Here is a 230686-nt window from a genome sequence, read left to right as displayed (position 1 = left end):
TACCGATGTCATCCAAAATGGCATAGGCATCGAGGCGGCTACCCCCTGAAGCTTTGAAAAACGCGGCGAAGCAAAAATCCAGAATCAACAACTTGCGGTGATCCTTGCAGTAACGCGCCACTTCGACAAAGGTGTCGGTGCCGTCGGCAAACATGCTGGTACCGGTCGGGTTGTTGGGATCCACCAGGAAAATCGCATCGACGTTTGCCGCCGCGGCTTGAAGCTTTGCATAGACACTCGTAGACGACTGCAAAAGGGCTTCGTCCAGTGGAGTCAACGGCACTTCCATGTGCTTGAGCAGGTCATGCAAGTTGTCGAAACAAGGTTCGATCAACCCCACGCTCATGTTGCGTTTGCGCAGATAGGTCGCGGTGATGTGCATCGCAATGGAGGCCGCGTAGACCAGATAGATTTCATCATGTCGCTTGAGCGCATGCTCTTGACCATGGAACGTGAAGAACGCCTGGATAAATTCCTGCTCGCTCTGATATTGGCTCTGGCCTTGGGCGCGATACCAGAGTTCGGGCAGACGGCTGACAATCTCTCGCTGGGTGACGCTTTGGTCCTGATGCGTATGGGCGTCGGCGAGATTGAAGCGTGTTTTCAAGGCAGAAATTTCATGTTGGGTGATATCTTCTTTATCATCCAGGCGGGTCAAGACGCTCATATTATTATTCCTATAGGTACTGAGTATGTTCATCTCGCTGGCCGGCTCACGGCGCCGTAGATAAACCCTGATCTATAGTTAGCATTGTTTCATTGTCGAACAACTGTACTTGGGTGCAGCTTGGCATTTGCATTCCTGTATCTAGGTACAGTTGCTTTTCCTGGTTCATGCCGCCATGCTCGGCGCGCACGATAATTCAGCATAAATACCCAAGGACATTGCAGGACATGGACAACGTCAGCTTTCATGCCATCAATTATTCCGATGCCTCAGAAGAGCTATTGAGTGACCTGTACGGTTTGAGAAAAGAAGTTTTTGCGGACCGGCTTGACTGGCGCGTCACGATTCAGCACGGAAGGGAAATTGACGAATATGACAATGCCAATGCAACCTATCTCGTCGGTCTGTGTGCGGGGCAAGCGCTGGCTAGTTTGCGCCTGATCAATACGCTGAACCCTTACATGGTCGAAGGTCCATTCCGAAACTTCTTCAAGTGCGAAGTTCCAAAACACAATTCGATGGCCGAATCCAGTCGTTTCTTTGTGGATAAAACCCGTTCTCGTGCCATGGGTTTGAACCAACTACCGCTTACCGAAATGTTGCTGTTGGCCATGCACGAACATGCCGCCCGGCAGGGCCTGGGTTCGATCATAACGGTGGTCAGCCAAGCCATGTCTCGCATCGTTCTGCGGGCGGGTTGGCACTACGAAGTTCTGGATACTGGCGAAGCTTCACCCGGCGAAAAGGTGTTGCTGCTCAACATGCCAGTGCGCCCCGAAAACGACCGGAGCCTCAGGCAAACCATCGAGTCGAAGCAGCGCCGCGGCGTGGCGCAGGCTTGCAAACAAGGGTTGCCCTGCTAGGGCACCTGCTGTCGGTTCAGACCAGCCCCATGCTGACAGCCTTGTAGACCGCTTGCTTGGCGTTGCAGACGCAGAGCTTGTCCACGATGTTCGCCATATGGAATTTAACGGTGCGCACGGAGATGGCATGGATAGCGGCGATTTCGCTGTAAGCCTTACCCATGACGACCCATTTCAGGACCCCAAGCTCCCTGTCCGACAGCCCGGCTTCGGTCAACTCCGGGAATAATTCGCTCAACGAAAAACAATCAGTCAACCTGCTTTGAAACTGAACGAGCGTCATCTGGATTTCTGCCGCCCTGCGCGTCATGGTCTGCTCGAAATCCTGACGACGCTCGGTATTGCTGATACTCAGTGCAGCAAACAAGCCATTGGCATCGTGCAGGTTGAAAGTGAAGCCGTCCGATATCCGGTATTTTTCCGACGATGCAAAAACCGCCTGCCCTTGACCTGACGTCTTGGATTCAAGCGCTTCATGCCAAAAGAACGGCGCTATGCATTTCATGCCATGTTTAATGACCGGATCGATAAGGTGGAAATTCTCAGCCCTATACACGTCGAGCCAGCGTTTCGGATAATTTGAGAAAATCCTCGGTTTTACTTCACGCCCCTTGTACATGACAAAGTAAGCATAATGACAACCTTCCAACGGCCGCAGGCACTTCTCGAATGTATTCTTGAGTCTTTCATCCAATTCAGACCCGGTATTGATGAAGCGCCGCCCTCTCAAAGCTTGATTGCTCATAAAAACTCCCTTTTTTATGGTTTCGTTGCTTGAGTAGATCCTTGCTGCAGAATGATGAAAAAAGCATTCAATCCAAGTCTCAATTTGTAGTAAAGCCAAATGACCACTACATACTCGACGACCGAATTGAAGCAAGACTCGCCTCCGTTGGGGTAAGCCGTCCTTCTCTTGCGGATCAGGCGGCTCGCTCCAGTTTAGAGTCTGTATGGAACGTGTATCAACTTACCGGCATATCCCGGGATTCGGCGAGCCCGGCTTGCACGGCAGGACGGGACTCAATCGTTTTCAACCAGCGCAGCACATGGGGGAACGCCGTGATATTCAGGTCCAACTCTTCGTAGGTGCGCAACCAGGGAAACGCCGCGATATCGGCAATGGAATATTGCTCGCACGCCAGGTAACTGCGCTCGGCCAACTGCTTATCCACCACCCCATAAAGGCGCAGGGCCTCTCTGCGATAACGTGTTATAGCTTCCTCGTTGCGTGTAGTGCTGCCATGCAGGAACCACCACAGTTGGCCCAACATTGGACCAATGGCCCCGACCTGGAAGAACAGCCATTGTTGGACCGCGAGCCGTTCGGTAGACGCATCGGGTTGCAAAAAACCATGCTTGTGCGACAGGTAATCCAGGATGGCGGCGGATTCAAAAACCGAAACGCCCGCTTGGTGATCAACGATGGCGGGGATTTTCCCGTTCGGATTGATGGCCAGGAATTCCGGCGAGTGTTGTCGGCCTTCCGAGAGGTTGAGTTTCACAATTTCGCAAGCAATCCCTGCCTCCTTCAGGAAAATACTGATTTTTTGTCCGTTAGGCGTATCGGCCGTATACAGCGTGATCGGAACAGCAGCGCTCATGAGGAACTCCATTTCGTATCAATTTAATTGCATTTGCAATCATATTAATCCGTGCAGTAAGGTGCAAGCACGACGGAACGCACGGAGATTGTGGAATGATCGGCTTTTCCAGCTTCAGTAAAACGCCTGAGACCCGCCTCGCCGCACAGGCCTGTATCGATAAGATTCGAACGCTTGCCGATCAGCACGCAGGTGGGTTTTGCTCGCCGCTCTACACCATGATCGATATTGCCAACCGCCTCGAAAGAGATCCGGGAACAGCTCGGAACATCTGGGTGATTCGAGCCAACAAACAGCCTCAAGCCGAAAGCCATCACACCCGCATTAGTGCTTGGCCGTTGCGCATGAGCCCTGCCGCCCGCGCGAGCGAGAAACCGCTGTTGTACCTGACCAGTTCAGCGACATCGGCCGAACTTTGCGCGCTGTCAAACGAATCGGCAAACCGCGGAATACTGTGCAACGACATAGAAACCCTGCCCTCGCGCTGGCCCAAGGGGGCTCATCCCTGGGTGCCGCTCTGGCTGGTGGCCAATCCGCAATGCCTGCCATTCGACCCAGCCAGCGGCGCCGAAGCGCATGCCATTGCCCTGGCCGCTCTGGAGAGCCTTTACGTGGAGGGCAACGATGGTTTTTATTACATGGCGCTTCACGATGAGCCCAATGATTTCCTGGCCCCAATCGGCAATGCCAGCGCGAGCCAGGCGCTCAAGGGAATGTACAAGCTGACCGAAATCGAGACCAATGTTGGCGCCCCTCGGGTTCGCTTGTTGGGCGCGGGGTTGGCGTTGCAATCGGTGGTGAGCGCGGGGCAAATGTTGAGCGACCACTGGGGCATCGCGAGCGAATTGTGGAGCTGCCCCAGCTATACCCGCTTGGCCCGTGACGCGGACAAGGCACAGCGTTGGAATCGCATGCACCCCGGGATGCCAAGACGATCGTCGCATCTGCTCGACTGCCTGGGCCCCTCGGACAGTCCGGTCGTCGCGGTGACGGGTTACGCGCAGCACGTCGCCGAGCAGATCGGCGGCCACATCGGCTCACGGTTCGTGGCCCTCGGCGCCGACTCTACCGGTGCCGCTTGCGCAGCGGTGGATAAACACTGGATCGTGGTGTCGTCGTTGCAGGCCCTGGCTCAGGATGGGCTTATCGACCGAGCGTTGGTCGAGCAGGCGATGAGCCAATACCTGTTGCAATGACCACACATCGCTCATCCCGCTCGCCCACTGGAGCGCGCCGCTTTGGCCGCACGTTCCAATGCTTCGCTGAAGACTCGTTGCTGGTCGTCATCGAACTGCGACAGGAACAATTCGTCCACCGCGCCTTCATAGACCTTCCACATCTTCTTGCGCAGCGCTTTCCCGCTCTCGGTGATGGCCGCGTACGCGCCTCGACCGTCGTCGCTGGCGCGGCTGCGGGTGACTAGGCCCTCAGCCTCCAGGCGGTCGACCAGGCGGGTGAGATTGTAGCGTTCGATGGCCATGACATCGGCCAATTCGCTCATCCGCCGCGCGCCGTCAGGGCCACTTTCCAAGCCCCATAACGCGTCGTACCAAGCATAGGCAGGCAGCCCCTCAGCCGCCAGTCGACGCTCTATTTCGCGGATCAGGCAGCGGTGGGCCCGGACGAATCTGAACCAGGTGTCCGGCTCGTTTGAAGACATGCAGCACCTTTTTGATGAGATCGATTTAGTTGCAATTGTAGCGCGTGGCAGGATAAGTTCTCGCTCGTAGTTGCAAATGCAACTACAAAATTCCAGAAGGTTGGCGTCCACCCACGCCCCTTAGTCAGGCACCAAACGACTCGGTGCTGCAGCACTGTCCAGGAGACGACAACGATGGCACAACAATCCATGTTTCTCGACGAGGATCCACAAGAGACTCGCGAATGGCTCGAATCCATTGAATCGGTGGCAAGCGTCGAAGGGCGCCCTCGCGCTCACTACCTGATCGACCAGATGCTTGATTTCGACGCCAACCGCCACGGCGATTTCTACGGCCGAGTGACGACCCCCTACGTCAATACGATCCCGGTCGACCGCCAGCAGCCCTACCCTGGCGACCTGGCCGTCGAACGCCGGATCAACGCCTATATCCGTTGGAACGCACTGGCCATGGTGCTGCGCGCCGGCAAACATTCAAACGTGGGCGGGCACATCGCGTCCTATGCATCCGCGGCCGTCTTGTACGACGTCGGCTTCGAGCATTTTTTCCGTGGCCGCACCGAGCAATTCGCTGGCGACATGGTGTACATCCAAGGCCATTCTTCGCCCGGCATCTATGGACGCGCCTATCTGGAAGGTCGCCTGAGCGAAGAGCAGCTGGACAACTTCCGCCGCGAGACTGACCGCGACGGTGTTTCGTCCTATCCGCATCCACGGCTGATGCCAGACTTCTGGCAGTTTCCAACGGTCTCCATGGGGCTCGGACCGATCACCGCCGCGTATCAGGCCCGGTTCATGCGCTACCTTGAAGATCGTGGCCTGAAAGAACACCAAGGCCGCAAAGTCTGGGCGTTTCTCGGTGACGGTGAAATGGATCAGCCGGAATCGCTGGCGGCCATTTCCCTGGCGGGCCGGGAGAAGCTCGACAACATCATTTTTGTCGTCAACTGCAACCTGCAACGCCTGGACGGTCCGGTGCGTGGCAACAGCAAGGTGATCCAGGAGTTCGAAAGCCTGTACCGGGCGGCCGGCTGGAATGTCATCAAGGTGATCTGGGGCAGTGGCTGGGATGCCCTGCTGGAAAAGGACAAGAGCGGCCTGCTGCGCCAACGGATGATGGAATGCGTTGACGGCGACTACCAGAACTACAAATCCCAGAACGGCGCCTATGTGCGTGAACACTTCTTCGGCAAGTATCCCCAGTTGCTGGAGCTGGTCAGCGACCTGAGCGACGACGACATCTGGAAGTTGTCTCGCGGTGGCCACGATCCGGAAAAAGTCTACAACGCCTATGCCGCTGCCATGCGCCACACTGGCGGGCCGACAGTCATTCTGGCCAAGACCGTGAAAGGCTTCGGCATGGGCGAAGCGGGTGAAGGCCAGAACATCAATCATCAACTCAAGAAAATGGGCGACGAGGCGGTCAAGGCGTTCCGTGACCGGTTCGCATTGGCGCTCACCGACGACCAGTTGGGTGACATGCCTTATCTCAAACCCGCCGCGGACAGCGTCGAAGCCCTCTACCTGCAAGCCAGGCGGACCCAGTTGGGCGGCTATATCCCGGCGCGTTTCAACGCCGTGGCGCCATTGCAGGTGCCACCCTTATCAGCGCTGGATACACAGCTCAAAGGCACGGGCGAACGGGCGATTTCCACCACCATGGCGTTCGTGCGCATCCTCGGCACGCTGCTCAAGGACCCGAACATCGGCAAGCTGATCGTGCCCATTGTGCCGGACGAATCTCGCACCTTTGGCATGGAAAGCCTGTTCCGCCAGATCGGCATTCACTCCCATGTCGGCCAGTTGTATACCCCACAAGACGCCGGCCAGTTGAGCTACTACAAAGAAGCCCGGGACGGCCAGATCATGCAGGAGGGGCTGAACGAGTCCGGCGGGATATCTTCGTGGATCGCCGCAAGCACGTCCTACAGCACCCATGGCGTGATGACGGTGCCGTTCTACATCTTTTACTCCATGTTCGGCTTCCAGCGCGTTGGCGACCTGGCCTGGGCGGCGGGCGACGCACGCGCTCGCGGCTTCCTGCTCGGGGCGACTTCCGGCAGGACGACGCTCATGGGTGAAGGCCTGCAACACGACGACGGCCATAGCCACGTGCTGTCCTCGACCATCCCGTGTTGCGTATCCTACGACCCGACCTACGCCTACGAACTGGCGGTGATCATCCAGGACGGTATGCGGCGGATGTACGCTGAAAACGAAGACATCTTCTATTACATCACCGTACTGAACGAAAACTACGCCCACCCACCGATGCCCGAAGGTGTCGAGGAAGGCATTCTCAAGGGCATGTACCGCCTCTCGGCGCCGGAAAAACCTGTCGAAGGCAAGCATGTGCAGCTGATGGGTTGCGGTTCGATCCTTCAGGAAGTCGTTGCGGCGGCCCAATTGCTGGAACAGGACTTTGCTGTCAGCAGCGAAGTCTGGAGCGTGACCAGCCTGACCGAACTGCGCCGTGACGGCCAGGAAGCCGAACGCTGGAACCTGCTGCATCCCGAGCACGCGCCGCGCGTCGGTTATGTGGAAAGTTGCCTGCACGACAAGCAGGGCCCGGTGGTGGTCGCGACGGACTACATGAAGATTTTCGCCGACCAGATCCGCCCGTTCGTACCCAAGCGCCGCTTCGTGGCCCTGGGCACGGATGGTTTCGGTCAATCGGACACTCGCGAGTCGCTGCGCAGATTCTTTGAGGTGGACCGTCACTTCATCGCCCTCGCGGCGTTGAAGGCCCTGGCCGACGACGGGCAAATCCCAAGGGGAAAAGTCGCTGAGGCGATCACACTTTATGGGATCGATCCGCAAAAGCAGAACCCTGCGAAAGTTTGACCCCACGATCAACCTGTGGGAGCGAGCTCGCTCCCACAGTGGATGGTGATGCAGGTCATTGCGCCTTCAGTTCGACCACACCCCGGACTCGCTGCAACATATTGATCAAATGCAACCGCATCGAAGCCCGTGCTGCTTGCGCATCGTGCCGCGCCAACGCCGCGTAGATCTGCTCCCGCTCGCGCACCACCAGTGCCCGGTTCTGGCCTGTCACCGACGGCCCGGCCTGTTGCACTACCTCGATCAACGTGTTGCCCACATGGGCCATGGCATCGATGAAAAAGCTGTTGCCGGTGCACTGGGCGACCTGCCGATGAAACTCGAAATCGACCCGGGCGCTTTCCTCATCCGTTGGATCAAGCGCATTCGCCGCATCGAGCGCCTCACGCATCGTTAGCAACTGATCCGGCGTGGCGCGTTGCGCAGCGATACCCGCAGCTTCCACTTCCAGGCTCAGGCGCAGTTCGATCACGGCCAGCGCGTCATAAGCGCCACCCTTGACATGTTTGCCGCCCTGGAAATCTCCCGGGCGCGCGGTGTCCACCACGAACGTGCCGATGCCATGTCGGGTTTCCACCAAGCCTTCAGCCTGGAGCCGGGACATGGCTTCACGGACAACGGTCCGACTGACGCCACGCTCCTTGATGATCACCTGTTCCGTTGGCAACTTGCTGCCCGCAGGCAGGTCGCCCGCGAGTATCTGCTGCGTCAGGTCGACCACCAGTTGCTGAGTCATGCTCAGGCGTCGATCGGTTGTGACACGCTCCATTGCACCTATCCATCAAGCCAGACGATCGCGGCATTATAGCCGCGACCTTGCCTCAAAACTCACTATAATGCCCGCTGATCTCACTAGAGCACGCCGATGACGGACCAAGCGTTATCTCCATTGAACAAGCCGCGCCGCCTGGCCGAAACACTGGTCGACCGTTTTGCCCAGCGCATGCGCGACGGCATCCTGAAATGTGGCGAAAAGCTGCCTACCGAAGTGCACATCATGGAAGCCGAAGGCGTCAGCCGTTCGGTGGTGCGCGAGGCATTGTCGCGTTTGCAGGCGGCGGGGTTGGTAGAGACGCGCCATGGCGTCGGCACGTTTGTTCTGGATATGCCGGCACCGGAAGGGTTTACCCTCGGGCCGGCGACGATTGCCACATTGTCCGACGTGCTCAACTTGCTGGAGTTTCGCCTGAGCCTCGAAGTGCAGGCCGCCGGCATGGCCGCCGAACGCGCCACGCCCGAAACCCTGGCCGAACTGGCCCAGGCGTTGGATGCGTTGTTGCAAGGGCCGGAAAAATCCGGCACCACCATCAACGCCGACTTTCAGTTCCACTTGAAAATCGCCAAGGCGGCCGGCAATTACTACCTGATCGACATCATGAAGCACCTGGGTACGAAGCTGATCCCGCGCACCCGGATGAACTCCGCCTACTCAGGGCAAAGTGATCGCAGCGCCTACCTGCAGGGGATCAATGCCGAGCACCAGCAAATATTCGATGCCATCGCCAGTCGCAATGTCGATGCGGCGCGAGCGGCCATGTACCTGCATTTGAGCAACAGCCGCATGCGCCTGTGTGAAACCCAACAACGCCAGGCGTTCTACAACGACTAAATGCTTGTAGGCCCCTGTGGCAAGGAAGCTTGCTCCCGCTTGGGCGCGAAGTGCCCACAAAGAAGGACTGCTGCGCAGCCCAGCGGGAGCAAGCTCCCTCGCCACGCAATTCAACTATTTCTCGAATGAGCAGTGCCGCCTCACAACTTAGAAGAAGCTGTATTTAACGCCGACCCGCAACCGCAGTTGTCGATCACTGTCCACCGAGTTGACCTTGATATCACCCACTTCAAAGAACGGCGCCCAGCGTTTATCCCACTGGTATTTAACCACGGCATTCTGCTCATAGTCGTCAGTACCGCCGTTATAGCGAATGTAGTCGGCATCGAAGTAAGTCAATTGATATTCATAGGCCCACGGTCCTTGAGGACCGTAGTTGACATAAACATCGTAACGGTTGACCTTCTGGTCGTCTTGCCCATTGTGCGGAACGTCACGGTCAATCTTGTCGCGGTCCAGCTTGGCTGAATCATAGCGATAGCGACCGGCGATACTCAGCTCTTTGGTTACTCGGTAACCCAGGCGCAGGCCCAACTTGTAGGTGGTGGACTCCTCATCGCTGTCCAGGGCCAACGAAGGCGTCAGCGTCCAGCGATCATTGATCTTATGCTGGTAGTTGACGGTAAATTCATGGCCGCTGCCGACGGTATTGTCGAAGGCGACGTCTTTCCGGTCACCGGCCGTCTTGTATTTGAGTTCACCTTCCAGGCCCACGCCGTTATCCAGCCTGATGCCGAACTTGGCGCGGTCGGCATGCATTCGAGTCTTTTCAGCATATTGATGCCGGACATTGATATAACCGGTATCCGCCTGAGCGACAACCGAGGTGAACAACGAAGCGATCGACAAAACTACGAGGGTCTTTTTCATGTTTTTTATTCTTGTAAGTTGAAATCATTAGTTGGGTTGAACGCCAAATCGCAGGCGAGCGCGTACGCGCATTGAAACGTGCGGTTCAACGTGTTCTGCGGTTTAAAACAGGTACAGCGGGTCAGTTACTTCAAACGGCAATAGGTACGCGTTGAATATCGCGACTGGCTTGCACCAACAGGCGCGTGTATTCATGGTCGGCGCCATTGTTCGCGAGCAAGTGACTGTCGAGTGTCTCCACTACCCTGCCCTGCTGCATCACAGCCAGCCGATCGCACAAATGCGAAACGACCGCCAAGTCGTGGGTGACCATCAAATAGGTCAGCCCTTCCTGGCGACGCAGATCGGCCAACAGATTGAGGATTTCCGCTTGCACCGAGACATCCAGCGCCGAGGTCGGCTCGTCCAGCAGCAACACCCGAGGGCGCAGGATCAGCGCACGGGCAATCGCCACGCGTTGGCGCTGGCCGCCGGATAATTGATGCGGGTAACGAAAGCGAAAGCTGTCGTTCAAACCAACCTTGCGCAGGATCTCGCTGACCTTCGGCCCACGCCCGTCGATACCGTGGATACGCAGTGGCTCCTGCAGCGCGGCGTCGATGGTGTAGCGCGGATGCAGCGAGGCGTACGGGTCCTGGAAAACCATCTGCACGGTACGGTAGTGGTCCAGCGGCAGCTTGCGCGTCACCGCCCTGCCGGCGATTTGCAGTTGACCAGTCCAGTGCTGGTATTGTCCCGCCAGGCAACGCAGCACGGTGGTCTTGCCCGAACCGGACTCCCCCACCAGGCCAAACGCCTCACCTTCGCCAACGCTCAGGCCCACGTCGTGCAGTACCGCGTTCAGTGCCGCGCCGGTGCCGAAACTGAGGTTCAGGCCGGTGATTTCGATCATGCTCATGACAGGCTCCTCAAGGATTCAACCAGTGTGGGTCGCGCTGCAACACCGGCAGCGTGGCGCGCGGATGGTCCAGGCTGGGCAATGCGGCCAACAGGCCTTGGGTGTAGGGATGGGTGGCGTTATCCAGGTCGGCGGCGGCAATCGACTCGACCACACGGCCGGCGTACATCACCAGCACGCGGTCGCAGAAATGCCGTACCAGGTTCAAATCGTGGCTGATGAAAATCAGTCCAAGGTCACGCTCGCTGACCAGCTCTTCCAGCACGTTGAGCACCTGCCGGCGCACCGATACGTCCAAGGCCGAGGTGGGTTCGTCGGCGATGATCACCTGGGGATCGGTGATGACCATCATGGCGATCATGATCCGCTGGCCCATGCCGCCAGAGACTTCGTGGGGGTGCAGGTCATAGACCCGACGAGGGTCACGAATGTGCACCTTTGCGAGCATGTCCAAGGCCCGTTCCCGCGCTTGGCGATGGGGCACTTTGTGATGGGCAAGATAGGCTTCGGCGATTTGCTCGCCAACGCGCACCACCGGGTTCAGTGAATATTTCGGGTCTTGCATGATCATCGACATGCGCGCGCCGCGAATCGCCTGGATCTGCTTTTCGCTCGCGCTCAGCAAGTCGATATCGGCGAAGCGCAGGGTCTTGGCGGTGACCCGCGCCGTCGGCGGATGCAGACGCAAAAGGCTGCGGCCGACGGTGGATTTGCCCGAGCCGGATTCGCCGACAATGGCGAGTTTTTCCCGGCCCAGGTTGAACGACACATCACGCACCGCCAGCGAGGTTTTGCCCGCGTTGCGAAACTCCACGCACAAATCCTGTACCGCAAGTTTTATCTCAGTCATGACTTGTTCCTCAGGATTGGCTGCGGGGATCAAGGACGTCGCGCAAGCCGTCGCCCAACAGGTTGAAGGCCAGGCTGACCAGCATGATCGCCGCACCGGGCGCCGCCACCAGCCACCAGCTTTCGAGCATGTAGCGCCGCCCGGTGGAGATCATCGCCCCCCACTCCGGCAAGGGTGCCTGAGCGCCGAGGCCGAGAAAGCCCAGGGCGGCGGCGGTGAGGATGATGCTCGCCATGTTCATGGTCAGGCGGATGATCACCGACGACAGGCACATCGGGATGATGTGGCGAAGGATGATCCGGGTACTCGACGCACCTTGAAGTTGAACAGCGACGACAAAATCAGCGTTGCGCAGCGGCAGCGTTTCGGCACGAGCGAGCCGGGCTATCGGCGGCCACGCCGTCAGCGCGATGGCGATCACCGCGTGCTCCAGGCCCGGGCCGAGGGCAGCGATGAAAGCCAGCGCCAACACCAGGCTGGGGAACGAGATGAAGATGTCAGTGATGCGCATGAACAGGCTGTCGACCCAACCGCCGAAGTAACCGGAAACCGTGCCGACCAACAGGCCGATAGGGCCGACGATCACCGTCACCAGCAAGACGATGTACAGCGTGATGCGCGAGCCATACACCAGCCGGGCGAACACATCGCGACCGTACTCGTCAGTGCCGAACCAGTGCTCGCTGCTGGGCGCATGCAACGCGCCAGCAAGGTTCTGCGCCAAGGGATCGTGACCGGCGATCCAGGGCGCGAAGGCCGCGACCAGGATCAGGGTCGAGACGACGACCAGGCCGGCGAACGTCATCGGGTTGCGCAGCAGAAATCGCAGCAGCCGGGTGGCGCTGGCGACCAGCGCAGCCGTACTCGAAGCAGGCAGCGCGGCACTGCCGGCTGCGCTGGAAGCAAGGGGCAGGTTCATTAGCGAGTCCTCGGGTCGAAGATCTTGTAGAGCGCATCGCTGATCAGGTTCAGCGTCACGAAGATGAGGCCGATCAACAGAACGCAAGCCATCACCGCGTTCATGTCACCGAGCAACAGACTGCTCGTCAGGTACTGCCCGAAGCCCGGCCAGGCAAACACGGTTTCGATCAGCACCGCGCCTTCGAGCAACCCGCCGTAGGCCAGCGCGACAATGGTCAACAGCTGCACACGTATGTTGCCGAAGGCATGGCCCCAGACGATCTTGCGCTGGGACAGCCCCTTGACCCGGGCCGTGATGATGTACTCCTGGGACAGCTGTTCGAGCATGAAGCTGCGGGTCATGCGGCTGATGTAGGCGACCGAGTTGAAGCTGAGGATCACCGCCGGCAGCAGGATGTGCCGCAGTGCGCTGCGAAAGGCCTCCCAATCGCCGGACCAAGCCGTGTCGATCAACAACAATCCGGTGTGACTGGGGATCAGCCCGTCATAGGCCAGGCCGATCCGCCCGACGCCGCCGGCCCAACCCAGCCAGGCGTAGAACACCAAAAAAGCCATCATGCCGATCCAGAAAATCGGCGTGGAATAACCGAACAGTGTGATCAGCCGTGCGATATGGTCACCGGCACGGCCCTGATGGGTCGCCGCGTAGACACCCAGCGGCAGGCCCGCCAGCACGCCGAACAGAATGGCCAGGGTCGCCAGTTCCAATGTCGCCGGGAATACTCGGGCGATGTCAGTGATGACTGGGTTGCCCGTCAGCAACGCCATGCCGAAATCACCGTGAACCAGATCGCCGAGATAGATAGCGAACTGGGTCCACAATGGCTTGTCCAGGCCGAGCTCTTTATATACCTGGGCATACGCTGAAGCGTCGGCGTCCGGGCCGACGATGGCCAGCACCGGGTCCAGGGGCATCACGCGCCCGATAAAGAAAGTCAGCAGCAGCAACCCCAGCAGCGTCACCGCCACCGAGCCGCCGCGCCGGGTCGCCGAAACGGCCCGGGTGGTCCAGATTGAAAAGGATGCAGTCGACATATTCATTCCTGCCTTGGCCTGCGGCCGTCGATTTCAGCGCTGCTTGTAGACGTCCCGAAGGCGCGTGGTAGCGGCGGTGTGTCCGATGTAGTTGCGCACGTCAGCGTGGATCACCACCTCATCGACCATCTGCGAGACCGGCATGATTGCCCCGGCCTGTTGGTCATAGAGGGTCTGGACCTGGGCGTACATTTGCCGCTGGCGCTCGGGGTCGCGCTCGCTCTCGGCCTGTTCGATCAACTGGTTGAGCTGCGGGTTGAAGAACGAGGTGCGCCAGCCCTGGAAGTTGCTCAACTTGGCTTCGGTGCGGTTGTCCGGGTTGTACACCAGAGCGCGCAGGCTCGAATGCGGATGGCGCTCAGCCCCGCCACCACCACGCCCCACGAGGATGTCGAACTGTCGGTCGCGCATCGCCCCGTAAATCTGGTTGCCGGTGCCGGTGATGATCGTGGCCTGGATGCCCGCCTGGGCCAGCGTCGCTTGCAGGCTGGTGGCGATGTTGATGAACGGCGGGTCGGTCAGCGAGCGAATGCTCACCTTGAAGCCTTCGGCATGTCCGGCCTCCGCCAGCAGCCGCTTGGCCTTGGCCACGTCCAGGCGATAACCCGGATCGTCCAGGCGCGCCGGCAAGCCCAACTGCATCGGCCGCTGGTTGATCACGCCGTAATGCGGCATCACCACATCGTTGATGCCCTGGTAGTCGATCAACAGACGGATCGCCTGGCGCACGCGGATGTCCTGGAACAGCGGTTGCTGCATGCTCATCGCCACGTAGTACAGCGTTCCGCGGGCGATGCTCTGAATGCGCACCTCGTCGACCTTGCCCAGCGCCTTGATGTCGGTGGCGGCCATGCCGCGCGCTACGTCCAGGTCACCCCGCTCGACCATCAGGCGCAACGCCTGTGACTCGGTCATGTTGCGCATGATCACCCGGCGCAACTTCGGCGCGCCGCGCCAATAGTCGTCATTGCGACTCATCAGGATCACATCGTTGGCCCGCCATATGTCGAGCTTGAATGCGCCTGACCCGGCCGTATGCGTAGCCAGCCAGGCCGCGCCCTGATCGTCACCGACCTGATGCTGCAAGGCCACCGAGCGGTCGACGATGAAGGCACTGGGCGAAGTTGCCAAGGTATTGAGCACCAGCAGCGTATCGGTGCTGCGCGCCAGCTCCATGACAAAGGTGTGCGGCCCTTCTGCCCGCATCAGTTTGACGACATTTTCGGCTGTGAAACCGTAAGCTTTCCAAGTCGAAGCCAAGGCGCGGTTGAGGATGACAACGCGTTGCAAGGACCAGGCGACATCCTGCGCAGTGAGCGGAGCGCCGGAGTGAAAGCGTACGTCGTCGCGCAATTGAAACGTCAGGCGCATCCGGTCCGGGCTGATTTCCCAGCTTTTGGCCAAGGCCGGAACCAGCGTGTCCGGCTGCGCCGCGTCTTGCTCCAGGAGCATGTCGTAGACGTTGGCGTTGACCTCGGCAACCTCCAGGCCCGTCGCGGCGGCCGGGTCCAGGGACAACAGGTTGATCATGCTCATGCCCACCACCAATTGGTCGGCGGGCGTTTCGCCTTTGGCCAGGCTGACGGGCACCTGCACTGTGCACAGCGCCACGATGACACACAGCAGCCTGGACAGGCGCTTGGGCCAGAGTTTCATGGTTCAGTCCTTTTTTATATTTATATAGACTTGCCGTCCGGGCCATTCAGCCCCGGACGCAGTGCGCCATCAATGTCGGGATAATGTGTTGGCTTCGATATAGGCGAAGTTGATGTCCTCGCCCAACCCCGGCCGATCAGACAGGTGCACATAACCGTCGGCGTCCATCGGATCGACGATGCTGTTGAGATGCGCCGGCACTTGCTCGTAATCGAGGAACGGGTGCAGCAGGCCACGCTCGTACCAACGACAATTGCTGATCGCCCCCACCACGGCGAGGTTCGCCGCGCCGTTGCCGTGGACTTCGCAATCCATGCCGAACGACTCGGCCAGGTGCGCCACTTTCAGGCAGGGCCCGATGCCGCCGACGCCGGCCACGCCGGCGCGCAGGATGTCACAGGATTTGTGCGTGACCCAACTGGCGCGGCTGTGGAATTTGCCGGCGATGCTTTCGGGGCCCAGCACCGGAATATCCAGGTTGGCCGCCAGCCAGGCGTAGGACTCGGCGGAGTCTTCCATCATCGGCTCTTCGAACCAGGCGAAATTCAACTTTTCCAGGGCCTTGCCGATGGTCAGCGCGTCCATGCGGCTGTACCAGTGGTAGCCGTCGAGCATCAGCGCGATATCCGGGCCAACCGCTTCGCGCACGGCGGCGCAGGCCTGGATATCCATTTGCGGATTTGGCGCGAAGGAAATCGGCGGCATCCAGGTGTGCAGCTTGATTGCCTTGTAGCCGCGCTCGACGAGCTTTTCGGCAAACTGGCCGTACTCATCCGGCGTCGATAGACCGCCCGGCAGATCATCGCCGCACATCGTCGAGCCGTAGGCCAGGACTTTGTCGCGGTAACCGCCGATGAGCTTGTGCACCGGCAGGTTCAGCTTGCGCCCGGCCAGATCCCACAAGGCTTGTTCCACCAGGGCCAGCGCCCGGTCGGTGAACTGCCCTGCGCTACCGCGTTGCCAATGCGCCAGGTCCTGCCAGATGCGCTCACGATCCATCGGGTCGCGACCGATCAGCACCTTGCGCACGAAGGATTCGATGATGTGAGGTCGAATCAATTCAGGCGTACCGAACGCATAACCCTCCGATCCATCGTCGCAGCTGATCCGCAGCAGGGCCATCTTGATCATGACTTCGTCGCCGGGATGAGCGTGGCCGGCGCTGTCCTGGGCGCGACGCGACGGAGTGGAAAATATTTCGACGTGAACGCCTGTGATTCTCATAGGGAGGGCACCGTGTTGTTATTTATATTTGTATGTCGTCATACAACGCGTCCGATTATTTGGGCACCTTAGCCGGCATGTCAACCCATCAAATCAACGAAAGAAGAGATTTATCTTGTCCGGACAGCTTTTTACAACCATGACAATCTTAAGAAGTCGTCATACCACAAACCACTTCCTCGCCACGAATCAGCCCGTGCCCGTTGCGGGAATCATTGGCTACAGTGACTGGACTCATTGGCGCCAGAACTCATGCGGAGGCCGACATGAAGAACTTCAGCATCGAGCGCATCGACCACATCGTCTTGCGCGTGAAAGACATCGAACGCAGCCTCGCCTTCTACACATCGGTATTGGGTTGCGAGCTCAGGAAACGTCGGGACGAGCTGGGACTGATCCACCTCGGCGCCGGTGCATCGATGATCGATCTGGTGGACGTCGACGGGCCACTTGGCCGTCAGGGTGGCGAAGCAGCGGGCCAACAGGGCCATAACGTCGACCATTTCTGCCTGCGCATCGAACCGTTCGACGAACCAGCGCTGCTCGCTCATCTACACGCAGCCGGCCTGGAGGTCGAGAAAGCGCAAATGCGCTTCGGGGCGGAGGGTAAGGGCTTATCGATCTACTGCTGCGATCCGGATGGCAACCAGATCGAGTTGAAGGGGCCGTCGCTGGAGCCCTGAGCTCCAGCCGGCCTGCTGGGATCAGGCCAAGAGGTGCCTGGAGATGACCTTGGAGATTTCAACGATACCGGTCTTGCCGGTGAATTCGAACTTCACCTTGCCTAGGGACGAAAAGTAAATCTCCAGTTCAGAATCCAGGTCGAAGGTGCCGGAGGTTTCCACCGAGTACGCGACGATGTTTTTATAGGGCAGCGAAGTGAAGTCCTTTTTGCTGCCGGTGATGCCCTGCACGTTCACGGCAATGATGCGTTTGTTGGTAAAGACCACCCCATCGCGCATGGACTTGTAGGCGTCGATGACTTGTTCGCCGTCCAGCAAGAGGGCTGTGACGCGTTCGGCGTACTCATCGTTTTGCTTGAGCTTGAAGAAACCTTTGTTGTTGAAATCGATCATGGAGCGAAGTCCTTGCTGGTATTTGAGAACATCCTGCTTGCTTGATTCTGAAGGCCAGTCCCGGCAGGTGCCAAGCGATTTTACCCACCACGCCAAAACAGCCCGGCGGCCCGCATTTTATCTCCTAGACTTGCCATTGTTTGCTGTTCGCAGGGGCATCGAAGGTGTCCGTACGATAAACATAATTCCAAGAGATCCGCCATGCTCAAATCCTTGTGGAAAGCGCTCGCCTGTACATTGGTCATTACCGCATCGGGCGCCGCCATGGCAGCCGATCCCATCGTCATCAAGTTCTCCCACGTAGTCGCCGAGCAGACGCCGAAGGGCCAAGGCGCGCTGATGTTCAAGAAACTGGCGGAAGAACGCTTGGCGGGCAAGGTGAAGGTCGAGGTTTACCCCAACTCCACGCTGTTGGGCGATGACAAGGAGATGGAAGGCTTGCTGCTGGGAGACGTGCAGATCATTGCCAGGTCACTGGCGAAGTTCGAGCAGTACACCCGCAAAGTCCAACTGTTCGACCTGCCGTTCCTGTTCGATGACATCGCGGCGGTAGATCGCTTCCAACAAAGCCCCCAGGGCCAGCAATTGCTCAAGTCCATGGAGAGCAAGAACATCACTGGCCTGGCCTATTGGCACAACGGCATGAAACAGCTCTCGGCGAACAAACCGCTGCGCATGCCCAGCGATGCGCAGGGCCTGGTGTTTCGTGTGCAGACCTCCGCCGTGCTGGAGGAGCAGTTCAAGGCGGTAGGCGCCAAAGGGCAACCGATGATTTTTTCGGTGGTGTATCAGGCCCTGCGCGCGGGTGTGGTCAATGGCGCGGAGAACCCCTATTCGAACTTTTACAACCAGAAACTGAACGAGGTGCAGAAGTACGTCACCGAGACGGACCACGGCATTCTCGACTACATGCTCATTACCACGTCCGATTTCTGGAACGGTTTGCCAGCGGACATTCGCGTCGAACTGGACAAGATCGTGGTCGAGGCAACCGCCCATGCCAACAAAGAGGCGCAGCGACTGAACCAGCACGACAAGGAACGGGTTCTGGCCGCCAAGACCACCGAAATCACCACCCTCACGGCGGACGAGCGCAACGCGTGGCGCGACAAGATGAAGCCCGTTTGGGCGAAGTTTGAAGCAGATATCGGTCCGGACCTGATCAAGGCTGCCGAAGCGTCCAACAAGACGCAGTAAAGCCGTGCACTTGATGTCACAATGCCCCGGCAAGCTAATTTCTGCCTAGACTTGCAACTGTCCCACCGTGCGTTGTGTTTTGAATGAGCCCGCACGGGCGAAACTAAAAATAAAAGGAAACCCCAATGTTTAAACCTATGTGGAAAGCACTCGTCTGCACGCTGGCTCTCAGCGCGCTGAGCACCGCCATGGCGGCTGATCCGGTGGTCATCAAGTTCTCGCACGTGGTGGCTGAACAAACGCCAAAGGGCCAGGGCGCGCTGCTGTTCAAGAAGTTGGTGGAAGAACGCCTGCCGGGCAAAGTCAAAGTCGAGGTGTACCCTAACTCCTCGCTGTTCGGCGACGGCAAGGAAATGGAAGCCCTGCTGTTGGGCGACGTGCAGATGATCGCCCCGTCCCTGGCCAAGTTCGAGCAGTACACCAAGACGGTGCAGTTGTTTGACCTGCCCTTTCTGTTCGATGACATCTCCGCCGTGGACCGCTTCCAGCTGAGCCCAGAGGGCCAGAAACTGCTCAAGTCCATGGAAAGCAAGAACATCACCGGCCTGGCCTATTGGCACAACGGCATGAAGCAACTGTCCGCCAACAAGCCACTGCGCGAACCCAAGGACGCCCGTGGCCTGAAGTTCCGCGTTCAGGCGTCGGCTGTACTGGAAGAACAGTTCAAGGCGGTGAACGCCAACCCGCGCAAGATGAGCTTCGCCGAGGTGTACCAAGGCCTGCAGACTGGCGTGGTCAACGGTGCGGAAAACCCGTACTCGAACATCTACAGCCAGAAAATGCATGAAGTTCAGAAGTACATCACCGAGTCCAACCACGGCTTGCTCGACTACATGCTGATCACCAACACCAAGTTCTGGAACGGCCTGGACCCAGACGTTCGTACCGAACTGGACAAGATCGTGGTGGAAGTTACCAAGCACGTGAACAAAGAAGCCGAGCAACTGAACCAGAAAGACAAGCAGAACATTATCAACGCCAAGACCACCGAGATCATTACGCTCACCCCTGAACAGCGCAACGAATGGCGCGAGAAGATGAAACCGGTGTGGAAGAAGTTCGAAGGTGACATCGGTGCCGACCTGATCAAGGCCGCCGAAGCCTCCAACAAGGCTCAGTAATGGGTTGGCCGGCGCTGCCGTCATGGCAGCGCCGACCTGTCGTCCTCCCTGCAGGAGATGCCATCCATGAACGCCCTTCGGCGCACTTGGGAACATTTCGAGGAAGCTTTCATTGCCTTCCTTTTGGCCGCCATGACGTTGGTCACCTTCGTCTACGTGGTCCTCAACAACCTTTATGCGGTGTTCTACAGCCTTGGCGACAACTGGCCGGCCGCCAGCGAGCCCATGTTCGCCATCGGCGACGGCATCATGGGCATGGCCCAGGCCATGACCTGGAGCAGCTCCTTGACCAAGGCGCTGTTCGGCTGGTTGATTTTCTTCGGCTTGTCCTACGGCGTGCGCACCGCCGGGCACATCGGTGTCGATGCGCTGGTGAAACTGGCGAGCAAACCGGTGCAACGCTACATCGGCGTGATCGCCTGCCTGTGCTGCCTGGGTTATGCCGGGTTGCTCGCGGTGGCGAGTTTCGAGTGGATCAACACCTTGATGATTGCCGAGATCGGCGCCGAAGACCTCGGCCACTTCGGCATCATGCAATGGCATATCGGGCTGATCGTGCCCGTAGGATTCGCGTTGGTATTCATCCGCTTTGCGGAAATTCTCGTACGCATCCTGATGAATCGTCAGACCGGCCTGGGCCTGGCTGATGAAGCGGCGGAAGCGATCAAACTGACCGATATCGAGGAAGACAAGCCATGACCATTGCCTTCCTGTTCCTCGCGTTGTTCGTGCTGATGTTTATCGGCGTGCCGATCGCGATTTCCCTGGGCCTGGCCGGATCGCTGACGATCATTTTCTTCAGCCCCGACTCGGTACGTTCCCTGGCGATCAAGCTGTTCGAAACCAGCGAACACTACACCCTGCTGGCGATTCCGTTCTTCCTGCTGGCCGGTGCGTTCATGACCACGGGCGGCGTGGCGCGACGGCTGATCGACTTTGCCAACGCCTGCGTCGGCCACATCCGTGGCGGCCTGGCGATTGCGGCGGTGCTGGCGTGCATGCTGTTTGCCGCCTTGTCCGGCTCCAGCCCCGCGACGGTAGCGGCGGTGGGTTCCATTGCCATCGCCGGCATGGTGCGCTCGGGTTATCCGCAGGCATTTGGCGCGGGTATTGTCTGTAACGCGGGCACCCTGGGCATCTTGATCCCGCCGTCGATCGTCATGGTGGTGTACGCCGCCGCGACCGAAACCTCGGTGGGCAAGTTGTTCATGGCCGGTGTGATACCGGGCCTGCTGCTTGGGACCGCCTTGATGGTGGTGATCTACATTGTCGCGGTGAAGAAAAACCTGCCGGCCATGCCCAGGGCAACCTTGCGTGAATGGCTGACGGCAGCGCGTAAGGCAGGCTGGGGCCTGCTGCTCATGGTGATCATCCTCGGCGGGATTTATTCGGGGATGTTCACACCCACCGAAGCAGCAGCCGTGGCGGCGGTCTACTCAGCGTTTATCGCACTGTTCGTCTACAAGGACCTGACGTTCCGCGAAACGCCCAAGGTGCTGTTGGAGTCGGCCAAGTTGAGCATCATGCTGATGTTCATCATCGCCAACGCCATGCTCTTCGCCCACGTGCTGACCACCGAGCAACTGCCGCAGCAGATCACTGCGTGGGTGATCGAAGCCGGGCTGACGCCAGTGACCTTCCTGCTGGTGGTGAACATCGTGCTGCTGATTGCCGGTGCGTTCATGGAGCCGTCGGCGATCATCCTGATCCTGGCGCCGATCCTGTTCCCCATCGCCATGAAACTGGGCATCGACCCGATCCACCTGGGCATCATCATGGTGGTGAACCTGGAGATCGGCCTGATCACACCGCCGGTGGGGCTGAACCTGTTCGTCACCTCGGCGGTGACAGGCATGTCGTTGACAGCGACCATCCGCGCGGCCATGCCGTGGCTGATGATCCTGCTGGCGTTCCTGGTGCTGATTACTTATGTGCCATGGATCTCGTTGGCATTGCCGAACTGGCTGGGCATGAGCTAAGTCTTGTGGCGAGGGAGCTTGCTCCCTCGCCACACCAGTGCAGCCTCCACAGCCCTCGGGCACATTGCGTTATGATCCTCGCTTTCTTTTGAAAGCAGAGCTTTTCCACGCATGTTGCCGTCCTCTTCCGACACCTCTTGCACCCTGCCCTCCGTCCTTGTAGGCCCGCTGCTTCGGCGGCTGGAGCCCCGGCGGCTGGTGATGTGGCTGGTGGGCTCGCGGCCGTTGGCGTTGACCTTGCGGCTGGACGGCGCAGCCGATCTGCAACTCGACGCCCTGCATTGCACGGTGGTGCCGGTGGGCCGCCACGCGTTTGTGCATTTGATCGATGTGCAACTCGATACCGCCCTGCCGCTGGACGCGGCGATTGACTATGACCTGCTGGTGGACGGTGCCGGCATCGCCGAATGGGCGCCGCATCTGGTGTATGACGATGCACGGTGTCCAAGTTTCATGGTGCATTCGCGCATCGACCAACTGGTCCACGGCTCCTGCCGCAAACCCCATTTCCCCGCCAACGACGGATTGCTCTGCGTCGACCGGTTGTTGGCGCAATCCCCCGAACAACGGCCGGCGCTGCTGATGATGAGCGGCGACCAGGTGTATGCCGATGATGTGGCGGGCCCGATGCTGCGGGCGATCCATGCCTTGATCGAGCGCCTTGGGCTGTTTGAAGAGTGCCTTGAAGGCGCGGTGGTGCAAGACAGCGCCAAGCTTTACCAACACCCGGCCAGTTACTACCACCGCGCCGATCTGCTGCCGGCACTGGAAAGCAACGAAACCCTGCGGGAACGATTTTTCGGCGGGGCGCGCAAGCCGATCTTTACCAGCAGCAGCGCCGATAATCACTTGGTGACCTTCGCTGAAGTCATGGCGATGTATTTGCTGGTGTGGTCACCCGTGCCGTGGACGCTGATCGATCCGCAACCGCCGGAACTGACCGTCGAACGGCGCCAGCGCTACGAGCTGGAACACCAACGGATCGAGGCCTTCAAGACCGGGCTGGACGGCGTGGCGCGGGTATTTGCTCACCTGTCCTGCCTGATGATCTTCGATGATCACGACATCACGGACGACTGGAACCTGTCCGCCCAATGGGAAGAAACCGCCTACGGTCATCCCTTCTCCAAGCGCATCATCGGCAATGCATTGATCGCCTACATGCTCTGCCAGGGCTGGGGCAACAACCCGGATGCCTTTGGTGAGGTCATCCAGCAAACCGTGGCCTTGAGCGGAACCGCCCAGGACCGCTACATCGACAGCGCCCCCCAGGATGCGTTGATCGATAGATTGCTCAGTTTCCAACAATGGCATTACGTGTTGCCGACGACCCCGGCGTTGGTGGTCCTCGACACCCGTACTCGCCGTTGGCGCAGCGAGAGCAGTCTCAAGCAGCCGTCGGGCCTGCTGGATTGGGAGGCCCTGAGCGAACTGCAACAAGAATTGCTCGACCACCCTTCGGCGATCATCGTCTCGCCGGCGCCGATTTTTGGCGTCAAGCTGATCGAGACCGTACAACGGGTGTTCAGCTGGTGCGGCTACCCGCTGCTGGTGGACGCGGAAAACTGGATGGCCCACCGTGGCGCGGCCCAGGTGATCCTGAATATCTTCCGACACTCGCGCACACCGGGCAGCTACGTGGTGCTGTCCGGCGACGTGCATTATTCGTTCGTCTACGAGGTATTGATCCCACATCGCAAGGGTGGCCCGCGCGTCTGGCAGATCACCAGCAGCGGCATCAAGAATGAATTTCCGCCGGCGTTGCTGGAGTGGTTCGACCGCCTGAACCGCTGGCTCTATTCACCCCGTTCGCCGTTGAACTGGTTCACCAAGCGCCGCAGCATGCGCATCGTTCCCCATGTCCCGGAACACGCCGAGGCCGGGGAACGGTTATGGAACTCGGCCGGGATCGGCCAGGTATTTTTCAACGAACAGGGGCAACCGGCGCGAATCTATCAACACAATGCCGATGGCAGGCCGCCAACGCGCATGCTGTCGCCAAAAAACCCCATGAGCTGATCACTTGCTGTCAGAGGTCATCAACGCCTATGCAACTGAACGACCGCTTTCGCGAGCAAGCTCGCTCCCACAGGGGGTTGGGCCAGGTCAGAATGCCAGTTGCAGGCTCTGCTGGCCTTCAAGGCTGAGCAAATACTGTTTGGCGGCGAGGCCGCCGGCGAAACCGGTGAGGCTGCCGGATGTACCGATGACCCGATGACACGGGGCGATGATCGAGATCGGATTGCGGCCGTTGGCCGCCCCTACCGCCCGGGTCGCGGTCGGTTGGCCGATCTGGATGGCGATGTCGCGATAACTGCGGGTTTCGCCGAACGGGATGGTCAGCAACGCCTGCCAGACCCGCACCTGGAAGTCAGTGCCGGCGAAGTCCAGTGCCAGCTCGAACTGGCGGCGCTGACCGGCGAAATATTCAAGCAACTGGCGCTCGGCCTCCTTGAGGGTCGGGTGATTGCTGTCGAGCTCCAGCGGTCCGAGGCGCACCCGGTTGAGCCGTTCGTTTTCCCACAGGATGGCTGCCAGCTTGGCGTCGCGAGCAACGAGGATCAGCTCGCCGACCGGGGATGGGATGGTTTTGTACAACGGCAACATTCGAGTGATTCCTTGGCTCAAACCCAATAGGTGCTTGTGGCGAGGGAGCTTGCTCCCGCTGGCATAAAGCAGCCCCATGCAAAGCCTGATACACCGCGGCGCTTGATGTTGGGGTCCGCTTCGCAACCCAGCGGGAGCAAGCTCCCTCGCCACAGGTTTCTCACAGCATCGTCATCCCAACAATCCCAACGCTTTGGCACGAGCCACGGCCTGGGTGCGGCGCTCGACGCCGAGCTTGCTATTGATATGGCTGGCGTGGGTCTTCACCGTGTGCAGCGAGATGAACAGTTGCTCGCTGATCTCCTGATTGGAACATCCCTGGGCGATCAGTTGCAGCACCGCTCGCTCCCGGCTGCTGAGGGTCTCCACCGATGGCGCGGCCTCGACAGGCAGTACCGTCGACGGTAAACGATCGAGCAACTGTTGACGCAACTCGCTGTGCGGCGCTTGCAGCAGTTGCTCACGCAACCATTCGGGACGCTCCTTGAACAACCATTCAAATGGCTGCAGCGCCCCCCCGATGGCGGCTTCGAAAGCCTCGGCCAATGTGCCGCGCGCATCGGGTTCGCGGCCCACGCTCAGCAGCAAGGCGACTTTCTGGTTGAGCACCATCACGGCGAGCATCTGCCGTCCGGTTTGCTGGGCGTGCTGGAGCAACGCATCGAGCCGCCCTTCAGCCTGCATCGGCTGGCCGCGGATGGACTCCAGCAGGGCTTGCTGCAGCTCGACATGCAGCGGCAGTTGCGGATGGAATTCCGGTGGCGCGGCGGCGCGTTCGCCGGTATAGGTCTGCCCCAGCCGCGCCAGCCAGGCTTCGGCCAGTTCAGTGCGACCCTGGGCCAACCAGAGCTCGCATTTCACAAGGGTGATCATCGCCAGGTAGTACACCGGCGGAACATCCCAGATATGCATCAGGCGCTCGGCTTCGGCCAGTTCGGCAAAGGCTCGGGCAAATTCGCCCGCGTGGCCTTCGACGCGGGCGATCACGCAATGGCCGATCAACACGCTGATATCCCGGCAGGTACGGGCTTCAGTGAGGCCTGCCTGCAACCGCGCCAACCCGGCCGTGGATTGCATGCGCAGCGTCAACAGGAAACCTTCGTACAGGACCAGTCGCGCGCGCACCGCATACAACCGTTGAGGCGAGAGCGCGTGCAAGCGCTGCAAGCCCTGTTTCACCTCATCGAGCGCCCTCAGGATTTCCCCTCGGGCCTGCAACACCCGGGCGCGATCGTAATGGGCCAAAGCCTCGAAGAGGGGGTTGCCGACCCGCTGCGCCAGTTCCAGGGAATCGCGGTTCAGCGCCCGGGCGCGCCACAGGTCGCCGTCGGCAATCGCCAGGTTCGACAAGGTGGACAAGCACATCAGGCGTTGGCCGTAACGTTTTTGCGGCAGGCTTTCCAGGGCTTCGGTGCAATAGCGAAGGGTGGCCTGGCGATCGCCACGGCCACGGGCGACGATGCCGCTCAGGGCCAGCCACTGGGCGAGCATGGATTTATGCGCGGTGGCCGACGGGGCCGGCAGGAAGCGGCTCAAATGAGCGGCCAGCTCCTGCGCGGCATCGAGTTGGCAGGCCAGGCCCAAGGCCCAGCTGTAGAGCACGATCAAGCGCGGCGTGCTGATGAGCAGGCTGTCGGGCAGGTCCATTTTCCAGCGCAGCAACATACCGACATTCTGTTCGGCCAGCAGTTGTTCCTCCGAAAGGTTTTGCACCAGGTTTGCCGCCACGTCCAGATGCCCGGCGCGTAGCGCCTGCTCCACGGCTTCATCGATCAGGCCTTGTACGTTGAACCAGCGACAGGCGCGCAGGTGCAACGTTGCGCCCGGCACCATGGCTTGCGCGCTGGGCCGACTGCGCAACAGATCGGAAAACAGGTGATGGAAGCGATACCAGCGCCCGTGCTCGTCCAGCGGCACGAGGAAAACCTGATGGGCCGCCAGGTATTGGAGAATTTCCTGGCTGTCGTGGGCGTCGCGCACCGCATCGCACAGCTCGCTGCAAAAGCGTTCCTGCGGGGCGATGTCGTAGAGAAACGCTTGCACCTCGGCGGGCAGGCAATCGATGACTTCCTCCAGCAGATAGTCACGGATCAGCCCTTCCCCGCCGTGCAGGGCCTGGGGCAATCGCCCCTCGCTGCCGGCCTCGGAAGCAGCCAGCAGCCAGAAACGCAGCCCGGCGACCCAGCCTTCGCTGCGCTGGATCAGGTTTTCCAAGGCTTCCCCACGCAGTGAACTGCTGTGGTGCTGGAGCAGCGTCAGCGCTTCGTCGTGGGTCAGGCGCAGGTCCTGCTCGTTGAGCTCGAGCAACTGGCGCGACAGGCGCAAACGCGCCAGATGCCAGTCCGGCCGCTGGCGACTGGTCACCAGCACCAGCAACCCATCGGGCAAGTGGTTGAGGAAAAACTGCAAGCAGCGATCCAGCACCGGGCTCTGGGCAAGATGGTAGTCATCGAGCACCAGCAGCAAGGGCGCCCGTGGCGATAGATGCCCGGACAGCTCGTCCAGCAGGCCGTCCAGCCATTCCTCGAAAGCAAAGGGCTGGTGGCGCTGGCGCATCTTCAACAGGCCCAACGCCTGGCCGCCCAACTGGGGGAAAAACGCCTGGAGCCCTTCAAGCAACCGCTCCAGGAAACGCCCCGGATCGTTGTCCCTGGCACTGAGCCCCAACCAGAGGCTGTGCCAATGCGTCGGCAAACCCTGGCAAAACTCCACCGCCAACGAGCTCTTGCCGAACCCCGCCGGGGCGCTCACCAACAGCAACCGGCCACCGAGCCCAGCGCTCAGGCGCTCGCACAACCGCGGCCGCACGACGTGGCCATCGGGCAAAGGGGGGCGATAAAAGCGCCCTTCCTGTACCGCGAAGGCTGCGCGGGAAGAATCCGGGAGTGAAGACAGATCAGTCATGGCCGGCTCTTGTTGGAATGCGGGTGGCGGCGTTGCAGATGTCCGCAGACTAGCCGTAAACGAGGACGTATTGAAGGGAGTGCTACAAATGGCTACAAAAAGACTACACATTGTTTATCGCCGTCGAGGCGAGGGAGCTTGCTCCCGCTGGGTTGCGAAGCGCCCCCCAAAGCGGACCGCCCTGGCTTATCGGATACCGTGGGAGGGTTTGATCTGGGACTGCTTCGCAGTCCAGCGGGAGCAAGCTCCCTCGCCACAAAAGATATGCGTTGGCAAAAAAAAAGCCCCGAACCAGTCGGGGCGTTTTTTCGAGGATGCGGCCTCGGGCAAAGCGGTTAGCGAACGCCTTCCTGGCGCAGCGCCGCTGGGGTGAAGTCGCTGGTGGACGCGGTGAAGCCGAAGTCGTAGGCCGATTTCTCTTCGTTCTTCATGCCCAGGGCCAGGTAACGACCGGACTGCAGGTCGTAGAGGGTTTCCAGGGCGTACCACGGCACTTGCTTGTCGTAGTAGTTCTCGGCATGGGCCTCGGCCACGCGCCACAGTTGGCCACGACCGTCGTAGTGGTCGATGACCGCCGCTTGCCAGGTGTCTTCGTCGATATAGAAGTCACGCTTGGCGTAGATATGGCGCTGGCCTTCCTTCAGGGTCGCGGTCACGTGCCAGACACGACGCAGTTCATAGCGCGCCAAGTCCTGGTTGATGTGGCCGGCCTTGAGGATGTCGGCGTACTTGAGTTGCGGCGAATCGATCTTGTGGCTGTTGGAGGCGATGTACAGCTCTTTCTTGCCTTCAAGCTTCCAGTCGTAACGATCCGGCGCGCCGTTGTACATGTCCAGGTTGTCGGAGGTGCGCAGGCCGTCGGCGGCGGTACCCGGGCCGTCATAGGCGACTTGCGGGGCCTGACGCACACGGCGTTGGCCGGCGTTGTAGATCCAGGCCTTGCGTGGTTCCTTCACCTGGTCGAGGGTTTCGTGAACCAGCAGCACGGTACCCGCCAGGCGTGCCGGCGCGGTCACTTGCTGCTTGAAGTAGAACAGCACGTTGCCCGGGTTGGCCGGATCGAAGCCCTTGATCTTGTCGCGGAAGACGAACTGATCCTGGAAGTACACCAGGTTGTACGAACCGTTTGGCTGCGGCGTGGCCTGGGTCACCAGGCGGGTCACGCTGCCGCCGCGATAGCGGGTGATGTGGTTCCAGATCACTTCGAGTCCGCTCTGGGGAATCGGGAACGGCACGGCCGTCTCGAAATTCTCCAGGCCGTTGCCGCCGCCCACCAGTTTGGTGTTCACGGCGTTTTTCTTGATGGAGGCCAACACGTCATCGGGCACGGTTGCGCCGCGATGGGTCGTGTAGACCGGCATCTTGAAGGTTTCCGGGTAGCGCTTGAACATCGCGTACTGGCCGGGGGCGAGTTTGTCCTTGTACTGGTCGACGTTTTGCGCGGTGATCGTGAACAACGGTTTTTCACTGGCGTACGGATCGGCGAGGAAACCCTTGCCGTCCACGCTACCGGCGTTCTTGGTCATGGGTTTCCAGGCCGAAATCGAACCATCGGCGTTACCCGCCATCTCGGCGCCCATCGGCGTCAGGCTCTTGCCCAGCTTATCGGCCTCGGCCGCAGGCACGGCGGCCATGACGCTGGCCGCCAGCAGGGACAACCCCAGCGCTCCGACTTGCAACAGACTCTTTGTTATTTTCATAGTGTGTCGTCCTGAAATACGGTGCTTAGAAGTTCACGCCGACGCTGAGCGCCACGAAATCCCGGTCGTCCACGGTACTGAAGTCACCACCAAAGAAGTTGGTGTAGGCCAGGCTCGCGTTATAGGTGTTCTGGTACTCGGCATCCAGCCCGAGGCTGACGGCCTTGCGGCCTTCCTCGAAGTTGGCGCCAGGGCCTGGCGAGTAGCCTTTAACGTCATGGGACCAGGCCACGTTGGGCTTGAGGTTCACACCGGCGAAAACGTCCGGGTAGTCCCAGATGGCACGAGCGCGGTAACCCCAGGAAGTGGCGGTGGTGAAGCCGTCGTTGTTGCAGTTGGTATTCAAACCGGTGCTGCCAGGCAAGCCCGCGCCATTTCCGGTAGAGGTATTGAGCAGGTCGCATGCGCCGCCAGGAAGCTGTCCTGGGCCGAACACTGGATCACGGCCGTAACGAAGGTCGGACTTGCTTTCCAGGCCGCCCACGTGGGTCACGCCAACTTCACCCACCAGGGTGAGACGGCTGGCGCCCATGACTTGGTCAAGGAAGTGAGTGAACGTGGTCTGGAATTGAGTGATTTCCTTACGGCGATAACCGTGCAGATCCTGGCCCGGTACCCCGGTGAGCAGCGAAGCGTTGCCCAGCACGGGACCGCCCAGCGGACGAACCCCGGCAAACAGGATATCTGTGGTGCTCAGTTGAACTGGTGCATTCGGCCGATAACTCAGTTCACCGCTCCATGCCGTGCCGGTGGGCAGAGTAGTGGAGAAGCTCAAGCCGTAAAGGCGTATGTCTTCCGGGTACTCGACAAAGTATTGAGAGTTGCCGGCAATGACCAGCGGAGCCAGAGGGCCGAGAAATGGCGCACCGTTGTAGACGGACTGTGGCGCACCGGTCGCACTAAAGATAGGTGCGCGGCTGTGGTAGTTCATGAAGTAGGCACCGAACTCAGTGTCCAGCGGCTCGAACATGTACTTCAGGGAAGCCCCCCATTGGCCAGTGTCCCTGGCATCACGGTCAGGTCCACGGCGCACCAACACACCTTCTTCGTTGATGTCTACGCCGTTTGCGGACAGCAACGGCAAGAACGCACCAGGAATGGTGGATCGTTTGTTCAACACCCGCAGATTGTCAGAGCACCCATCGGCAATCACATCCGGCTGGGAGAAGAACGTCCCGCAGTTATCCACGACGGTCTGATCCCACTCAATTTGGTAGAAGGCTTCAGCCGACAGGTTATCGGTCAAGCTCTGGGATACATAGAACATGTTGACCGGGATCAGGCCTTCCTTGACCTCGGCGCCTGGACGACGGAACGCGGACACGTCGACCGGGTTGATGGCGTTGATACCGCCCTGGATGAAGGTGCTCTCACCCCAGCTGACGACCTGCTTGCCCAGGCGGACCGACCCCGGTTGATCGGCAATCGCGTAATTGTGGTAGACGAATGCATCAAGGATCTGACCGCCGGAAGACTTGGCGCCTTCCTTGCGGTTGCTGTCGCTGATGTCTTTGAAAAGACGATTTTCGTCCTTGAGCTCAAAGTCGTACCAGTATTTGCCACGCACAAACACACCGGTGTCGCCGTACTTCAGTTCAAGATCGTGGATGCCCTTGAAGATCTTCGAAAACGTTTCCCCACGTTTAAAGTTCAGGTGTCCGTCATCGGACGTCTGGGACAGGCCCTTGCCGCCGTTGTTAGCACCAATCAGGTCGCGGTTGGCCTTGGCCGTGGACCAGCTCGCGCCGACCGACAGGGACGAATCGAACTGGCCTTCGATTTCACCAATGTTGAAGCTGACGCCGAATGCCGGGCCGGCGAGCGAGGAGGCAAGACTGACGGCCAGAGGCAGTTTTGCCCGGCGCCAGAAAGTGTTTGCTGAGGTCATCGACGCAACTCCATGTGTTTTATTGTTATGGCAGTGGACGTTTCCGGAAACCCTTCGCCGTGCTGGCACGCGCGTCCCATTCCGAAAAGCCTTGAGCGGACTATAGCCAGCAGGTAGTACGGCTTGATCCCTCTAAAGTGTGATTTGCAGCCCCCGACCACTCTGGAACAGTCCTTCGCCAGGCCGACGTTTGTCGGCACGGCAAGGATGGCTGAAATTTCCGATTTAACAAGACAAGCGCTTGCTTGGTGGGGCTGCCGTGCCCTTTTCGGGCACGGCGAGGACGCTCAAAGCGTCGAAAGGAAGGTGCTGTTGTTGCTCTGCCATTCGGTGATGTCAACGCGGATACGTTTCTTGTCGAGCTTGCCGACGCTGGTCTTGGGAATTTCCGTAACAAGGGCAATCTGGCTAGGGATCGCCCATTTGCTCAGGTGCCCCAGCTCGACAAACGGCTTGAGGTGCTCCTTGAGCTCGCGAGCCCCGATCTGGTGCCCCTCACGAACGACCAGCAAGGCAAACGGCCGCTCGCCCCACTGCGGGTCGGGAATGCCGACCACTGCTACTTCGCGTACCGCCACATGCCGACTGATAAGGTCTTCCAGGTCCAGGGACGAGATCCATTCGCCGCCGGTCTTGATCACATCCTTGATGCGGTCGCGAATGTCGATGAAGCCCATGCCGTCGAGCGTGGCGACGTCGCCAGTGTGCAACCAGCCGCCACTCCAGAGTTCGGCGCCCTTCTGCGGTTCGTTGAAATAACCTTCGGTGAGCCATGGCGCGCGCAATACCAATTCGCCCTGGGTTTCGCCATCGGCGGGAAGGAAGCGGCCCTCGCCGTCGACGATCGCTGCCTCCACCAGTGGCCCTGGCACGCCGGCCTTGATCCGATAAGTGATGCGCTCGTCTTCGCCGCCGGCCATCAACTCATCGTTGAGGTGGGCGCAGGACACCAACGGGCCGGTTTCGGACATGCCGTAGGCGGCGGTGAGCTGGATGCCCTTGGCCTTAGCAGCCTCGTACAGGCTGCGGTTCAGGGCGCTGCCGCCGATGACGATTTTCCAGCCGCCGAAATCGGTGTCCTGGGCGCCCTTGGCGTTGAGGACCATTTGCAGGATGGTCGGCACGCAGTGGGAAAAAGTGACCTTTTCCTTGCGCCACAGCTCCACCAGGAACTCCGGGTCGTAGCGACCTGGGTAGACCTGCTTGAGGCCGAGCATGGTTGCCACGTACGGCAAGCCCCAGGCGTGAACGTGGAACATGGGTGTGATGGGCATGTACACGTCGTTGGTGCCCAGCAGGCGCACGCTGTCGATGGCGCCCATGATGGTCGACACACCCAGGGTGTGCAGCACCAACTGCCGATGGGTGAAATACACGCCCTTGGGGTTGCCCGTGGTGCCGGTGGTATAGAACGTGGTGGCGACGGAGTTTTCGTCGAAATCCTGGAAATCGTAGGTCGGACTGGCGCCGGCCAGCAGTTGCTCGTACTCGCCCACGAGGTCGGGCAGGTCGGCGGTCTTGTCCGGCTGGTCGGTCAGCAGTAGCGTCTTTTTTACCGTTGTCAGCTGGCCGGCGATCGCCTGGTACAAGCCGACGAACTCGCTGTTGACCAGCACGAAGCGATCCTCGGCGTGGTTCATGGTGTAGAGGATCTGTTCCGGCGACAGTCGCACGTTGATGGTATGGATCACCGCGCCGATCATCGGGATAGCGAACATGCATTCCAGGTACCGATGGCTGTCCCAGTCCATGACCGCCACGGTATCCCCGGCTTTCACCCCGGCCTCGGTCAGCACGTTGGCCAGCCGTGCGACGCGCTCGATCAGGGTGGGGTAGCTGTAGCGCAACTGGTCCCGGTAGATGATCTCGCGGGTTTTCTCATAGCGTGCGCCGGACATCAGCAGCCGCTTGATCAGCAACGGGTATTGATAAACGCCCTCGGCTGGAGGAATAACGCGAGTCTGCAACATAGGAATCCCTTTTCTGACTGCACGGTCTTGGCTGGAAAAGTAAGCACTTTAAAGCGCTTGTCCGCGGATCAAATCAGCCGAAGGAATGATTTGATCCGCCCGCAAACACTAGCCTTGAGCCATCATCAGGATTCGCTCAACTCGTTCAATGGGCCTCGGTAAACGCCAGTTTCACGCCGATGGCGATCAGCACGGCGCCCATGGTCCGGTCGAACCAATGGCCCATGCGGGCAAAACCGGCACGCACCCGCGCCTGGCTGAACAACATTGCAACCATGCAGAACCAGGCCGCCGTGGCAACCGCCAGGTACACACCGTAGCCGGCCTGGATCGCCAGGGGCGTATGGGGATTGATGACCACGGTAAACAGGGAGAGGAAGAACAGCGTCGCCTTGGGGTTCAGGCCATTGGTAACGAAGCCGGCGGTAAACGCGCCCCGAGCGGTGCGCTCACCTGCCTCCTTGTGCAGGTTTTCCTGGCTCGCCTTGGCCGGCTGGGCGCGCAGGGCCTTGAAGCCGATGTACAGCAGGTAAGCGGCGGCGGCCCACTTCAAGGCGTTGAACAGCACGATCGACTGGGACACGATCAGGCCGATGCCCAGCAACGAATACCCCACGTGCAGGAAAATCGCCGTGCCGACCCCCAACGCCGTCCAGGTCCCGGCACGGCGGCCGTGGGTCACGCTTTCGCGGACCACCACGGCGAAGTCCGGGCCAGGGCTGGCCACGGCCAACAGGTGGATCAGGGCGACAGTGAGAAATTCGGCGAGGTACATGGTGGTGCTCCTGGCGACAATCTTTGTTGAATGAAATCCGTGGCGAGGAGCTTGCTCCCGCTCGGCTACGCAGCAGTCGCTCGTCGCGTATCGGGGCCTTGCCTTGCAGGCCAGCGGGAGCAAGCTCCCTCGCCACGGCAACTCTTCTGATAGGCTCGCCACATTACGCCTTCAGTCTTCTACATGACAGGTACAGCTGATGACCAATACCGCACGCGCAGTTTTCCTCGATCACGCTTCACTGGACCTCGGCGACCTGGAGCTGGCTCCATTGCGCGATTGCTTCACCGAACTGCAGCTGTTTCCCGGCACCCGCCCGGATGAGGTGGCAGGCCGGATCGAGGGCGCCACGGTGGCGATCACCAACAAGGTCGTGATCGACGCAGCCGCCATGGCCGCCAACCCTGAACTGAAGCTGATCCTGATCAGCGCCACCGGCACCAATAACGTCGACCTCGCCGCTGCCCGCAGCCATGGCATCGTCGTCAGCAACTGCCAGGGCTATGGCACACCGTCGGTGGCCCAGCACACGATCATGCTGCTACTGAACCTGGCGACGCGCCTGGGCGACTATCAAAAAGCCGTGGGCGAAGGTCGCTGGCAACAGGCTTCGCAGTTCTGCCTGCTGGACTACCCGATCGTCGAACTGCAGGGCAAGACCCTCGGGCTGCTCGGCCATGGCGAACTGGGTGGCGCCGTCGCACGGCTGGCCGAAGCCTTCGGCATGCGCGTGCTGCTGGGGCAGATTCCAGGAAGGCCCGCCCGTGCGGACCGCGTGGCGCTGGACCAACTGCTACCCGCGGTGGACGCCTTGACCCTGCATTGCCCGCTCAACGAGCACACCCGCCACTTCATTGGTGCGCGTGAACTGGCGTCGCTCAAACCCGGCGCGTTCGTAGTCAACACCGCACGCGGTGGCCTCATCGACGAACAGGCACTGGCCGATGCGCTGCGCAGCGGTCACCTGGGCGGGGCGGCCACCGACGTGTTGAGCGTGGAGCCGCCGACCCAGGGCAATCCGCTGTTGGCAGGTGATATCCCCCGGCTGATCGTCACGCCGCACAACGCCTGGGGCAGCCGCGAGGCCAGGCAACGGATCGTCGGCCAACTGGCGGAAAACGCCCGGGGCTTTTTCAGCGGTACAGCGCAACGAGTCGTCAATTGATAGACTGCCGCACTTTTTAACAAGGAGCAGACCATGGATCCGCGCAGTGAAGTACTGCTTCGTCAGGCCGAGTTATTCCAGGGTCCGGTCCTGCTGGCCGGGCTCCCAGCCGACGACCTGCTTGGCCGCTTGCCCGAGGCCCATGGCTGGTGCTGGCATGCCGGCGACCAGGCGGCCCTGGATGCCCGCTTCCCAGGGCGCAGCCATTTTGGCGTGAATGTACCCGAACTTTCGTTCGACGCTGCCGTGGTCTTCCTGCCCAAGGCCAAGGACCTGACCGACTACATCCTCAACGCCGTTGCCGCGCGCCTGGCTGGGCGCGAGGTGTATCTGGTGGGGGAAAAGCGCAGCGGCATCGAAGGCGCTTCCAAGCAGCTCAACCCCTTTGGCAAGCCGCGCAAGCTCGACAGCGCACGGCATTGCCAACTGTGGCAGGTCACCGTCGCCAACGTCCCTGAAGCCAAGCCGCTGGAAAGCCTCGCGCAAACCTATGAATTGCCACTGGTCGAGGGCCCGCTCAAGGTCATCAGTTTGCCGGGAGTCTTCAGTCACGGCCGCCTTGATCGCGGCAGCGCGCTGTTGCTGGAGCATCTTGACAAGCTGCCCAGCGGCCACCTGCTGGACTTCGGCTGCGGCGCCGGCGTGCTGGGGGCGGCGGTCAAGCGGCGCTATCCCCATAACACCGTGACGCTGCTGGACGTGGATGCCTTCGCCGCCGCCAGCAGTCGATTGACGCTGGCCGCCAATGGCCTGGAAGCCGAAGTGCTGACGGGTGACGGGATCGACGCCGCGCCCATGGGCCTGAACGCGATTCTGAGCAACCCGCCGTTCCACGTCGGCGTACACACCGACTACCACGCGACCGAAAACCTGTTGCGAAAAGCGGCCAAACATCTGAAAAACGGCGGCGAACTGCGCCTGGTTGCGAACAGTTTCCTCAAGTATCAGCCGCTGATCGAAGAGCACCTGGGCCCCTGCGCGATCAAGGCCGAGGGCCAAGGCTTTCGCATCTACCGGGCCAAGCGCGGCTGAAGCGTTTTGAGAAACAGCGCTTGCCCAATCGGATTTGCCTAGGCAGAATCCGCACCGTCCTAGGGGAGTAGTCTCCCGCGAGCGCCCTGCTCGCCCGGCATACGTCAACATACTTGGTCAGCAGACCATGGCGTATGCGGCCCAAGCGTCCACGCAGATGGTCGCTGGGTTTGACAAGACCTATGACACGCACACCTTACCCGGGGCGGGAAGGCTGTACGTGTCATAGCCGTGTCGACCCGCCCCTCTTAGGAATTACCTGATGCTGGACTCTTTCCTTGTTCCCACCGCCATCGTTGCACTGGCCGAAATCGGCGACAAGACGCAACTGCTTGCGCTTATCCTCGCTGCTCGCTTTCGCAAGCCGTGGCCGATCATCGCTGGCATCGTCGCCGCGACCCTGGCCAACCATGCGGCCGCGGGCGCGGTAGGAGCCTGGGTCAGCGGGTTCTTTTCCGATGCGGTGTTGCACTGGATATTGGCGGCAAGCTTCGCGGCCACGGCCCTTTGGACCCTGGTGCCGGACAAGCTCGACGATGAAGAGGCGAATACGGCCCGCAAGTTCGGCCCCTTCCTGACCACGCTGATCGCGTTTTTCCTGGCGGAAATCGGTGACAAGACCCAGATCGCGACGGTGATGCTCGCCGCGCAATACCCGGAACTGTGGCTGGTGATCATTGGCACCACCCTGGGCATGTTGATTGCCAACGTGCCGGTGGTACTGGCTGGCAACTTTGCCGCCGAGAAACTGCCCCTGGCCCTCATCCGCCGCCTGGCCGCCTCGGCGTTTTTCATCCTGGCGATCGTTGCGGTGTACAAGGCGATGCAGAGCAGTGGGTGGGTTTGAGGCTGTTGTGGCGAGGGAGCTTGCTCCCTCGCCACAAAAAAAAACTTCACCACATGACGGTGGTTACTTCTTGGCTTGCTGATAAAGCGGCATCACCTTCGGAATCGCCGCCTGCAACGAGGCGATCCGGCTGCTCGAGGACGGGTGGGTGCTCATGAATTCCGGTGGTGCCCCTTCCGAAGCCTTGGCCATCTTGTTCCACAAGGTGATCGCGGCGTTCGGGTCGTAGCCTGCGCGGGCGGCCAGCTCCAGGCCGATCAGGTCGGCTTCGTTCTCGTTGCCACGGCTGTTAGGCAGGGTCATGCCATAGTTGGCAACCGTGTCGGCCAACGCCAGGCTATCCTGGCCCAGGCCGAATATCGCACCGGCACCCTGCTTGGCCATTTCGATGCCATAAGCCTTGGACATGGCTTCACGGCCGTGCTCGCGCAAAGCGTGAGCGATTTCATGGCCCATGATCGCGGCGATTTCAGCGTCGGTCAGCTTCAGTTTGTCGATCAGGCCGGTGTAGAACATGATCTTGCCGCCGGGACCACAGTTGGCGTTGAGTTCATCGCTCTTGATCAGGTTCACTTCCCAGTTCCACTGCGCCGAATCCGGACGGAACACAGGCGCCTGGGCGATCAAACGATCAGCAATGACCTGAAGGCGCTTGGCGTCGCTACTGGTCTTGTCCAGGGCACCTTGCGCACTCGCCTCACCCAACGTCTTCTGATAGGACTGGGCATACATCTGGTTGACCTCGGCGGTCGACAGCATGCTGAACATGTACTGCTTGCGCTCCACGCCCACGGCTCCGCCGCTGGTGGTGTTGACTGACTGGCAACCGGCGAGCAGCAGAGCCGCGCCCAGAGCGCTCACCATCAAAGTCTTGTTCATACAAAAGAAGCTCCATGGAATCGTGGGCGTATCCTAGGCTTTGATTTGTATCGGCGCCAGATACACAGCGAGCGATTACAGTTTTTTCGGACAGGTCCCACTCATCCTTTTACGACTCCCACCTAACCAATACAGTCACCCGACGAACAGCGCCTCATGCCCGCCCACGGAAATGCCGATACAGATACCAGACGTCATTTCCGGGTCCGGAGCCATTATGAAATTCAAATCGATCCAGTTTTCCGTTGCCGCCCTGGCCGGTGCCATCGTCCTCAGCGTTGTTGGTGCCCTGGTGCTGTACGCATTGTTCGCCGGCGCCCGTACCCAGGAAATGGTGCAACAACGGACCAAGGCGCAATTCGAGCAACTCATCGAACAACGCCTCAGTGCGCTCGCCCGCACCCAGGCCAGCCTGATCCAACGCGAGCTTGAAGCACCGCTGTTGCTTGCCCGAGGACTGGCGACGACTAACGCCCTGATGGGCATGAACGGCACGGACGGCAACCCGTTATTGAAGATGCCCCGTGAGCAGATGATCAGCCTGTTGCGCGAGTCCGTGGTGCGCAACCCGAAGGTCCTGGGTGCCTACATCGCCTGGGAACCGAACGCTATCGACCACGACGACGCCAACTATGTGAACAGCCAGGTGCTCGGCATGGAAACCAATGGGCGCTTCCTGCCGTGGTGGTTTCGCAACCAGGACGGCACCTTGGGCCTGGAAAAGCTCGCCGACGTGACTGACCAGAAACTGCTGTCCACCGGCATTCGTGCCAGCGAATACTACCTGTGCTCCCAGGACAGCAGGAAAGCCTGCGTGATCGACCCGGCGCCCTACCGCGTCGGCAGCACCATGACCATGCTGGCCTCCTTCATCGAACCGATCCTCATCGATGGTAAATTCCAGGGCATCGTCGGCGCCGACCTGTCGGTGAACTTCATCCAGGACATGCTCGTTGCCGCTGACGCCAAGCTGTACGACGGCGCCGGGGAAATGGCCTTGCTCGCCAGCAACAATCGCCTGGTGGCCTTCACCAAGGACCCAAGCAAGCTCGGGGAAAAAGCCAGCGACCTGCTGGACGCCAACGAGCTGGACAACCTGGCCAAGCTCGGCGCTGGCGAAGTGCGTTACGACGTCGACGAAGCCCACGGTCACATCGAGGTGTACATGCCGTTCGGCATCGGCGAGACCAGCGCTCGCTGGACGCTGATGATGCAACTGCCGTTGAACGCGGTGATGGCAGATCTGCAAGCCTTGCAGAAGGACCTCGACGATCAGCGCGAGACCGACATTTTCGGCATGGCCATGGTCGGCCTGGCGATTGCCGCCATCGGCCTGCTGGTGATCTGGCTGGTGGGCCACGGCATCGCCCGGCCGCTCAAGCAAATGGTGGCGATGCTCGATGACATCGCCCAGGGCGAGGGCGACCTGACTCGCCGATTGACCAGCGACCGCGCCGATGAACTGGGCGCCATCGCCAAGGGCTTCAACACGTTCCTCGGCAAATTGCAGGGGATGATTACCCAAGTGGTGACCTCGGTGCAGAGTGTCAGCGATTCGTCGGAGCACACCGCCGACATCGCGATCCGCACCAACCAGGGCGTGCACAAGCAGATGTCGGAGATCGATCAGGTCGCCACCGCCGTGCATGAAATGACTGCCACCGCCCAGGACGTGGCCCGCAATGCTACCCAGGCCGCCCAAGCCGCCAGTCACGCCGACCAGGCCGCCAGCCAGGGCATGCAGATCGTACGCGACACCTCCACCTCCATTGGCGCGCTGGCCGTGGAAATCGGCAAGGCCGTGGGCGTGGTGCAAACCCTGGCCAAGGACAGCGAGAACATCAACGCGATCCTCACGGCCATCCGCGGGATCGCCGAGCAGACCAACCTGCTGGCCCTCAACGCGGCCATCGAAGCGGCTCGGGCCGGTGAACAAGGTCGAGGTTTTGCGGTGGTCGCCGATGAGGTGCGCAACCTCGCGCAGAAAACACAGCAGGCCACGGAAGAAATCCAGTCGATGATCCAGCAATTGCAACAGGGCACCCGCGATGTGGTGCGCGTCATGGAAGACAGCCAGCACCGCACCGATGAAAGCGTGCAGCACGCAGCCAAGGCAGCCCAGGCGCTGGAGACAATTACCCAGGCGGTGTCGGTCATCAACGACATGAACACCCAGATCGCCAGCGCCGCCGAGGAGCAAAGCGCCGTAGCGGATGACATCAACCGCAACGTGATCAACATCGGCCAAGTGGCGAACGAGGTGGCCAGCGGCGCCGACGAGTCGAGCGCGGCCAGTGCCGGGCTGACCAAGTTGGCGGAGCAGCAGCGGCGGTTGATCAATCAGTTCAGGGTCTGACCCAAGCACCTCATTGCGAGCAAGCTCGCAATGAGGCCTGTACAGCCATCACAAAACCTCAAGCCGGCGTCAGGCATTCCGGCCCATTGAGTTTCGGGTCGTTGACCATGTTGGCCAGCACCCGCTCGCGCAGTTGCGCAGGCTCGCTCGCCAGCAGCCCTTGCAAGGCATGCAAGGGTGTCTCGGGGTCGAGCCACAACCGTTGGCCTTCTTCATCCAGAATCAATGGACGCCGCTGACCGGCCGCCGGCTGGGTGATGACGGCGGTGCTCAACCACACCTGTTCCTGCACCGGATACGCTTCCCAGATCGCCGCAAAAAACAGCGACGAACCTTCCCCCGGCGTCAGCCAATAGGGGCGTTTACGCGAACCACCGCGCCATTCGTAGAACCCGTTGGCCGGCAGCAGACACCGACGCAACCGCAGGGCCTCGCGGAACATCGGCTGTTCGGCGACGGTTTCGGCCCGAGCATGGGCCGGGGTCCGGGACAGGTCCGTCAGCCACGGCGGCGTCAGCCCCCAACGGACGCGGGCCAATTCGCGCTGGCCATCGGCGCCAGCCCGCAGCATCAGAACCGAATCATTGGGCGATATGTTCCATTGGGCCTTCTGGTCGGCAGGGAAGCCAGGCAAGGCCGCAAAGGCGGGGTTCCAGCGAAACAGGGCATAACGTCTACACATGGGGTAACACGACTCTCCTATCAAACGGCGGCCAGCCTAGGGTCTGTACGAAATGTATTCGCGCGAAGGCCAGACAAGGCGAAACGGGGCGAGGAAGCGCAGTGTACTGGAGTACATGAGCATTCCGAGCCCCGTTTCAACGCAGTATGGGTGAGTGCGGATACATTTCGTACAGAGCCTAACAGACCAGCGTTCCGGGGTAACTGTCCGGCTCATCGCCGGGCACCGGCAGCGCGGCATTGTAGGCGGCGATCAGTTCCTGGGCGTATTGCGCCTGTTCATCGTCCACCGCCAGCCCCAGCAAGCCATGCATCGGCAATTCCCCTGCGCCCCCCACCAGGTCACGTCCCACCAGATGCGCGGTGATGCCTTCGCTGGCGAGCATGCCTTGCAGCAATTCGCCTTCCATCAGGTTTTCCAATTCGTAGATTCGCTGCATGGCCGCCCCTCATTCGTTTTCGCTGAAGACCTCGAGGTGCCATTCTTCATCGTGTACCTGTAGTACGAAAATGATCGGCCGGCAACAGACCTGGCAATCCTCGATATAGGTCTGGTCGCCACCGGAAAGATCCAATGAAGTCTCGACCTCTTCTCCACAATACGGACATTCATATTCAGCAGCTTCCAGCATCGCGGTCTCCCGAGTGACTTGTGCGTATAATCGCCGGTCTATTTGCAGGGCTATTGTTGCCTGGACTGTCTTCCTGGCCGTGCTCTGGCGCTATTTATCGAACCTTTACTTACCCTAGCCGTTTCCAACAAGAGAGCATGATGGGCGAATTCGATGCCATCCGACCTTACGACGACAGTGAAGTCCCAGCGGTGCTGGCACGGCTGCTCAGCGATAAGGCGTTTCTAGATATCCTCACCCACTTCCGCTTCCCGCGCCTGGCCGGTGCTTTCGGCTGGATGCTCAAACCCCTTATAGCGCAGAAGCTGCGTCGAGAGTTCGCCGGTGTGACATCGGTCGCCACGTTGCAGGACAAAGTGGAGTTCTATGTCGACCACACCATCGAACGCGCCACCGATGGCGTGACCTACACGGGGGTGGAGCAGTTCAAGTCCGGCAACGCGTACCTGTTCATCGCCAACCACCGCGATATCGTGATGGACCCGGCATTCGTCAATTACGCCGTCTACCACGCGGGCCTGCCGACGCCGCGCATCGCCATCGGCGACAACCTGCTGCAAAAGCCGTTTGTCAGCGACCTGATGCGCTTGAACAAGAGTTTTATCGTTCACCGTTCCATCACCGGTCGCCGGGAAAAAATGGCGGCGTACCAGTTGCTGTCGGCGTACATCAATCACTCGATCCGCAACGATTGCGCCTCGATCTGGATCGCCCAGGCCGAGGGCCGAGCCAAGGACGGCGATGACCGGACCGAATCGGCGATCCTCAAGATGTTCCACATGAGCCGCAAGGACGAGCCGTTCGGCGAGGTCATCCGCTCGCTGAACCTCACGCCGGTGTCGATCAGCTACGAATATGATCCGTGCGACCAGGCCAAGGCCCGGGAGCTTTACATCCGCGCCACCACCGGGACCTACACCAAGGCACCAGGCGAGGACGACGTCAGCATCGCCAAGGGCATCACCGGCTACAAAGGCCGGGTCCACGTGAACTTCTCCGCGCCGATTACAGAGCTGTTCGAGGACACCAAGCAGTTGGCAGCGGAGATGGACCGGCAGATTCTCGGCGGTTATCGCCTGTTCCCCGTGCACTACCTGGCCTACGCCCAATGGACCGATGCCGACCCGCAGCTGCAGGTGCCGACGGCGGCTGAAGTGTTCGGTGCCGAAGAACTGGCGAAAGCTCAGGAAGAATGGCAGCGTCGGTTGGATGCGTGCCCGGCGGAACAGCGGCCATTCCTGGTGCTGCAATATGCAACGCCGGTGCGTAATCAGTATCGGGTCAAGGCGGGGTTGCCGCTCTAAAGCAGTGTTTGCTTAGCGGCTTTAATGGCGAGGGGGCTTGCTCCCTCGACACTGAAGCTGCTGCGCTCAGAGCTGCGTGCTGATCCAGGACATCAGCAGCGCGACGCCCAGGCAGGCAAAGCCGAACCGGTAGAAAAACCGGTTCATGCGCTGGGTGGCCAGGTCCAGCAGGGCTTCGAATCGTTCATTGCTTTCGCCACTGCGCGCTTGGAGGCAGGCGCGTGCTCGCTGTTCGCGGCGGCGCGTTGCATGCAATACCCAGCCACCCGGGCAGGCAAACAGCAGCGCGAGCAGGTTGATCAGTTTGGCCGGGTGGGCAGCGAACAGCGAAAACAATTGCAACGACATCACAGACCTCAAGCGAATAACGGACGCCTTGCGCCCGGGACCTACGAACAGGGCGCGGATTCTACCGAAAGCCTGGCGTGCTGCGTCGGTTTTTCCGACCGGTAACGATGCCTCGCAAGGTTGGGTGCTTTTGGGCGAGCGTGTTTGCGGATTAATTTCATCGGTAACGGTTTCGTCATATGGATAGGCCACCCTGTCGCCCTCCAAACCCGCACGGAACCCGTCATGCTGCACGCCGAAAACCAGGATCGCCTCTATCTCATCAGCCCGAGCGACGAACAACAGAACCTCGTCGACAGCCTGTCCTTCAACGTGCAGGACCGGCACTGGCTGGTGTATTGCGCCCTCGGCGGCCATTCACATGCCGATCTGCCGGAGACGGACCTGCTGACCGGGATCAGCGTGCTGGAGCTCTATTCCCAGGCGGCGTGAATTTATCGCCCATAAAAAACCCCTGTGGGAGCTAGGTTGCTCGCGATGACGATGGATCAGCCAACATCGAAGTGGCTGAACCATCGCTATCGCGAGCAAGCTCGCTCCCACAGGGGATACGGGTCTTCAGTCGTTACTCTGCCAACACCTGACCGATGGTCGGGTCCTTGAACAGACGGGTCAGGGCATCACTCAATACATCGCTGACCAGCTTGGTATTGGTGTCCTGGTTGGGCGCCATGCCGAAGCGTTGGTCCAGCGAAGCGCCGTAACGACCGCTGTAGCGACGATTGGCGTTCTGCACGTCAGAGCGGAAGGTCGCGCCGATCGTCGCCTCGGTCACGTACATGCCTTCCTTGGGCGACTGGTATTTCAGTTCCGCCAGGGTCACGGTCAGTTGCGGGGCATTCATTGCATTGGCGGTGGGGGTGAAGCCCAGCAAACGCACGGCCGCCTCGGCCTGGGCCTGCAATTTAGGCAGGATTTGCGCACCCTGCACCGTGATCACGCTGGTTTCCGGGTACAAGCCACCACGGGTGCCGAGGGTCGGCGACGGACGACCGTCCACGACACGGACCACCACCGGCTGGCCGCGACCCACCGGCGCCAGTTGGGCGTTGAGCTTGGGCTCCGGATTAAGTTGTTGCGGGCTGTGGGCACAGCCGACGAGGGTCAGACTGGTCACTGCGATCAAACCGAACAACAGGCGTTGCAACATGCTCTTCTCTCCAGAATCGGGCACAGACAGGCCGGCAGTATAGCGGTGCGCCATCGCGGCGAACCAGCGCCTTCGATGAATACTGAAATGTCTGACACGGGCCCGGATAGGCGGTTCCTGTCACCCCTTTGTCACGGTCCTTACACCAGGGTGTCATGGCTGGCTGTCAGGCTGTCCCCAAGCTCCCCGGACACGGTACCTGACCATGCGTTTTCTCATCTCCCTGTTTACCCCGCGCCCGCATCATCGTTGCTTCGCCCTGCTGGACCGTACCGGCCGCTGCCAGGCATTCAAGCAGTGCAGCCTGCAGCCCATGGGCGATGGCTGGGTGGAAATCGAAGAGATCCGCCTCAACTGGCTGCACCAGCCCTTGCCTGCCAGTGCCCTGGTACAACCGCCTCGCACTCGCGTACGTAACCGCCAGCTGTTGGCCTTCTGACCGCAAGGCTAATAAAAGTCATAAAACACGACCATTTCTACGCGTTTCTTCGTTACAATCTCCCCCCGATTATAAGGACGTCTCCTGATCGGGCCTCGCAACGCCGCTGATGCGCTTGTATTGGCACCCCGCACCGCCCACAGAGAGCCGCCCACACAGATCGAGTGAAGCTGGCGCGCTTGCTGTTTCCCTGGCAAATCACCGCTTTTCGCGAATCTGCAGAGCTGTCATTACGCTCGGTCACTGAGCTGTCTGCCCGTTTTGCCTGTCATGTATTGCATGGGGGCAACCAAACCGGGCCCGGTGCCAGGCTGGGACAGCCCTTTTTTGAGGTTCACGTCTTCAAAAGAGCGTGAAAAAACGGGTTTTCACAACTTCACAAGAGTGTGGCGAGCAAATGAAGAGTTTTGCGTCTGAACAAGCACCATCAGCGTCTGGAACAGCCCAACGACACAGGACCGGATATCGCTCAAGAACCGCCGCCTGAAGCCTGTCCGCTACGGATTTGGTTGCACGAACGGATGTCTCGGCCATAAGTCGAATTGCTTGCCCTGCGCTTAAATGAGTTCATGGGACTCTAGAGGCCAGGCTGCATGCATCCGCAAGAGTGCGAAAAATTGCGAAGATTCGGACATGGCGATTCCTGGCCATGGATACCTGGGGCGCAACTGACCTGCCCCGCTTCCTGGCCGCTATGCCGACAATTTGGTGCTGCAGATTTTGGAGACGCGTTAAATGGCGCATAACGAAGCAGTTGATGTAGTTCTGGTAGGGGCCGGCATCATGAGTGCCACCCTGGCCGTACTGCTCAAAGAGCTCGACCCGGCGATTTCCCTGGAAGTCGTCGAGCTGATGGACTCGGGTGCCGCGGAGAGTTCCAACCCCTGGAACAACGCCGGTACCGGTCATGCCGGGCTGTGTGAGCTGAACTACACGCCCCAGGCCGCCGATGGCACTGTCGACATCAAGAAAGCCGTGCACATCAACACCCAGTTCGAGGTGTCGAAGCAGTTCTGGACGTACCTGACTAAAAAGGGCACGTTCGGCTCGTCGAAATCCTTCATTGCCCCGGTGCCGCACCTGAGTTTCGTACAGGGTGAGAAAGGCGTGGAGTTCTTGAAGAAGCGCTTCGAACTGATGAGCCAGCATCACACCTTCGCCGACATGGAATACACCGAAGATCGCGACCAGATGGCCGAGTGGATGCCCCTGATGATGCCAGGCCGGCCGGCCGATGAAGTCATCGCCGCCACCCGCGTCATGAACGGGACCGACGTCAACTTCGGCGCCTTGACCAACCAGTTGCTCAAGCACCTGGGCAGCGCGCCGGACACTCAGATCAAATACTGCAAGCGCGTCACCGGCCTCAAGCGCAAAGGTGACGGCTGGACCGTGAGCATCAAGGACGTCAATTCCGGCAGCACCCGCGAAGTCGACGCCAAGTTCGTCTTCCTCGGTGCCGGTGGCGCCGCGTTGCCGCTGTTGCAAGCGTCGGGTATCGAAGAAAGCAAGGGCTTCGGTGGTTTCCCGGTCAGCGGCCAGTGGCTGCGTTGTGACAACCCGGAAGTGGTCAAGCACCACCAGGCCAAGGTCTACAGCCAGGCCGCCGTGGGCTCGCCACCGATGTCGGTGCCGCACCTGGACACCCGCGTGGTCGACGGCAAGAAGTCCCTGCTGTTCGGGCCTTACGCCGGTTTCACCACCAAGTTCCTCAAGCACGGCTCGCTGATGGATCTGCCGATGTCGGTACGCGCCGGCAACATCGGCCCGATGCTGGCCGTGGCCCGGGACAACATGGACCTGACCAAGTACCTGATCAGCGAAGTGATGCAGTCCATGGAGCAGCGCCTGGAATCGCTGCGCCGCTTCTACCCCGAGGCGAAAGCCGAGGACTGGCGCCTGGAAGTGGCCGGCCAGCGGGTGCAGATCATCAAGAAAGACCCGAAGAAAGGCGGCGTACTGCAATTCGGCACCGAACTGGTGGCGGCCAAGGACGGAACCCTCGCCGCCCTGCTCGGCGCTTCGCCAGGCGCCTCGGTCACCGTTTCGATCATGCTGGAACTGATCGAGCGTTGCTTCCCGGAAAAAGCCAAGGGCGAGTGGGCCACCAAGCTCGCGGAAATCTTCCCAGCCCGGGAAAAAGTACTGGAAACCGATGCCGCGCTGTATCGCAAGATCAATGCGCAAAACAACATTGCGTTGGAACTGGTTGAAGAAAGCAGCGAGACCCAAAGCTACGCTTGATTCGGTCGGCTAAAAAAAGCCCCGCTCTCAATGAGGGCGGGGCTTTTTTTTTGAAGCTTTTCGTGGCGAGGGAGCTTGCTCCCGCTGACCTGCCAGGCAGGCCCTCGGCCTATCAGCCACGCGCCTTGTTGATCAACTCGATGTATTCCTCGGCGTTGCGCTGGTCCTTGTTCAGCGCAACGAAATCATTGCCATGTTCGTCCTTGCCATCGAGGTCGTAGCCCGCCTCGACGAAAAACACCAGGAAACGCTCGAAGTCGTCGACACGCAGCCCACGGTAGGCCTTGATCAGTTTGTGCAGCGACGGCGACGTAGCATCGACCGGTTCAAAATTGAGGAACAGCTTGATCTGTTCGTCGCCAATCTCGTCACCAATCACTTGTTTCTTGTCTTTACGCATTGCCGGCTCCAACTCGCACAATTCACGGGGCGGGCAGTTTACCCCCGGCGGGCGTTGCGGCTCAACGCGGGCGTGCGGTGCCGGTGTGCAGATCGGCCCAGATATGGCCGTTGGCGTAGCTGAGGAATTGCACGTACACCGTGTCATTGCGCAACAGGTCAATGACCACCCGGTACTGGGCCTGTGGATAAGACAAGGTCAAGGTCTTGCTCGCCTCGTCGTACGCCGGTTTCTTCAGGCTTTTGCTTTCCCCGTCGAAATTGAGAATCACCTGGCTGATGGTCGCGCCCTTGTTCAACGGTTTGCCTTTGAGGCGCACCATCAATGGTGAGGTGACCGGGATCGGCTGCTGGTTGGAAGGGCGCTGGTTGCCCAGTACCACCGAGTATTCGGTGACTTGCAGCAACTGCTGCTGTTCAGGCTGCTCCTGGCGCGCCACGAGGTCATCCGGCGGCAAGAACTGACTGTGCATCGGCGCGGCCACGGCCATCAAGGGCAAGCTAGTTAGCAACAGCAAAGTGGCGCAGCGGCGGATCGATACACTCATGACAGGCTCCGGAGGCTTGGCCGGGCACGCTAGCATTCATCGAAAAAATAAGCGACCCGGACAATTCATTCGCGGCACAGGCTATCAGCGCGGGCCTCATAAAAGCGCGATCGCCATCGATATTAGTCGAATTGAGCGCGCATCCAGGCCTGGTATTGCGCAACGCCGGGCTCGCCTTCGCGGGGCGCCCAAGGGGCCAGTTCGCCGTCGCCCACCGGCCGGTAGGGGCCGGCTTTGCATTCGAACATCAGGCTGTCAGCCTCCAGTACCACCAGGCCATGGTAGACACCGGCCGGCAGATCGACACCGAGGCAATCGCCACCGGCCTGCAGGATGCGCTTGCCGGTCACGGTTCCGGTTTCATCGAAGATCAACACACCGAGGCGGCCTTTGAGCACCAGTAAGGTTTCAGCCTTGTCGGCGCTCAGGTGGCGATGCGGCGGGATGTAGGTCGAGGGCTGCAAACCCACCGCCATGCGGTGGCAAGGCTCATCCATCTGGTGGAAATTGTGGTGTTGGCGCCCACGCGCACTGGCCCCGGCCTTCTCGGCCAGCTCATCGAACAAGGCTTGATCCAGGAAGGCAGGGCCAGTCATCCGATTACATCCCCTTGACGGCGAAAATGCCATTGGCGTTGCGCCAGTAGCCTTTATAGTCCATGCCGTAGCCGAAGATGTAGCGGTCGATGCACGGCAGGCCGACAAAATCGGCCTTCAGGTCAGGACGGGCCTTGCGGTCGTGGTCCTTGTCGATCAGCACGGCGGTGTGCACCGCGCGGGCGCCAGCGTGTTTGCAGAAATCGATGATCGCGCCCAGGGTATGCCCTTCATCCAGGATGTCGTCGATGATCAGCACGTCACGGTCTATGAACGAGACTTCCGGCTTGGCTTTCCAGAACAGGTCGCCGCCGCTGGTCTCGTTGCGATAACGGGTGGCGTGCAGGTAGGAAGCTTCCAGCGGGAAGTTCAGATAGGTCAGCAGCTTGCCGGAGAAAATCAGCCCGCCGTTCATCACGCAGAACACGACCGGATTGCTTTCAGCCAATTGATCGTTGATTTGCGCACCGACACGGGCGATGGCCGCTTCGACTTCAGCTTCGGTGTACAGGCAGTCAGCCTCTCGCATGACTTGACGGATATGCTCGAGATCAGCGGACATGTGCGCTCTCCAGGGGTGGCAGTTCGGAAAAGCGGGCAAAGGTACGCATCCCGCCCGGCCAGATCAAGCATTTGTGGACTAACGTTCTGTATTGTCTATAGGACAACACCCTCGGATAGATTAATCTAGGCCGGTTTTTTTGCCCGCCGCCGGAGCCTTCCCCATGCCCATCCTCGAGATCCGCCATCCGCTGATCAGACATAAACTCGGCCTGATGCGCCGCGCAGACATCAGCACCAAGAACTTCCGCGAACTCGCCCAGGAAGTCGGCGCCCTGCTCACCTACGAAGCCACCAAAGACCTGCCGCTCGAATCCTACGAGATCGCCGGCTGGGCCGGTGCGGTGCAAGTGGAAAAAATCGCCGGCAAGAAGATTACCGTTGTGCCGATCCTGCGCGCCGGTATCGGCATGCTCGAAGGCGTGCTCAGCTTGATCCCGGGCGCCAAGGTCAGTGCCGTGGGCGTGGCCCGCAACGAGCAGACCCTGCAAGCCCACACCTACCTGGAAAAACTGGTGCCGGAAATCGACGAACGCCTGGCAATGATCATCGACCCGATGCTCGCCACCGGCAGCTCGATGGTCGCCACCATCGATCTGTTGAAAAAGGCCGGTTGCCGCGATATCCGCGCCATGGTGCTGGTCGCCGCGCCCGAAGGCATCAAGGCCGTGGAAGATGCCCACCCCGACGTGACCATCTACACCGCCTCCATCGACCAGAAACTCAACGAACACGGCTACATCATTCCGGGCCTGGGCGATGCCGGCGACAAAATCTTCGGCACCAAGCAGAAGGACGCCTGAGCATGCAGGACGAATTCAACGATCCGCTCTGGCGTCAGGTGCTGTCCGGCGCGCAGATGCTGTTCGTCGCCTTCGGCGCGCTGGTGCTGATGCCGCTGATCACGGGCCTGGACCCGAACGTGGCACTGTTCACGGCGGGCCTGGGGACGATTCTGTTCCAGATCGTCACTGGGCGCCAGGTGCCGGTGTTCCTGGCGTCGAGCTTTGCCTTCATCACACCGATCATCCTCGCCAAGGGCCAGTTCGGCCTGGCGGCGACCATGGGCGGCGTGATGGCGGCCGGTTTCGTCTACACGTTTCTGGGCCTGGCGGTGAAGATCAAGGGCACCGGGTTCATTGACCGCCTGCTGCCGCCGGTGGTGATCGGTCCGGTGATCATTTCCATCGGCCTGGCGATGGCGCCGATTGCCGCGAACATGGCCATGGGCAAGGCCGGCGACGGTACCGAGCTGATTCATTATCAGACCGCGATGATGATTTCGATGCCGGCGTTGCTCACCACGTTGATTGTCGCCGTGTTCGGCAAGGGCATTTTCCGCCTGGTGCCGATCATCTCCGGCGTGCTGGTGGGCTTCGCCATGGCGTTTTTCTTTGGCGTCGTCGACACCGCGAAGATCGCCGCGGCCCCCTGGTTCGCCCTGCCCGCCTTCACTGCACCGGAGTTCAACTGGCAGGCGATCCTGTTCATCGTGCCCGTCGCGCTGGCACCGGCCATCGAGCACATCGGCGGCGTCATTGCCGTGGGCAGCGTGACCGGTCGCGATTACCTCAAAAAGCCAGGCCTGCATCGCACGTTGTTCGGCGACGGCGTCGCCACCACCGCAGCCGGCCTCTTCGGCGGCCCGCCCAACACCACTTACGCCGAAGTCACCGGCGCGGTGATGCTGACCAAGAACTACAACCCGAAGATCATGACCTGGGCCTCGATCTTTGCCATCAGCCTGGCGTTCATCGGCAAGTTCGGCGCGCTGCTGCAAAGCATTCCGGTGCCTGTGATGGGTGGGATCCTGTGCCTGTTGTTCGGCTCGATTGCCGCAGTGGGCATGAACACGCTGATTCGTCACAAGATCGATCTGGGCGAGGCGCGCAATTTGGTGATCGTTTCGGTGACGCTGGTGTTCGGCATCGGCGGCGTGCTGGTCGGCACCGGCACGGGCCCGGACGACTTCGGCCTCAAGGGCATCGCGCTGTGCGCCGTGGTGGCGATCGCGTTGAACCTGATCTTGCCAGGCAATGACGGATGGAAGCAGAAGAAGGCGGATGAGCCGCTGGTCTGACTCAGCTTGAGGTTATTGCTGTCAGTCAGATTGCTTTCGCGAGCAGGCTCGCTCCCACAGGAGATCTGTTGTGAACACAAATTTTGTGACCACTCGAGATCTACTGTGGGAGCGAGCCAGCTCGCGAAGGAGCCGCAGAATTTTTATAGCGCTAGAGGCGCCCGTTCGCAGAGGGTACTCAAGGCCTGCGCCCAGCGCGGATCGTCATTGAGACATGGCACCAGTACCAACTCCTCGCCTCCCGCCTCGCGGAACTGCTCTCGGCCGCGATCACCGATTTCCTCGAGCGTCTCGATGCAATCGGCCACGAACGCCGGGCACATCACCAGGACTTTTTTCACGCCGCTCTTGGCCAGTTCCTCCAGACGCGCTTCGGTGTAGGGTTCGATCCACTTGGCACGGCCCAATCGCGACTGGAACGACACCGACCATTTACCCTGCGTCAGGCCCATGCGCTGGGCGAACAATTCGGCGGTACGAATGCACTGGGCGCGGTAACAGGTCGCCATGACTTCAGGCGGCGCGTTCTTGCAGCAGTCGGCATCCCTGAAGCAGTGGTAACCCGTGGGGTCGAGCTTGGTCAGGTGCCGCTCGGGCAAGCCATGGAAACTCAACAACAGATGATCATGGTCCTGCATCAGGTACGGCTTGGCGGTGGCAACCAGCGCATCGAGGTATTCCGGTTGATCGTAGAAAGGCTGGAGAATCGAGAATTTCACGTCGAGCTTCTTCTCGCGCACAACCCGCTTGGCTTCTTCGATGACTGTGGTGACAGTGCTGTCGGCAAATTGCGGATACAACGGGGCGAGGGTGATGCTCTTGTGGCCCTGGCTCGCCAGGCGCACCAAGGTGGACTCCAGCGACGGCTCGCCGTAACGCATCGCCAACTCTACGGGCCCCTGCGTCCATTGGGCGGTCATCGCCTGTTGCAAGCGGCGGCTGAGCACTACCAGAGGTGAGCCCTCTTCCCACCAGATCGACGCGTAGGCGTGGGCAGACTGTTCGGGGCGCTTGATCAGGATCAGCGACACCAGCAACCGCCGGACCGGCCATGGCAGGTCGATCACGTACGGGTCCATCAGGAATTGATTGAGGTAGCGGCGCACATCGGCCACCGAGGTGGAGGCAGGCGAACCCAGATTCACCAGAAGCAACGCGTGATCGGTCATGCAACGTCCTATTTCAAAGGCGACCCGATAAATCTTCCAGGGCCGCGGGCAAATCAGTGAACTGGAATGAAAAACCCGCCGCCTGCAATCGGGCCGGCGTGGCGCGCTGGCCGCCCAGCAACAGCAATGACAATTCCCCCAACGCGACTTTCAGCGCAAGCTCCGGCATCGGCACCACGGCCGGGCGATGCAACACGTGCCCCAGGGCCTTGGCAAAATCGCGGTTGCGCACCGGGTTCGGCGCGCAGGCATTATAAGGACCGCTGGCATCACTGCGGTGCAGAAGAAAATCAATCAGAGCGATTTGATCGTCGATATGTATCCATGGCATCCACTGTCTCCCGTTGCCGATACGCCCGCCCAGCGCCAGTTTGAAGGGCAGCAGCAACCGCGACAAAAAGCCGCCCTCGGCGGACAGGACCAGGCCGGTTCGAACCAGGACCACGCGCAGGCCCAAGGCCTCGGCCCGCTGCGCCGTTTCCTCCCAAGCGATGCACAGCTGGCTGGCGAAGTCCTCGCTGACCGGCCCTGATTCTTCGGTCAGCTCCCGCTCGCCACCGTCGCCATACCAGCCCACGGCGGATCCGGAAATCAGCACCTGCGGTTTCTGCTCGCACCGTTCCAGCCATGCAAGCAAAGCCTCGGTCAACGTGATGCGGCTGCTCCACAGCAAGATCTTGCGCTTGTGGCTCCAGGGCCGATCAGCGATGGGCGCGCCGGCGAGGTTGACCACCGCGTCCACCGGCTCGCCAATTTCATCGAGCGCGGCGATGCCGCGCACCTGCGCCCCGCAGATTTTCGCCACCTGCTCGGGTCGACGACTCCATACCGTCAAGCGATGGCCTTGCTCCAACCAGTGCTGGCAGAGCTGACGTCCGATCAAACCAGTACCGCCGGTCAGCAATATGTGCATGAGGTGTTCCTCGCATCGCGTTTTACCCGGCCCATTAGTCTATTTTTATAGGTAGAGATTTTTCACATCGGCCAAGGTCTGTTTCTAACAATAGGACAACCTGCCAAAACGCGAACGGTAAAACTTATACCAAAAACCAAAATTGTACAGGATTAAACGACGGCGTAGTCTGTACAGAAAGTAAACGAGGCCCTCATGACTGTACCTATCGCAATCATCGGCACCGGCATCGCCGGACTCTCCGCCGCCCAGGCCCTGACGGAGGCCGGGCATGTCATCCAACTTTTCGATAAAAGCCACGGTAGCGGCGGACGCATGTCGAGCAAGCGCAGCGACGCTGGCGCGCTGGACATGGGCGCCCAGTATTTCACTGCCCGGGACCGGCGCTTCGTCACGGAGGTGCAGCGCTGGCAAGCCAACGGCTGGGCAGCGGAATGGAACCCGCAGCTCTATCACTTCCAGGACGGGCAGATGAGCCCTTCACCGGACGAACAGACCCGTTGGGTCGGCACCCCGCGCATGAGCGCGATTACCCGTGCCCTGCTCGGCGACCTGCCCGTGCAGTTCTCCTGCCGCATCACCGAAGTGTTTCGCGGCCAGGAGCACTGGCATCTGCAGGACGCTGAAGGGTTCACCCATGGCCCGTTCGGCCAGGTGGTCATCGCCACGCCCGCGCCCCAGGCGACCGCATTACTGGCCGCGGTGCCGAAACTGGCTGGCGTGGCCGCCGGGGTAAAAATGGACCCGACCTGGGCGGTGGCGCTGGCCTTCGAACAGCCTTTGGATACGCCCATGGAAGGCTGCTTCGTACAGGATAGCCCTCTCGACTGGCTGGCACGCAACCGCAGCAAGCCAGGCCGCGATAGCAAGCTCGACACCTGGGTGCTGCACGCCACCAGCGACTGGAGCCGCCAGCACATCGACATGTCCAAGGAAGCGGTCATCGAACACCTGCACGGTGCCTTCGCCGAACTGCTGCACAGCGCGATGCCCGCCCCGAGCTTCAGCGTGGCCCACCGCTGGCTGTACGCCCGCCCCGCCAGCAGTCACGAATGGGGCGCGCTGGCCGATGCCGACCTGGGGTTGTACGTATGCGGAGATTGGTGCCTGTCCGGCCGGGTCGAAGGGGCTTGGCTCAGCGGCCAGGACGCCGCGCGCCGGTTGCACGCCAGCCTCCAATAAATCGCCCTTGCCTCCCTCGCTGCTGTCGCAACAGACAGCAGCCCATCTGCGCCATCCGTGGCATCGCCCGTTCATTCCATTGCCGGTTGACTTGTGTCCATTCAGACCTATGATTAAAAATATTGTACAGCGAAGTAAATATGTACAAGATTTTATCCCAGAGGTAGCTCATGCCCAGCGAAGCGAACGCCAAACCCAAGATTGCTATCAGCGCATGCCTGATGGGCGCCGAAGTTCGCTTCAATGGCGGGCACAAGCAATCCCAGCTATGCAGCCGCACGCTTAATGACTTTTTCGATTTCGTCCCGGTTTGCCCTGAGGTCGCCATAGGCTTGGGCATTCCCCGGGAACCGATTCGGCTGGTGGGCAAACTCGAGCAACCCCACGCGGTCGGCACCGTGAACCGCGATCTCGACGTCACCCAACCACTGGACGATTACGGTCGGCAAATGGCCGAGGAACTAAACGACATTTGCGGCTACATCTTCATGCAGAAGTCGCCGTCGTGCGGGCTGGAACGGGTCAAGGTCTACGATCACAACAGCGTGCCCCAGGACGGCGGCGGGCGTGGTATCTACGCGCAGGCCTTTTGTGCGCGCCATCCGGACCTGCCGGTGGAAGAAGACGGTCGCCTCAACGACCCGGTATTGCGTGAGAACTTCCTCACGCGTGTGTTCGTCTACGCCGCTTGGCAACCGCTGCGCCGTCGCGACCTGACCCGGCGTGATCTCATCGAATTCCACTCGCGCTACAAATACTTGCTGATGGCTCACGATCCGGTGCAATACAAGGCCCTCGGCAACCTGTTGGGCAACATGGGCACGTCGGATCCCAATGAGTTGGGCCCGCGTTATTTCAGTGCCCTGATGACGGCCTTGAAGAAATGCGCCACCCGCCGAACCCACGCCAACGTACTTCAACATTTGAGCGGCTATCTCAAACGCGCCATCGGCGCCGATGACAAGCGGGAAGTGCAGCACCTCATCCAGCAATATCGCCTCGGCATCGTGCCCTTGGTGGTGCCGCTGACGTTACTCAAGCATCACCTGCGCCAGCATCCCGATCCATATCTCGCGCAACAGGCGTACCTGCAACCCCACCCGGAAAATCTCAGCCTGCGAAACGCCATCTGATGAACGACGAACCCGACTCCAGCGCCAGCGAAGACCTCGGCGCTGATTTTGCCACAGCGCTGGCGCAGGGCTGGCTGCCCATACGCGAAGTGTCCCGGCGGACCGGCGTCAACGCCGTCACGCTGCGTGCCTGGGAGCGCCGCTATGGCTTGATCGTGCCGCACCGCACCCCCAAGGGCCATCGCTTGTTCAGCGCTGAACATGTGCAACGGATCCAGAGCATCCTCACTTGGATCAATCGCGGCGTGGCCGTGAGCAAGGTCAAGCCGTTGCTCGACACTCCGCAGCCGCCCGACGAGCCATTGGAAGATGATTGGCAGTGCCAGCGCCACGCCCTTGCCCTGGCGGTGATGCAACTGGCCGAGCGGCAAGTCGATCATCTGGTCAACCAGGCGATGGCGCTTTACCCGCCCAGTACTGTTTGCGAACAGTTGCTGCTGCCCTTGCTCGACGAATTGCAGACACGTTGGCAAGGGCAATTCGGCGCGCAGTTGGAGCAGGTGTTCTTTTATTCCTGGCTGCGCAGCAAGTTCGGCAGCCGGGTCTATCACAACAACCGTCAGGTGCATGGCGCGCCGTTGCTGATGGTCAGTCATTCTCTATCGTCCCAGGAACCGCACCTGTGGTTAACGGCCTGGCTCGCCAGCAGCGCCGATTGCCCCGTGGAGGTCTTCGATGCGCCTTTGCCGGCGGGAGAGTTGGCGCTGGCGGTCGAACGGCTCAAGGCCCGCGCCGTGTTGCTGTATTCAAGCAATGCCTTGAACCTTTCCCAATTGCCTAGGCAACTGAATGCCGTCGACTGCCCGATCATCATCGCCGGCCCGGCCGTGTCCATTCATCTCGCCAGGCTATCCACCGACGTCTCGATGCCCCACGTCAGTTGGGCCGAAAACCCGCTCTGCGCTCACGCCGAACTGAATCGTCGGGCGCTTCTTTAAAGAGTATGTCCATGCAATTGATCTGGCTGCGCAGCGATTTGCGCGTGCACGACAACACCGCGCTTGCCACCGCTGCCGCCCGAGGCCCCTGCGTGGCGGTATATCTGCCAAGCCCGGGGCAATGGCGCGCCCACGATGATGCGCCTTGCAAAGTCGACTTCTGGTTGCGCAACCTGGCGTCGCTGAGCACGGCGTTGGAACGACTGAACATCCCGCTGCTGATCCGCCAAACGCCCCAATGGGACCAGGCGCCAGAAGTATTGGCGACACTGTGCCGGGAGCTGAACATCGACGCCGTGCACGTCAACGAAGAATACGGCCTGAACGAAACCCGACGCGACACCGAAGTCGCTCGTGCGCTGGCTGGAGAGGGTGTCGAGTTTCATAGCCACCTCGACCAGCTTTTGTTCAAGCCCGGCAGCGTGCTGACCAAGACCGGCAACTATTTCCAGGTATTCAGCCAGTTTCGCAAGGTGTGCTACCAACGCTTGCATTTCTCACTACCGAGCGTGGTGCCCACGCCTGCCCGGCAAGCGTCCACCGCCATAGCCAGTGATCCCGTGCCGACGTGCGTCGAAGGTTTCGAGCCACCCAGCGAAACGCTGCGAACCCTGTGGCCGGCCGGTGAGAGCGAAGCCCGGCGGCGGCTGGATGGGTTTGTCGAGCAGCACATCGACGACTACCTGACTGAGCGGGACTTCCCGGCCAGGCCTGGCACCAGCCAGCTTTCGGCCTACCTGGTGGCCGGCGTGGTATCCCCGCGCCAATGCCTGCACGCGGCACTGCACGCCAACCAGGGTGAATTCGAAAGTGGAAATGCAGGAACAGTGACCTGGATCAATGAATTGCTCTGGCGGGAGTTTTACAAACACATATTGGTGGGCTATCCACGCGTGTCCCGACACCGCGCGTTTCGCCCGGAGACCGAGGCCTTGGCCTGGCGCCAAGCGCCGGATGAACTGGCGGCGTGGCAACAGGCGCGCACCGGCTTGCCGATCATCGATGCGGCCATGCGCCAGCTGCTGGAGACGGGCTGGATGCACAACCGGTTGCGGATGGTGGTGGCCATGTTCCTGACCAAGAATCTGCTGATCGACTGGCGCGAAGGCGAACGTTTTTTCATGCGCCATCTGATCGACGGCGACCTGGCGGCCAACAATGGCGGCTGGCAATGGAGCGCTTCCACCGGGACGGACTCGGCGCCCTGGTTCCGCATCTTCAATCCACTGAGCCAATCGGAGAAATTTGATCGCGAGGGACTATTTATCAAGCGTTGGCTGCCTGAATTGAACAATTTGGATAACCAACGTGTCCACCGTCCTGATGCCCAGCGCGAACTGTTTGACGCAACGGATTATCCGTCACCGATCGTTGATCTGGCGCAATCAAGAATGCGGGCTTTGGCGGCCTTCAAGCGGTTGCCGTCTCGCCAGGACATGAAATCAAGCTGAAGCGCGATTATCAGACATGAAATTGGGCAGATCGGGAATTCACATCGCGCTGGACCTTATATAGTCTTACTAACTTAGGGTTTCTGCATAGGACGCAGGCCTCGATATGACACCCAGGATAGGAGAACAGGATTGGGACGGAGGTATTGGCTAACCGGTGCGGCTGATGGCGTGGGTGCCTCGCTGGCTGAAGCATTGCTTCAGACCGGGGCGCAGTTGGCTATCGGCTCGTCTAAAATGTCCAACCTCCTTTCCCAGCGCTTTCCCGACCAAGTCTTGGCGGTCCCGGCCAAATTGACCAACAGCCAGATCGCTCGAGAGGTCGGCCAATTGATTTCCCAGCAATGGGGCGCGTTGGACACGGTGATCATCAATGCCGGAACGGCCGAATACGTTGAAGGCCAACCGGCTGACCATACGCTGGTCGAACGCATCATCCGCAGCAATCTGTTGGTTGCAAGTTTTTGCATTGACGTGGCGCTGCCGTTATTGCGCCTGGGGGGCACGCCTCACCTGGTAGGCATTACCAGCCCCGTCACGTACCTGGCGCCCTCCCACGCGCCAGGCGACGGCACTACGCTGCGCCAGGTGTTTGAATCGGTTCGTGGCGCCCCGTCCAGCAAAGGCATCGACGTAACGCTGGTTATCCCAGGATTCGACGACCCGGCGATGGGTTTCGACGGTAGCCTTCCCATCCCGACCCGATGGTCGGCCCCAGCGACGGCGAACTACATCTTGGCGCAGTTGAACGAACGCCCCCACGAAACGCCCCTACCCGCCGCCTCCATGAAGACCCTCTGGCCGTTACCCTCCCCGGCCAACAATTTTCCCGCGGACACCCAGCCCGCTGGCGAATCCCCGATCAAGGGACAACCCTGATCGACCCGGTTGCCTTACACTGCGCGCCATGAAAACCATCCCCCTCGTTGAACTGCCTGCGCCGGTCGTCACGTGCTCGACATGCGCGGCGTGCTGCTGCCAGCTGGAAGTGATGTTGATCACCGATACTGGCGTTCCGGAACGTTTCATCGACACCGACGATTGGGGTGGGGAGGTCATGCTGAGGCTCGATGACGGCTGGTGCGCGGCGCTGGATCGAGACAGCATGATGTGCACGATCTACGAAAAGCGCCCGCTGATCTGCAGAGAATTCGAGATGGGCGCGCCGGAGTGCCTGGAAGAACGCCAGGGCATTGCGACGGCGTATCGATAAAGAATGGTCTGACGCACTGGATCCCTGTGGAGCGAGCTTGCTCGCGATAGCGGTGGACCAGGCGAGTGCAGGCGCTGGTCACCGCTATCGCGAGCAAGCTCGCTGACACGGTTTTTGCTGTTACAGCGGCATCGTGTAGTGCAGCGCGTAACTTTCTACCCCGTCGTTGTCCGACGAGATGCCGGCGTTGGAATAGTGAGTGGCACGAATGCCCACTTCGTGTCCGCCATTGAAGCGCAGGCCGAAACCGACACGGTCTTCGAACTGGAACGACGTACCGAGCTTGTTGGTTTCGATCTCGGTATTGTCAAAAAACGCGACGCCGATCCCCGCCTCGATGTAGGGCTTCACGTTCTGACCCGCAAATTCGTACACAAACACCGGCGAGAACGACAGGCTATGGTTATTGGAGGTCTTGTCCCCTTCCCAGTAAGTGTAGGCACCGCTCCAATAACCGGTCAGCCGACCCACGTCACTCTGCAGCCAGCTCTTGTCCCAATCGAACTGCATGCCCAGGCGATAGGTCATGGTCGAGTCGCCGGTCTGGCCGACCCCGAACTCCACGCCTGCCGCCTGTGCGGTGTAAGTGTGCCCCAGCAACGCAGCCGCAAGCGCGGCAAAGCAGAATAAACGCTTCATTAGAAACATCCTTTTCCGACAGCTTTAGTTAGTTTTTTCTTACAAACAGACAGAGCTATAGAAATCCGCGCCAAAACAGAAGTTCAGCACGATTTACATAATTTTCACGTTTTTTTTACAGGACGAAGCTTCGCACAATGCCGGAAGAATTCCATAGCATCGGTAGGATTTTTCTTAAATGTGACGGATCGGCACTGCTCCAGAATTGCGTTTCGCCAGCAGGCCCCTCGGCAGCTATTGCCCGCTCGCTCAGTAAGCGCTGGAGTTGGCGAGCGACGGCAGCGCCAGTGTCGATCAGGCTGACATCCTCCGGAACCATCTCTTTGAGCAGTGGTTTGAGGAATGGATAGTGCGTGCAACCCAGGATCACCGTGTCGCAACCAGCCGCCAGCAACGGGGCAACGTACCCCTGCAGCAACTGGCGCAAGGCCGGGCTGTGCAAGTCGCCAGCCTCGATCAGTTCGACCAATCCGGGACAGGGCTGCGTGACCACTCGCACGTCCGTGGCGAAGCGGTCGAGCAATGCGGCAAATTTGGCGCTCTGCAACGTGCCTGTGGTGGCGAGCACACCGACGATGCCGCTTCGAGTCGCCGCAGCGGCCGGCTTGACCGCCGGTTCCATGCCGACAATGGGCCAGTCCGGATAATCACGACGCAGGTCAGCCACTCCGGCGACGGTTGCCGTATTGCAGGCCACCACCAGCGCCTTGGCTCCCTGGCGTTGAAAAAAATCGGCAATGATCGCGCACCGCCGACGGATGAATTCCGGGCTTTTTTCTCCGTAGGGAATATGCCCGCAATCGGCTACGTACAGCAGCGACTCATGGGGCAGCAATCGGCGAATTTCCCCCAGCACCGACAGCCCGCCGACCCCTGAATCGAACACCCCGACCGGCGCCTCACTCATGTCGGGTACCGCAAACGCCGCACTCCGGATCACGCTTGACCCGCAATTCGCGAAATCGCGTGCCCAGCGCATCGATCAACAGCAGGCGCCCCATTAGCGGCTCACCAAAGCCGGCCAACAGTTTCAGGGCCTCAAGCGCCTGGAGACTGCCCACCAACCCCACGAGCGGCCCAAGAACGCCGGCCTCGCTGCAGGTCAGCTCGGCTTCGCTGCCGTGCCCGTAGAGGCAGTGGTAACAAGGGCTTTCGGGGCGGCGCGGGTCGAATACCGACAGTTGGCCCTCCAGGCGGATGGCCGCGCCGCTGATCAAGGGCTTGCCCGCGGCGACGCAGGCTGCGTTCACCGCTTCGCGGGTGGAAAAGTTGTCGGAGCAGTCCAGCACGACGTCGACCGCCGCCACCGCGTCAGCCAGGCTGCCGTCGTCCATGGCCGTTGGATGGGGGACCAGTCGGACTTCAGGGTTGATGGCGGTGAGGCGGCGCATCGCCGAATCGACCTTGGTCAACCCGACGCTATCAGTGTCGTGGATGATCTGTCGCTGCAGGTTGGTCAGGTCGACCGTGTCGAAGTCGGCCAGGTGCAACTCGCCGACACCGGCTGCGGCCAGGTACAACGCCACTGGCGCGCCCAGGCCACCGAGACCGACAATCAATGCGCGGCTCTGCTTGAGGCGCAGTTGCCCATCGATGTCGACGTGTTGCAACAGGATCTGTCGACTGTAGCGCAGCAGCTCTTGATCGTTCAGCACGGCAGGCGTCCCAGACTGATGCGTTCGTGATCACCGAGGTCCTTGCGGCTATGGACCTGGGCAAAACCTTGTTCTTGCAGCAGCCCCCGCACCGCGTCGGCCTGGTCATAACCATGCTCGAGCATCAGCCAGCCGCCTGCCTCGAGGTGATCGGGGGCCTGCTGGACAATCACGCGCAAATCGTCGAGCCCGTCCGGCCCCGCCACCAGCGCACTGGCCGGCTCGAAACGCACGTCGCCCTCGGCCAGATGCGGATCGCTGGCGGCTATATAGGGCGGGTTACTGATGATCAGCCCGAAACGTTCGCCTTCCAGCGCACTGAACCAGTGGCTGCTCAGGATTGCGACGTTACGCAGGCCCAGGCGCTGGCGATTGCGTTCGGCCAACGCCACAGCCTCCAGCACACGATCGACCGCCGTCACGCTCCAGGCCGGACGCTCGCTGGCCAATGCCAAGGCAATCGCGCCGCTGCCGGTGCCCAGGTCGAGGACCCGGGCCGGCGTGGCTGTCAGCAGCTCCAACGCAGCTTCAACCAGCAACTCGGTGTCGGGACGCGGGATCAATGTGTGGGGCGCGACTTCCAGGTCCAGTTTCCAGAAACCCTGCTGCCCGAGGATATAGGCCACCGGCTCGCCGGAGCGACGACGGCGTAGATATTCGGAAAACACCAGCGCGGCCTCGCTCGGCACGATCCGCTCGGGCCAGGTGTGCAGGAAGCTGCGGGACTTGCCCAGGGCAGCGGCCAGCAACAACTCCGCATCCAAGCGTGACGTGGGGGAATCCGGCAATTCGGCGGCGCGAAGCAAACTGGCGATGATGGTCATTGGGTCACCCGTGCTTACTCGCCAATCGCGGCCAGTTGGTCGGCCTGGTATTCGGCGAGCAAAGGCTCGATGACGGCGTCGACACCACCGGCCAGGATCTCGTCGAGGGAGTACAAGGTCAGGTTGACCCGGTGATCGGTCACCCGGCCCTGGGCAAAGTTGTAGGTACGGATGCGCTCGGAACGGTCGCCCGACCCCACCAGCAGTTTGCGCTCGCTGGCGATGGCGTTGGCGGCGGCGCTGGTCTGCTGGTCGTTGAGCTTGGCCGAAAGCCAGGCCATCGCCCGTGCCCGGTTCTTGTGCTGGGAGCGTTCTTCCTGGCACTCGACGACAATGCCCGAGGGCAAGTGAGTGATGCGGATCGCCGAATCGGTCTTGTTGACGTGCTGGCCACCAGCCCCCGAAGAACGGTAGGTGTCGATCCGCAGGTCCGCCGGGTTGATCTCGATGGCTTCCTGCTCGTCCGGCTCGGGCAACACCGCGACGGTGCAGGCCGATGTATGGATGCGGCCCTGGGATTCGGTGGCCGGCACCCGTTGTACGCGGTGGGCGCCGGATTCGAACTTCAACTTCCCGTAGACGTTGTCGCCCTCGACCCGGGCGATGACTTCTTTATAGCCACCGTGTTCGCCTTCGTTCTCCGACAGGATCTCCACCCGCCAGCCGCGACGCTCGGCATAACGCGAATACATGCGAAACAGGTCGCCGGAAAAGATCGCGGCTTCGTCGCCGCCCGTGCCGGCGCGGATTTCGAGAAAGACGTTTCGTCCGTCATTCGGGTCCTTTGGCAGCAACATGCGTTGTAGATTGCTTTCCAGCTCGACCAATTGCTCCTTGGCTTCGCGCACTTCCTCCACGGCCATTTCGCGCATGTCCGGGTCGCTGTCCTTGAGCAGCGCCTGGGCGCCCTCAAGGTCGCCCTGCACTTTGAGCAGTTGCTTATAGGTGGCGACAATCGGCTCGACTTCCGCGTACTCCTTGGAATAGGTGCGGAATTTATTCTGGTCGGAAATGACTTCGCCGTCGCCCAGCAAGGCGGTCAGTTCCTCGAAACGGTCCTGGAGAATGTCCAGCTTATTGAGCAGTGACGCTTTCATTGCGATTTTTTATCCGAAAAGCTATCCGGTGAAGCCTCACCGAGGGCGAAAAGTTCCTGGGCCATGGCCAGCGCATCGAGGCGGCCCTCGGCCGTCAGCTTCTTGAGCTGGACGCTTGGGGCATGGAGCAATTTGTTGGTCAGGCCGCGCGCCAGTTGCACCAACACCTCTTCGGCGCTGCCGCCGTTGGCCAGCAGGCGCTGGGCCTTTTGCAATTCTTCGTCGCGCAGGCGCTCGCTTTGCTGACGATACGCCTTGAGCACGTCCACCGCCGCCAGCTCGCGCAGGCGCACCATGAAATCCTCGGCGCCAACGGTGATCATTTCCTCGGCGGCCTGCGCCGCGCCTTGCCGGCTCTTCAGGTTCTCGGCTACGACTTCGTGCAGGTCATCGACACTGTAGAGGTATACGTCATCCAGTTCGCCGACTTCGGGCTCGATGTCGCGGGGCACGGCAATGTCGACCATGAAGATCGGCTTGTGCTTGCGCAGTTTCAAGGCGCTTTCCACCGCGCCCTTGCCCAGAATCGGCAACTGGCTGGCGGTGGAACTGATGACAATGTCGCTGTGCACCAGTTCGGCGGGAATATCCGACAGCAGCACCGCATGCGCACCGAATTGCTCGGCCAGGGTACTGGCGCGCTCAAGGGTGCGGTTGGCGACCACGATGCGCTTCACCCCCAGGTCATGCAGATGGCGGGCGACCAGGGTGATGGTCTCGCCAGCACCGATCAGCAGCGCCTGGCTGCGTTGCAAATCGCTGAATATCTGCTTCGCCAGGCTGACAGCGGCAAACGCCACGGACACAGGGTTTTCGCCAATGGCGGTGTCGGTGCGCACTTGCTTGGCGGCGTTGAAAGTGGCCTGGAACAGACGCCCCAGCAGCGGCCCGACGGTGCCGGCCTCGCGCGCCACGGCATAGGCCGACTTCATCTGGCCGAGAATCTGCGGTTCGCCGAGCACCAGCGAATCGAGCCCCGAAGCGACACGCATCATGTGACGAACGGCCGCATCGTCCTCATGTACATAGGCACTGGCGCGCAGCTCTTCCAGACTCAGGTCATGGTATTCGGCCAGCCAGCGCAGCACCGAATCGGCCGAGACGTGATCCTGTTCTATATAAAGCTCACTGCGATTACAGGTGGAGAGGATCGCAGCTTCGCGGCTGTCGGTGAGTCGGCAGAGCTGCTGCAGGGCCTCAACCAGCTGCTCAGGCGTAAAGGCCACGCGCTCGCGGACATCTACTGAAGCAGTCTTGTGGTTAATACCAAGTGCAAGGAAGGCCATTCAAGGTCGCTGATGGTGACGTGAAGCCGGCAATTGTCCTACTTCGCCAGATTGAGAACAACCACCACCGACTATTGTCACAATTACCTGTGCCTATAAGGCATCCGCCGAGACTCGGTTATGTTTGACCGATGGCTTGTGTCATGATGATCCGACCGCAGGTAAGTCGTCCTCTTCCTATATGAATAGATCTTTTGCGTTGCTCCTCGCTTTTGCCTTTCTCGGCGGCTGCCAGTCCATGGCCCCCGTTTCGACGGACGGTACGCCACCGGTCGAAGGCAGCACTCCGGCTCCCGAAAAGCCCAAGGTGTACGGCTCGTTCAGCGAAGAAACTGTCTTCAGCCTGCTGAGTGCCGAGCTGGCAGGCCAGCGCAATCGTTTCGACATTGCCCTGGATAACTACGTCACCCAGGCCATCAACACTCAGGATCCGGGCATTTCCGAGCGGGCGTTCCGCATTGCCGAATACCTGGGGGCCGACCAGGCCGCGCTGGATACGGCGCTGATCTGGGCCAAAAACGCCCCGGACGACCTCGAAGCGCAACGCGCCGCCGCCGTGCAACTGGCGCGCGCCGGGCGTTACGACGATTCCATGGTGTACATGGAAAAAGTCTTGCTGGGCAAGGGCGATACCCATTTCGATTTCCTTGCGCTGTCCGCCGCCGATACCGACCAAGAGACCCGCGACGGCTTGAAGAAGAGTTTCGATCGCCTGCTGGAACGCCACCCGAACAACGGCCAGTTGATTTTCGGCAAGGCCTTGCTGCTGCAGCAGGACGGCGACTCCCAAGGCGCCCTCACCTTATTGGAAGACAACCCGCCGGAAGCGGGCGAAGTGGCGCCTATCCTGTTGCGTGCACGCTTGCTGCAAGGCATGAATCGCGGCGACGAAGCGCTGCCGCTGATGGAAAAAAGCATCAAGAAGTACCCGGACGACAAACGCCTTCGCCTCACCTACGCCCGCATGCTGGTGGAAAACAACCGCATGGACGACGCCAAGGTCGAGTTTTCCAGCCTGGTGCAGCAATACCCCGAAGACGACGATTTGCGTTATTCCCTGGCGCTGGTCTGCCTGGAGGCCAAGGCGTGGGAAGAAGCCAAGGGTTACCTGGAAGACCTGATAGCCCGGGAAAGCCACGTCGACTCGGCCCACCTGAACCTGGGCCGCATCGCCGAGGAGCGCAACGATCCCGAGAGCGCGCTGATCGAGTACGCCCAGGTCGGCCCGGGCAATGACTACCTCCCAGCGCAGCTGCGCCAGGCTGACATCCTGATCGGCAACGGCCGGACGGCCGAGGCCCAGAGTCGCCTGGCCGTTCAGCGCGACACCCAGCCGGACTATGGCATCCAGCTCTACCTGATCGAGGCCGAAACCCTGTCGGCCAACAAGCAGGGCGATAAAGCCTGGGCTGTTCTGCAACAAGCGTTGAAGCAATACCCGGACGATCTGAACCTGCTGTACACCCGCGCCATGCTCGCGGAAAAACGCAACGATCTGGCCCAAATGGAAAAAGACCTGCGGCTGATCATCCAGCGCGACCCCGACAACGCGATGGCCCTCAACGCCCTCGGCTACACGCTATCGGATCGGACCACCCGCTACGATGAAGCCAAGGTGCTGATCGAGCAGGCCCACCGGATCAATCCGGAAGACCCGGCCGTACTCGACAGCCTCGGTTGGGTGAATTTCCGCCTGGGCAACCTCGACGAAGCCGAACGCCTGTTGCGCCAGGCCCTGGAGCGCTTCCCCGACCAGGAAGTCGCCGCGCACCTGGGTGAAGTACTGTGGGCCAACGGCAAACAACGCGAAGCCAGGCAGATCTGGGACAAGTTCCTCAAGGAACAACCGGACAGCCCGATTCTGCGCGGCACCATCAAACGCCTGACCGGATCAGAGACCCTCTAAGATTATGTTTGTGCGCCACTTCATTATTTTCAGTTTCATCGCCCTGCTCGCCGGTTGCGCGGGCTTCGGCGCCCGAGAATCCGTCCAGGGCCATGGCGACCCGGCCCAGTGGCGCGAGCATAAAGAACAGCTCAGCGGCCTCGACGGCTGGCAGATCGACGGCAAGATCGGCATTCGTGCGCCCAAGGACTCTGGCAGCGGTACCTTGTTCTGGTTGCAGCGCCAGGATTACTACGACATTCGACTTTCGGGCCCCCTGGGGCGCGGTGCGGCGCGGCTGACCGGCCGGCCGGGGCAGGTTTCGCTGGAAGTCGCCAACCAGGGACGCTACGAGGCTCCGAGCCCCGAAGCACTGCTGGAAGAACAGCTGGGCTGGAAACTGCCGGTTTCCCACCTCACCTGGTGGGTTCGCGGCCTCCCGGCACCGGACAGCAAGAGCCGTCTGACCCTGGACGCCGACAGCCGCCTGTCGAACCTGGAGCAGGATGACTGGCAGATCGAATACCTGAGCTATGCCGAGCAGAACGGCTACTGGTTGCCGGAGCGCATCAAGCTGCACGGCAGCAACCTGGACGTCACGCTGGTCATCAAGCAATGGCAGCCGCGCAAGCTGGGGCAATGACATGACCGCTGCACGCCTGACGCTGCCCTCCCCGGCCAAGCTCAACCTGATGCTGCACATCCTCGGTCGTCGCCCGGATGGCTATCACGAGCTGCAAACGATTTTCCAGTTCCTGGATTATGGCGACGAGATCACTTTTGCCGTGCGCGATGACGGCGTGATCCGTTTGCACGCCGAATTCAACGGTGTTCCCCACGACAGCAACCTGATCGTCAAGGCGGCGAAGAAGCTTCAGGAGCAATCCGGCTGTTCGCTGGGCATCGACATCTGGATCGAAAAAATCCTGCCCATGGGCGGAGGAATCGGTGGCGGCAGTTCGAATGCGGCCACGACGCTGCTAGGCCTCAATCATCTCTGGCAGTTGGGCTGGGACATGGATCGCCTCGCGGCGCTGGGCCTTTCGCTGGGTGCCGACGTACCGGTTTTCGTGCGTGGCCACGCGGCTTTCGCCGAGGGCGTCGGGGAAAAACTCACACCGGTAGAGCCCGAGGAACCTTGGTACTTGGTGCTGGTGCCGCAAGTCTCTGTAAGTACAGCAGAAATTTTTTCAGATCCACTGTTGACACGTAACTCTCCTCCCATTAAAGTGCGCCCCGTTCCCAAGGGAAACAGTCGAAATGACTGCTTACCGGTGGTAGCAAGGCGTTATCCAGATGTTCGTAACGCATTGAATTTGTTAGGTAAATTTACCGAAGCAAAACTCACCGGAACTGGAAGTTGTGTGTTTGGGGGCTTCCCAAGCAAAGCTGAAGCTGATAAAGTCTCGGCCCTTCTTACAGAGACCCTTACAGGGTTTGTAGCAAAAGGAAGCAACGTTTCGATGTTGCATCGCAAGCTGCAAAGTCTGCTCTAAAAGGAATCGAGTGCTGGGCACTCGCAGCAACAGATACAGGGGCGTCGCCAAGCGGTAAGGCAGCAGGTTTTGATCCTGCCATGCGTTGGTTCGAATCCAGCCGCCCCTGCCATTTTCCTATACTCATCCAGGTATACCCTCAGCCTTCAGGTACTGCGCGTGTCCAAGATGATGGTCTTTACGGGGAACGCTAACCCCGATCTGGCTCGGCGTGTCGTACGTCAGCTGCATATCCCTCTCGGTGACATCTCTGTCGGTAAGTTCTCCGACGGCGAAATCACTGCCGAGATCAATGAAAACGTTCGCGGTAAAGACGTCTTCATTATTCAGCCGACTTGCGCTCCGACCAACGATAACCTGATGGAACTCGTCGTGATGGCTGATGCCTTCCGCCGTTCCTCGGCTACTCGTATTACTGCTGTTATTCCTTACTTTGGTTATGCCCGCCAGGATCGCCGTCCGCGTTCCGCACGCGTGGCCATCAGCGCGAAAGTCGTTGCCGATATGCTGACCGTGGTCGGCATCGATCGTGTACTGACGGTCGATCTGCATGCTGACCAGATCCAGGGCTTCTTCGATATTCCCGTGGACAACATCTACGGCTCCCCCGTCCTGGTGGATGACATCGAGGATCAGCGCTTCGAAAACCTCATGATCGTGTCCCCGGACATTGGCGGCGTCGTGCGTGCACGGGCCGTAGCCAAATCCTTGGGCGTTGATCTGGGTATCATCGACAAACGCCGCGAGAAGGCCAATCACTCCGAAGTGATGCACATCATCGGCGATGTCGAAGGGCGCACCTGTATCCTGGTCGACGACATGGTCGATACCGCCGGCACCCTGTGCCACGCGGCCAAGGCCTTGAAGGAGCATGGCGCTGCCAAGGTCTTCGCCTACTGCACGCACCCTGTGCTGTCGGGTCGGGCGATCGAAAACATTGAAAATTCCGTGCTGGACGAGTTGGTGGTGACAAACACCATCCCGCTGTCCGCTGCAGCACAAGCCTGTGCGCGTATCCGTCAGTTGGATATCGCACCGGTGGTTGCCGAGGCGGTTCGCCGCATCAGCAATGAAGAATCGATCAGTGCGATGTTCCGCTAAGGGCCCTGCCCTTTCCCGGATATCTCGTTGACGAAAAGCGCCCCGCCCCAACACTCATGTTGGGGCGGGGCTTTTTTGCCCATACCGCTTTGGCGTCGGTCGCAGACGTCATTCGGATATGGCTATTTTGGAGAAACAACATGACCGATTTCATTCTGAACGCCCAAGCGCGTACCGACCTGGGGAAAGGTGCGAGCCGCCGCCTGCGTCGTCTCGCCAGCCAGGTTCCTGCCGTTGTATACGGTGGTGACAAGGCCCCTGAATCCATCACCATGCTGGCCAAAGAAGTGGCCAAGCTGTTCGAAGACGAGGCTGCTTTCAGCCACGTGATCGAACTGAACGTTGATGGCAAGAAGCAAAACGTCATCGTTAAAGCGATGCAGCGTCACCCGGCCAAGCAGTTCATCATGCACGCTGACTTCATCCGCGTCGTGGCTGGCCAGAAACTGACCGCTACCGTTCCAGTGCACTTCATCAACGAAGCTGCTCCGATCAAGAAAGGCGGCGAAATCTCGCACGTGACTTCCGAGCTGGAAGTTTCCTGCCTGCCGAAGGACCTGCCTGAATTCATCGAAGTCGACCTGGCTGACGCCGAGATTGGCACGATCGTTCACCTGTCCGACCTCAAGGCTCCTAAAGGCGTTGAGTTTGTTGCCCTGGCACACGGTGATGACAAGGCTGTTGCCAACGTCCACGCTCCACGTGTTGCTCCAGAAGCGACTGAAGAAGGCGCAGCAGAGTAATTACACTCTGTCGCCGGAGTGACCGGAAACATCGCGGACTGGAACGTAGCGAGACAACGGGCAAGAACGCGAAGTTTACTTAACGGTAGATCCGCAATTTTCGTTCGTTGTCGCCACACCGTCTGACCGCGACATGTTAACCACCACTCCAGGAAGGGCCCCTATCGTGACTGCCATCAAACTGATCGTTGGCCTGGGAAATCCAGGCGCCGAATACGAACAGACCCGGCATAACGCAGGGGCCCTTTTTGTTGAGCGCATCGCGCACGCCCAAGGCGTCAGCCTGGCCGCCGATCGCAAATATTTTGGCCTGACCGGGCGTTTTTCACACCAGGGTCAGGATGTTCGCCTGTTGATTCCCACCACCTATATGAACCGCAGCGGCCAGGCCGTGGCGGCGTTGGCCGGTTTCTTTCGCATCAAGCCTGAAGAAATCCTGGTGGCCCACGACGAACTCGACCTGCCTCCGGGCGTTGCCAAGCTCAAGCAGGGCGGCGGCCATGGCGGTCACAACGGGTTGCGCGACATCATTGCGCAACTGGGCAATCAAAATACCTTTCACCGCCTGCGGCTCGGCATCGGCCACCCGGGCGTTGCCAGTATGGTTTCAAATTTTGTCCTGGGTCGCGCGCCTCGCGCCGAACAGGAAAAACTCGATGCCAGCATCGACTTTGCCCTCGGCGTGCTGCCGGATATCCTCGCCGGTGAATGGAACCGCGCGATGAAAAACCTGCACAGCCAGAAGGCCTGACACTTATCCGAGGGGAAACACCATGGGATTCAATTGCGGCATCGTCGGCCTGCCTAACGTCGGCAAGTCCACCCTGTTCAACGCCCTGACCAAATCCGGTATCGCGGCCGAGAACTTCCCCTTCTGCACCATCGAGCCGAACAGCGGCATCGTGCCGATGCCCGATCCGCGCCTGGACGCACTGGCGGCCATCGTCAATCCCAAGCGCATCCTGCCGACCACCATGGAGTTCGTCGACATCGCAGGCCTGGTGGCCGGTGCTTCGAAGGGTGAAGGCCTGGGCAACAAGTTCCTGGCCAACATCCGCGAAACCGATGCCATCGCCCACGTGGTGCGCTGCTTCGAAGACGAGAACGTGATCCACGTTTCCAACAGCGTCGACCCGAAACGCGACATCGAGATCATCGACCTGGAACTGATCTTCGCCGACCTCGACAGTTGCGAGAAACAACTTCAGAAGGTTGCCCGCAACGCCAAGGGTGGCGACAAGGATGCAGTCGTCCAGAAAGGCCTGTTGGAGCGATTGATCGCTCACTTCACCGAGGGCAAGCCCGCGCGTAGCCTGATGAAGGACATGAGCACCGACGAGAAGCTGGTGATCAAGGGCTTCCACCTGCTGACCACCAAGCCGGTCATGTATATCGCCAACGTCGCCGAAGACGGTTTCGAGAACAACCCGCATCTGGACGTGGTCCGTGCCATCGCCGAGGAAGAAGGTGCCATGGTCGTTCCGGTCTGCAACAAGATCGAAGCGGAAATCGCCGAACTGGACGATGGCGAAGAGAAGGACATGTTCCTCGAGGCCCTGGGCCTGGAAGAGCCTGGCCTGAACCGGGTGATCCGCGCTGGCTACGAAATGCTCAACCTGCAGACCTACTTCACCGCCGGTGTCGAAGAAGTCCGCGCCTGGACCGTTCGCGTGGGCGCCACCGCCCCGCAAGCCGCTGGCGTCATCCATACCGACTTCGAAAAGGGCTTCATCCGCGCCGAAGTCATCGCCTACGCCGACTTCATCCAGTACAAGGGCGAAGCTGGCGCGAAGGAAGCCGGTAAGTGGCGTCTGGAAGGCAAGGAATACATCGTCAAGGACGGCGACGTGATGCACTTCCGCTTCAACGTCTGAAATGAAAAAAACACCGCGTGGCAGTGACTGTCACGCGGTGTTTTTTTATGGGCGTCAACTTAACAAATGCCATTGATCGACGTCTGGCGCCACCCCGATCAGGCCTAGTTGGGCGTCGGGAGCCGCTGTGGGAGCAAAGACCATGTTGTCTTCGCCGAGGCTTTCCCGCCAGTCCCCGGCCAGCGCAACCTGGAACGAATGGCCTTGCGCGTCCGCTTGCGCATCCTTCAGGTAAGTGCGGTCCAATGCCTCGTTGTAGACCAACTTCAGCGTAGTGCCCGTACCCTCTCCGAAGCCGGTATAGCCCAGTGCCGACACATCGATCTTGTCGTCAACCGTAAAGCCTTCGATAAGGTCGGCAAAGCTTTGGTTGTCGGTACGGTAGCTGTCCTCGATGGAGAGATAGCGGAACACGTCGGCGTTTTCCCGATTGTCCGTCCACAACGAAATGTCGGCTCTGTCCCCACCGTTGAGACGATCGGCGCCCGCGCCGCCGATGATGACATCCGCTCCGGCGCCGCCGTTGATACGGTCATTGCCGTTCAGGCCATGGATGATTTCCGACAAGGCAGAACCGGTAATCGTATCGTTGGTAGATTCCCCTTCAAGAGTGGGCGCTGTGAACACAAGATTCGTGTTGTTCAATTGCCCGACCAGATTGCCATCCAAGGTCAGTTCAAAACGTTGCCCGGTAGCATCGGCGTCGAAGCTCTTGAGGTAGGTGCGGGTGCCGTCCGCGCTGGCCTGGATGGCCAAGGTACCGTCATGACCATCGCCAATACCGGTGAAGCCCAGGCCGATCAGGTCAATGCGGTCCTCGGAGACATCGAAGTCCTGGATTCGGTCGCTGCTGTTCAGCGTGGCGGTGCGGAAGCTGTCGCCCAGTTCGGTAAAACGGAAGATGTCCGAGCCTGAGCCACCTTGCAACACATCACGCCCGCCGTCGCCGTGGAGCACATCATCGCCCGCCAGGCCGTGGATGATTTCGGCGGCATCGGTGCCCCGCAAGATTTCCTCGCCGGCGTACCCCTCCATATGGAGCTTGCCGTCCTGGCTGCCAAAGCTTGAGTCCAGGCTACCGTCGGCGTTCAAGCGGATGACATTGAAATCTCCGTTGTTCGTGCCGGCAGCCAAAATCCTGCCATCGGCTTGCACCGTCAAAGCCACCGGCGTGTCGGCCTCGAAGGTCACCGAGCCATTGCTGCCGAAACTACTGTCGAACGACCCGTCAGCGTTGAGCCGCGCCACGGTAGCCAGGCGATCGCCCTCGCCATGCCCCATCACGATGATCTTTCCATCAGCCTGCACGGTGACCACCGAGTCTTCGCCAAACCCCATGGCAGCGCTCAAATGCAGGACGCCGTCGTCACCGAAACGGGTATCCAACTGACCGTCGGCGTTGAAACGCTGCAAGGCGAACGTCGGATCGCCCATGCCGGCGGCATTGTAGGCAGCCCCGACCACGACACTTCCATCTGCCAACACCGCAGTGGAGATCCCTCCGTTGAAAAACGGGTCTTCGTAAATGTCGACGGTGAGCACGCCGTTGTGACCAAAGCCGTCGAACAAGCTGCCGTCATTGCCAGCCTTGGTCACGGTAGCCTGGTCAAACCCGCGGGCACTGACCTGAAAGGTGCCGTCCATATTGGCCGTCAGGTCGATATCCTTGAAATCATGGTTGATGTCGACCGTCATGACACCGTTCTGACCAAAGCCGACATCACGCGTCCCGTCACTGTTGTAGCGCTCCACCTGTATGCCGGTGTTCAGCGCCACAGCGACGAGCACCTTGCCATCGGCCTGCACCGCCGTTAACTCATAGCGGGACGCTGGGGCTGTCGTGGTCGGTATCGTATCGACGCCACCTTCATGAAAGCGGGTGTCCAGGCTGCCATCCGCATTCAGGCGGATAACGGAATGGTTCTGCTCGTAGCCGTAGCTTTCCTCACCTGGCGCCCCGGGGTAGCCCCATGCCAGGTACTCGGTATAGCCGCCAATCAGTATCTTGCCGTCCGGCTGGATAATGATGCTCTGGGCATCATCTAGCTGGCCGGTGAGGTCGACCTGGACAGTGCCGGGGCCGGTTCTTACGGTATGGGAATTCAGGTTCGGGTTATCGACGGTTGCCATGGTTTAGTCCCTTAAAAGAAATGCCAGTTTCGTCACCTGGTAGAGCGACAACGCTTTGCACGCTGCCTCGGTCATAACCATGACCGGTGGCTTCTTGTTGGAGCCAATTGACTGGAACAGGCTCTTTGCGTCGGAAACACCAAAGAGCGGCAAGTTCATTCATGGCTCAGGGACAACGATAAACGGTACATCGACCCCATCCGGGGTCGAGAGCAAAAATGCCTGATGGATTGACCGAGGCTCTGTACGAAAGGTATCCGCACTGGCCCATACTGCGTTGAAACGGGGCTCGGAATGTTCGATTCAGGCCCTTTTGGTCCTTGGCAGGAAAATCGCCAACACGCCGAACAACGGCAGGAACGAGCACAGCCAATACACGTATTCGATACCCCGGATGTCCGCCAGATGCCCCAGCAGCGCGGCGCCGATCCCACCGAAGCCGAACATCAACCCGAAGAACACGCCGGCGATCATCCCAACGTTGCCCGGCACCAGCTCCTGGGCATACACCACGATGGCGGAGAAAGCCGAAGCCAAGATGAAGCCGATCACTACGCTGAGGATGCTGGTCCACAGCAGGTCCACGTGAGGCAAGATCAGCGTAAATGGCGCCACACCCAGAATCGAGAACCAGATCACCGCCTTGCGTCCGATCTTGTCGCCGATCGGGCCGCCAAAGAAGGTCCCCGCCGCCACTGCGCCAAGGAACAGGAACAGGTGCAGTTGGGAAGATGCCACCGACAGGTCGAACTTTTCGATCAGGTAGAAGGTGAAATAGCTGGTGAAACTGGCCATGTAGAAATACTTCGAGAACACCAACAGGCCAAGCACCACCAACGCACTCAGGACCCGCCCCTTGGATAAGCCATGCGTCGCCGCCTGGCCTTGCTTGAGCTTGAACAGGTTCAGGTGATTGGCGTACCAACGGCTGATGCGGTACAGCACGAACAAGGCAAACAGCGCGAACAAGCCGAACCAGGCCACATTGCCTTGACCGTAGGGAATGATGATCGCTGCGGCCAGCAGCGGGCCGAATGCGGAGCCGGCGTTTCCGCCCACCTGGAAAGTCGATTGCGCCAGGCCGTAACGACCGCCGGAAGCCAGTCGCGCCACTCGCGATGCCTCGGGGTGAAAAGTCGACGAGCCGATACCGATCAAGGCCGCCGCCAGCAGGATCATGGCAAAGCTGCCGACCATGGACATCATCACGATGCCGATCAGCGTGCACACCGTTCCGGCCGGCAACAGCCAGGGCTTCGGGTGCCGATCGGTGTGATAGCCGACCCAAGGCTGCAACAAAGATGCGGTCAACTGGAACGTAAGGGTGATCAGGCCGACCTGGGTAAACGTCAGGCCATAGCTGTCCTTGAGCATCGGATAGATGGACGGCAGCACAGCCTGGATCAGATCGTTGATCAGATGAGCCAACGCCACCGCACCAATGATGCGCATGACCAAAGGACTGCTTTGGGGCGTGGCGCCAATGGGCGTCGCGTCAGCCGGGGTATTGCTGATAGCCATGGGAAGTTTCCAGACGGCAGGTGGGAGCACATGGGCAAGGTTCGCCAATGTGCCATTTTTCAGTGCGACAAGGCTATCCCATTAGCTTGCTATCGACCGATAAAAAATAGTCGGCAAACAAGGTGATAGCGCAACGCCATGGTCTGAATCTTGCCTTGTAAAAGTCTTACGACGCGGCCCCTTACAAAGGGGACCGAGAATGGGAAGTTTCGCTACAGAGCAGGCCTACAGAGCCGGCCTGGACAAGCTTTCGAGGCCTTTTGAAAGAGCACCCGTTTCGGCACTTGTGTAAAAACGCACAAAAAAAGTGCAAGGGTGTTCAGGGGAGTATGGGCATGCAGGCTTTTCTATCACCGGGCATCCGGTTGCTGGGGCATTTTGGTTTCGCCCGTAAATTCCAGTTGTTGTTCCTTTTGTTCATCCTGCCGCTCATGGGCAGCCTGTGGCTCATCGGCCAGGACTACCGGGACAAACTCAACCTGATTTCCGGAGAGCGCGCCGGCGTACGCCAGTTGCTCGCCCTGGATAACCTGGACAACCTGCTCGCCGCCCAGCGCAATCGCGCGGCGCGCTGGCGGGCCACGGAGACCAATCGACAACCCACCCCTGCGACGATCGCCGCCATGGCCGCGTTCGATGCGGTGCAACCGGAGCTCAACCAGGTCGCCAACGATCTTGGCGCGACCTTGCAGGCCGAGGGCGTCGAAGCCGACACCCTCGCCCGCTACCAGGCCTTGCAGACCAGCCTCAACGGCCTGGATTCCAAGAGCCTGGGCGCCGTGGGTTGGTGGCCGGATGGCTATGATCGTTTCACCGCTGCCCTCAGCGCATTGCAAGCGTTGCGCGAACAGATGGTCATGGACAATCGCCTGACGCTCGCCTCCTGGCTGGAAACCTACCTGCTCACCCAGATTTCGACCCAGCAGACACCCGAGCTGATCGAACGTGTCGGCCGCCTGGCCAGCGTTGGCCAGGCCTCGGTGGTGTCAGGCCAATTCACTTTGCAGAGCCGCCTGCAACTGCGTGACTTGCGCAGCCGCATCGGCGACGCCCGGGATCAGTTGGTCAAGACCGGTGCGTTGCTGGAAACACGCTTGCCCAGCGAACTGCAATCCTGGGCTGGACAATTCCAGGGCAGCCTCAAGCACTTGGACGCCGGCTTGAAAATCTTGGATGAAGGCGTGTTCGGCGGCTCCATCAATCTCAAGCCGGAAGCGTTCGAGAAACACATGGACGCCCTTCTCCGAGACCTGGCGACCCTGCGACAACAATCGCTGGTCGCACTGGACACGCGGCTGGACCATTACCACGGCTCGGCGATCCGCCAGTTCACCTTGGTGGCCACGGTGCTGGGATGCCTGCTGTTGGCGGCGCTGTACCTGTTCGTCTGTCTGCAAGCTTCCATCCGCCGCAGCGCCAGTGGCATTACCCTGCTGGCTGAAGCGCTGCGTGACGGAAACTTGAGCCTGCAAGTTCCGGTACAAGGGCGTGATGAGCTGGCAGCTATCAGCACCGCGCTCAATGTCGCCGTGGTGCAGTTGCGCACCAGCCTGCTGGGCGTGGATCACGAAACGCTGCAACTGAGCGACGCCGTGCGCACCCTCAATACACATTCCAGCGGCGCCTTGGGCGAAGTCGAGGCTCAGCAGATGCAAATCAGCCAGATCGCCGCCGCCGCGACGCAACTGGCCGCAACTTCCCAAGGCGTTGCGAAAAGTTGCGAACAGGCGTCAGACAGCGCCCAACAGACCCGCCGCATCGCCGCCGACAGCAGCCGCGACAGCCTGCGCACCACGGCGAGCATTCAGCAGCTCAACCAGCGGCTCAACGAAACCGCCGCCGCCTTGGGCCGGGTCAGCGAGCAGGGCCAACAGATCCAGCTGGTGGTCGATACCATTCGCGGCGTGGCCGAGCAGACCAATCTCCTGGCGCTCAACGCCGCCATCGAAGCCGCCCGCGCCGGTGAACAAGGCCGGGGCTTTGCGGTGGTGGCCGATGAAGTGCGCAGCCTGTCGCAACGTACCCAGTCCTCCACCCAACAGATCGCCGGCACCGTCGACAGCCTGCGCGCCACGGTCAACGAAGCCGTCAGCCTGATGGAAGCGGCCTGCGGCCAGGCCCAGACCGACGCGCAAGCCGTGACCGGCCTTGGCGAGCGTCTGGGGGAAATTGCCAGCGCCGTACAGAGCGTCACCGATACCCTGGCGCAAATCGCCACCGCGGTGGATGAGCAGGCCAGCACAGCCGACGAGGTCAGCGGCAATATCCAGCAGGTCGATCAAGCGGCCATGCGCCTGCTGGAAGGCGCCCGCGCGGTGAACGTGGCGGCGGACACCTTGAGCCAAGGCAGCCAGGCCTTGAGCGCGAACACAGGGAGATTTCAGCTCAGTTGACGCACATTGGCGACGAGGATGGTTAAGCAGTTGAAAGTGCAGAGAAATATTTTGGATTTACGCTTGACACATCTTCGTTACCAGCGAATAATGCGCGCCACTTGGCTACATAGCTCAGTTGGTTAGAGCATAGCATTCATAATGCTGGGGTCCGGGGTTCAAGTCCCTGTGTAGCCACCAAGTACCGATCCATAGATGTCTACAGCAGTCTATGAATCACCTCAAGAAGCCCGCCTAGTGCGGGCTTTCTTGTTTCTGGCTGTCCACCTCTATCTACCCCTATCCTTCCCCACCGTGTATGCCCACGTGTATGCTTCAGAACTAATTGAACTGGAGGCATACACGGATGAAGCGCGCCGATATCAAGCGACGTCCTCTCGCTGATACAACACTTTCCAGCTTGGAGCCTGAGGCCGGGGCATACCGCGAACTAGACAGTCCTGGGCTGTATTTTAGAGTCAAACCAAACGGCCAGAAATCTTGGGAATTACGCTACAAGAAACCGGACGGCAAATGGTCTTGGCTAGGTCTCGGCGGCTATCCAGAAGTAAGCGGCGCCTTCGCTCGACAGAAAGCGGCAGAGCTGAGAGCTGACGCCTCAGAGGGCAAGAACCCAATCATCTCCAAGAAGGCTCGTCAGGCGGCTGACATTGACGCAGCCAATGACACCTTCGAATCACTAGCCAGGGAATGGCATACGTCTCGTCTCAGCGGCTGGGATGCTGGAACTGCCAAAAGGATACTCGGCGCACTCGAACGCCACGTGTTCCCCTCGCTCGGTAAACGTCCCTATACCTCGATCATGTCTATGGAGTGGATGGAGCTATTGAGAGGGCTTGAGCGCCAGGGGATTTTGGAACAGATGAGCCGCGTGAGGGCTTACTGCAAAGATATCTATGACCTGGCTCGCGTAACCGGCAGAGCCGTCAACAACCCCTTGGAGGGCGTGCATAAGTTTCTGTCATCGGGAAAGGCAGAGAACTACGCTCATGTCTCACCTGACGAGCTTCCTCAGTTACTCAGAGCGATACGTTCCTATCCGCATGCCAAAGATGTTCAGCTTGGCCTGCGGCTGTTGACCCTGATGGCAGTCCGTCCCAGCGAACTTCGCGAAGCTCATTGGTTGGAGTTCGACTTCGACAAAAAACTGTGGACAGTGCCTGTCGAACGCAAGGGACGTAAAAAAGGCCGCGAACATCTGGTGCCGCTATGCACTCAGGCCGTAGATGCCCTTTTGGAGCTTCGGCAACTTACCGGGGCATACCCTCTTCTGTTTCCAGGAAGAAGTGATCGTACTAAACCCCGAAGCGACACCGTATTTCTCATGGCGCTCAGGCGCCTTGGTTACGAAGGCCGCCAGACCGGTCATGGCTTCCGCCACATCGCCAGCACCATCCTCAATGAGCATGGTTACCCCGCTGACCATATCGAGGCCCAACTCAGTCACAAGGCACAAGGTGTCCGAGGGATTTACAACAAAGCCCAGTACCTTGAACAGCGCACAAAGATGATGCAGTGGTATGCCGATCATCTTGATGCACTTGAAGCCGGAAATGTTATTCAAGGTCAGTTCGGTAAGGCTGTATGAGCACCCACTACCATCCCCCCCTCAAAATCCATGTTACGGGTGTTACTCGTGTAACTAACCTCGCCAGACGCCCGTTTTCATTGGCTTTCACGCCTGTTACACGCCCGCGCAAACATCTGTACACCGCGTGTGACACTGCCTCAATGTGTAACGCGTCTATCCCTCCTAACTCACTGTGGGCTGACGTTAGACGTGTCTGGTCATCGAGCCACTCACGCTGGCTTCACTTGCGACACACAGGGCGTGGGATAAAGCGCGACACAACGCCTGAGACGCTCGGCCATGGCTGATCATCAATCCCTAGTAGATTCCGCGTTTACCGCCGGGCTGATGAGTTTTCTCTCGGCGCAGCCGCTATACGAGCTCTGCCGTGAACAGATTCATGACGTGTGCTATTTGATCGAACAATGCTGTCTTCGCGTTCGCGACGATAGCAACGACCTCGATCCCAGCAGCCTCTGCATCAAGACGACAACGCATGAAGAGACAATTTTTCAGTATGCCTCCACCGACACCAGGGCACGTCTCGCCCACTGGGTTCGTCAGTACAGCAAATGTGAGACGGTTTCGGATCGCGATGCCCACGCAGCCTACATCATGGCTTGCGCTGTTAAGGCTTTGGGGGAGCTAAACGACTGGATGCGGACAACCGATCAAAAGGCCTGGTCTCATCTCTTAGCGCCTCCAACCGACTGGCCGTGGGAACTCTATTGTCAATTTGTAGAAATGCAGGCCAATCCGGATGAGCGCATTGACGCGCTCGATCAATACGTCCTTCACCTAGATCCCATCATATCCCTACCCTGCTTGATTGATGATGAACTGACGCCCGTCGCTGATCGTGCGATCCAGAACGCGACCCGCAAAAAAGGCGGCATCATCAGCGGTATGGAGCGTAGAAAGGACATCAGTGTTCGAGACGCAGCCATCGTTGTGCAGGCGAAACTTCTACAGGCGAAAGGCATGGAGAATCAAAATATCCCTAGCGCCGTGCATGCTTGGCTGGTGCGGGAAGTGGCGAAGCCGTCGAAACAGCGCCCCGAGTGGATCGCTGTTGAAACCGAAAAAGCACTCACGCGCAAAAGCGTAGAGGCCATCCTCAAACGCAATTTTGTCCTGTAACTGAAATTTCAATCGAATTTCAATTGGAAGTGAACTGCTCACCGCATTTCATCGCCTAGATCATTGCTCTCGTCAGTCCAAACCAATCGAGAGCAATACCTATGAATACCTCAATTACCGGCCTTTCCCGCAAGGCTCCTGCAAATTCCCCCTCGCTGTTTGATGCCACCTCGACGTTGATCCGCATGCGCGAAGTCGAAGGCATCGTGGGGATGAAGCGGTCCACCATCTACAAGCTGATGCAGCGTCCTGACTGTGGCTTTCCTCAGCCCGTCAAACTGAGCAACAGCAATGCTCGCGGTGCACCGGTCGCCTGGGTTCTGTCTGAAGTCCAAGCATGGGCACGTAGCCGCATTGAGGCTCGTGATCAGGTGGCCGCATGAGCCGCAAGATCGCCAACAAAGCCCTGATGCACCCTTTCTCCATTCTTCGCCAGATCGGCTTTTCGCCTCGCCTCATGCAACGCCTGGAGCGCTACCGCAGCCTGCAGGACAAACAGGGCCGCGTGGTCAGCATCCTCAGCTGGGCCGATGGCACCTGGTGCGCGCTCTCCCTCCACTGTGAAAAGACCGGGGCGGTGATCGTCGACGAGGGCCAGCAAGCGGAAGCCTATGAAGATGCCCGCTCAATGCTCCAAGGCGGCTTCTTGCCCCTGCTTTCCCTGCGCTTCGAATTTCATGCCTGAAACGAAAACGCCTCCGGGGGCGATCCGGAGGCGTTGAGGTAAATCTACATGCCCGAACAATTTATGCCACACCCGAAAAATCCGCAAGCCACCCCCGTAGTTGCACTTTCGAAAAACGAGCGGTACTCTCTGGCCGTCGCTGCAAATTCAGCGAATGGGCTTGGCGGCCCAAACAGTACAAGGCGCAACAGCGCCCCCATTACGATTGCAGGCGCTTTTTTTGTGTCTGCATTCCCGTGTTATGGCGGGTTGCGTAGGAGCACCCTCGGGTGCGCCGGTCTCCTTGTACGCCGGTCCGCCAATCCTGCGCAATCCGTCACCCTAATCTGCTTGGCGGCAGACGGTGGCGGTTCCTCAGTACAAGGAGCCTTCACAAATGCAACACGCCCTCAATCCGTCCAAAATTCGCGCCGCTGCACACCGTGCAATGGCTCTCGCCGCTCTACACGCCAATTCCAGCCTCGCTACTCGTCTTGCCCGTTACAACGCCCATATGGTCAAAGCTCGCGCTCTCGAAGCCGCAGGCGGTGCCCAATGAATTCCTCCCTCAGTTTCGCCTTGCCCGAAGACCTGCTCTGCGTCAGCAAAGACATCGAGAAGGGTGTCCCGGTTGATGCAATCACCTGTGCTATCAACCGCGCAGAGTCAGTGCTGATGTTGCTTGAGGACCATTTCGAAAGCGAAAGCGACAGACCACGCCTAGCCAATCACGTCCTCGCCGCTGTTATTTGGGATGTCCGGGGCACCCTGGGACTAATCAAAACCCTGACTCTTCACGGTGACACCACGTCTGTTCCAATGGATCAGAAAGGCGGTGCCGTATGAGCGCTCCCACCACATTAGGCCGAGCGTCGTTTTTCAATAAAACCTCCGGCCAGGGCGTGTTTCGTGTGAATGCAGGCATTCCTATTGAGGACGCGCTCGAAACGGTTTCACTCCTCCAGCATTACGCCAATCAACTCTCGCTCGATGCCGCCATGAGTGACAAAGGCGAGCGCTACAGCTGGTGCGCGCTTTACCTCGGCGAAATGGCAAAAGCCCTGATCGATGACGTGAACGATGCCATGTTTATGCCGGGGGCCGATACATGACCCAGCGCACAAACAAATCGACAAGACGCCCCAGCTTTGCCGACGTGAAAAGTGCCGCACTCAAGGAGATTGATCGCGTACTTGCGCACTGGCTACCCAACGGCAAACGGGTCGATGGCGGCAAGGAATACACCGCTCCCAATCCGACCCGCACGGACAAACGAGCCGGGTCGCTTAAGGTCAACTTGAGCAAGGGCACCTGGGCGGACTTTGCTACCGGTGACAAGGGCGGCGACCTGATCGACCTGGTGCGCTACCTCGACGGCGGCACAGACGTCGAGGCCTGCAACAAGCTGGCGGATCTGTTGCACGTATCGGCAGGCGCCGCGCAATCAAAGCCCACACTGAGCAAAAGTAAAGCGCCGGAATGGATTGCCATCCAACCGATCCCGGTCGGAGCCATGGACAAGTGCCCGGCCAAGCATCGGCAACACGGCGTGCCCTCCAAGGTCTGGATCTATCGCGATGCCCAAGGCCAGCCCCTCATGGCGCTTTATCGGTTCGACCTGGGGCCGGACGAAGAAGGCAAGCCAAGGAAAGTCTTTGCACCGTTGACCTGGTGCCAACGCGCCGACGGTCAAACCACTCAATGGCGTTGGCAAGGTCTGCCCGATCCGCGCCCTCTTCTGCACCTGAACGAATTGTCGCAACGGCTCGATGCGCCGGTCGTACTGTGCGAGGGCGAGAAAGCCGTCGATGCCGCTGCCGAGCTGATGCCGGGCTACGTGGCGACCTGCTGGCCGAATGGTTCCAACTCTTGGCACAAAGCCGACCTGACACCGCTGAAAGGGCGGTCGGTCTTGTTGTGGCCGGACAATGACTCCAGCGGTCAGAGCTGCATGGAGGCCGTCGCGGAAAAGCTGCGTGAAATCGGCGCCGCCTCAGTGCAAGCAATCGCCCTGGACATCTTCAAACGCAAGCCCACGCTCAAGAATGGCAAACCGACCTTTGCCAAAGGTGATCAATGGGACGATGGCGATGATGCAGCCGACGCACTCGCCAAGGGCTGGACATCGGCCCACCTCGCCGAGCTGGAGCGCACTGGCGAGCTGCTTGGCTCGGCACCCGCCCCCGCTCCGGCCGGAGAAATCGAAACAAAGGTACAGCCCAAAACCAAGCGACCCGCCAAATCAAAAAATGACCTGTTGCCCGGCGGTTTTCGTCTGACCCCAGAAGGCGTGTTTTATTCTGGCGACGACGGCGAAGCGCGGCCTGTGTGCTCGCCTCTGGAGATCCTCGCTCGCACCCGTGACGACAAGGGCCATAACTGGGGCTTGCTGGTCGAGTTCGACGACCCGGACGGTCAGAAGAAACGCTGGAACATTCCCGCCCGGACCATGACCGGTGACTTTGGCAAGGACGTACTTGGCCCTCTGGTGGACATGGGTCTACGTCTGGCTGGAAGCCGCTCAGGACGTAACGCACGCAACGACCTGCAAAGCTATTTGCAGGGCTTTGACAGTGCGCAACGGGCTCGTCTGGTCACTCGACTGGGTTGGCACGGCAATGCCTTCCTATTGCCCGAACGGCAGATCGGTTCGCATGACGAACACCTGCACTTCTATGAGGCTGGGGCACAACTCCCACCGATCAGCGAGTCCGGCACGCTGGAACAATGGCAGGAGCAAATCGGCGCACTGTGCATTGGTAACCATCGTCTAGCGTTCGTCGTCAGCGTGGCCTTTGCGGGACCGCTGTTAAATATGCTCGGTCACGAATCAGGCGGGTTTCACCTCTACGGTGACAGCTCCGGTGGCAAGACCACCCACCTGCAAGTGGCCGCCTCGATCTATGGCGGGCCGCGTGTGGTGCGCTCCTGGCGCTCGACAGACAACGCCCTGGAATCCATCGCCGCCGCGCATTCGGACGGGCTCCTGGTGCTGGATGAAATCGGCATGTGCGACCCGCGCATCATCGGTGAAACGGTCTACATGCTCGGCAATGGCACCGGCAAGGCTCGCGCCAATGATCGAGGACAAGCGGGCCGACAGGTACAGGAGTGGCGCTTGCTGTTTCTTTCGACGGGCGAGAAGACGTTGGCACAGCACATGGCCGAGGCAAACAAGGAGCTGAAAGCCGGTATGGAGGTGCGCATGCTCGCCGTGCCAGCGGACGCCAGTAAAGGTCTCGGGATGTTCGACGTGTTGAGTGGCTTCGACGACGCAGCGGCCCTCTCTGACGCGCTCAAGGCGCGGGTAGCCAAATACTACGGCACGCCACTCACCGCCTTTCTGGCGGCCCTATGCGAGCCCGGGAAAATGCACGGATGGTCAGCCATCCTGCGCCGTACTCTGGAAGGCTTTGTTTCCAAAGCGCTCCCCGCGTCGGCCAGTGGGCAGGCACACCGAGCCGCCGCACGCTTTGGCTTGGCCGCAGCCGCCGGAGAGCTGGCTACCGCTCTCGGCATCACTGGCTGGCCCGACGGCACCGCGACCACAGCGGCACGTGTGTGCCTGAGCGCGTGGCTGAATGAGCGTGGCGGCGCCGGAAACCTTGAAGGTGATGCGATCTTGGCCCGCCTTCGCCAGATCATTGAGCGCTTTGGTGAAAGCCGCTTCACCCGATGGGAAACCGCTGCCGCGAAGATCGATGAGCACGGGCCACGCACTATCGACCGCCTGGGCTTTCGCAAAACCCTGGAGCACGGCATGGGCGACACCATGCACACCACCCATACCTACTACGTGCTGCCCGAGGCGTGGCGATCCGAAATTTTTCGGGGGATGAACATCAACGCCGTGAACAAGGAACTGCTGCACCGGGGTGTGTTGGAACCTGGTAGCGATGGCAAGGCATCGAATTTGGTCCGGTTTCCCGGTTTAGGCCCGCAACGCTGTTACATCGTGAAGACGATTCCGGGCACGGATGAGAGCGAGGCTCGGGCTGCCTGAAGGCATCCCTACTGATCGAGGTAGCGCCGGCTGATTCCCGGCCTCGCCAGCCGCTCATCCCAACCCAATCAAATTGCACAGAGACAAAACAATGAACGACATCCAAGAACTGAAAGACCGCCGTGAGCAGCTGACCTCCGAAGTACATCGCTTGCGAGCCGAACTCTCGCACTATGAGACCGCTCTAGCGGCCCCCGAGTCTATCGAGCCAGGCCGGGAGCGGGACACCCAGGATCAGTATGCTGAGCGGAAAAGAAAATGTGATTCGCTGGACTTTGAAATTGATCGGTTGAATCAAAAAATCATTCGACGGGAAAACGTCGTCAATCACGAAACCCTGATGGCGGGCTACCGCGAAGCCATGGCGACGTGGAAAGCCGACGAGCACGAGCTCAACGAAAAGCGGCAGAGTGTCAGCACCCGCCTGAATGAAATTCGTCAGCAAGCCACAGACGAAATGGCAAAAGCGCGTCAGGCTGAGACCGAAGCGGCAACTGCCTACGCTCAGGCTGTAGCGTGGGGCGACACCGAAGGCGAGAAGACGGCTAATGCTGACGCCCAAAAAGCCGCGAAAAACCTCGCGACGGTAGCCGAGCACAACCGTCGTCAGCAGTTGATCATCAGCGCTCTCGAACAAGAGCTGGCCACCATCGATCAGCACATCGCTGAAGCACAGCAAGAACATCAGAAAATCGAGAACAAGGCGCTGCACCTCGCCAACGCGGTGCTCGAAGAGAAGTGGAATGAGGCGGCTCAGGCATTACTTGATGTTGGCGGGCAACTTTGCGCGGCGCGTCGGATGATTGATCGGGATCCTGTTGCGCTGCTCAAGCTCAACGTTCCAGAGCAAGGTGAGAACTTCAGCAATTGGGCCTGGAATGACCTTTCCGAGCGTTCAGTACGGTACACCGTACAAGACGTGCTGGCTTTGTAACGCCCCGCCCCCCCTGAAACGGCCCACTCCGGTGGGCTGTTTAAACAATGCCCAAGGATCAGCACTATGAACACCGCCACGCAGAACAGCCCCAGTCGTACCGAAACACTGAAGGCAAGGAAAACCCATCTGAGCGGTCTGCTCAAGCTCATGGGCTCTCGCTGGGGGAAAAGCACAGCAATACAAAGCCTCACCGCCAATGCGATCAAAGCGGAACTGAGCCTCATCGATCAGCAATTGAAGCGCCGAAGCTAGAGTTCAGCGGAGGGCCTAGCCAGCTACCCGCTGCCTCCTCTATCTAGTAGTTGGTTAAGCATACAGGTTATCTGTTCAGTCCCACCTCTTACTGATTTGAAAAGGTAGCTTTCGGCCGATTCTGTTGAAAAAATCGACCCTGGCTTCCACAGTAGAAAAGCGCGCGCTTGAGATTGAAATCCTTAAATTGATAGAGGGTTCCAGGCTCAGATTTCGCGTAGCAGTATGCGAAAACGGCGTCTTCAGCGGTCATTATGCGGTTAGTCAGGAAGAACCTGACTTTTTCAACAGAGTCGGCCAAAAGCGCACACTCACCCATGACGACTTTCAGCAAGGAGCAGACTTCGACCAGCGATCATTGCGAGCCATTATCGACTACCAGGCTTGCCAGGACCGACTCATGAATTGTGTACAGTCGCGAAATCTATACTATCAACCTACTAGGCGTGTTTTGTTGCTGAAAGGGGCGCTCGATATCGTATCGGAGATGTGATGGTTTGGAGCCTACTATGAAAGAAAAAATCATGACCGCATGGATATTTGGCAGCCTATACTGGAGTTCACAAACTACAACTGAGATTGTGTTCGATAGGGAACCATCCAATTTAGGTAGAGTTATCGGCTTTTTATCCATGCCTGAGCGGGTCTCTAAACATCTGCTGAAAGGCATTAACATCACACTGAGTAATTATACATTAAGGGATATAGTGATGACGCGCAATAAACGCCCACGGCCTTTGCAGATTAGAAAGCATGGGCAAGATTGCACCGCTAGCGAGCGCTCGAAGACATGATAAAACTAAAACAAATACTCAGCCAGCCAGACACTATTATATTTGTAGGATCCGGAATATCGCTATGGGCCGGTCTTCCAACATGGTCCGGAATGATCGAAGAACTCGCAAAGTTTGTCGAGCAGGGAGTTGGAAGTGCAGATTTAATACGAGCTGAAGCTAAAAAAGGCGACTTACTGCAAGCCGCAAGCTATGGCTTTGACAAGCTTACAAAACAGCAGATTGGCGAATTTGTACGTGCGGCTTGTCGATATGGAAAAGCAAGGCCACATGAAATTCACCGAAAGATTGTTTCGTTAGGGCCGAGATGCTTTGTAACCACAAATTATGATGACTTGATTGAGCAGAGTCTCAGAGAATGGCAACCAGATAGATTTTATCGCCCCCCTGTTACAAATCGGCAACTGACTGAGACGGCAGAAATTGTGCACGCAAGGGCGACAGATTTTATATTTAAGCCACACGGCGATGCCGCCGACAGTGAAAGTATAATTCTAACTAGAGAACAATATAGGCGCTTGTTGCCACAGGGCGAAAATCAAGCAGCATTAGAATCGGTAAAAATGTTATTGGCGAGCAGGCCTGTTTTGTACCTTGGATTCGGACTCCGAGATCCGGACTTTATCTATGTCCGGGATTTATTAGCAAACACCTACAAAGGAGGCGTTCGCGACCACTATGCAATAATGGCGGATATACAGGAGCAAGAGATTGATTACTGGAGAAGAAATTATGGGATTCACATTGTAGGTTATAATACAATTGAGCTGCCCAACAAATCTAGAGATCATACTCCGTTACTTTCGCTGCTAGACTCTCTTCTAGAAGGCACTAAAATACAAAAAGAATCTACGTTTGATCCGGAATCTTCTGATGTGCTTCTGGCATTGGCTAGGCATGCAGCTGTTTTAGGTAGGCATCCTAAGCAAAGCCCTGAGTTTCCTATCCGAGTGGGTCCTGACGGGGGAAGGAAAAAATTGGCGGGGTTTGATGCGCAACGATTCAACTACGGACTGGTTGAAAAATTGCAGGACCCGACCGCCTATTACTGATAGGCCTGCCAGGCGCGGGAAAAACATACTCCCTGCACCGAGCAGCGGCTAAATTAGCAGACAAACTAAACAACATTTGTCTTTCAGGAGAATTTATTAAAGAGCTGATCATTATACCAATAATTGTAGATTTAAAACTATACCGTGGTGACTTGCTCAACCTTGTGAAACAATCTTTACCAGAAAGCCTGCCGCTTGAGGAGTTAATTAAACATTACAAAGTTAAAATATTTGTAGATTCTTTCAATGAGATGCCGCGAGAATTTTTAGAGAGTGGTTCATATGAACCTGATTTTTTGGATTTTGTGGGTAAGATAGGCGAGACCTCCCTAATAGTAGGTTCAAGAACCACAGATGGTTTGTCGCGCTTAGAATTCCCAACATTTCGTCTTGAATATATTGAGGCTGAAGCTGTCACAGCGGAACTTGCGCGTCTGGGCGTTAATTTTGAGGGCAGATTTAGCAAGGAAATATTTCACTTAATACAAAGGCCATTTTATTTCCAATATATAATTTCCAGAAAAATTGATTTGACTCATGACGCACACCCCAAAGACTTCTATAAATGCTTGTTTGATAACATTAGTCTCGCATTTCACAAGCGCTTTGGTTTCAAGCTAGACATTCAGCAGGCCCTTTCCAATGCGGCGTACGCGGCACTAGATAATGGGGCCGAGGCTTTCCAAGTTGCGAACTTAATAAGCGAGCTAAATAGCACGCTGATCGAGGATTGCAAGGCAACCTCTCTGGAAATAGTAAACTGGCTTATCTCCGAATCAATTCTCATTACATATACTAAAGGCCGAATCGCCTTTATTCATCAGTCAGTAACAGAATATCTAGCGGCTACCGAGCTAGCCCGACGGTACACTTCTGATCCGAGAGAACTAAAAGAGAAGCTGTCTCTTAGACGGTGGGATCAGGGTCTATTTCTCACCCTGAGCTTTTTGTCGAGTATTCAGGCGAAAAGCTTTTTGAGTGATGTTGTTAAAGCTGATATGGCGCTAGCAATAAACGCCTCTAAATACATTGAGATCGGACGTGATGAAATTGTTTCAGAACTGCTAAATGCTCTGTACGATTTAAGAAATCGCGAGGGTGAGCTTTCGACAAGAATTGAGCACGCCATTGAGTACGGCCTACAAGTTTCAGAAGCTCACGAAGATATAGTTCGTGAATTTATAAAGTTTGGAGATTCATTGGGAGGGATTGCTGTTTGCCTCCTAAACTCAATAAAAGGGTCTTCTGTGGTGCAGGAGGTTATTGAGTTGCTATTTCTCAATAGACATGATTTTAATTTTTGCTTGAGGGCCGTTGACGGTTTAGCTCACTTTATCACTAAGGAGTCCGTTCTTACAGTAGCCGGTTTTGCTGATGAAATTCAAGCTCAGATAAACTCAAACCCGGATATCGACGAGGAGCACTATGGCGGATTTAGTATGGCGGTTAGTATGCTATTTCAAGAACTAGAGCTGCCCGCCATACTTCAATTGCTTCCTGCAGTGAGCGGTGAGCCTGTAGCTAATCAATACAGGGCTAAAATCTTATGCGAAGCTCTCGGAGAACATAATACGCCAGAGGCCCTAGATGTGGCAGGAGACCTATTACTAAAAGGCGTAAAATATGCTGTCGAACCCATAGCACGTATTGCTTTATCCTCTGGGCAAGAGGATAAAGCCGTCTTGGACGGACTTACTTATTCTCATGCAGTTCGCTTACAAGAATTTATAGAAACCCCATGGGCGAGCGAGGCATTAAAACAGCTATGTCGTGCGCGACCAGATATAGCGGCGCAAGTAAAAATAGATGCACTATCAAAAAGTGGACTTTTAGCGGCACTTTTGTTGCATTGCGCAGACCCGCAAGATATGGAGCCGGTTTTTTCCGAGCTCGCGAGGGTAGCTGATCTTTCAGTTGAAGAACGTCGGCTTCTACCACTTAAACTTCTTGAGGATATTGATATAGATTGGAAGGGACGTGAGTTGTTTTTCCTTAAGCTGCTCAGATTGCGCGACATGAATTTTGCTAATGCTATTATAGGCAATTCCTTTCCCGTCACTCTAAAGAATTTAGGCACTCTTGATATAGGCGATATAAGTTGGTGGTTGGAATGGATGCAGGCTGAACTTACTACCAAAGATGGAAACTGGTTTTTATTTCGACTTGGTGACATATTTGGTACCCACACCCTTAGCCAGACCAGAAAATCTTTTATTGAAGAGTTCAACCGCGACTCAGAGTACCGTAACTTAATTTTAGATTATGTACTGGAAAGGCTAGATGTTACAACAGACGACATTAGCAGTGAGGCCATTTCATTTATATTGGCTGAGCTGGCTCGTGAGAAAAGTGAACGTAGACTAGGGAGCAACTTTCTTGGAGCTGCAGCTACTGAAAGCTTTATCACCGATAGTTTGTTACCCTTGTTAGTGGGCGCACAAAATCCTCTCAGAAAAAATCTCTTGAGAGTTTTGGAGCGAGCAGGTGCGAGGCATGGGCGTCGTTATTCATTATAATATTATGTCATAAAAAAACGAAATCTAGTCACCGAAAACCATGGACCGGCGCTCTGAACTGAATCCTTCGAAAATCTCAGGGAACGGTGACTACGATATGGCTAGTTGATAATGATCGAAGCAGACTTGATTAAGTCTGCTTTTGTCCGTTTTAATCCCTGGCAAACGTCGGATACAGATCGGTTTCAGGCCTTCGCGCTGAGCAGTCATTGGTCAAAAAAGTCAGTCGGCGACCAGAGGCTGCCAAACTCGCCACCGTGGTGCTCTTCGGACTCATCAACAGGTCTGTTCAGATTAATACCCCTCAGCTCCGAACCGCTGCAGAAGTGCTAGAGTGACTCGGCCATAGCCCAGACGCGCTTCGAGCAACCTTCATAGAGCTTTCAAAATGGATAAAGTGATCGAGGGACCAGTGTTGAGGTGGGAAAAGTGAATGGAGCCCTAGCACCCTTGACGACAATATCGGTGTCGTGCGATCACGGATCAGAGCTGGCCGCCGCAAGCATGAAGCCGTAGTCAGTCCCATCCCGTAGGTTGAGAAATGATCTGTAGTGATTAGGGGGCAAGATGATATCTGGTAAAGTGCAGTTGCAAGCGATATCTGATCGCATACCGAACAAGCAGTGTTGGATGCTGTTCAAGGTGGCTAATCTGGATCGACTACAGGCGCTGCAGCGTGGTCTGCTGTACATGAACAGCGTCGACTATTTCGCGAGGCTTGAAGGTGAAGCCGGCGCTGCGCTTCGAAGGGATGAGCTTGAGAATGTGTATCTTAAACTCAGCTCTCGTGTAAGGGATGGGGTTGTCACCGAGCTCGCACTTCAAGTTGAAGGTTACGACGAAATCGTATTGAGCCCAGAGACAATCATGACCCTGAACCTGCCTCGCCCTGAAACCGTTATGGTGTATTGCCTGGGTTCTGTGTCAGCCGGAAATGACGGTCAGATTTGGGGACTCAATAACGGAATGCTGCAATTCAGTGATCGTTTCCAAGAGTTTGGTACCCATGTCCTTCGTATTACGAACCACGTTGAGTTTTCTAGAAGGCTCTCACAAGCTATTGCAAGCCACCCTCACCTTTATAATTCTCCCTTCTTTGAAGGTGGCTACGGCCAAGTCGATTACGTAGATTTCAGCGACTACAGCGGCCCGATAGGATTGTTTCGCAAACCGATTGAGTATGCTTGGCAACGAGAGTACAGACTATGCGTTGGCGCTGAATCTGAGGCACTGAACGATAGAGGGGCGTTAGAGCTAAATATCGGAGACCTATCGGACATCACTCAGATTACAACGGTAGAAAGTTTCACCTCGAACCCGATGACACTCGTTCAAAGGAGCTATAGGATAATCGAAGGCGAGCCTGTGCAAGTTCCTACTTAAACGTGCTTCCCGATCAGTTCCGTGCAGAGCGTAAATAGGCCACATAAACGATATAAAGCGGAGCCAAATCAATGGCTTCGTTTTTTTGTGTATGGTCCCGAAAAGCCACAGTTCAAAACGGTATGTCATCGTCGAAGGGGACTATAACTTTCGGGAGAGGCAAAGCGCTCTTTGGCAACGGCAGATTCGTAACAATGAAAAGATTAAGGATGTCTTGTCTGTCCATAAACATGATCTGAGAACGCTTCGTGGCGTCCAGCTTGTTGCCCAACCAGTTTCTTGCCTGCTTTGTTATCTCACCGCCCGCGATGATGAATGCGTGGTCAACCAGCACTCGTCGACTCAGTTCCGAGTCGAAAATCTCGTGACCAAGCATCATGTTTACCTGATTGTGAATCTCGGCGACATTCGCCGAACCAGGCTTACCGACGCCTGCTGAGTCTAGCTTGCCCTTTTTAGCTTGAATACCGAAGTAGAGGACATGGAGCGTCGGCAGAGTGTATTTCATCCATAAGTCCTTGCCGTACTCCAACGCCTTGTCTTTGTGACCCGCTGCCGTTATGCGATGAAATCCAAGCTGACGGAACAGCGGCAGCAGCACCTCCTCAATCAGCTCATCTTCGGAGCACTTGTCGAGGTACGTGGTGAGTATCTCCCGGCGCTCCAGCTCCGCTGGAGTCAGCGGACGATGAGGGTTCGCCATCTGCGCAATGGTGTTCGTGGCATTGTGGCGCAACTGGCCGAGGCCGTGCTCGTCGTAGAACGCTTCCCAACCTTCGCGCACCAGCACTGCATTAAGCGCGGCAAGTGCTTTGTTCCTGTCCGGATCGCCCTCCTGCGCGTCTCCCTTGTCGAGAGTCGCACGGATGATCCGGATGAAAGCATCAGGCGGAACCGAAGGGCTGGGATGCGGGAGAGCGAACACCTCCTCCAGTCTGCTTGCAACCCATGCCCAGCGGGTTGAACCGTCGTGGGCGTAATCTAAGTCACAATCTTGAAAGAACTCAGTGATGTAGCTGCTTGAACGATACCGAAAGTGCTCAGAGTCGCCACAAATAATGTGGGCGAGTTCTCTAAGATTCCTGCTCTTCCATTTCATTTGCGTTCCTAGATCAGGCGGAGTGAGGCTGAAGCACAGCCGATGTACCACACTAAGCCGATAATGATCGCCAGCTGTGGGTAGGTAACTGCAGCAGACAATCTAGAGTCGTCAGCTTTTCAGTGACGGATAGAGCATAGCTTCCCGCCGGCCCCTCGCTTTGCTGGCCCGAAGGCCTCCCAAGCCTGGCCCTTTTCGCAATTTCTAAGCAGCCGCCACGCTGTGTAGTGTAGCGCCCCTACCAACCTTCTCCATGTGGACTCAGAAACGGCTCAGTTCAAGATTCAGGCCCACGCGCAGATCCGGCAGGCATCCTATCCCATTCACTGAAGTCGCCAGGTATGCTCCGGATCGCCGACATTTGGCTGTTTGTTGGTAGATGGTTTCCTTAGTGGACGCAGTTGCCGACAGCTGGCAATCGTAAAAATGCCTATCAAGGCGTAACACATAAAATTTGCGTAACACTCGAAACTGATTCGCTGCCAACGTGATGTAACGAAGAAAAAGCCGCATGAAATCATATGGTTATGGATACCCGTTACACTTGTAACTTCTGTAACACTGCTTTAACGGTTCCCCCGCCCCCCTAGAGTGGGAATGCCGTCAGCGAGCGAACATCTTCATGACTCCTTGGGTAGGTGATTGTTCATCGCATCGGAAAAAGACAACAACTGCTAGGGTCTCTGACGATATTGGTGAGACATGGGGGACCCTGGGAGGTTTCACTGCACACGGGGTCGGAAACCCGCAGCATCTTGTTAGCGATTAAGTTTTCTACGTCGGTTGACAGGTTGACGTGGTTGACACCACCTCGAAGGTTGACCGGGCTCAACCGTTCGCTATCAACAACACAATGGCTCACCTTTACCGTTGCGGTAACGATGCCCTTTTTTCTTCAATATCCTTTCGATTTCAACGTCGAAATTTCAGTAAGCTCGGGGAACTGTCGCTACCAAGATCTCGCGGGTTTCCTACCCCGTACAAAGGAAAAACCCTCAGGGGCCCTGCACCGATTTAGACTGGCACAAGCTATGCTCCAGAAGCTAACCGATGTGGCATAACGGTTACTCTTTCCACCCACCTTGTTTCATCGGGGCATGACCTATTTTGAATAAACCTCAGTTTCCCATTGACATCACGGGTGCCGTCTCAGCTCTGGAAGCCCATCCAATCCTCACCGCCATGTCGGATGAGGGGTGCTACCATGAGCAGGAAGGGTTACGGCTCCCTCTTGGGATCTACAACATTTCGATTTCCCGAGTATCTGACAAATTGATTCGCCTGTGTCAGAGGGTAGAAACGTATTTCAATACGCCGAACACTGGGGATCCTCAAGGTGATACTCGTGATGTGCTGCTGGAAATCATCGATTACGTCGAGCTTTCCCTGTACGCAGCAGCAGAGCATGTTGATGATGTGAAATCGATCTGCACTGGATTTTTCAAGCACACCAGCATTCGTGATAAAAATCAGGCATATAGGGCACTCGATAAGGCAGTGAAGCAACACAAACATTTTGTAGCCTCCGCGGCTAACGCCATCAAGCATCAACAATCACGGATTCGTCTAGCAACGCTTGAGTTCAAGGACGAAGCGCATGTAGGTGCATTGCATGGCTTCTTCATCGAAGGTGTCGCCGACGGCGTTGTCGGCCCAAGCTCGACTTTTCACAGATCAAAAAAGCTATTTTCTCTGACGAGCCTGGCTTGGGAGATTTTATTGTTCGTTTTACTAGTCTCACGAGATCTGGCGACTTTTCTGCGATCCGTCTGCGTACAGCGTGAGGGCCCGGTAAGAGTCGCTTCTGAACAATTCGCGAAGGCAGTGGTGGCTGCAGCTCGTTTGCCAATTTACGATTTCGGTGAAGCTCATCCTTTCTCGAGAGTCACCATACAACTGAATTCCCCGGAACCGGCCCTGGATTTGCTGGCGTCTTCGCTATACGGTTCCATTCGGTCTGGCTGGTCCATGTCATCAATACCCACTTTTGGGCAGCTCAAGTCCCAATATGAAGGCGATGGAAAGACAAAGCAGTTTCAACTTTTTCAACCAGAATCCGTTTCCTTTCAGCGTTGGAAGTAGTATCGAGCGCGCTAAGCAAATGCTGCTGTCGCATCGTATAACACTCGCCACACCCAAAACCCTCGACAAATAAACAAAAGTGGGCCGTCTCTTACGAAGCAATTTCTATGACCCTGGCCCTTGGAGAACGCTCATGGACGATGTCTCGCTACTCGCATCATTGCTAAAGCGCATGAATGAAAACCAGCTGGCATTGGCGGCGGCTGTTGAGGAGCTGTCAAACTGGGTTGAGCAACGAGGATCTTCAGAGGTGGCCCAAAACATCAGAGGGACACTGGACACCCTGGATGAGAATTCAGGATTTATTACCCTCGCCCTGGCCTCACTGGCGGCAGAAGGTCGAACAAAAAGGTAAATATCGGCCTTCATCAGAGCCTACCGCCGACCATCTGGTGACGCCTTACCTAGCGGGATCCCACGATATCAGCATGCAGAGACAGGCAGCTTGTATGCCTATATGTATGCCTAACTGAACAAGACGATACGAAGCCCTATAAATACAAGACATTAAAGGACCAGTTCAAATGACTGTGTACCACCAAGTCCTGTTCAAAGATGTTCCTGAATGTCTTTGAACAACAAGAAGCCCGCCTAGTGCGGGCTTTCTTGTTTCTGGGTATATCTCCCTGAATGCCCCCGCAAGATTCAGCTATTCCCACGGGGCGTAGTGATTTATGTGGCTTCCTGGAAATCCATCTCCGGTGGCTGGCGACGAAAACCTCCCGTCAGCACCGCCAGATACACCAAGCCAATCGCCAGCCAGCTCAGGCCAAGGTAGATCGCCAAGTGATCGAGGCTGACCATCAGCCATACATCAGCCGCCAGACCAACGAACGGGAACAGCAGGAACAACACGAATTCACGCAGCCCTTTCTTCTGCGCGCCGATCCAGTAGTGAAAAATCACCGACAGGTTCACCAGGCTGAATGCCAGGAACGCGCCGAAATTGATGAACGAGGTTGAGGTGGTGACGTCCAGTTTCAGCGCCAGCAACGCGACCACAGCGCACAAGAGAATGCTGTTGACCGGCGTACCGAAGCGTTCATGCAAGGCGCCAAAGAACGATTTCGGCAGTACGCCATCTCGGCCCATGGCGAACAACAGCCGGGAGCCGCTGGCCTGAGCCGACAGCCCCGACGCGAATTGGCCAACGATCAGGCCGATCAGGAAGATCGATACGAACAGGTCGCCACCGATATTGCGGGCAATTTCATAGGCCGCCGCGTCGACACTGTCGAACTGGGACGACGGATGGGCGATCTGCACGAAGTACGACACGCTGACGAAGATCAATCCGCCGACCAGGGTAATCAGCATGATCGCTCGTGGAATGGTACGGCGCGGATCGCGGGTTTCTTCGGTCAGGGTACTGACCGCGTCGAACCCCAGGAATGAATAACAGGCGATGGCTGCGCCGCTCATGATCAATGGCATCTGCATGTCACCGTTAAAAAAGGGCTCGACCGACCATAACGGTGTGCTCGCATCCCCGCCGACATAATGAACGCACAACGCAACGAAGGCGATCAGCACCAGGAATTGCACTAGCATCAACAGCGCGTTGATGCCGTTGGCCAGTTTCAGACCGACGATGTTGATCGCACTTGTGATGCCAATGAAGACCAGCACCCAGAGCCACTGCGGCACGGTCGGGAATGCGGAATGAAGGTAGGCCGCGCCGATCAGCCAGATGGCCATGGGCAAGAAAAGGTAATCGAGCAATACCGCCCAACCGGCGATGAAACCGAGTTTCGGGCTGATCGCCTTGCGGACATAGCTGTAGGCCGAACCGGCGACAGGGAACGCCGCGGCCATTCGGCCGTAGCTCATCGCGGTGAAGAACATCGCCACCAGTGCTGCCAGGTAAGCGGCGGGGACCATGCCGGAGGTGGATTGAGCGAGAATACCGAAAGTGCCAAGGACAATGATCGGTGTCATATAGGCGATGCCGAACAGCACCACCGACCCCAATGACAGGGTGCGTTGCAAATGAGCCATGAGTGACTACTCCGAATTATTAGATTTATGGCAGAGCCGAGTTCGGCGCAATTTCGGGTGTTAGGTTCTTGTTCTGTTTTTTTTCAACACAAACGTGTTGCTTGTCAGGGCCTCTTCGCGGGCAAGCCCTGACGACACAGATTCAGGATCAACGCGAAGGAATCAACAGCTCTCGCAATCCATAGGGATGCTCGACAATCTCTCCCGGCATCTTCAGCCGCTGATCATCGAGGTAGCGATAATCACGCCGCGCCGCCGTCAGTTGGTTCAGGTCCAATTCCACCGCAAACTGCCCTTCTTCGCGCCCGGCCTCGAACAACAGCGTGCCCAGCGGGTCCACCAACGCACTACCGCCTGCGAACACCAACCCGCCATCCCCTTCTTCCACCCGATTGACCATCAGCGCATACGCTTGGTTTTCCTGGGCGCGAGCCATGATCGCGGTGCGGTGAGTCGGCCCGTAGGGGTCCATGTTGCCGTTGGTGACGATCAGCAGTTCGGCCCCCAGTTGCGCCAGGGCTCGGGCGGTTTCCGGGAACTCGATGTCGTAGCAGATCAGCAGACCGACGCGCACACCGTTCCACTCACACGTGGCGTAACGGTCGCCGGCCTCGAACATACCGCGGTCCGACGCCCAGAGGTGAGTCTTGCGATACTTCAGCGCGATGCCCTGCGGGGTGATCAGCAGCGTGGTGTTGTAGAAGCGGCCACGGTCGTTTTCGGCCACGCCTATGACCACGGCAATGTTGTGCTCCCGGGCCGCAGCAAGCACCGCGCTGACAGTCGGGCCATCCAATGGCTCAGCGGTTTCTGCCACTGTCTCAAGCGATGGGAAGCCCATCAGGTGCGTTTCGGGAAATACGATCAACTGCGTATCGGCCGCACAGGCGGCAATCGCCTGAAGGGCGCGTTCGAGGTTATAGGCCGTGTCGTTATCACGGCCCGCCAACTGGGCGAGTTCGACTTTCATGGGTATTCCTTGTTCTAACCAGGCGGGCTGAAAGATTGCCCGGTCGGTGTCTGTGAGCCAGTATGCGCAGCAGGCCCACGGCGGGAAATCACGCCGCTGGGGTAACCCGATAGGGGTAGAGGCATGACACTTTCGTTAGACGACATTGCGTGGCACCGCTCGGTCGGGCAACTGATCGACGCCTTGGACAAGCCTAATTTCTGGACGCAGCTGGTCCGTTTGCTCGATCAATACGTACCTTTCGACAGTTGGGTGGCACTGCTTTTCAGCGCCGACCAGCGCCCGCAGGTATTCGCAGAGTGCCCGGGTGCTGACGGCAGTCCGGATCAATTGTTCCAGGATTATCTGCGCGGCCTGTATCTGCTCGATCCGTTCTACATCGCCTGTCGCGAGCAGTCGCGCACCGGTCTGTATCGCCTGTCGGAAGTCGCACCGGAACATTTCGAGTTGACCGAGTACTACCAGCGTTACTTCCGCCTGAATGTGGTGTCCGATGAGGTCCAATTCAATTGCCAGCTCGAAGGCGACCGCACGCTTTGCCTGTCGCTGGGCAGCAAGCAGCGGTTCAGTGGCGAGCAGACTGCCTTGCTGTCACTCATCCAGCCCTGGGTGCTCGGCCTGTTGCGCCAGCGCCTGCCTTACGAAATCAACGAAGTGGTGGCCCTTGCACCAGCACCGCCGCAAGCCGATTGGCGCGTGCAGCTGGAAGCGTCAGTCCAGCAGCTCAAAGGCGCGCAATTGACCGCACGGGAGCTGGATGTCGGGCGCTTGATGCTCAGCGGTTGCTCCAGCAAGGAAATCGCCCGCAAGCTGGAAATTTCCGCCGAAACCGTGAAAGTCCATAAAAAACATATGTACAGCAAACTGGGGATCAAGTCCCAGTCCGAGCTGTTTTCTATTTTTCTCCAGGCGCAGAACGCCTGACGTCTTGTGGGGGCGAAGCCGAATCGCCGCACCCCGGCGATTTGCGCCCCACGCCTCGTATCGCTACAGTCGATCTCAATATCCTTGGCCCATGGACGGAGCGACACGTGCTTTCAGATCTCAAATCGAATCTTCATCGCCTGTCAGCCGTTTCGCTGCTGGCTGTCGCCTTGGCACTTGTCGCCTGCAAGGCTCCGCCCTCCTCCACGTCCGCTTCTGCCTTGCCCACGGCTCCGGAAATCGCTTCCGGCTACCGCACCGATCTACAGACACGTCATGCCGACAAACACATGGCCGCCGCGGCAAACCCGCTTGCCGCGCAAGCCGGCCGGGAAATGCTCCGGCGCGGCGGGTCGGCCATCGACGCGGCAATTGCCATGCAGGCAGTGCTGACGTTGGTGGAGCCGCAGTCTTCCGGCATCGGCGGAGGTGCGTTCATTGTGCTATGGGACGGCAAGGCGGTGCGTACCTACGACGGCCGCGAAACGGCGCCGGCGGGTGCTACCGAGAAACTCTTCATCCAGGCCGACGGCAAACCGATGCCGTTTACCGCCGCGCAGATCGGCGGCCGCTCCGTGGGTACACCGGGCGTGTTGCGTGCCCTGGAGCTGGCCCATCGCAAACATGGCCGCCTGAAGTGGGCGACACTGTTCGAGCCGGCGATTGTATTGGCGGAACAGGGGTTCAGGATTTCGCCTCGACTTCACTCGATGATTGCCGCCGATGCCTCTTTACCCGGCTCCCCCGACATGGCCGCCTATTTCCTGAATGCCGACGGCAGCCCCAAGGCAGTGGGCACCCTGCTTAAAAATCCGGCACTGGCGGGCGTCCTCAAGCGTATTGCCAACGAAGGCCCCAATGCTTTGTACGAAGGGCCCGTTGCTGAAGAAATTGTCGCCAAGGTCCAAAGCCACGCCAATCCGGGCAGTCTGTCGTTGAGCGACCTCAAAGGTTACGCCGCCCGCGAGCGCGCGCCGTTGTGCACCGACTACAAACGCTGGCAAGTCTGTGGCATGGCGCCGCCCTCCTCCGGCGGGATTGCCGTGGCGCAGATCCTCGGAACATTGGAGAACCTGGAACAGCGCGACGGCCTAACCGCCCTCGCGGCATTGAAACCGATCAAATCCACGAACCCCGCTGGTATCGAGCCTTTGCCCGAAGCCGTGCACATGATTTCCGAGGCTGAGCGCCTGGCCTACGCTGACCGCGCCCTCTACGTTGCCGATCAGGATTTTGTCCCCGTGCCGGTCAAAGGTCTGGTCGACCCCACGTATCTGGCGAGCCGCGCAAGCCTCATCGGCCCTCGCAGCATGGGCGTTGCCAAGCCGGGAACACCACCGGGCATCCAGATGGCCTTCGCGCCGGATCGCTCGCCCCTGCGAATCTCCACCTCGCAAGTAGTGGCCGTGGATGACCAGGGCGGCGCCGTGTCGATGACGACCACGGTGGAGTCAGCGTTTGGTTCGCACTTGATGGTGCAGGGATTCATGCTCAACAACCAGATGACTGACTTTTCCTTCATACCCGAAGAGAACGGGCGCAAAGTCGCCAACCGCGTCGAGCCCGGCAAACGCCCGCGATCGTCCATGGCTCCGACCCTGATCTTTGATCGCCAGAGCGGCGAATGGCTGGCCGCGGTTGGTTCCCCAGGTGGATCACAGATCATTGAATACGTCGCCAAGTCCGTCATCGGCCTGCTGGATTGGGACCTGGACCCGCAAGCCGCCATCAATCTTCCCAACTTCGGCAGCCGCAATGGCCCCACCGAACTGGAACAAGGGCAATTCAGCCCGGCGTTGGTCCAGGCGTTGAAAGACAAAGGCCACACAGTGGGCGAAATCGACATGACCAGCGGCACCCAGGCGATCATCCGGGTGCGTGATGGCCAAGGGAAATCCTCGCTGGCTGGCGGGGCAGATCCAAGGCGCGAAGGTCAAGCGCTGGGCGACTGATCGGATTCGCTTCGCGGCTGGTAAACCAGCAGGTCGGCCGGCTGACAGTGCAGATAGTCACAGATGGCTTCCAGGGTCGCCAAACGTATGCCCTTGACCTTTCCCTGCTTCAACAGGGAAAGGTTGGCCTCGGTGATGCCAATGGCGGCGGCAAGATCCTTGGACTTGACCTTGCGCATCGCCAGCATCACATCAAGTTGAATCACGATAGGCATGGGTATCTCAAACGAAAGTTCGGTTTTCTGAATCGACTTCAGCGGCTTGGGACAATATCCGGGCAATGATCGCAATGCACGCCGCCAGAAACAACGCGACAAAGGACGGCGCGGTGATGCTCAAGCTCAGCAATCGCTGGCCAACGGGCGCATTGATGGTGAGCAGCAGGCTCAACAAAGGTTCGCACAGGAAATCCAGCAGCACCCACAATGCCACCGCGCGGCCGGCCTTGCCCAGTGCAATGGCGGCTTCGCCGGAGAAATACTGCCCCTGCGCATAGCGCTTGAAGAGCTGTCGCAGATTGACCAGCCCGACTGTCAGCGCCAGCAGAGGGATACTCGATAAGAAGATCGCGCCGAGGCTCTGCCAACCAGTCAACAAGGTCGCCTCCCCTGACAGGCTGGACAACTGACGCTGAGTCAATGCAAAGCCCAGGCCGTACTGCGACTCGATATCAGGAAACACCCAGACCAGGGCATTGATGGCCATCATGGCCGCAATGAATATCAGCGTGATGGCAGCCATCCGTTGACTATAAACAGCTAGGCGATTCGAACCCATGTGAGGCTCCAACAGAACGAAAGGAGCCCAGAACATAGCCTTAAAATTATCGAAATACGATAATTAATTTGTAAAAAACAACAATAAACCGCCCTTATGTTGATAACTGATTGGCAAACTGGCTCACCGCGTCCACGACTTTCTTCGCGCCGTCCTGGATCTCGACGATTACCGTTCCCGCCTCGGCCGCCAAGGCCAGGCCCTGTTCAGCCTGGTGTTGGCCGTCGGTCATCAGCGCCACGGCATTGCGAGCCATGTCCTGGTTCTGGCGAACGACGCCGACGATCTCATCGGTTGCCTGGCTGGTACGCGACGCCAGTTGCCGGACCTCATCGGCCACCACCGCAAATCCGCGCCCTTGTTCACCGGCCCGGGCAGCCTCGATTGCGGCGTTGAGCGCCAGCAGGTTGGTCTGTTCGGCGATGCCGCTGATGGTCTTGACGATGGTTCCGATGACCAGCGACTGTTCGTTCAGTGCCTCGATACCCTGGCCAGCGGTCTGCATATGCCGGGCCAGGTCGCGCATCACGTCCACGGCCTGGGTCACGACGGTGGTGCCGCGCTGGGCGCTGTTATCGGTTTGCAGGGAAGTGCTGTAGGCGATGTTGGCGGCCGCGGCAACGGCTTTTTCCTGCTTGACCTGGTCGGTGATGTTGGTGGCGAACTTGACGATCTTGTACAGGCGATCGTTGGCATCGACCACCGGATTATAGGAAGCTTCCAGCCACACCTCGCGACCGCTGCTGTCGATACGCTTGAAGCGCCCGGCAACGAACTCGCCGCTGTTCAAACGCTTCCAGAACTGCTGGTAGGTCGCGCTGTTGTATTGCTCAGGCTCGCAAAACGTACGGTGATGCTTGCCCTTGATCTGCGCGAGGCTGTAACCCATCGCATTGAGGAAACGGTCATTGGCCGTCAATACATGGCCACCCAGGTCGAACTCGATTACCGCCGTCGAATGCACCAGGGCACTTATCAGGTTCTCATGCTCGCGGGAGTTTTCGATGGTGCGAGTGAGGTCGTTGGAGTACATCGAAAAAGAACGAATTCGCCCCTCGGCATTGCGTATGGGCTGGAGGATCGAGCGCAGCCAGGCCTCTTTGCCGTCGCCCCGCATCAGGCGCACGGCGCCGGAAAAATGCTCGCCACGGGTCAGCGCGGTCTTGAAGCGCGCCTGGAATTCATTGGACTTCAGGTAAGCCGGTACCAGTTCCTCGACAGAACGGCCAATCAGGTCTTGGCTCTTGTAACGCATGTCATCGAGAAAGTTCTGGTTGACCGACTGTATCCTCCCCTCAGCATCGAGGGTCAAACCGAGCATTTCGCGATCAAGGCTCTCTTTTATCTGCATGAGACTGGAGAGTTCTTGGCGAAGAGCGAGCAGCTCCTGCTTCAAGCGATTGTTGAACATGGCAAGCTCCGGCAGGCAGGAGAATTACTGCTGTTCCTTGCCATCGGCCCAAGGATTTTTTTCTGAAGAGCGCCGGTGTTCGGTCTGAAAAAAATCACGTCGGACTCCGAACGCCGGTCCGTCTCCCACGGTCATTGGAATGTTCCAATATTGGCGCCCGACCGCCGATGCTTCGTCGCTCCAGATACCGATAATCATAAAAACCCGAGGTGATTGCCGTGACCACTGACATTGAAGACAGCCGTTCCGCCCGCTTCGCGCTGCGCTGTTCCAGTTTTGCCGAGCGCTGGTTCCCCGACTCCTGGGTCTTTGCCGCGCTGGCGGTGCTGGTGGTCGCGCTGGCGACGCAGCTCATTGGCGCCACGCCCACTGCCGCAGCCATGGCTTTCGGCGATGGGTTCTGGAGCCTGATTCCCTTCACCATGCAAATGGCGTTCGTGGTGATTGGCGGTTATGTAGTGGCCAGCTCGCCTCCAGCCGTCAAGCTGATCGACCGCCTGGCGCGCATTCCCAGCAATGGCCGCTCCGCGGTGGCGTGGGTGGCCGTGATCTCCATGGTCGCATCGCTGCTCAACTGGGGGCTGTCGCTGGTGTTCGGCGGCCTGCTGGTGCGTGCCCTCGCCCGGCGCGCGGACTTGAAGATGGATTATCGCGCCGCTGGCGCTGCCGCTTACCTGGGCCTGGGCGCGGTGTGGGCGCTGGGGTTGTCTTCTTCGGCCGCGCAATTGCAAGCCAACCCGGCCAGCCTGCCGCCATCGATCCTGTCGATTACCGGCGTCATCCCTTTTACCCAGACGATTTTCCTCTGGCAGTCCGGTGTGATGCTGCTGGCGCTGATCGTGATCTCGGTGATCATCGCATATGCCACCGCGCCGGGCCCCAACAGCGCCCGTGACGCCGCCGCCTGCGGGATCGACCCCAGTTTCAGCATGCCGGCGCTGCAACCGCGCACCCGCCCCGGGGAATGGCTGGAGCACAGCCCGCTGTTGACCATTGCATTGGTGCTGCTCGCCGCTGGTTGGCTGTTCCATGAATTTTCGACCAAGCCGGCCATCAGCGCCATTTCCGGGCTCAACACCTATAACTTTCTGTTCATTATGTTGGGCGCCTTGCTCCACTGGCGGCCACGCAGTTTTCTCGATGCCGTGGCCCGCGCCGTGCCAACCACCACCGGCGTGCTGATCCAGTTCCCGTTGTACGGATCGATTGCCGCACTGTTGACCACCGTCAAGGGCAGCGATGCGCAGACGCTGGCACACCATATCTCGACCTTTTTCGTACAGATCGCTTCCCATGACACCTACGCCCTGTTGATGGGCGTCTACTCGGCGGTGCTGGGCTTTTTCATTCCTTCCGGCGGCGGTAAGTGGATCATCGAAGCGCCCTATGTCATGCAGGTGGCCAACGACCTGAACTACCACTTGGGCTGGGCCGTGCAGATCTATAACGCCGCCGAAGCACTGCCGAACCTGATCAACCCGTTCTACATGCTGCCGTTGCTGGGCGTTCTGGGGTTGAAAGCGCGGGACTTGATCGGATTCTCTTTCGTGCAGTTGCTGGTTCACACGCCGCTGGTATTGGTGCTGCTGTGGGCCCTGGGGACCACGCTGACCTACCTGCCGCCAGTAATGCCATAAAGCCATAAAAAAGGGCCGATTTTTCCATCGGCCCACTTCTTCTTCGGCTCCGTCTGTTTCAGTATGGATACACCCTGTTTCCAAGGGCCCACGCTGAAAAGGATCTGAGCATGTTCAAACTCGCCGTACTTCCTCTCGCCGCCTTGGCCTTGAGCGCCACCGCCCAAGCCGCCGACATCGGTGTCAACCTTGGCAGCACCGAACGCGTCACCCGCCTCTTCGCTTACCCCAACAACTGCAATGTCATCTGTTTTCGCAACTGGACACTCGAGCAGACCGTCGAGCATTATTTGACGCAAAGCGTCCAGCGCGACGGCTACGACGCGGCCAAAGTCGAGGTCAAAAGCGACAACGGCACCGTCTACGCCAACATCAGTGGCGTGCCGAAGAGTTATGGCCAACCGTTGGCCGCCTTGCTCAACGCCGGCGACCTCGCCTATAACGGCGCCACGAAACTCAACAACGATAAAAAATGGGCCTACAACTGGTACCTGTTCCTGCCCCTGGGCATGGCGCTGGAGAACCGCAAGAGCGTCGAGCTGCTGCACTTCCCGCCGGATTATTCGCTGACCCAGGCCCAGGATTATCTGGAGTCGGCCACCACCGACCGCTGGGCCACGCTGCTGACCGCCAACGGCATCGCCGCCGGGGACACGCCTGCTTACCAGACCATCATCGACATCGCGCCCATTGCGGCGCCGTCCAATGCGGGCAGTACACTCGCCGGCCTGTATAGCTATTTCAACGATTACCAGACCACCATGGTCAAGGAAGTCACTCGGAACGCCAGCGGGGCGTCGCTGCCGATGGTGGCTTTCGGAGCGCCCGTCCGGGACTGGATCAAGACCCAATACGGCCAGACCGTGGCGGTACTCGGCCTGGCGACCATCGAGCCTGCGCCGGGGGCCAAGGTTCCGGTGCTGGGCTCCAACCACCCCAGCTACATCTGGTACGCAGCCGATCCGGACAGTTATGACGGCGACCAGGCCAAGGCCGATGCCGCGGGCTTGAAAATCATGGGCCAGGACCTGAGCGCTGCATGCTGGCAGGCCGGAATGGGCAGCAAGCCAGGTACCGACCCGAGCGCATTGCTGAGCCAATGCACCCAGACGTGGCAGGTCACGCAAAAAGAGCAGACTTGCGAGCTGTTCTATACCTCGGTTCGCAAGCTGAGCGAGGTGGACGCAGACAAGAAGTGCGAAACACCACCGGTCAAATCGCAACTGCAGCAGTTGAAAGTGCCCATGCCATTACCCGCCGAAGCCGTATAAACCCTGACGAGCCTTTCCTGTGTAAGCCTGCGCTCACACGGGAAAGCGCTTATGGCACCTGTCAGAGTCGACAGTAGATACGCATCACGGCTTGGAGGAAGCTATTGGAGTTTTTAACCGCCGCCGGCTGGAGGCCAGCGCTGAAAAGTCGAGTGTCCAGCACCGACAAGGACGGTCATGATCGAATTCATCGACAATTGCGTCGATTCAAAGACCCGGGACTGCATCTATCCGGGAAAACAATTCAGCCCTCGCCAGGGCTATCCCTCGGTGCGCGATTTTGAAGTGCGCCAGACCAACGCCGGTCGCGGCAATGGGATCATCGCCCGCAAGCCATTCGCCCCCATGACGCGGATGTGCAGGGTATCGGGGCTGCTGATCAGCCGCCGACGCCTGCACACATTGCAGCTTCTGCCGGATGTCCACATGTACGACCCACACTTCGCCGGATTGCTGCTGCACTCCTGCAATCCCAATGTCTTCCTGGACATGAGCGAATTGTGGCTGTGGTCCCTGACGGATATCCGTGAAGGCGACCGCCTGACGATGGACTACGCCAGTACTGAACGCAAGCTGTATCGGCAATTCGCCTGCCGGTGCGGTTCATCCAACTGCCACGGCTGGATCACTGGCTATGACGAATCGCCGAATGAGCGAGGAATGGAATTTTTGCGGCACTGGCGGCGCCGTTGTCATCGCGACTAGAGGTTGCCCTCAGGGCGCGTCGACCGGACGTAGCCGATACTGCGGCGGCAGTTGCTCGAAGCCGCTGATCGTGGTGTCCAGGCTTTTCCAGCGGCCGTCCTTGATGCCGTAGATGCAGCCATGAATCGACAACTTCTGCCCACGGTGCCAGGCGTTCTGCACGATGCTGGTGTGGCCCACGTTCGCCACTTGCTGGATCACGTTGAGCTCGCACAAACGGTCCACGCGTTCTTCTTCGGTGGGGAGCTTGGCCAAGGCATCGCGATGCTCGTAATACAGATCGCGAATCGAGCGCAGCCAGCCGTCGATCAGGCCCAGTTGGCGGTCTTGCATCGAAGCACGCACGCCGCCGCAGCCGTAGTGACCCGTCACCAGGATGTGCTTGACCTTAAGCACGTCGACTGCGTATTGGATGACCGAAAGGCAATTGAGGTCAGTGTGCAGTACGACGTTGGCGACATTGCGGTGCACGAACAGATCACCCGGCAACATGCCAACGATTTCGTTGGCCGGTACCCGCGCATCGGAGCAGCCGATCCACAGGTATTCAGGGGTCTGCTGACGAGCCAGCTTGGCGAAGAAGTCAGGATCCTCCTGCTTGATCGCATCGGCCCAGCGCGCGTTGTTATCAATCAGATCTTGTAATTCATTCATGCTGTCCAGCCTCGATAGAGAGTGCCCAACTGTGACAGACGACCGCCGGTCGAGGTCACGTCGGCGATGCATTGGAATTCCTGGCCCCACAGTCGGTCGACTCTTAGTAAGGCCCACAGTATGAGGAATTGCCATGAATGATTCACGACGTCCCTACGATGCGGTGCAACCGGAACCCATCGACGACAACGAAGACCGCATGGGCTCGATGCGTGAGCTGGAATTCGATGACGATGAATACGACGCCAGGATCGGCGATGAATTGCCGGAGGAAGAACGCGAGCAACTGATGCCGGATGAACGCGTGCGTGAAGCGGGCATGACAGGGGCCTCGATGGAAGACCGCCAGCCGACCGATGATGACATGAGCCCCGAAACCTTGATCCACGAAGACGGTGCCCGGGATGCCCACGAGGCCGGCGAGGATGAACAGGCCGATTGGGACCTGAGCGTCGTTGGAGAAGACGATATAGGTGGAGGCGACGGGTTGGACGAAGCGGAAATGGCCGATATCGATCCGCTCGACGGCAAGCGCTGACCGGTAACGCCACCGCTCCCACAGTGGTTTTGTGCTCTCAGGTTTTGGGAACGCCATTGACCCTGTGGGAGCGGGCCTGCTCGCGATGACCGCAGACCAGTCGATTCAATCCACCAGCGTACACACCATGACCACCGCATCCTCGCGCCCACCCACGGCAGGGTAATAGTCGCGGCGCCGCCCAACCTCGTTGAAGCCATAGCGCTCATACAGTCGGAACGCCGTGCGATTGCTGTCGCGCACTTCCAGGAAGCACTCACGCGCCTCGGCCTTGTAGGCAATCGACATGAGGTGTTCCAACAGCCGCAGGCCCAAGCCCCGCCCTTGGTTTTCCGGTTTGACGGTGATGTTAAGCAGGTGCGCCTCATCCAGGATGATCTGCACCACCCCATGGCCGACTTGCTGCTGGCCTTCGAACATCAGCCAGATCTGGTATTTGCCCAGCCCATCAAGAAATATCCCGCGGGTCCACGGGTGGCTATAGGCCGCGTATTCAATCTTCAGCACAGCGTCGAGGTCCGCCTCGGTCATCGGGCGGAACGATACAGCGTCACTCATTCGATTCTTTCCAGCGCGCCATCAGCCGGCGCATGGCTTGCCAGACTTCAGCCTTGCGCTGTGGCGTTTCCATTAACGATTCAAGCCCCGGCAACGCCCAGGAAGAGCCCAGGCCTTCGACCTGCAATTCACGGTAGAACGCGTCGAAGTCCGCCTCGCCAGCGAATTTCACCGCGGGCAGGCCAACCAGCCACAAGCACACACACGGTTCGTCTTCGAGCCGCGCCGAGACGAATCCCTGGACGAAATCCCGAGCCGCCTCGGGCCCCTGGTCCATCGTGCCCCGCGACAACAACGGCCAGCGCACCGGTTCGCCAATGATCTGCGGGCTGTCCGGCAGGCCAGCGGCGCGCAGCATGTCCTTGAGCAACAGGTAAGCGGGATCGCGGCTTTGGAACGGCTCGCCTGTGGGTAACTCCACCAGCAACAGGCAACGGCCGGCCCGCAGCAATTGCAGGGCGAAGCGCGGCGGCGGCACATGGGCGACCTTGATCGGGGCCGGCGCTACGTCGGCCTCTTCTACCGGTTTGGCATTCGTACGGGTCGAGGCCAGGCTCGGACGCGGGACTTCGATTTTCGGCCGTTCAGCGGCAGGCGCAACCGGTTCGGCGGCAGCCTTGGCTACGGGCGCTGCGTGAGGCGGCGCGATTTCCACCGGCTCCGGCGTTTCCAACAGCTCAGGCCGCGATGGCGCGGCAAAGGGCAATTCGGTACGCGGCAGCCAATTGACCACCTGCATGGCGGTCAGATAAGCGCGGCGACGGGACTCGATAAGCAAAGGTCGGCCACTTGGGGATAACTGAAAGTGGCAGCGATTCTACCGCCCTTCGGCGCGGACCGCTTCCCTGTCGGTGGATTAGTTGATCAATACGCGACGACAGTCCGTCTCGGGGGTGAATCGCAACCGGCCCGATGCAGTACAATCGCCGCTTTTAATTGCCAACCCGACGGCCATTGCGATGATCGAACCCAAGCGCGTCTTGCGCGCCCTCGCTGAACACTGGGCATTGCTGGAACCTTTGTGTGAGCATTTCGACCAGGGCACCCTGAGCCTCAACGAATTGCGTTCACAGCTGGCCGCCCAACAATTGGACAGCACGCCCCAGGACATCACCCATCTGCTGGACGTGTGGATCCGCCTGGACATCCTCGTACCGGTAGCGAAAAGCCCGAACCGCTTCGAGCTCAACGCCCAGATCCACGATTTCCTCGCCTACCTGCGCCGCGAACACCGCTTGGGCCTGTGCCTGGAAATCGAAGCCTACCTGCGCCACCTCGAGCGTCTGGCCGGCTATATCCAGGACGCCTTCGATGTGCGCGACGGCAACGACCTCGCCCGCCAGTTGCGCCTACTGGACATGCGCGTGCGCGACGTTCTCAAGAAGCTCGCCAACGACGAACAGGCGCTGGTCGCCGTCGCCGAACGGGCCAAGACCAGCGACCGGCAGATCCCGCTGCGCCAGCGCTACGCCGAAGTGCTGGCGACCTGGGACGAATACGTCGAGCCGATGATCCAGTTGGTGAACGCCGACGGCGCGTTCGAGCAAGGTGTGCGCAAGGTCGAGAATGTATTGCTGCGCATGCTCACCGAACAGCAGCGCCTCGGTCACCTGGTGGACGACGACATGCTGCTGCGCACTCACGCGCGAATCCTGGAGATGCAGACCAGCGCCCAGCTGACCCTGCGCCATGCGCGTGAGCTGCTGCTGCCGCTGCGCGAAGAGGCCCGCCGCCACAACGCCGTGACTCGTGGCGCAGCCCTGGCCCTGGCCGCCATTCGCCGTAAAGGTCTCGATGCCGTGCCGCAAGCGGCGATGCCGCTGTTCACCCGACCGCAAAGCACCTTCCTGGGCAGCGCCAGCCAGGTCGAAGCCTACGTGTATGCACTGGCCCGCTTCGAACCAAAACCGGCGCGGTTCCCCAAGTCTCACAAGACCCACAAGGGCGGCGATGCGCCGCGTGCGCCACGCACCGTGCGCGAGATGGTCGAGCGTTGCGAAGACGCCCTGCCGATGCCGGACCTGATGACGTGGCTGCTGGAGCAGGAACCGGACGGCGCCACTGACGAATTGCTGTACTGGTTCTCGCGTCTGTCGCGGGAAAAACGCTTCAAGCGCGAGCGTCTGGAACGCCGCGACTACCATACTCACGAGCATCAGGTCAGCCTGCGCTCCTTCGCCCTGCTCTCGGCCGGCGACACCGCCGCCGAGGATTCTGCGAGCATCCCCCATGCATCTTGATCTATCCGAACTGTCCCAGCTGGCGCCGATCTTCCGCGAGCTGTTCAAGGGTTATCACGTCAGCCGCCGCGACCCGGAGCTGTACGCCCAATTATCGAACTTCCAGGATCAATACCGCACGCTGTTCAAGGCCCTGGGCTTCGAGCTGGTGTGCGATACCCGCGGGTTCTATTACTTCGTGCCGGACCTGGCCGCCGCGGCAGTGAACAAGACCGCCCAGCGCCTGGCCCTGTTTACCTTCATCCTCGTCGAGCACCTGGCCGACCAGGGCCGCGACCCGATCGCCGTGCTCGACGGTGGCAGCCTGGGCCGTGATGAGCTGCCTTCGCTGCTGGAGAAATACCGCGACCTGTTCATCCAGGCCGAAGTGCAGACCCAGGAAGAGTTGGAAGAAAAAATCATGCGCCGCATGACCCAACTGGGTTTCGCCAGCGAAGAGAACGGCGTGTACCGCTTCCTGCCGCCAATGCATCGCTTCCTCGACGTCTGCCTGTCGGTCCAGCAGGACCGCGACCTGGCCGCCAGCCTGCACAGCGTGTTGCCGCTGCCAGCGCCGGTGCTGATCGACGAAGACAGCGACGAAAAACTGCTTCAGACCGATGACCCGCTGGACCTCAGTGAATTCGACGGTGAAGAAGAAAGCGAAGAAGACGCACTGGCCCGCGCCATTGCCGAAGAACAGGAGACCGACGCATGAGCAAGGAACGCTACGGCATCCGCCGCTTTGCCCTTTTGAACACCGCCGGCTACAGCCTCGGCCTGTTCCCCCTGGAGGAACCGCTGTCGGTGTACGGCGCGAACAACCTGGGTAAATCCGCCTCGATCAACGCCCTTCAGTTTCCGATCCTGGCGCGCATGTCGGACATGAGTTTCGGCAAGTACAGCCTGGAACAATCCCGGCGCTTCTACTTTGCCTCCGACACCAGCTACATTCTGGTGGAAGTCGCCCTGCCCCACGGCCCACACGTGATTGGCGTGGTAGGTCGCGGCCCTGGCGGCGGTTTCGGCCACCAGTTCTTTGCCTATGCCGGCAGACTGGACCTGGCTCATTACCAGAAAAACGACACCTGCCTGCGGCAGAAAGAACTGTTCACCAACCTGGAGCGCGAGGGCCTGAAAGCCTACGAACTCAAGCCGGATGAACTGCGTCGCCTGCTGGTGGGCGGCCACACTTCGATTCCGCTGGACCTGACGCTGATTCCGCTTCGCTCCACCAGCGAGCAAAGCCTCAAGACCTTCCGCGCGTTGTTCATCAACCTGCTGCACATGCGTGAAATCACCGCGGCCAAGCTCAAACAACTTTTCCTCGATGCGTTCGAGCACAGCCTGCGCTCCGGCAGCGTGGACTACATCGCGGCGTGCGAAGAAGCCTTCCGCGACGTACGACGCATGGAGCAGGACTACAACTCACTCGTGGCGGCCGGTCCGCTGGTGGAAGCCTTGGCCAATGGCGTGAAGCAGCGCGATGTCCTGCGGGGCAAACTGCATCGCCTCTCGCCGCTGCTCGACTCGCTTCTGGGCACCTGGTCGGATTACGCCAGTGCACGCAAGGAGGAGCTGACCATCCAAGCCGAGCATTACCGCAACGAGCAGGATTCGCTGCAGAACGACCAACGCGGCGGCACTCAGGAGCTGATGCGCCTGGAGCGGGAAATCAGCGGCATCCAGCGTTGGCTAGGCGAGCTGTCGGTGCTCAAGCATCGCTTTGCCCTGGTGGATGACGCCAAGGTCCTGGAGCAGCAACTGCTCGCCGCCAAGGACGCTCACGACGAACTGGCCGGCGCCCTGGCCCAGTCCCGTCAATTCAGCGCCGAAGACCTGGAAGAGCGCCTGCGGGACCTGGAAAAACGCCTCAAGTCGGTCAAGCAGCAACTCGACCACGCCGATAACAACAGCTACGCCCGCCTGCGCGAAGAGTTCTCCCAGCAGGACGTGGAACGCCTGATGCGCTTGTTCAACAGCGCCCTGTTCAGCCTGCCGTTGGGCGAACATGGCATCGCGCTGGATGAGAACGGCGAGTGGGTCAAGTCCATGGAGCTGATCCTCGACGGGTTCAAGGGCGAGCGGTTCGAAGTGCCGGGCCTGTCCATCGACCTGTCCCACATCGAGCCGCCGGCCCTGCAAGCCCTGGCCGACCGTGCCGCGCTGCGGGATCAGAAAGAGCGTCTGGAAAAAGAACTCAAGCAGCTCAAGACCCAGCAAGCCGTGGCCGCCGACCGCGCCGCAAGCAAGACCCAGACCGAGGCGCTGTACCAACAAGTGCTGGATGCACAGAAAGCCCTGGAAGACTTCCGTCGCACCCAGACCTTGAGTGCCGAAGAGGGCGAGAAGCTCGAGCAACTGGCGCAGATGGAAGCCGCCCAGGATGAGCTCAAGCGCTCCAGCGATGCCTTCACCGAGCGCGTCCAGCAGTTGTCCGCCAAGTTGCAACTGGTGGGCCGGCAGATCGCCGACATGGAAGCCAAGCAGCGCACCCTCGACGACGCCCTGCGCCGTCGCCAGTTGCTGCCGGCGGACCTGCCGTTCGGTACGCCATTCATGGACCCGGTCGACGATTCCATGGACAACCTGCTGCCACTGCTCAACGACTACCAGGACAGCTGGCAAGGGCTGCTGCGGGTTGACGGTCAGATCGAGGCCTTGTATGCCCAGGTACGCCTCAAGGGCGTGGCCAAGTTCGACAGCGAAGACGACATGGAGCGGCGCCTGCAACTGCTGATCAACGCCTATGCCCACCGCACCGACGAGGCCCTGACCCTTGGCAAGGCGCGCCGCGCGGCCGTCACAGACATTGCCCGAACCCTGCGCAACATCCGCAGCGACTACGACAGCCTCGAGCATCAACTGGCGCTGTTCAACCGCGAGATCAACAAGCGTCAGGTGTCCAACCTGCAGAGCTTCCGTATCGTCCTGGCGCCGAACAAGGAAGCGCTCAAGCACATCGACCAGATCATCCACAGCGCCGGCCAGTACGAGGAAGGCGAGACGCTGTCGGTGTTCGACCTCAGCCAGAGCGCCGAGCAGGACAACAAGAACGAAGAAGCCAAGGAGTACCTGGCACGACTGGTGGCGGCGAACCACAACCAGCTCGGCCTCAAGGACCTGTTCGAACTGGCATTCGAGATCACCAAGGTCAATGGCCAGCCGGTGATCCACACCGACATCGACGGCGCGGCGTCCAACGGCACTACCATGACCATCAAGGCGCTGACCAACATGTACTTGTTGCTGCACCTGATGGACCGTGAACAGGCCGGCCGCGTGCGCCTGCCGTACTACCTGGACGAAGCGGCGGACATCGACGAGAAGAACCAGGCCGCACTGCTGGAAACCAGTCTGCAACTGGGCTTCGTGCCGATCCTGGCGAGCGTGAAGCCACAGGTCTGCGCCAGTGTCGCCATCGACCTGGAGGGCGGCAGCGGCCCGAACGGCATCTACATCGATGAGGCGGACTGGAAATACATTCGTCGCCATGATGCCGTGAAGGCCACGATGAACGTCCAAGCCGATGAACCGGAGCTGGATTCGGTTTGAGGTGATCATCTGGATGTGAAAAAGGCCGCGATCCAATGGATCGCGGCCTTTTTTGTTATCGCATACTCAGCGGTGAGGGAATTTGCTCCCTCGCCACGGGTGTTGCATCCGATAAGCTTACTTGGCGAGACTGAGCTTCGGCGCCCAGGTCAGCCATTCATCTTCAAACTTGTCGAACAGCGGGAAGGTTTGCTCCGGGCGTGCCGGGTTGCCCATCCGCTCGCCGTCTGGCGTTGCGAATGCGATACCGCCCTGGATCAAGGTTTCAAGCGACTCGGTTCGCACCGTCGCGCCCTTGAACAGGCCGAAGTCCAGGCCGAAGCCGCTGCTGTTCCAGAAACGTGTACCGCTGCGCACCAGTGGCGCGTATTTAGGCTCGATCAGGATGTGAATCAGCACCCGGTCCGCCGTCTGGCCCAACTCGTAGCCTGTGACTTTACCCACAGTCACTTCGCGGTAGGTCACCGGCACGCCAATCTTCAACGAACCACGTCGGGCGGCACTCAACACCAGGCTCAAGCCAGCTTCGGGAACAACACTTTCGGGTGGTTCGGCCAAGGCCACGAAGTTTTTCTGCGGCCCCAGGTTCTTCGTCGCGGGCTGCACTTCGATGTACTGGCCGGTCACCAGGGTTTCCAGATTCGATGTCTTCATCAGTCCCAATTCAGGCTTGACCACCCAGAACTGAGTCCCTGTGCGGGCGATACGCTCGGGCACTTCGGTGATACGTGCGGTGACCAGCACCGACTGCATATCGGCGCTCAGGTCGACGTCCTCGATCTTGCCCACATCCAACCCCTTGAACCGGATCGGCGTGCCGCTGCGCAAACCGTCGGCACGATCGACCTTGATCGTCACGACAGTGCCTCGTTGCTGCGCGGTTTCACGATCTTCGTGCAAACGGAACCGGGGGATGCGCCGTTTCAGCGGCACGTTCGGCTCAGGAGTTTCGAAAGCGATCCCCCCGGCCATCAAGCTTTGCAGGGACTCGCTCTTGACCTGTATCCCGCCGGTCAAGCCGCCCGTGAGGGTAACGCCGCTAGCGTTCCAGAACCGCGTGGAGCCGTTGACCAACCCTTCGTATTCCTTCTCGATATGCACTCCGATGATCAGTTGCTTCTTCTTGCGGGAAAACTGGTAGCTCTGCACCGATCCGACCTTGACCTGTTTGTAGAGGATCGGGCTACCGACCTCCAGCGACCCGAGATTTTCGGTCAGCAAGACCAGATGCAGCCCGGGTGAACGAAGGTCCAACGGCGGCGCCTTCGCCCTGGCCTCGAACTCGCGCTGCGGCGCTCCGCCTTTGTCGCCAGGGCGCACGGCGATGTAGTTACCCTTCACCAACGCCTCCAGGCCCGTGATGCCCGCCAGGGAAATCGATGGTTTGACGACCCAGAACTGAGCGCCGGCGACCAGGTAATCTTCCGCCAACGGATCGAGCGTCAACTCGGCGCTGGCGCTGGACAGGTCCGGATCGACTTTCAACGTCTTCAGGCTGCCGACCTGGATGCCCTTGTACATCACTGGCGTACGGCCAGCCTGCAATCCCTCGAAATCACTGAGCTTGACCTTGACGCGAATCCCGGCGGCGGCTGCCTCGAAATCTTCATACAGGCGAAATGGCAGGCTTGGATCCGTCGGAGGGCTGTCCTTGCGGTTTTCCGGAGTGGCAAACGCGATGCCGCCTGCCACGATACTGGCCAGCGACTCGCTGCGTACTTTGACGCCTGACAAATTGGCATCGATGCTGATGCCGCTGGCATTCCAGAAGCGCGTGTGCTTGCGGACCAGGCTGGCATAAGTCGGCTCGATAAAGACCTTGATCTCTACTGCGCGTTGATCTTCGGACAGTGAGTAACTTTTCACCTGGCCAACTTGGATCTGTTTGTAGAAAACCGGACTGCCACGGTCTAGCGACCCCAGTCGATCGGCCTTGATCGTCAAGTGCAGGCCAGGCTTGGCGTCAGACAGCGGGGGCTCTTCGGCCAAGGCCTTGAACTTGCGAGTCGACTCGCCTTCCCCCGGGCTGATGGCGACGTAATTACCGGAAACCAACGTCTCCAACCCGGTAATCCCTGCCAGGCTCACACTTGGTTTGACCAGCCAGAAACGTGTGCCGGTCTTGAGATATTGCTCGACTTCCTTGTTCATCTCGATGGTCGCAATGACCCCCTTCGAATTCCCTTCATCATCAAGCGTGAGGTCCTTCACCTTACCGACCGTCATGCCTTTGTAGACGACCTCTGTCTTGTTGACCTGGATGCCCTCACCGCTTTCAAAACGCACGTTGATCTCAATACCGGTCTCGTTATAAGCACGCCAGCCAAGCCAGCCGCCAATAATCAAGGCAATCAACGGCAGGACCCAGATGGCCGACCAATTTGAAGCCGGTCGGGTTTTAGCAGTAGGCAAATCAGTCATGGTCGTCATCCGACTCCGTGTTATCCCAAATCAGTCGGGGATCGAAGGTTACTGCGGCAATCATTGTCAGGATCACCACGCTGGCAAACGCGATGGCGCCAAGACCGGCTTCGACACTGGCAAGCCGGCCGAAATTCACCACCGCCACCAGAATGGCGATTACAAAAATATCCAGCATCGACCAGCGGCCGATAAACTCAATGAAGCGATACATCAGGATGCGCTGGCGCGCCGACATGGGTTGGTGACGTTGCACGGAAAACAGCAGCAATGCGATACCGACCAACTTGAAGGTGGGGACTACGATACTGGCAATGAATACCACCGCTGCAATGGGAATCATGCCGTGTTGAACCAGCTCGATAACACCCGCCATGATGGTGCTGGGCGCGCCCTGGCCGAGCGAGTTGATGGTCATGATTGGCAGTACGTTGGCAGGGATATAGATAATCGCTGCCGTGATCAGCAATGCCCAGGTCCGCATCAAGCTGTTGGGACGCCGAGGGTGAATACGAGCGCCACAACGAGTGCAGACTTGCTTCTGGGTGGCGTCGTCCTGCCGATTCAATTCATGACATTCAGTGCAAACCAAAATGCCCGCATCAATTGCTCGCATGGACGTCTTCCCCTGACAACGCGTGCCAGATCTGGTGCGGTGACATCACCACTTCCAGCCAGACCTGAACCAGTAACAAGCTGATAAAGCACACCAGGCCCAACCCCACGGTAATCGCCGCCATGTCCGCAAGTTTGACGATGGCAACCAGTACGCCCATGAGATAAACCTCGAGCATCCCCCAATCCCTTAGATGATGATAAATGCGATACCACAACAAGCCGTAACTTCTTCCAACGTTCCAGCGGATGGTCAGCAGTACAGCCAATTGGCAAAGCAACTTGAGCAACGGAATGCCCATGCTGCATAGAAATACCACCACCGATACACCTTGCATTCCGGTGCCGAACAGACCGACCACGCCACTCCAGACGGTGTCTTGGGCGGATTGTCCGAGCAGATTGAGCTGCATGATGGGTAAAAAGTTCGCGGGTACATACAACAGCAGAGCGGCGACAACCAGGGCAAGGCTGCGATCAATCACATTGTGCCGGTGGGCGTAGAGCTCGTATCCACAGCGCGGGCATTCGGCTTTCTCGCCATCGGCCAACTGAGGCTTGCGCATCAACAGGTCACACTCATGACACGCTACCAGATCGTCCAGGGGTAGATCTGACAACCTATCAATGTCTGACGGATCGGGCATAAACAGCTCTGGGCTCAACTAAGGTGCGGCTATTCTAGTGCTGCGGCTCAAAAATAACTGTGCAAATTTAACATGAGCCGTCGCGGATTTTTATGACGAGCAAAAACAAAACCCCTACCTGCGTCAGCAGATAGGGGTTTCGGAATTTAATCTTGACGATGACCTACTCTCACATGGGGAAACCCCACACTACCATCGGCGATGCATCGTTTCACTTCTGAGTTCGGGATGGGATCAGGTGGTTCCAATGCTCTATGGTCGTCAAGAAATTCGGTAGCCAGCGCGTGCCTTACGGTCACGTTCCAGCAAATGGGTATGTGATAGCGTGTTGCTTGTGAGTATCTCGAACTTTCGGTTCGTTTCGTCTTCACAACACCGCAATCTGGCCTCTTTCGAGTCTACAAATTGCTTGGGTGTTATATGGTCAAGCCTCACGGGCAATTAGTACAGGTTAGCTCAACGCCTCACAGCGCTTACACACCCTGCCTATCAACGTCGTAGTCTTCGACGGCCCTTCAGGGAGCTCAAGGCTCCAGTGAGATCTCATCTTGAGGCAAGTTTCCCGCTTAGATGCTTTCAGCGGTTATCTTTTCCGAACATAGCTACCCGGCAATGCCACTGGCGTGACAACCGGAACACCAGAGGTTCGTCCACTCCGGTCCTCTCGTACTAGGAGCAGCCCCTCTCAAATCTCAAACGTCCACGGCAGATAGGGACCGAACTGTCTCACGACGTTCTAAACCCAGCTCGCGTACCACTTTAAATGGCGAACAGCCATACCCTTGGGACCGGCTTCAGCCCCAGGATGTGATGAGCCGACATCGAGGTGCCAAACACCGCCGTCGATATGAACTCTTGGGCGGTATCAGCCTGTTATCCCCGGAGTACCTTTTATCCGTTGAGCGATGGCCCTTCCATACAGAACCACCGGATCACTAAGACCTACTTTCGTACCTGCTCGACGTGTCTGTCTCGCAGTCAAGCGCGCTTTTGCCTTTATACTCTACGACCGATTTCCGACCGGTCTGAGCGCACCTTCGTACTCCTCCGTTACTCTTTAGGAGGAGACCGCCCCAGTCAAACTACCCACCATACACTGTCCTCGATCCGGATAACGGACCTGAGTTAGAACCTCAAAGTTGCCAGGGTGGTATTTCAAGGATGGCTCCACGCAGACTGGCGTCCACGCTTCAAAGCCTCCCACCTATCCTACACAAGCAAATTCAAAGTCCAGTGCAAAGCTATAGTAAAGGTTCACGGGGTCTTTCCGTCTAGCCGCGGATACACTGCATCTTCACAGCGATTTCAATTTCACTGAGTCTCGGGTGGAGACAGCGCCGCCATCGTTACGCCATTCGTGCAGGTCGGAACTTACCCGACAAGGAATTTCGCTACCTTAGGACCGTTATAGTTACGGCCGCCGTTTACCGGGGCTTCGATCAAGAGCTTCGCGTTAGCTAACCCCATCAATTAACCTTCCGGCACCGGGCAGGCGTCACACCCTATACGTCCACTTTCGTGTTTGCAGAGTGCTGTGTTTTTAATAAACAGTCGCAGCGGCCTGGTATCTTCGACCGGCGTGGGCTTACGCAGCAAGTGCTTCACCCTCACCGGCGCACCTTCTCCCGAAGTTACGGTGCCATTTTGCCTAGTTCCTTCACCCGAGTTCTCTCAAGCGCCTTGGTATTCTCTACCCAACCACCTGTGTCGGTTTGGGGTACGGTTCCTGGTTACCTGAAGCTTAGAAGCTTTTCTTGGAAGCATGGCATCAACCACTTCGTCACCCAAAGGGTAACTCGTCATCAGCTCTCGGCCTTGAGATCCCGGATTTACCTAAGATCTCAGCCTACCACCTTAAACTTGGACAACCAACGCCAAGCTGGCCTAGCCTTCTCCGTCCCTCCATCGCAATAACCAGAAGTACAGGAATATTAACCTGTTTTCCATCGACTACGCTTTTCAGCCTCGCCTTAGGGACCGACTAACCCTGCGTCGATTAACGTTGCGCAGGAAACCTTGGTCTTTCGGCGTGGGTGTTTTTCACACCCATTGTCGTTACTCATGTCAGCATTCGCACTTCTGATACCTCCAGCAAGCTTCTCAACTCACCTTCACAGGCTTACAGAACGCTCCTCTACCGCATCACTTACGTGATACCCGTAGCTTCGGTGTATGGTTTGAGCCCCGTTACATCTTCCGCGCAGGCCGACTCGACTAGTGAGCTATTACGCTTTCTTTAAAGGGTGGCTGCTTCTAAGCCAACCTCCTAGCTGTCTAAGCCTTCCCACATCGTTTCCCACTTAACCATAACTTTGGGACCTTAGCTGACGGTCTGGGTTGTTTCCCTTTTCACGACGGACGTTAGCACCCGCCGTGTGTCTCCCATGCTCGGCACTTGTAGGTATTCGGAGTTTGCATCGGTTTGGTAAGTCGGGATGACCCCCTAGCCGAAACAGTGCTCTACCCCCTACAGTGATACATGAGGCGCTACCTAAATAGCTTTCGAGGAGAACCAGCTATCTCCGAGCTTGATTAGCCTTTCACTCCGATCCACAGGTCATCCGCTAACTTTTCAACGGTAGTCGGTTCGGTCCTCCAGTCAGTGTTACCTAACCTTCAACCTGCCCATGGATAGATCGCCCGGTTTCGGGTCTATTCCCAGCGACTAGACGCCCTATTAAGACTCGCTTTCGCTACGCCTCCCCTATTCGGTTAAGCTCGCCACTGAAAATAAGTCGCTGACCCATTATACAAAAGGTACGCAGTCACCCAACAAAGTGGGCTCCCACTGCTTGTACGCATACGGTTTCAGGATCTATTTCACTCCCCTCTCCGGGGTTCTTTTCGCCTTTCCCTCACGGTACTAGTTCACTATCGGTCAGTCAGTAGTATTTAGCCTTGGAGGATGGTCCCCCCATATTCAGACAAAGTTTCTCGTGCTCCGTCCTACTCGATTTCACTTCTAAGATCCTTTCGCGTACAGGGCTATCACCCACTATGGCCGCACTTTCCAGAGCGTTCCGCTAAAATCAAAGAAGCTTAAGGGCTAGTCCCCGTTCGCTCGCCACTACTAAGGGAATCTCGGTTGATTTCTTTTCCTCAGGGTACTTAGATGTTTCAGTTCCCCTGGTTCGCTTCTTGCACCTATGTATTCAGTACAAGATAACCATCTTATGATGGCTGGGTTCCCCCATTCAGACATCTCCGGATCACAGTCTGTTTGCCGACTCCCCGAAGCTTTTCGCAGGCTACCACGTCTTTCATCGCCTCTGACTGCCAAGGCATCCACCGTATGCGCTTCTTCACTTGACCATATAACCCCAAGCAATCTGGTTATACTGTGAAGACGACATTCGCCGAAAATTCGATCTGGCTCTAAGAGCCACTCACAAATTTTACCTTAGCCTGATCCGTTACCAGTGAAAGTAACGTTCAGTCTATCTTTCTATCACATACCCAAATTTTTAAAGAACGATCTAATCAAAAGACTAGAAATCAACATTCATCATCCCGCGGATGGAATGCTCATTTCTAAGCTTTAAACGTTGGAACCAATCTGTAATGGTGGAGCCAAGCGGGATCGAACCGCTGACCTCCTGCGTGCAAGGCAGGCGCTCTCCCAGCTGAGCTATGGCCCCGTATCGCTACAGGGTACACCATGAAATTGGTGGGTCTGGGCAGATTCGAACTGCCGACCTCACCCTTATCAGGGGTGCGCTCTAACCAACTGAGCTACAGACCCAATCGTCTTCTTCAATGAATCAAGCAATTCGTGTGGGAGCTCATGGAGCCGCTGCTGTCGTCGATTAAGGAGGTGATCCAGCCGCAGGTTCCCCTACGGCTACCTTGTTACGACTTCACCCCAGTCATGAATCACACCGTGGTAACCGTCCTCCCGAAGGTTAGACTAGCTACTTCTGGTGCAACCCACTCCCATGGTGTGACGGGCGGTGTGTACAAGGCCCGGGAACGTATTCACCGCGACATTCTGATTCGCGATTACTAGCGATTCCGACTTCACGCAGTCGAGTTGCAGACTGCGATCCGGACTACGATCGGTTTTGTGGGATTAGCTCCACCTCGCGGCTTGGCAACCCTCTGTACCGACCATTGTAGCACGTGTGTAGCCCAGGCCGTAAGGGCCATGATGACTTGACGTCATCCCCACCTTCCTCCGGTTTGTCACCGGCAGTCTCCTTAGAGTGCCCACCATAACGTGCTGGTAACTAAGGACAAGGGTTGCGCTCGTTACGGGACTTAACCCAACATCTCACGACACGAGCTGACGACAGCCATGCAGCACCTGTCTCAATGCTCCCGAAGGCACCAATCCATCTCTGGAAAGTTCATTGGATGTCAAGGCCTGGTAAGGTTCTTCGCGTTGCTTCGAATTAAACCACATGCTCCACCGCTTGTGCGGGCCCCCGTCAATTCATTTGAGTTTTAACCTTGCGGCCGTACTCCCCAGGCGGTCAACTTAATGCGTTAGCTGCGCCACTAAGAGCTCAAGGCTCCCAACGGCTAGTTGACATCGTTTACGGCGTGGACTACCAGGGTATCTAATCCTGTTTGCTCCCCACGCTTTCGCACCTCAGTGTCAGTATCAGTCCAGGTGGTCGCCTTCGCCACTGGTGTTCCTTCCTATATCTACGCATTTCACCGCTACACAGGAAATTCCACCACCCTCTACCATACTCTAGCTCGACAGTTTTGAATGCAGTTCCCAGGTTGAGCCCGGGGATTTCACATCCAACTTAACGAACCACCTACGCGCGCTTTACGCCCAGTAATTCCGATTAACGCTTGCACCCTCTGTATTACCGCGGCTGCTGGCACAGAGTTAGCCGGTGCTTATTCTGTCGGTAACGTCAAAACACTAACGTATTAGGTTAATGCCCTTCCTCCCAACTTAAAGTGCTTTACAATCCGAAGACCTTCTTCACACACGCGGCATGGCTGGATCAGGCTTTCGCCCATTGTCCAATATTCCCCACTGCTGCCTCCCGTAGGAGTCTGGACCGTGTCTCAGTTCCAGTGTGACTGATCATCCTCTCAGACCAGTTACGGATCGTCGCCTTGGTGAGCCATTACCTCACCAACTAGCTAATCCGACCTAGGCTCATCTGATAGCGCAAGGCCCGAAGGTCCCCTGCTTTCTCCCGTAGGACGTATGCGGTATTAGCGTCCGTTTCCGAGCGTTATCCCCCACTACCAGGCAGATTCCTAGGCATTACTCACCCGTCCGCCGCTCGCCACCAGGTACAAGTACCCGTGCTGCCGCTCGACTTGCATGTGTTAGGCCTGCCGCCAGCGTTCAATCTGAGCCATGATCAAACTCTTCAGTTCAAACATCTTTGGGTTTTGAGAAAACCCTAAACTTGGCTCAGCAATCGTTGGTTACATCTTTGATTTCTCGCGGAGTAACTTGTGATGCTGATAATCTGTTGACTAGCAGTCTGACTCCACAAGCACCCACACGAATTGCTTGATTCAGTTGTTAAAGAGCGGTGGGTTGAGCCTTTCGTCTCAACCGAGGCGCGCATTCTACAGCGCCCCGTGTATCTGTCAAGCGGTTATTTTAAGAAGTTTTCAAAGTTTCGCTTGGAAATCCTTAACAACTTCAACCACTTGCGCTTTCGATCTCTCGTTAGCGGGAGGCGAATTCTACAGCGTTACTCGCTGCTGTCAACACCTCTTTTTTACCGCTTTCGACCGAGAGGATCGAACCGTCGATAGCACCCAACAAACCGGCCTACCCACTCCTTCCGCGCTTCGATGAACTGAAGCAAAGCACTTACCGAAACTTGGTTAACTCGTTGAAACTCAAGGAGTTTTCCGTTTCGACTGCGCCGGAAGCGGGGCGAATTATAGACATCCAGAATTTGCCGTCAACCCTTTATTTCGTTTTTATTACCGACGGGATCTTCTTGCCGATTAAACGAGGGATCCGCCGCGCAACCGGTCCAATCCTCAGCACCAACAATACGCCGCCTATAAAGGCATATATCGACCACTCCTTGAGATCCGCTCGCACGATCCACAACATATGCAGCAAACCAAGCCCGAGGATCAGGTAGGCCAGCCGATGCAGCTTTTTCCAGCGGGCTCCAAGTCGCCTTTGACTATAACGATTGGACGTAACTGCCAAGGCCAGCAGGCCAAGAAAGCCGAGCGCTCCAACGATGATGTAGGGCCGATTGCTCAGCTCGACGCCTAATTGCGACCAATCGAACCCCAGGATGAACGCCGCATATCCCCCCAGATGCAACACGACGTAAGCAAAGCACCACAACCCCAACTGTCGTCTTACGGCAATCCACCCAGCCCAGCCGGTCAGCTTCTGCAGCGGCGTCATGCTCAATGTGATCAATAGCAGTACCAGGGTTCCCAACCCGAGTCGATCCACCAGCACCTTGCCTGGATCCGGTCCCAACGAATTCATCAACGCTTCGTAAAGCCAAAGCAATGGCCATATCGCCGCTGCGACGAAAACGCCTATCCGCCATGCCAGGAAACGCATCAGTAGTCTTTCCTCAGATCCATCCCTGCATATAAAGAAGCCACTTCCTCCTGGTATCCGTTGAACATCAAGGTATCGCGCACATTGGGGCTGAACAGACCGCTTGGCAAACGACGCTCTCGCGCCTGGGTCCAACGGGGATGATCGACGGTGGGATTCACGTTCGCATAAAAGCCGTACTCATCGGAGGCTATGCTTTGCCAAGTGGTCTTGGGCTGCTCACCCACCAGGCTGATGCGCACGATGGACTTGACGCTCTTGAAGCCATACTTCCACGGCACCACCAACCGTAAAGGAGCGCCATTCTGGTTAGGCAGCTCCCTTCCGTACATGCCAACCGCCAGGATGGCCAGCGGGTTCATCGCTTCATCCAACCGCAAACCTTCCACGTAGGGCCAGTCGATCAATGCAAAACCTGAACGCTGGCCTGGCATGGTCTTGGGGTCCTGCAAGGTTTCAAAACGAATGTATTTGGCCTTGGACGTCGGCTCGACTTGCTTGAGTAACGCGGATATGGGGAAACCAATCCAAGGGATGACCATTGACCAAGCCTCGACGCAGCGCAAACGGTAGATACGCTCTTCGAGCTGATAAGGCTTCATGAAATCTTCCAGTCCATAGCGCCCCGGCTTGCCCACCTCGCCATCCACCACTACGGTCCAGGGCTCGGTTTTCAACGATCCCGCATTGGCTGCCGGATCGCCTTTGTCAGTGCCGAACTCATAAAAGTTGTTGTAGTGGGTGGCATCCTTGAAGGGTGTGATCGCCTCCCCCTTGGCGGTCACCGCATCCCATTGGGTAGCAGGCAGCTTATCGGCAAACCAGGACGGCGCGTTTCCAGGCTCCACATTGGGATAACGCGCCACATCAGCGGCGCCGGCCCAGCGCGGCAGACTGCTTATGGCGACGCCAGCCACGGCGGCCCCCAGCATCTGGCGACGGGATAGATAAAGGGATTCGGGCGTGACGTCCGACTCATGACAATCGGACGACTTGGGGATCTTGATCAGCATGACGACTCCGCAGCATTGGGGGGAGATGCACCAATAGACTGCGGAGTATGGGGGAAATTAGATTAAGGCAACATTTAGCGGCGGCGAAGACGCAACAAATATTGCACCGGACCGGAAGCGGCATAGGCGAGGAAGACCAGCAGCAGGATACGTGGCGGATCGCTGAACACCACCGCAAACACCAGTACTACGGCCAGGATGGCCACGAACGGCACACGGCCCTTCAGGTCCAGCTCCTTGAAGCTGTTGTACTTGATGTTGCTGACCATCAGCATTCCGGCCGCCGCGACCAACAATGCGACCAGGAACGACATCTTCGAGCCCTGGATCCCGTAGTCGCTGAACGCCCAGACCACCCCCGCCACGACCCCAGCAGCCGCAGGACTGGCGAGACCAATGAAGTAGCGCTTGTCCGCAGTGCCGACCTGGGTATTGAAACGCGCCAGACGTAACGCGGCACCGGCTACATAGATGAAGGCAACCATCCAGCCGACCTTGCCCATGTCACCCAGCGCCCAGCCGAATGCCAGCAACGCAGGGGCGACACCGAACGCAACCATGTCGGACAGAGAATCGTATTCGGCACCGAATGCACTCTGGGTGTTGGTCATGCGGGCCACGCGCCCATCCAGGCCATCGAGCACCATGGCGACGAAAATCGCAATCGCGGCAAAAGCGAAGTAGCGACTCGCCCCAGCGCTGTCACCCGCACTTAATGCCGCCTGGGCACTCATGGAGCTGATGATGGAATAGAAACCGGCGAACAGGTTCGCGGTGGTAAACAGGTTCGGCAGCAGATAGATGCCACGATGCCGGACCTTACGGCCTTCCGCGTCATGCCCCTCTTCGACATGCTCGTCGATAGGCAACAGGCTTTCGGCGTCAGGAGCCTGGTTCGGCTCGTCGGGACGTTCGCTCATGGACAGTACCTTGCAACGGTGTGAAAAATTCGACAGGTGCCCGGGGCGACGGTTCGACCCCAAACGATGCAGCTTTATACCAGAAGCCGACGCCCAAACGAAAAAACGCGGCCTGGGCCGCGTTTTTTTCGATCAAGCTCGCGACTCAGTTCTTGGCTTTGTCGACGATCTTGTTGGCACCGATCCACGGCATCATGGAGCGCAGTTGCTCGCCGATGATCTCGATACCATGAGCGGCGTTGTTACGACGCTTGGCGGTCATCGAAGGATAGCCAGTAGCACCTTCGCTGATGAACATCTTGGCGTATTCGCCGTCCTGAATACGTTTCAGGGCATTGCGCATGGCCTGACGGGACTCGGCGTTGATGACTTCCGGACCGGTCACGTACTCGCCGTACTCGGCGTTGTTGGAGATCGAGTAGTTCATGTTGGCAATACCGCCTTCGTACATGAGGTCAACGATCAGCTTCAGTTCGTGCAGGCATTCGAAGTAGGCCATTTCAGGCGCGTAGCCTGCTTCAACCAGGGTTTCGAAACCGGCTTTCACCAGCTCAACGGTACCACCGCACAGAACGGCTTGCTCGCCGAACAGGTCGGTTTCAGTCTCGTCCTTGAAGGTGGTTTCGATGATGCCGGTACGACCGCCACCAACACCGGCAGCGTAGGACAGGGCCACGTTCTTGGCGTTGCCGGACGCATCCTGGTAAATCGCGATCAGGTCAGGGATACCGCCGCCCTTGACGAACTCGGAGCGTACGGTGTGGCCCGGTGCCTTCGGCGCGATCATGATCACGTCGAGGTCGGCGCGTGGCACAACCTGGTTATAGTGGATCGCGAAGCCGTGGGAGAAGGCCAGGGTGGCGCCTTTCTTGATGTTCGGCTCGATTTCGTTCTTGTACAGCGACGATTGGAACTCGTCCGGGGTCAGGATCATGACCAGGTCGGCAGCGGCTACGGCGGAAGCCACGTCGGTGACTTCCAGGCCATGGGCCTCGGCCTTGGCAACAGTGGCCGAGCCTTTGCGCAGGCCCACGGTCACGTCAACGCCGGAGTCTTTCAGGTTGCACGCCTGGGCGTGACCTTGAGAACCGTAGCCGATGATTGCGACTTTCTTGCCCTGGATGATCGACAGGTCGCAATCTTTATCGTAGAAAACTTTCATGAATTTCCCCTATATCCGGCCGTTCCGGCCATTCGCTAATTTGGTTTAGATGCTCAGTACTTTGTCGCCACGGGCAATCCCGGTGACGCCACTGCGTACGGTTTCCAGAATCGAGGCAGTGCCGATCGATTGAATGAAGCTGTCGAGCTTGTCGCTGGTACCGGTCAACTGAACGGTATAGACGCTGGCGCTGACATCGACGATCTGCCCACGATAAATATCGGTAGTGCGTTTGATCTCGGCGCGCTGGGCACCGGTGGCCTTGACCTTGACCAACATCAGTTCGCGTTCGATGTGAGCGCTTTCCGACAGGTCCACCAGCTTGACCACCTCGATCAGCTTGTTCAGGTTCTTGGTGATCTGCTCGATGACTTCATCGTGGCCCACGGTGGTCAGCGTCAGACGCGACAAGGTCGGATCCTCCGTTGGTGCCACGGTCAGGCTTTCGATGTTGTAGTTGCGCTGTGAGAACAGGCCCACTACGCGAGACAGAGCACCCGGTTCGTTTTCCAGAAGCAAGGAAATAATGTGTCGCATGATTAGGTACGCTCCGTCTTGCTCAGCCACATATCGCGCATGGAGCCGTCTTTGATCTGCATCGGGTAGACGTGCTCGCTGGTGTCGACCTGGATGTCCAGAAACACCAGTCGATCCTTCATGGCGAAGGCTTCTTCGAGCCCGGACTTCAAGTCCTTCAGGTCAGTGATGCGGATGCCGACGTGACCATAGGCCTCGACCAGCTTGACGAAATCCGGCAACGACTCCATGTAGGAGTGCGAGTGACGGCTGCCGTAGCTCATGTCCTGCCACTGGCGAACCATGCCCAGTACACCGTTGTTCAGGTTGACGATTTTCACCGGCAGACCGTATTGCAGGCAGGTCGACAGCTCCTGGATATTCATCTGGATGCTGCCTTCACCGGTCACACAGGCAACATCGTTGTCCGGGAAGCTCAACTTGACGCCCATGGCCGCCGGGAATCCGAAGCCCATGGTGCCGAGGCCGCCGGAGTTGATCCAGCGGTTGGGTTTGTTGAACTTGTAGTACTGCGCCGCGAACATCTGGTGCTGGCCCACGTCCGACGTCACGAAGGCGTCGCCGTTGGTCACTTCGCACAACGTCTCGATGACGGTCTGCGGCTTGATTACGCTGCCGTCGCCCTTGTCGTACGGGAACAGGCCCCGATCACCACGCCATTCATCGACCTGCTTCCACCAACTGGCCACGGCATCTTTGTTAGGAGCCTCGCCAATTTCCTTGAGGATCGCGACCATCTCGGTCAGCACGCTCTCGACAGGACCCACAATAGGCACGTCTGCCTTGATGGTCTTGGAGATGGACGCCGGATCGATATCGATGTGGATGATCTTGGCGTTCGGACAGAACTTCGCCGGACCGTTGATGACACGGTCGTCGAAGCGCGCGCCCACGGCCAGGATCACATCGGCATGGTGCATCGCCAGGTTGGCGGTGTAGCTGCCGTGCATGCCGAGCATGCCGATGAACTGGCGGTCGGTACCTGGGTAGGCGCCGAGCCCCATCAGCGTATTCGTAACAGGCAGGTTGAGCATCTTGGCCAGTTCGGTCAGGGGCTCAGAACCACCGCCGAGGATCACGCCACCGCCGGAATAGAGCACTGGACGCTTGGCCGCCAGCAGCATTTCGGCAGCCTTGCGGATTTGTCCCGAGTGACCGCGCACGGCCGGGCTGTAGGAGCGCAGCTTGGCTTTCTTCGGATAGATGTATTCGAACTTCTCGGCCGGGTTGGTCATGTCTTTTGGCACGTCGACCACGACAGGGCCCGGACGACCGGACTCGGCCAGGTAGAACGCCTTTTTCATGACCTCCGGGATTTCCGAAGCGTGCTTGATCATGAAGCTGTGCTTCACGATCGGCCGGGAGATACCGATCATGTCGGTTTCCTGGAACGCATCGGTGCCGACCATGGTGCTGGGCACCTGGCCGGAGATGATCACCATTGGAATCGAGTCCATATAGGCCGTGGCGATACCGGTAATGGCGTTCGTGGCGCCGGGGCCGGATGTCACCAGAACCACGCCGGCCTTGCCGGTGGCGCGGGCATAGCCGTCAGCCATGTGGGTGGCCGCTTGTTCGTGGCGAACCAGGATGTGGGTCACTTCCGGTTCTTTGAACAGGGCATCATAGACATGAAGAAGAGCACCACCGGGGTACCCGTAGATATATTTGACGCCTTCGTCACGCAAGAAGCGGACGAGCATCTCACCGCCAGATAAAAGCTCCACGTTGTTCACCTCTAAAACGCCAGAATACCGACCCATGGGAAAGGGACGGGTCTTAATAGGTTTACTTCTCGGCAGAGCATGAGCGACGGTGGTCGCCGACTACGTCAGCACTGACTGAGCAAGTATTGGGATCGTCCCAAGTGTTGCGGGCCTTTCCCACCCAGCGCGAGGTAACGCGTTGCGGGTGTAACAGGTCGGCGCGGATGTGCGCCTCATGATCTGCCGAGTGGGTCTGCTTCTGGCAGTCCCTCTACAGCGGACTTTGGATTCTTCTGTTTCGCCCTCTGCAAGTCAAGTCGTCAATGTGCTTTATTGAAGTAAGCACATGAGAACGCAAGAAAAAACCTTTAAACGGCTACTCTGTTAGCTTCGATTGCGCAACCCAGGACAAGGAAACAGCATGCGAATGATGTTATTGACGGCCAGCCTGTTGGTGGGCCTGAGCCCAATGAGCATGGCCGGCCAGATCTTCAAGTGGGTCGATGCCCAAGGCGTGACCCATTTCGGCGCCCAGCCGCCCGAGGGCGTCCAAGCGACCACCGTGGGCAAATCCGCGACGCCCGCCCCCAAACCTGCGGCGCCAGCTTCAGGAGGAGTCATTGGCGACCAGAAAACCATCGATCAGCAGGTAAAACAGCAGGTTGCTGAACAGGAAGCTCAACTCAAGGCGTTTTGCGAACAGGCACGGACAAACCTGGCGCAGCTGCAGAACAACCCTAGGGTACGGGAAGAGGTGGAAGGCGAAATGCGCCGGCTTACCGACGAAGAGCGGCGCCAGCGCATCGATGAAACCCGTGCGCAGATCGACGAGAACTGCCAGTGAGTACCGTCAGCTGACGGCGGCGATCAGCTGGTCGAATTGTGCCAGCAGTCGCTGCAACTCGGTCCCCTGCCCTGGCCGTTGGGCATAGACCATTTCAGCCATGGCCAGAATACCCGAGGCGTTGGGCAGCGGCAGGTCGTTTTCCAGGATGGCTTTCATGCGCGGAAGAAAGATCCATTGCAGCCACTGCTCGAAATCCAGGGTGTCGACGGCGAACGGCTCGACACTGGCCAGCGCCTCGGCCGAAGGCGAAACATCACTCCACCAGCCCTGGACCCGCAGCTCTCGCTCGATCAGCAGTAGCTGATCGGCAATCTTGGGAAACCGAACATCCATCAGAGCGAAACCTTGGCTTTCTGGCGGGCCAATGCCGCGCCTGCCGAATCGCCTTGCTTCTCGCGAGCCTGGGCGATCAATTCCCACAGGCTCGCCTGGAGCGCCGGGCGACCGCTGGAGAATGTCAGGCCGCGACGAGCCAGTTGCTCGGCTTGCGGCGCATCGCCCTGGGCCATGCGTACCTGGGCCAGACGATAAAGAACCTGCGGCTCACGCGGCGCAACACGCTGGGCTCGCTCGAGGCTCGAGGAAGCGCCGTTGAGATCCCCTCCCGCCTGCTGCTGTTGCGCCGTGGTCAACAGGGCCAATACCGGTCCGTCCAGTTGCTCATCGGCGGACAAGCCACCGGAACTGGCCGATGGGATACTGCTCGGCGTCGATGGCATGCTGTAGCTGCCCTGGTTGATCGGCGAGGTTTCGATAGGTCCAGGCGTGATCGGGCCCGGCGTGATCGGCGTGCTGCTGATCGGTGCCGACGTGGTGGCGCCACCTCCCGGCACCATTACCACCACGCCGGTGTCCCCTTGGGGAATCGCCTGCGCCTGGCCTTGTACTGGCCGTTTGACCGTCGTCTGACGGAAACCACCGTTGGCCGAGACTCGCTCGCTATTGGAAACGGCCGTACCGGAGTCGACGACCGGAATCGAACCGCGCTGTACGGTGGAACAGCCACTGAGCAAAGCCACGGCGGTTACCGCTGGAATCAACCACTTGTTCACTTGAAACCCTCTTTGCTTAATTCATCCAGTCCTTGACCCAATCCATCACCGATTCGGCGGGATTCTGACCACCACAGGCTGCACCGGGTGGCGGTTCGCTGCCGCGAATATACGGCATCTGCACAGCGCCCGGGCAGTTGGCATCGGAGCCTTGCCCAGTGCGCGAATCGACCCAGGCCTGGACGATGTTGTCGGGTTGCGGCATGTCCAGAGGCAGCGGATCGGCCTTGCGCATGAAACTGGTCCAGACCTGCAACGCACCGGTGGCGCCAGTGAACGGCGTCTTGCCATTGTCGTCACGGCCAAGCCAGACAACCGCCAGCAAGTCCTGGCTGAATCCGGCGAACCAGCTGTCGCGCGAATCGTTACTCGTACCGGTCTTGCCCGCCAGGGTCAACGTCCGTGGGAGTACGTTATAGACCGAACTGCCAGTGCCTTCGCGCATGACTCGTTGCATGGCGCTCTGGATCAGATAAATAGAAGCCGGGTCGAAGCGTTGCTGAATCTGGAACGGATAACGCTTGAGCGGCTCGCCATCGGCGGTCAACACGCTGCGGATCCCGCGCATCGGTGTGTTGAAGCCACCATTGGCAAGGGTCTGGTACATGGCCGCCACTTCGATCGGAGCCAGGCCACCGGCGCCCAACAGCATCGATGGGAAGGCCGGGAATTCGCGGTTCACTCCCAGGCGCGCCAAGGTCTTGAGCACATTCGGCACGCCGACTTCCAGCCCGAGGCGGGCCGTCGATAGGTTGTAGGAATGCGCCAGGCCTTGGTACAGGAACACCGTGCCGTGGGGACGACGATCATAGTTCTGCGGCGTCCAGACCTGCCCGTCCGCGCCCTTGACCGAGAACGACTCATCGGACAGCCAACTGGTGAGCGTGTACTGGCTTGGCTTTTCCAAAGCAGTGAGATAAACCGCCGGTTTGATCAGCGAGCCGATCGGTCGCACCGCGTCCAACGCCCGGTTGAATCCTGCGAAACTGGCCTGGCGGCTGCCGATCATCGCCTGGACTTCCCCGGTTTCAGGGTTGGTCACCACCATAGCCGCTTCGACTTCGTCGGAACCCTTGCGCCCCGCCAGTCGCTTGAAAGTGTCATTGACCGAGGCCTCGGCCTTCATCTGCAGGATCGGGTCGAAACTGGTGAAGATCCGCAGGCCTTCTTCGGTCAAGTCTTCGTCGCGGTAGTCTTCTCGCAGTTGACGCTTGACCAGGTCCATGAAGCCAGGGAACGAGCTGTCCGCCAAGCTGCCACGCTTGGTCACGCCCAGCGGCATCTTTTTCGCCGCCTCGACTTGTTCCGCCGTTGCCACGCCCTGCTGCTGCAACAGATCGAGCACCAGGTTGCGGCGCTCAAGCGCACGCTCCGGATTACGACGCGGGTTGTAGGAAGACGGCCCCTTGACCATGCCCACCAACAACGCCACCTGGTGCAGCTTGAGTTCGGACAGTGGCTGGCTGAAGAAGAACTGGCTGGCCAGGCCGAAACCGTGCACCGCGCGCTGGCCGTCTTGCCCGACGAAGACCTCGTTGAGGTACGCCTCCAGGATCTCCTGCTTGTCGTAGTGCAGCTCCAGCAGCAACGCCATCATGGCTTCAGTCAACTTGCGGGTCAGGCTGCGCTCGTTGGTCAGGTAGAAGTTCTTGACCAACTGCTGGGTCAAGGTACTGCCGCCCTGGCGCATGTGCCCCGAAGAAGTATTGACCCAGACGGCACGGGCGATCGACTTGGGCGAGACGCCGAAGTGATGGTAGAAATCACGGTCCTCGACGGCAATCAGCGTATCGAGCAGGAACGGTGGCACCTGGTCGATCTTGATCAGGATCCGGTCTTCGAGGTTCTTGGGGTATAGGCCGCCAATCAACAGCGGCTCAAGACGCACCACGGACAGCTTGGCATTGTTGGCACCGGTCAGCGCGGCTACATAGTCGCCGGAAAACCGCACCCGCACCGGTTGCGCCTGCTCCATGCCTTCATAGAACTGGAAACCGCGGGTGTTGAGGTCGATGGTATTGCCGTTCACCGACGCCGCTCCGGGACCATTGGCGACGCTTTCGCGGCGATAACCCAAGGCATCGAGCTCAGTCAGGAAATCATCCTTGCTCAGCTTTTGTCCGACGAACAGCTCCAACGGCCGTGCGTAGACCTTGGCCGGGATGGTCCAGCGCTTGCCGGAGAACTTCTCCTGGACGATAGCATCGAGGTAGACGGCAAAACCGGCAAGCACGACAAGGCCTACCAGGCTCAGTTTAAGGGCCCACCCCAACCAGGGCCGCAGGCGGCTGGCGGGTGGTTTCTTGGGGGTGCGGGGGGATCGGGTACGAGTCATGGCGGCGGATTATACGCACTTTGTCGAGGTTCAACATGAGTCCGCCAAGGTTTGCGTTAGCGCCGCTTGCGGCCATAATGACCGCCTGGAATTTTCCAGTCTCTGAAGGATCGCCCGTGAGCCAATCACTGATCGCTGCCCTGCAAAACCCAGCCCTCTACCCGCATCCCATCGAAGGGTTCCAGGTCATCGAAACCCACATTTCCTGGGTGTTGCTCACCGGCCCCTACGCTTACAAATTCAAGAAACCGGTCAATTTCGGCTTCCTCGACTTCACCAGCCTCGACGCACGCAAGCATTTCTGCGGCGAAGAACTGCGCCTGAACCAACGCCTGACCCAGGACCTTTACCTGGAAGTCTTGCCGATCACTGGCAGTGCCGAAGCGCCACAACTGGGCGGCGACGGCCCGGCTATCGAATACGCCTTGAAAATGCGCCAGTTCCCCCAGAGTGAACTGCTCAGCACGCTGCAGGCCAATGGCGAACTGACCACCGCGCACATCGATGAAATGGCCGCGCAGATCGCCCAGTTCCACCTCACCACGCCAAAAGTGCCTGCCGACAATGCGGCGGGCACACCAGACAGCGTCATGGCGCCGGTGCGGCAGAATTTCGAACAGATCCGTCCATTCCTCAACGACAAGGCTGACCTGCTGCAACTCGAGGCTCTCCAGGCCTGGGCGGAAACCAGCTTCGAGCGGCTCAAGCCGTTGTTTACCCAACGCAAGGCCGACGGTTTCATTCGCGAATGCCACGGCGACATCCATCTGGGCAACGCCACGGTGATCGACGGCAAAGTGGTGATCTTCGACTGCATCGAATTCAACGAGCCATTCCGTTTCACCGATGTCTACGCCGACACCGGGTTCTTGGCGATGGACCTTGAAGACCGCGGCCTCAAGTCCCTGGCGCGACGCTTCGTCAGCCAATACCTGGAGCTGACCGGCGATTACGATGGCCTGGAATTGCTGAACTTCTACAAGGCCTATCGTGCCCTGGTCCGCGCCAAGGTCGCGCTGTTCAGCATGCCCGCCGAAGCCGATCCGGTGCAGCGCGCCACGACCCTGCGTCAATACCGCAACTACGCCAACCTGGCGGAAAGCTACAGCACGATTCCTTCGCGCTTCCTGGCCATCACCCATGGCGTGTCCGCCGTTGGCAAAAGCCACGTAGCGATGCGCCTGGTGGAAGCGCTTGGCGCGATTCGCCTGCGCTCGGACGTGGAACGCAAGCGCCTGTTCGGTGAACAGCAAGTGCCGAACGATCCACAGGCCGGCATCTATAGCAGCGATGCCAGCAGCGCCACGTACGCCCGGCTGCATGAGGTCGCCGATGCGATCCTCCACGCCGGTTTCCCCGTGGTGATCGATGCCACTTACCTCAAGCATGATCAGCGCGACGCCGCGGCCAAGGTTGCCGAAGGCACGGGCGCGCCGTTCCTGATTCTGGATTGCGAGGCGCCGCAAGCAGTGATCGAGAGCCGGCTCGCCCAGCGCCAAGCCGACCAGAAGGATCCTTCCGATGCCAACCTGACCGTCATCGCCGCCCAGCAGGCCAGCCGGGAAGCACTGACGCCGGCAGAAATCCTTTGCAGCAAACGGGTTCAAACCAACGAAAGCGGCACGCTGGATGTCGTGGTGGCGCAGATCCGCCAGCGCTTGCCGGGCCTGTAGAAACTATTTCGGCCGTGAAGCGACGCCCGGCTTCACGGCCGCCGAATAGTGGCACTATACTGGCGTCATAAAACCATCAGGTGATATGCCATGAGCCACCCAAAGCTTCTCGATACCCCGCTTTATGCCTTGTTGCGCAAAGATGACATCGCCGGGTTTAACGCCGAACGACCTCAAGGTCCTATCGATATGCGCGGCGGCGATTTTCGTGGCCTCGACCTGCGGGAATTGAACGCCGACAACGTGGATTTCACGGATGCCTACTTCCGTTCCACCGATTTGCGCGGCATCGATTTTCGCAAGTCGTCACTGGAAGGCGCGAGCCTGGCTCATGCGCAGATCTCCGGCACCTACTTTCCACCCGAGCTATCTGCCGACGAGATCCTGATGTCGATGAATTTCGGCACTCGCCTGCGCTATCGCACCCGCTGAAACGACGGCACCCGTGGTTGCGGCACCATCACTCTCCAGCGCCCCTGCCTGCGCTGGACGATGCGCTTTTCCTTCTTCCCTCAACCATCGTGCGTAATGCATTAGAAGCTTTTGCGTCGATTCCGATCAAAGAATCACGCTTTTCCTGCTGAACGCTACACTCCTGAAAAGCTTGCCCACTGCACCAGTCGGCCGTCGCAAGGAGGCTCGATGAATGATGAACTGCAACACCTGAAGAATCTGGGCAAGACATCAGCCCAGTGGCTGCACGCCGTGGGCATCCACAGCGCCTCGGATCTGCGCCGGCTCGGCGCGGTAGACGCCTATCGCGCCGTACGCACTCGCGGGTTTCGCGCTTCCAAAGTGCTGCTGTATGCCATCGAAGGCGCGCTGATGGACATGCATTGGAACGATATCCCCCCGGAACGCAAGGAAGCCCTCAACAAACAGTTGGATGCCATTTCGGCGCGGCACAAAGCCTGAAACCATTTTTTCTCGCGTCCGACCCGCTCACGCCAAGAAACTTCGGGCAATCGGGAAAGAATGTTTGACTTGGTAATGAGAATCGCTATGATTACCACATCCGGTCGCGAGACTGGTCGATATTTGAAAAGCCCTTGGTTCGGACTCTCAGATATCTCCTCATCAGGCTAATCACGGTTATTTGACCCGGCTTTTGCCGGGTCTTTTTTTTGCCTGGAGAATCACTTCGCGTCGCCTGAACGCATTTGCGCGCAGTAATCCTGCGGCGGCATTGCCGGGGTGTACCACACGTAATCCGCCATGGCCGGTGTCACATTGCTGCCCTCTTCAGCCAACATCAGCACCGACGGCCCATCGTGGGCCCCCAGATCCAGCGCATGCAGCGGCACGCCAACGTCCTTGCGGCCATGCCAGGCGCCCGCGAACAACAACGCCGGCGCGGGAGCCTCAAGCAATCGTTCGGCCATGCGCCGGTCACGCTGCTGCTGCACAGCCAGCATCGCGGGCATTTGCGACTCTGGCAGGATTCCGCAGTGGGACTCACGGATCTGCTCCAGCAGCACGCCCTTCACAGCATCCGAATTGGAACGAACTCCCTGCATCACAGGCGCTTGACGATAAATCCGTTGGATCTGCGCGCTGTCCAGATTGGCCGCCAGCACGGGATAGGATTGCATCAGGGCGAACTCGACCATGGGCCCGTAGAGGCTCCAGTCCCAACCTGGCGACCAGTCCAACGCGCCGGGCAGATCCCTTGGCAAGGCAGACAACTGGCGAACCGCGTCGACCCGTGGTTGTTGCTGGGGCGTCAACATCTCCAGTAACAGGCTGCCTTGGGCCCGTCGCTCGGCCAAGGCCTGGAGCAGCCAACGCTGCAATTCATGGTGATCGCGATTGTCATGTTGCTCTCCAACCACGACTCGCTGGGCACCCGCCAAACGCTTGACCAATACCTGGGGCGTGATCGATTGGCCGGTGTGCAAATCACGAATCCGTCCACCAAGCGGAGGGGGCTCGACAGTTTGACAGGCCGTCAACACAGCCAATGCCAGCATCAGGATCAAGCGCATATCGGTATTCTCCAGCCAGACTCAGCGGGCAATGATCAACGGATGGCCGCGCTCCGGATGGGACTGCACCAGCACGTCCAGGCCAAACACCGCCTTGAGGGGCTCCGGGCGCAGCACTTGCTGGGGCGAATCCAGGGCCACCGGCCTGCCGGACGCCAGCAGCAACAGGCGATCACAGTAACGCGCCGCCAGGTTCAGGTCATGCAGGATCACCAGCACCGCCGCGCCACGACCGGAAAATTCACGCACCGCTTGCAGAATGGTGTGCTGATGCAGCGGATCGAGCATGGAAGTGGGTTCGTCCAGCAGCAGGATCTGTCCCGCCTCGCCCGGCCACAATTGCGCCAGTACCCGGGCCAGATGGACCCGCTGTCGCTCACCGCCGGACAAGCTCAGGTAATTGCGACCTTGCAAATGTGCGGCGTCCGCAGCCCGCAGCGCCAATTCGACAATTTGCCCGTCACGTATCCGGCCGCTCTGGTGGGGCAGCCGCCCGAGGCCGACGACTTCTTCAACACGGAATGCGAAATCCAGGGTCGAGGTCTGCGGCAATACCGCCAGGCGACGGGCGCGCTCGCTGCCTTCCCACTGGGCCAGTGGCCGATCATCGAGCCAGACCTCTCCCTGTGCCGGACGCATTTCTCCACACAAACCGGCGAGCAGCGTACTTTTGCCCGCCCCATTGGGACCCAGCACACCCAGCACTTCGCCCGGAGTGAGCTGCAGATCAATATCCGCCAATACGGTTTTGTGGCCCCGGCGAATGTACAGGTTCTGCGCTCGCAACATCAGGCGCGCCCCCGCAACAAAAGATAAAGGAAAAACGGCGCGCCGATGAAGGCCGTGACGATGCCGATCGGCAGCTCAGCCGGGGCCAGCGCCAGACGCGCGACCAAATCGGCGAGCAGCAACAGGCTCGCCCCCGCCAGCACCGATGCCGGCAACAGGACGCGGTGGTCCGGCCCCGCCATCAACCGTACCAGGTGCGGCACCACCAGCCCGACAAAGCCGATCATGCCCGCCGCCGCGACGGCAGCCCCGACGCCCAAGGCGGTGCAGAACACCAACTCTCGCTTGAGCCGTTCGACGTCGATGCCCAGATGGGCGGCTTCCGATTCGCCGAGAAGCAAGGCGTTAAGCGCCCGGGCGCGACGCGGCAGCCAGATCGCGACGCCGACGCTGACCAGCAACAACGGCCACAACCGCCCGTAGCTGGCACCGTTTAGGCTCCCCAGGTTCCAGAACGTCAGGGTGCGCAAGGTCGCATCGTCCGCCAGGTAAGTGAACAAGCCGACCGCGGAGCCGGAGAGCGCGGTCAAGGCAATGCCAGCCAAGAGCATGGTGGCGACATGCGTCTGGCCGTTGCGCCGGCCGAGGCGATAGACCAGCGCCGTGACTCCAAGCCCGCCGAGAAACGCACACAACGACAACACGTAAGGCCCCAACGCTTCGGGCACCCCGCCCAGCGCCGAGCCGGCGACGATGGCAAACGCGGCACCCAACGCCGCGCCACTGGACACGCCCACCAACCCCGGGTCGGCCAGCGGGTTACGAAACAATCCTTGCATCGCCACGCCAGACAGCGCCAACACTCCCCCCACCATCAGTCCCAGCAACGTGCGCGGCAGACGAATCTGGCCAAGGATCAGCTCGGCCTGCTCCAGGCCATCGGCGGCCACCGGCAAACCCAACAGGCGCAGGGCGGCCCGCAAGGTATCGAATAAGGGCAAGCTCACCGGTCCCAACGCCAGGGACAGCCAGGTCGCCAGCAGACACAGCAGGCCCAGCCCAACAAACAACGTGCGCGGCTTGACTAGCGCCGTCATGGCACCTGGGCCGGATAGAACGCATTGGTCAGCTTCACCAGGCTTTGCGGCAAACGTGGGCTTAGTCCGCCCACCAGCAACGTTGGGTCCAGCTCCATGACGCGCCCGTCCCTGGCGGCGCGCGTCGAGGACAGGATCGGATTTTCCTTGAACAACGCCGCGCGCGCCTCTTCACCGCGCAAGGCACGATCGGCGAAGACCAGCACTTCAGGGTTCAGGCTGGCCAGGGTTTCAACGGAGAACGGTTTGTAACCGCTGTGGGTCGCCAGGTTGTGGCCGCCGGCCTGTTGCAGTAGCCAATCAGCGGCGGTGTCCTTGCCCGCGACCAGCGGCTTGCCGCCAGCGCTGCCCACCAACAGCAATACACCAGGCGCCTTTTGCTTGAGCCGGGCTTCATCCACCCTAACGCTATGCCGGGAAAGACTCTGTTGATAATCCTCGAAGAATTCTCTAGCCCTGGACTCGGCTCCCAACAACTGACCCAGGTGACGCAGATTGTCCTGGAGCGCCGCCAGGCTTGGCGCCGCAGAGAACAGTTCGACCTGCACCCCGGCGTTGCGAATCTGCGCCAAAACCGGAGGCGGCCCCATTTCTTCGGTACCCACCAGAATCTGCGGACGCAGGCTCAGCACGCCCTCCGCCGATAGCTGCCGCTGATAACCGATACTGGGCAACGCTCGCAGCGATTCGGGATGCTGGCTGGTCGTGTCCACGCCCACCAGTTTCGATTCACCACCCAGCGCGCCGACCCACTCGGACAAGGCGCCGCCGGCGCTCACCCAGCGCTGCGCAAGATCGGCCGCCAACGCTCCCTGGCAGGCCAGCAAGACGATACAGAGCGCAGCAACGCGGACATTCAGGCGCATCGGGCAGCTTCCTCGAAGAAGTTTTCCACAGGGTCGGGCTTGGACAAGTATCCTCGACACCACCTGCGAAGGAGGCGCCATTTGATAATTGTTTTCATTTGACCGTCAAGCATGGCACTCGACAACATAGCCTTCAACGAGCCCGTCCTTATGACACCTAGAGACTCACATGAAATTTCTTTGTAGCACCGCCGAGCTGCCTGAAAGCGGCAGTCGCGGTTTCGACATGAATGGGCGCAAGGTCCTGGCCGTGCGGCGCGCAGGCCAGGCGTATGTCTATCTCAACCGCTGCCCGCACCGCGGCGTGCCGCTGGAATGGCAACCCGACCAGTTTCTCGATACCAGCGCCAGCCTCATCCAGTGCGCGACCCACGGCGCGCTGTTCCTGATCGAAAGCGGTGAGTGCGTCGCCGGCCCTTGCGCCGGACAGTTCCTCGCGGCGCTAGATAGCCGGGAGGACGATCAAGGCATTTGGGTCGAGCTGTAGTGGCTCAAGCAACACCGGCAGCGGACGATCGACCCACATCTGCTCCGGCGTCAGCGTGGCGCCATATGCCAACACTTCCACCCCGGCGGCCACGGCCTCGTGCAACGCCGCGGCGTACACCGGGTCGATTTCGTGCGCCGGCCGCACCGCATCGATGCCGCTCAGGTTCACGCAATACAACTGCACCGCGCGCACGCCCTCCCGCGCCAGGCAAGCCAGCTCTCGCAGGTGCTTGGCGCCACGCAGGGTTACCGCATCGGGAAACGCCGCGACATTCGTCCCGTCGAAACCCAGCGTGACGCTTTTCACCTCGACCCAGGCCGAGCTGCGATCCGCGTAGTCGAGCCGAAAATCGATGCGGCTGTTCTCGACGCCATAGGCCACTTCCCGCTTGAGCCCTATGAACCCGTTCAGCTCACTGATGACACCGGCGCGCAGCGCTTCCTCGATCAACCCATTGGCCCGCGCGGTGTTGATACAGGCCAAGCGCCCCTGAGGGGTTTCGCCTATTTCCCAAGTGCCCGGCAACTTGCGTTTGGGGTCGTTGGAGCGACTGAACCAGACGCGCGCGCCCTCGGCCATGCAATTGAGCATCGAGCCGGTGTTGGGACAATGAATTGTCAACAGTTCGCCATGAACGGTCTCGATATCGGCGAGAAAACGTTTGTAACGTCGAATCAACCGTCCTTCTTCCAAGGCAGGGGAAAAGAGCATCAGCCTTGCCAGCTCCACAGTCCGCGTTCAATTCGCTCCACCGCTTCTTGCAGCCGCGGCAGGCTTTGGGTGTAGGCGAAACGCACGTGATGACCGGCCTGATGACGACCGAAATCGAGCCCCGGCGTGAACGCCACGTGTTCGGTTTCCAGGAAGTGCTGGCAGAACGCGAAGGCATCTGCGCCGAAAGCGCTGATATCGGCATAAAGGTAGAACGCCCCTTGGGGCTCCACTGCGATGCCGAACCCCAGCTCACGCAACGCTGGCAGGAGAAAGTCACGACGCAGCGCGAACTCGGCGCGCCGTTGTTCGAAAATCGCAATAGTCGCCGGCTCGAAACAGGCCAAGGCCGCGTACTGGGCCATGCTTGGAGCACTGATGTAGAGGTTTTGCGCGAGCTTTTCCAACTCAGCGACGGCCGCCGAAGGCGCCACCAGCCAGCCCAGCCGCCAGCCGGTCATGCCGAAATATTTGGAAAAGCTATTAAGGACGAACGCATCGTCATCGACTTCCAGCACGCTGGCGGCGTCGGTGCCGTAGGTCAGGCCGTGATAGATCTCGTCGACGACCAGGTGCCCGTTGTGGGCCTTGATCGCCTTGGACAATCCCGCCAATTCATCCCGGCTGAGAATCGTCCCGGTCGGGTTGGCCGGGGAAGCCACCAGAGCACCGACGCTGTCCTGGTCCCAATGGCGATCCACCAGGTCCGGCGTCAACTGATAACGCACGTCCGGCCCCACGGGCACCAATTGTGCCGCGCCTTCGATCAGCCGCAGGAAATGACGGTTGCAGGGATAGCCTGGGTCGGCCAATAGCCAATGTTTACCAGGGTCCACCAGCAGAGCACTGGCCAGCAACAACGCGCCGGAGCCACCCGGAGTAACCAGGACGCGCCGGGGATCGATCTCCACGCCGTAGCGCTGCGCGTAGAAACCGGCGATGGCTTCGCGCAGCTCGGGAATGCCCCGGGCCGCGGTGTAGCGGGTCTTGCCGGCGGCCAGGGCAGCCTGGCCGGCCTGGATGATCGGCTCGGCGGTGGTGAAGTCCGGCTCGCCGATTTCCAGGTGAATGACATCGTTCCCGGCGGCCTGCAGTTCGTTGGCGCGGGCCAGCAGCGCCATGACATGGAATGGTTCGATGGCACGGCTGCGTGCGCTGTAGGGCTGGGCCATTGGGCCGTCCTTCACGAAAAAAGAACCGATTCTACCCAACTCGGGAACGGGTGCGGGAACGAGCGCAAATCTAAAACGGTCCTAGCGCTAGCTGGAAATGACTCCAGCGTTAAACCCAGACTTGACTAAAATCAAGCATTGAGCAGGTTTGCAACACCACCGAACCGGACCCGATCATGTTTTACGGGCCCCAGCCGCGCCAGGCTCGACAACCGGGAGTAGCGCAGGCTGATTTGATCTGGTAAGTTCGCCCGCTTGCAGCCGCAGGGCCGGCAGGTGTCGGTGATGGAGCAATCCTGCGTAGTGGATTACAAGAGTAGAGGCGGTCCATTCATGCCCACCCAAGCAAAGCAGAATCAAAATCAGTCGCTCAGCGGGTTTGAGCCGTATGTCGCGAAAGAGGGCGAAGAGTACATGGGCGCCCCCATGCGCGCGCACTTCACCAAGATCCTGAACAAGTGGAAACAGGACTTGATGCAGGAAGTCGACCGCACGGTTGACCATATGAAGGACGACGCTGCTAACTTCCCCGACCCGGCCGACCGTGCCAGCCAGGAAGAAGAATTCAGCCTTGAACTGCGCGCTCGCGACCGTGAACGCAAGCTGATCAAGAAAATCGACAAGACGCTGCAACTGATCGAAGACGAAGAATACGGCTGGTGCGAGTCCTGCGGCGTCGAGATTGGCGTCAAGCGACTGGAGGCACGTCCGACCGCCGACATGTGCGTCGACTGCAAGACCCTCGCGGAAATCAAGGAAAAACAGGTCGGCAAGTAATCGCCGGGGCTGTCATCGAAACGGAGCGTTCATACGCTCCGTTTTTTGTTTGCGAGGCTCCCATGCCCTCAGTTCTTGTAGGAGCGAGCCTGCTCGCGAATGCGTTCGTCCAGCCAACATTGATGTGACAGCCACACCGCTTTCGCGAGCAGGCTCGCTCCCACAGGGAATTATGCTCCGTCATCAAGATTTGCACTCCTTTCGCCCGGACCCCGTAAAATTCGCTCTATGACTGACTACACCGGACGCTTCGCCCCCACCCCCAGCGGCCACTTGCATTTCGGCTCGCTGGTCGCCGCCCTGGCGTCGTACCTCGACGCCCGGGCCGTGGGCGGACGCTGGTTGTTGCGCATGGAAGACCTCGACCCGCCCCGGGAAGAGCCCGGCGCGCAGGCGGCAATTCTCAAGGCGCTGGAAAGCTACGGCTTTGAATGGGATGGTGAAATGGTGCGCCAGAGCGACCGCCACGCCGCCTACCAGCAGGTCATCGATCGCTTGTTCAACCAAGGCCTCGCCTACGCCTGCACCTGTTCGCGCAAGCAACTGGAACCCTATCAGGGCATTTATCCGGGACCGTGCCGCAACGCAGGTCACAACATCGAAGACGCCGCCATCCGCCTGCGCGTCCCCGAACTTGAATACCATTTCGTCGATCGGGTCCAAGGCGAATTCCGCCAGCACCTGGGCCGCGAGGCCGGCGACTTTGTGATTCGTCGCCGCGACGGGCTGTATGCCTACCAATTGGCAGTGGTCCTGGACGACGCCTGGCAGGGTGTCACCGATATAGTCCGAGGCGCCGACCTGCTGGATTCCACGCCGCGCCAGCTATACCTGCAAGAACTGCTTGGGTTGCCACAACCGCGCTATCTGCACGTGCCACTGATTACCCAGCCGGACGGGCACAAACTCGGCAAATCCTATCGTTCACCACCCTTGACGGCCGATCAGGCAACGCCTCTGCTGTTGAGAGCGCTGCGCGCACTGGGCCAGCAACCGGCATCGGAGTTGGTCGATGCCAGCCCACGGGAGTTGCTGGCCTGGGGCATTCGCCACTGGGATGCGGGAAAGATCCCACGCACACTGTCCCTGCCCGAAGCGCAAATACAGTGACGGCCCTTGCAGCCTGCCGCCTATCCGTTACCATCGCCGCACGTTTTCGGGCACGTGCATAAAAAAGAGAGGCCGGGATGTACATCTATCGCTTGGTCCTGCTCCTGGTAGTGGGGATTTACCTGTTCTCCCCAGCCATCATGGATTGGTGGATCGATGCCACGGGTGCCTGGTATCGGCCCTATCTGCTCTGGCTGATCCTGATCGTCGTGACCTTCATCCTGCAGAGCCAAAAAGATGCCGATGAGCTTTAGCCTGACCCAGATGATCCTGATCAGCGGCGCCTATCTGGCGGTGCTGTTCGGCGTGGCTTGGATCAGTGAACGAGGCATGATCCCCCGGGCAATCATTCGCCACCCGCTGACCTACACCCTCTCGCTGGGCGTCTACGCCAGTGCGTGGGCGTTTTATGGCACGGTCGGCCTTGCGTACCAATACGGCTATGGTTTCCTGTCCAGTTACCTCGGGGTGTCCGGCGCCTTTCTGCTGGCGCCGGTGCTGCTTTATCCGATCCTGAAAATCACCCGCACCTATCAATTGTCTTCGTTGGCCGACCTGTTCGCCTTTAGATTCCGCAGCACCTGGGCCGGTGCGCTGACCACCATCTTCATGCTGGTCGGCGTGCTGCCATTGCTGGCGCTTCAAATGCAGGCGGTCGCCGACTCCATCAGCATTCTGACCCACGAACCGGTGCAGCACCGGGTGGCGCTGAGCTTCTGCGTCCTGATTATCCTGTTCACGATTTTCTTTGGCTCGCGGCACATCGCCACGCGGGAAAAACATGAAGGCCTGGTGTTCGCGATCGCCTTCGAATCGGTGATCAAGCTGGTCGCCATCGGCGGCGTCGGCCTCTATGCCTTGTATGGCGTATTCGATGGCCCGCAGCAGCTCGAGATCTGGCTGTTGCAGAACCAGACCGCCCTCGCCGCGCTGCATACGCCGCTCCAGGAAGGCCCGTGGCGCACGCTGCTGCTGGTGTTCTTCGCCTCGGCGATCGTCATGCCGCACATGTACCACATGACCTTCACCGAGAACCTCAATCCGCGCTCATTGGTCAGCGCGAGCTGGGGCTTGCCGCTGTTCCTGCTGTTGATGAGTCTGGCCGTGCCGCTGATCCTGTGGGCCGGCTTGAAACTGGGCGCCAGCACCAACCCGGAGTATTTCACCCTCGGCATCGGCATCGCCGCCAACAATGAAGCCTTGGCGCTGCTGGCGTATGTCGGCGGCCTGTCAGCGGCCAGTGGCCTGATCATCGTGACCACCCTGGCACTGTCGGGCATGGCTCTCAACCACTTGGTACTGCCGCTCTACCAGCCTCCAGCCGAGGGAAACATCTATCGCTGGCTGAAATGGACCCGTCGCGCATTGATCGTCGCGATCATCATGGCCGGCTACGGTTTCTATCTGATGCTGGGCGACGGACAGGACCTGGCCAACCTGGGCATCGTCGCGTTCGTTGCGACCCTGCAATTCCTGCCCGGCGTCCTGTCAGTGTTGTATTGGCCGACCGCCAACCGCCGCGGCTTTATCGCCGGCCTGCTGGCGGGGATCGTGGTCTGGCTGGTCGCCATGCTGCTGCCGCTGCTGGGCAACCTGCAGGGTTTCTATATTCCGCTGTTGAACATGATCTACGTGCTCGACGACACCAGTTGGCACATGGCAGCCATCGCCTCGCTGGCGGCAAACGTGCTGATGTTTACCCTGATCTCGCTGTTCACCAATGCCAGCAGCGAAGAAGCCAGTGCCGCCGAAGCCTGCGCTGTGGATAACGTGCGCCGGCCCCAGCGCCGTGAACTGCACGCTGCCTCGCCCCAGGAATTCGCCACTCAACTGGCCAAGCCTCTTGGCGCCAAGGCCGCGCAAAAGGAAGTCGAACAGGCCCTGCGCGACCTTTACCTGCCATTCGACGAACGCCGTCCATACGCCTTGCGTCGGTTGCGGGATCGGATCGAAGCCAACCTGTCCGGCCTGATGGGCCCCAGCGTGGCCCAGGACATGGTCGAAACGTTCCTGCCCTACAAGGCCGGCGGCGAGAACTATGTCACCGAAGACATCCACTTCATCGAGAGCCGCCTGGAGGATTACCACTCGCGCCTCACCGGCCTGGCCGCCGAGCTGGATGCCTTGCGCCGTTACCATCGCCAGACCCTGCAGGAACTGCCGATGGGCGTGTGCTCCCTGGCCAAGGACCAGGAGATCCTCATGTGGAACAAGGCCATGGAAGAACTGACCGGGATTGCCGCGCAGCGGGTGGTCGGTTCCCGCCTGAGCACGTTGGGCGAGCCGTGGAAAGGCTTGCTGCAAGGCTTCATCGACCTGCCGGACGAGCATCTGCACAAACAACACCTGGCCCTGGACGGACAGACCCGCTGGCTGAACCTGCACAAGGCAGCGATCGACGAGCCTTTGGCGCCGGGCAACAGCGGCCTGGTGCTGCTGGTGGAAGACCTGACCGACACGCAGATGCTCGAAGACAAGCTGGTCCACTCCGAGCGCCTGGCCAGCATCGGTCGCTTGGCCGCCGGGGTGGCCCATGAAATCGGCAATCCGATCACCGGCATCGCCTGCCTGGCGCAGAACCTGCGCGAAGAGCGCGAGGACGATGGCGAGCTGACGGAAATCAGCGGCCAGATTCTCGAACAGACCAAGCGCGTATCGCGCATCGTCCAGTCGTTGATGAGTTTCGCCCACGCCGGCGGTCATCAGCACAACGACGAGCCGGTGTGCCTGGCCGAAGTGGCCCAGGACGCCATCGGCCTGCTGGCGCTCAACCGGCGCAACTTCGAAGTCCAGTTCTTCAACCTGTGCGACCCCGAACACTGGGTCGACGGCGACCCCCAACGGCTCGCCCAGGTGCTGATCAATCTGCTCTCCAACGCGCGCGACGCCTCACCGGCCGGCAGCGCGGTACGGGTCAAGAGCGAAGCTTTCGAACATACCGTCGACCTGATCGTCGAAGACGAAGGCAGCGGTATTCCACAGAACATCATGGACCGATTGTTCGAACCCTTCTTCACCACCAAGGATCCTGGCGAAGGCACCGGTCTGGGCCTCGCACTGGTCTATTCCATCGTTGAAGAGCATTATGGACAAATCACCATCGACAGCCCGGCCGATGTTCAGAGCCAACGCGGCACCCGTATTCGGGTGACCTTGCCGCGTCATGTCGAAGCGACGTCCGCTGTGAACTGAGACCGTCGAGAGAATCGAATCAATGCCGCACATTTTGATCGTCGAAGACGAAACAATCATCCGCTCCGCCTTGCGCCGCCTGCTGGAACGCAACCAGTACCAGGTCAGCGAAGCCGGTTCCGTGCAGGAAGCACAAGAACGCTTCAGTATTCCAACCTTTGACCTGATCGTCAGCGACCTGCGCCTGCCCGGCGCACCCGGCACCGAGCTGATCAAGCTCGGCCAGGGCACGCCCGTACTGATCATGACCAGCTACGCCAGCCTGCGCTCGGCGGTCGATTCCATGAAAATGGGCGCGGTCGACTACATCGCCAAGCCATTCGACCACGACGAAATGCTCCAGGCCGTGGCCCGGATCCTGCGTGATCGACAGACGGCGAGCAGCCAGCCAGCGGAAGCGACGAACGGTAAGGCCGCGGCGTCCGGTAAGGTGGGCGCAAGCAACAGCAACGGCGAAATCGGCATCATCGGCTCTTGCCCTCCGATGCAGGACCTTTACGGCAAGATCCGTAAAGTGGCGCCGACCGACTCCAATGTGCTGATCCAGGGCGAGTCCGGCACCGGCAAGGAACTGGTGGCCAGGGCGCTGCACAACCTGTCCCGCCGGGCGAAGGCCCCGATGATCTCGGTGAACTGCGCAGCCATCCCGGAAAGCCTGATCGAGTCCGAATTGTTCGGCCACGAAAAAGGCGCATTCACGGGCGCCAGCGCCGGGCGCGCCGGCCTTGTTGAAGCAGCGGACGGCGGCACGTTGTTTCTCGATGAAATTGGCGAACTTCCTCTGGAAGCCCAGGCGCGGTTGCTGCGCGTGCTCCAGGAAGGCGAAATCCGCCGGGTGGGCTCCGTGCAATCGCAGAAAGTCGATGTGCGCCTGATCGCGGCGACCCACCGGGACCTCAAGAGCCTGGCGAAGATCGGCCAGTTCCGTGAGGACTTGTATTACCGCCTGCACGTGATCGCGCTCAAGCTGCCGCCGCTGCGCGAGCGTGGCGCGGACGTCAATGAAATCGCCAATGCCTTCCTGGCCCGCCAGAGTGCGCGTGTCAACCGCACCGACCTCAAGTTTGCCCCGGACGCCGAGCAGGCCATTCGTCACTACGCCTGGCCGGGTAACGTACGCGAACTGGAGAATGCCGTGGAGCGCGCGGTGATCCTGTGCGAGAGCCCGGAAATTTCCGCCGACCTGCTGGGCATCGATATCGAGGTGGGCGACCTGGACGATGAGGAGTTCATCGGGCTCGCACCGCAGCAAAACGGCGCGAACAACACCAGCCACGAGCCCACCGAGGACCTGTCGCTGGAAGACTACTTCCAGCACTTCGTCCTCGAGCACCAGGACCACATGACCGAGACGGAGCTGGCGCGCAAGCTGGGCGTGAGCCGCAAATGCCTGTGGGAACGCCGGCAGCGCCTGGGTATTCCACGGCGCAAGACCGGGGCCACCAGCGAAAGCTGAGGTGCCCAGGTAACATCGCTGGATGTGAAAAAACTGTTACCTCAGCTTTTTCACGTAACAAAAGCCGGGGTTTACGGTAACGAAATCCCGGCTTTTTTTGCCCCGAGCAAACCGGAATAAGCATAGAACCCCCGTCTTTCCTGGGCCTTGCAAAAGTTGGCACGCACCCTGCTATAGCTTTGGTACAAGAACAACAACAAGCAATGCACAAGACAATAAAAATAAGACGAATCGACTCACGCACAATAAAAACAAGACGGCGAGAGGCGCAGCTAACTGATTCTTTTGGAGAGGCGTTGTATTTGGGGCTTGCCCCACAACCAGGCCGAGAACAATAAAAACTGTCTCAAGACAGGTGCCTGAACTGGTTGGATCGATTGATCACTGCAACACAGCGACCAAAGCAATCCGTTTGCTCTTGGCTCCCGATTGGGAGGGTCACGAAGGGAAGACCTCGTGATATGGGCGCTCAACAAAAACAAGAAGCCCGAAACCAATAATAAAAAAAGAGCACGCAACTAATTCTGGGGGAGCTTCGGCTCCCCTTGTGGTTTCTGTCGTTCAGCCTTCCCGCATCCTACAAGCTTGTCGCTCAACGCTTGCAACACAAAACGCCTGCGTCCTACACGATCCCTCGACTAAATGCTAGAATCCCCGCCCATCATGCGGTCATTCTTGGTTTTTGGCCGAATATTCCTTCAAACAGTGCATCCCATGCTGAAGAAGCTGTTCCAGTCATTCCGTTCTCCCTTGCGTCGTACGCAACACATACGCAGCACGCCTGAAGTGCTCAATAGCGGCCAGCATTCGTTGCAAAAGGCCCAATTCAGCCGTTACGCGGTGAACATCGTCGAACGCCTGCAGAACGCCGGCTACCAGGCCTACCTGGTCGGCGGGTGCGTGCGTGACATGCTGTTGAACATCACCCCCAAGGATTTCGACGTCGCCACCAGCGCCACGCCAGAGCAGATACGGGCCGAGTTCCGTAACGCACGGATCATCGGGCGTCGCTTCAAGCTGGTGCATATCCACTTTGGCCGCGAAATCATTGAAGTGGCGACTTTTCGCGCCAACCATCCGCAGAATGACGAAGACGAAGACAGCAACCATTCTTCTCGCAACGAAAGCGGACGCATCCTGCGCGATAACGTCTACGGCACGCTGGAAGAAGACGCGCAACGCCGCGACTTCACCATCAACGCCTTGTATTACGATCCGGTCAGCGAACGCATCCTCGATTACGCCAACGGCGTACACGACATCCGCAATCGGCTCATCCGCCTGATCGGCGATCCCAGGCAGCGGTACCAGGAAGACCCGGTGCGAATGCTGCGGGCCGTGCGTTTCGCCGCCAAACTGGATTTCGGTATCGAGAAACACAGCGCCGCGCCTATCCGCGACCTGGCCCCCATGCTCAGGGAAATTCCTTCGGCTCGCCTGTTCGAAGAAGTGCTCAAGCTGTTCCTTTCAGGCAACGCCGCAGACACCTTCGAGATGCTCGTCGACCTGCAATTGTTCGACCCGCTGTTCCCAGCCAGTGCCGAGGCGCTGGAATACAACCCGACCTACACCCACACACTGATCAGCGAAGCGCTGATCAACACCGACCTGCGCATCAAGCAGAACAAACCGGTAACTCCGGCGTTCCTGTTCGCCGCTTTGCTCTGGCCGGCCCTCCCCGCCCGCGTCTTGCGCTTGCAAGAGCGCGGCATGCCGCCGATCCCGGCGATGCAGGAAGCCGCCCACGAGCTGATTGCCGAACAGTGCCAGCGCATCGCCATTCCAAAACGTTTTACGATGCCGATTCGCGAAATCTGGGACATGCAGGAACGCCTCCCCCGCCGCAGCGGCAAACGCGCCGACCTGCTGCTGGACAACCCGCGTTTCCGCGCCGGCTACGACTTCCTGCTACTGCGCGAAAGCGCGGGCGAGCAGACCGATGGCCTGGGCGAATGGTGGACCGATTACCAGGACGCCAACGACAGCGAACGCCGCGACATGATCCGTGACCTCAGCGGCAAGGACGACGGCACCGGCGGCCCGCGCAAGCGCCGACGTAGCAGCGGTGCCAAGCGCAAGCGCGCGGGTGTACCGAGCGCCTCGGGCGAGTAAGCGATGGAACGCATCTACATCGGCATGGGCAGCAACCTGGCCGAACCCGCAGGACAACTGCGCAGCGCCGTCGAAGCGCTGGCGCGACTGTCCGAGACCCGATTGGCAGGCGTCTCGGCGTTTTATCAAAGCGACTCGCTGCTTCCTGGCCAGCCACGCTACACCAACGCCGTGGCGGCGCTGGAGAGCAGCCTCGCACCGCTGGATCTGCTCGATGCGCTGCAAGCCATCGAAACCGATCAAGGGCGTGAACGCCTGGAGCGCTGGGGCCCGCGGACGCTGGACCTGGATATCCTGCTGTTCGGCGATCGCCTGATCGACGAACCCCGTCTCAAGGTTCCTCATTACCATATGCAGGCCCGGGCCTTCGTGCTCTATCCCTTGGCAGAGCTGGCGCCCGCCGACCTGCGCCTCGCTGACGGACGCCGTCTCAAGGACCTGCTTGCGGCGTGCCCATTCGTCGGCCTGGAACGCTTGCCCCTTATCTGACGAAGACATCCCCTGTAGGAGCGAGCTTACTCGCGATGCCGGTGGATCAGTTGCCCCACCTGTAACTGACACAGCGCTATCGCGAGCAAGCTCGCTCCCACAGGATCCGGGACCCGGCAGTCAGATTCGAAACACGCCCCTGCGCTGAAACGCATCAGTAACCCCGGTAACACCCGGCGGTAACACATCCAATTGACTTCCCCGGTACTCCTCACGACTATAGGCGTCCCGTCGCCGCCAACGCGGCGCTAATGGGTGCAATCCAGGCCTTACAAGCACCGCGCATAGAAGGTGCGCCTGTATTGGAGCGCCTAATGAGGACTTTTTCATGCCAGCTATTACCCTGACCACGCTGCAAGGTCTCAAGCAGAAAGGTGAGAAGATCACCATGCTGACCTGCTATGACGCCACCTTCGCCAATGCCTGCAACGAGGCCGGAGTTGAAGTGTTGCTGGTGGGCGACTCCCTCGGCATGGTGCTGCAAGGTCATGACAGCACCTTGCCGGTGACAACCGCCGACATGGCCTACCATGTGGCCGCCGTCAAACGCGGTAACACCGATGCGCTGATCCTCGCCGACCTGCCCTTCATGGCCTATGCCACCCTCGAGCAAACCATGACCAACAGCGCCCTGCTGATGCAGGCCGGCGCGCACATGGTCAAGATCGAAGGCGCGTTGTGGCTGGCCGATTCGATCCGCTTGCTGGCCGAGCGTGGTGTCCCGGTATGCGCACACCTGGGCCTCACCCCCCAGGCGGTGAATATCCTGGGGGGTTACAAGGTCCAGGGTCGCAGTGAAAACCAGGCGCGGCAGATGCGTGCCGATGCAATCGCGCTGGAACAGGCCGGGGCCGCCATGCTGTTGCTCGAATGCGTGCCCAGCGAACTGGCCCAGGAAATCACCCAGGCAGTGAGCATCCCGGTGATCGGCATCGGCGCCGGCAACGCCACCGACGGCCAGGTGCTGGTGCTCCACGACATGCTCGGGCTGTCGATCACCGGTCGCGTGCCGAAATTCGTGAAAAACTTCATGGCTGGGCAACCCTCTATCCAGGCAGCCCTGCAGGCCTATGTCGCTGAAGTGAAGGCTGCGTCCTTTCCCGGCGCTGAGCACGGATTCTCCGCATGAACACCGTCAAGACCGTACGCGAACTCCGCGCCGCAGTGGCCCGCGCCCGCGGCGAGGGCAAGCGCATCGCTTTCGTGCCGACCATGGGCAACCTGCACAGCGGCCACATGGCCCTGGTGACCAAAGCCTCGCAACGAGCCGATTTCGTCGTGGCAAGTATTTTCGTCAACCCGCTGCAATTTGGCGCTGGCGAGGATCTGGACAAATATCCCCGCACCCTCGCCGCTGACCAGGAAAAACTGCTTCAGGCCGGTTGTCATCTGCTGTTCGCACCCGGTGTCGAGGAAATGTATCCCGATGGCATGGCCGGGCAGACCCGGGTCAGCGTCCCGCAGTTGTCCGAAGGATTGTGCGGAGCCAGCCGTCCGGGGCATTTCGAGGGTGTGGCGACCGTGGTGAGCAAACTGTTCAATATGGTCCAGCCGGACCTGGCAGTGTTCGGCCAGAAAGATTTCCAGCAATTGGCGGTGATCCGCGCATTGGTCCATGACCTGAACATGCCGATCCAGATTATCGGTGAGCCAACCGTCCGCGCCGAGGACGGCCTGGCGCTGTCGTCGCGCAACGGCTTCCTCAGCCCCGAGCAGCGCGCCGTCGCGCCCGTGGTCTATCGCGTCCTGAGCCAGATCGCTCAAGCTATCCAGCAGGGGCAACGGGATTATCCGGCGTTGATCGATGAACAGCTCAAGCAACTCGAAGCCGCGGGCCTGCGCCCCGACTACCTGGAAATCCGTCACGCCAAAACCTTGCGTCCGGCCGTGAGCGAGGACCGCGACCTGGTGATCCTGGCCGCTGCTTTCCTGGGCACCACACGGTTGATCGACAACCTGCACCTGGATCTCGACGCGCCCGCCTGAACACCTCAGTCCGAACGTGGAAGCGAGCCTGCTCGCGATAACGGTAGATCAGTTGATATCGACTTTGACTGGCACACCGCTATCTCTAGCAGGCTCGCTCCCACAGGGGGATGTGGTATTCAACAGACTGCATTTGCAAATTCCAGCCGTATTGCCGCTCCCAAAGCCTTCGGGCAAACTGCCCGCCGTTTGGACCCGACCTGAGGAAACACCCATGCACGCCATCATGCTCAAGGCCAAGTTGCACCGCGCCGAAGTCACTCACGCCGTGCTCGATTACGAAGGCTCCTGCGCCATTGACGGTGAATGGCTGGACCTGTCGGGCATCCGTGAATACGAACAGATCCAGATCTACAACGTCGATAACGGCGAGCGCTTCACCACCTACGCGATTCGTGGCGAAGAAGGCTCGCGGATGATTTCAGTCAACGGCGCCGCCGCGCACAAGGCCAAGGTGGGCGATCGCGTCATCATCTGCGCCTACGCCCACTACAGCGAAGCCGAGCTGCTCAACTTCAAGCCTCGCATGCTCTACATGGCGCCGGGCAACGAACTGAGCCATACCAGCAACGCCATTCCGGTTCAGGTCGCCTGACCGAAACCCCCCGCATCACCATACTTGTGTGGGAGCGAGCTCGCTTCCACAGTGGTTCATCAGGATCCACCGCGTTCCGTCTGTCGGCCCCTTCCATCCCCCGCTGTATAAAAAAGTACCGGGAAACTGTCAGACAAAGTCAAGACAGATCGCAACGCGAGGTTTACTGTAGTCGCCCTGCGCCTGGTGATCGTGTCGGTGCAGTTATCCGGAAGCCCGCTTCGAGCCGCGCCGGAATTTTTCGTGTACAAAAGGTCGTTCAAGTAAAAAGGAAACCCGCAGCGATGGCGTATTACCGAACTCCTCAAGACGTGACCGCTCTGCCCGCCTGGCAAGCGCTGAATGACCACCGCAAAGCCATGCAGGATTTCAGCATGCGCGAAGCGTTCAATGCCGATCCGCAGCGTTTCAACCAATTCACCTTGTCGAGCTGCGGCCTGTTTCTCGACTATTCGAAGAACCTGATCAACGCCCAGACCCGCGACCTGCTGGTGGGCCTGGCGAACGAAGTCGACCTCCAGGGCGCGATCAAGGCGCTGTTCGAAGGAGAAATCGTCAACGCCTCGGAAAACCGCCCCGCCCTGCACACCGCCTTGCGTCGCCCGGTCGGCGACAAGTTGCTGGTCAATGGCGTCAACGTGATGCCAGACGTGCATAAAGTGCTGAACCAGATCACCGACCTGGTGGGCCGCATTCACGACGGCCTGTGGCGCGGTTACACCGAGAAGCCGATCACCGACGTGGTGAACATCGGTATCGGTGGCTCCTTCCTCGGCCCACAGCTGGTATCCGAAGCGTTGTTGTCCTATACGCATAAGGGCGTTCGCTGCCATTACCTGGCGAACATCGACGGCAGCGAGTTCCACGAGCTGACGATGAAACTGCGCGCCGAGACCACGTTGTTCATTGTCTCGTCGAAATCCTTCAACACCCTCGAAACCCTGAAAAACGCCCAAGCTGCACGTGCTTGGTACCTGGCCCAAGGCGGTTCGGAAGCGGAGCTGTATCGCCACTTCATCGCGGTGTCGAGCAACAACGCCGCCGCCGTGGCCTTCGGCATCCGCGAAGAAAACATCTTTCCGATGTGGGATTGGGTCGGCGGGCGTTACTCGCTGTGGTCAGCCATCGGCCTGCCGATCGCCCTGGCCATCGGCATGTCGAACTTCAAGGAATTGCTGTCCGGCGCCTATTCCATGGACCAGCATTTCCAGAGTGCGCCGTTCGAACAGAACATGCCGGTGCTGTTGGCATTGCTGGGCGTGTGGTACGGCAACTTCTGGGGTGCGCAGAGCCACGCGATCCTGCCGTACGACCACTACCTGCGCAACATCACCAAGCATTTGCAACAGCTGGACATGGAGTCCAACGGCAAGAGCGTCCGCCAGGACGGCACGCCGGTGTCCACCGACACTGGCCCGGTGATCTGGGGCGGCGTCGGCGCCAACGGCCAGCACGCTTACCATCAGTTGCTGCACCAGGGCACCCAATTCATCCCGGCCGACTTCATCGTGCCGATCGTCAGCTTCAACCCGGTTTCCGACCATCACCAGTGGCTGTACGCCAACTGCTTGTCCCAGAGCCAGGCGCTGATGCTCGGCAAGACCCGCGCCGAAGCCGAGGCCGAGCTACGTGAGAAAGGCGTCAGCGAAGCAGACGTACAGAAACTGGCCGCCCACAAGGTGATCCCGGGCAACCGTCCGAGCAACACCCTGGTGGTGGAACGCATCAGCCCGCGCCGTCTCGGTGCACTGGTCGCGCTGTATGAACACAAGGTCTTCGTACAAAGCGTGGTCTGGGGCATCAACGCCTTCGACCAGTGGGGCGTGGAGTTGGGCAAGGAACTGGGCAAAGGCGTCTACAACCGTCTGGTGGGCAGCGAGGAAAGCGCGGCCGAAGACGCCTCGACCCAAGGCCTGATCAATTATTTCCGCGGGCGTCATCGCGGCTGATCCCAGGTTTTGCATTGCCTTTGTGGGAGCGAGCCTGCTCGCGATAGCGGTCGATCAGTTCACACCTAAGTTGACTGACACACCGCATTCGCGAGCAGGCTCGCTCCCACAGTTGCTTATGGGTGACTTGAACCCTACGGCCACTGGGCGCATCTTTATATCTTGTCGCAAAACAAGAATAAGGAACCGTCATGTTCGATATCAGCCAGTACCCCCAAGCCGATGCCGTCCGCCGGGCTGCGCAACTGAGTCAAGACGAGTACAAGCGGCTCTACAAGGAATCCATCGAACACCCCAGCGCCTTCTGGGCCGAGCAGGCCACGCGCTTTCTCGACTGGATGACGCCGTGGCAGACCGTCCAGCGCTACGACCTCAGGAGTGGCGAAGCCAGTTGGTTCACCGGCGCCAAGCTGAACGTCAGCGCCAACTGCATTGACCGTCACCTGGAAGCCCGAGGCGATCAGACAGCGATCATCTGGGAAGGCGACAACCCTGCCGAATCGGCACAAATTACCTACAGCAAACTTCATCACCATGTTTGCCGACTGGCCAATGTGTTGAAAAGCCGTGGGGTGAAGAAAGGCGACCGGGTATGTATCTACATGCCGATGATCCCGGAGGCGGCGTACGCCATGCTCGCCTGCACCCGCATCGGTGCGGTGCATTCGGTGGTGTTCGGTGGATTCTCGCCGGATTCACTGCGCGACCGGATCCTCGACGCCGACTGCCGCACCGTCATCACCGCCGACGAAGGCGTACGCGGTGGGCGCTTCATACCCCTCAAGCGTAATGTCGACAAGGCGCTGCAAAGCTGCCCGAACGTCAGCACCGTGCTGGTGGTCGAGCGCACCCAGGGCGAGGTGGATTGGGTCGAAGGCCGTGATCTCTGGTATCACCAGGCCACTCATGAAGTGAGCGACGATTGCCCGCCCGAGCCGATGGACGCTGAAGACCCTCTGTTCATCCTCTATACGTCCGGCAGCACCGGCAAGCCCAAGGGCGTGCTGCACACCACCGGCGGCTATCTGCTGCAAGCCGCGATGACTTTCAAGTACGTGCTGGACTACCGCGACAACGAAGTGTTCTGGTGCACCGCCGACGTCGGCTGGGTCACCGGCCACAGCTATATTGTCTACGGCCCGCTGGCCAACGGCGCCACCACGCTGATCTTCGAAGGCGTGCCGAGCTACCCGAGCAGTTCGCGGTTCTGGCAGGTAATCGACAAACACCAGGTCAATATCTTCTACACCGCGCCGACCGCCCTGCGCGCCCTGATGCGCGAAGGTGCCGCCCCCTTGCAGGACACGTCTCGCAAGAGCCTGCGTTTGCTCGGCAGCGTCGGTGAGCCAATCAACCCCGAGGCGTGGGAATGGTACTTCAACGTCGTCGGCGAGCAGCGCTGCCCGATTGTCGATACCTGGTGGCAGACCGAAACCGGCGGCATCATGCTCAGCCCCTTGGTGAGCGCGCCAAGGCTCAAGCCGGGCTGCGCCACTCGGCCGATGTTCGGCGTGCAGCCGGTGCTGCTGGATGAGACCGGCAAGGAGATCAGCGGGCCGGGCAGTGGCGTGCTGGCGATCAAATCCAGCTGGCCGGCACAGATTCGTAGCGTCTACGGTGACCATCAACGCATGGTCGATACGTACTTCAAACCCTACCCCGGCTATTACTTCACCGGCGACGGCGCCCGCCGCGACGAAGACGGCGACTACTGGATCACCGGACGTATCGACGACGTCATCAACGTCTCGGGCCACCGCATCGGCACCGCCGAAGTGGAAAGCGCGCTGGTGTTGCACGACAACATCGCCGAGGCGGCCGTCGTTGGTTATCCCCACGACCTCAAGGGCCAGGGCATCTATGCGTTTGTCACGCCAATGGACGGCGTCGAGGCCAACGACGCGTTGAAGCAAGAGCTCCTGGCCCATGTCAGCAAGGAAATCGGCAGTTTCGCCAAGCCGGAGCTGATCCAGTGGGCGCCGGCGCTGCCAAAGACCCGGTCAGGCAAGATCATGCGCAGGATCCTGCGCAAGATCGCCTGCAACGAGCTCGACAGCCTGGGTGACACCTCGACCCTGGCCGACCCGAGCGTGGTGGAGGGTTTGATCGACAAACGCCTGAACCGCTGAGGCAACATAAACCCCGTGACGAGGGAGCTTGCTCCCGCTCGGCTGCGCAGCAGACGCAATCGCTATCGCCCCTTTGAAAAAAGGGGGCGCTTCGCACCCCAGCGGGAGCAAGCTCCCTCGCCACAAATCGCTGCCTGACGCAAATCTGCAGACAATACCCGAGTATCCATAACTGCTAAACTCCCGCGCCTCATTTCTCTAAGGCGCGCCCGGCATGTCTTCCTTGAATCTGGCGCTGCGCGCCGCCCTCGACCAGCGCCAGGCCCTGCTCGACCAACTGCACCAGCAAGGCACCGATTGCTATCGCCTGTTCCACGGCAGCCAGGAAGGCGCGCCGGGCCTCACCGTCGACCGCTATGGCCCGCAACTGCTGGTGCAGAGTTTCCATCAGTCGCTGGAACTGGAACCCTTGCTGCAGCTGCACGGCATCGTCAATGAACACCTGCACCTCGACACCCTGCTGGTCTATAACGACCGCTCCCGGGGCAATTCGCGTATCGACCGTCAGGACAGCGTCTACCAGGCCGATGAGGCCGCCCTGCAAGACCTCGTCGGGCATGAGTGGGGTTTGAACTACCGCGTCCGCGGCCGCCATGCCGGGCAGGATCCGTTGTTGTTTCTCGACTTGCGCAACGCCCGCGGCTGGGTCAAGGCGCACAGCCGGAACAAAAGCGTGCTGAACCTGTTTGCCTACACCTGTGGTGTAGGGCTCAGCGCGGCGGCCGGCGGGGCGCGGGAGGTCTGCAACCTGGATTTTGCCGAAGGCAATCTGGCGGTGGGCCGCGAGAATGGCCTGCTCAATCCCGAGCTGCCGACGATGGAATTCGTACAATCGGATTATTTTCCAGCAATCCGCCAGCTGGCCGGCCTGCCCGTCAGCCAACGGCGCGGACAGAAACTTCCAAGTTACGTGCGCCTGGAACAGCGCCAGTACGATCTGGTGCTCCTCGACCCACCCGCGTGGGCCAAGAGCGCATTCGGCACCGTCGATTTATTGCGCGACTACCAGAGCCTGCTCAAGCCGGCACTGCTCGCTACCGCCGACGATGGGGTGCTGATCTGCTGCAACAACCTGGCGAAAGTGCCCATGGAGGACTGGCGTGAACAAGTCCTGCGTTGTGCGCAAAAGGCTGGTCGCCCGGTCCGCGAGTGGAGCGTGCTGGCGCCCGGCGACGATTTCCCGTCGCGGGACCAGCAGCCACCGCTCAAAACGCTGATTCTTCAATTCTGAGCACGCCTCAGCGATCCCACCAAAAAAACGGACAAATCTCATAAAACACAGTGGCTTCGGAACCGTAAACGCATGCCATACTCCAAGGCACTCCGATTCATACCAGACGAAGCCACACATGCCCAAAGGATTGATTCGCGCTTTCGGCGCCCTGTTGACCGCACTGGCCCTCTACAGCTTGATGGGTTTCCTGATCTTGCCGGGCATCGCCGTGCGCATCGTCAATCAGCAACTGGCTGCCCACGCCACGGTGCCGGCCCAGATCCAGCGTATCGAACTCAATCCCTTCAGCCTTGAATTGACCTTGTGGGGCCTGATCGTCGGCGAGCCGGGCAAGGAGCAGGTCGGCTTCGAACGCCTCTACGCCAACCTGCATGTCGACAGCCTGTGGACGGGCGCCCTGCACCTGGCGGACATCGAACTGGACAAGCCCAAGACCGAAGTGTTGTTCGCCAAGGACGGCCAATTGAACCTGCTGGGCCTGTTCAAACTGCCACCCAGCGAGCCGACCCCGGCCGATCCGGATGCCAAGCCGTTTCCCCTGCGGGTGGATCGGGTCAGGCTTGCCAGCGGCTACGTGCATTTCCAGGACCTGCGCCCCAGCGAGCCCATCGAGTTTTTGTACGACGCCCTCGATTTCGAGCTGAAAAACCTCAGCACCCTGCCCGACGACAGCGCAGACATGACATTGGTGGCCGCGGGCCCCGAGGGTGGGCAGATCGACTGGACGGGCAATTTCAGCCTCGCGCCAATTGCCTCCGAGGGCACACTGAAAATTACCGATGGACAGATGAAAGCCTGGTGGCCCTACGTGCGTGACGCGGTGCCCCTGGTGTTGGAAAACGGCGTGCTGAACCTCAGCACCGACTACAAGCTCAACCTCGCCCAGGGCACGCAATTGCTGCTCAGCAACGCAGCGGTCAGCGTCGCGCCGTTCGCCATGAAGGCGCCTGACGGCCGTCCATTGGCACGGCTGGAGCGCCTGGACGTAAGCGAAACCTCCGTGGACCTGGCGAAGCAGCAGGTCATCGTCGGCAAGATCCGCAGTCAAAAGCTGGAAACCTGGGCCGCTCGGGAAGCGGACGGACAATTGGACTGGCAGAAGCTATTCGCCAGCCAGCCAGCCAAACCGCAGGTCAAGGCCGAACCCGCCTCGGCCCCGGCAGCCGCCGACTCGCCCAAGCCTGAGCCGACAGCACCCAGCAAACCGTGGCAAGTGCTGCTCAAAGACGTGCAGTTGCGCGATTACCAGGTGCACCTGGCCGACCGTCAGGCACAGCCGCCCGTAGCCTTGGAGGTTGGCCCACTGAACCTCGACCTGCAAAACTACGACACCCTCAACGGCTCGCCCTTCAACCTGAAGCTGGATACCGGGCTGGGCAAGCAGGGCAAGTTACTCGCCGACGGCGTGGTCAACCTCAACCCGGTCACCGCGAAGCTCAACGTCAAGACCCAGGACATCGACCTGCGAGTCGCCCAGGCCTACATCAACCCGTTCATTCGCCTGGAGCTACGCTCCGGGATGCTCGGCAGCGACCTGGTGGTGGATCTCAAGAGCACCGAGCCGTTGGCATTTGCCGTCACCGGCCGCGCCCAGGTCGACCAGTTGCACACCCTCGATACGCTCAAGACCCGCGACTTCCTCAAATGGCAACGCCTTGAACTCCAGGGCCTCAACTACCAGCATGGCGACAGCCTGTCGATCGCCAAGGTCAATCTGCTCCAACCCTACGCGCGGTTCATGATCAATGACGATCGCACCACCAACGTCGACGACCTGTTGATCCCGCAACCCGCCGACGGCACGGCCAAGGACAGCGGGGCCAAACCGGCATCGAAGGAAAAGCCGCTGGGCATTCACGTCGGAGCCATTGCGATCAATGACGGTTCGGCCAATTTTGCCGACTTCAGCCTGACGCCGAACTTCGCCACGGCCATCCAGCAGCTCAACGGAGAGATCGGCACCATCGACAGCCGCCAGGCCAAGCCCGCCACCGTGGACGTAAAAGGCAAGGTCGACCGCTACGCACCGGTGACCATAAAGGGCGCGGTCAACCCCTTCGACCCGATGGCCAGTCTCGATATCGCCACCAGTTTCAAGCGGGTCGAATTGACGACCCTGACGCCTTACTCCGGCAAGTTCGCCGGCTATCGCATCCGCAAGGGCCGGCTCAACCTCGACCTGCATTACCGGATCACCAAGGGCCAGCTCCAGGCCGACAACAAAGTCGTGGTCGAGCAATTGCAATTGGGCGAAAAGGTCGACAGCCCGGACGCCGTGAGCCTGCCGCTGAAGCTGGCCGTCGCCCTGCTCAAGGACTCCGAAGGCAGGATCTCCATTGAACTGCCTGTCTCCGGCAACCTCAACGACCCGCAGTTCAGCGTGATGCCAATTGTCTGGCAAACCCTGCGCAACCTGGTGGTCCGCGCTGCCCAGGCACCGTTCAAGCTCATCGGCGGGCTGGTGGCCGGCGGCGGTTCGGAAGACTTGGGCAGCGTGGCGTTCGCCCCCGGCTCAAGCGACCTGAGCCAGGACAACGAAAGCGTGTTGTTGAAGTTGTCCGAGGCGTTGGGCAAACGTCCGGAACTGCGCCTGGAGATCGAGGGTACCGCCGCCCAGAGCAGTGACGGCCCGCTGCTCGCCGCCCAGCGCCTGGAACGCGAATATCAGTACAACTACTACAAGATACTGCAGCGCCGAGGCGATAAAGTCCCGGCCAAGGCTTCCCTGTTGCAAGTACCGGAAGACGAAAAAGCCCCGCTGCTGGAAGGTATCTACCGCACCCGCCTGAAGACCCAGCCACCGGCTGAATGGACGCAACTGGACAAACAGGCCCGCATCGACAAGCTCCGTGAAGGCGTCATCAAGTTCTGGAGCGGTAGTGATGTACTGTTGCGCGAACTGGGCCAGGAGCGGGCCAGCAGCATCAAGGATTTCCTCGTGGACAAGGGCAAGCTGGCCGATGACCGCGTGTACTTCATTGACGCCAGCCTGGGCCAGGCCGAAAAGGACGGCACCGTCATTACGCCAATGCATCTGGATGCAGAATGAAATGAAGTATTGGTACGGATTCAGCCTGAGTCTGCTGCTATTGGCAGCGGGCCAGGCCACAGCCGCCAATACGTTGCGCTGTGGCAGCCATTTGATCAGCATCGGTGATCGTACGAGCGAGGTGCTGCAAAAATGTGGACAGCCTGCAGCGCGTGATGATCTTGGCTACAAACGCAGCGTCAACCGCCGGGAGGAGTATCCGGTGGAGGAATGGACTTACGGACCCCGTAGCGGGATGTACCAGTACTTGCGCTTCGAGAGGAATCGGCTGGTGGAGATTACCAGCAAGCGTGGGCGGTGATTGGTTGGGCTATTCCAGGGTATCTGCAGCGACAGTGCCGACGCCTTCGCGAGCAGGCTCGCTCCCGCATTTGATTGCATTTCTACCTGAAGAAACTCGGTCCGCCGTGGGAGCGAGCTTGCTCGCGATGGGGGCAACTCGGTCTCCCTGACTGGCTCACATTTCCTCTCCCAGAATAGAACAGGCCCCCGGCACGAATGCCGGGGGCCTGTAATGGCCACGTCCATGTGGCCTTTCGCATGAACTCCAAAGCATCGGCAAGCGTAAAACACAGCCCGCTTGCCACGCCTTCTCCCGTCCAGGCGAGAAGCCTTGCCTTACTCGGATTTCAGGCCATCGGCCGACACATCACGTACGCCTTTGATTTTCTTGGCGATCGCGACGGCGGTGTCTTTCTGGGCATCGCTCAACACAGCGGTCGAAGACAGGGACACGACGCCCTTGTTGGTTTCAACCTTGATGTCGGAGCCTGGAATGCCTTTCTCGGTCACCAGGTCGGCCTTGACCTTGGTGGTGATCCAGGTATCGGAAACGTCTTCCTTAGCCTCTGTCACTTCGCCCGCAGCCAGCATCATCGGGGCCTGAGTTGCTTGGGTGGTCTCGGCGAAAGCGCTAGCCATGGTCAGGGTCAGTGCAGTGGCAGCAGCGGCAGTGATAGCGAACTTCTTCATACGAGTAACTCCTGTTTTTCTCAGAAACTGCCGAAATTGCATCGCGGCAGGTTGTCAGGAGTAGTGCGAAGGCTGTGCCAGTTTTGAAACGACGTGAAATTCGTTATAAATCAATAAGTTAAGCGAAGCGGTTATTTTCATAATCATGCAAATTGCATGACCGAGGGATTTGGTACATGCAACATGCGGGTTTTGCCGGATTGCTAAGCTCATGAATTACCGAGGTTATTTCAATATTGGAGATTACCCCCGCTAAATGACAAAGCCCCGCTGATGCGGGGCTTTGGTTAGTCTCGCAACAACTGTCAACCCGCTGCCGCGCCAGCCGCTGCTGTGCAACCGCCCGCAGGCAAGAACTCTTCCGCAACGTTAGAAGTACATGTCCAGGCACCTGTCCCGGCACGGCTGAGAATGATCGTCTTGCCTATGATGGAGGCAGGTGCCTCTTTGATAGTGCAAGTGATGCTGGCCGTCCCAGCGGCCGCGTCACCCCCAATGGTCATCGTGCAGTTATTGCTCGACGCCGGTACGCCCGTGTTGGCAGCGGTTGGCGTTGTACCTTTATTCAGAAGGTCTTCAACCGGCACCTTCAATGAAGAAGCTTCCGCCAGCCCGACCGTCACCTTCGCCCGCGCCTGGTACTTCGAGTACTGCGGCAACGCAAACGTCGCCAGGATCCCAATGATCGCCACCACGATCAGCAGCTCGATCAGTGTAAAACCCTTTTGCTTATTCATAGACATCTCCCGTGCATGAGTCGAAATCTCATGACCTGAAACGGTCATTGCAGGGCACATGCCAACCCTGGAAGCCCCGCCAGCCCAGGCTTTCCCTGCCGCATGGGATCAACGTCCTACCCCAACAGCCGCACTATCTGACGCTTTTTGTCACCTCTGCTCGCTGGTCAGCCACCGATGCTTGACTAGGCTATAAATCATGAACAGTCCGCGTCCGGTATCCCCATGAATGACATCGCCCTCAGCGGCCTGGCCAAGCAATTGGTGTTGGCTGAACTGATCACCGAACAAAGCGCGCAGCAGGCTTTTCAACAGGCCCAGCGCAACCGAGTGCCCCTGGTCAGCTACCTGGTGCAAAACAAACTGATCCAGAGCCGCCAGGTGGCGGAAATCGCCTCCGAGCATTTTGGTATCGCCCTGCTGGACCTCAACAGCCTAGACAAAGACAACCAGCCCGCCGGCCTGGTCAGCGAGAAACTGGTGCGCCAGCATCACGTGCTGCCGCTGTGGCGGCGCGGCAACAAGCTCTATGTGGGCATTTCCGACCCCACCAATCACCAAGCCATCAACGACATCCAGTTCAGCACCGGCCTGACCACCGAAGCCATCCTGGTGGAAGACGACAAGCTCAGCGATGCCATCGAAAAATTCTTCGAATCCAGCAGCACCGGCCTGGAGGGCATGGCCGACGTCGATCTCGACGGCCTGGACATCGAGTCGATCGACGACCGCAAGCAGGACACTATCGCGGGGCAGGACGGCGACGATGCGCCGGTCGTGCGTTTCGTCAACAAGATGCTGCTGGACGCGATCAAAGGCGGCTCTTCCGACCTGCACTTCGAGCCTTATGAGAAAACCTACCGGGTGCGGGTGCGTACCGACGGCATGCTGCGGGAGGTCGCCAAGCCTCCCATCCAGCTAGCCAACCGCATTGCCGCGCGCTTGAAAGTCATGGCGAGCCTGGACATTTCCGAGCGACGCAAACCCCAGGACGGTCGACTGAAGATGCGCCTGTCGAAGACCAAGTCCATCGACTTCCGGGTCAATACCCTGCCCACGCTGTGGGGGGAAAAAGTGGTGATCCGGATCCTCGATCCCTCCAGCGCGCAAATGGGCATCGATGCCCTGGGCTATGAGCCGGAACAGAAAGACCTGTACATGACAGCCTTGAAGCAACCACAAGGGTTGATCCTGGTGACCGGGCCGACCGGCTCGGGCAAGACCGTGTCGCTCTACACCGGCCTGAACATCCTCAACACCGTGGATATCAATATCTCCACGGCGGAGGACCCGGTGGAAATCAATATGGAAGGCATCAACCAGGTCAACGTGAACCCGCGCCAGGGCTTGGATTTCGCCCATGCCCTGCGCTCGTTCCTGCGTCAGGACCCGGACGTGATCATGGTCGGCGAGATCCGTGACCTGGAAACCGCCGAAATCGCCATCAAGGCCGCCCAGACCGGGCATCTGGTGCTGTCCACCCTACACACCAACAGCGCCGCCGAAACACTGATCCGCCTGCAGAACATGGGCATCCCCGGCTTCAACATTGCCACGGCGGTCCACCTGATCATCGCCCAGCGCCTGGCGCGCAAGCTGTGCGCACAGTGCAAGAGAGCCATCGAGATTCCCGAGGAAACCCTGCTTAAAGAGGGTTTCCCCCGGGAACGCATCGGCTCATTCACGATCTATGAGCCGGTCGGTTGCGAACAGTGCAACAGCGGTTACAAAGGTCGCGTGGGGGTATACGAAGTGGTGAAGAACACGCCAGAGCTGCAACGATTGATCATGGCCGAGGGCAACTCCCTGGAAATCGACCTGCAGATGCGCAAGGACGGCTTTAACGACTTGCGCACCTCGGGGCTGTTCAAAGTGATGCAAGGCATCACCAGCCTCGAAGAAATCAACCGGGTCACCAAGGATTGAACATGGCGGTCAAGGCAGTAAAAACCGACGTCTACACGTGGGAAGGCAAAGACCGCAAAGGCACGAAAATGTCCGGCGAACTGACCGGCCAAAGCCCGGCACTGGTCAAGGCACAGTTGCGCAAGCAGGGCATCAACCCGGGCAAGGTTCGCAAAAAGTCCACCTCGATATTCAGCAAGGGCAAGCGCATAAAGCCGTTGGACATCGCCCTGTTCACCCGCCAGATGGCGACGATGCTCAAGGCCGGGGTGCCGCTGTTGCAGGCGTTCGACATCATTGGCGAGGGCTTCGACAACCCGAATATGCGCAAGTTGGTGGACGAGGTGAAGCAGGAGGTCGCCGCCGGTAACAGCTTCGCCGCCTCGCTGCGCAAATGCCCCCAGTATTTCGACGAGTTGTACTGCAACCTGGTAGATGCCGGTGAGCAGGCCGGTGCCCTGGACACGCTGCTGGACCGCGTCGCGACCTACAAGGAAAAAAGCGAGGCCCTCAAGGCCAAGATCAAGAAAGCCATGACCTATCCTGCCGCGGTGATCGCCGTTGCCGCCGTGGTCACAAGCATCCTGCTGATCAAGGTCGTGCCGCAGTTCGAGTCGGTATTCGCAGGCTTTGGCGCAAAGCTGCCGGCCTTCACGCTGATGGTCATCGGCTTGTCGGAGTTCTTGCAAGAGTGGTGGTGGATGTTGCTGGGCGGGCTGGTGGGTGGGTTCTTCGGCGTGAAATATGCGCTCAAGCGTTCCCAGGCATTTCGTGACTGGCGAGACAAATGGCTGCTCAAGCTGCCCTTGATCGGCACCTTGATGTACAAGTCCGCCGTGGCTCGCTACGCCCGTACGCTGTCGACGACCTTTGCGGCCGGCGTACCATTGGTCGAAGCCCTCGACTCCGTGTCGGGCGCTACCGGCAACGTAGTGTTCAAGCGCGCGGTACAACGCATCCGGCAGGATGTCTCGACCGGCATGCAGTTGAATTTTTCAATGCGCGCTTCCGGCGTTTTCCCGAACCTGGCGATTCAGATGACCGCCATCGGCGAAGAATCAGGCGCGCTGGATGACATGCTCGACAAGGTGGCGAGTTTTTATGAAGCCGAGGTGGATAATCTGGTGGACAACCTCACCAGCCTGATGGAACCCTTCATCATGGTAATCCTGGGGGTGGTGGTCGGTGGCCTTGTGGTTGCCATGTACATGCCCATCTTCCAACTCGGCTCTGCGATCTGACATGCCCCTGAGCGAATTCTTCGTGCTTTATCCCTTGGCTTTCGTGCTGACCGCATTGCTGCTCGGGCTGATCGTCGGCAGCTTTCTCAATGTGCTGGCGTGGCGCCTGCCCAAGATGCTCGACCGTGAATGGCGCCTGCAAGCCCAGGACCTGCTGGGCCTGCCGACGCAAGCCCCTGGCCCGGTCTACAACCTGATGCTGCCTCATTCCCAATGCCCTCATTGCGGCCACCGTATCCGGGCGTGGGAAAATATTCCGCTGCTGAGCTACCTCATGTTGCGCGGCCGTTGTTCGAGTTGCGCCGCGCCCATCGGCAAGCGCTACCCACTGACCGAACTGGCCTGCGGCGCGCTGTCGGCTTTCGTTGCCTGGCATTTCGGCTTCGGCTGGCACGCCGCGATGGCGATGGTGCTGAGCTGGGGCCTGCTGTCCATGAGCCTGATCGACGCCGAGCATCAGCTGCTGCCCGATACCCTCGTGCTGCCGTTGTTGTGGCTGGGGCTGATCGTCAACAGCTTCGAGCTGTTCGTCTCGCTGAACCAGGCATTGTGGGGCGCGGTGGCGGGTTATCTGGCGCTGTGGTCGGTGTTCTGGGTCTTCAAACTGATCACCGGCAAGGAAGGCATGGGCTACGGCGACTTCAAGTTGCTGGCGATGCTGGGAGCCTGGGGGGGCTGGCAAATCTTGCCGCTGACGCTGTTGCTGTCTTCGCTGGTGGGCGCCGTCGTCGGCATTATTGTGCTGCGCATGCGGGACGCGCCGGCCTCGACACAAATCCCCTTCGGCCCCTATCTGGCCATCGCCGGCTGGATTGCGCTGCTCTGGGGTGGTCAAATAACCGACTTCTATTGGCAGTCAGTCGGTTTCTAATGAACAGCCCTGCGAAAAAACCCTGGATTCTCGGCCTGACCGGCGGCATCGGCAGCGGCAAGAGCGCCGCCGCCCAGCATTTCATCGACCTGGGCGTGCACGCGATCGATGCCGATCATGCGGCGCGCTGGGTGGTCGAACCTGGACGCCCGGCACTGGCAAGCATTGCCGAGCACTTCGGCCCTGGCGTGTTGCAGGCAGACGGCGCGCTGGATCGCTCGGCGCTGCGCACGCTGATCTTCGAGAATGCCGATGAGCGTCGTTGGCTGGAAAAGCTGCTGCACCCGCTGATTGCCGAGGAAATTGCCCATCATCTGGGGCAGGCCCAATCGCCCTACGCGATCCTGGTGTCACCGCTGTTGATCGAGTCGGGACAATACGCAATGACCCAGCGGATCCTGGTGATCGACGCGCCTGAACAACTGCAGATCGAACGCACCTTGCAGCGCGACCAGACCAGCGAACAGCAGGTCCAGGCGATCCTCAAGGCCCAATCCAGCCGTCAGGACCGCCTGAACCATGCCGACGATGTGGTGGTCAACGACCGCGATCTCACCTGGCTGCACAGCGAGGTCGAGCGCCTGCATCACTTTTACCTTACCTTGCGTGGAGGCCAACCATGAGCCAACCCCCCATCGTCGATTGCCCAACCTGTGGCGCCCCGGTCGAGTGGACCCCTGAAAGTAAATTCCGGCCATTCTGCTCAGATCGCTGCAAGCTGATCGACCTGGGCGCCTGGGCGTCGGAAGAACACAAGATCCCCGTGGCCCCGGATGCCGAGGATGAGTTGTTCAGCGAAGACTTCAACCCTCGTTCCCACCATTAAACAGCGCAATCAAGGCTTGTCGTCGTCGTTCCAGGGTGCCGACAGGTAGCGCGTGCGGTTGAAAGTCTCCAGCCATTCGGGGCTGAACACCACCAACGCGCTGACCACCATGCCGTTGATGAAAGCCTCGGGAAAAATGATCAGCCAGAGGTAGCCGATGAAATCCCCCAGCCAGTAAGGCATGGCAAATATGCCGTCATGCCAGAGCAGGCCCAGCCCCAGCAGCAGGCAGACCAGCGCCGAAAGCGCGGCAGCCAGGAACCCCGAGCAGAAGATATACACAAACAGGTTGCGCGGCTGGGCACGCTCCACCAGGATCGCGCAACACTCGGTGATCAGCACTGGCAGGAGAACCAACAGCGCGCCGTTGATGCCGACCGCCATCATGTCCTGACGGCCCAGCAGCACCAGCGCGAGCTGCGCGCACAAGCCACCAAGGATCGCCAGCGGCCAGTCCAACAGCAGAGTCACGGCGGTCAGGCCGATGAAGTGATACGAAACGCCCGTGTCGAAGTCTCGTCGCACCAGCCACAACATGAACAGCGCGAACACCGTGCCGAACAACAGATGCTGGCGACGACCGTCGGTAAACAGCTCGACCCACGGAGCACGCGCCACCGCCCAGGCCAGCGCCGGCACATAGATCAGCCAGCCGGCCACCAAGGTCTGCGACGAGAGCAATTCGGCTCCGATCATCGATCTACTCCTTTGGCATGCCCGTGCAACACAGACCCCGTGGTCGCCCCGAGATTCAAGCTGGCAGTCTACACCTCCCCACGGGACGCCATTAATCAACGCAACGCTTTGGGCTTGTAGCAATTGAACGCTAAGCTTGGGTTCATGGATGATTCCGATTATTTACGCCTGCTGACCATCGCGGCCGAGCAGGCCAACGCCTTTCTCTCCAACGCCCGCAAATGGGAGCGTGAGCGGTGGGTCTGCCAGCGCCTGTTGCAAGGGCTCAACGTGCCTTATCGCGCCGACGAATTCGCTCCGGCCGGAGAGCCGCCGGATGTGCTGTTTCGCGACGCCAATTTCGAAGTATTTTTTGTGCTCGACGAGGGCCGTCGTCTCAATGACGAATGGCGCGATGAACTGCAGCGTCGTCGTAGTGCCTTCTCACTGAGCCAACTGGTGCGGCGCGAGGCCAAGCCCCGACGAATTCCCGCCAATGAGTTTCTGATGAGATTGGCACCGACCCTACGCAAGAAAGCCCATAACTACACCGAGCGTGGCATGGACCTGGGCGAACTGGACATCATCGCGTTCGCCAGCCTCAAGCGCGAAGTCCTGGACCTCAACAGCCACTTCCCACCGCCGACCGAATACCTGCGCCAGGGCTGGCGCTCGCTGTCGCTGGTGGGGCCGACGTTCGCCCGGGTGCTGTTCGCCCACCCCGATGCGCCGGACTTCCTGCGAGGCAACCTGGGCCGCAGCATTGTCTTCGACGTGGGGATCAGCCTGTGATTCGCTTGTCGTCTCAGGGCTGTATACGCCGGATAGCCAGACACTGTAACGTCTTCACATTCCGCAACGTCTACCTGACGAGGCCTTTATGACCAGCCGCCTGAACCCAGATGACCAGAAGCATGTCGAAGAGTACCTGCAACTGTCCCAGCACCGAGTCGAGCGCCGGCCTTTCCGGCCGTGGATGCTCCTGGTGGTGGTACTGGCCATCACGATTGGCCTGGGCCTGTTGAGCCGATTGATCAGTTACCTGACGCTATGAGCCGCTTTTTGTCATTGACGCTCGCGCAGGTAACGGCACCGAATTCCTTTAGCCTTGCGAGATATCCCCATGACTCATCGTATTGTCATCGTTGGCGGCGGCGCCGGCGGTCTGGAGTTGGCTACCCGTCTGGGTAAGACCCTGGGCAAGCGTGGCACGGCCAGTGTGATGCTGGTCGACGCGAACCTGACCCACATCTGGAAACCGTTGCTCCACGAAGTAGCGGCCGGCTCCCTCAACTCCTCCGAAGACGAACTCAACTATGTGGCCCAGGCGAAATGGAACCACTTCGAGTTCCAGCTCGGGCGCATGAGCGGCCTGGATCGCGAGAACAAGAGAATCCAACTGGCCGCCACCTATGACGAGGCGGGCGTCGAGCTGTTGCCAGCCCGGGAGCTGGGCTACGACACGCTGGTGATTGCGGTGGGCAGCACCACCAACGATTTCGGCACCGAGGGCGCGGCGCAGCATTGCCTGTTCCTCGATACCCGCAAGCAGGCCGAGCGCTTCCACCAGCAGTTGCTTCACCACTACCTGCGCGCTCACGCCGGGCAGACCGATACCATCGAGCGCATCAGCGTTGCGATCGTCGGCGCCGGTGCGACCGGCGTTGAACTGGCGGCCGAGCTGCACAACGCCGCCCACGAACTGCATGCCTACGGCCTGGACCGGATCAAACCGGAGAACATGCACATCACCCTGATCGAGGCGGGCCCACGGGTCTTGCCGGCACTGCCAGAGCGGATCGGCGGGCCAGTGCACAAAACCCTGGAAAAACTTGGGGTGAATGTCATGACCAACGCCTCCGTCAGCCAGGTGACTGCCGACAGCTTGATTACGGCGGACGGCAAAGTGATCGACGCGAGCCTGAAAGTCTGGGCCGCCGGGATCCGCGCGCCAGAATTCCTCAAGGACATCGACGGACTGGAGACCAACCGGATCAACCAGCTGCAGGTGCTGCCGACACTCCAGACCACTCGCGACGACAACATCTTTGCCTTCGGCGACTGCGCCGCCTGCCCGCAACCGGACAGCGACCGCAACGTCCCACCCCGCGCCCAGGCAGCGCATCAGCAAGCCTCGCTGCTGGCTAAATCGCTGAAGTTGCGGATCGAGGGCAAGGCCTTGCCTGAATACAAATACACTGACTACGGCTCGCTGATCTCGCTGTCGCGCTTTTCGGCGGTGGGTAACCTGATGGGCAACCTGACCGGCAGCGTGATGCTTGAAGGCTGGCTGGCGCGGATGTTCTATGTGTCGTTGTACCGCATGCACCAGATGGCGCTGTACGGGATGTTCCGTACCGCGATGCTGATGCTGGGTAGCAAGATCGGGCGTGGGACCGAGCCACGGTTGAAACTGCACTGACATGACGATCGTTCCCACGCTTCGCGTGGGAACACCGCCCGTCCAGCACTTAGTCGTCAATCAAACCTGAAACCGCTGCACCATCGTGCGCAGCGAGTTTGCAAGCTGCGACAATTCATGGCTGGAGGCACTGGTCTGATCCGCGCCGGAAGCCGAGCGCACGGACAAATCGCGAATATTCACCAGGTTGCGATCAACCTCGCGAGCCACTTGCGCCTGTTCTTCGGCGGCACTGGCGATGACCAGGTTGCGCTCATGGATCTCGCTGACCGATGCCGTAATGGTTTGCAGCGCTTCCCCTGCCCGCTCCGCCATCGCGAGGGTGCTCGCCGCACGGCTGGAACTGGCTTGCATGGAATCCAGCGCCTGGGTGGCACCGCTGCGCATGCCCTGGACCATCTGCTCGATCTCCTGGGTCGATTGCTGCGTGCGATACGCCAGCGCCCGCACCTCGTCGGCAACCACCGCAAACCCCCGCCCGCTCTCTCCCGCCCGGGCCGCTTCAATGGCCGCGTTAAGGGCCAGCAAGTTGGTCTGCTCGGCAATGGCCCGAATCACATCCAGCACTTTGCCGATATCCTGGGATTGGCTGGCCAGTGACTGCACCAGGCCGCCGGTAACCTGAACATCGTTGGCGAGCGCGCTGATGGCGTCGACGGTGTCGCTGACCCGCTCCTGCCCCAACGTCGCCGATTCGCTGGATTGGCGGGTGGCGTCGGAGGTTGAAACGGCGTTGCGCGCGACTTCCTCCACGGCGGTGGTCATCTCGGTGACGGCAGTGGCAGCCTGTTCAATTTCGTTGTTCTGCTGCTGCAGGCTGTGGGTGCTGTCGAGCGTGACGGCGTTCAGCTCATCGGCTGCCGTGGCCAGTTGCGCGGCCGAGCCGCTGATGCCCTGCAACGTCTCACGCAGATTCTGCTGCATGGCCGCCAGCGCCATGAGCAAACGGCTGACTTCATCGTTGCCATGGGTCTCGATCGGCCGGGTCAGGTCACCCCGGGCTACGCTCTGCGCAGCATTCAGCGCCTCGCCCAGGGGCTTGACGATGCTGCGCGTGAGCAACATGGCCAGGGCCACCGTAGCCAGGGCGGCAAGCACAATGAACAGGCTGACGATCATGCGGGAATTGACGTAGTGCTCCTGGGACTTCTGGCTCTCGATCGACACCTGCTTGGAGAATAATTCCGCCAGATCATTGAGCTGTTTGCCCGAACCGTCCACCACGGTTTTCATGTCCACCAGCAACAACTTGATCAGCTCATCCCGACGCCCCTGCTCCGCCAAGGTAAACGACTGGGCGATACCCGAGCGATAGGCGGCGAAAGTCTGTTTGAACTGGTCGTAAAGCGCCTTGCCTTCCGGCGTGACGACCAATTTGTCGTAACTGGCGATTTTTTCGCTCAGTTCTTTATCCCGGGTATCCATCTGGCCGCGATACACCGCAATGTTTTTCGGGTCCTGGTCCAAGGCCATGCGCAGGGAAATGGTGCGAATGCGCAGCATCAATTCACGGATCTCGTCTCCGCCACGGATGCTGGGCAACCACTGGGTTTCCACCGCGACCTCACTGTCGCGAATGCTCGACATCTGTCCCAGCGCAAAGACCCCGAGCAGCGCCACCAGGACGGCGATCAAGGCAAAACCCAGCGCGGCGCGGCGGGCAATATTCAGTTGGCGAAGGAACATGTCGGGCGCCTTTTCTTGTTGTTGGCCTGAAGGTGGGCGATCGATGCTTGCCCTGTTGGCGGGTTATCGGCAGGTTGTACGACGACTTGAAGTCATCGGCTTTTCCGCAGGCAAAAAAAATCCCCGTATCTTTCGATACGAGGATTTTTAATATGGTCGGGGTAAGGGGATTCGAACTCCTGACATCCTGCTCCCAAAGCAGGCGCGCTACCGGACTGCGCTATACCCCGGTAAAAAAAAGGCGACCTTCGCAAGTCGCCTTCCTCGATCAGCGCTTTTGGCCTCTGATCTTAAGATTCGATTCCAGCGAACTGGTTTCAAAAATGGTGGGTCGTGTGGGATTCGAACCTACGACCAATTGGTTAAAAGCCAACTGCTCTACCAACTGAGCTAACGACCCAAATATGGTCGGGGTAAGGGGATTCGAACTCCTGACATCCTGCTCCCAAAGCAGGCGCGCTACCGGACTGCGCTATACCCCGATTGAAATGGCTCCGTGACCAGGACTCGAACCTGGGACCCAATGATTAACAGTCATTTGCTCTACCGACTGAGCTATCACGGAACTGATATTTCAAGTTACTGCTATTTGAAGCTACAACATTGAAGCCAGCTTCAACCTCTTCTACCCGTCAGCATCGCTGCGTTCGTGTGTCTGAGGCGCGCTATTCTACAATCTTCGTAACCTCTGTCAACCCCTTAAATTGCTTTCAAGACAATGATTTGCAACTTATTTTAGGTTCCTTCCCAAAGAGAAGTCGCCCTTGGGGTGACGTACTGCGGGGCGCACTTTACAAGTCTTTTCCTTTGAGTTCAACGGCCTGATGAAAAAAATGGCCTCGCAATGCAAGGCCATTCCAATATCCGGCGATGCCGGCCTTCAGTTGAAGACGATTTCGTCGTTTTCCACGGTACCGGTCACGGTTTCGCCCGGCATGAACCGCCCGGACAGAATCAACTGCGCCAACGGGTTTTCGATCCAGCGCTGGATCGCTCGCTTGAGCGGCCGCGCGCCATAGACCGGGTCGTAACCCACCGCGATCAGCTTGTCCAACGCCTCGTCGCTCAGTTGCAGCTTCAACTCGCGCTCGGTGAGGCGGCTGCGCAGGCGACCCAGCTGGATCTCGGTGATGCCGGCGATCTGATCCCGGGCCAACGGCTCGAAGATCACCACTTCGTCGACACGGTTGATGAACTCCGGCCGGAAGTGCGTAGAGATCGCATCCATCACTGCGGCACGTTGCGCCTCGCGATCGCCGACCAACTCCTGAATCTGCGTCGAGCCCAGGTTGGAGGTCATCACGATCACCGTGTTGCGAAAGTCCACCGTGCGCCCATGACTGTCGGTCAGGCGACCGTCCTCCAGCACTTGCAGCAGGATGTTAAAGACATCCGGGTGCGCTTTCTCGACCTCATCGAGCAATATCACCGAGTACGGCTTGCGACGCACGGCCTCGGTCAGGTAACCGCCCTCTTCATATCCAACATAGCCCGGCGGTGCGCCGATCAAGCGGGCCACGGAGTGCTTCTCCATGAATTCGGACATGTCGATGCGCACCATGGCTTCCTCGGTATCGAAGAGGAACTCGGCCAGCGCCTTGCACAGCTCGGTTTTACCCACACCGGTCGGGCCGAGGAACATGAACGAGCCGCTCGGACGGTTGGGGTCCGACAACCCGGCACGGGACCGGCGCACGGCGTTGGACACCGCCACCACCGCTTCTTCCTGGCCGATCACACGCTGGTGCAACAGGCTTTCCATCTTCAGCAGCTTGTCGCGCTCGCCTTCGAGCATCTTCGAGACCGGAATGCCGGTCCACTTGGACACCACTTCGGCGATTTCTTCCTCGGTGACCTTGCTGCGCAGCAGCTGGTTTTCGCTTTTGCCGTGTTGGTCGACCATCTGCAGGCTGCGCTCCAGGTCCGGGATGACCCCGTATTGCAGCTCGGCCATGCGGTTGAGGTCACCTTTGCGGCGAGCCGCTTCCAGCTCCTGGCGGGATTGTTCGATCTTTTGCTGGATCTGAGCCGAACCCTGGACTTCAGCTTTTTCCGAATTCCAGATCTCTTCGAGATCGGAATATTCGCGCTCGTGACGAACGATTTCTTCCTGCAACCTTTCCAGACGTTTCTTCGCCGCTTCGTCGCTTTCTTTTTTCAGCGCCTGGGACTCGACCTTGAGTTGAATCAAGCGTCGCTCCAACCGATCCAGCACTTCGGGCTTGGAGTCGATTTCCATGCGGATACGGCTGGCGGCCTCGTCGATCAGGTCGATGGCCTTGTCCGGCAACTGACGGTCGGTGATATAGCGATGGCTGAGCTTGGCCGCCGCGATGATCGCGCCATCGGTGATGGCCACTTTGTGGTGGACCTCATAGCGCTCCTTCAGGCCGCGCAAGATGGCGATGGTGTCTTCTTCGCTGGGCTCATCCACCAGCACTTTCTGGAATCGCCGCTCAAGCGCCGCGTCTTTCTCGATGTATTGGCGGTATTCGTTGAGCGTGGTCGCACCGACGCAATGCAGCTCACCACGGGCCAGCGCAGGCTTGAGCATGTTGCCAGCGTCCATCGAGCCTTCGCCCTTGCCGGCGCCAACCATGGTGTGCAATTCATCGATGAATAGAATGATCTGGCCTTCCTGCTTCGACAGTTCATTGAGCAGGGCCTTGAGCCGTTCTTCGAATTCACCGCGATACTTGGCGCCAGCGATCAGCGCCCCCATGTCCAGAGACAGCAGGCGCTTGCCCTTCAGCCCGTCCGGCACTTCGCCGTTGATGATGCGCTGGGCCAAGCCTTCGGCGATGGCGGTCTTACCCACGCCGGGCTCACCGATCAGGACCGGGTTGTTCTTCGTGCGCCGTTGCAGGACCTGGATGGTTCGACGGATTTCATCGTCACGGCCGATCACCGGGTCGAGCTTGCCTTCTTCGGCGCGCTTGGTCAGGTCGACGGTGTATTTATCCAGGGCTTGGCGCGCTTCCTCGTGGTTCGGGTCGTTGACCGCATCGCCCCCGCGCAGGTTGTTGATGGCGTTTTCCAAGGCTTTCTTGCTCACGCCCTGACCGAGCAGCAACTTGCCAAGCTTGCTGTTCTCGTCCATCGCGGCGAGCAACACCAGTTCGCTGGAAATGAACTGGTCGCCCTTCTGCTGGGCCAGGCGGTCGGCCTGGTTGAGCAGCCGCGCCAGATCCTGGGACATGTTCACATCACCGGTCGGATTCTGGATTTTGGGCAACTGGTCGAGTTCTTTGGCCAGTTCCTTGCGCAGGCTGTTGACGTCAAAGCCCACTTGCATCAGCAGCGGCTTGATCGAGCCGCCCTGCTGTTCGAGCATGGCCTGCATCAAATGCGCCGGTTCGATACTGGGATGGTCCAGCCCGACGGCCAAGGACTGGGCGTCGGACAAGGCCAATTGTAATTTGCTGGTTAAACGGTCAATACGCATGGGTCACCTTCCTTTTGAGCAGGCCGGACCTAAGAAACATCCTGAATGAAGAAACCTGCCAGATACCGCTATAGATGTGGCCGATTCTGGAAGATTCAAGCAGCGCACTGTTGATACAGATCAGGAGAGTCTAGCGTTCGAGCCAGATCAAGGAAGCGAAGCGACCGGTGCGCGCGTTGCGGCGATAGGAAAAGAAGCGTGGGTCGGTCACGGTGCACAAGCCGCCACCGTACACGGCGGTAACGCCCCGTGCCGCCAGACGCAGGCGCGCCAGCGCGTAGATATCAGCCAGGAACTTGCCGGTGTTGTGGCTGGGTACGAAGGCTCGCTCTGCGTCGGCCAGTTGCGCAATAAAGGCTTCGCGCACTTCCGGCCCAACTTCGAACGCTTGCGGACCGATGGCCGGGCCGAGCCAGGCAAGGATTTCATCCGCGGGCATGGCAAGGCTATCGAGGGTGGCTTCCAGCACACCGTTCGCCAGTCCGCGCCACCCGGCATGGGCCGCCGCGACATGGGTTGCGGCGCGGTTGCAGAACAACACCGGCAGGCAATCGGCCGTCATTGCCGTGCAAGCGACACCCGGCGTGGCGCTCCAGCTCGCATCAGCGGTAACCACCTGGGTCGGATCAGCCTCGACCACGTCAATACCGTGGACTTGCTGCAGCCAGGTTGGAGTAATCGCGAATCGGTCGGTGAGGCGGCGACGATTTTCAGCGACGTCCGCAGGGTCGTCGCCGACATGGTCGCCCAGGTTGAGGCTGTCGAACGGCGCCAGGCTGACGCCGCCTTCGCGGGTGGTGACGCAGGCTTTGACCCGGGCTGGCGCGGGCCAGTCGGGGAGCAGCCAGTCATTCATCCGATGAACGCCTCGCGGTCCTGCTTGAGCAACGTCAAAAGCCAGACAAAATCATCCGGCAGCGGCGATTCCCAGCTCATGCGCTTGCCGGTCGTCGGGTGATCGAGCTCAAGGAAGCGCGCGTGCAGCGCCTGTCGAGGGAAATTCTTCAGTGATTCCACCATGGTCTGGCTGGCAGCCGGTGGAATACGGAAACGACCGCCATAGGCCGGGTCGCCCACCAATGGGAAATTGATGTGAGCCATGTGCACGCGGATCTGGTGGGTCCGGCCGGTTTCCAGCTTGACCCGCACGTGGGTGTGGGAACGGAAGCGTTCAAGCACGCGGTAGTGGCTGACGGCCTGCTTTCCGCCTTCCATCACGGCCATGCGCTGACGCTGCTGGCCGTGACGGCCGATCGGCGCGTTGATCTTGCCACCGGCGGTGACCACCCCGATCACGATGCACTCATAGATGCGGCTGACGCTCCGGCTTTGCAGCTGTGTCACCAGTTGCGTCTGCGCCTGGATGGTCTTGGCGACCACCATCAGGCCGGTGGTGTCCTTGTCCAGGCGATGGACGATACCGGCGCGCGGCACATTGATGATGCCCGGCACGTGGTGCAGCAAGGCGTTGAGCAGCGTGCCGTCGGCATGACCGGCCGCCGGGTGGACCACCAGGCCCGCAGGCTTGTTGATCACCAGGATATCGTCGTCTTCATAGACGATGTCCAGGGCAATGTCCTGGGCGACCCATTCTCCCTGGGCCTCCTGCTCGGCGGTCAGCTCGAGGACGGCACCGCCATGGACGATGTCGCGCGGGCGGATCACCGCCCCGTCCACCGTCAGGCGGCCGTCCTTGATCCAGGCGGAAAGGCGCGAGCGCGAGTGCTCGGCGAAGAGTTGGGCGGCGACTTGATCGAGGCGTTGGCCGCCCAATTCGGACGGCACCTCTGCGCGAAGTTCTATTTTATCGGACATGCTCGGACTGGGCGTCGGCACAGCCTTTGGTTTCGGCTGCGCGCTTGTGGTTAAATACGGCGTCTTTTGCCCCGAGGCTTTCAACGGGGCGCTCATCATAACAGGACGGCCCCGCCCAAGACAGCGGCCGTCATAGGGACGCAAGCCGCCATGCAAGTGAAACACCTGCTGCTGATCGCCATCCTCGCATTGACTGCTGCTTGCTCGTCGAAGGAAGTCGTAGACGAAAACCTGAGCGAAGTCGAACTGTACCAACAGGCGCAGAACGACCTGGATAACAACAGCTACACCAGCGCCACCGCCAAGCTGAAGGCGCTGGAGTCGCGGTATCCGTTCGGTCGCTACGCCGACCAGGCGCAGTTGGAGCTGATCTACGCCAACTACAAGAACGCCGAGCCGGAAGCTGCCAAGTCCGCCGCCGAGCGCTTCATTCGTCTGCACCCGCAGCACCCGAACGTCGATTACGCTTACTATCTCAAGGGCCTGACCTCCTTCGACCAGGACGTCGGACTGCTGGCGCGCTTCCTGCCGCTGGACATGACCAAGCGTGACCCGGGCGCCGCGCGCGACTCCTACAACGAGTTCGCCCAGCTGACCAGCCGCTTCCCCAACAGCCGTTATTCGCCCGACGCCAAGCAGCGCATGATTTACCTGCGCAACCTGCTGGCGTCCTACGAAATCCACGTGGCTGATTACTACCTGACTCGCCAGGCCTACGTCGCCGCCGCCAACCGTGGCCGATACGTGGTGGAAAACTTCCAGGAAACCCCATCGGTCGGCGACGGCCTGGCGGTGATGACCGAAGCCTACCAGCGCCTGCACCTGGACGAACTTGCGGCCACCAGCCTGGAAACCCTGAAGCTGAACTACCCCGACCACCCTTCCCTGGTCGACGGCCAATTCACCCCACGCGTCGACGAAGCCGACAACCGTTCGTGGCTGAGCAAGGCGACCCTTGGCCTGATCGAGTCCCGTCCTCCGCTGCCACCGGGCGAAACCCGCGCCAACCAGGACGTACAGCGTCAGTTCCAGGATGCCAAGGAAGCCATTCCGAACGAGCTCAAGCCAAAGGATGAAAATGGCGACGTGATCGAAGAGCCAGAGCCTGAAAGCGAGTCCAGCGACCGCTCCTGGTTCAGCTACATGACCTTCGGCCTGTTCGACTGACACACGGCCCGATGAAAAAGGAGACTCGCGAGTCTCCTTTTTTGTGCCTGGGTTTTATTGCGCTGTGCGCCGTTCCTGTCCTTGGCTAAACTGCCTGATCTCTAGCCAAAAAGTCGCCTACCATGCTTCGTCTATTGTTCTGGATCGTACTGATTGCCGCCGCGATATGGCTGTGGCGCAAGTTCAAGGGTGCCTCCTCCGCGTCCAACTCGCCCCGGGAGCAGGACGCGCCGCCGATGGTTCGCTGCGCCCATTGCGGCGTTCACTTGCCACGGGACCGGGCGCTGGAGCTCCAGCAACAATGGTACTGCAGCCAGGCTCATCTCGAGCAAGGCCCGGGCACTCGTGATCGCTAAGGACGAACGCCCTCGCGTCAAACAGGCGCAGCGCCTGCTGCGCCTTTATCACCTGTACCGCCTCAGCATCGGCATCACCCTGGTGCTGTTGATCTCCAGCAACATGGACAACCGCCTGCTGGAGTTCGCCAACGACGACCTGCTACGCAGTGGCAGTTGGTTATACCTGATATTGAACATCCTGCTGGTAGTGTTCCTGGAGAACACTCGCCACCCCGCGCGACTGTTTGGCCTGGCATTGACCGACATATTGCTGCTGTCGTGGCTGTTCTTCGTCGCGGGCGGCGCCCCGAGCGCCATCGGCAACCTGATCATAGTGTCGGTGGCGATCGGCAACACCTTGCTGCGCGGCCGAATCGGCCTTCTGCTCGCCGCCGTGGCCACCCTCGGAATCGTCGGCTCGACTTTCGTGCTCGGCCTCAGCGATTCGAGCCGGCCCAGCAGTTATTTGCAGGCGGGCACCCTGGGCGCCTTGTGCTTTGCCGCCGCGTTGCTCGTGCAGCGCCTGACCCGACGACTGGAAGCGAGCGAGATCCTCGCCGAGCAAAGGGCCAGCGAAGTGCTCAGCCTCGAAGCGCTCAACGCATTGATCCTGCAACGCATGCGCACCGGCATCCTGGTCCTGGATCGTCAACGCAGGGTCCAACTGGCCAATGAAAGCGCCTTGAACCTGCTGGGCATGCATGACCTGATCGGCCAGCGAATCGACGACTCATCGAGCGCCCTGGTCGAACGACTGCAACTATGGCTGAACAACCCCAGCCTGCGGCCGCAAAGCCTGACCATCAGCGGCAGCGGCCTGAGGTTGCAGCCCAGCTTTATCGCCCTGGGATCGCAGGATCAGCAGCAGATCCTGGTATTTCTCGAAGATCTGGCCCAGGTGGCCCAACACGCCCAGCAACTGAAGTTGGCTTCCCTCGGTCGCCTCACCGCCGGTATCGCCCATGAAATCCGCAACCCGCTGGGAGCGATCAGCCACGCTGCGCAATTGCTGCGCGAGTCCGAGGAACTGAACGACGCGGACCGGCGTCTGACGCAGATTATTCAAGATCACTCCCAACGTATGAATCGCGTCATCGAGAATGTCCTGCAGCTGTCACGCCGCCAGCAAACCGCGCCCCAACGCCTGGATCTACGCACCTGGTTGGAGCAATTCGTCCAACAGGCCAGGGAAAGCGCCGCGCAACACCAACAGTTGCACCTGGACATCGCTCCAGGCGACTACATCACCCTGATGGACCCCGGCCAGCTGGCCCAGGTGCTGGATAACCTGCTGCGCAACGCCTGGCGCCACAGCGCAATGGCCCATGAACAGGCCGAGGCGTGGCTGGAGCTATTCATCGATCCCCGCAGTCAACTGGCGACACTGGACATCCGCGACAACGGCCCCGGCGTGACACCTGACCAGCAGACACACCTGTTCGAACCGTTCTTCACCACCAGCAACCAGGGCACCGGCCTTGGGCTCTATCTGTCCCGTGAGCTGTGCGAAAGCAACCAGGCCCGCCTAGACTTCAAACCACGCCAAGGCGGCGGCTGCTTTCGCATCACCTTTGCTCACGGACGGAAACAGATTTGAATACACGCTCACGGCAACGAATCCTGGTCGTCGATGACGAGCCGGACATCCGCGAACTCCTGGAAATGACCCTGGGAAGGATGAAACTCGACACCCGCAGCGCCAAGAACCTGGCCGAGGCGCAATCCGCCCTGGCGGGCGAAGCCTTCGACCTGTGCCTGACCGACATGCGCCTGCCCGATGGCACCGGCCTGGAACTTGTGAAACATATCCAGAAACGTTATCCCCAACTGCCCGTGGCGATGATCACCGCCTACGGCAGCCTGGACGTCGCCATCGACGCCCTCAAGGCCGGCGCCTTCGATTTCCTGACCAAGCCCGTAGACCTGACTCGTCTGCGGGAACTGGTCGGCAGCGCCCTGCGCCTTTCAGCCGGCATCCCGCCCGCCGCCACCGTCGAACGCTGTCTATTGGGCGATTCGCCACCGATGCGCAGCGTGCGCAAGCACATCGAAAAACTGGCCCGCAGCCAGGCGCCGGTGTACATCAGCGGCGAATCGGGTTGCGGCAAGGAACTGGTCGCCCGCCTGATCCACGAGCAAGGGCCCCGTGCCAGTCAGCACTTCGTGCCTGTCAATTGTGGGGCGATTCCCAATGAGCTAATGGAAAGCGAGTTTTTCGGCCATCGAAAAGGCAGCTTTACCGGCGCCATCGAAGACAAACCCGGACTGTTCCAGGCCGCGCACGGCGGAACGCTGTTCCTCGATGAAGTGGCCGACCTGCCGCTGGCGATGCAGGTCAAACTCTTGCGCGCCATCCAGGAGAAAGCCGTTCGCGCCGTCGGAGGCCAGCAGGAAGAAGTGGTGGACGTACGAATCCTCTGTGCCACCCATAAAGACCTGGACGCTGAAGTCGCCGCCGGGCGCTTTCGCCAGGATTTGTACTACCGACTGAACGTCATCGAACTGCGCGTCCCGCCCCTGCGCGAACGCCGTGAAGACATCGAACCGCTGGCCAACCACATGCTCCAGCGCCTGGCCGCCAGCACTGGCAACCCTGTGGCGAAGCTGCACCCACAAGCACTCGAGGCTCTGCGCAACTATCGTTTTCCGGGCAACGTGCGGGAATTGGAAAACATGCTGGAAAGGGCCTATACCCTTTGCGAACACCATCAGATCGAGGCCGATGACCTGCGCCTTGCCGAGAGCTACGCGGGTGGCGACGTGGCCAATGCCGACCTGGTGCGGGTCGACAACCTGGAAGACTACCTCGAAGACGTTGAACGCAAGGTCATCCTTCAGGCGCTGGAGGAAACCCGCTGGAATCGCACGGCGGCGGCACAACGATTGAAGTTGTCGTTTCGGTCGATGCGATATCGGTTGAAGAAGTTGGGGTTGGATTAGCTCAAAGCTTGGGGTTCATGCTCATCCCGTGGCGAGGGAGCTTGCTCCCGCTGGGCTGCAACGCAGCCCTAATCTGGCACCTCGCTGTATCAGGCGGACCGAGTCGTTGCTGTTGGGGCTGCTGCGCTGCTCAGCGGGAGCAAGCTCCCTCGCCACATGGGTTGTGATTACCGCAGAGGCGCCGTCTACCGCCCGGTCACCGGCACCTGCTCGTCCAGCACTCGATTGGCGAGCAATTCACCCAGTTCAATCAGTTGCTGTACGCCTAGGGCGATTTGTCGATGGTGCGCTTGGTGGCTTCATCGAGCCCTTCTGGGTTAAGGCTGGCGTCAGGAGAGGCTTTATTGTTTTCTGAAGGTGAAGAAGGCTTGCCATACATTGCGGTACTCCAAAGAGGAATGGATTACCAAGTTAGCGGGCCGCGACGCCCGGACGCTGAATTGGCAGCGACGGGAATAGGTTAGCGAGAGTTCTTCCCACCCGGCAACCGCCAGACCTTGTCGGATAATTCGGCTTGATTGAGGACGCTGTCCGACCATTCCGACAAATTTTGGCCAGTTGTTTAGGCCTCCATCGCTGGTGTGTATATCCGTTTCTGCGGTAACGACCACGGGCGGTTCCGCTCTTACAGCGGGTCACTTTTGGAAGAGCGCCAAAAGTAACCAAAAGCGCTTTGCCCCACCACTCGGCACCTCGCCTAGGCGAGGTGTTCCCTCACTCCGGCATTGCTCCGTGGGCCCGCCGCGAAGGGCCATCCATGGCCCAGCGCGGCTATCCCGGCATCCATGCCGGGATGCCCACTACACAATGCCTGCGTTCGGCCAGCGTGGTTTAACGGGGCGTATAGATCAAAATCAAAAGCAGAGCAACAGCAACAGCAACAGCAACAGCAACAGCAACAGCAACAGCAACAGCGGACGGCCCCGCATTAGCTTGATGACGATCTACAGATTTGTGGGCCACCGCAAATCCCACAATTTGGATTGGAGTGTGACTGCCGTTGATTTTGATTTTGATCTGAGGCGCCCCGTTAACCACGATGGCTGAACGCAGGCCTTGCGCAGTGGGCACCTCGGCATGGATGCCGAGGTAGCCGCGCTGGGCCATGGATGGCCCTTCGCGGCGGCCCGCTGAGCAAGGCCGGAGTGAAGGCATGCCGAGCCTAGGCGAGGCACCGAGTGGTGGGGCAAAGCCTTTTTGGTTACTTTTTTGGCGTCTGAAAAAAGTGACCCGCCGTAAGGGCGGAACCCTAAGCAGCCATTACCGCAGATATGGATATGTACCCGGTCACAACTACAACCGCCCACCCGGCGCATAAGGCACAGGATCAACCACCGGCTCGCGCCCCAACATCAAATCCACAAACAACCGACACGAAGCCGGCGCCAGCACCAGCCCATTGCGATAATGCCCACAGTTCAACCAAAGCCCCGCAAACCCCGGCACTTCGCCAATATAGGGAATCCCTTTCGGCGACCCAGGCCGCAACCCCGCCCAGTGCCCAACCACCTCGGCATCGGCAAGCTCAGGAATAAGCGCCACCGCCGAAGCCTTGAGGCTCTCCAGCGCGGCATCGGTCGGCGTCTTGTCAAAGCCCTCACGCTCCAGCGTACTGCCAACCAAGATGTGTCCATCACGACGTGGAATCGCGTAGCGCCCCTTGGCCAGGACCATGCTCGACAAAAAATCCTCCGCGCATTTGTACAGGATCATCTGCCCCTTCACCGGTTCGACCGGTAACTTCAAGCCCAATGTCTTGAGCAGCTCGCCACTCCAGGCGCCAGCCGCCAATACCACTTGATCGCCGCGAATCGCTCCAGCCGAGCTGTCCACTCCCACCACGCGCTCACCGTCGCGTATGAATCCCCGGACTTCGCAGTGCTCATGGAGCGTGACGTTGGGCAGCGCTGCCAACGCGGCCTTGAGGGATTTCACCAGCCGGGGATTACGCACGTTAGCCACGTCGGCCATGTAGATCGCCCGGAAAAACCCTGAGCCCAGCACCGGCACGGCGTCGTGAACCGCCGAGATATCCACGGCGCGCAACGGACGCCCTTCCCGCTCGGCCCAGGCCAGCGCTTCGTCCTGGTCATCGAGGTCGAGCCAATACAGCCCGGTGACATGCACCTGTGGATCAATCCCGGTGGCGGCAAACAAGCGCTCGCCCAGCTGTGGATAAAAATTCTGTGACCAATGGGCCAGCGCGGTGACCGCCGGGCTATAACGCCACGGGTACAACGGCGAAACGATACCGCCACCCGCCCAGGATGACTCCTGCCCAACGCCGGAGCGATCCAGCAGCACGACGCGCTGCCCCTCGCAGGCCAGATTGAATGCGGTCAGAAGGCCAATCACCCCACCGCCGACGATCACCACTTGCTGTTGCCTGGTCATGTTCTGTTTCGACTCATTAGACAAAGGGCGCAACGCCGCGTCCATCAATAGAAAACTCAGCGGCCCCAGCAGTCCTTGACGGTCACCCCGGCAGCGGCGTTCGCGATGTCCCGCTTGCCCGTGTTGTTGATCGTGAAATCACCGCACTTGTCCGCGGCCATGGACGAGCCGCTCCTGCGCGCGGCCGTCAACGTGAAGGTCTGGTCCGTCAAGGTCGTAGGGGTAATGGTGTAGAAATCATTCCCAGTGCTCAGGCCGGTCGCGTTGGAATAGACGTTGTTCTTCGAGTAGTGACGCTCGAGGATCTGCGCCTGCTCCGACAGCAGCGAGGCAATCTCGGTACGCCGGGCCTTTTTAATGTATTCGGTCAGGCTCGGATAGCCGATGGTGATCACGATACCGATGATCGCGATGACAATCATGATTTCGATCAAGGTGAAACCTCGGTTGGATCTGTGCATGCCTTGCCTCTCACTGTATTTGTCGCCACATGATGCGGCGGCTGCCGCCGACGGCTTTGCCCAGCAGATCGGTGATACCTCCACCGGAGTCGTTCACGATCATATTAGTAGCCCCGTTGGCACTGACCACCGCGCTTAGGGTCGGGATCCCGCCCGTGAACACCACGCCGGCGGAAATCGTGTCGAGGCTGTTGAGCGAACCATCGTTATTGGTATCGAGTACCGCATAGTTGAGCATCTTACCGTTGAACGCATCCACTTCGATCAATTTGCCGGTACCGAAGCTGGCGCATGGGTCGGTGGTGTCCACGGCGGCCGTGGTGAAGACAACGCGACCAAGTACCAGGTTGGCCGGATTGATGACACGCTCGCCGGTGAGCGCATTGTTGTATGTCAGCGGCAGATACCAGCCTTTCTTCGTGGGATAGGCCACGTCGGTCTCGCTGGTCGTTATGAACTGCCCTGTAGCGCCGGAAAAGATACCCGTGATTGACTGGGCTTGCAGGCTCGAGACGATGATCTGCCCCGTGCCGCCAGTGGCGTCCCAGATTGAATAGAACCCCTGCAGATCCTTGTTGAGCTTGTCCACGGACTCGTTGAATTTGCCCGTGCCGAAAAACACCTGAATGCCGCCCTGGGGGTTTTCCGCCAGCAAAGGTTGGGCGGTAATCGGTTGGGTCGTCCCGCCGGGGGCGGTGAACAATGGCTGACCGGCGAATGCCAGGCCCCAGGTGTTCGGTGAGGTACCACTGAGGTCGAACTTCCACATCCGTCCTCTCAGGTCACCGCCATAAGCGGCCTGAACCACATTCTGGGAATTGACCCGAAGCTTGACCGACGACAGCCCGTTATTGGTTTCGCTGCTGTTGACGATGATTTTCCGGATCAGCGAACCGTCGCGAATATCCACCACGTACAGCGCGGCCACACCGGTGTTGCTGCCGTAACCATTGGAAATGAACGCGGCCCAACGGCCATCCGCCAACCGTGCCACTTCGGGGCGTGCGTAGGCGTAGCCCAGGTCATTGAAGGGGTGCGCTGTGTTGGCGACCGTCGGCGCGCTGATTTCCCACAACGCCCGAATCGCGTTGCCCGCCGATGCATCGAACAGTTGCACCGCATAAAAAGCCCGGCCACCCGCGCCGGTTCCGCCCAGGGCAAGGGTTTTCCAGACGGAGCCCAGTTGTGCATCAAAAACGCCGAGCTGCCCATCCACCAGGAATTTGTGGCTTACGCCGTTGACGTAGCTGGGGTCGGCGATGAGCTGCAACGACGGGAGGACGCTCGATGGCATGTAAGCGTAACGCCGGGTGCCGTTCGTACTGTTGATGACGCTGAAGAAACCATCGTTGGCGTTCACCACCAGGCTGGCGTTCATGTTCGCCGCCTTGGTCGTCAGGTAGGCGCTGTAGCTGGTGTCATTCACCAGGTCGGAGGCGGTCTGGTCGTTGGGCGAAGCCAGCAGCAGCGGTGAATTGATGATGTCCCCGAGCAAGGCGCTGCGCGCTTTCAGCCCGGTCTTGTTGATGCCCTTGCTCCATTCCACCAAATCGTTGCCGGTGACCCCTGTAGGCAGGCCCTGGCTCAGGCTGGTCTGCTGAGCCGGGGAGAAGTTCCCGTAGGCCAGGGTTACCGGCACATTGGTGGCGGTGTTCCAGGACTGATAGATCGGCGCCGTCGCGCCGGGCACGATAGCGGTGTCGGTGGTCCATTGAACCGCCGCCGTGTTGACCGTCCCGGTGGAGTTGAAACCGAACGCCTTGATGGTCCCGCGCCAATCCCTGGGGTCATAGGTGGTCTGGTAGTAACTGGAGGTGCTTGAGAGCGTGGCGCCATTGCTGGTGCCGCCGCCTCCCGAACCGGCCTTGGAGGTGATATCGCTGAGGGCCGATGACAGCGCCGAGTTCAAGCCCTCGCTGTCGGTGGCCGGATAATATTTGCCCGCACCATAGCGAGCGGCGTCGGAAAGCATCTGGTTAGTAACGGCAAACCCTACGGTATAAGTGTTGAGGTACTGCCGGCGAAACTCGGCCCCATCCCAGCTCTTGCCCGTGACATCGGTGCCTGTGGTGCGCATGTCAATGTCGAAGGCGAACTTGGCGATGTCATCCAGATAAAGCGTGTCGCCCTCCGCATCGCCGCTGGAGCTGGCACCATCGTTGGCACTGATGCCATCCCAGTTCGGCAAGCGGTTGCCCCCTAGGGGGTCGTTGGTGGGAAACGTGCGGTCATAGGTGGGCAGGCCATCCGTGATCACCACGCCAAAGTTCTTCTGGCATCGGTATTGGATCGGGCTGGTATAGGTGCTGGGTGTACCGTTGTGGTACGGCGCCATGCCTCGGAAATAGCGGGTGACTTCGTAATAACTTTCGGCCAAAGGCGTGTTGGCAACGGCGCCCAAGCCGTTGATGGCGTTGATCAAGGCGCTGTAGTTATTGTTGGCCTGGGCCTGGGTCACGCTGCCACTGACTGAAGAAAGATCGCTGATGGCCCGGGCAATGTAGCCGCCCGGGCCGGAGTTGCTGCTGTTGGGCGGGTTGAAGGTGGCAAGGCCAATGCGCAGGGCGCGGTTATTGGCGACCAGGTCGGTCGAGACATCCCGTGCAACGTTGATGCGATAATCGTTGGGAATCGTCCCCGTGGTGAAGTCCCGGCTGGCACCGTTGGCCAGGGTTACCAGATAGGCCAGGTACTTCCCCGCGTAACGGGTATTACCCCCGCCCACCGGATCTGGCAGTCGCAGGCAGATTCGCCCGATGCCGGTCCGATAGAAGCCGTACCAGCCAGACAAGCAGCCGCCCCGCAACAGGCTCACCAACAGAATGTTCGAATCGTCCTGATCCAGCTCATACCTGTCGTTGCAGTTGTTAGTGGAGTTACATGCAAAGGTGCGCGTCTGCGTCGCCGCCGGATCAAAGCCGGCGGCCCAGATGATGTTGTTCATGCTTCCGGAATCATCGATCAGCAGCATCACGTTGGGCGTCACCGCCGCCGCGCTCAACAGTGGCGACTCCGAAGGCGTGAAGCCATAGACCGGCGCCGCCAGGTAAAGGCTGAGCAACGCCCCCCACAACGAACCGAGCAGCGCCCTAATATTTCGCATAGATGCTCTCCACCACGCTGCGCTGATTGTTGCCCACCACAGCCACCGCAGTGATCCGATACAACGTCGCCGAGGTATTGACCGGCACGTTGACTGCCGCAAGGGTCGTGCCGATATTCTGCACGCCATAAAAGCCGCCCGCGGCGGCCACCCAGAGCACCCCCGACGACGAATTACGCCCCGCGCCTGTCACCGTCGCCGACTCGGCCGGTGGAGCACATTGTGCAGGGGTGCTACAGACCGGCAATGAATACGTCTCGACCTGCACAGCGCTTTCCCCCACCCTCAGCGCAGCCTCGGCCAGTTGGAACGACTGGTTGCGCTGCATGACGCTGCCGGTCATTTTTTCCTGGAGCGTGGCGCTCTGCATCGACGACAGGCCGATCAGCGTCAATAGCAGCAAAAAAACCAGGCTGACCAGCAATGCCATGCCGCGCTGGCGATGTCCGAGGCCTGTCGAAGTCATCGGTCGCTCCCTCATGGCAGCCGGTTGCGCAAGGCGGCAACCACGTTGAAGGTCTGATCGCGCACGCTGTTCCTCGGATCGAACAGCGTCAGTGTCAAGCGCACGCTGCGAATCAGCGCCGGGTCGGTCGGGTTGGCGCTGTAGTTGGTGGCCGCGATATCCGTCGCACTGTCGGCCACGCCAAAGGTCACGTCGAACGCCCGCACGTTGTCCACCAGCACCGCCATGGTCGGGTTGCCGCGGCCACTGCCCAGGAGCAGTTGATTGTTGCTGAAACCGTAGATCAAACGACGAATCGGAAAAGCCAATTGCCCGCTCGCCGGTAATCGCGCCCCGGTGTAGGCGGTCGCCGTGTTACGGCAGTCGGAAATGATCGTCCAGGCCGGCGTGCCGCCGCTGTTGCCGATGTCGGCCGTCACCAGGGTCAACCTTCGGTTGGCGTTGTCCCAGCGAATCGGGGTGAGCTGGCTGGCGGCGAAATCATTGTTCGAGGAGGCATCGGTGATGGTCGCCAGGCAGCCAAACATGCCCACCATGCGAATCTCCTGGATCATCTTGCTCAAGGCAAACCGTGCGTCCTCCTGCATCACCGCCGCAGCGTTCTGGCTGACATAGGTGTTCTTGGCCGAGATGAAAATCTGCACGACGCCCAACACCACGACCAGGCTGATCACCAGCGCGATCATCAATTCAATCAGGCCGAATCCCCGGTTGCTTCTATTCATGGTGGCGTCGCCACCGGGTCGACGGCGACACGGCTGGTCAATACGAAGCTACGCCTGGCCTGCGCTGTGTTTGTCGTGTTGGCGGCCCGGGCATCGTCCCAGGAAACAGTGATGGTGTAGACCCGCTGATTCAGCGCGACAGTGCCCGTGGCCGTGGCGCCGCCGAAGGCGACGATGTTGGTCTTGAAGTCGTACAGGTCCTGGTCCCGGGCCACGCTGAAATTGGGTGAGCTGGGCGGCGTGATGGTGTAGTCGGCGGCTGAATTGGCGCGGATACGGTCCATCAGGTCGTAGGCGATGAAGCTGGCCTGGCTGGTCATGCGCGAGCTGTCGGTGTACTTGAGCGCATTGAGCTGGACCATCGCCGCCCCCAACAGGCCCACGCCAAGGATCAGCACCGCCACCAGCACCTCGATCAGCGTCATGCCCTCCTGTGCCCGTCTACTGCAACCCTTCATCCGCAACTTCCATCCAATACAATTCGTCCATTGAGGCAAACACTGAGCGTCCTGCTCTGCGCCCCCCGTACATAACTGAAACTCACCGGCGTGGCCGGTGCCGATAATCCGCCCAGGTTGTTGAAATCGATACTGGTCACATCTGAGGTTAGCGTCAGAGTCCCGCCGCTGCCCATCGCTGGAACAACCCGCAACACATTGGCCGGATTGCCGGTGCTGTCATACACGGTCAACTCACCACTCCAGGCTCCACCCTGCGTCGTGGGACGAATTCGCGTGGTAATGCCACGATTGATCGCTTCCATTCGCGCGAAGTTCAAGGCACGGCGCAAGTCGCCGATCTCGGTATCGGCCTTGCTGCTTTGCAGCGACCCGGTGAACGACGGCACCGCCATGGTGATCAGAATCAACAGCACACCGAGGGCCACCAGCAGCTCGATCAGCGTGAAACCTTTTGTACGAAGATCCATCGATGCCCTCCGTTGCCGTCGGCTATACCTGCTTCTACAACGCTAGAACAAACCACCGCTTGTGGCGAGGGAGCTTGCGCCTTCGCCACAACATGCTTCCTGCCAATCGCGCCGCTTCATACTCTCCAGGGAGGAGACGTCATGTACCAACAAGGCTTCAGCCTGCTCGAACTGCTCATGGGACTGGCAATTGCCGCGATTGTTCTGCCGTGGGCCGGCACAAGCTGCAAAGAGCTGATCGAATCCATGCAGCGCGAGGACACGGCGCATTTGCTGCTCAGCGGGTTGCGCAGCGCCCGCAGCGAAGCCATCACGCGCAACCGCCGGGTGCTGATACAAGGAATAGACAACGATTGGGGCAAAGGCTGGCGGATCACGCTGGACAACAAGGAGAAAACCTTGCTGATGGAGCGCAGCGCACACGCTCGGGTGATCGGCAACTCGACGGTCAAACGCAGGGTGAGATTCGGCAGCCAGGGGGAAGCGCTGCACCTCAATGGCTCTTTCCAGGCCGGCACGCTGCATGTCTGCGCCAAGCGCGAACCGGTCAGCCATCACCAGGTGATATTGGCGCCCTCCGGCCGCGTCCGTCTGGAAAGTATCGAAGCCGAACAGGCCCTGTGCGCAAAAGGACTTAAAGCAGGGAGCGGACGCGCAGTTCCTTCGGCATCGAAAACGTAATGTTTTCCTCGCGACCGGCCAGCTCGTCAGCCCCGGTGGCGCCCCAGGCCTGCAACTGCTCGATTACGCCACGTACCAGGACTTCCGGCGCGGAAGCGCCGGCGGTGATGCCGATCCGCTCGACGCCGTCGAACCAGCTGCGCTGCATGTCTTCGGCACCATCGATCAGGTAGGCCGGGGTGGACATGCGCTCGGCCAGTTCGCGCAAGCGATTGGAGTTGGAGCTGTTCGGGCTGCCGACCACCAGGACCACATCGCATTCGTTGGCCAGTTGCTTGACCGCGTCCTGACGGTTTTGGGTCGCGTAGCAGATGTCATCCTTGCGCGGTCCGCCGATAGCCGGAAAGCGCGAACGCAAAGCATCGATCACCCGACTGGTGTCGTCCATGGACAGAGTGGTCTGGGTGACAAAAGCGAGCTTTTCAGGATTGCGCACCTGCAAGGCCGCCACGTCTTCCTCGTCCTCGACCAGATAGATGGCGCCGCCGTTGCTGGCGTCATACTGGCCCATGGTGCCTTCAACTTCCGGATGGCCCTCATGCCCGATCAGGATGCATTCACGGCCGTCACGACTGTAGCGGGCCACCTCGATGTGAACCTTGGTGACCAATGGGCATGTGGCGTCGAACACCTTCAGGCCGCGACCGGCGGCTTCGGTACGCACCGCCTGGGAAACGCCGTGGGCACTGAAGATCACGATGACGTCGTCCGGCACCTGGTCCAGTTCCTCGACGAAAATGGCCCCGCGACTGCGCAGGTCCTCGACGACGAACTTGTTGTGCACCACTTCATGGCGCACGTAGATCGGAGGCCCGAAGACTTCCAGGGCGCGGTTGACGATTTCGATCGCCCGGTCCACGCCAGCGCAGAAGCCACGGGGGTTGGCGAGTTTGATTTGCATGCTGTGCCTCGTGTCTGTGGGAGCGAGCCTGCTCGCGATACGGTGGATCAGTCAACTCGATGGCGACTGTGACTCAGCTTTCGCGAGCAGGCTCGCTCCCACAGGTATTGTGGGGGCGATAATTGCCGTTAAACCTTAAACCGCCTTGACCTCAAGAATTTCCACTTCGAAACTCAAGGTCTTGCCCGCCAATGGATGGTTGAAGTCCACCGTCACCTGGGCATCGTCGAAAGCCTTCACCACACCCGGCAGCTCGGCGTTGGCCGCATCGTTGAAAATCACCAGCAAGCCCTCGGACAGTTCCATGTCCTGGAATTGCGAGCGTGGCATGGTCTGCACGTTTTGCGGGTTGGGCTGACCAAAGGCATTTTCCGGTGGAACGACCACGGTGCGCTTGTCGCCGGCCTTGAAACCGAAGAGCGCCGCCTCGAAGCCCGGCAGCAGGTTGCCGTCGCCGACCTTGAACACCGCCGGCGCCTTGTCGAAAGTGCTGTCGACCGTGTCGCCGTTTTCCAGGTGCAGGGCGAAGTGAAGCTTCACTTCGGTGTTTTGAGCGATACGCTGCTCAGTCATGGACGGCTTCTCCGGTTTTCTTACTCTTGAACATATCCAGGGCGAGCATCACGGCGCCCACGCTGATGGCGCTGTCGGCAAAGTTGAACGCGGGGAAGTACCAGCGATTCTGCCAATGCACCAGGATGAAATCGACGACGTGGCCCAAGGCAATCCGATCGTAGAGATTGCCCAGCGCCCCACCCAGGACCAAGGCCAGCGCCACCGCCAGCCAGGTTTCGTCACGCCCCAGGCGCTTGAGCCAGACCACCAGCACGGCGCTGACCACCACGGCGATCAGCGCGAACAGCCAGCGCTGCCAGCCCGAGCTGTCGGCCAGGAAGCTGAACGCTGCACCGGTGTTGTAGGCCAGGGTCCAGCTGAAGTAGTCAGGAATGACCACGATCTGCTGGTACAGGGTCAACGAACCCTCGAAGTAGTACTTGCTGGCCTGGTCGATCACCAGCACCAACACGCTCAACCAGAGCCAGCCCAGCCGCCCGAAACGGCCCGCCACATTAGGCATAGTGGCGAACCTCGCCTGTGCCGCTGATGTTGTCGACGCAACGACCGCAGATTTCCGGATGCTCCGGGTTCACGCCGACGTCTTCACGGCAGTGCCAGCAACGGGCGCATTTGACGAAGCTCGACTTGACCACCTTGAGCTTCAGGCCACTCACTTCGGTGACCACAGCATCGGCCGGCGCCTGCGCCAACGGCGCGACACTGGCGGTGGAGGTGATCAGCACGAAGCGCAGCTCGTTGCCCAGTTTCGCCAGGTCGGCGCCCAGGGCGTCTTCGGTGTAGAGCGTCACTTCGGCCTGCAGGTTGCCGCCGACGGCCTTGGCCGCCCGCTGAATTTCCATTTCCTTGTTGACCGCTGCCTTGACCGCCATCACTCGATCCCAGTACGCACGGTCCAGCTCGAAGCCTTGCGGCAGTTCGGTCAGGCCTTCGTACCAGGTGTTGAGCATCACCGATTCATTGCGCTCGCCCGGCAGGTATTCCCACAGCTCATCGGCGGTGAACGCCAGGATCGGCGCGATCCAGCGCACCAGCGCTTCGCTGATGTGGAACAGCGCGGTCTGGCAGGAACGGCGCGCCTTGCTGTTGGCACCGGTGGTGTACTGGCGATCCTTGATGATGTCGAGGTAGAAACCACCGAGCTCCTGCACGCAGAAGTTGTGGATCTTGGAGTAGACGTTCCAGAAACGGTATTCGCCGTAGTGTTCCTGCAATTCGCGTTGCAGCAGCAAGGTACGGTCCACGGCCCAGCGATCCAGGGCGAGCATGTCTTCGGCCGGTAACAGGTCGGTGGCCGGGTTGAAGCCGGTCAGGTTCGAGAGCAGGAAACGCGCGGTGTTACGGATTCGCCGGTAGGCGTCGGCGCTGCGTTGCAGGATCTGCTCGGAAACCGCCATCTCGCCGGAGTAATCGGTGGACGCAACCCACAAGCGCATGATGTCAGCGCCGAGGGTGTCGTTGACTTTCTGCGGCGCGATCACGTTGCCCAGGGACTTGGACATCTTGCGGCCGGACTCGTCGACGGTGAAGCCGTGGGTCAGCAGCTCGCGGTACGGCGCGTGGTTATCGATGGCGCAACCGGTCAGCAAGGACGAGTGGAACCAGCCGCGATGCTGGTCCGAACCTTCCAGGTACAGGTCGGCGCGCGGGCCGGTCTCGTGGCCCATCGGGTGTGAACCGCGCAGCACGTGCCAGTGGGTGGTGCCGGAGTCGAACCAGACGTCCAGGGTGTCGCTGATCTTGTCGTACAGCGGCGCTTCGTCGCCCAGCAGCTCGGCGGCGTCCAGCTTGAACCAGGCTTCGATGCCTTCGGCTTCGACGCGCTGGGCAACTTGTTCCATCAGCTCGACAGTACGCGGGTGCAGCTCGCCGCTTTCCTTGTTCAGGAAGAACGGAATCGGCACGCCCCAGTTGCGCTGGCGAGAGATGCACCAGTCCGGACGGTTGGCGATCATCGAGTGCAGGCGCGCCTGGCCCCAGGCCGGCACGAACTGGGTCTCTTCGATAGCCTTGAGCGAACGCTGGCGCAGGGTGTCGCCGCTGGTGGGCTGCTTGTCCATGCCGATGAACCACTGTGCCGTGGCACGGTAGATCAGCGGGGTCTTGTGGCGCCAGCAGTGCATGTAGCTGTGTTCGATGACGGTGGTGTGCAGCAGCGCGCCGACTTCGGTCAGCTTGTCGACGATGGCCGGGTTCGCTTTCCAGATGAACTGGCCGCCGAAGAATTCCAGCGACGGCACGTACACGCCATTGCTCTGCACCGGGTTGAGGATGTCATCGTTGACCATGCCGTATTTCTTGCAGGTCACGAAGTCGTCAACGCCATAGGCCGGCGCGGAGTGAACCACGCCGGTGCCCGCGCCCAGTTCCACGTAGTCGGCCAGGTACACCGGCGACAGACGGTCGTAGAACGGATGGCGGAAATTGATCAGTTCCAACGCCGAACCTGGCGCGGTGGCAACCACCGAACCTTCGAGGCCGTAACGGGCCAGGCAGGATTCGACCAGCTCTTCGGCCAACACCAGCAGCTTGTCACCGACATCGACCAGGGCGTAGTTGAATTCCGGGTGGACGTTCAGCGCCTGGTTGGCCGGGATGGTCCACGGGGTGGTGGTCCAGATCACGATAGCCGCCGGCTTGGCCAGCTTGCCCAGGCCGAACGCGGCGGCGAGCTTGTCTTCATCGGCGATCGGGAATGCGACATCGATGGTCGAGGACTTCTTGTTTTCGTACTCGACTTCCGCCTCGGCCAGGGCCGAACCGCAATCGAAGCACCAGTTCACGGGCTTGAGGCCCTTGAACACGAAGCCACCCTCGACGATTTTCGCCAAGGCACGGATTTCGCCGGCTTCGTTCGCAAAGTTCATGGTCTTGTACGGGTTGGCGAAGTCGCCCAACACGCCGAGGCGGATGAATTCGGATTTCTGCCCTTCGATCTGCTCGGTGGCATAGGCACGGCACAGCTCGCGGGTCTTGTCCGCGCCCAGGTTCTTGCCGTGGGTCACCTCGACCTTGTGCTCGATCGGCAGGCCGTGGCAGTCCCAGCCCGGGACATACGGCGCGTCAAAACCCGACAGGGTCTTGGAGCGGATGATCATGTCCTTGAGAATCTTGTTCAGCGCGTGACCGATGTGGATGGTGCCGTTGGCGTACGGAGGGCCGTCGTGCAGGACGAACTTCGGACGATCCTTGCCAATTTCGCGCAACTTTCCGTACAGGCCAATGCTGTCCCAACGCTGCAGAATCTGTGGTTCGCGCTGAGGCAGGCCGGCCTTCATTGGGAAGGCGGTGTCCGGAAGGTTTAGCGTGGCTTTATAGTCGGTCATTTAAGGCTCTTCATTAGCGATTGGCGCTGGTTGCGACAAGGGCACGGGCGGCGGCGATATCTGCATGGATCGCCGTCTTGAGCGCCTCCAGAGAGGCAAAACGCTGCTCTTCACGCAGCTTCTGGTGGAAAACCACCGTCAAACGCCGGTCATACAGATCGCCGGCAAAATCCAGAATGTGTACTTCGAGATGGGCCTTGCCATCTCCCTGGACCGTCGGCCGTACACCGATATTGGCGACGCCGGGCCAGGTCTTGCCATCGATGTCGACACTCACCAGGAACACCCCGGTGAGCGGCACACGACGGCGCTTGAGCTGCACATTGGCCGTTGGCGTGCCTAATTGACGCGCCAGTTTCTGCCCATGCAGGATCCGCCCGGCAATCCGGTACGGCCGGCCGAGCAAGCGCTCGGCCAATTCGAAGTCGGCGGCCGCCAAGGCGTTGCGGACCTGGGTGCTGCTGACGCGCAAACCGTCCATCTCGACGGTCTGCGCCGCTTCAACCGTGAAGCCCTGGGCGATACCTGCCTGTTGCAGGTAATCAAAATCTCCGGACCGATCACAGCCAAAACGGAAGTCATCGCCGACTTCCAAGTGTTTCACATCGAGACCATCCACCAGGATGGTATCGACGAATTCGGCGGCACTGAGTTTGCTCAGGCGCTGGTTGAAGGCCAGGCACAGGACCCGGTCGACGCCTTCGGCGGCCAGCAGCTGCAGCTTGTCCCGCAGCCGCGCCAAGCGGGCCGGAGCGGTGTCAGGGGCGAAAAACTCCCGGGGCTGCGGCTCGAAGATCACCACGCAGCTGGGCAGGCCCAATTCCAGCGCACGCTCGCGCAGCCGCGCCAGGATAGCCTGGTGACCACGGTGGACACCGTCGAAGTTGCCAATGGTGGCGACACAGCCCCGATGGCGGGGACGCAGGTTGTGAAGGCCTCGAACCAGCTGCATAACGCGCTTCTTGCTCATAAAGTGGCCGATTATAACCACACCCGGCGGTCGGTGACAGGCAACACCGTAACCCAAAGTGATCGAACCGACAAAACCGCCGTCGGGCCCGTGATCATACAGAGCAGGTGCTCAGTTCAAGGCTTTGCGATTGAAGTCGCGCAAACGGAACCCCATCAGCAGCAACATGCCGAAATACGCCACCACGCCCGCCACGACCAACACGCCCAGGCGCAGGAAACGCTCGAGCATCTGCCCTTCGCCCCAAGCCGGCATGAAGTGCATCCCAGCCAGCAATACCGCCGACATCACCGCCACGGCGACCAGCAGCTTGAGGCCGAACTTGCCCCAGCCCGGCAGCGGTTGATACATCTTCTGCTTGCGCAGTTGATAGAACAGCAGCCCAGCGTTGAGGCAGGCCCCTGCACTGATTGCCAAGGCCAGGCCGGCATGGGCCAGGGGACCGATGAGCAGCAGGTTGAACAGTTGGGTCATCACCAGCGTGAAGACCGCGATCTTCACCGGCGTGCGGATGTTCTGCTGGGCATAGAAACCTGGCGCAAGGACCTTGATCACGATGATCCCGAGCAGCCCCACCGAATAGGCAATCAGTGCCCGCTGCGTCATCAGGGCATCAAATGCATTGAATTGACCGTACTGGAACAAGGAAACGGTCAGCGGCTCGGCGAGGATCCCCAACGCCAGCGCGCAAGGCAGGACCAGCACGAAGCACAGGCGCAGGCCCCAATCGAGGATCCGCGAGTACTCATGGCGATCCTGGCTGGCGTAGGTCTTGGCCAGGGTCGGCAGCAGAATCGTGCCCAGCGCCACGCCCAGCACGCCGGACGGCAACTCCATCAAGCGGTCGGCGTAGTACATCCACGACACCGAGCCAGCCACCAGAAACGAGGCAAAAATGGTGTTGATGATCAGCGAGATCTGACTCACCGAGACACCGAGAATCGCCGGCAGCATCTGCTTCATGACGCGCCACACGCCGCTGTCGCGCAGGTTCAGCCGCGGCAGCACCAGCATGCCGATCCTCTTCAGGTGCGGCAGTTGATAGAGCAACTGCGCCAGGCCACCCACCAATACCGCCCATCCCAGAGCCATTACCGGTGGATCGAAATACGGCGTCAGGAACAACGCAAACACGATCATGCTGACATTGAGCAGCGTCGGCACGAAGGCCGGCACCGAAAAGCGGTTCCAGGTATTGAGGATCGCCCCGGCCAGCGAGGACAGGGAAATCAGCAATATATAAGGAAAGGTCACCCGCAACAGATCCGAGGTGAGCTGGAACTTTTCCGGCGTGTCGGTGAACCCTGGCGCGGTGGCCCAGATCACCCAAGGCGCGGCGAGCATGCCGGCGGCCGTGACAAGTGCCAACACCAGCGTCAGCAACCCCGTTACATAGGCGATGAAGGTGCGGGTCGCCTCGTCGCCCTTCTGGCTTTTATATTCCGCCAGGATCGGCACGAAGGCCTGGGAAAAAGCCCCTTCGGCAAAGATTCGCCGCAGCAGGTTGGGCAATTTGAACGCAATGAAGAAGGCGTCGGTGGCCATTCCGGCACCGAATATCCGGGCGATCAGCGTATCGCGAACGAATCCCAGGACACGGGAAAGCATCGTGATAGAGCTGACGGCAGCCAACGATTTAAGCAGATTCATGAAAAGAGTTTTTGCCTGTCGATAAACAGCAGGCGAACAATGCGCCCACTTGTGCGATACTCCGCGCCGCTAAACAGCACAGCGCCAAAGCCCGCGAGTTTACAGGTCGCACGCCGGAAAGAAATCATTCGGTGCGCCGCACCTGCCATTCAGCGGAACGTGTCACCCGCCCTTGACAAGACCTCAACTCATCGGCATGATTCGCGGCCTATTTTGTTTGCTATTTCCTAAAAAGTCTTTCGAGGAGCTCGACGGTGGCCAACTCACCTTCCGCCAAAAAACGTGCAAAACAGGCTGAGAAGCGTCGCAGCCACAACGCCAGCCTGCGTTCCATGGTCCGTACCTACATCAAGAATGTAGTCAAGGCCATCGACGCAAAAGACGCTGAAAAAGCACAAGCTGCTTACGTTCTGGCTGTGCCAGTTATCGACCGCATGGCCGATAAAGGCATCATCCACAAGAACAAGGCTGCTCGCCATAAGAGCCGCCTGAATGGCCACGTAAAGGCCTTGAACGTTGCCGCTGCTGCCTAAGCGACGCGCTCGTTAAAAAACCGACCTCAGGGTCGGTTTTTTATTGCCTGCGATTTATCAACCACACAGCAAAAAAACTGTGGGAGCGAGCTTGCTCGCGAATGCTGTTTGCCAGCAGCATTGATGCCACCTGACACACCGTATCGCGAGCGGGCTCGCTCCCACACAGGGGCATTGAGCGTCAGGTTATTGAGCCCGAGCCCACGGCAGGATCGGAATCGCCGTCACCGCATTTTGCGGGCTGCCCTCGATCACGCGATCGCTATAGACCAGATACACCAGCGTATTGCGCTTCTTGTCGAGGAACCGCACCACCTGCATGGTCTTGAACACCAACGAAGTGCGCTCGCGGAACACCTCTTCGCCGTCCTTGAGGTCGCCCTTGAAGCTGATGGGCCCGACCTGCCGACAGGCGATGGACGCCTCGGCGCGATCTTCGGCCAGGCCCAGACCGCCTTTTACACCACCGGTCTTGGCCCGCGACAGGTAACAGGTCACGCCGTCCACCTTGGGATCGTCAAACGCCTCGACCACGATCCGATCGTTCGGCCCGACAAACTTGAACACCGTCGAGACCTGGCCGATTTCCTCGGCCGAAGCCAGCAGCGGCAGTGCCAGTAGCAAACCGATCAATCCTTTTGCCATACCCATGTTTTTTCCTTAGACGAGGATCAGGTTGTCACGGTGGACCAATTCGGGCTCTGCCATGTAACCCAACAAGCCGACGATCGCATCAGACGACTGGCCGATGATTTTCTGCGCTTCCAACGCGCTGTAGTTGGCCAGGCCGCGGGCGATTTCGCGACCGTCCGGCGCGACGCATACCACCATCTCGCCGCGACGAAAACTGCCCTGGACCAGCTTCACGCCCACTGGCAGCAAACTCTTGTTGCCCTGGGACAAGGCCGACACCGCCCCCGCATCCAGCACCAAGGTGCCACGGGTTTGCAGATGCCCGGCCAGCCATTGCTTGCGTGCCGCCAGCATGCCGCGCTCGGGCGACAACAATGTTCCGATACGCTCGCCAGCCTTCAGGCGATCCAATACACGTTCCAGCCGACCACCCACGATAATCGTATGCGCCCCGGAGCGGGCCGCCAGGCGCGCCGCGCGCAGCTTGGTCTGCATGCCGCCACGCCCCAAAGCCCCGCCGGTACCACCCGCCACGGCATCCAGCGCCGGATCATCGGCGCGGGCCTCGTAGATCAGCTTGGCGTCGGGATTGTTGCGTGGATCGGCATCGAACATGCCGTCGCGATCCGTGAGGATCACCAGCAGATCCGCCTCCACCAGGTTCGCCACCAGCGCGGCCAGGGTGTCGTTGTCGCCAAAACGGATTTCGTCGGTGACCACCGTGTCGTTCTCGTTGATAACCGGGATAACCTTCAGCTCGACCAACGCCCGCAACGTACTGCGGGCATTGAGGTAGCGCTTGCGGTCGGACAGGTCGTCATGGGTCAGCAGGATCTGCGCCGTGTGGCGACCATGCTCGGCGAAGCTCGACTCCCAAGCCTGGACCAGGCCCATCTGGCCGATGGCGGCGGCAGCTTGCAGCTCATGCATCGCGCTGGGTCGCGACGTCCAGCCCAGGCGACTCATGCCGGCAGCCACGGCCCCGGAAGAGACCAACACCAACTCGACACCCGCCTCATGCAAGGCCACCATCTGTTCGACCCACACCGCCATAGCCGTGCGATCCAGGCCCTTGCCATCCGCCGTCAGCAGTGCGCTGCCGATCTTGACGACCCAGCGCTGCGCACCCGTCACCTTGCTCCGCATTTTCTTCAACCTTTGCCAGCGAACGGCGCGACCCAGCGCCGCCCATGGGATTATTCGTATTTGCGTTTTACAGATACCAAAACGCCGCTCGATTGAGCGGCGCCTTGGAAACCGGCTGGCTGCGATGATAACACCGCCCTGGACCAGTTAATGCCAGCCACACGAGAATCCTTGTGGGAGCGAGCCTGCTCGCTCCCACAGGTTTTGCCTTCAAGCGGCCGGCATCAGCACAAGATCAGTCGCGGACGTAGATGATCTCCGGACCGTCCTCGTCATCCACATCTTCTTCGTCCCAATCGTCGTCACCGATGTCATGGACCGACTTGACGCCACTGCGGCGCAAGGCACGCTGGTCGTCCAGCGCCTGCAACTGGGCGCGCGCCTCGTCTTCGATGCGCTGGTCGAGCTCGGCCAGCTCTTCCTTGTAGGCCGGGTCGTTGGCCAGGCGATCGGCGCGATCTTCCAGGTAACGCATGATGTCGTGGCACAGACGCTCGGTGTTTTCCTTGGCGATGGCCGAGATCACGTAGACCGGACCTTCCCACTCCAGGCGATCGACGATCTCCTTGACCCGCTCCTCATGCTCTTCCTCGAGGATCTGGTCGCACTTGTTCAGCACCAGCCAACGGTCGCGCTCGGCCAGGGCCGGGCTGAACTTGGTCAGCTCGTTGACGATGACTTCGGCAGCATCGGCAGCACTGGTTTCATCCAGAGGCGCCATGTCGACGAGGTGCAGCAACAGGCGGGTACGGGACAAGTGCTTGAGGAAGCGAATGCCCAGGCCGGCACCCTCGGAAGCGCCTTCGATCAGCCCCGGAATGTCGGCGATCACGAAGCTTTTCCAACGGTCGACACTGACCACGCCCAGGTTTGGCACCAGGGTGGTGAACGGGTAGTCGGCCACTTTAGGCTTGGCCGCCGACACCGAGCGAATGAAGGTACTTTTACCGGCATTCGGCAGACCTAACAGACCCACATCGGCCAACACTTTCATTTCCAGCTTCAGGTCACGCTGTTCGCCGGGCTTGCCTGGCGTGGTCTGGCGCGGCGCGCGGTTGGTACTGGATTTGAAACGGGTGTTGCCCAGACCGTGCCAGCCACCATGGGCCACCAGCAAACGCTGGCCGGCCTTGGTCAGGTCGCCGATGACTTCCTGGGTGGCGGAATCGATCACCGTGGTACCGACCGGCACGCGCAGGATCAGGTCTTCGCCCTTCTTGCCGGTGCAGTCGGTGCTGCCACCGTTGGAGCCACGCTCGGCATCGAAGTGCCGGGTGTAACGGTAGTCCACCAGGGTATTGAGGTTTTCATCGGCGAGCATGTAGATCGAGCCGCCGTCGCCCCCGTCACCACCGTTGGGGCCACCGTTTTCAATGAATTTTTCCCGACGGAAACTCATGCAGCCATTGCCGCCGTCGCCAGCCTTTACTCGAATCGATACTTCATCAACAAACTTCATGACACACGCCTCTCGCCGTACGGACGAGCCGAAAAAAACAAGACATAAGACTCTTGCAAAAATGAGCGCAGCGACCTCAAAACACGCCCCAACCGCAGCGCCGACAGCCCATACAAACAGTTTTGCAAGAGACTCACCCCACAAACGAAAAAGCCCCGTCGCAAGACAGGGCTTTTCCAGCGGTCTCGCAATTAAGCTGCGATAACGCTTACGTAACGACGACCGAAGGCGCCTTTTACTTCGAACTTGATCACGCCTTCGATTTTAGCGAAGAGGGTGTGATCCTTACCCATGCCAACGCCGTAGCCAGCGTGGAATTGGGTGCCGCGCTGACGCACGATGATGTTGCCCGCTTTGATAGCCTGGCCGCCATACATCTTCACGCCAAGGCGTTTGGCTTCTGAGTCGCGACCGTTACGGGTACTACCACCAGCTTTTTTGTGTGCCATGAGTTCAATTCTCCTAGTGAGGAATTAGGCTGAAATTAAGCCTGAATACCGGTGATTTTGATCTCGGTGTACCACTGGCGGTGGCCCATACGCTTCATGTGGTGCTTACGACGACGGAACTTGATGATGCGGACTTTATCGTGACGACCTTGGGAGATCACTTCAGCCACAACGGTAGCGCCAGCAACGACTGGAGCGCCGATATTCACGTCATCGCCATTGGCGACCAACAGAACGCGATCAAAAGTCACGGATTCGCCGGTAGCGATTTCCAGTTTTTCGATCTTCAGGTATTCACCTGGGGCGACCTTGTATTGCTTGCCACCAGTAACGATTACTGCATACGACATGGTATTTCTCCGATAATCCTGCTCACCCAGCGCTTTATAAGAAGAGGTATTGGCTGGCATGGCTGCATGGGCTGGAAGGCCCGGATGCAATTGCGTAAGGCAGGTGCTGCCCAGGAAGTTCAGGGTGCGCGATTGTACGCAAGCTGACCGAGCCTTGCAAGTGGCCGCCCCGCACTGTAGAAGCATGCGCCTTGACACCTGCGGACGTGGGTCCTAGCATGCCGCGCAACCCTTCTGGAGCGCCTGTCGCTGATGCAACCCCAAGCTTTCTACCGCGCAGTGGCGGACGATTTTAGTGCCGTCGACGGTATCATCAAGAAGCAGCTGACGTCCCGCGTGCCGCTGGTATCGAAAATCGGCGACTACATCACGTCGGCCGGCGGCAAGCGCCTGCGTCCTTTATTGGTGCTACTGTGCGGCAAGGCACTGGGTCGCGAAGGCGACGACATGCGCCTGCTCGCCGCCACCATCGAATTCCTGCACACCGCGACCCTGCTGCATGACGACGTCGTCGACATGTCCGGCATGCGCCGTGGCCGTTCGACCGCCAACGCCATGTGGGGCAACGCCCCGAGCGTGCTGGTGGGTGATTTCCTGTACTCGCGCTCGTTCGAAATGATGGTCGAGCTGGGCTCGATGCCGGTAATGAAGATCCTGTCCCAGGCCACGCGCATCATCGCCGAAGGCGAAGTGCTGCAGTTGTCCAAGGTGCGCGATGCCAGCACCACCGAAGAAACCTACATGGAGGTCATTCGCGGCAAGACCGCGATGCTCTTCGAAGCCTCGACCCACAGCGCCGCCGCCCTGGCCGGTGCCACCAGCGAGCAGAGCGAAGCCCTGCGCACCTTTGGCGACCACCTGGGCGTGGCCTTCCAGCTGGTGGACGACCTGCTGGACTACAAGGGCGACGCCGAGACCCTGGGCAAGAACGTCGGTGACGACCTGGCCGAAGGCAAGCCGACCCTGCCGCTGATCTACACCATGCGTGAAGGCACGCCTGAACAGGCAGCTTTGGTACGCCAGGCGATCCAGAAAGGCGGGATCGAGGACCTGGAAAGCATCCGGATCGCGGTCGAAGCTTCCGGATCGCTGGAATACACCGCGAAATTGGCCCAGGACTACGTCGCCCGCGCAATCAAGTGCCTCGACGCCCTACCGGCCAGCGAGTACCGCGATGCGCTGGTGGAACTGAGCGAGTTTGCGGTCGCCCGCACCCATTGATTGCATGAAAACGGCGAGCTTTTGTGGCGAGGGAGCTTGCTCCCGCTCGGTTGCGCAGCGACCGCAAGTGCCATAAGGGGGCGGCTGCGCAGCCCACCGGGAGCAAGCTCCCTCGCCACAAAAGCCCCGTATCACCCTCCTGGCAACAAAACCCTATACAATGTGCGCCCTTTTGCCCTCCTGATACCAAGGAACCTTAGTGAGCACGTTGCCTCCCTGCCCGAAATGCAATTCCGAATACACCTACGAAGACGGTACCCAGCTGGTCTGCCCGGAGTGCGCCCATGAATGGTCCGCCGGCGGCGAAGCGCAAGCGCCATCCGACGACATCGTGAAGAAGGATTCGGTCGGCAACGTCCTGCAGGACGGCGATACCATTACCGTGATCAAGGACCTCAAGGTCAAGGGCACTTCCCTGGTGGTCAAGGTTGGCACCAAGGTCAAGAACATCCGCCTATGCGATGGCGATCACGATATCGACTGCAAGATCGACGGCATCGGCCCGATGAAGCTTAAATCCGAGTTCGTCAGAAAAGTCTGAATCTGTTGTATTTCCCATCCCATGCCCCGCGTGGGATGGTGCTTGTCTTCCCCCTCCCCAACCCTATTTTGTGCGACCCCACGGGATTCCAACCCGCTTGGGCTTTCACAACCCATCGTCAGAAAAAAACCGTTGCGCCAATAGAGACTTGCTATTTAGCGAATAAGAATTATTCTCATCGAACCCATCAAGGAGATGAGAACCATGACTTATTTGATCGATGCCTGGCTGGACCGTCCACATCCCTACCTGAGGATCCTGCACCGGGAAACCGGGGAAGTCTGTGCGGTGCTTGAAGAAGAAGCCTTGAATGAGCTGCAGGACCAGGGGGATCTGGACCTCAACAGCCTCAACTCCAGCGAACCGCTGGTGCTAAAGGAGTTGGTGCGAAACCTGTTCCTGTTCTGCTACGCCCGGGCGTTGCGCCCAACGGGTGATTTCAGCGGCAGATTCCATGGATGAGCATAAATAACCTATGGGAGAACCTGTGGGAGCGATGGTGCGGCTCGCTCCCACAGTTTTTTGTCCGGCTGTAAAAACCGGACAGAGTCTTACAATACGTCCAACAGCTCGACGTCGAACACCAGCACGCTGTGCGGCGGGATGCTGCCAACGCCCTGGGCGCCGTAGGCCAGCTCGCTAGGCACGTACAAACGCCATTTACTGCCGGCGTTCATCAGTTGCAGCGCCTCGGTCCAGCCAGGAATCACGCCGCCTACCGGGAATTCGGCTGGCTGGCCACGATCGTAGGAACTGTCGAACACAGTGCCGTCGATCAGGGTGCCGTGGTAATGGGTGCGCACCTGGTCTTCACGGGTCGGCTTGGCGCCTTCACCCTGGGTCAGCACTTCGAATTGCAGGCCGGAGGCCAGGGTGGTGATGCCTTCGCGCTTGGCGTTTTCAGCCAGGAACGCACGACCTTCGCCCGCAGCGGCCTCAGCCTTGGCGGCGGCTTCCGCTTGCATGATTTCACGGATGACCTTGAAGCTGGCGGACATCTCGTCCTGGCCCACGCGGCTTGGCTTGCCGGCGAACGCGTCGGTCAGGCCGGCCAGGATCGCGTCCAGGCTCACGCCCGGTGGCGGATTGTCGCGCAGTTGGTCGCCCAACTGACGGCCAATGCCGTAGCTGACGCGTGTTTCGTCGGTGGACAGGTTAACTTCGGACATGATGCTGCTCCGCTGTGCGGACGGCCCGGGAAGTTGCCGTGCGTACACAGCGCCTCCCGGAGCGCCCGGAACCAAAAGGGCGAGCAGACTAGCACAGATGCCGCAGCGCGTGACGAACCTCAGTGCTTGGTCAGCTTGTCCAGATACCCCATGGCGAAGGCCGACACCACGAACGTCATGTGGATGATCACGTACCACATCAGGTGGTCGGGATCGATATTCTTGGCATCCATGAAGATACGCAACAAATGGATGGAAGAGATGGCTACGATCGACGCGGCCACCTTCATCTTCAGGGATGAAGAGTCCATGGTGCCCAGCCAGTTGAGCTTTTCCTTGTCGGAATCGATGTCCAGTTGCGAGACGAAATTCTCATAGCCGGAGATCATCACCATGACCAGCAAACCGCCCACCAGCGCCATGTCGATCAGCGACAGCAGTACCAGGATCAGCTCGGACTCGGCCATGGAAAACACGTTGGGGATGACGTGAAAGACTTCCTGGAAGAATTTCAGCGCCAGGGCCAGCAAGCCCAGAGACAGCCCGAAGTAGATCGGCGCCAGCAGCCAACGGGAGGCGTACATTGCATTTTCGATAAAGCGTTCCATTGAGTCTCACACCAGGGCTGAAAAAACGCGGCGAGTATACCAGCCACGCCCCTACCGACAAACGCCGGTCCGGCCTGCGGTTCTACTGGCTGAGCATGCCCTTGGACGACTCACTGAAGCGGACGAAACTCGAAACCGCCAACGTTGCGACAACGCCCTCCGTTGATCTCCCGCAGTTGCGCCTGCATGTGCAGGGACCAGATCTGCGGATCGTCGGCCAGTTCATAACCGTGGGTTGTCAGGCTCTGGACGATGGTGTCGAGTATGGTTTCTGCGGCGGTCGGCCCGGGAAACGGCCCCTGGGCCTTGATGGCGGAAGGTTGCTCGCCGGCCATTCCGGCGGCGAAGAGCACGGTCCACATGCCCGTGTCTCCAGCGAGCGGACGGACAGCACATTCAATGCGGGTCACCAGGCCCAGGCACTGGCGGGTAAGGCAAAGGTTGCGCGACATGGCGGCGCCCCTCGGTAGATCCGGTATTCAGCCCAGGCGGGGCTGTTTCGATCCAATGATGGCTCTCGTTATCCTTGAACTGAGGATAGGAGAAAAGTTCCGGCGGCGAAGGATTTCGAAACCAGAATGCGCCGAGCGGTCACAGTGTGAATATTGACGCCAAACTGGTGACGCATTAAGAAAAAATGATCCACAACAAAACAGTGTGGGAGCGAGCCTGCTCGCGAAGGCGGATGGACAGCAACAATGATGTCGACTGTCCATCCGCTATCGCGAGCAGGCTCGCTCCCACAATTAGGTTTCCGATATCGAGAAAAACCTCAAGCAGGCTTGGCCTCCGCCAGCGCCTGCTGCGCCAGTTCCTTTTCCGCCTCCTTGATATCGTCCTCGCTGATCATTTCCGCGATAACCCGCAGCCGCTCCACCACGCGCGCATTGACGCTGCCCTCCGGGAACTCGCCGTTCTCGTCCGGCTCGCCCGCGGGTTCGCCCACCAGCAGGCTCAGGGCTTCGTCGGCCTGGCGCACGGCGTAGACGTGGAATTGCCCGGCGCGCACGGCGGCCAGCACTTTTTCATCGAGCATCAGGGTCGCAACATTGGCCTGGGGAATGATCGCCCCCTGCTCGCCTGTCAGCCCGCGGGCTTCACAGAGGCGGAAGAAGCCTTCGATCTTCTCGTTGACCCCACCCACCGCCTGCACTTCACCAAATTGGTTGATCGAGCCGGTGATGGCGAAGCACTGCTTCAATGGCGTCTTCGACAAGGCCGAGATCAGCGTGCAAGCTTCGCCGAGGGATGCGCTGTCGCCGTCCACATAGCCGTAGGACTGTTCCAGGGCGATGCTGGCCGAGATCGCTAGCGGGAATTCCTGGGCATACCGGCTTCCCAGGTAGCCGGTGAGAATCATCACACCCTTGGAGTGGATCGGCTGGCCGAGGTTGACCTCTCGCTCGATGTCGACGATACCGCTGCCGCCGGGATATACCGTGGCCGAAATGCGCGCCGGGACACCGAACGCAGAGTCGCCCACCTCAAGTACCGTCAACCCGTTGCACTTGCCCACGGCCGCGCCGTCGGTGTCGATGAGGATGATCCCCGCCAGCATGTCGTCGAGGATTCGCGCCGAGACACGCCCGGTGCGGGTGGCCTTGGCCTTCAAGGCGCGCTCGATGTGACCGGCATCGGTCATCTCGTCACCGGCCAGTTGGCGGATGAAATCCGCCTCGCTGACCAGTTGGAAAAGGTCACCGATACGCGCCGAAAGGCGTCCCTGGTGTTCGGCCAGACGCGCACTGTAAGTCGCCAGGCGCGCCACCGCATCGGCGGTCAGCGGCGCCATGCCCTCTTCCGAGGTGCGTGTCTTGAGCAACTGGGCAAACTGCTCCAGGCTCTCGTCGCCCATCGGGATGTCTTCATCGAAGTCCACCAGTACGCGAAACATTTCCTGGAAATCCGAATCCAGGTCCTGCAAGGCGTAATAGAGCTGGCGCGCGCCGATGATCACGACCTTGACCTGCAACGGGATGTGCTGCGGCGTCAGGGTGACCGTCGCCAGCCGCCCCAACTCGCCCAGTGGCGACTCCATTTTCAGCTTGCGCGACTGCAGGGCACGCTTGAGCGCATCCCACACGAACGGCTCGCCGAGCATCTTTTCCGCTTCCAGGATCAGAAAACCACCGTTGGCACGGTGCAAGGCGCCTGGGCGCAACTGCCGATACGTGGTGTAGAGCGCGCCCTGGTCGGTGCTGTACTCGATGCGCCCGAACAGGTTGTCGTAGGTCGGGTGCGGCTCGAACACCACCGGCGCGCCACCGCTCGCCGGATGGCCGACGACCAGGCTCGGCGCGTATTGCTCTTCCAGCAGCTTGCGGGCGACGGCGTCGGTCTTGCTGTCGTCCACCAGTTGTTCGACCACGGTCTTGAGCAGATAGACCTGCATGGCTTGCAGATACCCACAAACCGCGGCGTTCTCGGCGTACTTTTCCGACAACGGCGCCAGCAAAGGCTGTAAGGCCAGGGTGATGGTTTCTTCGTTGAGCTGACGCAACTGGTTGTTGGATTCGCGTTTCCATTGCGGGAGGCTGGCGAGCTCTTCGTTCAGGCGCTCCTCCAAGCCGGAAATATCTTCGTGGAACCGCTCGCGCTCGGCCTCCGGCAGTTGGGCGAACTCCGCCTCGTCCAGCGCCTTGCCCTCGCTCATCGGCGTGAACGCGATGTTGCTGCTGTCACGGTACAGCGCGACATCCTTTTCCAATGCCAGGCGCTCGATCACATCGAGAGCGCGGTCGTAGCGCTGGTTGAAGGCGCGGTCGATGGCGCTTTTTTTCTGCTGGTAGGACGGGTGCTCGAACACGGCCGGAAAAGTCGCCAGCAGATTGTCGATAAGGCCATTGATATCGCCAATGAACGTGCCCGCCGTACCCGAGGGCAGCTCCAGGGCGCGTGGCTCGCGAGGCTCATCGAAGTTATTGACATAGACCCAGTCCGACGGGGTCTGCATGCGCTTGCCTTCGGCCTTGAGGTAGCGCTTGACGAAAGAGAACCGGCCAGTACCGGGCTCACCCATGACGAATACGTTGTAACCGGGGCGTGGCATCGCCACACCGAACTGCAATGCTTCGACCGCACGCTCCTGGCCAAGCACACCGCGGAAGGGCTCCAGATCATTGGTGGTAGAGAAGCTGAACTGTTCAGCGGAAAACGGACGGGTCAGCGCTTCGGGCGCTAGACGCAAGCTGGCAGCAACAGGATCAGGCATCGGGCTTCCTTACATCAGGCGGGGCAGATAGCGGCATTCTGGCGCTGCCTATACCTGACTGGCAAGGAGCGTCTCAGGCCAAAGCATAGTCGAGGGAAAAACCCAGCGCAGAGCCCCGCAAGCAACGGGTTTGCAGTAATGTTTTTGCAAAATGTCACGGAACCCTCGGATCGTGCCTAAACTCCAAACTGCGCGGCTGGAACAATAACCGGCCCACTGGCTCCTGTAGGGGCCAGACCCTGTCCATTGGTATGCACATAAAGAGAACATAGCTATGAAACGGATTCTTCTCGGTACTCTCTTCACCGCTGTATCCATCAACGCCATGGCTCAGGCGCCGGGCGGCCCGGATTGCGGTTGGGGCAACATGCTGTTCGAAGGTCAGCGTGGCACCCCGGCCCACTTCCTCGCATCCACCACCAACGGCACCTCCGGCAACGCCACCTTCGGCATGACCTCCGGCACCAACGGCTGCTCGACCAACGCAGCACTGACCTACGGTGGCAAGTCCTGGCTGGCCATGAATGGCATGATGAACGAGCTGTCCGAAGACATGGCCAAGGGTCAGGGCGAAGCGCTGACCACCTACGCCGTGGTACTGGGTGTGGCGCCGGAAGATCGCGCTCACTTCTCCGCTGTGACCCACGAGCACTTCCAGCAGATCTTCAGCAAGGCTGACGTGACCGCAGAAGACGTGCATGCCAACACCCTGGCCATTCTGAAAAACGACCCTCGCCTGGCCAAGTACGCGACTCAAGCTTAAGCTCGACACCACTCGCTCCTTTCGGGGAGCGGGTTTTCTTTCTGGGGCCCTCTCGGTCTTTATTTTTCGATCTTCCAAGTAGCCGACTATGCTCAAACGCCTTGCCTGGCTGGCGCTCTGTGTGTGCGCCCCGCTATCCGCCGCGCCTCATGTCGACCCTCAACGTTTGCAGCAACTGGCCAATGACCGCTTCTGGATTTCCCTTGGCCACTACGAAACCGCCAAGCTCGGCGGCTGGCGCAGCTACATCAGCGACAAGAAATTCTTCCTCGCACCCGACGGCAACGAGCATCCCGACCGCGAACTGACCGCCACGCTGCAAGCCCTGTACGGCCCGGCCAGTGCCGGCCAGCAGCATGCCCAGTGCATGTACCCGGCGCGTACCCGCTGGCTGAAGGCGCAGCTCGACCTGACGGACCTGCCCTCGGTCAATTGCAGCGATTACACCCAATGGTTCAAGGACGTTTCGCCCCACAGCGCGGTGATGATCTTCCCGGCCGCGTACCTGAACAGCCCGTCATCGATGTTCGGCCATACGTTGCTGCGCATCGACCAGGCCGATGTGCAAAGCGACAAGACCGCGCTGCTCAGCTACGCGATCAACTTCGGCGCCTACATTGAAGGTTCGGATAACAGCATCCTCTACGCCTGGAAGGGCCTGATGGGCGGCTACCCTGGCCTGTTCGCCCTGGTGCCGTACCAGGAAAAACTCTCCGAATACCGCAGCCTCGAGAATCGCGACCTATGGGAATACCGCCTGAACCTGAGCCAGGCGGAAACCGAACGGATGGTCGAGCATGTGTGGGAGCTCAAGCAGATCCAGTTCGACTATTTCTTCTTCGACGAAAACTGCTCCTATCGCCTGCTTGAATTGCTGCAAGTCGCCCGTCCCAGCCTGCGCCTGACCGAACAGTTCCCGCTCACGGCGATCCCCACCGACACCGTCAAGGCGGTGAAAGAAGCCGGGCTGGTGGAAAGCATCCAGTACCGCCCGTCCCGGGAGCGAGAGTTGCTCAGCCGCGCCGAACCGCTCAGCGATAATGAGCAGCAGTGGGTTTTGAAGGTCAGCGCCGACCAGCAACAATTGCAAACGCCCGACTTCAAGGCGCTACCGCGCGAGCGCCAGGCGCTGATCATCGATGCCGCCTACCGCCTGGAGCGTTATCGCGCCAACGGCCAGGAGCGCGATCCACAGCGGGCCCAGCGCAGTTTCGAGCTGCTGAGGGCGATCAACCAGAACCCCGCGCCGGAACTGGACATCCCGCAGCCGGGCCTTCCGGAAGACGGCCACGAATCGCGCACCTGGCAGGCCGGCCTGGGTACGCGGGGTGACCGTGCGTTCGGTGAGTACGGCCTGCGCATGGCCTATCACGACCTCAACGACAACGCCGAAAGCTTTCCGCTGGGGGCGCAAATCGAGATCCTTCAACTAAAGCTGCGCCAGTACGAAGGCAACGACTGGCAAGTGCAGCAGCTGGACCTGGCGACCATCCGCTCCCTGACCCCGCGCAACGAGCTGCTGCAACCGTTGTCCTGGCAGGTCACTGGTGGCCTGGAGCGGGTGCCGGGCAAACACGACGATGAAACATTGGTCAGCCACGTCAACGGCGGCGCGGGTGGCACTTGGGCGCTGGGCGAAGATGTACTGGGCTTTGCACTAGGCACGGTGCGGGTCGAACACAACAACGATTTCGCTCAATTTATCGCCCCGGCCGCCGGATTCAACAGCGGCGTGCTGTGGAAGAACCCGCTGGGCAACCTGAGCCTGGAAGCCAAGGGCGATTACTTCGTCAATGGCGAGGTACGCCGTAGCCTGAGCCTGAACCAGCAGTGGGAATTGTCCCGCAACCTGGGCCTGCGCCTGAGCGCCCAGCGAGAGTTCAGCCACTTGGCCTCGCCAGAGAACGAGGTGATGCTCGAGGTGAAGTGGTACCACTACTGAACGAACGGATTGATCACCGCGCTTTCACACCTTTCTGACGAATCCGCTTCTAGACTTCTTTTATGAGTGGATCGGGCAGAGTGGATCGGGCAGGAACGCAAAACATGTGGCGCGCGGCGGTGGTATTGGGGGTGTTGGTGTTGCTCGGTGGCTGTGAAACAACCCATGAGGATTTGATTGCCCGAGGTTATCCACCGGCCTTCGCCGACGGTTTCGATGATGGCTGCAGTAGCGGTCGGCAAGCCGCCGGCGTGATCACAGGCCAGTTCAGGAAGGACGTGCCGCGTTATCTCAAGGATGCCCGCTACGCCGAGGGCTGGAGCGACGGCTTTCGCCAGTGCCAGGCCATGCGCGAGAGTGAAGAGCGTGACGCCTACCGCGAACGCCACTGGGACGATCGCGAACGTGCCTGGCAGCAGGAGAAAGATCGCGACGCCGCTCGGGCCTATCGCACGCAGTGAGTCGCTCAGAGACATCCGTCGAAACCAAAACCTTGCGACCATGGCCCAAACTCCAACAGAGGAGAACCCTATGAGTCGCGCTTTCGTCAACGAAGACAACGCCGCCGCCCAGGCCGATCAACCGGTCGAACGCCAGGTCAGCGCACAGCCCAACTACGTCACGCCGGCGGGGCTTGCTCAATTGCAGGCACGGGTCACCGAACTGCAGCAGTTGCATAGCCAACAGTCTGCCCAGGGCGAGCGGGCAGACAAGCAGCGTATCGCCGATATCGAACGGGATCTGCGATATTTCAATCAACGCCTGCAAAGCGCCCAGGTCGTTAGGCCGAGCCATTGCGATCAGGTGCGAATCGGGCACTGGGTGACTTTTGCCGATGAGCACGATCAGGAACGGTGTGTGCAATTGGTTGGGGAAGACCAGGCCGATGCGGCCAATGGACTGATCAACTGGGGCTCGCCGCTGGGGCGGGCCTTGCTGGGGGCGAAGGTTGGGGATGAAGTGGTGTGGAAGCGGCCGGCGGGGGATCTATCGATTGAGGTGGTGGCAATTGACCTGAAGTAAAGCCACGGCCCATGAAAAACGGAGCCCGAAGGCTCCGTTTTTCATGCAACCGACCGAATCAGGCCAATTTCTTGTGCCGTACGCGATGCGGCTGGGCGGCGGCTTCGCCGAGGCGTTTCTTGCGATCGGCTTCGTACTCGGTGTAGTTGCCTTCGAAGAACACCGCTTGGGAGTCGTCTTCATACGCCAGGATGTGAGTTGCCACGCGGTCAAGGAACCACCGGTCGTGGGAGATCACAATGGCGGCGCCCGGGAAGTCCAGCAAGGCTTCTTCCAGGGAACGCAGGGTTTCGACGTCGAGGTCGTTGGACGGTTCGTCGAGCAGCAAGACGTTACCGCCCTCCTTCAACGTCAACGCCAGGTGCAAGCGACCGCGCTCACCGCCGGAGAGATCCTTGACGAACTTCTGTTGATCGCCGCCCTTGAAATTGAAACGACCGACATAAGTGCGCGACGGGATTTCGTAGTTGCCGATACGGATCTGGTCGGAACCGTCAGATATCTGCTGGAACACGGTCTTGCTGCCGTCCAGGTCCTCACGGCTCTGGTCGACGCAGGCCAGTTGCACGGTTTCACCGATCTCGATGGTGCCGGAGTCCGGGGTTTCCTTGCCCATCAGCATGCGGAACAGCGTGGATTTACCCGCACCGTTACCACCGATCACACCGACAATGGCGCCTTTAGGCATGGAGAACGACAGGTTGTCGATCAACACGCGGTCGCCGTAGCCCTTGGTGACGTTCTTGAATTCGATGACCTTGTCACCCAGGCGCGGGCCGGCCGGGATGTAGATCTCGTTGGTTTCGCTGCGCTTTTGGAATTCCTGAGACTGCATTTCCTCGAAGCGTTGCAGGCGAGCCTTGGATTTGGACTGGCGGGCCTTGGCGCCCTTGCGCACCCATTCCAGTTCTTCCTTCATGGCTTTTTCATGGGCCGACTGCTGCTTGGACTCCTGGGCCAGACGATCGGACTTGGCTTCCAGCCAGCCCGAATAGTTGCCCTCGTACGGAATGCCCGCGCCGCGGTCGAGTTCCAGGATCCAGCCGGCGACGTTGTCCAGGAAGTAACGGTCGTGCGTGATCGCAACCACGGTGCCTGGGAAGTCGTGCAGGAAGTGTTCGAGCCAGGCGACGGAGTCGGCGTCCAGGTGGTTCGTCGGTTCGTCGAGCAGCAACATGTCCGGCGCGGACAGCAGCAGGCGGCACAGGGCCACGCGACGCTTTTCACCGCCCGACAGATGTTCCACTTTCGCGTCCCAGGCCGGCAGGCGCAGCGCATCGGCGGCCACTTCCAGCTGGCGATCCAGGTTATGACCGTCGCTGGCCTGCAGGATCGCTTCGAGCTTGGCCTGTTCGGCGGCCAGCTTGTCAAAATCGGCGTCCGGGTCGGCGTAGGCGGCGTAGACCTCGTCCAGGCGCGCCTGGGCGTCCTTGATCACGCTGACCGCTTCCTCAACCACTTCACGCACGGTCTTGGTCGGGTCCAGTTGTGGCTCTTGCGGCAGGTAGCCGATGTTCAGGTCGGGCATCGGACGGGCTTCACCGTCGAACTCCTTGTCGACGCCGGCCATGATTTTCAGCAGCGTGGACTTACCCGAGCCGTTGAGGCCCAGTACGCCGATCTTGGCGCCAGGGAAAAAGGAAAGAGAAATGTTTTTCAGGATTTCCCGCTTCGGCGGAACAACTTTGCCCAGCCGATGCATGGTGAAGACGTATTGAGCCATGGTGAACCTAGCGTCAGTGACAGTGAAAAGAACGAGCCAGGCCATGCGCGGCGCGGGCAGTTGATGTTGATCACTGCCTGCGAGCCGATGGAGCCTGGGAATCCGGAGCTGGAACGCTCTTGTTTGACCGGCAAAGCTACCTCAACCGTCGGTCCAGGTCCAGCCGCCGAGGGCTGGCACTTTGCCACAAGTCAAGGCATGCTAGCCGCCCTTCGGGCGTCCGGCTTATAGTGACGTCGCGCCAGTCCAGCAAACCGCAGGATTACAGCTTGTCCAACGTCACTCCGCCCCCGTCCCCACGCGCACCCGTCGCCGTGCCAGGCTTGCCCCTGCGCGGGACATTGAAGGGCGGGCTGGCCTCGCTGGTGCTGTTGTTGCTGGGGCTGCTCTTCTGGCAGTTGCTTGACCAACTGCGCGAAACCCAACAGCAGCAGCGCCAATACACCATCGACTACACGGCCGACCTCGCCGCGCAAGTCAGCCTGAACATGGCCCTGAACGCGCAAATAGCCCTCAATCTGCTACCAATCGTCGAACAACCGCAAACCGCCGACGAACAGCAGGCGCTGTTGCGCAAGCTCCAGCAATCATTGCCCGAATTGCGCAGCCTGGCGCTGCTGAGCCCCTCCGGCAGAGTGCTCAGCGACAGTGACGCGGATAGCCAGGACGCGGATTACCTGGCCGAACTGGTACGGCGCAGTCACGCCCAGGCTCACTATTTCAGCAATGCCGAGGACGGCTCCGTGGTGCATCTGCTGTTGCACCAGGCCAGCGGCAGCTCTCGCGGATACTGGGCGCTGCGCCTGTCTCCGAGTTTCTTTTCGACATTGACCAAACAGGGCGATACGGGCCTGCGGCCACTGTGGCTGGTGGAGAACCGTCTCAATCGGCAGATCATCAGCCGCGACGAAAGCCTGCCCACGATCACCCCGTCCCAACTGACCCCGCAGGACCTGAGCAACACGGTGTTGACCGTCCCCCTGAGCAGCAGCGACTGGCAGCTGCGTGGGCTGTTCGACCGGCGCCAGGTGCTCGAGCAACGGCTCCCGGCCTTCATCGGCAAATGCCTGCTGGGCCTGGCGTTTTCCATGTTGCCGGTCATTGCCCTGCTGAACATGCGCCGACGCCAGCGGCAGCTGCACGAAGGGCGCCGTCGCTATCAGGACATTTTCGAGGGCACCGGCGTGGCCCTCTGCGTGCTCGACCTGTCCGGCCTCAAGGCGTTTTTTGCCAGGACTGGCCTGCACAACGGCGAGCAATTGCGCGCCTGGTTGCAGGTTCCGCAACAGCTCGAACAGTTGCAGCAGCAAGTGCACGTCACCGAAGTCAACCAGGTGGCGTTGAAGCTGCTCAATGTCGACTCCTGCCAACAAGCCTGGCAACTGCTGGTTGGCAACGCCGAAAAGGACAACAACCCGGTCGGTTCGAAACTGCTCGAAGCGTTGCTCGATCCCCATAAACAGCTGGAGCTGGAAATCAGGCTCCAGGACGCCCACGGCCGGGATCAGCATCTGTGGCTGGTGTTGCGCCTGCCGGAAACCCAGCACGACTATAACGCGGTCATCCTGAGCATCAGCGACATCACCAGCCGCAAGCTGATCGAACTGTCGCTACTGGAACGCGAAGGGTTCTGGTCCGATGTGGTGCGCACCGTTCCGGATCATCTTTATGTGCAGGATGTGATCAGCCAGCGGATGATCTTCAGCAACCACCACCTGGGCCAGACGCTCGGCTACGACCGAACCGAACTGCACCAGATGGGCGAGTATTTCTGGGAAATCCTGCTGCACAGCGACGACGCCGATCACTATCACACGCTGCGCCAGGAACAGCGGCGCGGCGGCTACACGCAGTTGCTGCAATGCCAGCTGCGGTTCCGCCATCGCAACGGCAAGTGGCGCCGTTTCGAGGTCCGCGAACAGGCCCTGGCCCGGGACCGCTACGACCAGGTGACCCGGATCATCGGCGTGGCCAAGGACATTACCGAGCAGATCGAGGCCAGCGAATCGCTGCGCGACAGCGAGCAACGCTACCGGATGCTCGCCGAAAGCATCAGCGATGTGATTTTCTCGACCGACAGCAAGCTGTCGCTCAACTATGTCAGCCCGTCCGTCCAGGCGGTGCTGGGCTACACCGCCGACTCGATCTTCCGGAACGGCTGGCAGTCGACCATCGCCAACCCGCAACAACTGACCGGCATCTACAGCCTGATGGACCGGCTCAGCAAGGCCCTCGACAAGCCCGACCAACTGACCGAGCTGCGCAACCAGATGCAGACCCAGTTGTATCTGTTCGACTGCCTGCGCGCCGATGGGCGCAAGATCCCTATCGAGCTGCGGCTGGTGCTGGTGTGGGATGACCATGGCGCGTTCGAAGGTGTACTGGGGGTGGGCCGTGACATCAGCCAGCAGCGGCGCGCCGAAAAAGACCTGCGCATGGCCGCCACCGTATTCGAGCACTCGACATCGGCGATCCTGATCACCGACCCGGCCGGCTACATCGTTCAGGCCAACGAGGCGTTCAGTCGCGTCAGCGGTTACGCGGTATCGCAAGTGCTCGACCAACTGCCCACCATGCTGACCGTGGATGAGCAGCAGGAAGCCCATTTGCGCTACGTGCTCAAGCAACTGCAACAACACAGCACCTGGGAAGGCGAAGTCTGGCTCAAGCGCCGTAATGGCGAACATTACCCGGCCTGGGTCGGCATCACGGCGGTGCTCGACGACGAAGGCGACCTTGCCAGCTACGTGTGTTTCTTCAGCGACATCAGCGAACGCAAGGCCAGCGAGCAACGCATCCATCGCCTGGCCTACTACGACGCATTGACTCACCTGCCCAACCGCACGCTGTTCCAGGACCGTCTGCACACCGCGCTGCAGTCAGCCGAGCGACAGAAGACCTGGGTCGTGCTGATGTTTCTCGACCTGGACCGCTTCAAGCCGATCAACGACTCCCTGGGCCATGCCGCTGGCGACCGGATGCTCAAGGAAATGGCGACGCGCCTGCTCGGCTGCGTGGCCGACGACGACACCGTGGCGCGCATGGGCGGCGATGAATTCACCCTGCTGCTGCAACCGCGAGCCACTCGCGAGATGGCGTTGAACCGGGCGATCACCGTGGCCGAGCAGATCCTTGCCAGCCTCGTCCGGCCCTTCGTGCTCGAAGGTCGCGAATTTTTCGTCACCGCCAGTATCGGTATCGCCCTCAGCCCCCAGGACGGCAACGAACTCAGCCAATTGATGAAGAACGCCGACACGGCCATGTATCACGCCAAGGAGCGCGGCAAGAACAACTTCCAGTTCTACCAGGCCGACATGAACGCCAGCGCCCTGGAGCGGCTGGAATTGGAAAGCGACCTGCGCCACGCCTTGGAACAGAATGAGTTCGTGCTCTATTACCAACCCCAGTTCAGTGGCGACGGCAAGCGCCTGACCGGCGCCGAGGCCTTGCTGCGCTGGCGCCATCCGCGACGCGGGTTGGTGCCGCCGGGGGATTTCATCCCGGTGCTGGAAGAACTCGGCCTGGTGGTGGACGTCGGCGACTGGGTCATCAGCGAAGCCTGTCGCCAGCTCAAGACCTGGCACCAGGCCAAGGTCCGGGTGCCGAAGGTCTCGGTCAACATCTCGGCCCGGCAGTTCTCCGACGGCCAGCTCGGCACACGCATCGCCAATATCTTGCGCAGCACTGGGCTGCCACCGGCCTGCCTGGAGCTGGAACTGACGGAAAGTATTCTGATGCGCGAAGTCAGCGAGGCGATGCAGATCCTCGCCGGGTTGAAAAACCTTGGCCTGAGTATTGCGGTGGATGACTTCGGCACCGGTTATTCGTCGCTCAACTACCTCAAGCAATTCCCCATCGACGTGCTGAAGATCGACCGCACCTTCGTCGACGGCCTGCCGTCCGGCGAGCAGGACGCGCAGATCGCCCGAGCGATCATCGCCATGGCCCACAGCCTCAACCTGGCGGTGATCGCCGAAGGCGTCGAGACCCACGAGCAACTGGACTTCTTGCGCGAACACGGCTGCGACGAAGTACAGGGCTACCTGTTCGGCCGGCCGATGCCGGCGAATCGGTTTGAAGCGCAGTTCAGCAATGATGCGTTGTTCATGATCGACTGAGAGCGTGCGGCGCCTGTAGCGGCCTCATCGCGAGCAAGCTCGCTCCCACATTTGAACCTGTGTACACATAACCCTGTGGGAGCGAGCTTGCTCGCGATGGGGCCGGCCGAGACATCACTGAATAATGCATGAAACCCATTCGTCCAAGACATGACGCCCTTTCATATGCCTTCCAAAACCGGTTGAGGTAGAATGCCCCCTTTTCTGCCCCGATCCTTGAGGACCGCCATGTTCAGCCGTGATTTGACTATTGCCAAGTACGACGCCGATCTCTTTGCCGCCATGGAGCAAGAAGCTCAGCGCCAGGAAGAGCACATCGAGCTGATCGCTTCGGAAAACTACACCAGCCCAGCGGTGATGGAAGCTCAAGGCTCGGTACTGACCAACAAGTACGCCGAAGGCTACCCAGGCAAGCGTTACTACGGTGGTTGCGAGTACGTCGACGTGGTCGAGCAATTGGCCATCGACCGCGCCAAGCAGCTGTTCGGCGCCGATTACGCCAACGTCCAGCCACACGCAGGTTCCCAGGCCAATGCCGCCGTGTACCTGGCGTTGCTGTCGGCCGGTGACACCATCCTGGGCATGAGCCTGGCCCACGGCGGTCACCTGACCCACGGCGCCAGCGTTTCCTCCTCCGGCAAACTGTACAACGCCGTTCAGTACGGTATCGACGGCAATGGCCTGATCGACTACGACGAAGTCGAGCGCCTGGCCCTCGAGCACAAGCCGAAAATGATCGTGGCCGGTTTCTCCGCCTACTCCCAGATCCTCGATTTCCCGCGCTTTCGCGAGATCGCCGACAAGGTCGGGGCCTACCTGTTCGTCGACATGGCCCACGTTGCCGGCCTGGTTGCCGCTGGCGTGTACCCGAACCCGGTGCCATTCGCCGACGTGGTCACCACCACCACCCACAAGACCCTGCGCGGTCCACGTGGCGGCCTGATCCTGGCGCGCGCCAACGCCGACATCGAGAAGAAGCTGAACTCGGCGGTATTCCCAGGCGCCCAGGGCGGCCCGCTGGAGCACGTGATCGCGGCCAAGGCGATCTGCTTCAAGGAAGCCCTGCAGCCTGAGTTCAAGGCCTACCAGCAACAAGTGGTGAAGAACGCCAAGGCCATGGCCGGCGTGTTCATCGAGCGCGGCTTCGACGTGGTGTCCGGCGGTACTGAAAACCACCTGTTCCTGCTCTCGCTGATCAAGCAAGAGATTTCCGGCAAAGACGCTGACGCGGCGCTGGGTAAAGCGTTCATCACCGTCAACAAGAACTCGGTACCCAACGATCCACGTTCCCCGTTCGTCACCTCGGGCCTGCGTTTCGGCACCCCTGCGGTGACCACTCGCGGTTTCAAGGAAGCCGAGTGCAAGGAACTGGCTGGCTGGATCTGCGACATCCTGGCCGACCTGAACAACGAAGCGGTGATCGACGCCGTGCGTGAGAAGGTCAAGGCGATCTGCAAGAAGCTGCCGGTATACGGCGCCTGATAGCAGTAGCAAAAAAGAAACCGGCCCCAGTGGCCGGTTTTTTTATCGTTGGAAAACCACTCGCCCCACGCGTGGATGGTCAGTGGAGCGCGGCTTCGAAGCCGGCGCGGATCTTTTCTTCGGGCAGTTCATCGGCGATGAACACGATAACGCTTTCTCGGGCCTCGCCTGGCGCCCAATCGGTGTCCCAATCGAAACCGTACAATTTGAGCACACCCTGGAATACCAACCGACGGGACTCGCCCGCGATGTTCAAAACGCCTTTGTAGCGCAGCAACTGCTTGCCGTGTTCTTCCAGCAACTGGTTCATGAAGTCGCTGAGCTTGTCGATGTCCAGCGGCTTGTCGGTGCGCAGCACCAGGCTGCTGATGCGATCGCCCGTGGTCGCCTTGCCAACCGGACGAAGGCTGAGCCCGGCGCCCAGGTCCGCATTGAGGTTGAAACCGCGGATGTCCAGCAATTCGGCCAGGTCGATCTTGCCGTGTTCGACCACCCGAATCGGCGCCCGCCGGTTGATGCGCATCAGGCGTTCGCGAAGAGCCTCGACATGGGCCGCGTCGACCAGGTCTGTCTTGCTCAATAGCAGGCGATCGGCAAATCCGACCTGGGCCTGGGCAATGGCCTGGGCCAGGTGGGTGTCGGCATGCGCGGCATCCACCAAGGTCAGGATACCGTCGAGGATGTAGCGCTCACGCAGGTCCTCGTCGATGAAAAAGGTTTGCGCCACCGGTGCGGGATCGGCAAGACCGGTGCATTCGATCACTAGGCGGTCAAATTGGATCTCGCCGCTGTCCAGCCGCTCGAGCAACAAGTACAGGGCCTTGGTGAGGTCGGTGTGGATGGTGCAACAAACGCAGCCGTTGGCCAGGGTCATGACCTGCACCGGCTCTTCGCCCAGCAACTGGGTATCGATGCCTGCATCGCTGAATTCGTTCTCGATCACGGCAATTTTCAGGCCGTGCTCGGCCTTGAGCAGATGACGCAGCAGCGTGGTCTTGCCAGCGCCGAGGAAGCCGCTGAGGATCGTGACCGGGATGGGAGAGGACAAACTGAATCTCCTTGATGCCTGAAAAAGAAAGCGGATCCTGTGGGAGCGAGCTTGCTCGCGATGGCGTCAGGTCAGTCAATTCATCATTAACTGACCCACCGCTATCGCGAGCAGGCTTGCTCCCACAAGGGATGGGCCTCAGTTCAACAGCACTTGGGCCCGGCCTTGCCGCCGTAACGGGCCTCTTGGCGCTCTCGGAAGAACGCCTCGTAGTCCATCAGCGGCTTGTCCGGGTGCTTGGTTTGCATGTGCTCGACGTAGTTGTCGTAGTCGGGCATGCCGACCATCAGGCGGGCGGCCTGACCGAGGTATTTACCGAGGCGACTCAAGTCATTGAACATCGTTGCAATCCTCTATCAAGCGTCCGGCAGGGCCTGGAATGGCGCTTCTTTGTCCGTGCGCTCTTTCGTGCCCCAGGCGGCGATGCCGACCTTGAGCGCGTAGAACAGGATGCTGAAGACCACGAACAGGAACAATACCGTCAGCGTTGCGTTGGTGTAGGCATTGAACACCACGTGCTGCATCTGCTCGATGCTCTTGGCCGGGGCCAGGATCTGGCCGGCGGCCAGGGCATCGTTGTATTTGCGCGCCAGGGCCAGGAAGCCGATCGCCGGGTTGGCGTCGAACAGCTTGATCAGGCCCGCGGTGGTGGTGCAGATCAGCAGCCAGCTCGCCGGCAGCAGCGTGACCCAGACGTAGCGCTGGCGCTTCATCTTGATCAGCACCACGGTGGCGAGCATCAGGGCGATACCGGCCAGCATCTGGTTGGAGATGCCGAACAGCGGCCACAAGGTGTTGATGCCGCCCAGCGGATCGATCACGCCCTGGTACAGCAAGTAACCCCACAGCGCGACGCAGCCGGCGGTGGCGATCAGGTTGGCGGTCCAGGATTCGGTTCGCTTGAGGGCCGGCACGAACGAGCCGAGCAGATCCTGCAGCATGAACCGCCCGGCACGGGTGCCGGCGTCCACCGCGGTGAGGATGAACAGCGCTTCGAACAGGATCGCGAAGTGATACCAGAAGGCCATGGTGTTCTCACCCGGCAGCACCGAGTGCAGGATCTGCGCGATACCGACCGCCAGGGTCGGCGCACCGCCGGCACGGGCCAGGATGGTGGTTTCACCGATGTCCTTGGCCACCGCTTGCAGCGCGTCGGGAGTGATTGCAAAGCCCCAACTGCTGACGGTCTGGGCCACGGCCACCACGTCAGTGCCGACGATCGCCGCCGGGCTGTTCATGGCGAAGTACACGCCCGGCTCGATCACCGAGGCGGCAACCATCGCCATGATGGCCACGAAGGACTCCATCAGCATGCCGCCGTAACCGATGTAGCGGGCATTGGTTTCGTTATCCAGCAGCTTGGGCGTGGTGCCCGAGGAGATCAGCGCATGGAAGCCCGAGACCGCGCCGCAGGCGATGGTGATGAACAGGAACGGGAACAAGCCGCCCTTCCACACCGGCCCGGTGCCGTCGGTGAACTGAGTCAGCGCGGGCATTTTCAGCTCGGGCATGGTGACCAGGATGCCGATCGCCAGGGCGACGATGGTGCCGATCTTGAGGAAGGTCGACAGGTAGTCCCGTGGCGCCAGGATCAGCCACACCGGCAGGACCGCCGCGACAAAACCGTAGCCGATCAGCATCCAGGTGATCTGGATTCCGGTGAAGGTGAAGGCCTTGGCCCAGACCGGATCGGCGGCGATCTGCCCGCCCAGCCAGATCGAACCCAACAGCAACAGCACGCCGATGATCGAGATCTCGCCGATGCGGCCCGGGCGGATGTAGCGCATGTAGATGCCCATGAACATCGCGATCGGGATGGTCGCCATCACCGTGAAGATGCCCCACGGGCTCTCGGCCAGGGCCTTGACCACGATCAGCGCCAGCACCGCGAGGATGATGATCATGATCAGGAAGCAGCCGAACAGCGCGATGGTGCCGGGAATGCGGCCCATTTCCTCGCGCACCATGTCGCCCAGGGAGCGACCGTTGCGGCGGGTGGACAGGAACAGGACCATGAAGTCCTGCACCGCACCGGCCAGCACCACGCCGGCGATCAGCCAGAGCGTGCCGGGCAGGTAGCCCATCTGCGCGGCCAGCACCGGCCCGACCAGCGGCCCCGCGCCGGCAATGGCCGCGAAGTGGTGGCCGAACAGGATGTGCTTGTTGGTCGGGACGTAGTCCAGCCCATCGTTGTTGAGCACGGCAGGCGTGGCCCGGCGCGCATCGAGTTGCATCACGTTGTTGGCGATGAAGAGGCTGTAGTAGCGATAGGCGACCAGGTAAATGGCCACGGCTGCGACGACGATCCAGAGGGCGTTGATCGCCTCGCCTCGACGCAATGCCACGACGCCCAGGGCGCACGCTCCTACGACGGCCAGCAGTAGCCAGGGCAGATGGCGTAGCAGGCTATTATTGTTTTTCATTTTTATATTCCAGCCAGGGTGGACAAGAAAGATAGCCACTGGAGTTTAGCGCTAACCAGCGTAAAGGCCATACCCCGACATTCGTCGGCCACTGACCGAACGACAACGACGGCGCGCCAGTTGGGTCTATAGTCAGTGGATCTTCAGGGGGAACGGGTAATGAGCGAACGCCGCCGCTTCGTACGAATTGAATTCCATGCCAGGACCGAACTGAGCCAAGGGCCCTTCATCTGGCCAGTAAAGTTGCTGGACCTGTCCCTCAAGGGGCTGCTGATCGAAAAGCCCCAGCCTTGGCTCGGTGATCCCGAGGCGCCTTTCATGGCAGACATCCACCTGAGCCCGGAGGCAGAGGTCAAGATGGAAGTCCGGCTGGCTCACGACGACCACGGCCACCTGGGCTTCGTCTGCGAGCATATCGACCTGGATTCCATCGCCCACTTGCGTCGATTGGTGGAACTGAACCTGGCCGACCATGATGAACTGGAGCGGGAGCTGGCGGCGTTGATCCACATTTGAATCCAGCAGTGCCCCCTGTGGCGAGGGGATTTATCCCCGCTGGGCTGCAAAGCAGCCCTAAACCTGACAACTCGGTGTGCCAGGTTGATTGGGGTCGCTTTTTTGGGGCTGCTGCGCAGCCCAGCGGGGACAAATCCCCTCGCCACAGATAAATCCGCTCACCACAGTGGACCGCACCCGCCTCGGTGCTATTCGAACAACGCATCCAACGCCTGCTCCAGACGTGTCACCGCGATGATCTGCAACCCCGCCGGCGCCTCCTTCGGCGCATTGCCCTTGGGCACGATGGCGCGCTTGAAGCCATGCTTGGCCGCTTCTTTCAGCCGCTCCTGGCCACTGGGCACCGGTCGCACTTCTCCCGACAACCCCACTTCCCCAAACACCAACAAATCGTGGGGCAGCGGCCGGTTTCGCAGGCTGGACATGACCGCTGCCATCAGTGCCAGGTCGGATGCGGTCTCCAGCACCTTGACTCCGCCCACCACGTTGAGAAAAACGTCTTGGTCGTGCGTAGGAATCCCGCCGTGCCGGTGCAGGACAGCCAGCAACATCGCCAATCGGTTCTGATCCAGCCCCAACGTGACACGGCGCGGGTTCGCCAGGTGACTGTCATCCACCAACGCCTGCACTTCCACCAGCATCGGTCGGGTGCCTTCCCACGTAGCCATGACAACGCTGCCTGGAACTTCTTCCTGTGCGCGTGTCAGAAAGATCGCCGAGGGGTTGGATACTTCCTTCAAGCCCCTGTCGGTCATGCCAAATACACCCAGTTCGTTGACGGCGCCGAAGCGATTCTTCACCGCCCGCAGCAATCGCAGGCGACCATCGGATTCGCCTTCGAAATACAGCACGGTATCGACCATGTGCTCCAGCACCCGGGGCCCGGCTAGCGCGCCTTCCTTGGTGACGTGGCCTACCAGGAAAATCGCCGTGCCGCTCTGCTTGGCGTAACGCACCAGCAACGCAGCGCTCTCGCGCACCTGGGAAACGCCGCCCGGGGCCGATTGCAGTTGTTCGGTAAAAATCGTCTGGATCGAGTCGATCACCATGACCTTGGGTTTTTCCAGGCGCGCCGTGGCGATGATCGTTTCGATGCAAGTCTCGGTCATGACTCGCAACTGATCCTGGGGCAACCCCAGGCGTCGGGCGCGCATGGCCACCTGCTGCTGGGATTCTTCGCCAGTGACATACAGCGCCGGCATGCGCGTGGCGAGATTGCACAACGTCTGCAACAGGATGGTGGACTTGCCGATGCCCGGATCGCCGCCGATCAACACCACCGAACCGTCCACCAGACCACCGCCCAGCACGCGGTCCAGCTCACCGGATGCCGTGGAGAACCGCGGAATTTCCTCAACGCTGACCTCGGCCAGCGTCTTGATCTGCGCCTGCTGGCCGGCCCAGCCCGTACGCCCGGTGGGCGCCGCCGCGCCGCCGCTTTCCACCATGGTTTCGGTCAGAGTGTTCCAGGCCCCGCATTCGCTGCATTGGCCGGCCCATTTGGGAAAGGTCGAGCCGCACTCGGTGCAGCCGTACATGCGCTTTGCCTTGGCCATCTGAACTCCGGGTAAAAACCGCGATGATAACAGCCGGGCTTTACCGCGGGGCCGGCATTCTGATTTCACCCTTTGCCAGATCTGCCGGGGTGTTGCCCAACGGATCCCTGGCCTCCAGGTCGGCCCCTTTGGCCTTCAGGGCATCGAGCAACTCGCCACGCTTGAACAGACCGGCATACATCGCGGCGGTCTGCCCGGCACCGTTGCGCTGGTCTGGACTGCAATCGGTGGACAATAAACGACGCGCGATCTGCACTTCGCCCTTGAAAATCGCCCCCATCAACGCGGTGTTGCCACGTTTGTCCTGGGCACAGGCATCCGCCCCGGCGACCAACAGACGCTCGACCGCCGGGCCATGACCGTGATACGCCGCCAGGATCAGCGCGGTGTAGCCCTTCTCATCCCGCGTGTCGAGCGAATAGCCGGCCTCGATGAAGGTATCGAGCATCGGCACATCGCCCCGGCGGGCGGCATCGAAATAATAATCTTGCAACTGTGCCCGCACCTCATCCGCGTCGGCGGTCGGAGCCTGATCGGCCAGCACAGCCCATGACCATGTGATTAATATCAATGAAAGGAACTTACGCATCATGACCTCTCCATGCGACTGCGAATTATGGGAGCCGAACCCACTCGGCTCCCATAAGCGGATCAGTCGCTCAGCTTCTCGGCCAGCGCCTTGACTCGCGCCAGGTCGCCCTTGGCGACACGGGCCACTCCCGTCCCGTATTCAGGATCGGCCTTGTAGAGGAACGACAGGATGATGTGCTTGCTCTCGTCATCGGTAGTCGCCAAAGACCCACCAAAACTCTCGATCAAGTCACTGCGCTCCTTTTGGTTGAACGAGCGGTACAGGTCGCCCGCCTGCTTGAAGTTCTGCTCGCGCTGAATTTTCGCCTGTTGGGTGCTACCGGTCAGCTCGGCCTGGCTATAGCGCGCCGCTTGTTGTTCTTCACGGGGCATCAAGCGGCTCGGCTGGTAATTCACACCGGTGCTGGTCTTGCCAAAATTCATCGCGCCATCCTGGTTGCCGTTGTTGACAGCGACCTTGGGGGCATTGATTGGCAACTGCAGCGCGTTCGGCCCAATCCGGTACATTTGCGTATCGGCGTAGGAAAACACCCGCCCCTGCAACAACCGGTCTTCCGAAGGCTCGATACCCGGCACCAGGTTCGCCGGCGCCATTGCCACTTGTTCGGTTTCCTGGAAAACATTCGCCGGATTACGGTTCAACACCATTTGCCCAACTTTTCGCTCCGGAACATCCGGCCATATCTTGGTCGCGTCCAATGGATCGAAGTCAAACTTGGCCAGGTCCTGAGGCTTGAGCACCTGGATGAACAAGTCCCACTTTGGAAAGTCCCCCTTATTGATATGGCTGACCAAATCGTTGGTCATATGGCTGTAATCCTGTCCTTGTACCTTCACCACTTCTTTCGGGTCGAGATTTTTGAGGCCCTGCAAACTTTTCCAATGAAACTTTACGTAACTGATCTCGCCCTTTGCGTTGATCAGTTTGTAAGCATGTACACCGTTACCGTCCATCTCGCGGTAACTGGCTGGTGTCCCGGAGTTTGAATACAACTCGGTCAGGGTGCGAGTCGCTTCTGGAACATGGGAAAAGAAGTCGAAACGACGGGAGTCATCATCCAGGTTGGTTCGCGGATCGGGTTTGAACGCGTGGACCATGTCAGGGAACTTAATAGCGTCACGGATGAAAAATGTCGGAAAGTTATTACCCACCAGATCCCAGTTACCCTCCGCCGTATAGAACTTGGTGGCAAAGCCACGCGGGTCGCGCAGTGTTTCGGGCGAATGATTGCCATGCACCACGGCGGAAAAACGTACGAACACTGGCGTGACCTGGCCCGCCGCGAAAACCTTGGCCTTGGTCAGGTCGCTCAAATCATTGGACACGGTAAATTCGCCATGGGCACCGGTGCCACGGGCATGGACGACGCGCTCGGGGATACGTTCGCGGTCGAACCGCTGGAGCTTCTGGATCAGTTGAACATCCTGCAGCAAGGTTGGGCCATTGGGCCCCGCCGTTTGCGAGTTCTGGTTGTCGCCTACCGCTGCACCATTATCGCGAGTCAGCGTGGCGGCATGGATGGACAGGGAAAACAGGCTGGCGGTCAGCACAACAAGGGAACGGCGACCGGACATAGCGCCGAGGCCTAGGGAAGTGTTCATTGAAGTTTCCTCTGATTTTATAAAGCGCATCCATGTGCGCCTTTCAGAGGCTAGTGCTCGGAAAATGAAAACCTAAATAGAAATGCCATACCGCGCTGATAGAAAAAACAATATAGGGACTCAGCCCTGAAGCGCGTATCGCGCGCGATTGGTGGCACTTTGTAAACTTTTCGCGGGGGGCCGGGTCGATTACAGGCACGCTTTGTAAGCAATCATGTCGAGCGAGACACCGATGACTGGCTTACACTGCGGCTATCAACTCATCTGTCACAAGGAATCATTCATGGGCGTGCTAAGCGAGT

Annotated in this window: 206 protein-coding genes, 8 tRNA genes, 3 rRNA genes, 5 pseudogenes and 1 riboswitch (2 of these 223 only partly in view); of the genes and pseudogenes, 105 read left to right on the top strand and 117 right to left on the bottom strand. The window is 59.7% G+C overall.

The genetic code is table 11. The features are described 5' to 3' along the window. Positions 1–667: the 5' portion of a pyridoxal phosphate-dependent aminotransferase gene (locus tag DOCECA_RS01390; RefSeq protein WP_445571355.1), read on the bottom strand. 509 nt of this gene lie to the left of the window's left edge; only the first 667 of its 1176 coding nucleotides appear in the window; the start codon lies at positions 665–667; its stop codon lies off the left edge, out of view. 227 nt (positions 668–894) lie between these two features. On the opposite strand from DOCECA_RS01390, the gene DOCECA_RS01385 reads away from it, so the two are divergent. Next, entirely contained in the window at positions 895–1530 is a 636-nt protein-coding gene (locus DOCECA_RS01385) for an acyl-homoserine-lactone synthase (RefSeq protein WP_434609655.1), read from the top strand. A gap of 16 nt (positions 1531–1546) precedes the next feature. On the opposite strand, the gene DOCECA_RS01380 is transcribed toward DOCECA_RS01385, so the two are convergent. From DOCECA_RS01380 to DOCECA_RS01370, 3 genes are all read right to left on the bottom strand, one after another. After that, positions 1547–2275, bottom strand: coding sequence for a helix-turn-helix transcriptional regulator (locus DOCECA_RS01380; RefSeq protein WP_434609653.1), 729 nt, complete (start codon positions 2273–2275; stop codon positions 1547–1549). Between the two features lie 217 nt (positions 2276–2492). Then, positions 2493–3131: a glutathione S-transferase family protein gene (locus DOCECA_RS01375; protein ID WP_434628286.1), complete on the bottom strand. Its 639-nt coding sequence runs from the start codon at positions 3129–3131 to the stop codon at positions 2493–2495. 44 nt (positions 3132–3175) lie between these two features. After that, complete coding sequence (locus DOCECA_RS01370; RefSeq protein WP_445571354.1) at positions 3176–3445, bottom strand: hypothetical protein; 270 nt, start codon at positions 3443–3445, stop codon at positions 3176–3178. A gap of 30 nt (positions 3446–3475) precedes the next feature. Here DOCECA_RS01370 and DOCECA_RS01365 point away from each other — a divergent pair, with 30 nt between their 5' ends. After that, complete coding sequence (locus DOCECA_RS01365; protein ID WP_445571353.1) at positions 3476–4327, top strand: transketolase-like TK C-terminal-containing protein; 852 nt, start codon at positions 3476–3478, stop codon at positions 4325–4327. An 11-nt stretch (positions 4328–4338) separates the two neighbouring features. On the opposite strand, the gene DOCECA_RS01360 is transcribed toward DOCECA_RS01365, so the two are convergent. Beyond that, on the bottom strand, positions 4339–4791 hold the full coding sequence (locus tag DOCECA_RS01360; RefSeq protein ID WP_420764117.1) for a MarR family winged helix-turn-helix transcriptional regulator: 453 nt from the start codon (positions 4789–4791) through the stop codon (positions 4339–4341). A 174-nt stretch (positions 4792–4965) separates the two neighbouring features. Between DOCECA_RS01360 and aceE the strand changes: the two genes are divergently transcribed. After that, entirely contained in the window at positions 4966–7635 is a 2670-nt protein-coding gene (gene aceE, locus DOCECA_RS01355) for a pyruvate dehydrogenase (acetyl-transferring), homodimeric type (RefSeq protein ID WP_445571352.1), read from the top strand. Between the two features lie 55 nt (positions 7636–7690). Here aceE and DOCECA_RS01350 read toward each other — a convergent pair whose 3' ends face one another. After that, complete coding sequence (locus DOCECA_RS01350; protein WP_434562393.1) at positions 7691–8404, bottom strand: FadR/GntR family transcriptional regulator; 714 nt, start codon at positions 8402–8404, stop codon at positions 7691–7693. A 96-nt stretch (positions 8405–8500) separates the two neighbouring features. On the opposite strand from DOCECA_RS01350, the gene DOCECA_RS01345 reads away from it, so the two are divergent. Continuing rightward, the gene (locus tag DOCECA_RS01345; RefSeq protein ID WP_445571351.1) at positions 8501–9244 is read left to right on the top strand and encodes a FadR/GntR family transcriptional regulator; all 744 of its coding nucleotides are present in this window, start codon (positions 8501–8503) and stop codon (positions 9242–9244) included. Positions 9245–9391: 147 nt separating this feature from the next. Here the strand turns inward: DOCECA_RS01345 and DOCECA_RS01340 are convergent, their stop codons facing one another. The 7 genes from DOCECA_RS01340 to DOCECA_RS01310 all read right to left on the bottom strand — a co-directional run bounded on the left by DOCECA_RS01340 (position 9392) and on the right by DOCECA_RS01310 (position 16698). After that, the gene (locus DOCECA_RS01340; RefSeq protein ID WP_434609638.1) at positions 9392–10114 is read right to left on the bottom strand and encodes an oligogalacturonate-specific porin KdgM family protein; all 723 of its coding nucleotides are present in this window, start codon (positions 10112–10114) and stop codon (positions 9392–9394) included. A 130-nt stretch (positions 10115–10244) separates the two neighbouring features. Beyond that, positions 10245–11012: an ABC transporter ATP-binding protein gene (locus DOCECA_RS01335; protein ID WP_445571350.1), complete on the bottom strand. Its 768-nt coding sequence runs from the start codon at positions 11010–11012 to the stop codon at positions 10245–10247. 10 nt (positions 11013–11022) lie between these two features. Continuing rightward, positions 11023–11862, bottom strand: a complete 840-nt coding sequence (locus DOCECA_RS01330; protein WP_420764111.1) for an ABC transporter ATP-binding protein — start codon at positions 11860–11862, stop codon at positions 11023–11025. A 10-nt stretch (positions 11863–11872) separates the two neighbouring features. Continuing rightward, positions 11873–12781: an ABC transporter permease gene (locus tag DOCECA_RS01325; protein ID WP_445571349.1), complete on the bottom strand. Its 909-nt coding sequence runs from the start codon at positions 12779–12781 to the stop codon at positions 11873–11875. After that, a complete protein-coding gene (locus DOCECA_RS01320) occupies positions 12781–13818 on the bottom strand; it encodes an ABC transporter permease (protein ID WP_420764109.1) in 1038 nt (345 codons plus the stop codon). Before DOCECA_RS01320 ends, DOCECA_RS01325 begins: the two co-directional genes overlap by 1 nt. Before the next feature lie 33 nt (positions 13819–13851). Continuing rightward, complete coding sequence (locus DOCECA_RS01315; RefSeq protein WP_445571348.1) at positions 13852–15474, bottom strand: ABC transporter substrate-binding protein; 1623 nt, start codon at positions 15472–15474, stop codon at positions 13852–13854. Positions 15475–15543: 69 nt separating this feature from the next. Then, positions 15544–16698, bottom strand: a complete 1155-nt coding sequence (locus DOCECA_RS01310; RefSeq protein ID WP_434650034.1) for a mandelate racemase family protein — start codon at positions 16696–16698, stop codon at positions 15544–15546. A 266-nt stretch (positions 16699–16964) separates the two neighbouring features. Here DOCECA_RS01310 and DOCECA_RS01305 point away from each other — a divergent pair, with 266 nt between their 5' ends. Then, positions 16965–17381: a VOC family protein gene (locus tag DOCECA_RS01305; protein ID WP_434701192.1), complete on the top strand. Its 417-nt coding sequence runs from the start codon at positions 16965–16967 to the stop codon at positions 17379–17381. Positions 17382–17402: 21 nt separating this feature from the next. On the opposite strand, the gene DOCECA_RS01300 is transcribed toward DOCECA_RS01305, so the two are convergent. Beyond that, positions 17403–17774 (bottom strand): PH domain-containing protein, encoded by a 372-nt coding sequence (locus tag DOCECA_RS01300; RefSeq protein WP_039592153.1) that lies wholly within the window; start codon positions 17772–17774, stop codon positions 17403–17405. Between the two features lie 201 nt (positions 17775–17975). Between DOCECA_RS01300 and DOCECA_RS01295 the strand changes: the two genes are divergently transcribed. From DOCECA_RS01295 to DOCECA_RS01275, 5 genes are all read left to right on the top strand, one after another. Then, a complete protein-coding gene (locus DOCECA_RS01295) occupies positions 17976–18971 on the top strand; it encodes a TRAP transporter substrate-binding protein (RefSeq protein ID WP_434562385.1) in 996 nt (331 codons plus the stop codon). Positions 18972–19096: 125 nt separating this feature from the next. Continuing rightward, positions 19097–20092, top strand: a complete 996-nt coding sequence (dctP, locus tag DOCECA_RS01290; RefSeq protein WP_434609626.1) for a C4-dicarboxylate TRAP substrate-binding protein DctP — start codon at positions 19097–19099, stop codon at positions 20090–20092. 66 nt (positions 20093–20158) lie between these two features. After that, entirely contained in the window at positions 20159–20791 is a 633-nt protein-coding gene (locus DOCECA_RS01285) for a TRAP transporter small permease (RefSeq protein WP_420764103.1), read from the top strand. Continuing rightward, on the top strand, positions 20788–22071 hold the full coding sequence (gene dctM, locus DOCECA_RS01280) for a C4-dicarboxylate TRAP transporter large permease protein DctM (RefSeq protein ID WP_420764102.1): 1284 nt from the start codon (positions 20788–20790) through the stop codon (positions 22069–22071). Before DOCECA_RS01285 ends, dctM begins: the two co-directional genes overlap by 4 nt. Before the next feature lie 111 nt (positions 22072–22182). Continuing rightward, on the top strand, positions 22183–24090 hold the full coding sequence (locus tag DOCECA_RS01275) for an alkaline phosphatase D family protein (RefSeq protein WP_434701194.1): 1908 nt from the start codon (positions 22183–22185) through the stop codon (positions 24088–24090). A gap of 87 nt (positions 24091–24177) precedes the next feature. Here DOCECA_RS01275 and DOCECA_RS01270 read toward each other — a convergent pair whose 3' ends face one another. The 6 genes from DOCECA_RS01270 to DOCECA_RS01245 form a co-directional block, all read right to left on the bottom strand. Then, the gene (locus DOCECA_RS01270) at positions 24178–24678 is read right to left on the bottom strand and encodes a methylated-DNA--[protein]-cysteine S-methyltransferase (RefSeq protein ID WP_434609621.1); all 501 of its coding nucleotides are present in this window, start codon (positions 24676–24678) and stop codon (positions 24178–24180) included. 171 nt (positions 24679–24849) lie between these two features. Next, the gene (locus DOCECA_RS01265) at positions 24850–27582 is read right to left on the bottom strand and encodes a LuxR C-terminal-related transcriptional regulator (RefSeq protein WP_445571347.1); all 2733 of its coding nucleotides are present in this window, start codon (positions 27580–27582) and stop codon (positions 24850–24852) included. A gap of 335 nt (positions 27583–27917) precedes the next feature. Beyond that, positions 27918–29282: a DUF1329 domain-containing protein gene (locus DOCECA_RS01260; RefSeq protein WP_445571346.1), complete on the bottom strand. Its 1365-nt coding sequence runs from the start codon at positions 29280–29282 to the stop codon at positions 27918–27920. Between the two features lie 25 nt (positions 29283–29307). Continuing rightward, positions 29308–31170 carry a DUF1302 domain-containing protein gene (locus tag DOCECA_RS01255; RefSeq protein WP_434609617.1) on the bottom strand — a complete coding sequence of 621 codons (1863 nt, stop codon included), beginning with the start codon at positions 31168–31170 and terminating at the stop codon, positions 29308–29310. 287 nt (positions 31171–31457) lie between these two features. Then, the gene (locus DOCECA_RS01250) at positions 31458–33140 is read right to left on the bottom strand and encodes a fatty acid--CoA ligase (protein ID WP_434675368.1); all 1683 of its coding nucleotides are present in this window, start codon (positions 33138–33140) and stop codon (positions 31458–31460) included. A 145-nt stretch (positions 33141–33285) separates the two neighbouring features. Next, positions 33286–33915 carry a LysE family transporter gene (locus DOCECA_RS01245; RefSeq protein WP_434562373.1) on the bottom strand — a complete coding sequence of 210 codons (630 nt, stop codon included), beginning with the start codon at positions 33913–33915 and terminating at the stop codon, positions 33286–33288. Between the two features lie 199 nt (positions 33916–34114). Between DOCECA_RS01245 and DOCECA_RS01240 the strand changes: the two genes are divergently transcribed. The 3 genes from DOCECA_RS01240 to DOCECA_RS01230 all read left to right on the top strand — a co-directional run bounded on the left by DOCECA_RS01240 (position 34115) and on the right by DOCECA_RS01230 (position 36959). Further along, on the top strand, positions 34115–35080 hold the full coding sequence (locus DOCECA_RS01240) for a 2-hydroxyacid dehydrogenase (protein WP_445571345.1): 966 nt from the start codon (positions 34115–34117) through the stop codon (positions 35078–35080). Between the two features lie 33 nt (positions 35081–35113). Beyond that, a complete protein-coding gene (locus DOCECA_RS01235; RefSeq protein ID WP_420764093.1) occupies positions 35114–36112 on the top strand; it encodes a methyltransferase in 999 nt (332 codons plus the stop codon). Positions 36113–36162: 50 nt separating this feature from the next. Beyond that, positions 36163–36284: riboswitch (yybP-ykoY riboswitch) on the top strand. A 90-nt stretch (positions 36285–36374) separates the two neighbouring features. Next, the gene (locus tag DOCECA_RS01230; RefSeq protein WP_445571344.1) at positions 36375–36959 is read left to right on the top strand and encodes a TMEM165/GDT1 family protein; all 585 of its coding nucleotides are present in this window, start codon (positions 36375–36377) and stop codon (positions 36957–36959) included. Between the two features lie 63 nt (positions 36960–37022). Here the strand turns inward: DOCECA_RS01230 and DOCECA_RS01225 are convergent, their stop codons facing one another. Then, positions 37023–37838, bottom strand: a complete 816-nt coding sequence (locus tag DOCECA_RS01225) for a M48 family metallopeptidase (RefSeq protein WP_420764092.1) — start codon at positions 37836–37838, stop codon at positions 37023–37025. A gap of 217 nt (positions 37839–38055) precedes the next feature. On the opposite strand from DOCECA_RS01225, the gene DOCECA_RS01220 reads away from it, so the two are divergent. Next, positions 38056–40194: a methyl-accepting chemotaxis protein gene (locus tag DOCECA_RS01220; RefSeq protein WP_445571343.1), complete on the top strand. Its 2139-nt coding sequence runs from the start codon at positions 38056–38058 to the stop codon at positions 40192–40194. A gap of 58 nt (positions 40195–40252) precedes the next feature. Here DOCECA_RS01220 and DOCECA_RS01215 read toward each other — a convergent pair whose 3' ends face one another. From DOCECA_RS01215 to DOCECA_RS01205, 3 genes are all read right to left on the bottom strand, one after another. After that, complete coding sequence (locus DOCECA_RS01215) at positions 40253–40876, bottom strand: SOS response-associated peptidase (RefSeq protein ID WP_445571342.1); 624 nt, start codon at positions 40874–40876, stop codon at positions 40253–40255. Between the two features lie 178 nt (positions 40877–41054). After that, positions 41055–41315, bottom strand: coding sequence for a putative signal transducing protein (locus tag DOCECA_RS01210; protein WP_434609604.1), 261 nt, complete (start codon positions 41313–41315; stop codon positions 41055–41057). A gap of 9 nt (positions 41316–41324) precedes the next feature. Next, positions 41325–41507, bottom strand: coding sequence for a CPXCG motif-containing cysteine-rich protein (locus tag DOCECA_RS01205; RefSeq protein ID WP_434562361.1), 183 nt, complete (start codon positions 41505–41507; stop codon positions 41325–41327). Positions 41508–41644: 137 nt separating this feature from the next. Between DOCECA_RS01205 and DOCECA_RS01200 the strand changes: the two genes are divergently transcribed. Further along, positions 41645–42811, top strand: a complete 1167-nt coding sequence (locus tag DOCECA_RS01200; RefSeq protein WP_434562359.1) for a 1-acyl-sn-glycerol-3-phosphate acyltransferase — start codon at positions 41645–41647, stop codon at positions 42809–42811. A 66-nt stretch (positions 42812–42877) separates the two neighbouring features. On the opposite strand, the gene DOCECA_RS01195 is transcribed toward DOCECA_RS01200, so the two are convergent. After that, the gene (locus tag DOCECA_RS01195) at positions 42878–43159 is read right to left on the bottom strand and encodes a hypothetical protein (RefSeq protein ID WP_420764088.1); all 282 of its coding nucleotides are present in this window, start codon (positions 43157–43159) and stop codon (positions 42878–42880) included. Between the two features lie 225 nt (positions 43160–43384). Between DOCECA_RS01195 and DOCECA_RS01190 the strand changes: the two genes are divergently transcribed. Continuing rightward, positions 43385–43591: a hypothetical protein gene (locus tag DOCECA_RS01190; RefSeq protein WP_420764087.1), complete on the top strand. Its 207-nt coding sequence runs from the start codon at positions 43385–43387 to the stop codon at positions 43589–43591. Positions 43592–43724: 133 nt separating this feature from the next. On the opposite strand, the gene DOCECA_RS01185 is transcribed toward DOCECA_RS01190, so the two are convergent. Further along, positions 43725–44309 (bottom strand): YajG family lipoprotein, encoded by a 585-nt coding sequence (locus DOCECA_RS01185; RefSeq protein ID WP_030138601.1) that lies wholly within the window; start codon positions 44307–44309, stop codon positions 43725–43727. A 205-nt stretch (positions 44310–44514) separates the two neighbouring features. Here DOCECA_RS01185 and DOCECA_RS01180 point away from each other — a divergent pair, with 205 nt between their 5' ends. Together DOCECA_RS01180 and mqo are read left to right on the top strand one after the other, a co-directional pair. Beyond that, a complete protein-coding gene (locus DOCECA_RS01180) occupies positions 44515–44748 on the top strand; it encodes a hypothetical protein (protein WP_420764086.1) in 234 nt (77 codons plus the stop codon). A 735-nt stretch (positions 44749–45483) separates the two neighbouring features. Next, positions 45484–46992 carry a malate dehydrogenase (quinone) gene (gene mqo / locus DOCECA_RS01175; protein ID WP_445571341.1) on the top strand — a complete coding sequence of 503 codons (1509 nt, stop codon included), beginning with the start codon at positions 45484–45486 and terminating at the stop codon, positions 46990–46992. A gap of 112 nt (positions 46993–47104) precedes the next feature. Here the strand turns inward: mqo and DOCECA_RS01170 are convergent, their stop codons facing one another. The 4 genes from DOCECA_RS01170 to DOCECA_RS01155 form a co-directional block, all read right to left on the bottom strand. Beyond that, on the bottom strand, positions 47105–47392 hold the full coding sequence (locus DOCECA_RS01170) for a PA4642 family protein (protein ID WP_420764084.1): 288 nt from the start codon (positions 47390–47392) through the stop codon (positions 47105–47107). Positions 47393–47453: 61 nt separating this feature from the next. After that, positions 47454–47939 (bottom strand): hypothetical protein, encoded by a 486-nt coding sequence (locus tag DOCECA_RS01165; protein ID WP_420764083.1) that lies wholly within the window; start codon positions 47937–47939, stop codon positions 47454–47456. Between the two features lie 122 nt (positions 47940–48061). Beyond that, the gene (locus DOCECA_RS01160) at positions 48062–48535 is read right to left on the bottom strand and encodes a WbuC family cupin fold metalloprotein (protein WP_434562357.1); all 474 of its coding nucleotides are present in this window, start codon (positions 48533–48535) and stop codon (positions 48062–48064) included. A 4-nt stretch (positions 48536–48539) separates the two neighbouring features. Next, positions 48540–49097 carry a hypoxanthine-guanine phosphoribosyltransferase gene (locus DOCECA_RS01155; protein ID WP_030138595.1) on the bottom strand — a complete coding sequence of 186 codons (558 nt, stop codon included), beginning with the start codon at positions 49095–49097 and terminating at the stop codon, positions 48540–48542. 163 nt (positions 49098–49260) lie between these two features. On the opposite strand from DOCECA_RS01155, the gene upp reads away from it, so the two are divergent. Together upp and DOCECA_RS01145 are read left to right on the top strand one after the other, a co-directional pair. Then, a complete protein-coding gene (gene upp / locus DOCECA_RS01150) occupies positions 49261–49899 on the top strand; it encodes a uracil phosphoribosyltransferase (protein WP_039592183.1) in 639 nt (212 codons plus the stop codon). 2 nt (positions 49900–49901) lie between these two features. Further along, entirely contained in the window at positions 49902–51176 is a 1275-nt protein-coding gene (locus tag DOCECA_RS01145; RefSeq protein WP_434562355.1) for a uracil-xanthine permease family protein, read from the top strand. A 143-nt stretch (positions 51177–51319) separates the two neighbouring features. Here DOCECA_RS01145 and hemH read toward each other — a convergent pair whose 3' ends face one another. Beyond that, a complete protein-coding gene (hemH, locus tag DOCECA_RS01140; RefSeq protein ID WP_445571340.1) occupies positions 51320–52345 on the bottom strand; it encodes a ferrochelatase in 1026 nt (341 codons plus the stop codon). A 13-nt stretch (positions 52346–52358) separates the two neighbouring features. Continuing rightward, positions 52359–53258 (bottom strand): TIGR01777 family oxidoreductase, encoded by a 900-nt coding sequence (locus DOCECA_RS01135; protein ID WP_420764079.1) that lies wholly within the window; start codon positions 53256–53258, stop codon positions 52359–52361. A gap of 195 nt (positions 53259–53453) precedes the next feature. Here DOCECA_RS01135 and DOCECA_RS01130 point away from each other — a divergent pair, with 195 nt between their 5' ends. The 6 genes from DOCECA_RS01130 to DOCECA_RS01105 all read left to right on the top strand — a co-directional run bounded on the left by DOCECA_RS01130 (position 53454) and on the right by DOCECA_RS01105 (position 59175). Further along, positions 53454–54440 carry an NAD(P)/FAD-dependent oxidoreductase gene (locus DOCECA_RS01130; protein ID WP_434562351.1) on the top strand — a complete coding sequence of 329 codons (987 nt, stop codon included), beginning with the start codon at positions 53454–53456 and terminating at the stop codon, positions 54438–54440. Positions 54441–54610: 170 nt separating this feature from the next. Continuing rightward, a complete protein-coding gene (locus DOCECA_RS01125; protein ID WP_445571339.1) occupies positions 54611–55573 on the top strand; it encodes a YbgA family protein in 963 nt (320 codons plus the stop codon). Next, on the top strand, positions 55573–56511 hold the full coding sequence (locus DOCECA_RS01120) for a MerR family transcriptional regulator (protein WP_445571338.1): 939 nt from the start codon (positions 55573–55575) through the stop codon (positions 56509–56511). The genes DOCECA_RS01125 and DOCECA_RS01120 overlap by 1 nt, the downstream gene beginning before the upstream one ends. An 11-nt stretch (positions 56512–56522) precedes the next feature. Then, positions 56523–57962, top strand: a complete 1440-nt coding sequence (gene phrB / locus DOCECA_RS01115; RefSeq protein WP_445571337.1) for a deoxyribodipyrimidine photo-lyase — start codon at positions 56523–56525, stop codon at positions 57960–57962. Positions 57963–58133: 171 nt separating this feature from the next. Beyond that, positions 58134–58841 carry an SDR family NAD(P)-dependent oxidoreductase gene (locus DOCECA_RS01110; RefSeq protein WP_445572141.1) on the top strand — a complete coding sequence of 236 codons (708 nt, stop codon included), beginning with the start codon at positions 58134–58136 and terminating at the stop codon, positions 58839–58841. Positions 58842–58869: 28 nt separating this feature from the next. Next, positions 58870–59175 carry a YkgJ family cysteine cluster protein gene (locus DOCECA_RS01105; protein WP_420764073.1) on the top strand — a complete coding sequence of 102 codons (306 nt, stop codon included), beginning with the start codon at positions 58870–58872 and terminating at the stop codon, positions 59173–59175. Positions 59176–59295: 120 nt separating this feature from the next. On the opposite strand, the gene DOCECA_RS01100 is transcribed toward DOCECA_RS01105, so the two are convergent. The 6 genes from DOCECA_RS01100 to hemA form a co-directional block, all read right to left on the bottom strand. Then, positions 59296–59814 carry an acyloxyacyl hydrolase gene (locus tag DOCECA_RS01100; RefSeq protein ID WP_445571336.1) on the bottom strand — a complete coding sequence of 173 codons (519 nt, stop codon included), beginning with the start codon at positions 59812–59814 and terminating at the stop codon, positions 59296–59298. Between the two features lie 115 nt (positions 59815–59929). Further along, positions 59930–60721, bottom strand: coding sequence for a glutamate racemase (gene murI, locus DOCECA_RS01095; protein WP_445571335.1), 792 nt, complete (start codon positions 60719–60721; stop codon positions 59930–59932). Further along, entirely contained in the window at positions 60714–61469 is a 756-nt protein-coding gene (locus DOCECA_RS01090; RefSeq protein WP_434650019.1) for a molybdopterin-synthase adenylyltransferase MoeB, read from the bottom strand. Before DOCECA_RS01090 ends, murI begins: the two co-directional genes overlap by 8 nt. Then, positions 61463–62293 (bottom strand): peptide chain release factor N(5)-glutamine methyltransferase, encoded by an 831-nt coding sequence (gene prmC / locus DOCECA_RS01085; protein WP_434650018.1) that lies wholly within the window; start codon positions 62291–62293, stop codon positions 61463–61465. Before prmC ends, DOCECA_RS01090 begins: the two co-directional genes overlap by 7 nt. Positions 62294–62307: 14 nt before the next feature. Continuing rightward, positions 62308–63390, bottom strand: coding sequence for a peptide chain release factor 1 (gene prfA, locus DOCECA_RS01080; RefSeq protein ID WP_039592197.1), 1083 nt, complete (start codon positions 63388–63390; stop codon positions 62308–62310). After that, the gene (gene hemA, locus DOCECA_RS01075) at positions 63387–64676 is read right to left on the bottom strand and encodes a glutamyl-tRNA reductase (protein WP_039592198.1); all 1290 of its coding nucleotides are present in this window, start codon (positions 64674–64676) and stop codon (positions 63387–63389) included. The genes prfA and hemA overlap by 4 nt, the downstream gene beginning before the upstream one ends. 181 nt (positions 64677–64857) lie before the next feature. Here hemA and DOCECA_RS01070 point away from each other — a divergent pair, with 181 nt between their 5' ends. The 8 genes from DOCECA_RS01070 to ychF all read left to right on the top strand — a co-directional run bounded on the left by DOCECA_RS01070 (position 64858) and on the right by ychF (position 71775). Beyond that, a complete protein-coding gene (locus DOCECA_RS01070; protein WP_434650017.1) occupies positions 64858–66582 on the top strand; it encodes a tetratricopeptide repeat protein in 1725 nt (574 codons plus the stop codon). A gap of 4 nt (positions 66583–66586) precedes the next feature. Further along, complete coding sequence (gene lolB, locus DOCECA_RS01065; protein ID WP_420764066.1) at positions 66587–67204, top strand: lipoprotein insertase outer membrane protein LolB; 618 nt, start codon at positions 66587–66589, stop codon at positions 67202–67204. Between the two features lies 1 nt (position 67205). After that, positions 67206–68057, top strand: coding sequence for a 4-(cytidine 5'-diphospho)-2-C-methyl-D-erythritol kinase (ispE, locus tag DOCECA_RS01060; protein ID WP_445571334.1), 852 nt, complete (start codon positions 67206–67208; stop codon positions 68055–68057). A 37-nt stretch (positions 68058–68094) separates the two neighbouring features. Further along, positions 68095–68169: transfer RNA gene (locus tag DOCECA_RS01055), tRNA-Gln, on the top strand. A 47-nt stretch (positions 68170–68216) separates the two neighbouring features. Beyond that, the gene (locus DOCECA_RS01050; protein ID WP_003171603.1) at positions 68217–69158 is read left to right on the top strand and encodes a ribose-phosphate pyrophosphokinase; all 942 of its coding nucleotides are present in this window, start codon (positions 68217–68219) and stop codon (positions 69156–69158) included. A 140-nt stretch (positions 69159–69298) separates the two neighbouring features. After that, on the top strand, positions 69299–69901 hold the full coding sequence (locus tag DOCECA_RS01045) for a 50S ribosomal protein L25/general stress protein Ctc (RefSeq protein WP_420764064.1): 603 nt from the start codon (positions 69299–69301) through the stop codon (positions 69899–69901). Positions 69902–70067: 166 nt separating this feature from the next. Continuing rightward, complete coding sequence (gene pth / locus DOCECA_RS01040; protein ID WP_003185374.1) at positions 70068–70652, top strand: aminoacyl-tRNA hydrolase; 585 nt, start codon at positions 70068–70070, stop codon at positions 70650–70652. Between the two features lie 22 nt (positions 70653–70674). Beyond that, complete coding sequence (gene ychF, locus DOCECA_RS01035) at positions 70675–71775, top strand: redox-regulated ATPase YchF (protein WP_420764062.1); 1101 nt, start codon at positions 70675–70677, stop codon at positions 71773–71775. A gap of 54 nt (positions 71776–71829) precedes the next feature. Here ychF and DOCECA_RS01030 read toward each other — a convergent pair whose 3' ends face one another. The 3 genes from DOCECA_RS01030 to DOCECA_RS01020 all read right to left on the bottom strand — a co-directional run bounded on the left by DOCECA_RS01030 (position 71830) and on the right by DOCECA_RS01020 (position 75426). Beyond that, complete coding sequence (locus DOCECA_RS01030; RefSeq protein WP_445571333.1) at positions 71830–73905, bottom strand: calcium-binding protein; 2076 nt, start codon at positions 73903–73905, stop codon at positions 71830–71832. A 3-nt stretch (positions 73906–73908) separates the two neighbouring features. Then, on the bottom strand, positions 73909–74064 hold the full coding sequence (locus DOCECA_RS01025; RefSeq protein ID WP_420764060.1) for a hypothetical protein: 156 nt from the start codon (positions 74062–74064) through the stop codon (positions 73909–73911). 144 nt (positions 74065–74208) lie between these two features. Next, positions 74209–75426 (bottom strand): MFS transporter, encoded by a 1218-nt coding sequence (locus DOCECA_RS01020; protein ID WP_434562324.1) that lies wholly within the window; start codon positions 75424–75426, stop codon positions 74209–74211. 335 nt (positions 75427–75761) lie between these two features. On the opposite strand from DOCECA_RS01020, the gene DOCECA_RS01015 reads away from it, so the two are divergent. The 15 genes from DOCECA_RS01015 to DOCECA_RS00945 all read left to right on the top strand — a co-directional run bounded on the left by DOCECA_RS01015 (position 75762) and on the right by DOCECA_RS00945 (position 92130). Then, entirely contained in the window at positions 75762–77819 is a 2058-nt protein-coding gene (locus DOCECA_RS01015) for a methyl-accepting chemotaxis protein (protein WP_434562322.1), read from the top strand. 103 nt (positions 77820–77922) lie between these two features. Beyond that, positions 77923–77999: transfer RNA gene (locus tag DOCECA_RS01010), tRNA-Met, on the top strand. A 166-nt stretch (positions 78000–78165) separates the two neighbouring features. Then, the gene (locus DOCECA_RS01005) at positions 78166–79407 is read left to right on the top strand and encodes a tyrosine-type recombinase/integrase (protein WP_149632543.1); all 1242 of its coding nucleotides are present in this window, start codon (positions 78166–78168) and stop codon (positions 79405–79407) included. Positions 79408–79689: 282 nt separating this feature from the next. Then, entirely contained in the window at positions 79690–80529 is an 840-nt protein-coding gene (locus DOCECA_RS01000; protein ID WP_445571332.1) for a hypothetical protein, read from the top strand. 101 nt (positions 80530–80630) lie between these two features. Further along, a complete protein-coding gene (locus DOCECA_RS00995) occupies positions 80631–80912 on the top strand; it encodes a helix-turn-helix transcriptional regulator (protein WP_003205554.1) in 282 nt (93 codons plus the stop codon). Further along, on the top strand, positions 80909–81214 hold the full coding sequence (locus DOCECA_RS00990; RefSeq protein ID WP_124345163.1) for a hypothetical protein: 306 nt from the start codon (positions 80909–80911) through the stop codon (positions 81212–81214). The genes DOCECA_RS00995 and DOCECA_RS00990 overlap by 4 nt, the downstream gene beginning before the upstream one ends. A 534-nt stretch (positions 81215–81748) precedes the next feature. Further along, positions 81749–82039, top strand: coding sequence for a hypothetical protein (locus tag DOCECA_RS00985; RefSeq protein ID WP_010457912.1), 291 nt, complete (start codon positions 81749–81751; stop codon positions 82037–82039). Then, entirely contained in the window at positions 82036–82305 is a 270-nt protein-coding gene (locus tag DOCECA_RS00980; RefSeq protein WP_042956433.1) for a DUF3077 domain-containing protein, read from the top strand. The genes DOCECA_RS00985 and DOCECA_RS00980 overlap by 4 nt, the downstream gene beginning before the upstream one ends. Beyond that, the gene (locus DOCECA_RS00975) at positions 82302–85196 is read left to right on the top strand and encodes a DUF927 domain-containing protein (RefSeq protein WP_445571331.1); all 2895 of its coding nucleotides are present in this window, start codon (positions 82302–82304) and stop codon (positions 85194–85196) included. Before DOCECA_RS00980 ends, DOCECA_RS00975 begins: the two co-directional genes overlap by 4 nt. Positions 85197–85287: 91 nt before the next feature. After that, entirely contained in the window at positions 85288–86130 is an 843-nt protein-coding gene (locus tag DOCECA_RS00970; RefSeq protein ID WP_445571330.1) for a chromosome segregation protein SMC, read from the top strand. Between the two features lie 66 nt (positions 86131–86196). After that, positions 86197–86385: a hypothetical protein gene (locus DOCECA_RS00965; RefSeq protein WP_009045452.1), complete on the top strand. Its 189-nt coding sequence runs from the start codon at positions 86197–86199 to the stop codon at positions 86383–86385. Between the two features lie 509 nt (positions 86386–86894). Next, a complete protein-coding gene (locus DOCECA_RS00960) occupies positions 86895–87179 on the top strand; it encodes a hypothetical protein (RefSeq protein ID WP_445571329.1) in 285 nt (94 codons plus the stop codon). Positions 87180–87271: 92 nt separating this feature from the next. Beyond that, positions 87272–88231 carry an SIR2 family NAD-dependent protein deacylase gene (locus DOCECA_RS00955; RefSeq protein ID WP_445571328.1) on the top strand — a complete coding sequence of 320 codons (960 nt, stop codon included), beginning with the start codon at positions 87272–87274 and terminating at the stop codon, positions 88229–88231. 152 nt (positions 88232–88383) lie between these two features. Further along, complete coding sequence (locus DOCECA_RS00950) at positions 88384–90747, top strand: hypothetical protein (RefSeq protein WP_445571327.1); 2364 nt, start codon at positions 88384–88386, stop codon at positions 90745–90747. A 630-nt stretch (positions 90748–91377) separates the two neighbouring features. Continuing rightward, a complete protein-coding gene (locus tag DOCECA_RS00945; protein ID WP_445571326.1) occupies positions 91378–92130 on the top strand; it encodes a hypothetical protein in 753 nt (250 codons plus the stop codon). Between the two features lie 112 nt (positions 92131–92242). Here DOCECA_RS00945 and DOCECA_RS00940 read toward each other — a convergent pair whose 3' ends face one another. Next, complete coding sequence (locus tag DOCECA_RS00940; protein WP_445571325.1) at positions 92243–93229, bottom strand: hypothetical protein; 987 nt, start codon at positions 93227–93229, stop codon at positions 92243–92245. A 1107-nt stretch (positions 93230–94336) separates the two neighbouring features. On the opposite strand from DOCECA_RS00940, the gene DOCECA_RS00935 reads away from it, so the two are divergent. After that, on the top strand, positions 94337–95311 hold the full coding sequence (locus DOCECA_RS00935; protein WP_445571324.1) for a hypothetical protein: 975 nt from the start codon (positions 94337–94339) through the stop codon (positions 95309–95311). A 133-nt stretch (positions 95312–95444) separates the two neighbouring features. Then, positions 95445–95666: a hypothetical protein gene (locus DOCECA_RS00930; RefSeq protein WP_445571323.1), complete on the top strand. Its 222-nt coding sequence runs from the start codon at positions 95445–95447 to the stop codon at positions 95664–95666. A gap of 317 nt (positions 95667–95983) precedes the next feature. Here DOCECA_RS00930 and DOCECA_RS00925 read toward each other — a convergent pair whose 3' ends face one another. After that, complete coding sequence (locus DOCECA_RS00925; protein WP_434562320.1) at positions 95984–97309, bottom strand: APC family permease; 1326 nt, start codon at positions 97307–97309, stop codon at positions 95984–95986. A 148-nt stretch (positions 97310–97457) separates the two neighbouring features. After that, on the bottom strand, positions 97458–98279 hold the full coding sequence (locus tag DOCECA_RS00920) for a carbon-nitrogen hydrolase family protein (RefSeq protein ID WP_445571322.1): 822 nt from the start codon (positions 98277–98279) through the stop codon (positions 97458–97460). 123 nt (positions 98280–98402) lie between these two features. Between DOCECA_RS00920 and DOCECA_RS00915 the strand changes: the two genes are divergently transcribed. Continuing rightward, complete coding sequence (locus DOCECA_RS00915; RefSeq protein ID WP_420764055.1) at positions 98403–99203, top strand: helix-turn-helix transcriptional regulator; 801 nt, start codon at positions 98403–98405, stop codon at positions 99201–99203. Between the two features lie 107 nt (positions 99204–99310). Beyond that, positions 99311–101155 (top strand): gamma-glutamyltransferase, encoded by a 1845-nt coding sequence (ggt, locus tag DOCECA_RS00910; RefSeq protein ID WP_434609566.1) that lies wholly within the window; start codon positions 99311–99313, stop codon positions 101153–101155. Here the strand turns inward: ggt and DOCECA_RS00905 are convergent. From DOCECA_RS00905 to DOCECA_RS00890, 4 genes and pseudogenes are all read right to left on the bottom strand, one after another. Next, complete coding sequence (locus DOCECA_RS00905) at positions 101137–101370, bottom strand: helix-turn-helix domain-containing protein (protein WP_434562314.1); 234 nt, start codon at positions 101368–101370, stop codon at positions 101137–101139. The two genes, ggt and DOCECA_RS00905, sit on opposite strands and share 19 nt — an antisense overlap. Positions 101371–101377: 7 nt before the next feature. Continuing rightward, complete coding sequence (locus tag DOCECA_RS00900; protein ID WP_434562312.1) at positions 101378–101896, bottom strand: DUF2975 domain-containing protein; 519 nt, start codon at positions 101894–101896, stop codon at positions 101378–101380. A 130-nt stretch (positions 101897–102026) separates the two neighbouring features. Further along, a pseudogene (locus DOCECA_RS00895) lies at positions 102027–102458 on the bottom strand (methyl-accepting chemotaxis protein); the annotation flags it as partial. A 156-nt stretch (positions 102459–102614) separates the two neighbouring features. After that, a pseudogene (locus DOCECA_RS00890) lies at positions 102615–103187 on the bottom strand (PAS domain-containing protein); the annotation flags it as partial. 374 nt (positions 103188–103561) lie between these two features. Between DOCECA_RS00890 and DOCECA_RS00885 the strand changes: the two are divergent. From DOCECA_RS00885 to DOCECA_RS00875, 3 genes are all read left to right on the top strand, one after another. Further along, a complete protein-coding gene (locus tag DOCECA_RS00885; RefSeq protein ID WP_420764051.1) occupies positions 103562–104980 on the top strand; it encodes a short-chain fatty acid transporter in 1419 nt (472 codons plus the stop codon). A gap of 110 nt (positions 104981–105090) precedes the next feature. Continuing rightward, positions 105091–106251 carry a hypothetical protein gene (locus tag DOCECA_RS00880; RefSeq protein ID WP_434650012.1) on the top strand — a complete coding sequence of 387 codons (1161 nt, stop codon included), beginning with the start codon at positions 105091–105093 and terminating at the stop codon, positions 106249–106251. A gap of 177 nt (positions 106252–106428) precedes the next feature. Then, positions 106429–106956, top strand: a complete 528-nt coding sequence (locus DOCECA_RS00875; protein ID WP_445571321.1) for a lysine methyltransferase — start codon at positions 106429–106431, stop codon at positions 106954–106956. A 9-nt stretch (positions 106957–106965) separates the two neighbouring features. On the opposite strand, the gene can is transcribed toward DOCECA_RS00875, so the two are convergent. Continuing rightward, complete coding sequence (gene can / locus DOCECA_RS00870; RefSeq protein ID WP_039594546.1) at positions 106966–107610, bottom strand: carbonate dehydratase; 645 nt, start codon at positions 107608–107610, stop codon at positions 106966–106968. 133 nt (positions 107611–107743) lie between these two features. Here can and DOCECA_RS00865 point away from each other — a divergent pair, with 133 nt between their 5' ends. Next, a complete protein-coding gene (locus DOCECA_RS00865) occupies positions 107744–108148 on the top strand; it encodes a serine kinase/phosphatase (protein ID WP_445571320.1) in 405 nt (134 codons plus the stop codon). Between the two features lie 105 nt (positions 108149–108253). On the opposite strand, the gene rimI is transcribed toward DOCECA_RS00865, so the two are convergent. Continuing rightward, complete coding sequence (rimI, locus tag DOCECA_RS00860) at positions 108254–108706, bottom strand: ribosomal protein S18-alanine N-acetyltransferase (RefSeq protein ID WP_420764047.1); 453 nt, start codon at positions 108704–108706, stop codon at positions 108254–108256. After that, positions 108699–109484, bottom strand: coding sequence for an energy transducer TonB (locus DOCECA_RS00855; protein ID WP_445571319.1), 786 nt, complete (start codon positions 109482–109484; stop codon positions 108699–108701). Before DOCECA_RS00855 ends, rimI begins: the two co-directional genes overlap by 8 nt. Positions 109485–109665: 181 nt before the next feature. Between DOCECA_RS00855 and mksB the strand changes: the two genes are divergently transcribed. From mksB to mksF, 3 genes are read left to right on the top strand one after another with little or no spacing between them, the layout of a single operon-like run. After that, positions 109666–110946: an Mks condensin complex protein MksB gene (gene mksB, locus DOCECA_RS00850; protein WP_434562302.1), complete on the top strand. Its 1281-nt coding sequence runs from the start codon at positions 109666–109668 to the stop codon at positions 110944–110946. Then, positions 110936–111643: an Mks condensin complex protein MksE gene (gene mksE / locus DOCECA_RS00845; RefSeq protein ID WP_181289764.1), complete on the top strand. Its 708-nt coding sequence runs from the start codon at positions 110936–110938 to the stop codon at positions 111641–111643. The genes mksB and mksE overlap by 11 nt, the downstream gene beginning before the upstream one ends. Further along, positions 111640–114480, top strand: coding sequence for an Mks condensin complex protein MksF (mksF, locus tag DOCECA_RS00840; RefSeq protein WP_445571318.1), 2841 nt, complete (start codon positions 111640–111642; stop codon positions 114478–114480). The genes mksE and mksF overlap by 4 nt, the downstream gene beginning before the upstream one ends. 117 nt (positions 114481–114597) lie before the next feature. Here the strand turns inward: mksF and DOCECA_RS00835 are convergent, their stop codons facing one another. The 14 genes from DOCECA_RS00835 to DOCECA_RS00770 all read right to left on the bottom strand — a co-directional run bounded on the left by DOCECA_RS00835 (position 114598) and on the right by DOCECA_RS00770 (position 130042). Further along, the gene (locus DOCECA_RS00835; protein ID WP_445571317.1) at positions 114598–116901 is read right to left on the bottom strand and encodes an MlaD family protein; all 2304 of its coding nucleotides are present in this window, start codon (positions 116899–116901) and stop codon (positions 114598–114600) included. Beyond that, positions 116894–117517 carry a paraquat-inducible protein A gene (locus DOCECA_RS00830; protein WP_434650008.1) on the bottom strand — a complete coding sequence of 208 codons (624 nt, stop codon included), beginning with the start codon at positions 117515–117517 and terminating at the stop codon, positions 116894–116896. The genes DOCECA_RS00835 and DOCECA_RS00830 overlap by 8 nt, the downstream gene beginning before the upstream one ends. After that, on the bottom strand, positions 117504–118163 hold the full coding sequence (locus DOCECA_RS00825; RefSeq protein ID WP_434609550.1) for a paraquat-inducible protein A: 660 nt from the start codon (positions 118161–118163) through the stop codon (positions 117504–117506). Before DOCECA_RS00825 ends, DOCECA_RS00830 begins: the two co-directional genes overlap by 14 nt. Positions 118164–118313: 150 nt before the next feature. Continuing rightward, a 5S ribosomal RNA gene (rrf, locus tag DOCECA_RS00820) occupies positions 118314–118429 on the bottom strand. 154 nt (positions 118430–118583) lie between these two features. Next, positions 118584–121475, bottom strand: a 23S ribosomal RNA gene (locus tag DOCECA_RS00815). A gap of 250 nt (positions 121476–121725) precedes the next feature. Further along, positions 121726–121801: transfer RNA gene (locus DOCECA_RS00810), tRNA-Ala, on the bottom strand. A gap of 27 nt (positions 121802–121828) precedes the next feature. After that, positions 121829–121905: transfer RNA gene (locus DOCECA_RS00805), tRNA-Ile, on the bottom strand. A 65-nt stretch (positions 121906–121970) separates the two neighbouring features. After that, a 16S ribosomal RNA gene (locus tag DOCECA_RS00800) occupies positions 121971–123509 on the bottom strand. The 16S, 23S and 5S rRNA genes sit together here with 2 tRNA genes alongside, the layout of an rRNA operon. A gap of 550 nt (positions 123510–124059) precedes the next feature. Then, entirely contained in the window at positions 124060–124683 is a 624-nt protein-coding gene (gene msrQ / locus DOCECA_RS00795; protein ID WP_445571316.1) for a protein-methionine-sulfoxide reductase heme-binding subunit MsrQ, read from the bottom strand. Then, entirely contained in the window at positions 124683–125696 is a 1014-nt protein-coding gene (gene msrP, locus DOCECA_RS00790; protein WP_434650006.1) for a protein-methionine-sulfoxide reductase catalytic subunit MsrP, read from the bottom strand. The genes msrQ and msrP overlap by 1 nt, the downstream gene beginning before the upstream one ends. A gap of 74 nt (positions 125697–125770) precedes the next feature. Beyond that, positions 125771–126616 (bottom strand): CDP-diacylglycerol--serine O-phosphatidyltransferase, encoded by an 846-nt coding sequence (gene pssA, locus DOCECA_RS00785; RefSeq protein ID WP_420767588.1) that lies wholly within the window; start codon positions 126614–126616, stop codon positions 125771–125773. A 145-nt stretch (positions 126617–126761) separates the two neighbouring features. Beyond that, positions 126762–127778 (bottom strand): ketol-acid reductoisomerase, encoded by a 1017-nt coding sequence (gene ilvC / locus DOCECA_RS00780; RefSeq protein ID WP_445571315.1) that lies wholly within the window; start codon positions 127776–127778, stop codon positions 126762–126764. Positions 127779–127823: 45 nt separating this feature from the next. Further along, positions 127824–128315 (bottom strand): acetolactate synthase small subunit, encoded by a 492-nt coding sequence (gene ilvN / locus DOCECA_RS00775; protein ID WP_003176102.1) that lies wholly within the window; start codon positions 128313–128315, stop codon positions 127824–127826. A 2-nt stretch (positions 128316–128317) separates the two neighbouring features. Continuing rightward, positions 128318–130042 carry an acetolactate synthase 3 large subunit gene (locus DOCECA_RS00770; RefSeq protein ID WP_420767589.1) on the bottom strand — a complete coding sequence of 575 codons (1725 nt, stop codon included), beginning with the start codon at positions 130040–130042 and terminating at the stop codon, positions 128318–128320. Positions 130043–130442: 400 nt separating this feature from the next. Between DOCECA_RS00770 and DOCECA_RS00765 the strand changes: the two genes are divergently transcribed. Further along, positions 130443–130865, top strand: coding sequence for a DUF4124 domain-containing protein (locus DOCECA_RS00765; protein WP_420767590.1), 423 nt, complete (start codon positions 130443–130445; stop codon positions 130863–130865). A gap of 6 nt (positions 130866–130871) precedes the next feature. Here DOCECA_RS00765 and DOCECA_RS00760 read toward each other — a convergent pair whose 3' ends face one another. From DOCECA_RS00760 to mrcB, 3 genes are read right to left on the bottom strand one after another with little or no spacing between them, the layout of a single operon-like run. Next, entirely contained in the window at positions 130872–131201 is a 330-nt protein-coding gene (locus DOCECA_RS00760; RefSeq protein ID WP_420767591.1) for a YqcC family protein, read from the bottom strand. Beyond that, positions 131201–131920 carry a tetratricopeptide repeat protein gene (locus tag DOCECA_RS00755; protein WP_420767592.1) on the bottom strand — a complete coding sequence of 240 codons (720 nt, stop codon included), beginning with the start codon at positions 131918–131920 and terminating at the stop codon, positions 131201–131203. Before DOCECA_RS00755 ends, DOCECA_RS00760 begins: the two co-directional genes overlap by 1 nt. A 16-nt stretch (positions 131921–131936) precedes the next feature. After that, entirely contained in the window at positions 131937–134255 is a 2319-nt protein-coding gene (mrcB, locus tag DOCECA_RS00750; RefSeq protein ID WP_420767593.1) for a penicillin-binding protein 1B, read from the bottom strand. A 116-nt stretch (positions 134256–134371) separates the two neighbouring features. Here mrcB and DOCECA_RS00745 point away from each other — a divergent pair, with 116 nt between their 5' ends. The 3 genes from DOCECA_RS00745 to DOCECA_RS00735 all read left to right on the top strand — a co-directional run bounded on the left by DOCECA_RS00745 (position 134372) and on the right by DOCECA_RS00735 (position 136843). Next, positions 134372–135928: a bifunctional aminoglycoside phosphotransferase/ATP-binding protein gene (locus DOCECA_RS00745; RefSeq protein ID WP_445571314.1), complete on the top strand. Its 1557-nt coding sequence runs from the start codon at positions 134372–134374 to the stop codon at positions 135926–135928. A gap of 90 nt (positions 135929–136018) precedes the next feature. Beyond that, on the top strand, positions 136019–136360 hold the full coding sequence (locus DOCECA_RS00740; RefSeq protein WP_445571313.1) for a pentapeptide repeat-containing protein: 342 nt from the start codon (positions 136019–136021) through the stop codon (positions 136358–136360). 210 nt (positions 136361–136570) lie between these two features. Beyond that, complete coding sequence (locus DOCECA_RS00735) at positions 136571–136843, top strand: TfoX/Sxy family protein (RefSeq protein ID WP_420767596.1); 273 nt, start codon at positions 136571–136573, stop codon at positions 136841–136843. Between the two features lie 221 nt (positions 136844–137064). Here DOCECA_RS00735 and DOCECA_RS00730 read toward each other — a convergent pair whose 3' ends face one another. The 4 genes from DOCECA_RS00730 to DOCECA_RS00715 are packed head-to-tail and all read right to left on the bottom strand — an operon-like array spanning position 137065 to position 140605. Beyond that, positions 137065–137913 carry a ChaN family lipoprotein gene (locus tag DOCECA_RS00730; protein ID WP_445571312.1) on the bottom strand — a complete coding sequence of 283 codons (849 nt, stop codon included), beginning with the start codon at positions 137911–137913 and terminating at the stop codon, positions 137065–137067. Between the two features lie 21 nt (positions 137914–137934). Beyond that, positions 137935–138702: a heme ABC transporter ATP-binding protein gene (locus DOCECA_RS00725; protein ID WP_434562280.1), complete on the bottom strand. Its 768-nt coding sequence runs from the start codon at positions 138700–138702 to the stop codon at positions 137935–137937. After that, complete coding sequence (locus tag DOCECA_RS00720) at positions 138702–139685, bottom strand: FecCD family ABC transporter permease (RefSeq protein WP_420767662.1); 984 nt, start codon at positions 139683–139685, stop codon at positions 138702–138704. The genes DOCECA_RS00725 and DOCECA_RS00720 overlap by 1 nt, the downstream gene beginning before the upstream one ends. 50 nt (positions 139686–139735) lie before the next feature. Then, positions 139736–140605 (bottom strand): heme/hemin ABC transporter substrate-binding protein, encoded by an 870-nt coding sequence (locus DOCECA_RS00715; RefSeq protein ID WP_445571311.1) that lies wholly within the window; start codon positions 140603–140605, stop codon positions 139736–139738. A gap of 169 nt (positions 140606–140774) precedes the next feature. On the opposite strand from DOCECA_RS00715, the gene DOCECA_RS00710 reads away from it, so the two are divergent. Continuing rightward, positions 140775–141092: a Rieske (2Fe-2S) protein gene (locus DOCECA_RS00710; protein ID WP_445571310.1), complete on the top strand. Its 318-nt coding sequence runs from the start codon at positions 140775–140777 to the stop codon at positions 141090–141092. On the opposite strand, the gene sfsA is transcribed toward DOCECA_RS00710, so the two are convergent. Continuing rightward, positions 141048–141806 (bottom strand): DNA/RNA nuclease SfsA, encoded by a 759-nt coding sequence (sfsA, locus tag DOCECA_RS00705; protein ID WP_445571309.1) that lies wholly within the window; start codon positions 141804–141806, stop codon positions 141048–141050. The two genes, DOCECA_RS00710 and sfsA, sit on opposite strands and share 45 nt — an antisense overlap. Beyond that, the gene (locus DOCECA_RS00700; RefSeq protein WP_445571308.1) at positions 141806–142978 is read right to left on the bottom strand and encodes a pyridoxal phosphate-dependent aminotransferase; all 1173 of its coding nucleotides are present in this window, start codon (positions 142976–142978) and stop codon (positions 141806–141808) included. Before DOCECA_RS00700 ends, sfsA begins: the two co-directional genes overlap by 1 nt. A gap of 333 nt (positions 142979–143311) precedes the next feature. On the opposite strand from DOCECA_RS00700, the gene dksA reads away from it, so the two are divergent. The 15 genes from dksA to DOCECA_RS00625 all read left to right on the top strand — a co-directional run bounded on the left by dksA (position 143312) and on the right by DOCECA_RS00625 (position 163357). Further along, positions 143312–143755: an RNA polymerase-binding protein DksA gene (gene dksA, locus DOCECA_RS00695; RefSeq protein WP_420767603.1), complete on the top strand. Its 444-nt coding sequence runs from the start codon at positions 143312–143314 to the stop codon at positions 143753–143755. A 228-nt stretch (positions 143756–143983) separates the two neighbouring features. Further along, the gene (gluQRS, locus tag DOCECA_RS00690; protein ID WP_445571307.1) at positions 143984–144865 is read left to right on the top strand and encodes a tRNA glutamyl-Q(34) synthetase GluQRS; all 882 of its coding nucleotides are present in this window, start codon (positions 143984–143986) and stop codon (positions 144863–144865) included. Between the two features lie 77 nt (positions 144866–144942). Then, positions 144943–145119, top strand: a complete 177-nt coding sequence (locus tag DOCECA_RS00685; protein WP_003176118.1) for a hypothetical protein — start codon at positions 144943–144945, stop codon at positions 145117–145119. Then, positions 145103–148057 carry a sensor histidine kinase gene (locus DOCECA_RS00680; protein WP_434701214.1) on the top strand — a complete coding sequence of 985 codons (2955 nt, stop codon included), beginning with the start codon at positions 145103–145105 and terminating at the stop codon, positions 148055–148057. The genes DOCECA_RS00685 and DOCECA_RS00680 overlap by 17 nt, the downstream gene beginning before the upstream one ends. A gap of 22 nt (positions 148058–148079) precedes the next feature. Further along, on the top strand, positions 148080–149513 hold the full coding sequence (locus DOCECA_RS00675) for a sigma-54-dependent transcriptional regulator (protein WP_420767606.1): 1434 nt from the start codon (positions 148080–148082) through the stop codon (positions 149511–149513). Between the two features lie 714 nt (positions 149514–150227). After that, a complete protein-coding gene (locus tag DOCECA_RS00670) occupies positions 150228–151625 on the top strand; it encodes a polynucleotide adenylyltransferase PcnB (protein ID WP_445571306.1) in 1398 nt (465 codons plus the stop codon). 3 nt (positions 151626–151628) lie between these two features. Further along, positions 151629–152114: a 2-amino-4-hydroxy-6-hydroxymethyldihydropteridine diphosphokinase gene (gene folK / locus DOCECA_RS00665; protein WP_434609519.1), complete on the top strand. Its 486-nt coding sequence runs from the start codon at positions 151629–151631 to the stop codon at positions 152112–152114. A gap of 328 nt (positions 152115–152442) precedes the next feature. Beyond that, a complete protein-coding gene (panB, locus tag DOCECA_RS00660) occupies positions 152443–153243 on the top strand; it encodes a 3-methyl-2-oxobutanoate hydroxymethyltransferase (RefSeq protein ID WP_434562268.1) in 801 nt (266 codons plus the stop codon). Next, positions 153240–154100, top strand: a complete 861-nt coding sequence (gene panC / locus DOCECA_RS00655) for a pantoate--beta-alanine ligase (RefSeq protein ID WP_434562266.1) — start codon at positions 153240–153242, stop codon at positions 154098–154100. The genes panB and panC overlap by 4 nt, the downstream gene beginning before the upstream one ends. A gap of 214 nt (positions 154101–154314) precedes the next feature. Next, positions 154315–154695, top strand: a complete 381-nt coding sequence (gene panD / locus DOCECA_RS00650; protein WP_003228271.1) for an aspartate 1-decarboxylase — start codon at positions 154315–154317, stop codon at positions 154693–154695. A 284-nt stretch (positions 154696–154979) separates the two neighbouring features. After that, positions 154980–156644 (top strand): glucose-6-phosphate isomerase, encoded by a 1665-nt coding sequence (gene pgi / locus DOCECA_RS00645; RefSeq protein WP_420767612.1) that lies wholly within the window; start codon positions 154980–154982, stop codon positions 156642–156644. Positions 156645–156835: 191 nt separating this feature from the next. Then, complete coding sequence (gene acs / locus DOCECA_RS00640) at positions 156836–158773, top strand: acetate--CoA ligase (RefSeq protein WP_434609514.1); 1938 nt, start codon at positions 156836–156838, stop codon at positions 158771–158773. Positions 158774–158987: 214 nt separating this feature from the next. Further along, positions 158988–160004, top strand: a complete 1017-nt coding sequence (locus tag DOCECA_RS00635) for a class I SAM-dependent rRNA methyltransferase (RefSeq protein ID WP_434649997.1) — start codon at positions 158988–158990, stop codon at positions 160002–160004. 118 nt (positions 160005–160122) lie between these two features. Further along, positions 160123–163056, top strand: a complete 2934-nt coding sequence (locus tag DOCECA_RS00630; protein ID WP_445571305.1) for a DUF748 domain-containing protein — start codon at positions 160123–160125, stop codon at positions 163054–163056. A 1-nt stretch (position 163057) separates the two neighbouring features. Further along, positions 163058–163357 (top strand): DUF2845 domain-containing protein, encoded by a 300-nt coding sequence (locus DOCECA_RS00625; protein ID WP_420767616.1) that lies wholly within the window; start codon positions 163058–163060, stop codon positions 163355–163357. Between the two features lie 317 nt (positions 163358–163674). On the opposite strand, the gene DOCECA_RS00620 is transcribed toward DOCECA_RS00625, so the two are convergent. Beyond that, a complete protein-coding gene (locus DOCECA_RS00620; RefSeq protein ID WP_420767617.1) occupies positions 163675–164028 on the bottom strand; it encodes a BON domain-containing protein in 354 nt (117 codons plus the stop codon). 305 nt (positions 164029–164333) lie between these two features. Beyond that, positions 164334–164765 carry a pilin gene (locus DOCECA_RS00615; RefSeq protein ID WP_420767618.1) on the bottom strand — a complete coding sequence of 144 codons (432 nt, stop codon included), beginning with the start codon at positions 164763–164765 and terminating at the stop codon, positions 164334–164336. Positions 164766–164990: 225 nt separating this feature from the next. On the opposite strand from DOCECA_RS00615, the gene pilB reads away from it, so the two are divergent. Genes pilB through yacG form a run of 5 tightly spaced genes read left to right on the top strand, consistent with a single transcriptional unit; the run spans position 164991 to position 169608 of the window. Further along, entirely contained in the window at positions 164991–166691 is a 1701-nt protein-coding gene (gene pilB / locus DOCECA_RS00610; protein WP_434649994.1) for a type IV-A pilus assembly ATPase PilB, read from the top strand. Between the two features lie 2 nt (positions 166692–166693). After that, positions 166694–167911: a type II secretion system F family protein gene (locus DOCECA_RS00605; RefSeq protein WP_420767620.1), complete on the top strand. Its 1218-nt coding sequence runs from the start codon at positions 166694–166696 to the stop codon at positions 167909–167911. Position 167912: 1 nt separating this feature from the next. Next, a complete protein-coding gene (locus DOCECA_RS00600; RefSeq protein ID WP_434649993.1) occupies positions 167913–168782 on the top strand; it encodes a prepilin peptidase in 870 nt (289 codons plus the stop codon). Beyond that, positions 168782–169405, top strand: coding sequence for a dephospho-CoA kinase (coaE, locus tag DOCECA_RS00595; protein ID WP_420767622.1), 624 nt, complete (start codon positions 168782–168784; stop codon positions 169403–169405). The genes DOCECA_RS00600 and coaE overlap by 1 nt, the downstream gene beginning before the upstream one ends. Further along, a complete protein-coding gene (yacG, locus tag DOCECA_RS00590; RefSeq protein ID WP_030140256.1) occupies positions 169402–169608 on the top strand; it encodes a DNA gyrase inhibitor YacG in 207 nt (68 codons plus the stop codon). Before coaE ends, yacG begins: the two co-directional genes overlap by 4 nt. 9 nt (positions 169609–169617) lie before the next feature. Here the strand turns inward: yacG and DOCECA_RS00585 are convergent, their stop codons facing one another. Then, positions 169618–170304 (bottom strand): energy-coupling factor ABC transporter permease, encoded by a 687-nt coding sequence (locus tag DOCECA_RS00585; protein WP_420767623.1) that lies wholly within the window; start codon positions 170302–170304, stop codon positions 169618–169620. A 144-nt stretch (positions 170305–170448) separates the two neighbouring features. On the opposite strand from DOCECA_RS00585, the gene DOCECA_RS00580 reads away from it, so the two are divergent. From DOCECA_RS00580 to DOCECA_RS00570, 3 genes are all read left to right on the top strand, one after another. Further along, complete coding sequence (locus DOCECA_RS00580) at positions 170449–171075, top strand: DUF1780 domain-containing protein (protein ID WP_030140261.1); 627 nt, start codon at positions 170449–170451, stop codon at positions 171073–171075. 88 nt (positions 171076–171163) lie between these two features. Continuing rightward, positions 171164–171337, top strand: coding sequence for a DUF3094 family protein (locus DOCECA_RS00575; RefSeq protein WP_039593877.1), 174 nt, complete (start codon positions 171164–171166; stop codon positions 171335–171337). A 69-nt stretch (positions 171338–171406) separates the two neighbouring features. Further along, on the top strand, positions 171407–172705 hold the full coding sequence (locus DOCECA_RS00570; RefSeq protein WP_420767624.1) for an NAD(P)/FAD-dependent oxidoreductase: 1299 nt from the start codon (positions 171407–171409) through the stop codon (positions 172703–172705). Between the two features lie 60 nt (positions 172706–172765). Here the strand turns inward: DOCECA_RS00570 and DOCECA_RS00565 are convergent. The 9 genes and pseudogenes from DOCECA_RS00565 to rluD form a co-directional block, all read right to left on the bottom strand. Further along, positions 172766–173365, bottom strand: a pseudogene (locus DOCECA_RS00565) (methyl-accepting chemotaxis protein); the annotation flags it as partial. A gap of 303 nt (positions 173366–173668) precedes the next feature. Next, positions 173669–174391, bottom strand: a pseudogene (locus DOCECA_RS00560) (MCP four helix bundle domain-containing protein); the annotation flags it as partial. A gap of 153 nt (positions 174392–174544) precedes the next feature. Next, positions 174545–174621 (bottom strand) — tRNA-Pro (locus tag DOCECA_RS00555). 94 nt (positions 174622–174715) lie between these two features. Next, positions 174716–174791, bottom strand: a tRNA-Lys gene (locus DOCECA_RS00550). Between the two features lie 5 nt (positions 174792–174796). Next, positions 174797–174873, bottom strand: a tRNA-Pro gene (locus tag DOCECA_RS00545). Between the two features lie 7 nt (positions 174874–174880). Continuing rightward, positions 174881–174956: transfer RNA gene (locus DOCECA_RS00540), tRNA-Asn, on the bottom strand. Positions 174957–175271: 315 nt separating this feature from the next. Further along, entirely contained in the window at positions 175272–177836 is a 2565-nt protein-coding gene (gene clpB, locus DOCECA_RS00535) for an ATP-dependent chaperone ClpB (protein ID WP_420767625.1), read from the bottom strand. 130 nt (positions 177837–177966) lie between these two features. After that, positions 177967–178692, bottom strand: coding sequence for a peptidoglycan editing factor PgeF (pgeF, locus tag DOCECA_RS00530; RefSeq protein WP_434562252.1), 726 nt, complete (start codon positions 178690–178692; stop codon positions 177967–177969). Continuing rightward, on the bottom strand, positions 178689–179651 hold the full coding sequence (gene rluD / locus DOCECA_RS00525) for a 23S rRNA pseudouridine(1911/1915/1917) synthase RluD (protein WP_420767627.1): 963 nt from the start codon (positions 179649–179651) through the stop codon (positions 178689–178691). Before rluD ends, pgeF begins: the two co-directional genes overlap by 4 nt. 150 nt (positions 179652–179801) lie before the next feature. On the opposite strand from rluD, the gene DOCECA_RS00520 reads away from it, so the two are divergent. The 4 genes from DOCECA_RS00520 (at position 179802) to DOCECA_RS00505 (ending at position 184096) form a co-directional block, all read left to right on the top strand. Then, positions 179802–180818: an outer membrane protein assembly factor BamD gene (locus DOCECA_RS00520; protein WP_420767628.1), complete on the top strand. Its 1017-nt coding sequence runs from the start codon at positions 179802–179804 to the stop codon at positions 180816–180818. 122 nt (positions 180819–180940) lie between these two features. Further along, entirely contained in the window at positions 180941–181174 is a 234-nt protein-coding gene (locus tag DOCECA_RS00515) for a PP0621 family protein (RefSeq protein ID WP_420767629.1), read from the top strand. Beyond that, positions 181164–182753, top strand: coding sequence for a two-component system sensor histidine kinase NtrB (locus DOCECA_RS00510; RefSeq protein WP_445571304.1), 1590 nt, complete (start codon positions 181164–181166; stop codon positions 182751–182753). Before DOCECA_RS00515 ends, DOCECA_RS00510 begins: the two co-directional genes overlap by 11 nt. A gap of 65 nt (positions 182754–182818) precedes the next feature. Beyond that, complete coding sequence (locus tag DOCECA_RS00505; protein WP_434651097.1) at positions 182819–184096, top strand: sigma-54-dependent transcriptional regulator; 1278 nt, start codon at positions 182819–182821, stop codon at positions 184094–184096. A 185-nt stretch (positions 184097–184281) separates the two neighbouring features. Here the strand turns inward: DOCECA_RS00505 and DOCECA_RS00500 are convergent, their stop codons facing one another. The 9 genes and pseudogenes from DOCECA_RS00500 to DOCECA_RS00460 form a co-directional block, all read right to left on the bottom strand. Beyond that, positions 184282–184350 (bottom strand): hypothetical protein, encoded by a 69-nt coding sequence (locus DOCECA_RS00500; RefSeq protein ID WP_434564077.1) that lies wholly within the window; start codon positions 184348–184350, stop codon positions 184282–184284. A gap of 754 nt (positions 184351–185104) precedes the next feature. Further along, positions 185105–185203, bottom strand: a pseudogene (locus DOCECA_RS00495) (nucleoid-structuring protein H-NS); the annotation flags it as partial. A 186-nt stretch (positions 185204–185389) separates the two neighbouring features. Continuing rightward, positions 185390–186490 carry a glycine oxidase ThiO gene (gene thiO / locus DOCECA_RS00490; protein ID WP_445571303.1) on the bottom strand — a complete coding sequence of 367 codons (1101 nt, stop codon included), beginning with the start codon at positions 186488–186490 and terminating at the stop codon, positions 185390–185392. A 56-nt stretch (positions 186491–186546) separates the two neighbouring features. Further along, complete coding sequence (locus DOCECA_RS00485) at positions 186547–186951, bottom strand: type IV pilin protein (protein ID WP_445571302.1); 405 nt, start codon at positions 186949–186951, stop codon at positions 186547–186549. A 10-nt stretch (positions 186952–186961) separates the two neighbouring features. After that, positions 186962–190054: a pilus assembly protein gene (locus tag DOCECA_RS00480; RefSeq protein WP_445571301.1), complete on the bottom strand. Its 3093-nt coding sequence runs from the start codon at positions 190052–190054 to the stop codon at positions 186962–186964. After that, a complete protein-coding gene (locus DOCECA_RS00475; protein ID WP_420767636.1) occupies positions 190041–190535 on the bottom strand; it encodes a pilus assembly PilX family protein in 495 nt (164 codons plus the stop codon). Before DOCECA_RS00475 ends, DOCECA_RS00480 begins: the two co-directional genes overlap by 14 nt. Continuing rightward, on the bottom strand, positions 190532–191245 hold the full coding sequence (locus DOCECA_RS00470; RefSeq protein ID WP_420767637.1) for a PilW family protein: 714 nt from the start codon (positions 191243–191245) through the stop codon (positions 190532–190534). The genes DOCECA_RS00475 and DOCECA_RS00470 overlap by 4 nt, the downstream gene beginning before the upstream one ends. Continuing rightward, positions 191242–191703 carry a type IV pilus modification protein PilV gene (gene pilV / locus DOCECA_RS00465; protein ID WP_434562238.1) on the bottom strand — a complete coding sequence of 154 codons (462 nt, stop codon included), beginning with the start codon at positions 191701–191703 and terminating at the stop codon, positions 191242–191244. The genes DOCECA_RS00470 and pilV overlap by 4 nt, the downstream gene beginning before the upstream one ends. Further along, the gene (locus DOCECA_RS00460; RefSeq protein ID WP_445571300.1) at positions 191700–192173 is read right to left on the bottom strand and encodes a GspH/FimT family pseudopilin; all 474 of its coding nucleotides are present in this window, start codon (positions 192171–192173) and stop codon (positions 191700–191702) included. The genes pilV and DOCECA_RS00460 overlap by 4 nt, the downstream gene beginning before the upstream one ends. A 141-nt stretch (positions 192174–192314) precedes the next feature. Here DOCECA_RS00460 and DOCECA_RS00455 point away from each other — a divergent pair, with 141 nt between their 5' ends. Continuing rightward, complete coding sequence (locus DOCECA_RS00455) at positions 192315–192854, top strand: GspH/FimT family pseudopilin (protein ID WP_434611514.1); 540 nt, start codon at positions 192315–192317, stop codon at positions 192852–192854. On the opposite strand, the gene ispH is transcribed toward DOCECA_RS00455, so the two are convergent. From ispH to murJ, 6 genes are all read right to left on the bottom strand, one after another. After that, on the bottom strand, positions 192808–193755 hold the full coding sequence (ispH, locus tag DOCECA_RS00450) for a 4-hydroxy-3-methylbut-2-enyl diphosphate reductase (protein ID WP_420767641.1): 948 nt from the start codon (positions 193753–193755) through the stop codon (positions 192808–192810). The two genes, DOCECA_RS00455 and ispH, sit on opposite strands and share 47 nt — an antisense overlap. A 135-nt stretch (positions 193756–193890) precedes the next feature. Beyond that, complete coding sequence (gene fkpB, locus DOCECA_RS00445; protein WP_420767642.1) at positions 193891–194328, bottom strand: FKBP-type peptidyl-prolyl cis-trans isomerase; 438 nt, start codon at positions 194326–194328, stop codon at positions 193891–193893. Then, entirely contained in the window at positions 194321–194833 is a 513-nt protein-coding gene (lspA, locus tag DOCECA_RS00440) for a signal peptidase II (protein ID WP_420767643.1), read from the bottom strand. The genes fkpB and lspA overlap by 8 nt, the downstream gene beginning before the upstream one ends. Beyond that, entirely contained in the window at positions 194826–197657 is a 2832-nt protein-coding gene (ileS, locus tag DOCECA_RS00435) for an isoleucine--tRNA ligase (RefSeq protein ID WP_420767644.1), read from the bottom strand. Before ileS ends, lspA begins: the two co-directional genes overlap by 8 nt. Before the next feature lie 13 nt (positions 197658–197670). Then, positions 197671–198609 (bottom strand): bifunctional riboflavin kinase/FAD synthetase, encoded by a 939-nt coding sequence (ribF, locus tag DOCECA_RS00430; protein ID WP_420767645.1) that lies wholly within the window; start codon positions 198607–198609, stop codon positions 197671–197673. A gap of 129 nt (positions 198610–198738) precedes the next feature. Further along, positions 198739–200277: a murein biosynthesis integral membrane protein MurJ gene (murJ, locus tag DOCECA_RS00425; protein ID WP_420767646.1), complete on the bottom strand. Its 1539-nt coding sequence runs from the start codon at positions 200275–200277 to the stop codon at positions 198739–198741. A 254-nt stretch (positions 200278–200531) separates the two neighbouring features. Between murJ and rpsT the strand changes: the two genes are divergently transcribed. After that, positions 200532–200810, top strand: a complete 279-nt coding sequence (gene rpsT / locus DOCECA_RS00420; RefSeq protein ID WP_020798646.1) for a 30S ribosomal protein S20 — start codon at positions 200532–200534, stop codon at positions 200808–200810. Positions 200811–200996: 186 nt separating this feature from the next. Here rpsT and DOCECA_RS00415 read toward each other — a convergent pair whose 3' ends face one another. The 5 genes from DOCECA_RS00415 to rplU all read right to left on the bottom strand — a co-directional run bounded on the left by DOCECA_RS00415 (position 200997) and on the right by rplU (position 204847). Continuing rightward, positions 200997–201461 carry a CreA family protein gene (locus DOCECA_RS00415; protein ID WP_420767647.1) on the bottom strand — a complete coding sequence of 155 codons (465 nt, stop codon included), beginning with the start codon at positions 201459–201461 and terminating at the stop codon, positions 200997–200999. Between the two features lie 9 nt (positions 201462–201470). Next, positions 201471–202589, bottom strand: coding sequence for a glutamate 5-kinase (gene proB / locus DOCECA_RS00410; RefSeq protein WP_420767648.1), 1119 nt, complete (start codon positions 202587–202589; stop codon positions 201471–201473). Between the two features lie 235 nt (positions 202590–202824). Beyond that, a complete protein-coding gene (gene cgtA, locus DOCECA_RS00405; protein ID WP_039593902.1) occupies positions 202825–204048 on the bottom strand; it encodes an Obg family GTPase CgtA in 1224 nt (407 codons plus the stop codon). Positions 204049–204239: 191 nt separating this feature from the next. Next, a complete protein-coding gene (rpmA, locus tag DOCECA_RS00400; protein WP_053153633.1) occupies positions 204240–204497 on the bottom strand; it encodes a 50S ribosomal protein L27 in 258 nt (85 codons plus the stop codon). A 35-nt stretch (positions 204498–204532) separates the two neighbouring features. Continuing rightward, positions 204533–204847, bottom strand: coding sequence for a 50S ribosomal protein L21 (gene rplU, locus DOCECA_RS00395; protein WP_003176051.1), 315 nt, complete (start codon positions 204845–204847; stop codon positions 204533–204535). A 252-nt stretch (positions 204848–205099) separates the two neighbouring features. Here rplU and DOCECA_RS00390 point away from each other — a divergent pair, with 252 nt between their 5' ends. The 3 genes from DOCECA_RS00390 (at position 205100) to DOCECA_RS00380 (ending at position 207071) form a co-directional block, all read left to right on the top strand. Further along, on the top strand, positions 205100–206068 hold the full coding sequence (locus tag DOCECA_RS00390; RefSeq protein ID WP_434562230.1) for a polyprenyl synthetase family protein: 969 nt from the start codon (positions 205100–205102) through the stop codon (positions 206066–206068). Between the two features lie 199 nt (positions 206069–206267). After that, on the top strand, positions 206268–206609 hold the full coding sequence (locus DOCECA_RS00385; protein WP_420767650.1) for a zinc ribbon domain-containing protein YjdM: 342 nt from the start codon (positions 206268–206270) through the stop codon (positions 206607–206609). 204 nt (positions 206610–206813) lie between these two features. Next, positions 206814–207071: a PA4570 family protein gene (locus DOCECA_RS00380; protein WP_003205743.1), complete on the top strand. Its 258-nt coding sequence runs from the start codon at positions 206814–206816 to the stop codon at positions 207069–207071. 89 nt (positions 207072–207160) lie between these two features. On the opposite strand, the gene DOCECA_RS00375 is transcribed toward DOCECA_RS00380, so the two are convergent. The 4 genes from DOCECA_RS00375 to DOCECA_RS00360 form a co-directional block, all read right to left on the bottom strand. Then, positions 207161–207778: an FKBP-type peptidyl-prolyl cis-trans isomerase gene (locus DOCECA_RS00375; protein ID WP_003205746.1), complete on the bottom strand. Its 618-nt coding sequence runs from the start codon at positions 207776–207778 to the stop codon at positions 207161–207163. A gap of 119 nt (positions 207779–207897) precedes the next feature. Then, entirely contained in the window at positions 207898–208386 is a 489-nt protein-coding gene (locus DOCECA_RS00370; RefSeq protein ID WP_445571299.1) for a TIGR00645 family protein, read from the bottom strand. Between the two features lie 110 nt (positions 208387–208496). Next, positions 208497–208838, bottom strand: coding sequence for a PA4575 family protein (locus DOCECA_RS00365; protein ID WP_420767652.1), 342 nt, complete (start codon positions 208836–208838; stop codon positions 208497–208499). Between the two features lie 320 nt (positions 208839–209158). Then, on the bottom strand, positions 209159–211597 hold the full coding sequence (locus tag DOCECA_RS00360) for a Lon protease family protein (protein ID WP_434562228.1): 2439 nt from the start codon (positions 211595–211597) through the stop codon (positions 209159–209161). 274 nt (positions 211598–211871) lie between these two features. Between DOCECA_RS00360 and DOCECA_RS00355 the strand changes: the two genes are divergently transcribed. The 4 genes from DOCECA_RS00355 to DOCECA_RS00340 all read left to right on the top strand — a co-directional run bounded on the left by DOCECA_RS00355 (position 211872) and on the right by DOCECA_RS00340 (position 215325). Further along, positions 211872–212360, top strand: coding sequence for a DUF3015 domain-containing protein (locus DOCECA_RS00355; protein ID WP_420767654.1), 489 nt, complete (start codon positions 211872–211874; stop codon positions 212358–212360). An 88-nt stretch (positions 212361–212448) separates the two neighbouring features. Beyond that, positions 212449–214302 carry an Lnb N-terminal periplasmic domain-containing protein gene (locus DOCECA_RS00350; protein WP_445571298.1) on the top strand — a complete coding sequence of 618 codons (1854 nt, stop codon included), beginning with the start codon at positions 212449–212451 and terminating at the stop codon, positions 214300–214302. A 104-nt stretch (positions 214303–214406) separates the two neighbouring features. Continuing rightward, on the top strand, positions 214407–214763 hold the full coding sequence (locus DOCECA_RS00345; RefSeq protein WP_434562226.1) for a hypothetical protein: 357 nt from the start codon (positions 214407–214409) through the stop codon (positions 214761–214763). Positions 214764–214833: 70 nt separating this feature from the next. Further along, the gene (locus DOCECA_RS00340) at positions 214834–215325 is read left to right on the top strand and encodes a GreA/GreB family elongation factor (RefSeq protein WP_445571297.1); all 492 of its coding nucleotides are present in this window, start codon (positions 214834–214836) and stop codon (positions 215323–215325) included. Between the two features lie 58 nt (positions 215326–215383). Here DOCECA_RS00340 and ettA read toward each other — a convergent pair whose 3' ends face one another. Further along, on the bottom strand, positions 215384–217048 hold the full coding sequence (gene ettA, locus DOCECA_RS00335) for an energy-dependent translational throttle protein EttA (protein WP_420767658.1): 1665 nt from the start codon (positions 217046–217048) through the stop codon (positions 215384–215386). A 269-nt stretch (positions 217049–217317) separates the two neighbouring features. On the opposite strand from ettA, the gene DOCECA_RS00330 reads away from it, so the two are divergent. After that, positions 217318–221166, top strand: a complete 3849-nt coding sequence (locus DOCECA_RS00330; protein ID WP_445571296.1) for a sensor domain-containing protein — start codon at positions 217318–217320, stop codon at positions 221164–221166. A 228-nt stretch (positions 221167–221394) separates the two neighbouring features. Further along, positions 221395–222648 carry a serine hydroxymethyltransferase gene (glyA, locus tag DOCECA_RS00325; RefSeq protein WP_230153609.1) on the top strand — a complete coding sequence of 418 codons (1254 nt, stop codon included), beginning with the start codon at positions 221395–221397 and terminating at the stop codon, positions 222646–222648. A 79-nt stretch (positions 222649–222727) separates the two neighbouring features. Here the strand turns inward: glyA and yjiA are convergent, their stop codons facing one another. The 3 genes from yjiA to DOCECA_RS00310 all read right to left on the bottom strand — a co-directional run bounded on the left by yjiA (position 222728) and on the right by DOCECA_RS00310 (position 226119). Next, a complete protein-coding gene (yjiA, locus tag DOCECA_RS00320) occupies positions 222728–223696 on the bottom strand; it encodes a GTPase (RefSeq protein ID WP_420767660.1) in 969 nt (322 codons plus the stop codon). Positions 223697–223839: 143 nt separating this feature from the next. Continuing rightward, positions 223840–224037, bottom strand: coding sequence for a YbdD/YjiX family protein (locus tag DOCECA_RS00315; protein WP_072390895.1), 198 nt, complete (start codon positions 224035–224037; stop codon positions 223840–223842). Positions 224038–224052: 15 nt separating this feature from the next. After that, positions 224053–226119, bottom strand: coding sequence for a carbon starvation CstA family protein (locus DOCECA_RS00310; protein ID WP_420767271.1), 2067 nt, complete (start codon positions 226117–226119; stop codon positions 224053–224055). A gap of 159 nt (positions 226120–226278) precedes the next feature. Here DOCECA_RS00310 and DOCECA_RS00305 point away from each other — a divergent pair, with 159 nt between their 5' ends. After that, on the top strand, positions 226279–226635 hold the full coding sequence (locus tag DOCECA_RS00305; RefSeq protein ID WP_445571295.1) for a PilZ domain-containing protein: 357 nt from the start codon (positions 226279–226281) through the stop codon (positions 226633–226635). A 188-nt stretch (positions 226636–226823) separates the two neighbouring features. Here the strand turns inward: DOCECA_RS00305 and radA are convergent, their stop codons facing one another. From radA to katB, 3 genes are all read right to left on the bottom strand, one after another. Then, positions 226824–228191: a DNA repair protein RadA gene (gene radA, locus DOCECA_RS00300; protein WP_030140305.1), complete on the bottom strand. Its 1368-nt coding sequence runs from the start codon at positions 228189–228191 to the stop codon at positions 226824–226826. A gap of 40 nt (positions 228192–228231) precedes the next feature. Further along, positions 228232–228780: an ankyrin repeat domain-containing protein gene (locus tag DOCECA_RS00295; protein ID WP_434676597.1), complete on the bottom strand. Its 549-nt coding sequence runs from the start codon at positions 228778–228780 to the stop codon at positions 228232–228234. Positions 228781–228842: 62 nt separating this feature from the next. Continuing rightward, entirely contained in the window at positions 228843–230384 is a 1542-nt protein-coding gene (gene katB, locus DOCECA_RS00290) for a catalase KatB (RefSeq protein WP_434628265.1), read from the bottom strand. Positions 230385–230667: 283 nt separating this feature from the next. Between katB and mscL the strand changes: the two genes are divergently transcribed. Further along, positions 230668–230686, top strand: the beginning of a protein-coding gene (gene mscL, locus DOCECA_RS00285; protein WP_420767274.1) for a large-conductance mechanosensitive channel protein MscL. 395 nt of this gene lie beyond the right edge of the window; 19 of the gene's 414 nt are visible here — the first part of the coding sequence; the start codon lies at positions 230668–230670; the stop codon falls past the right edge of the window.

Source organism: Pseudomonas sp. E102, assembly GCF_052660185.1.
This window is presented reverse-complemented; position numbering and strand designations above follow the sequence as displayed.

What these genes read in the sequence shown, in the direction of transcription:
- DOCECA_RS01385 (WP_434609655.1), top strand. Translation starts at nt 895, where the DNA reads ATGGACAACGTCAGCTTTCATGCCATCAATTATTCCGATGCCTCAGAA.
- DOCECA_RS01380 (WP_434609653.1), bottom strand. Translation starts at nt 2,275, where the DNA reads ATGAGCAATCAAGCTTTGAGAGGGCGGCGCTTCATCAATACCGGGTCT.
- DOCECA_RS01375 (WP_434628286.1), bottom strand. Translation starts at nt 3,131, where the DNA reads ATGAGCGCTGCTGTTCCGATCACGCTGTATACGGCCGATACGCCTAAC.
- DOCECA_RS01370 (WP_445571354.1), bottom strand. Translation starts at nt 3,445, where the DNA reads ATGGCTTTCGGCTTGAGGCTGTTTGTTGGCTCGAATCACCCAGATGTT.
- DOCECA_RS01365 (WP_445571353.1), top strand. Translation starts at nt 3,476, where the DNA reads ATGAGCCCTGCCGCCCGCGCGAGCGAGAAACCGCTGTTGTACCTGACC.
- DOCECA_RS01360 (WP_420764117.1), bottom strand. Translation starts at nt 4,791, where the DNA reads ATGTCTTCAAACGAGCCGGACACCTGGTTCAGATTCGTCCGGGCCCAC.
- aceE (WP_445571352.1), top strand. Translation starts at nt 4,966, where the DNA reads ATGGCACAACAATCCATGTTTCTCGACGAGGATCCACAAGAGACTCGC.
- DOCECA_RS01350 (WP_434562393.1), bottom strand. Translation starts at nt 8,404, where the DNA reads ATGGAGCGTGTCACAACCGATCGACGCCTGAGCATGACTCAGCAACTG.
- DOCECA_RS01345 (WP_445571351.1), top strand. Translation starts at nt 8,501, where the DNA reads ATGACGGACCAAGCGTTATCTCCATTGAACAAGCCGCGCCGCCTGGCC.
- DOCECA_RS01340 (WP_434609638.1), bottom strand. Translation starts at nt 10,114, where the DNA reads ATGAAAAAGACCCTCGTAGTTTTGTCGATCGCTTCGTTGTTCACCTCG.
- DOCECA_RS01335 (WP_445571350.1), bottom strand. Translation starts at nt 11,012, where the DNA reads ATGAGCATGATCGAAATCACCGGCCTGAACCTCAGTTTCGGCACCGGC.
- DOCECA_RS01330 (WP_420764111.1), bottom strand. Translation starts at nt 11,862, where the DNA reads ATGACTGAGATAAAACTTGCGGTACAGGATTTGTGCGTGGAGTTTCGC.
- DOCECA_RS01325 (WP_445571349.1), bottom strand. Translation starts at nt 12,781, where the DNA reads ATGAACCTGCCCCTTGCTTCCAGCGCAGCCGGCAGTGCCGCGCTGCCT.
- DOCECA_RS01320 (WP_420764109.1), bottom strand. Translation starts at nt 13,818, where the DNA reads ATGTCGACTGCATCCTTTTCAATCTGGACCACCCGGGCCGTTTCGGCG.
- DOCECA_RS01315 (WP_445571348.1), bottom strand. Translation starts at nt 15,474, where the DNA reads ATGAAACTCTGGCCCAAGCGCCTGTCCAGGCTGCTGTGTGTCATCGTG.
- DOCECA_RS01310 (WP_434650034.1), bottom strand. Translation starts at nt 16,698, where the DNA reads ATGAGAATCACAGGCGTTCACGTCGAAATATTTTCCACTCCGTCGCGT.
- DOCECA_RS01305 (WP_434701192.1), top strand. Translation starts at nt 16,965, where the DNA reads ATGAAGAACTTCAGCATCGAGCGCATCGACCACATCGTCTTGCGCGTG.
- DOCECA_RS01300 (WP_039592153.1), bottom strand. Translation starts at nt 17,774, where the DNA reads ATGATCGATTTCAACAACAAAGGTTTCTTCAAGCTCAAGCAAAACGAT.
- DOCECA_RS01295 (WP_434562385.1), top strand. Translation starts at nt 17,976, where the DNA reads ATGCTCAAATCCTTGTGGAAAGCGCTCGCCTGTACATTGGTCATTACC.
- dctP (WP_434609626.1), top strand. Translation starts at nt 19,097, where the DNA reads ATGTTTAAACCTATGTGGAAAGCACTCGTCTGCACGCTGGCTCTCAGC.
- DOCECA_RS01285 (WP_420764103.1), top strand. Translation starts at nt 20,159, where the DNA reads ATGAACGCCCTTCGGCGCACTTGGGAACATTTCGAGGAAGCTTTCATT.
- dctM (WP_420764102.1), top strand. Translation starts at nt 20,788, where the DNA reads ATGACCATTGCCTTCCTGTTCCTCGCGTTGTTCGTGCTGATGTTTATC.
- DOCECA_RS01275 (WP_434701194.1), top strand. Translation starts at nt 22,183, where the DNA reads ATGTTGCCGTCCTCTTCCGACACCTCTTGCACCCTGCCCTCCGTCCTT.
- DOCECA_RS01270 (WP_434609621.1), bottom strand. Translation starts at nt 24,678, where the DNA reads ATGTTGCCGTTGTACAAAACCATCCCATCCCCGGTCGGCGAGCTGATC.
- DOCECA_RS01265 (WP_445571347.1), bottom strand. Translation starts at nt 27,582, where the DNA reads ATGACTGATCTGTCTTCACTCCCGGATTCTTCCCGCGCAGCCTTCGCG.
- DOCECA_RS01260 (WP_445571346.1), bottom strand. Translation starts at nt 29,282, where the DNA reads ATGAAAATAACAAAGAGTCTGTTGCAAGTCGGAGCGCTGGGGTTGTCC.
- DOCECA_RS01255 (WP_434609617.1), bottom strand. Translation starts at nt 31,170, where the DNA reads ATGACCTCAGCAAACACTTTCTGGCGCCGGGCAAAACTGCCTCTGGCC.
- DOCECA_RS01250 (WP_434675368.1), bottom strand. Translation starts at nt 33,140, where the DNA reads ATGTTGCAGACTCGCGTTATTCCTCCAGCCGAGGGCGTTTATCAATAC.
- DOCECA_RS01245 (WP_434562373.1), bottom strand. Translation starts at nt 33,915, where the DNA reads ATGTACCTCGCCGAATTTCTCACTGTCGCCCTGATCCACCTGTTGGCC.
- DOCECA_RS01240 (WP_445571345.1), top strand. Translation starts at nt 34,115, where the DNA reads ATGACCAATACCGCACGCGCAGTTTTCCTCGATCACGCTTCACTGGAC.
- DOCECA_RS01235 (WP_420764093.1), top strand. Translation starts at nt 35,114, where the DNA reads ATGGATCCGCGCAGTGAAGTACTGCTTCGTCAGGCCGAGTTATTCCAG.
- DOCECA_RS01230 (WP_445571344.1), top strand. Translation starts at nt 36,375, where the DNA reads ATGCTGGACTCTTTCCTTGTTCCCACCGCCATCGTTGCACTGGCCGAA.
- DOCECA_RS01225 (WP_420764092.1), bottom strand. Translation starts at nt 37,838, where the DNA reads ATGAACAAGACTTTGATGGTGAGCGCTCTGGGCGCGGCTCTGCTGCTC.
- DOCECA_RS01220 (WP_445571343.1), top strand. Translation starts at nt 38,056, where the DNA reads ATGAAATTCAAATCGATCCAGTTTTCCGTTGCCGCCCTGGCCGGTGCC.
- DOCECA_RS01215 (WP_445571342.1), bottom strand. Translation starts at nt 40,876, where the DNA reads ATGTGTAGACGTTATGCCCTGTTTCGCTGGAACCCCGCCTTTGCGGCC.
- DOCECA_RS01210 (WP_434609604.1), bottom strand. Translation starts at nt 41,315, where the DNA reads ATGCAGCGAATCTACGAATTGGAAAACCTGATGGAAGGCGAATTGCTG.
- DOCECA_RS01205 (WP_434562361.1), bottom strand. Translation starts at nt 41,507, where the DNA reads ATGCTGGAAGCTGCTGAATATGAATGTCCGTATTGTGGAGAAGAGGTC.
- DOCECA_RS01200 (WP_434562359.1), top strand. Translation starts at nt 41,645, where the DNA reads ATGATGGGCGAATTCGATGCCATCCGACCTTACGACGACAGTGAAGTC.
- DOCECA_RS01195 (WP_420764088.1), bottom strand. Translation starts at nt 43,159, where the DNA reads ATGTCGTTGCAATTGTTTTCGCTGTTCGCTGCCCACCCGGCCAAACTG.
- DOCECA_RS01190 (WP_420764087.1), top strand. Translation starts at nt 43,385, where the DNA reads ATGCTGCACGCCGAAAACCAGGATCGCCTCTATCTCATCAGCCCGAGC.
- DOCECA_RS01185 (WP_030138601.1), bottom strand. Translation starts at nt 44,309, where the DNA reads ATGTTGCAACGCCTGTTGTTCGGTTTGATCGCAGTGACCAGTCTGACC.
- DOCECA_RS01180 (WP_420764086.1), top strand. Translation starts at nt 44,515, where the DNA reads ATGCGTTTTCTCATCTCCCTGTTTACCCCGCGCCCGCATCATCGTTGC.
- mqo (WP_445571341.1), top strand. Translation starts at nt 45,484, where the DNA reads ATGGCGCATAACGAAGCAGTTGATGTAGTTCTGGTAGGGGCCGGCATC.
- DOCECA_RS01170 (WP_420764084.1), bottom strand. Translation starts at nt 47,392, where the DNA reads ATGCGTAAAGACAAGAAACAAGTGATTGGTGACGAGATTGGCGACGAA.
- DOCECA_RS01165 (WP_420764083.1), bottom strand. Translation starts at nt 47,939, where the DNA reads ATGAGTGTATCGATCCGCCGCTGCGCCACTTTGCTGTTGCTAACTAGC.
- DOCECA_RS01160 (WP_434562357.1), bottom strand. Translation starts at nt 48,535, where the DNA reads ATGACTGGCCCTGCCTTCCTGGATCAAGCCTTGTTCGATGAGCTGGCC.
- DOCECA_RS01155 (WP_030138595.1), bottom strand. Translation starts at nt 49,097, where the DNA reads ATGTCCGCTGATCTCGAGCATATCCGTCAAGTCATGCGAGAGGCTGAC.
- upp (WP_039592183.1), top strand. Translation starts at nt 49,261, where the DNA reads ATGCCCATCCTCGAGATCCGCCATCCGCTGATCAGACATAAACTCGGC.
- DOCECA_RS01145 (WP_434562355.1), top strand. Translation starts at nt 49,902, where the DNA reads ATGCAGGACGAATTCAACGATCCGCTCTGGCGTCAGGTGCTGTCCGGC.
- hemH (WP_445571340.1), bottom strand. Translation starts at nt 52,345, where the DNA reads ATGACCGATCACGCGTTGCTTCTGGTGAATCTGGGTTCGCCTGCCTCC.
- DOCECA_RS01135 (WP_420764079.1), bottom strand. Translation starts at nt 53,258, where the DNA reads ATGCACATATTGCTGACCGGCGGTACTGGTTTGATCGGACGTCAGCTC.
- DOCECA_RS01130 (WP_434562351.1), top strand. Translation starts at nt 53,454, where the DNA reads ATGACTGTACCTATCGCAATCATCGGCACCGGCATCGCCGGACTCTCC.
- DOCECA_RS01125 (WP_445571339.1), top strand. Translation starts at nt 54,611, where the DNA reads ATGCCCAGCGAAGCGAACGCCAAACCCAAGATTGCTATCAGCGCATGC.
- DOCECA_RS01120 (WP_445571338.1), top strand. Translation starts at nt 55,573, where the DNA reads ATGAACGACGAACCCGACTCCAGCGCCAGCGAAGACCTCGGCGCTGAT.
- phrB (WP_445571337.1), top strand. Translation starts at nt 56,523, where the DNA reads ATGCAATTGATCTGGCTGCGCAGCGATTTGCGCGTGCACGACAACACC.
- DOCECA_RS01105 (WP_420764073.1), top strand. Translation starts at nt 58,870, where the DNA reads ATGAAAACCATCCCCCTCGTTGAACTGCCTGCGCCGGTCGTCACGTGC.
- DOCECA_RS01100 (WP_445571336.1), bottom strand. Translation starts at nt 59,814, where the DNA reads ATGAAGCGTTTATTCTGCTTTGCCGCGCTTGCGGCTGCGTTGCTGGGG.
- murI (WP_445571335.1), bottom strand. Translation starts at nt 60,721, where the DNA reads ATGAGTGAGGCGCCGGTCGGGGTGTTCGATTCAGGGGTCGGCGGGCTG.
- prmC (WP_434650018.1), bottom strand. Translation starts at nt 62,293, where the DNA reads ATGACCATCATCGCCAGTTTGCTTCGCGCCGCCGAATTGCCGGATTCC.
- prfA (WP_039592197.1), bottom strand. Translation starts at nt 63,390, where the DNA reads ATGAAAGCGTCACTGCTCAATAAGCTGGACATTCTCCAGGACCGTTTC.
- hemA (WP_039592198.1), bottom strand. Translation starts at nt 64,676, where the DNA reads ATGGCCTTCCTTGCACTTGGTATTAACCACAAGACTGCTTCAGTAGAT.
- DOCECA_RS01070 (WP_434650017.1), top strand. Translation starts at nt 64,858, where the DNA reads ATGAATAGATCTTTTGCGTTGCTCCTCGCTTTTGCCTTTCTCGGCGGC.
- lolB (WP_420764066.1), top strand. Translation starts at nt 66,587, where the DNA reads ATGTTTGTGCGCCACTTCATTATTTTCAGTTTCATCGCCCTGCTCGCC.
- ispE (WP_445571334.1), top strand. Translation starts at nt 67,206, where the DNA reads ATGACCGCTGCACGCCTGACGCTGCCCTCCCCGGCCAAGCTCAACCTG.
- DOCECA_RS01045 (WP_420764064.1), top strand. Translation starts at nt 69,299, where the DNA reads ATGACCGATTTCATTCTGAACGCCCAAGCGCGTACCGACCTGGGGAAA.
- ychF (WP_420764062.1), top strand. Translation starts at nt 70,675, where the DNA reads ATGGGATTCAATTGCGGCATCGTCGGCCTGCCTAACGTCGGCAAGTCC.
- DOCECA_RS01030 (WP_445571333.1), bottom strand. Translation starts at nt 73,905, where the DNA reads ATGGCAACCGTCGATAACCCGAACCTGAATTCCCATACCGTAAGAACC.
- DOCECA_RS01025 (WP_420764060.1), bottom strand. Translation starts at nt 74,064, where the DNA reads ATGAACTTGCCGCTCTTTGGTGTTTCCGACGCAAAGAGCCTGTTCCAG.
- DOCECA_RS01020 (WP_434562324.1), bottom strand. Translation starts at nt 75,426, where the DNA reads ATGGCTATCAGCAATACCCCGGCTGACGCGACGCCCATTGGCGCCACG.
- DOCECA_RS01015 (WP_434562322.1), top strand. Translation starts at nt 75,762, where the DNA reads ATGCAGGCTTTTCTATCACCGGGCATCCGGTTGCTGGGGCATTTTGGT.
- DOCECA_RS01005 (WP_149632543.1), top strand. Translation starts at nt 78,166, where the DNA reads ATGAAGCGCGCCGATATCAAGCGACGTCCTCTCGCTGATACAACACTT.
- DOCECA_RS01000 (WP_445571332.1), top strand. Translation starts at nt 79,690, where the DNA reads ATGGCTGATCATCAATCCCTAGTAGATTCCGCGTTTACCGCCGGGCTG.
- DOCECA_RS00995 (WP_003205554.1), top strand. Translation starts at nt 80,631, where the DNA reads ATGAATACCTCAATTACCGGCCTTTCCCGCAAGGCTCCTGCAAATTCC.
- DOCECA_RS00990 (WP_124345163.1), top strand. Translation starts at nt 80,909, where the DNA reads ATGAGCCGCAAGATCGCCAACAAAGCCCTGATGCACCCTTTCTCCATT.
- DOCECA_RS00985 (WP_010457912.1), top strand. Translation starts at nt 81,749, where the DNA reads ATGAATTCCTCCCTCAGTTTCGCCTTGCCCGAAGACCTGCTCTGCGTC.
- DOCECA_RS00980 (WP_042956433.1), top strand. Translation starts at nt 82,036, where the DNA reads ATGAGCGCTCCCACCACATTAGGCCGAGCGTCGTTTTTCAATAAAACC.
- DOCECA_RS00975 (WP_445571331.1), top strand. Translation starts at nt 82,302, where the DNA reads ATGACCCAGCGCACAAACAAATCGACAAGACGCCCCAGCTTTGCCGAC.
- DOCECA_RS00970 (WP_445571330.1), top strand. Translation starts at nt 85,288, where the DNA reads ATGAACGACATCCAAGAACTGAAAGACCGCCGTGAGCAGCTGACCTCC.
- DOCECA_RS00965 (WP_009045452.1), top strand. Translation starts at nt 86,197, where the DNA reads ATGAACACCGCCACGCAGAACAGCCCCAGTCGTACCGAAACACTGAAG.
- DOCECA_RS00960 (WP_445571329.1), top strand. Translation starts at nt 86,895, where the DNA reads ATGAAAGAAAAAATCATGACCGCATGGATATTTGGCAGCCTATACTGG.
- DOCECA_RS00955 (WP_445571328.1), top strand. Translation starts at nt 87,272, where the DNA reads ATGATCGAAGAACTCGCAAAGTTTGTCGAGCAGGGAGTTGGAAGTGCA.
- DOCECA_RS00945 (WP_445571326.1), top strand. Translation starts at nt 91,378, where the DNA reads ATGCTGTTCAAGGTGGCTAATCTGGATCGACTACAGGCGCTGCAGCGT.
- DOCECA_RS00940 (WP_445571325.1), bottom strand. Translation starts at nt 93,229, where the DNA reads ATGAAATGGAAGAGCAGGAATCTTAGAGAACTCGCCCACATTATTTGT.
- DOCECA_RS00930 (WP_445571323.1), top strand. Translation starts at nt 95,445, where the DNA reads ATGGACGATGTCTCGCTACTCGCATCATTGCTAAAGCGCATGAATGAA.
- DOCECA_RS00925 (WP_434562320.1), bottom strand. Translation starts at nt 97,309, where the DNA reads ATGGCTCATTTGCAACGCACCCTGTCATTGGGGTCGGTGGTGCTGTTC.
- DOCECA_RS00920 (WP_445571322.1), bottom strand. Translation starts at nt 98,279, where the DNA reads ATGAAAGTCGAACTCGCCCAGTTGGCGGGCCGTGATAACGACACGGCC.
- DOCECA_RS00915 (WP_420764055.1), top strand. Translation starts at nt 98,403, where the DNA reads ATGACACTTTCGTTAGACGACATTGCGTGGCACCGCTCGGTCGGGCAA.
- DOCECA_RS00905 (WP_434562314.1), bottom strand. Translation starts at nt 101,370, where the DNA reads ATGCCTATCGTGATTCAACTTGATGTGATGCTGGCGATGCGCAAGGTC.
- DOCECA_RS00900 (WP_434562312.1), bottom strand. Translation starts at nt 101,896, where the DNA reads ATGGCTGCCATCACGCTGATATTCATTGCGGCCATGATGGCCATCAAT.
- DOCECA_RS00880 (WP_434650012.1), top strand. Translation starts at nt 105,091, where the DNA reads ATGTTCAAACTCGCCGTACTTCCTCTCGCCGCCTTGGCCTTGAGCGCC.
- DOCECA_RS00875 (WP_445571321.1), top strand. Translation starts at nt 106,429, where the DNA reads ATGATCGAATTCATCGACAATTGCGTCGATTCAAAGACCCGGGACTGC.
- can (WP_039594546.1), bottom strand. Translation starts at nt 107,610, where the DNA reads ATGAATGAATTACAAGATCTGATTGATAACAACGCGCGCTGGGCCGAT.
- DOCECA_RS00865 (WP_445571320.1), top strand. Translation starts at nt 107,744, where the DNA reads ATGAATGATTCACGACGTCCCTACGATGCGGTGCAACCGGAACCCATC.
- rimI (WP_420764047.1), bottom strand. Translation starts at nt 108,706, where the DNA reads ATGAGTGACGCTGTATCGTTCCGCCCGATGACCGAGGCGGACCTCGAC.
- mksB (WP_434562302.1), top strand. Translation starts at nt 109,666, where the DNA reads ATGATCGAACCCAAGCGCGTCTTGCGCGCCCTCGCTGAACACTGGGCA.
- mksE (WP_181289764.1), top strand. Translation starts at nt 110,936, where the DNA reads ATGCATCTTGATCTATCCGAACTGTCCCAGCTGGCGCCGATCTTCCGC.
- mksF (WP_445571318.1), top strand. Translation starts at nt 111,640, where the DNA reads ATGAGCAAGGAACGCTACGGCATCCGCCGCTTTGCCCTTTTGAACACC.
- DOCECA_RS00835 (WP_445571317.1), bottom strand. Translation starts at nt 116,901, where the DNA reads ATGACTGATTTGCCTACTGCTAAAACCCGACCGGCTTCAAATTGGTCG.
- DOCECA_RS00830 (WP_434650008.1), bottom strand. Translation starts at nt 117,517, where the DNA reads ATGCGAGCAATTGATGCGGGCATTTTGGTTTGCACTGAATGTCATGAA.
- DOCECA_RS00825 (WP_434609550.1), bottom strand. Translation starts at nt 118,163, where the DNA reads ATGCCCGATCCGTCAGACATTGATAGGTTGTCAGATCTACCCCTGGAC.
- msrQ (WP_445571316.1), bottom strand. Translation starts at nt 124,683, where the DNA reads ATGCGTTTCCTGGCATGGCGGATAGGCGTTTTCGTCGCAGCGGCGATA.
- msrP (WP_434650006.1), bottom strand. Translation starts at nt 125,696, where the DNA reads ATGCTGATCAAGATCCCCAAGTCGTCCGATTGTCATGAGTCGGACGTC.
- pssA (WP_420767588.1), bottom strand. Translation starts at nt 126,616, where the DNA reads ATGAGCGAACGTCCCGACGAGCCGAACCAGGCTCCTGACGCCGAAAGC.
- ilvC (WP_445571315.1), bottom strand. Translation starts at nt 127,778, where the DNA reads ATGAAAGTTTTCTACGATAAAGATTGCGACCTGTCGATCATCCAGGGC.
- ilvN (WP_003176102.1), bottom strand. Translation starts at nt 128,315, where the DNA reads ATGCGACACATTATTTCCTTGCTTCTGGAAAACGAACCGGGTGCTCTG.
- DOCECA_RS00765 (WP_420767590.1), top strand. Translation starts at nt 130,443, where the DNA reads ATGCGAATGATGTTATTGACGGCCAGCCTGTTGGTGGGCCTGAGCCCA.
- DOCECA_RS00760 (WP_420767591.1), bottom strand. Translation starts at nt 131,201, where the DNA reads ATGGATGTTCGGTTTCCCAAGATTGCCGATCAGCTACTGCTGATCGAG.
- mrcB (WP_420767593.1), bottom strand. Translation starts at nt 134,255, where the DNA reads ATGACTCGTACCCGATCCCCCCGCACCCCCAAGAAACCACCCGCCAGC.
- DOCECA_RS00740 (WP_445571313.1), top strand. Translation starts at nt 136,019, where the DNA reads ATGAGCCACCCAAAGCTTCTCGATACCCCGCTTTATGCCTTGTTGCGC.
- DOCECA_RS00735 (WP_420767596.1), top strand. Translation starts at nt 136,571, where the DNA reads ATGAATGATGAACTGCAACACCTGAAGAATCTGGGCAAGACATCAGCC.
- DOCECA_RS00730 (WP_445571312.1), bottom strand. Translation starts at nt 137,913, where the DNA reads ATGCGCTTGATCCTGATGCTGGCATTGGCTGTGTTGACGGCCTGTCAA.
- DOCECA_RS00725 (WP_434562280.1), bottom strand. Translation starts at nt 138,702, where the DNA reads ATGTTGCGAGCGCAGAACCTGTACATTCGCCGGGGCCACAAAACCGTA.
- DOCECA_RS00715 (WP_445571311.1), bottom strand. Translation starts at nt 140,605, where the DNA reads ATGCGCCTGAATGTCCGCGTTGCTGCGCTCTGTATCGTCTTGCTGGCC.
- DOCECA_RS00710 (WP_445571310.1), top strand. Translation starts at nt 140,775, where the DNA reads ATGAAATTTCTTTGTAGCACCGCCGAGCTGCCTGAAAGCGGCAGTCGC.
- sfsA (WP_445571309.1), bottom strand. Translation starts at nt 141,806, where the DNA reads ATGCTCTTTTCCCCTGCCTTGGAAGAAGGACGGTTGATTCGACGTTAC.
- DOCECA_RS00700 (WP_445571308.1), bottom strand. Translation starts at nt 142,978, where the DNA reads ATGGCCCAGCCCTACAGCGCACGCAGCCGTGCCATCGAACCATTCCAT.
- dksA (WP_420767603.1), top strand. Translation starts at nt 143,312, where the DNA reads ATGCCCACCCAAGCAAAGCAGAATCAAAATCAGTCGCTCAGCGGGTTT.
- gluQRS (WP_445571307.1), top strand. Translation starts at nt 143,984, where the DNA reads ATGACTGACTACACCGGACGCTTCGCCCCCACCCCCAGCGGCCACTTG.
- DOCECA_RS00685 (WP_003176118.1), top strand. Translation starts at nt 144,943, where the DNA reads ATGTACATCTATCGCTTGGTCCTGCTCCTGGTAGTGGGGATTTACCTG.
- DOCECA_RS00680 (WP_434701214.1), top strand. Translation starts at nt 145,103, where the DNA reads ATGCCGATGAGCTTTAGCCTGACCCAGATGATCCTGATCAGCGGCGCC.
- DOCECA_RS00675 (WP_420767606.1), top strand. Translation starts at nt 148,080, where the DNA reads ATGCCGCACATTTTGATCGTCGAAGACGAAACAATCATCCGCTCCGCC.
- DOCECA_RS00670 (WP_445571306.1), top strand. Translation starts at nt 150,228, where the DNA reads ATGCTGAAGAAGCTGTTCCAGTCATTCCGTTCTCCCTTGCGTCGTACG.
- folK (WP_434609519.1), top strand. Translation starts at nt 151,629, where the DNA reads ATGGAACGCATCTACATCGGCATGGGCAGCAACCTGGCCGAACCCGCA.
- panB (WP_434562268.1), top strand. Translation starts at nt 152,443, where the DNA reads ATGCCAGCTATTACCCTGACCACGCTGCAAGGTCTCAAGCAGAAAGGT.
- panC (WP_434562266.1), top strand. Translation starts at nt 153,240, where the DNA reads ATGAACACCGTCAAGACCGTACGCGAACTCCGCGCCGCAGTGGCCCGC.
- panD (WP_003228271.1), top strand. Translation starts at nt 154,315, where the DNA reads ATGCACGCCATCATGCTCAAGGCCAAGTTGCACCGCGCCGAAGTCACT.
- pgi (WP_420767612.1), top strand. Translation starts at nt 154,980, where the DNA reads ATGGCGTATTACCGAACTCCTCAAGACGTGACCGCTCTGCCCGCCTGG.
- acs (WP_434609514.1), top strand. Translation starts at nt 156,836, where the DNA reads ATGTTCGATATCAGCCAGTACCCCCAAGCCGATGCCGTCCGCCGGGCT.
- DOCECA_RS00635 (WP_434649997.1), top strand. Translation starts at nt 158,988, where the DNA reads ATGTCTTCCTTGAATCTGGCGCTGCGCGCCGCCCTCGACCAGCGCCAG.
- DOCECA_RS00630 (WP_445571305.1), top strand. Translation starts at nt 160,123, where the DNA reads ATGCCCAAAGGATTGATTCGCGCTTTCGGCGCCCTGTTGACCGCACTG.
- DOCECA_RS00625 (WP_420767616.1), top strand. Translation starts at nt 163,058, where the DNA reads ATGAAGTATTGGTACGGATTCAGCCTGAGTCTGCTGCTATTGGCAGCG.
- DOCECA_RS00620 (WP_420767617.1), bottom strand. Translation starts at nt 164,028, where the DNA reads ATGAAGAAGTTCGCTATCACTGCCGCTGCTGCCACTGCACTGACCCTG.
- DOCECA_RS00615 (WP_420767618.1), bottom strand. Translation starts at nt 164,765, where the DNA reads ATGAATAAGCAAAAGGGTTTTACACTGATCGAGCTGCTGATCGTGGTG.
- pilB (WP_434649994.1), top strand. Translation starts at nt 164,991, where the DNA reads ATGAATGACATCGCCCTCAGCGGCCTGGCCAAGCAATTGGTGTTGGCT.
- DOCECA_RS00605 (WP_420767620.1), top strand. Translation starts at nt 166,694, where the DNA reads ATGGCGGTCAAGGCAGTAAAAACCGACGTCTACACGTGGGAAGGCAAA.
- DOCECA_RS00600 (WP_434649993.1), top strand. Translation starts at nt 167,913, where the DNA reads ATGCCCCTGAGCGAATTCTTCGTGCTTTATCCCTTGGCTTTCGTGCTG.
- coaE (WP_420767622.1), top strand. Translation starts at nt 168,782, where the DNA reads ATGAACAGCCCTGCGAAAAAACCCTGGATTCTCGGCCTGACCGGCGGC.
- yacG (WP_030140256.1), top strand. Translation starts at nt 169,402, where the DNA reads ATGAGCCAACCCCCCATCGTCGATTGCCCAACCTGTGGCGCCCCGGTC.
- DOCECA_RS00585 (WP_420767623.1), bottom strand. Translation starts at nt 170,304, where the DNA reads ATGATCGGAGCCGAATTGCTCTCGTCGCAGACCTTGGTGGCCGGCTGG.
- DOCECA_RS00580 (WP_030140261.1), top strand. Translation starts at nt 170,449, where the DNA reads ATGGATGATTCCGATTATTTACGCCTGCTGACCATCGCGGCCGAGCAG.
- DOCECA_RS00575 (WP_039593877.1), top strand. Translation starts at nt 171,164, where the DNA reads ATGACCAGCCGCCTGAACCCAGATGACCAGAAGCATGTCGAAGAGTAC.
- DOCECA_RS00570 (WP_420767624.1), top strand. Translation starts at nt 171,407, where the DNA reads ATGACTCATCGTATTGTCATCGTTGGCGGCGGCGCCGGCGGTCTGGAG.
- clpB (WP_420767625.1), bottom strand. Translation starts at nt 177,836, where the DNA reads ATGCGTATTGACCGTTTAACCAGCAAATTACAATTGGCCTTGTCCGAC.
- pgeF (WP_434562252.1), bottom strand. Translation starts at nt 178,692, where the DNA reads ATGAATGACTGGCTGCTCCCCGACTGGCCCGCGCCAGCCCGGGTCAAA.
- rluD (WP_420767627.1), bottom strand. Translation starts at nt 179,651, where the DNA reads ATGTCCGATAAAATAGAACTTCGCGCAGAGGTGCCGTCCGAATTGGGC.
- DOCECA_RS00520 (WP_420767628.1), top strand. Translation starts at nt 179,802, where the DNA reads ATGCAAGTGAAACACCTGCTGCTGATCGCCATCCTCGCATTGACTGCT.
- DOCECA_RS00515 (WP_420767629.1), top strand. Translation starts at nt 180,941, where the DNA reads ATGCTTCGTCTATTGTTCTGGATCGTACTGATTGCCGCCGCGATATGG.
- DOCECA_RS00505 (WP_434651097.1), top strand. Translation starts at nt 182,819, where the DNA reads ATGACCCTGGGAAGGATGAAACTCGACACCCGCAGCGCCAAGAACCTG.
- thiO (WP_445571303.1), bottom strand. Translation starts at nt 186,490, where the DNA reads ATGACCAGGCAACAGCAAGTGGTGATCGTCGGCGGTGGGGTGATTGGC.
- DOCECA_RS00485 (WP_445571302.1), bottom strand. Translation starts at nt 186,951, where the DNA reads ATGCACAGATCCAACCGAGGTTTCACCTTGATCGAAATCATGATTGTC.
- DOCECA_RS00480 (WP_445571301.1), bottom strand. Translation starts at nt 190,054, where the DNA reads ATGCGAAATATTAGGGCGCTGCTCGGTTCGTTGTGGGGGGCGTTGCTC.
- DOCECA_RS00475 (WP_420767636.1), bottom strand. Translation starts at nt 190,535, where the DNA reads ATGAGGGAGCGACCGATGACTTCGACAGGCCTCGGACATCGCCAGCGC.
- DOCECA_RS00470 (WP_420767637.1), bottom strand. Translation starts at nt 191,245, where the DNA reads ATGAATAGAAGCAACCGGGGATTCGGCCTGATTGAATTGATGATCGCG.
- pilV (WP_434562238.1), bottom strand. Translation starts at nt 191,703, where the DNA reads ATGAAGGGTTGCAGTAGACGGGCACAGGAGGGCATGACGCTGATCGAG.
- DOCECA_RS00460 (WP_445571300.1), bottom strand. Translation starts at nt 192,173, where the DNA reads ATGGATCTTCGTACAAAAGGTTTCACGCTGATCGAGCTGCTGGTGGCC.
- DOCECA_RS00455 (WP_434611514.1), top strand. Translation starts at nt 192,315, where the DNA reads ATGTACCAACAAGGCTTCAGCCTGCTCGAACTGCTCATGGGACTGGCA.
- ispH (WP_420767641.1), bottom strand. Translation starts at nt 193,755, where the DNA reads ATGCAAATCAAACTCGCCAACCCCCGTGGCTTCTGCGCTGGCGTGGAC.
- fkpB (WP_420767642.1), bottom strand. Translation starts at nt 194,328, where the DNA reads ATGACTGAGCAGCGTATCGCTCAAAACACCGAAGTGAAGCTTCACTTC.
- lspA (WP_420767643.1), bottom strand. Translation starts at nt 194,833, where the DNA reads ATGCCTAATGTGGCGGGCCGTTTCGGGCGGCTGGGCTGGCTCTGGTTG.
- ileS (WP_420767644.1), bottom strand. Translation starts at nt 197,657, where the DNA reads ATGACCGACTATAAAGCCACGCTAAACCTTCCGGACACCGCCTTCCCA.
- ribF (WP_420767645.1), bottom strand. Translation starts at nt 198,609, where the DNA reads ATGCAGCTGGTTCGAGGCCTTCACAACCTGCGTCCCCGCCATCGGGGC.
- murJ (WP_420767646.1), bottom strand. Translation starts at nt 200,277, where the DNA reads ATGAATCTGCTTAAATCGTTGGCTGCCGTCAGCTCTATCACGATGCTT.
- DOCECA_RS00415 (WP_420767647.1), bottom strand. Translation starts at nt 201,461, where the DNA reads ATGGGTATGGCAAAAGGATTGATCGGTTTGCTACTGGCACTGCCGCTG.
- proB (WP_420767648.1), bottom strand. Translation starts at nt 202,589, where the DNA reads ATGCGGAGCAAGGTGACGGGTGCGCAGCGCTGGGTCGTCAAGATCGGC.
- cgtA (WP_039593902.1), bottom strand. Translation starts at nt 204,048, where the DNA reads ATGAAGTTTGTTGATGAAGTATCGATTCGAGTAAAGGCTGGCGACGGC.
- rpmA (WP_053153633.1), bottom strand. Translation starts at nt 204,497, where the DNA reads ATGGCACACAAAAAAGCTGGTGGTAGTACCCGTAACGGTCGCGACTCA.
- rplU (WP_003176051.1), bottom strand. Translation starts at nt 204,847, where the DNA reads ATGTCGTATGCAGTAATCGTTACTGGTGGCAAGCAATACAAGGTCGCC.
- DOCECA_RS00390 (WP_434562230.1), top strand. Translation starts at nt 205,100, where the DNA reads ATGCAACCCCAAGCTTTCTACCGCGCAGTGGCGGACGATTTTAGTGCC.
- DOCECA_RS00380 (WP_003205743.1), top strand. Translation starts at nt 206,814, where the DNA reads ATGACTTATTTGATCGATGCCTGGCTGGACCGTCCACATCCCTACCTG.
- DOCECA_RS00375 (WP_003205746.1), bottom strand. Translation starts at nt 207,778, where the DNA reads ATGTCCGAAGTTAACCTGTCCACCGACGAAACACGCGTCAGCTACGGC.
- DOCECA_RS00370 (WP_445571299.1), bottom strand. Translation starts at nt 208,386, where the DNA reads ATGGAACGCTTTATCGAAAATGCAATGTACGCCTCCCGTTGGCTGCTG.
- DOCECA_RS00365 (WP_420767652.1), bottom strand. Translation starts at nt 208,838, where the DNA reads ATGTCGCGCAACCTTTGCCTTACCCGCCAGTGCCTGGGCCTGGTGACC.
- DOCECA_RS00360 (WP_434562228.1), bottom strand. Translation starts at nt 211,597, where the DNA reads ATGCCTGATCCTGTTGCTGCCAGCTTGCGTCTAGCGCCCGAAGCGCTG.
- DOCECA_RS00355 (WP_420767654.1), top strand. Translation starts at nt 211,872, where the DNA reads ATGAAACGGATTCTTCTCGGTACTCTCTTCACCGCTGTATCCATCAAC.
- DOCECA_RS00350 (WP_445571298.1), top strand. Translation starts at nt 212,449, where the DNA reads ATGCTCAAACGCCTTGCCTGGCTGGCGCTCTGTGTGTGCGCCCCGCTA.
- DOCECA_RS00345 (WP_434562226.1), top strand. Translation starts at nt 214,407, where the DNA reads ATGTGGCGCGCGGCGGTGGTATTGGGGGTGTTGGTGTTGCTCGGTGGC.
- DOCECA_RS00340 (WP_445571297.1), top strand. Translation starts at nt 214,834, where the DNA reads ATGAGTCGCGCTTTCGTCAACGAAGACAACGCCGCCGCCCAGGCCGAT.
- ettA (WP_420767658.1), bottom strand. Translation starts at nt 217,048, where the DNA reads ATGGCTCAATACGTCTTCACCATGCATCGGCTGGGCAAAGTTGTTCCG.
- glyA (WP_230153609.1), top strand. Translation starts at nt 221,395, where the DNA reads ATGTTCAGCCGTGATTTGACTATTGCCAAGTACGACGCCGATCTCTTT.
- DOCECA_RS00315 (WP_072390895.1), bottom strand. Translation starts at nt 224,037, where the DNA reads ATGTTCAATGACTTGAGTCGCCTCGGTAAATACCTCGGTCAGGCCGCC.
- DOCECA_RS00310 (WP_420767271.1), bottom strand. Translation starts at nt 226,119, where the DNA reads ATGAAAAACAATAATAGCCTGCTACGCCATCTGCCCTGGCTACTGCTG.
- DOCECA_RS00305 (WP_445571295.1), top strand. Translation starts at nt 226,279, where the DNA reads ATGAGCGAACGCCGCCGCTTCGTACGAATTGAATTCCATGCCAGGACC.
- radA (WP_030140305.1), bottom strand. Translation starts at nt 228,191, where the DNA reads ATGGCCAAGGCAAAGCGCATGTACGGCTGCACCGAGTGCGGCTCGACC.
- DOCECA_RS00295 (WP_434676597.1), bottom strand. Translation starts at nt 228,780, where the DNA reads ATGCGTAAGTTCCTTTCATTGATATTAATCACATGGTCATGGGCTGTG.
- katB (WP_434628265.1), bottom strand. Translation starts at nt 230,384, where the DNA reads ATGAACACTTCCCTAGGCCTCGGCGCTATGTCCGGTCGCCGTTCCCTT.